This window comes from Rhodococcus sp. KB6 (assembly GCF_001445685.1).
Classification (GTDB): domain Bacteria; phylum Actinomycetota; class Actinomycetes; order Mycobacteriales; family Mycobacteriaceae; genus Rhodococcus_F; species Rhodococcus_F qingshengii.
Map to the genome: position 1 here is coordinate 56729 of NZ_LNAK01000043.1, position 229033 is coordinate 285761.

The window sequence follows — 229033 nt, forward strand, 5'->3', positions numbered from 1 at the left end:
GCGGACGAGCATTCAGTGCCGGGAAGGACCCGATGATGCCAGAGGTGCACTGCGCGATGACGAGGTCAGGAGTCGAGATGATGAACATCGGTGAAGCGAGAACCGGGACACGCAGTTGCGACGTCAGGTCTGCGAAGGTCGTCACCTGGAACCGCCTTTCTGATCGACGGATTCGAGAAGTCTCGAGCGGAGGTCGGTCTTGAGGACCTTACCGGCAGCCGATGTCGGAAGGAGTTCTACCTCGACGACTTCGCGAATCTTCTTGTACGGCAGCACCTGCTCGGCGACGAACGCCTTGATCTGCTCGGCGTCGAACTCGGCACCCGGAATCATCACCACGAAGGCTACGGGCTCCTGGCCGTTGCTCCCCACTTCGCGGCCGACAACCGCGGCAGTCGAGATCGCCGGGTGCGAAACCAGAATCTCTTCGAGTTCCCGCGGATAGACGTTGTACCCCTTGTAGATGAGCATGTCCTTGGCCCGGTCACAGATGAAGAGGTATCCGTCCGAGTCCAGGTACGCGATGTCTCCCGTGTCCAACCAGCCGTCGACGAACTGTTCTGCGGTGGTTTCCGGGTGTCCGAGATAGCCGTCGGTGACCTGAGGCCCACGCACCCACAGTTCGCCGCGTTCGTTCTCGCCCAGAACGGTCTTCCGGTCGAGCTGATCGCGAATCTGGATTTCGGTGTCGAAGATCGGGAGGCCGACGCTGCTCTGCCGATATTCCGAGCCGTTGATCAGCGGAGCGGCCGTGACCACACAGGTGGCCTCGGTCAGCCCGTACCCTTCGACGACGAGCGCTTTGGGAAATGCCCGGCGGAGTGCGGCGAGCGTGACACTGTCGATCGGGGCGGCACCCGAAGACACGACGCACACGCTGTCGGTGTTGCGCACCGTAGCGTCGGGATGAACCGACAGTGCGTGCCACATGGCGGGAGACCCGGTGAGATAGGTGGCCTCGTGCTTTTCGATCAGCTCGAGCATCCGGCCGGGTTCGAACCGACCGGCGAACACCTGGGTGAGACCGGAAATCAACAGGAACGACGTGTTGAGCAACGAATGTGCGTGGAAGAGAGGGGAGACCACGATGGTCGCCCCGGTCCCGGGCGTCGGACCGAGCACGTCGAGGCCGTCGATGCGTCGAGGCGTGACGAGACCGTCAGGACCTGCTTCCAACTCGTGACCGGTTCTCCACCCACACATCTGCGTGATGTTGCCGACGACGTTGCGGTGAAGAACACGAACACCTTTGGAGACTCCGGTGGTTCCGCCGGTGAACGCGATGTGTGCGATGTCGTCGCTACGAACCGAGGCAGGGGTGAATTCGGTGGGTAGATCGGCGATGAAGGAGTCGAATGCGACGACCGACTCCGGTGTGTCGAGCGCGCCCTCGGTGTCCTGGACCATCACGATCGTACGCACGGAGGTTCCTGAAGCGGCCGCGAGCAGTACGTGCAGCTGCGAACTCTGAGTCACTGCAGCAACGGCGGACGTCTCTTCGATCTGCTTGCGCAGGCCGAGCTCTGGCTGCAGTGGGTTGACCAATGTGACTGTCGCCCCGGCCTGTAGGCATCCGTAGTAAGCCTGGAGGAACTCGACGCAGTTCCCGAGGTGCATCAACACCACGTCGCCGACGCCCACCCCGGCTTGCCGCAGTGCGCCGGCGAATTGCGCACTGCGCTGACCGAGTTCGCGGAAGGTGCACGTACGCTCGCCGTCCACGACGGCGAGGCGGTCACCGTAGAGCGCCGCCATGCTGGGCGCCCAGTACGCCATGGTGGTATCCGGGTAGTGCATGTTGTGCCGCAGTTGTGGATTGGCGATCACGCTGGTGCCCGTCACCGGGGAGCCATTCGGATAGCGCCGTCGAGTCTGATGGTCTCGCCGTTGAGGTAGCCGTTCTCGAGCATCGAGACGGCGAGCTGGCCGAACTCGTCCGGACGACCCAGTCGTGAGGGATTGGGAACAGAGGCTTCGAGGGCCGTGCGCACGTCTTCGCGTAGGCGCGCCAGCAGGGGAGTGTCCATGATGCCGGGAGCAATGGTGTTTACGCGGATTCCGCGGCTGGCGAGATCGCGGGCAGCGGTGACCGTCATACCGACGATGCCGGCTTTGGACGCTGTGTAGTTGATCTGACCGATCTGACCTTCGAATGCTGCGACCGACGCCGTCATGATGATGGCACCTCGCTCACCGTCCACTGCGTCGAGTTCCGCCATCCGCTCGGCGCCGAGACGGAGTGCGTTGAACGAACCGACAAGATTCAGCTTGACGACGAACTCGAAATCTTCGACCGATCCGGCTTTTCCGTCCTTGTCGAGAATGCGCATACGACGCCCGGCGCCCGCGCAGTGGACGACGCCGCGGAGGCCGCCGCGCTCGTGCGCCGCGTCGAGTGCTTCGGCGAATTGTTCGCTGTCGGTGACGTCGGCCGGGGCGAATTGTGCGGCAGCACCGAGATCGGCCGCCACCTGCTTACCGTCGGACGAAGGCAGATCGATCAACGTGACCTGCGCTCCGGCGTCGAGCAACCGTCGAGCGGTTGCCAGGCCGAGGCCTGAAGCGCCGCCGGTGATCGCGGTGGAAAGTCCCTCGAGTTTCATGAATCAATTCTTCTTTCCTGCTGGATGACGTGTCGGCCCGAAAGCGTTGTCGGGTCAGATCAATTCGAGAATGGTCGCATTGGCCATGCCGCCGGCCTCGCACATCGACTGGAGACCGTATCGAATTCCGTTGTCGCGCATGTGATGTGCCAGGCGAGTCATCAAGATCGCACCTGATCCGCCGAGTGGGTGGCCGACCGCGATAGCGCCGCCGAGCGGATTCACACGATCGATGGCTGCGCCGGTTTCAGCCTGCCAGGCAAGCGGGACGGGGGCGAATGCCTCGTTGATCTCGAAGGCGCCGATGTCGTCGATGGACAATCCGGAGCGGTCCAATGCCTTTGCGGTGGCGGCAATCGGACCGGTGAGCATGATGACCGGGTCGTCGGCTGCGACCACTGCGGTGTGAATACGAACGAGCGGCTTCCACCCGCGTGCCCGGGCGTACTCGCTGGTCGTGACGAGTGTGGCGCCCGCCCCGTCGGAGATCTGAGAAGAGTTGCCGGCGTGGATGGCACCGTCGGTGTCGAAGGCCGGGGGCAACTTCGCGAGCGACTCCACACTTCCGCCTCGCCGAATGCCTTCGTCCTGGGACAAGCCCGCGATCGGAGTGATCTGCCCGGTGAATGCCCCTTCATCGGTGGCACGGGCCGCGAGTTCGTGTGAGCGGAGGGAGTATTCGTCCAGAGCTGTTCGTGTGAGTGCCCATTTGCGGGCCATCATCTCGGCGCCGGTCCCCTGGCTGAAACCGTCCACCCCGTAGCGTTCGAGTACCGAAGCCGGAAAATGCTCACCGTTCTTGCTGGCGGTACCCATCGGTACTCGTGACATCGATTCGACGCCTCCGGCTACGACCACGTCGTTCTGACCGGAGATGACGGTGGCCGCAGCAAAGGAAACTGCCTGCTGGCTCGATCCGCAGGCCCGGGTCAGCGTGACGCCGGGAACGCTGTCGGGCCAGCCGGCAGCGAGTGCCGCTGTGCGGGCGATGCTTCCGGCCTGCTCGCCGACCTGACTGACGCAACCCCAGATCACGTCGTCGACCGTCGCCGCGTCGAGTCCGGTCCGTTCAGCGAGCGCACGCAGTACATGGGCGGACAACTCGGCCGGATGGATCTCCGAGAGGGCGCGGCCGCGACGGCCGATCGGTGTACGTACTGCGTCGACGATGACGGCATCTCGCATGTATCTCTCCTGCTGTTCGTGCCCGGTTCTGCGACTGTGCGGTCGGGGCGTGTCTCGAGTCGATCACGAGCGGGTCGACCCGGCAATGTCTTTCGGTGAATGGCTTTGTTAGCGAATGGCTATACGTGGAGTACTCAGCCTCGGATGAGCTTGCGATCGCGCTCGGGATTGGCGAAGACGAGGACCAGAACCGCGGCGATCACTCCGATGACGCCGATTGCCTGGAAGGACTGGGCGTAACCGTCGGCCGGGGTTGCAGCGTTGTCCACGATGACTCCCGTTGCGTAAGGAGCAATCAGGCCACCGATCGACATGATGGCGAGGAAGAATCCCATCGTTCCGGCAGTCTGCTGCGGCGGGCACAGCTCCGAGATCGCAGCGTTGATGAGCGGGAAGGTGATTGCCGAGAACCCGTAGCCGATCGAGACCATGGCGACAGCGACGATGGGAGTGGAGATCTGTGGCAGGAACAGGAGAATCGATCCGCAGATCAGAACGCCGACACAGGGAACGATGACGCGAACCGTACGAGAGGTGAAGCCGCGGCCGATCAACTTGTCCGTGACGGAACCGGAGGTGATCATGAGGACGAGACCGACGATCGAGGGCAGCGCGAACATCGAACCGGCCTGCATAGCACTGTATCCGAGGCCGACCTCGAAGTACGACGGCAACCAGGTGAGAACGACGGTGGTCAGCGCGTAGATGGTCGCGATGAGGAAGCAGCAGCTGACGAAGGTGCGGGAGAGCAGGATCTTGCGCCACGGAACGTTGGGCTCGGTGACCGCCTTCGTGGCTGTCCCGGCTGCCTCGGGTGCTTCTGTATCTGCAGTCTTGGTCGCCTTGACGGCCTTGCTCGTGTACGGGCCCTCGGACCAACCGGCCAGCCAGCAACCCATCCACACGAGACCGAGAACGGAGAGCGAGAGAACCGCTGCGCGCCAGCCGTAATGAACGGCGATGAAGGTCAGTACCGGCGCGAGGGCGATCTTTGCGACAGAGGCGGATCCGGCGAGCATTGCGCCGGGAAGGCCGCGCTTGGCCGGCGGGTGCCACGAGTACGCCGCGGTGTGCATCAGCGCCGAACTGGGGCCTTCGGCAAATCCGAGGAGCATGCGCGAGACGATCAACATCGCGAGGCTGGCGCCGAGAACGAGGGGGAGCATGACCACGGACCAGATTGCGGCCAGGATCAACAGCGCCCAACGCAGGGTCAGGTACTTGTTGAGCGGTCCGGCGAGGAATCCACCGATGCAGAACATCAGGAAGAAGAGCGAGCCGACCATGCCGATTTGCGAAGACTTCAGTCCGAGCTCACGAGCGAGGGGCTGAGCGATGATTCCGAGGACTGCCTTGTCCGCGTAGTTGACGATGTAGAGGAAAACGACGAGCCCGGTCATCGTCCACGCACGCTTGCGGGTACCGAAGACGGGAACTGCTGACGAATCTGGCGTTGCTGTTGCTTCGGGCTGGACGTCGTTACGCTGTGGCGCGATGGGGGTCACGTGGCGTCCCTTCGAGACTGGTGGGCGGATGCGATCGTGCTCGAAGCGCGGCCTCGAAGCGATCGATGGTGGTGTGTTTGCCGGCTGACTCATTCAACGTGTTCTGGATCACTTTGAGCAATGTCGCGTCGATGATCGGAACGATAGCGGTTGCCTATGTATCGCAGGTCAGGCCATATTGGTACGCCCTATCGGACGCATAGCCGATGAGTGTTGGATCGAATGCGGAACATTGAGGCAAGGTGAGATCAGGATCACCCTGTCCCCTTGACCGACTGGAGTTCATACATGCAGCGCACCGTGTTCAACGAGGATCACGAGGCATTCCGGGCAACCGTTCGCGATTTCATCGCGAAGGAAGTAACCCCGGTCCACGAGAAGTGGGAAGAGGACGGTCACCCGCCCCGTGACTTCTACCGACGACTCGGAGAGCTGGGCGTACTCGGAATTCAGGTGCCGGAGGAATACGGCGGAGGCGGCGAGAAGTCGCTCAAGTTCAACGTCGTCGTCGCCGAGGAAGTTGCTGCCGCCGGGGCGTCGTTCGGCTCGCAGTCGGTGCATACGAACCTGATCCTGCCCTACCTGCTCGAGTACGCGAACGAAGAACAGAAGAGCCGCTGGTTGCCGGGCTTCGCTTCCGGAGATCTGATGTTCGCGATTGCGATGACCGAACCGGGAACAGGATCGGATCTGGCGAACATCGCGACCACGGCCAAGCTGTCGGAGGACGGTACGCACTACGTGGTCAATGGTTCCAAGACGTTCATCACCGGTGGAGTACTTGCCGACCGCGTCCTGGTGGTGTGCCGTACCGCGCCCAGCACAGCGGAGAACCGGCGCACGGGGTTGTCGATTCTGGTGATCGATACGTCGTCGCCCGGATACTCGGTGGGGCGCAAGATCAACAAGATCGGGCTCAAGACCTCCGACACTGCGGAGCTTTCGTTTGTCGACGTCAAGGTGCCCGTCGAGGACCGACTCGGAGAAGAGGGCGACGGCTTCAGCTATCTGACCCACAACCTGGCTCAGGAGCGGTTGACCATCGCGTTCGGAGCGGCCGCCACTGCCAGTGCAGCGCTTCGCTTTGCCACCGACTACGTCAAGGACCGCAAGGTGTTCGGCAAGCCGGTCGCGGCCTTCCAGAACACCAAATTCGTTCTGGCCGAATGCGCTACCGAGGTTGATGCCATCCAGCTGGTGTCCGACAACGCACTCGAATGTCATGACCGCGGCACTCTGACGATTCCCGACGCAGCGAAGGCGAAACTGTTCTGCACCGAGGCGGCAGGTCGAGTGATCGACAAGTGCCTCCAATTGCACGGCGGGTACGGCTACATCACCGAGTATCCCATCGCGCGTCTTTACGCAGACACGCGTGTCACACGAATCTACGGTGGCACAAGTGAAGTCATGAAGACCATCATCGCGAAGGATCTTGGTCTCTGACGCACTCTCGACATGTTCTCGGCCTCGGAACAAATGTTCCGAGGCCGAAAACATCTTCCGGGTAGGTCAGTTCGCCGGAACCCCGACGACGCCGTCCGCGATCAGCGTCGAGGCGTGATCGGCGTTGGTTCCGAGGATGTCGGCGAGCACCGCGATCGAATCGCCGCCGACCTCGGAGGCGGGTCCGGTACCCAGGTGTGCGCCGTCGAACGAGGCAGGATTGGCGGCAGCCAGGTAGCTTCCGATTCGAGGTTGATCGAGTGCGGAGAACATCGGGTTGTTCTCCAGTTCGCCAGATTTCACCACTTCCTCGAAACTGCGGTACCTCTCGAACAGAACCGACGATGTGTCCAGCGCTGCAGCGATCTCGGCGCCGCTGTGTTCCCGGAACCAATGTGAGAACAGAGCAGTGAGTACCTCTCGATGACGGTAGCGATCCGCTTCGGTGGAGAAGTCGGCTCCGAGTGCAGCTTCGACAGCGTCGACAGCCGCCGTGGTGCCGGTGACCGACGCAAGGTCGCGGAAATGGCGGGTAGTGAGTGCAACGATCATGAACCGGTCGTTGTCGCTGGAGACGAAATCGATTCCGTACGTGCCGTAGACGGCGTTTCCGCCGGACTCGCGACTGCGACCGTTCACTTGTACTTCGGTGAGGTAACCGAGGGTTCCCGCGGTGGCCAATGCGACGTCTTCGAGTGGGAGCGTGATCCGAGATCCATGTCCGGTCGAGTCACGTTGGCGCACTGCGGCAGTGATCGACAGGGCGGCGTAGAGCCCGCATGCGACGTCCCAGGCGGGCAGTGCGTGGTTGACAACTCCGGCGTAGTCGGCGGGGCCGGTGATCTGTGGAAATCCCAAGGCGGCGTTGACCGTGTAGTCGACTCCGGGGCTGCCGTCGCGGCGTCCGAGGATCTCGAGGGTGATGACGTCGCTACGCAACTGGGCCAGGGAGTCGTGGCTCATCCACTTACGGCCGCCGGCGTTGGTGACCAGGATTCCGCCGCCAGGTCCCGGCGCCGTGACCAGTTGGCGTATCAGTTCTTGGCCGCGTTCGGCGCGCATGTCCACTGACAGTGACCGTTTGCCTTTGTTGAGTCCGGTCCAGTAGATGCTCTCGCCCTTGTCTGTGACGGGCCAGCGGTTGTAATCGGAGGCACCTCCGATCGGGTCGATCCGGATCACCTCGGCGCCGAGTTGGGAGAGCGTCAGTCCGCACAGCGGCGCGGCGACAAAGCTCGAGACCTCGACGATGCGAAGCCCGGACAGCGGGCCTGGGCTCTGAGTCATGTGTGGTCCTCCGTGATAGAAGAGTGTGTGTTCATGCCATCAACACGGTGAAACGCCAGTCGAGAACCGGAGTTTGTGTTGCAGAAGCATTGTGGGAGAACACGAGCGAACGCAGTTGCACTGCGGTTCCGTGTTCGAGGGGCGACGAGTTTTCGACGTGCAGTTCGCTCGTGAGGGTATCGCCCTCGTGAACGGGTCCGGTGTGATCGCACGAGTGCCACCCGAGAACCGTCACCACGTTGGGCAGAGCGCGAGTCGCCTGGGCGAGTGCGATCCCGATGGTGTGGCCGCCGTAGACGAGGCGACCGTGGGCGCCGACGCGGTCGTCGTGGTGCGTCGCTGCGATGTTCAAGCTCAGCCGGGCAAGTTCGGGTGCGCTGGAGACGACGTCGCCGCTGCTGTGGAAGACGGAGCCCACCAAATCGGAATCGAAGTGCCTGCCGGGTACCCGCTCTCGATACGTGTCGAGGTCCCAACCGTCAGGTGATACGTACGGAGCCGGTTCGGACGGACCGATCGCCCCGAGGTCGTCGGCGTGGCGAGTTCTCGCCTCGATCGGGTCGGGGCTCAGGGGGAGCATGGCGCAGCGGTAGAAGTCGAGGACCGTGTTGCCGTTCTGATCAGCAGACGTCATCCGTAGCGCGGCAAGTCCGGTGGCGCCGCGTCCCGGCTTGGCCGAGTTCTCGCGTAGACCGACAACCTCGGTGCGCGTGTACAGGGTGTCGCCGAGTACCGGGAAACGGTGGAATCGCAGTCCACGGTAGAAGAGGTTCGCCTTGACGTGGTGTGTGACCACGGTTGACTGGCCGATGGCGATGTCGGTGACCAGTCCTGGATTTGCCACTGGTGCACCGGAACCCGTGACGCTCGACGACAAGTGTGCGTCGAGAGGCAAGCGCATGCGGTCACCGAGGATCGCCTGATGGGAGGCGGCGAGTCCACTGGTCAACGTCACCGCGGGGGCTTCGTCGAAGATCTGACCATGGGTGAGCTCGTCGAAGTACGGGCCTCCCACGTAGTGCTCGCTCATACGGTGACTCCTTCGGCTCGGGCAAGCGTACGACGCGCTGCCACGGCCACAGCTTCGTCGAGCATCTGGCCGTCGAGTTGGGCGGCACCCGAACCCAGGGTTTCGGCTTCTTCGAGTGCGGTCAGTACCCGTCGGGCGTCATTGACGGCGTCGTCCGAAGGAGTGAATGCGGTAGTGGCCGAGTCGATCTGCGCCGGGTGGATGACCCATTTGCCGTCGAACCCGAGAGCGCTGGTCCAGTGCGCGGCGCGGCGGAAAGCGTCGTCGTCGGTGATGCCGAGAAAGGGCCCGTCGATGGCTGCGACGCCGGCTGCGCGGCAGGCGATCAGGATTCTGTCCTGGACGGCAAGCCAGTGTTCAGGCAGTGCCGAGCGTGAACGGCCGAGCGCTGCACCGAGATCGGCGTATCCGATGATCGCGGCTTGGAGACGAGGAGTCGCGCGGGCGATGGAGTCGGCATTCTGGACGCCGAGCGGAGTTTCGATCAGGGCTTGCAGGGTGGTGTGGTGCCCACCGGCAGTGAAGAGGATGTGCTCGGCCTCGAGTAGTTCGTCGGCGGACTCGACCTTCGGGACGATCACGCTCGTCAGCGATTCTCCGAGGGCGCCGCAGGCGATCAGGTCGTCGCGGGCCCATGGTGTGGTCAGGCCGTTGATTCGGACCGAGATGGTGCGCGCCCTACCGAACTCGTGCACCAAGGTGCTCACGAGGGTTCGCGCCAGGTCCTTGTTCGCCGAAGTGACGGCATCTTCGAGGTCGAGAATCACCTCGTCTGCGTTCGAGAAGAGTGCTTTGCGTGCCTTGCGCTCGTCTGAACCCGGCGCGACCAGGGACGCGCGACGTCTGGTGGCGCGGTAGTGGTTCTCGTCCATAGTGTGTCGATTACCTCGATCTGGAAATCAAATGTACGGCCAGTTGTGAAGTGGATGAGCTGCCGTGAACGGCGTTGATGTGCACCGAACTGCCTCGATGCTGGCAGTTGCTGCGTATCGATGTCAAGGCGCGGTATTGACATTGCACGAACAATATCGAAATATGGCCGTACAAACTTATTTCAAGTCGAGGCGGATTCATGCTCAAGCTCAACGACGAAGAGACATTCCTGATCGAAACCGTGCGCCGGTTCGTCGACCGAGAGGTCAAGCCCACGGTCCAGGAGGTGGAGCACGCGAACGAGTATCCCGAGAAGTGGATCGATCAGATGAAGCAGATCGGGATCTACGGGCTCGCGATTCCCGAGGAGTACGGCGGATCGCCGGTGTCCATGCCCTGTTATGCGCAGGTGACGCAGGAACTGTCACGCGGATGGATGTCCCTGGCGGGGGCGATGGGCGGTCACACGGTGGTCGCGAAACTCATCTCGCTGTTCGGTACCGAAGAGCAGAAGGTGAAGTACCTGCCGCGAATGGCAACCGGCGAGATCCGGGCAACGATGGCCCTCACCGAGCCCGGCGGAGGTTCCGATCTGCAGGCCATGACAACCAACGCCAAGAGCGACGGCACAGATCTGGTCGTCAACGGCGCCAAGACATGGATCACCAATGCCCGCCGATCCGGCGTGATCGCCTTGCTGTGCAAGACCGATCCAAGCGCAAGCCCTCGTCATGCGGGCATCTCGATCGTTCTCGTCGAGCACGGCGAAGGGCTGACCGTCTCCCGCGACCTCCCGAAGCTCGGATACAAGGGCGTCGAGAGTTGTGAACTGTCCTTCGACAATTACCGCATCTCCGAGTCGGCCATTCTGGGCGGTACTCCCGGAAAGGGTTTCGGTCAGATGATGAAGGGGCTCGAGACCGGCCGTATCCAGGTGGCTTGCCGCGCACTGGGCGTCGCCACGGCCGCACTCGAGGATTCACTTGCCTACGCGCAGCAGCGCGAGAGCTTCGGCCAGCCGATCTGGAAGCACCAGTCGATCGGCAATTACCTCGCCGACATGGCAACGAAGCTGACGGCCGCACGGCAGCTGACGTGGCACGCGGCGCAGATGTACGACAGTGGGGAGCGGTGCGACATGGAGGCAGGCATGGCCAAGCTGTACGCCTCCGAGGTGGCGATGGAAATCGCTTTGTCCGCCGTCCGCATCCACGGCGGTTACGGCTATTCGACGGAGTACGACGTCGAGCGGTATTTCCGTGATGCACCACTGATGATCGTCGGGGAGGGAACCAACGAAATTCAGCGCAACGTGATCGTTTCGCAGCTGGTTGCCCGCGGCGGTCTGTGACGGACCGGTGAGCAAGTAGGATCATGTCGCTATGAGCGGTAAGGAAAGAGAGACGGAGCCGGCGTACCAACGCCTCTCTCGTGAGCTTCGTCAGCAGATCTCTGCCGGTACCTACCGCGACGGCATTCAACTGCCCACCGAATCCGAACTGGCGCAGCATCACGGCGTGAGTCGGCAGACGGTCCGCCGAGCCTTTCACGATCTGGTTGCCGAGGGCATCGTGTACCGAGTACCCGGGCGCGGAACGTTCGTGACCGAGAACAGCGGCCGCTATCTCCGTCATCTCGGATCCATCGAAGATCTCATGAACCTTTCGCGGGACACGACGATGGAAGTTGTGTCACCGCTGCAACGGCGCGTGGACATCGAGGCGGCCAGTCGGCTTCGGCTCGACACCGACGTCGTGTACACCGTGGTCTTCCGGCGGATACACGAGGGAGTTCCGTTCGTGCAGACGACGGCGCATCTGCCGGAGGCGATCGCGCGGCAGATCATCGACCTGCCCGCCATGGCGGCCGGTGCGGTGAGCGCCAATACGGTGATCGGCTTGCTGGAACCGCTGATCGACAGTCCGATTGTCGAAGCAGCACAATCGATCACGGTGTCCCCGGCCACGGCGGACGTTGCCAGGGACGTCGATTGCGAAATCGGCCACGCCATGTTGCGGGTGGACCGTTTGTACTCCAACGCGCAGGGCGTTGCCAACGAGTTGTCGGTGAGCTATTTCTTGCCGGAGCAGTACACGTATCGGGTCACGCTGCGCCGCGGCGCACATTGACGCTGCGCCGCGGCGCACATTAGCGCTGCACTTTTCTTTGCTGTTCAACACCTTTCAGGAGAGAACTATGCGAATTTTCAACGGAATCGACGAAGTAGAGACGGCTGTCGGTGAGCACTTGGGCTACAGCGCGTGGTTCCCGGTCACACAGGATCGGATCGACAAGTTCGCCGACGCCACCGAGGATCACCAGTGGATTCACGTGGATCCCGAGCGCGCAGCGCAGGGTCCGTACGGCGGCACCATCGCCCACGGCTATCTGACTCTCTCGTTGTTGCCGGTGCTCGGCGCTCAGGTGATGCGTGTCGACGGAATCTCCATGACCGTGAACTACGGAAGCAACAAGGTGCGATTCCCCGAACCGGTCAAGGTCGGTTCTTCGGTGCGGGCAGGTGCGGAGATTCTTTCCTTCGAGCGCACCGCGAAGGGCGCGACGATAGTCGTGCGGTACACGATCGAAATCGAAGGAGCGGGTAAACCTGCGCTGGTAGCGGATACCGTGCGCCTGTTGGTCTCCTGAATCCTTTTCCATTCTTCCAGAACGAGATTCGAGGTCAGTTGTGAAACGAGCAGCATTGGTCGCGCCGGTCAGAACCGCGGTGGGCCGTTTCGGAGGGGCACTTCGTGACGTGCCTGCGGAAAGTCTGGCTGCCACCGTCGTCAAGGAGACCGTGCGTCGTAGCGGAATCGATCCGTCCCGCATCGACGACGTCGCGATGGGGCAGTCGTATGCCAATTCGGAGGCACCGTGCATCGGAAGGTGGGCGGCGCTCGAGGCCGGGTTGCCGATTTCGGTAGCCGGCTTCCAGACGGATCGCCGATGTGGAACGGGTCTGCAGGCCATCGTTTCCGCGGCCATGATGGTCCAGACGGGTGCGGCCGACGTGGTTCTCGCGGGCGGCGTCGAATCGATGAGCGGGATCGAGCACTACACCACCGGAGCGCGGTGGGGCACCAGATCCGGTGGGCTGCAACTGTTCGACCGCCTCGATCGTGGCCGCGAGCGCTCGCAACCCGAGTGGCGATTCGGTCGGATCAGCGGAATGATCGAAACGGCCGAGAACGTCGCGACACGCTGCGGGATCACGCGGGAAGAGTCGGACACCTTCGCCGTCGACAGCCACCGAAAGGCAACACTGGCAAGAGAATCCGGCCGCTTCGATGCCGAAATCGTCGCCGTCGAACTGACGGATCGAAAAGGGAACGTCACACAGTTTCGTGCTGACGAGGGGATTCGTCCGGATACCTCACTCGAAACCTTGGCACGGCTGCGTGCGGTAACCGAGGGAGGCGTCGTGACCGCCGGTAACGCCAGCCAACAGAACGACGCTGCGGCAGCGATGTTGGTTGTCGCCGAGGATCGTCTGGACGAGCTGGGGCTGGAACCCATCGGGTTCCTCGACAGTTGGGCCGCGGCCGGTTGTGAACCGGCGCTGATGGGCCTCGGGCCGGTTGCCGCCGTCTCGAAACTGTTTGCTCGCACCGGGGCAGGCTTTGCCGATTTCGATCTGGTCGAGCTGAACGAGGCGTTTGCGTGCCAGGTTCTCGGCGTCGTGAAGGAATGGGGATTCGAGGACCTCGATCGCCTGAACGTCAACGGTTCCGGCATCTCGCTCGGGCACCCCGTGGGAGCGACGGGTGCGCGTATGGCAACAACCGCGCTTCACGAACTCGGCCGACGCGGCGGCGGAAAAGCGCTGTTGACCATGTGTATCGGCGGTGGCCAGGGTATGGCGGCCGTGGTGGAGTCTGCCTGACGAGGTTCGCTTCTGGGTACACTTGCGGCGGGGGATCGGAAGTTCTACGGAGGCAGTCGGTTGACGAATGCAGGCGCAGCAGACACCAGTGGCGCGCTGAGCGTCGAGGATGTTCGTCGCGCCAGGGCCGCACTCGAGGGTTTGGACGTCACCAGTTGGTCCGGTCGCTTCGAGCTTCTCTCCGACACCAACCGTCTGCGTCTGTTGCTCTGCCTTCATCACGCACCGGGTATCTGCGTCACGGATTTGTCCGTGGCGCTGGGGATGAGCGGCACAGCCGTCTCACATGCGCTGCGGCTACTGCGTAGCCAGGGGTGGGTGAGCGCGACCCGCGACGGCCGATCGATGCGATACCAACTGGCGGACGACACCGTTCACCAGCTGCTGCATTCGATCGGCGCCACACATTTTCACGACGAGACACCCACCCCCGGGCACACGCACAGCTGAGCGCTACTCAAGGAGTCGCGAAGAACTTCTCGACGGCCGGCGCAGCGTTCGGGTTTCCGTTGGTGATTCCTGCGCCGACTCCGGCAACCGTGCCGATGACTCCACCGACGATGCAGCCGGCGATGAAGTTCGGGAAGATCGACAGGCAGCCGATTCCGACGCCGAGGTTGGCTCCGATCAGGGTCGACTGCAGACCACCGTTGTTCCAGCCGATATTGACCTCGTTGGCCATCGTGTCGAACGCGGCCTGCTTCGGATCGTTACCGGGGAAGAGCATCAACGCCGCCTGGCTGTTCGACTCTGCGGTCGGTGTCAGTAGGGGTTGGGACGGATCGAAGCCCGCATTCGGGGGCGCTGCGACCGCGGTGCCGGCTCCGGCGCCGACTGCGGCGACGACGAGAACGGACATGGTGAGAGTTCGGGACAGTTTCATGGGGACGGCCAATCTGTCTGTGTGGAACCAGTCGTGAATGGTGGCGGTGCAGTTCGTTAACCAGAACTCCACCGTCTGGATCGATCGTGCGGACCTCCTCGGGCACAACGGGACCCGTCGTCTCCGCGCGACGGGCCGTGTTTGGTGGCTACCCGACTCCGAGTGCCCTGAAACCGCCTAGTCTCATTCGTTTTTCGACAACCGCGCACGCAATTCTTCGACCTCGGCAGTAAGCCGATCTACCTCGGCTTGCAGGGGTTGGCGTGCCAGAGCGAGGGATTCGTCCATGCGCTCCTTGTCGAAGCGTGGCGTGATGTTTCGACTGCAGTTCCAGTCGAACGCTTCGACGTCGATGACGATGGAACGCTGGGCTTTTGCCGTCATGGTGCCGCCGGGGACTTGCAAGAGCTGTTGCAGTAGTGCAGGGTCCTCGTCCGCTTCGATCACCTGCGCACGCCCGTAGATCTTCAATCTCGTTCGCGTCGGGTAATCGATGACGAACAGCGAGATGCGATTGTTCTCTTCCAGATTGCCGAGCGTCACGAATTGCTGATTGCCGGGGAGATCGGCGAATCCGATTCGATTCGGGCCCAACACATGCAGGAATCCGCGCGGGCCGCCGCGATGTTGGACGTACGGCCAACCGTCGGGCGTCACCGTGGACATGAAGAAGGAATCCACGGATTTCACGAATCCCTGCGCGCGGAAATCGAATTCCATCGGGCCTTCGTCGGGCTGATCGAGTTTCGAACCGTACACGGTGAAACTTCCGGTCGACCGCTGACGCTCCACCGCAGCGGGGGAGAAGGCGATGTGTGCGTATCGGGTCGACATTTTCCAACTCCTGATGCTCAGTGCCAACGGTGGTCGGCAACGGCAGTTCGCGGACCGAACTTGGGTTTGACGGCTTGCCCGCTGACCTGCAGGAGCCTCACGGCGCGGTATCGATGCGGTTGAAGGGGAGCGAGGTACTGCACCATCTCGGCGTCGTCGATCGGTTCACCCAGCAGTGACCACCCGACGACGGCAGCGAGGTGGTAGTCGCCGACCGAGAGTGCATCTGAATCGCCGAATGCACGCTGAGCCACTTCGGCGGCAGTCCAGATCCCGACGCCGGGTACCGCTCGCAACCGTTTGGTCGCCTCGGTTCTGGGGAACGTGGATGCCTGCTCGAGGCGGTCGGCGACGCGAGCGCACTGAACGATCGTCTTGGACCTCGCTGGATCGACGTTCGCGCGATGGAATTCCCATGACGGCATTCGACGCCATTGGTCCGCGGTGAGTGGAACTCGCATTCCGTCGGGCGCGGGGCCGGGTGGGCGCTCCCCGAATTTGGTCAGCAGGCGGCGCCACGCGGCAAATGCGTCGATGCCGTGGACTCGTTGCTCGAGGATCGCGGGAACGAGAGCTTCCATGACGCGGCCGGTGCGGCCGATGCGCAGATGAGGGAAGCGTCGATGAGCTTCGGCGAGCTTGGGATGTTCGGGGGCAAAATCTTCGGCTTCGTCGTCGAGACCGAGCAGCGCTTCGGCGCCGGTCAGGAATTCCGTGGCGCCGGGACCCCAGGCCTGTACCCGGACCGTATGGCGATCCGACTGGGTGATGCGGTAGGTCACAGGACCCGAAAGTTGGCGGGAAACTCGCCAGATCGCTCCGTCGGCTGACCGTCGATGTGTGGGGTCGCCGGGTCCGCGCTGATGCGGGCTGAGCGTCAGCGCGGCATCGAGCGGTCGCTGAGAAGTCACCGTGACTTCGTCGACCGGAGATAGCGGCGTCATCGAGGTCAGCGTATCGCCACCGTCCATCCTCCGTTAAGGCGTGTGTCGGTGGCGCAACGTATTGTCCGAGCCATGATCATCGTGAGCACCGACGGATCCTGTCTGCGAAACCCCGGTGGGGCTATCGGCTGGGCGTGGGTCAATCACGAGGGTCCGAGCATGTCCGGCGGAGAAGCGTCCGGTACCAATCAGATTGCCGAGTTGCGTGCTCTGTTCGAGGCCGTCGTCGCCCATCCCGGTGCTGATCCTCTGCTCATCGAATCCGACTCGCAGTACGCCATCAAGTGCGCTTCCGAATGGTTGCCCAGTTGGAAGCGCAAGGGCTGGAAGACCGCGAGCGGCGGGGCGGTCAAGAACCTCGAACTGGTGCAGAGTATCGATCGAGCCATCACCGATCGAGTCGGTCCGGTGCGCTTTCGCTGGGTGCGCGGGCACGTCGGCAACCACTACAACGAAATGGCAGACAAGCTGGCCGGCGAAGCCGCACGCGCCATCGTCTCGGGGGACATCGCATCGGTGCCGCTTGCTGCCCCGGTGAAGAAGGAACCGACCGCCGTGAACTCCCCCTACAAGGAGAAGTCCACGACGGCCGAAGAACCGGCAGATTTGTTCACACTTTTCTGAGCGGTTCAGAACCCGTCGGCAACCTGAACCAGCGCCCGGCCGGTGTACTTGCCTTCGCGGACCTGATCGATCACCGAGACGACGTCGCGGACGGCAACGAGGTTCGTGATCTCCTTCAGATGGCGTGGCGCCAAGTCTGAGCCCAGCCGGGTCCACAGCGCGCGACGGGGCTCGATCGGCATCAATACCGAGTCCATGCCCAGCAGTGAGACTCCGCGGAGAATGAACGGCAGCACGGTCGTAGGCAGCGCGGCGCCACCGGTCAATCCGCTGGCGGCCACAACACCGCCGTAGTTGATCGTGCTCAGAACGTGAGCGAGGGTCTTTCCACCGACGCAGTCGACGGCCGCCGCCCACTGAGATTTTCCGAGCGGGCGAGGCTTGGCGTCGGGATCCTCGGGAAGCCGGCCGATCACCGAAGACGCACCGAGTGACGTCAGAAGGTCTGCCGCGCCGGGCTTGCCGCTGGAGGCGATCACGTCGAAGCCCGCGCTTGCCAGAAGGTCGACGCTGACGGTGCCGACTCCGCCGCTCGCGCCCGTCACCAGGACGGGACCGTCGGCGGGCTTCACTCCGCTGGCCAGAATGGCTTGGACGCTCATGGCTGCGGTGAATCCTGCCGTGCCGATCGCGGCAGCGTCGGCGGTGGAAATGCCGTCGAGCTTCACGACCCACTCGGCAGGCAAACGGGCGATCTCGGCGTAGCCGCCGTTGCGGGCGGTCCCGATCTCGTAGCCATGTGCGACGACCTTGTCTCCCGGGGCGAATGCGTCGGACTCGGAGGCAATGACCTCGCCGGCGACGTCGATGCCGGGGACGATCGGGTACTCGCGAACTACCCCGCCTTTCGGCGTGACCGCGAGCGCGTCCTTGTAGTTGACGCTCGAATACTCGACGCGAATGGTGACCTCACCTGCCGGGAGGAAGGATTCGTCGACGGTTTCGGGGGCGAAGTCGATGGTGCCGTCGCTGTCGCGGGCGACCCAGGCGTTGAAAGTAGTCATGGGTCGAACATAAAGGCCTTCGGCCCTGTGCGCCTTTTTGGTAGTGCGAACTACCGGAAAGGCGCACAGGGGCGGAGCCCCTAGATCAAGCTGCCCTCATGCACCGCTCGATCGAACGCCGGTAGCGGGCCACCGGCGCGCAGGGTAGTTGCCAATGCAGGATCGGCGAGATGGAGACGGCCGATCGCGATCAGATCGAACTCTCCGCTGCCGATGCGCTCCTCGAGCTGTGGGATGTTGTCGACTACAGGTGCGACGCCTTCGATGCGGCTGTCCCGCAGCGACTTTCCGATACCGACGCTGCCGACGGCCATCGTGACGGCGCCGGTCAGCTTCTTCGCCCAACCCGCCAACGAGAGATCGCTGCCTTCGAAGGCCGGCACGTCGAAACGCCTGATGCTGGCGTCGAGAACGTCGACTCCGGCGTCGACCAGCGCGCTCAGGATGACGCCCAACTCTTCGGGGGTTTCCGCGATCTTCGCGGTGAAATCCTGCTGCTTGTGCTGTGAGAAACGGTAGATGATCGGCAGATCCGGTCCGATGGCTGCGCGGATCGCGGCGACGACGGCGGCCGGGAACCTGGTACGACGCTCCAGGTCGCCTCCCCACGCGTCGTCGCGCTGGTTGGTGCCCTCCCAGAAGAAGGAATCGAGGAGGTAGCCGTGACCGCCGTGGATCGCGATGCCGTCGAAGCCGAGTTCGACGGCGTGCTTCGCGCTGCGGACGTACGCGTCGATGACGTCCTGGATGTCCTGCTCGGTCATCGCTTCGGTGCTCGCCTGTGCGCGTTCGACGTAGGCAGCGGAGTACGAGGTGACGCCGAGCGGGCCCCATTCGCCTGAGGGGCGCATCGGCTTGAGTGAGGGGTCCATCTGCGTCATCGCGCCCCACAGAGGTCCGACGTGCCAGAGTTGAGGCACGATCTTGCCGCCCGCAGCGTGCACGTCGTCGACTACCTTCCGCCATCCGGCCTGAGCAGCGGGAGTGTGGAGGTTGGGGACGTTGGCGTGGTCGACAGCAGTCTCGTGATCGATCGCGACGCCTTCGGTGACGATCAGTCCAGTGCCGCCCTCAGCTCGTCGGCGGTAGTAGTCGGCAACGTCGCGGCCGGGCACACCTTCGATGGAGTACGTGCGCGTCATCGGCGACATGACTATGCGGTTGGACAGTTCGAGCGAACGGATGCGGAGCGGTTGGAACAGCGGGTTGGTCACTTCGTCACAGCGCTTTCATGAATCGGAAGAATCCGGGGTCCTGGTCGACACGGAGCCGGGTGAGGGTTCGGTAGCTGATCAGCCACTTGCCGTCTTCTTTGCGGTATTTCTCGTGGTAGTGGCCGTAGCCGTGTAGGTGCAGTTCTTTCTCGCCGTCGTTCCACCACAGCATGTCCTCCATCGCCCAGATGCCGGTTGCGGTGGTGGGCGAGGTCAGCACGATTTCGGGAGTGTGTGCGTGGTGCGCCGTGGTGAGGGGGATGTCGCCGTCGAGCATGTTCCGAATTGCCGCGGTGAGTTTGTCGATGCCCACTACCTGGTTCGAGGTGTCGCCGGTCTTGGGTTGCTTGTCTGTCGGGAGTCCGCCCCACGTCTCGCTGACGACGTCTGCGGTGTGCAGGGTTGGGTAGACGTGCCACTGCTTGGTGTCCATGCAGCGTAGGCGCGCGGCGAACACACGCTTGATTTCCTCGATTGCGAGCAGTTCCTCGACGGCACTGATCGACCCCACTTCGGACTCGGCCTGAGACATTCAACCTCCAACGGTGATCGGCAAGATGGGTTCACATTCGGGTGCTCCGGGCGGGCCGTCAACGACCTGTCCCGGTGAGCGCGACGGCACTCGGTATGGTCGAGCGAACGAAAGGGGTGTCAGACGTGTGTACCGAAGAGGTCCCATCGACCGGACCGGAGGAGATCGCCGAGGTTCGGGCTTTTTGGCGCGAGTTGGGTGTTCCTGGCGTGATCGACGTCCACACCCATTTCATGCCGAAGAGCGTCATGGACAAGGTGTGGGGCTACTTCGATTCGGCGGGACCGATGATCGGTCGTCCTTGGCCCATCGCCTACCGACTTGCCGAGGAGGAGCGGGTACACCGTCTCCGCGAGTTCGGTGTCCGGGCTTTCACGTCGATGATCTACCCGCACAAGCACGCGATGGCCGAGTGGCTCAATCAGTGGGCCGTCGAATTTGCCGCGCAAACGCCCGATTGCCTGCACACGGCCACGTTCTATCCCGAGGAGTCGGCGGCGTCGTACGTCGGAAAGGCCCTGGATTCGGGCGCGCGAATCTTCAAGTCCCACATCCAGGTCGGAAACTACGACCCGAACGACCCTCTGCTCGACAAGGTCTGGGGTCAGCTCGAGGACTCCGAGACGCCCATCGTGATCCATTGTGGATCGGGACCGGCGCCGGGGGAGTACACGGGACCCGATCGCATTGCTTCGCTGCTCGCACGGTACCCGCGCCTGTCGTTGATCGTCGCCCACATGGGGATGCCCGAGTACAGCGAATTCCTCGATCTGGCAGAGGCTTACGGTAATGTCCGCCTGGATACGACCATGGCGTTCACCGACTTCACGGAAGAGCAGTGTGCCTTCCCGAAGGCGGACGTATCACGGCTCGTCGACATGCAGGACCGGATTCTGTTCGGTAGCGACTTCCCGAACATTCCGTACCCGTATCTCACAGCCTTGCAAGCGGTTACGCGCTTCGATCTCGGAGACGAATGGCTGCGAGCCGTCGTGCACGACAACGCTGCGAAACTCTTCTCGGTGAGCTGAGCCCACCGAGAAGTATTTCGCTCATCGCAATTTGATGCTGCCGCCGTCGGCCATCAACGTCTGTCCGGTCATGTACTTGGAATCGTCGCTCGCCAGGAACACCACGACGGGAGCGATGTCGGTTTCGGGATCACCGATGCGTCCGAGAGGCACCTTGGCAACCGATGCGGCTGCGCGCTCAGGGAAGGCTTCCTGCCACTTGACGACGCCTTCGGTGGCGGCGAACGGGCAGACCACGTTGACCCGAATGCCTTCCGGCGCCCACTCGTTGGCGACGACGCGCGTCAGGCCTCGCACAGCTTCCTTGGCCGCAGCGTAGGACGTCTGGGTCGGCATTCCGTCCAAACCTGAACCCGACGCGAAGTTGACGACCGAACCCTTGGTCTTCGCGAGTTCGTCGTGGCACGCCTGCATGAGGTGGACAACGGGGTAGAAACCGGTGTTGAAGGACAGGTCGAACATGTCCTGCGTGGTTTCGAGCAACGGAGCCTGACGGGACGCGTGAGCGTTGTTCACCAGGATGTCGAGCTTGCCGAAAGCCTCGAGCGCGGCGTCACGGATCTGCTCGGCCGAACCGGCGGCAGCAAGGTCGACGTTCAGGAACTTGCCGGAGCCGGCCAGTTCTTGTTCGAGGGCCTGGCCCTGCTCGTCGTTGATGTCGACGAACAGGACCTTCGCGCCTTCACGGGCGAAGACTCGGGTGACAGCGCGACCGATTCCACCGGCGCCGCCGGTGACGATCGCTACCTTGCCGTTCAACCTCATGAAACGCTCCTCTTTGTAAGTGCTGCTCAAACTGTTGCGGTCTCGTCGACTGCAAGTGCAATCTTTTCGAGGCCGGCGATGCTGTAGGCGGCGTAGGTCTCGTACGGCCCACGGCCGGAGAAGTAAGACGAGAGCTGGCCACCGAGTTCTTCGACGGTGAACGCGGATCCGGCTGCGTCGAAACGGTTCTCGACCTTGGGTGCTTCCATCAACGCCACCATCTTGCCGTAGACGACGAAGACCTGTCCGTTGATCTCGTCGGAATCGGGGGATGCGAGGTAGCTGACCAGGGTCGCGACGCGCTCGGGTGCAAGCGGATCGAGGCCGACGACGCCGGTGTTGTTCTCGCCGAAGGCTTCTGCCGTCATGGCGGTGCGGGCACGGGGGCAGATCGCGTTGGTGCGGACGCCGTAGCGGGAGAGACCTGCTGCGCTCGAGAGCGTCAGAGCGGTGATGCCGGCCTTGGCTGCCGAGTAGTTGGGCTGTCCGGCGCTGCCGAAGAGGAAGGCCTCGGAAGAGGTGTTGATGATGCGGCCGTAGACCGGTGCGTCGGCTGCCTTGCTGGCTGCGCGCCAGTGGACTGCGGCTGCGTGCGAGGTGGCGGCGTGGCCCTTGAGGTGCACGCGGATGACGTCGTCCCAATCGGATTCGGTCAGGTTGAAGATCATCTTGTCGCGCAGGATGCCTGCATTGTTGACGAGGATGTCGAAGGATCCGAAGTTCTTGACAGCCTCTTCGATGATGCGCCCGCCGAGCGACCAGTCGGAGACGTCGCCGGTGATGGCGAGTGCCTGTCCACCTGCGGCCTTGATCTCGTCGACCACGTCGTTGGCCGCTGCACCCATGTCGTTGACGATGACGGCTGCACCGGCAGCCGCGAGTCCGAGTGCTTCGGCGCGACCCAGGCCGGCGCCGGCGCCGGTGACGGCGGCAACTTTGCCTTCCAAGCTCAGTGATTGCGTCATGTCGTGCTCCTTCGATCCGGGCGGTCGGGTACGTCTTGCAAAATTAGTATTCATTCTAATTTGAAGTCGAGAGTTCGGTAGTCGTTCCGAAAAAATCATTCGAGCGAAATCAGAATTAGTTCTAGTTTTGAACAGAAGATTGGCCGACTGAGGAGGAGTCTCACTCAGCGGGAGCGGTGATCTGGGTCACGAGCGCTGCATGCCACCTTGGGGCGACGCGGCGATCCCACCGCGTACGCGTTTGCGTCACCACCGATCCGCTCAGTTCTCGGCCGCATTCGTCGGCTCCAGGGTCGGATAGTTCCCACCGAAAACGCAGTACGGTCGGCCCCGAATTCACCGGGCCGGACATCAAGGAAGGCACCAGCAGTGTCACTGAATTTGGCAGATCTGTACGAGGGCATCTCGGATCTGATTCCGGACCGCACGGCGCTCGTGTGCGATGGTCGTCGTCGCACCTACGTCGAGCTGGACGAGGGCTCGAATCGCATCGCCCGCCACCTGGCGAGCGTCGGTGTCGGGCCCGGCGATCACGTTGCTCTGCACATGCGCAACAGCATCGAGTTCGTCGAGAGTTTGCTCGGCTGCCTCAAGATTCGTGCGGTCCCGATCAACGTCAACTATCGCTACGTCGACGCCGAACTGACCTATCTGTACAACGATTCGCAGTCGGTGGCACTGATCGTGGACGAGGAGTTCGTTTCCGTCGTGGAGACGGTTCTCCCGGCCGCGCCCGGCATCAAACACGTCGTTGTCGTCGGCAAGTCCGTGGTCCGCGATATCGAAGGTGTCGACGTCGTTGGATACGCCGACGCTGCCGCGGAGCAGCCCGCTACTCGTGACTTCGCGCCCCGCAGCAACGACGACCTCTTCGTCATCTACACCGGCGGCACGACGGGGATGCCCAAGGGTGTCATGTGGCGTCATGAAGACTTCTACTTCGCGGCGCTCACCGGCGGAAATCCGTTCGGTCCGCCGCACACGACCGCTGAGGCTCTGTTCGCCGCGGTGCCGAACGTCCCCGCGATGAACATGCTCAGTACCGCACCCCTGATGCACGGTGCGGCGTCGTACTCGCTGTTCACCGGATTCTTCATGGGCGCCAACGCAATTCTCATGGCGCGGTTCGACGCGAAGACGACGCTGCAGCTCGCCGGAAGTGAGAAGGCAATCTCCATCACCGTCGTCGGAGACGCGATGGCACGTCCGCTCGCAGACGAATTGGCAGCAAACGCAGCAGATTACGACCTCAGCACGGTCGGAATGGTCTCGTCGGGTGGAGCCTTGTTCTCGCTCTCACTGCGGGAGCAGCTCAAGTCGATGCTTCCGAACCTGGTGATCCGCGACGGATTCGGCTCCTCGGAGTCGGGCGTCGACGGCAATCTGGAGATCGGCGAAGACGGCCTGATGCGCATCGCCGCTCGCGACGAGACCCGCGTCGTGGACGAAAGGATGCGGCCGCTGGAGCCGGGATCGCCCGAGACCGGCTACATCGCTCGCAGCGGTCACGTGCCGGTCGGCTACTTCAATGATCCGGTCAAGACCGCGGCTACGTTCCCGGTGATCGACGGGGTGCGGATGTCGGTGCTCGGCGACGTCGGGCGCGTGGAAGCCGACGGCTCGATCGTCCTGCTGGGGCGTGGTTCTCAGTGCATCAACACCGGCGGGGAGAAGGTGTATCCGGAAGAGGTCGAGCAGGCGCTCAAGAGTCACCCGGCGGTGCTCGACGCTTTGGTCGCGGGAATTCCGGATGCGAAGTTCGGTGAGCGCGTCGCTGCGGTCATCACGACCCGCGAAGGCTTCGACGTCCCGGACGCTGCCGAGATCGGTGAGCATTGCGCGTCGCAGGTCGCTCGGTACAAAGTGCCGCGCACCGTCATGAACGTTCCGTCGATCAGGCGTTCTCCCAGCGGAAAGGCCGACTATCGCTGGGCCAAGGCCACTCTCGCCGAGCAAGTCTCCTAGTCCGGCCGGAGCCGTCCAGCGCGTTTGTGAGGGACGCGTTGGGTGGCTCCGGTGCTCTAGCCTGTCACCGTCAGAACCAGCAGAGCGACGTTGAGTGCAACGATCAAGCCCGCCGCAATCCACGCCGCGACGGTCGTGAGCGGGGCATTGCGAGCGTCGCCCATGAGTTCGGGGTCCGAGGTCATTCGCACCAGTGGGATGATCGCGAAGGGGATGCACAGGCTCAAGACCACTTGGCTGAGTACGAGCGCCAGCGTCGGGTCGACGCCGAGTCCGAGCACGATCAGCGCCGGGACGAGCGTGACGATCCGGCGTGTGATCACCGGAATCCGAATGGCCAGAAGACCATGCATGATCTCGGCGCCGGCCGCGCATCCCACGGAGGTCGACGCGAGTCCGGAGGCGAGGAGGCCGATCGCGAACACCACGGCTACGCCCGGGCCGAGCGAATTCTCGATCGCGGCATGCGCACCGTCGATGGTGTCGGTGCCGGGTACTCCGCGCAGCGCCGAAGCGGCCAGCAGCAGCATGCCGATGTTCACGCCACCGGCGATGATCAACGCGACGACGACATCCCAACGGGTGACTTTGAGTAGTCGCTGCAACCGTGGGCCGGGTTTGATGTGGCCGTGGCGATCACGTGCCAATGCGGAGTGAAGGTAGATCGCGTGCGGCATGACCGTTGCTCCGAGCATGCTGGCGGCGAGCAGTACGGTCTCGGTTCCTTCGAAGCGGGGGACCAGTCCGGCGACGGCCTCGCTGCCGGAGACGTCGGTGAAGGCGAGCCCGGTCAGGAAGCCGATGGTGATGATGGCCAGCAATCCCATGACCACGAACTCGAAAGTGCGCTGTCCGCGCCGACTTTGGATCGTCAGGATCACCATCGACACGCATCCGGTGATCAGTCCGCCGAGGAAGAGCGGGATGTTGAAGAGCAGGTTGAGTGCGATGGCGCCGCCGATGACTTCGGCGACGTCGGTCGCGATCGCCATCATCTCGGCCTGGAGCCAGAAGGCGCGGCGGTTGTTCTTACGCAGGCGCTGACCCAGCATTTCGGGCAGGGATCTGCCGGAGACGAGACCGAGTTTCGCGGACAGATACTGCACGAGGACGGCCATCGCGTTGGCGAGTACGAGTACCCAGATGAGGAGGTAGCCGTACTTGGCGCCGGCGGTGAGGTTGGCGGCGACGTTGCCCGGATCGACGTACGCGATTGCCGCGACGAACGCCGGACCGAGCAGGGCGATGGATCTCCCCGTGGGTCGTCGGCGCGGAGTCGTCGGCTCTTGCGTACTGGTGCTCATCGGTCTCCTGGTCACACGTACTCGGACCTGTTGGTTCGAATAAGTGAACTATAGAGTTCGGGGAGCCGAACTTTCAACAGCTGTGCGCGGTTAGCGACCGCAGAGGGTCCCTAACCGCGCACAGGCCGGTTAGGCCGTCACGCCGGCAGCCAGGAGAGCGCGAGCCTCGGGTCGGCCGTCGAGGAGGGCGTTGGTACGCAGTTCGACCTTCCACTCGCCGTCCGTCTTGATCAGTTCCCAGCGGTTCGCGGTGATGCGGAGGACCTTGAATCCCGTCGGGTTCTCGGGGTCTTTGATGACCAACTGCGAATGGCAGGTCGCGACGGCCTTGTTGCCGTCGATGCGGATGTGGGCGGGTGTCATCATGTGAGCCGCGCCGTTCATGATCCAGTTCTGGTGTGAGGCGCTGTGAACCATCGCGCGCAGTTCGCCGCGGCCGTGCATCGCACCGGTATCGACGTCGTAGACGCCGTCCTCGAGCCACAGGTTCGCGACCTCGTCGGCTGATCCGCTGTCGACGGCAGGGCTGTATGTGGTCAGCAGTTCGGTGATCGCGAGCTTGTCCTCGAGCAATTCCACTCGGGCGAGCAGGGATTCGATCAGGGCGGTCGAGTCGGTCATCGGTACGTCCTTTGCATTGGATTGTCGGGGAATCAGGAAGTGGTGAAAGCGAAGCCCTCGGTGAGGGCGATTCGGTGAAGTTCTTCGAGTTGTTCGCAGTAGTGCTCGACGCTTCGAGCGCCGACCGAGCAACTGGCGATGGTCGCCCCGGCGTCACGGACGCGAGTCAAGGCGCGAAGGGTGGATTCGCGATTGCCGAGGGGATCGAGCGGCGCACCGGCGGGAAGCACCACGTCGAATCCGTCGGGGAGCGTCGTGGCGTCGAGCATTTCCTTCAGTTCGGAGAATCGCAGCCCGAACGGCACCCACCCGTCGCCGTGTGTGGTGGCCCGGCGCAGCGATCTCTTGGTCCGGCCGCCGATCCACAGCGGCACCCGTTTCTGGACGGCGTGGGGTTCGACGACAAATCCGGAGTAGTCGTAGAACTCGCCGTGATACTCCGGAGTCGGCGTCGACAGTGATGCCCGAAGTGCGGCCAAGGCATCGTCAGCGCGCGCTCCTCGGTCGGCAAATGGACCATTTATGAGATCGAATTCTTGTTTCAGAGTCCCCACCCCGAGGCCGAGTATCAGGCGTCCATTGCTGACGCGATCAAGCGTTCCGTAACGCTTGGCGATCTCGAGGGGGTGGTGGTAGCCCAACACCAGCACCTGGGTCGCCAGCAGGATTCTTGATGTACGCGCGGCGAGAAAACCAAGGGTGGCGAGCGGATCCCAGTAGGTTCCGCCGCGCTCGGCGGCAATCTCCTCGGGGACCGCCACGTGTTCACTGCAGGTCAGATGATGGAAACCGAGTCGATCCGCCGTGGCGGCCACTGTGGCGATCTCGCCGATGTCAGCACTTGCCTCCCACTCCGAGCGCGTGCTCGGGTGCTGAATCAGGACCGGTGTGACGATTCCCAGGTGCATCGGGCGTTTATAGCGTCCCCACTCGCCCGGTGGCAGGTGAATTACCGCTGATCGGGATCGAAAAGATCGATTCACTTTCCAGAAACTGTGACCTGGGTTATAGTCGGTAGAATCAATTCCAGTTTTCGGGAGGCGTCCATGACCATTGTTGACATGAACGACACACTGTCCACCGTCCAGACTGCCGGTGGGCAACCCAAGAAGGATCTGCCGCCGTCGATGGTCGAGCGGATGACACTGATTCTCGACGCCTTCGACGGCCGCGCCGCGCGGCTGACGCTGGAAGAGGTCGCGTGCCGTACTCAGTTGCCGCGCTCCACGGTCCACCGCATTCTCGATCAGCTGGTCAAGCTGGACTGGGTCGATCACGCATCGTTCGGCTACTGCCTCGGGCGTCGCGCGCTCGGCCTCGGTGGTGGCGACGGCGGCCACAGCCAGATCCGCGAAGCCGCTGCACCGCTTCTGCACGAACTGCACCTGCAGACCGGCATGGTCGTTCACCTGTCGGTGCTCGACGGACGCGAGAGCGTCTATCTCGACAAGGTCGGCGGACGATTCGCCGCGGCGCTCCCGTCCCGCGTCGGCGGCAGAGTGCTCGCTCATTCGACGGCTGGTGGCAAGGCGATGCTGGCGTGGATCGACCCTGAGCGCGTCGACGCTCTGTTCGGGTCTTCTCTTCCCCGCTGTACCGAGAACACGATCACCGACGTCGCTGTGCTCCACCAGGAACTGAACCGCATCCGTCAGCGTCGGGGACTGGCCTTCGAACGCGGGGAGTCGGCGCGTGGAGTCGCTTGTGTGGCTTCGGCAATTCGCGGACACGAGGGTCCCGTCGGCAGCATCGCGTTGTGTGGTGACATGCGGACCGCTCAGCTCGAGCGAGTTGCTCCGCTGGTCGTCGACGCGGCTCGCGAGGTCTCACGGACGCTGTACCCCGAACTGGGTGCTCCTCGCCGCGGCCGCAAAACGCCTCCCGTTCCGACCAATACGTTCTCGGCGGAGACGATGGATCGCCTGCTGGCAGCGTCGTCCGACCACTGGATCTGACGTATTTTGATCGACTTGTCTCGCTGATCGGGACGAGTCATAGCAGCTCAGCGGTACTGATGGCACCGTTCGGACCATGACGACTGAACTGAGCTACGAGGGAACTCTGAAGGAACTGCAGACCGATCTCGGTGTGCTCCGGTACCACGAAGCCGGCGACGGCCCGCCGCTCCTGCTGCTGCACGGATCGGGCCCCGGCGTCACCGGTTGGCGTAACTACCGCGGCGTTCTCGCGGACTTCGCGGAGCACTTCCACTGCTACGTTCTCGAGTTTCCCGGATTCGGCGTCAGCGATCCCGGCCCCGACCATCCGATGATGATGGCGCAGGCGTCGGTCGGGATGTTCCTCGACGGCCTCGGCCTCGGCCCGGTCCACATGATCGGTAACTCCATGGGCGGCATCGTCGCCACCAAGGTCGCGATCGACGAGCCGCACCGGGTGAGCAAGCTCGTCACCATCGGCGGCATGGGAAAGAACACCTTCTCGCCGGGCCCCGGTGAAGGCATCAAACTCCTCATGGAGTTCACCGACAACCCCACCCGCGAAGCTCTGGTCCGCTGGTTGCATTCGATGGTCTTCGACCGCGCCGTCGTCACCGAGCAGCTCATCGAAGAGCGTTGGGCCCTGGCCACCGAGCCGACGACGCTCGAGATCGCCCGTCGTATGTACAGCAGCAAGGCCATGGCCGCCATGGGCGCGGCTGCCGCTGCGTCGACCGCCGTGCCGTACTGGGCGCAGCTGAACAAGATCAAGGCGCCGACGCTGTTGACCTGGGGACGCGATGACCGCGTCAGCCCCGTGGACATGGCGATTCTGCCGATGCGCGACATCCCCAACGGCGAAGTTCACATCTTCCCCAACTGCGGACACTGGACGATGATCGAAGCTCGCGACGCCTGGGTCGCGTCCGTGCTGGCATTTCTGACGCGTCCAGAAGGCAAGTAAGGACGGTGCGCCTTTTTGGTAGCCCCCACTACCAAAAAGGCGCACAGGGGTGCTCCCACTCACCGGGAAGCGTTTCTGCACTTCGGTGGGCTACCTGCCACCGTTTCACCAACAGATTTTCATTCTGCCCAGGCACTCGCCGGGTAGCGAAACCAGAAAGCCGGAAAAATCATGGGTCAGGTTCTGGACAACATCTCACAGTTCGCCGACGAGATCCGCGCCGACGGGGTCGAGGGCGACAAGCTGATGCGCTTGACGGACGGCAGCGCGAAGCGTTTGCGCGACTCCGGCGTCATCCGGATGTTCCAGCCGAAGGAGTTCGGAGGCCTCGAGGCGCATCCGCGTGAATTCGCCGAGACGGCAATGGCTATCGGCGCGATGGATGGTGCCACGGGCTGGGTCAGCGGCATCGTCGGTGTTCATCCGTGGGAGCTTGCGTTCTTCGACCGCAAGGCTCAGGAAGAGGTGTGGGGAACCGATCCTGATACGTGGATGGCGTCGCCGTATGCGCCGATGGGCGTGGCGAGGCCGGTCGAGGGTGGGTACATCCTCAACGGTCGTTGGTCGTTCTCCTCCGGTACCGATCATTGTGACTGGATCATGATCGGCGCGATGGTCGGTGACGAGTCCGGTAAGCCGTTGATGCCGCCGAAGCACCTGCACGTACTGCTGCCGCGCTCCGATTACGACATCGACCAGGACAGCTGGAATGTCGTGGGCCTGCGCGGAACCGGGTCGAAGGATCTGATCGTCAAGGACGCATTCCTGCCGACGTACCGCACGATCGACGCCGGAAAGGTGTACGACGGGACGGCGTGGAAGGAAGCGGGTCGTACGGAGACGTTGTACAAGTTCCCGTTCTCGTGCATTTTCCCGTTGGGGATCACTTCGTCGTTGATCGGTATCGCCGAAGGTGCGTTGGCGTGCAACATGGCGGCGCAGCGTGAGCGGGTGACGGTCAGTGGTGTTCCGATCAAGGAAGATCCGTACGTGCTGTTCGCGATCGGTGAGGCGGCGGCCGAGATCGCTGCTTCTCGGGCTGCGATCTTGGAGACGGTGGATCGTTTTTGGGACATGACCGAGAAGGGGCAGGAAGTTTCGTTCGAGCTTCGTGCGATCGGTCGGCGTACGCAGACTGCTGCGGCGTGGCGGGCGGTGCGGGCGGTGGACGAGATCTTTGCTCGTTCCGGTGGTGGGGCTTTGCAGTTGAACACGCCGATGCAGCGGTTCTGGCGTGATGCTCATGCCGGTCTCGCGCACGCGATCCATGTACCCGGTTCCATTTTCCATGCGTCGACGCTCTCGCAGCTCGGCGGCGAACCGCAGGGTATCCACCGCTCGATGATCTAGTCCCACAAATACTTTCGAAGCAAGGACGGTTAGGCATGACTGAAATTCGGGGCCTGGGGTATCTCAGGATCCAAACGCAGGACGTGGCTCGCTGGCGCGAGCTCGTGGTCGACGGACTCGGCCTCGCGGTCGGTAGTGGCCCGGAAGCCGACGGCCTCTACTTGCGCCTGGACGAGCGTCGTGCGCGACTGATCGTCCTGCCCGGTGAGACGGACAAGGCTCTCGCAGTGGGCTGGGAAGTGCGAGATCAGTTCGCGCTCCAGCGTGTTCGTGAAGCAGTGGAGAAGGCCGGAGTCGAGGTCGAGGTTCTTTCCGAGGTCGACGCCAGCTACCGCGATGCCGAGCAGGTCATCGCATTCGACGATCCCAACGGCAACCGAGTCGAGGTCTTCTTCGGACCGGTACTCGACCACAGCCCGTTGGTCACCCCGCACGGCGGCCGTTTCGTCACCGGCGATCAGGGCCTCGGCCATGTGGTGCTTCCGGTTACGCGTTTCGACGAGGCATACACCTTCTACACCGAGGTGCTCGGATTCCTCCCGCGCGGTTCCATCCGTCTCGGCGGTATCGATGCGCCGCCGCCGGCTCGCCGCGTTCGCTTCATGGGTGTCAACCAGCGCCACCACAGCCTGGCGTTGTGCCCGGCGCCGCCGGTTGACGAGCCCGGTCTCGTGCACCTGATGATGGAAGCCGAGACTCTCGACGCCGTCGGTCAGGCTCTCGATCGTGTTGCCAAGCTCGGCTTCTCGATCTCCTCGACGTTGGGTCGCCACACGAACGACAAGATGGTGTCGTTCTACGTGCGCGCACCGGGTGGATGGGATCTGGAGTTCGGTTGCGAAGGCATGCTTGTTGACGAAGCCTTCTACACCGCTGAGGAAATCACGGCCGACAGCTACTGGGGCCATGACTGGTCCGAGAGTGAACCGCTGGCCGCGTTCACTCCCAAGAGCTAGCTCTTACGCAACGAAAAAGCTCGGTCCCAATGCATATCGGGGCCGAGCTTTTTCGTGCGATAGATCAGGAAGCTGCTGCGGCCAAACCGGTTTCGAGGTCGGCGAGAATGTCGTCGATCCCTTCGATGCCGACCGCGAGGCGGACGAGCCCCGGCGTGACGCCCGAAGCGAGCTGCTCCTCGGGGGTGAGCTGCGAGTGCGTCGTCGACGCGGGGTGGATGACGAGTGAGCGAACGTCACCGATGTTGGCGACGTGGCTGTGCAGCGTCAGGGCGTTGACGAACTTCTTGCCTGCGTCGACTCCACCGGCGAGCTCGAACGCGACGATGGCGCCGGTTCCCTTGGGAGCCAGCTGCTTTCCGCGCTCGTGCCAGGGCGAGGATTCCAGTCCGGCGTACGCGACCGACGTGACCTCGGCGCGGCCCTCGAGGAATTCCGCGACCTTCTGGGCGTTGGACACGTGGCGCTCGATGCGCAGGCTCAGTGTCTCGATACCCTGCGAGATGAGGAAGGCGTTGAACGGTGCGATGGCCGAGCCGAGGTCGCGCAGAAGCTGAACGCGTGCCTTGAGGGCGTAGGCGGGTGCACCGAGATCGGCAAAGGTGACGCCGTGGTAGCTGGGGTCGGGGGTCGTGAAGTTGGTGTGGCGTCCCTGGGTCCAGTCGAAGGTGCCACCGTCGACGATGACGCCGGCGATCGCGGTGCCGTGTCCGCCAAGGTATTTGGTGGCGGAGTGGACGACGATGTCGGCGCCGTGCTTCAGCGGCTGAATGAGATACGGAGTTGCGACCGTGTTGTCCACGATCAGTGGGATGCCGTGCTCATGGGCGACTGCGCTGATGCCGGGGATGTCGAACACGTCGTTCTTGGGGTTGGAGATGGTTTCGCCGTAGAACGCCTTGGTGTTCGGACGGATTGCCTCACGCCAGTGATCGAGGTTGTCCGGGTCCTCGACGAAGTCGACGGTGATACCGAGCTTGGGCAGCGTGTAGTGGAAGAGGTTGTACGTGCCGCCGTACAGGCGAGGGCTTGAGACGATGTGGTCCCCGGCCTCGGCGAGGTTGAGGATCGCGAAGGATTCGGCGGCCTGACCGGACGCAACCAGCAGAGCCGCGACTCCGCCTTCGAGGGCGGCGATGCGCTGCTCGACGGCGTCCTGCGTCGGGTTCATGATGCGGGTGTAGATGTTGCCCGGCTCGGCGAGGCCGAAGAGCGCCGCCGCATGGTCGGTGTTGTCGAAGACGTAGCTGGTGGTCTGGTAGATCGGAAGCGCCCGAGCGTTGGTGGCGCTGTCCGGGCCCTGTCCGGCGTGGACCTGCTTGGTTTCGAACGACCAATCGGCGGTCGGATCGGTATCGACGGGGGTGTTCTCGCTCATGAATTCATACTCCGTGGTGAAGGTGGGTTGGTGCGGGTCAGGCGGTTTCGACGACTGTATGCACTGGGACGGGATTGCGGGTGAGATCGAGTACGGGGCAGTGTGCGTCGACCGTTTCCTGCAGTTCCAGGTAGCGCTCGCGGGTTTCGGGGCCGGTCAGGGTGACGACCACGCGGACCTCGGAGAATCCCGGACGGACGGCGTCGTCGAAGCCGAAGAATCCACGAACGTCGAGGTCACCTTCGGCTCTGGCCGAGATGTCGTCGAGAGCGATACCGAGTTTGTCCGCCCAGACGCGGTAGGTGACCACCTGGCAGGAGAGCAGGGAAGCAAGGTAGTACTCGACAGGATTGGCTGCGGTGTTCTCGCCGCCGAGGGCCGCCGGCTCGTCGACCTCGACGCTGTACTTACCGAGAGAAATGGTGCTGGCAACGGCGTCGTGCGCCTGGGCGGAAGCCTTGAATACGACGTGCGCTTTGCTGGCGTCTTTGTCGATGGCGTCGGCGTTGGCTGCTACGACCGAACTCAGGTGTGAGATGGAGGCGGTGGTCATGACAGAAATGTCCCCTGATCTGGGTGTACATACGAGTATCGACGTGAGCGGCGCTCACGTCGTAGGTCCGATCAGTAGATCGGACACCCGGATGTACAGACATGCGCAAAGTCGACATGGCGCCGCCGCGTCAGCAGCGTGCCCGTCTCGTATGCGCCGATTCCCGTCACAGGAGAGACTGTAACCGGTTCATACCCTTTCCGACCAGACGTATAGGAAATCTGTCTCGGATTGTGGTCTGTCATGCGGGCGGCAGTCCGCTCCACCGGGGTGTCCGACGAGTGGCGAAAGCGTCGAGTCCTTCGGCGATGTCCGGAGAGCGCAACACTGCGTCCTTGGCGTCGTCGGTGACCTTCCATCCGTCGGCGTCGGCGTCGGCGTAGAGAGCCTCGATGGCCTTCAGACTCAGACTCACGGAGGTGGGGGAGGACTCGCAGATCTCCGCTGCCATCACCAGTGCCTCGTCGAGTGCCTTACCAGGGGCAGTGACTGCATTGACGACACCGAGGTCCTTTGCCCGTTCGGGATCGAGTGTGCGGCCGGTGATCAAGAGTTCACGGGCGACGTTGATCGGAAGCGCGCGAGGAGCCCGAAAGAGTGCGCCGGACGTCGCAACCAGACCGCGTTTGGTTTCGGGAAGGCCGAATTGCGCTGTGGCAGAGGCGACGATCAGATCGCAGGCCAGTGCGATTTCGAAACCGCCACCAAGCGCGTAGCCCTCGACTGCAGCGATCAGGGGCTTGTTCCGCCGGCGCCGAATGACGCCGTACTCACCGCCGCGAGGCATGCGAAGGTCGGCCCGCTCTCGGATATCGGTTCCGGCGCAAAAGATGTTGGGGGTTCCGGTGATGATGCCGACCCACAGATCAGGGTCGTCGTCGAGAAGATTCAGCGCGGCTTCGATTCCCTCGGCAGTCTCACGGTTGATCGCGTTACGGCGTTCTTCGCGTTCGATCCTGACGATGAGAACGCGGTCATGGCGTTCGGTGGAAACAGTCGACATAATTGGACTGTAGTCCACCTATCGGAGGCGGAGGTGCGTCACCTGACGGGACGGACATTGGACACATTCCGGACTGTGGCGAAGACTGTGTTCTGAGGCGGAGAAGGGCAGGTCGACGTGATTTCCAAACGAGAACAGAACAAGCGCGATACCAACGACAGGTTGCTCTCGGCTGCTCGAATTCTGTTCTCGGCGCAGGGTTTCGCCAGCACGACCGTCGACGACATCGCCGAGCGAGCCGAGGTGTCGCGAGCCACCTTCTTCAATTACTTCCAGGGCAAGGACTCGGTTCTCGAGGCGCTGCACAGTGATCATCTCGATCAGCTTGCGGCACTGGTGGATCAGCTCATGGAATCGCCGATGCCGACTTCTGATCGGATCTCCCGGATTTTTCAGGACTTTGCGCAGCAAGCGATCATGCATCCGCGCTATCTGCGCATGGTGACTGCAGAACTCGAGCGCGACTTCGCCTCCTCCGGAGCGGGGGCGGCCCACGATCATCGGTTCCACGTGGAACTTCTCCGGATCGTCACTGCCGGTATCGAAGCCGGCGAAGTGAGATCGGACTACCCGCCGCTCTTTCTCGCACAGATGATCGGTGGTACGTACGGAGCGTTGGTCCGCTTCTGGCGGCAAGACGCCGATTACGACGTGGTCGGAGAATTCGATCGCGGAGCCAGGTACGTCGCGGAAGGCATCGCTGCTCGCTGATCAGGAAGTGGGCACTACCAGAGGCAGCATCTGCTGGACGCTCACCGAAAGATAGTTTGCGGCAGTCTGATCGCCGGACAGATGGCGCAGCAGGCTCTGCTGGAACAGGCCGTCGAAGATTGCGTACATCGCCGCCGAGGTGACCGATGCCTCTACGTCGAGAAGCTCGGCGTAGCGAGAAACAATGCGCCAGATCATGTTTTCGAGACTCTCGTCGATCGCGGCGACGTCGGCTCGGAACGACTCCTCGAACATCGACTGCGCGCGCAGGTCGTACCAGAGGCGGTGCATCGTGGGTTCTTCGATCATGGTCTCGGCGAGCAGTGCGCCGAAACCGGTTTTCAGTTCCTCCGGTGTCTTCGCGGTGGCGACGATGCCGTCGTAGCGGGTGACGCAGCGTGCCTTGTAGTGGCGCACGCAGTGGGTGATGAGATCGACCTTGTCGCTGAAGTAGTAGTGCAGGACGCCGTGGGAGAACTCCGAATTCTGGGCGATTTCGCGCAGGCTCGTGCGTGCGTAGCCCAATTCGGCCAGGGTTTGCAGTGCGGCCTCGGCGAGTTGATCACGTCGCTCGGAGAATTTGTCGACCTGGCGACGCGACACCTTGTCTGCGTTGGACCGCTTGGCGGAGTCGGACCGCTTGGCAGAGTCGGACTGCTGGTCCGGGGAGCTAGGTGCAGCCTTTTTCCCTGCCTCACTAGGCTTCTCGACTGTCGTGGTCACGATGGCACGTCCTGTTCCCTGCGGTTTCCACAGCGGCACGATCACCGCGTCCGAATCAGTGTAACCCCTGGTCTTTGACGAACGTGTAACAAAATCTTGACAGTCGTCAAGATTTCTCTTGACACTCGTCCAAAGTTGAATACTCTGTGACTCACACCACTTGGCAGCGTCGCTGTGAACGGTGGCATCGCGAGAGTCGTTTCAGTCATGGAGGCAGTCGAAAATGAGCGTGTTTGATCTCGAGGGACGAAAAGCACTGGTCACAGGTGGTGCCAAGGGGCTCGGAGCCGGAATGGCTGAGGCGTTGGCTAAGGCGGGGGCGTCAGTGATGATCGGCGACGTTCTCGAAGACGAGGGTCGTGCCACCGCAGAGGCTGTTGGTTCGGGCGGAGTCAAAACCGGCTTCGTAAAGCTGGACGTCACCGACGACGCCAACTGGGAAGAGGCAGTCGCCGCCACCGCGGAGACTCTCGGCGGCTTCGACATCCTCGTCAACAACGCAGGCATCGAGATTTCCTCGCTGGTGGTCGACCTCGATCCGAACGACATCCGCCGTATGTGTGAGGTCAACATCCTCGGAACAGCGCTCGGAACCAAACACGGACTGCGCAGCATGCGTCCGGGTGGCGTAGCCGGAACCGGCGGTTCCGTCATCAACATCTCTTCAGTGGCCGCAACCATTCCGTTTCCCGGGATCAGTGGATACTCCGCGACCAAGTCCGCGGTCGATCGCTTCACCAGAGTTGCCGCCGCCGAGTCGGGCAAGCTCGGCTACGGAGTCCGCGTCAACTGCATCTACCCGGGTCTTGTCGCCACGGAGATGGGTCTCGGACTCGCGGCGGACATGGAGAAGCTCGGTCTCTGGCCCAGCGCCGAAGCAGCAGTCGGAGACGTCATCGGCCTCACCCCGCTCGGCCGCCTCGGTGAAGTGAACGACATGGCTGACGCCGTTGTGTTCTTGTCCTCCGACGCCGCGCGATTCATCACCGGAATCGGCCTACCGGTCGACGGTGGCATGGGCATGTAACTCGCCCTTCATTCGTACGTACACCCTTCTCACGTCTTCGAAAGGTTCCACGAACATGTCCGAAAAGAAGCCCGTCATCGTTTACGGCGTCTCCGGGTACACCGGCCGTCTGGTGTGTGAATACCTGCGCGAGTTCAACATCCCGTTCATCGCAGCCGGCCGCGACGCCGCTCGCATCCAAGAGGTCCTCGACAAGATCCCCGGATTAGACACCGTCGATCACGAGGTCGTCGAGGTCGAGCACACCGTCGAGGCGCTCACCGAACTGTTCACCGGTGCACAGGTTGTCAGCAACATGGTCGGGCCGTTCATCAAGCTCGGCGGCACCGTCGTCGAGGCCGCGTTGAATGCCGGTTGCCACTACATGGACACAACCGGTGAGCAGGACTGGGTACTCGACGTCCAGGAGAAGTTCAGCGACAAGTACCAGGAGAAGGGCCTGCTCCTCTCGCCCGGTATCGCGCAGATGTACACCACCGGTGAGATCGCGGCCAATATCGCACTGGAAACGCCGGGCCTCGATACGCTCGACATCCTCGTGCTGTGGAAGGGATTTCCCACCTACGCGTCCACTCAGACGATCTTCACCATCCTCAAGGCAAACTGGTACTACCTCGAGCAGAACAAGTACGTGCAGTGGGCGCCCGGCCAGACTTTCGACGTCGTCGTTCCGGGCCAGCACGAAACTGCGCTTGCATTGCCGTGGGGCGGAACATGCCACCCGGTGTGGTTCAAGAACGATCCGCGAGTTTCCAACGTCAAGGCTGCGGGCGGAGTGTTCGACCGCACCGTGATGGAAGGCGTTGTCGCGACGCAGAAGATCGTGGAGGAGCAGATCAAGACCCTGCCCGCCGACGAGCAGGAAGCCGCCTTGGCCGAGATCGCCGGATCGGTTCAGGCCGGTATGCCCCCTCGTGAAAATCCGCGCATCAACACCTCACTCGACTCCGTCTACGCGTCGGGCCCGCTGGGTCGCTCGCACGTCGTGATCCACGGAAACTGTAACTACAAGCAGACGGGCCTCCTACACGCCTATGCAGCGCATTCTCTGCTCCAGCAGGCGCCGAAGCGGACCGGGCTTGCCTCGGCTTGCCAGGCGTTCGGCCATCGCGAACTGCTCGGCGCGCTACGTAGTTTCGGGCTGGCTCTGGAGCCGGAAGTAACCATCAACGCCTAACTCGTCGCCCTCGTCATCATGTTCACGGCTCCCGGCGTGTAGCGCGCCGGGAGCCCCGCCCTGGAGGCTCCCCATGCGTTTGACCGACTATCTCGACAAGGGAGCCTCTCTTGGTTCCACCGCACCGTGTTTGACGATGGGGGAGCGCACTCTCTCCTACGGCGAGGTGCAACAGTTCAGCCGACGCTTCGCAGCTTCGCTCGCGGCTTCGGGCATCGCGCCGGGCGAAAAGGTCGCGATTCTGTCCGGCAACGACCCGATCTCGTTCTCCTGCGTATTCGGTATCAGTAGGGCTGGTGCAGTCTGGTGCCCGATCAACCCTCGCAACGAAGCTGCGGAAAACCGAGACCTGTTGGATTTGTTCGATTGTCGCGCTCTGTTCTTCCAGAAGTCCTATGCGCCGCTAGTCGACCAGATCAAGGATGCGCTTCCCCAGTTGGTGACGCTCGTCTGCATCGACGGCGAATGGGACTCGGCACAGTCCCTCGAAAGCTGGCTCGGGGAAGAAGAACTCGACGCCGCGGCGCCCGACGACGTCACCATGCTGGTCGGCACCGGTGGTACAACTGGACGGCCAAAGGGAGTGATGTTGACCGGGCACAACATCGAGACGATGACCGCAATCACTTTGATGAGTTATCCGTTCGAGGGGCGCCCGGTGTATCTGGCGCTGGCACCGTTGACTCACGCCGCCGGTGTTCTGTGCTTCCCGATCATGGCCCTCGGCGGCGAAGTGGTGATCATGCCGAAGCCCGATCTCGGGTACTTCCTCGCGAACGTTCAGAAGCACAAGGTGACTCACACCTTCCTGCCGCCGACGCTCATCTACATGCTGCTCGAGCACGAGGCCCTGTCGGCCACGGATCTCAGCTCGCTGCAATGCTTCTGGTACGGAGCGGCGCCGATCTCCCCGACCAGACTCGCGGAGGCGATCGACAAGATCGGCCCGGTCATGGCTCAGCTGTTCGGGCAGAGTGAAGCCCCCATGATGATCTCGACGATGTCACCGAAGGAGCACTTCGGCTCGGACGGCACTGTCGCAACGTCACGACTTTCGTCGGCGGGTCGACCGTCGCCGCTGGTGACCGTCGGGATCATGGATGACAAAGGCGCGCTGCTCGGACGTGGCGAGCGTGGTGAGGTGGTGATTCGCAGTTCGTTGGTGATGGCGGGTTATTACAAGAACCCCGACGCAACCGCGGAAGCGTCAGCCCACGGCTGGCATCACACCGGCGATATCGGGTACCTGGACGACGACAATTTCCTGTTCATCGTCGACCGTGCGAAGGACATGATCATCACCGGCGGTTTCAACGTCTATTCGGTCGAGGTGGAGCAGGCACTCATGGCGTATCCGGGGATTCAGGACTGCGGAGTGATCGGGTTGCCGGACGACAAGTGGGGCGAACGCGTTGTGGCAGTGGTGCAACCGCACCTCGGCGCCGACATCGACGGCGCCGAGGTGATGGCTTTCGTGAAGGCTCGCATCGGAAGTGTGAAGACTCCGAAGCAAGTCATCGTCTGGGACGATCTACCTCGCTCCAAGGTCGGCAAAGTTCTCAAGAACGAGATCAAGAGCGAGCTGACTGGCTGAATACCCTCGGGACGCCTATTTTTCACCGCACGGAGTGCCTGTCGAAACCGACAGGCACTCCGCTTTCTTGTCACCCCGGCTGGTCGATTGCTCACGAATCGAGTACCGATCATCGGGAATCGTGTCTGTGAAGTTCGAATCGCGACCCGCATCGTCTCTGTGTCAGCCATCACAATGATGTGTTCGAATGAGTACGAGGTGAATCATGCGTCACGAAAGAACAGTCACCGAGCAACTTCCCCTTCCGGCCAGGACCGTCCGGAAGGTCATGCTCCGCTTCATGCCGGTCATCGGATTGGCATACATCGTCCTGTATCTCGACCGATTGAACATCGGCGTTGCAGCATTGACGATGAACAAAGAACTCGGAATATCGGCCTCGATGTTCGGGTTTGCGGCCGGAATCTATTTCTGGAGTTACACGATCTGCGAACCCCCGAGCAACTACATCCTCACAAAGGTCGGTGCGCGGCGCTGGATCACACGAATCATGATCACGTGGGGCGTGGTCACCATCGGAACCGCGTTCGTTCAGGGTGCCAGCGGATTGGTGGCAGCACGATTCCTGTTGGGTATTGCCGAAGCCGGCTTTTCGCCCGGCATGCTGTTCTTCGTCTCGAAGTGGTTCCCGAATCGGGATCGAGGCAAAGCAATGGCGTGGATCGTGACCTTCATCTGTATCTCCGGCCTGGGTACTCCGATCACCACACACCTGATGGCTATCGACGGCTTTCTCGGGCTTTCCGGATGGCGATGGGTTTTCATTCTCACCGGCGTCCCCGCTGTGGTCATGGCGTTTGTGATCTACAAGGTTCTGCGGGACAAGCCTTCGGAGGCGGAGTTCCTCTCCGAGGAAGAACGCGGTTGGCTCACCGATACGCTCGAGTCCGAGGCGCAAGAGCGCGAAGCGGTCGTCGGTAAGCACAGCTTCCTCCAGGGACTCGTGCACCCACGAGTACTGGTGTTGATCTCCGTGTTCATTTGTTTCACCTTCAGCCTCAACGGTTTCCAGATTTGGATGCCGCAGATTTACGCGCAATTCGGGATGAGCACCAATCAGATCGGATGGGTTGCCGCACTACCTGCACTGATTGCGATCGGACCGATGATCTGGTGGACGCGCCATTCGGACCGCGCCGGAGAGCGCCCCGTGCACTTCGCCATCGCCGCATCGGTCGCAGCACTCGGATTTGCTATTGCTGCGCTGTTCTTCACCACACCGGTTGTCGCTATCTTCGGATTCTGCATCGCCGGGATCGGTCTCTACAGTTCGATGAGCATCTTCATCACCATGCCTTCGAGCTTCCTTACCGGCGCTGCCTTGGCGGCAGGTTTCGGTGTCATCAACGGAATGGGTAACCTCGGAGGCTATTTCGGTCCACAGGTCACCGGCTGGATCAAGGATGCGACCAACAGTTTCACACCGGCAATCGGGGTGTACTCCGCGGTGCTGGCGACGGCAGCATTGATCGTGCTGCTGCTCAAGGTGATTACCAGAAAGGCCGACAAGGCCAACGACCAACTGACACTGGATTACCGGGCGGAGCGCGACGCCGGAACCTTGGTTGCACCTGAACAGGCTTGAGCCGAGTCTCGGCCCCGGAAGATTCCCGATCAACGGGAATTCTTCATTCTTCAGGCGAGCATGCGCAGGACATCATCACGTATCAGGATCACAGTCGTCGACCGTGGTTTCGTCGGCAACGAACAAACGAGGACTTCGTGAGTAGATACTTCGGGCCTTTGCGCCAATTGGGTTTTGTGGTCAACGACATCGACAGCGCGCTGAAGCATTGGATCGACGTTGTCGGCGTTGGCCCCTTCTTCTTCGTGGAGGACCAACCGTTGAACGACTTCGTCTTCCGTGGCAAGTCGAGTGCGCCTCGATTCAGTGTGGCGCTCGCGCACAGCGGAAGCGCGCAGATCGAGCTGATTCAACAACACAACGATGAGCCGTCGGCATTTCGCGAGTTCGCCGATCGAGGGCTCGAAGGACTTCAACATGTTGCCTACTGGACAACGGATTTCGATCGATATGTGGAGGAATCCAAGAACCGAGGGCTCGTCGAATTGCAGAGTGGTAGATCCGGTAGTGGCGCACCGGACGAGCGATTCGTTTACTACGAGGACGGCCCGTATCCGGGAACAGTCATCGAAGTCTCGGAGGTCAGCGGAAGGAAGGGCGATCTGTTTCGCGCAGTCGAGGCTGCATCGAAGGAGTGGGACGGGTCGAATCCCATTCGCGACATGAGGAAGGTGCTGTAGTCGTGAGTAGGAAGGTAGCGATCGTCACTGGTGGCGCATCCGGGATCGGCCTGGCAACGTGCAAACGATTCGCCGACTTGGGTTGGCATGTCATCTCTGCCGACCTGTCGCATACATCCGGAGACACTGCGCCAGAACCAGATACACGGACGGTCGGCGTTCGAGTGGATGTCACCGATGAGGGAGACATCCGACGGCTTCGCGACGTCGCCGAAGAGCTGTTCGGTCGTGTCGACACGGTTGTGACCTCGGCGGGAACCGCGGACAACGCGCCGATCCGGCACACCACACCCGATCGATTCAGGCGAACCCTCGAGCTGAACCTCGTTTCCACGTTTGCGGTGGTCAGGGAGTTCGTGGATCTGCTCGCCGCAGATGGCGGCGGATCCGTGGTGACAATTGCCTCGGTTTCCGGCCTACGCGGCAGCGTAGACCGTGCTGCGTATTCCGCATCGAAAGGTGGCGTGGTCGCGTTGACCACACAACTCGCGATCGAGCTCGCCGGCGAGGGGATCCGAGTCAATTGTGTTGCACCGGGTTCGACGCGGACACCGCTTGCAAGTCGGGCCCAGAGCCCTGAAATGCAGAGCGCCATCTTGCAATCGATCCCGTTGAGCCGTTACGCGGAGCCGGCTGAGATTGCCGAAGTCGTGACCTTTGTCGCTGGTCCCGGCGCCGGTTTCGTGACGGTCAGACGTGGACAGTCGACGGAGGTCAGTCGATGACAGCCGGTTGGAATCTTCCGAAGGAGCGACATGACTCTTGAGGCAACGTCCAGTACAACGGAGAAACCGGTAATCATCGGAGTGCACGTCAACGAGAACACCATGCGCGCACCCAATCCCCACATTCCGTGGACGCCCAGCGAAATAGCCGACACTGCCCTCGCTTGTGAGGATGCGGGGGCGTCGTTGATGCATTTTCACGGTCGAGCCGTGGACGGCGGCGTGGATCACTCGGCGGCGACCTACGGAGAGATCGTCGAGCGGGTTCGGGCGGTATCGAATCTGCTGCTTGCGCCGTCGATGGCCAATGTTCCCGGCTACACGATAGACGAGCGGCTGTCGAATCTTGCCCCGAACCAAAGTGATCCGAAACGACGTTCGGACTTCTTGGTCGTCGACATGGGCTGTGCGGCGATGGACTTGATCGATGCGACGACAGGCTTGTTCGCAACCGATTCCAGGGTCTTCGTCAACGACACTCGAACACAGATCGAATTACTCTCGCGCGCTAGTGAATTGGGTCTGGTGCCGTATCAGACGTCATTCAACGTGAGTTGGACGCGCGCGATCTTCGCCCACGCAAGGGTGCGGAATCCGTCGTCACCATTGGTGATCGCTTTCATTCTCGGTGGTGACGAGTTTCCGGCTGCACATCCGGCGACAGCAGCAGGGCTACGTGCGCAACTGGACCTCCTGCCGGCTGATCTTCCAGTGGAGTGGATCGTCTCGGCCTACCGAGGCAATGTTCTTGCAGCAGCGGAGGAGTCGATCAAGCGCGGGGGCCATGTAGCAATCGGTGCCGGTGACTACCACTACGAAGAACTGGGATACCCCTCCACACCTGATCTGGTCGCCGAAGTTGTTTCGATCGCTCGGCGGTACGGGCGTGAACCCGCAACTCCTGATCAGGCACGTCGAATTCTAGGGGTGGATGTCCATGCGAGTAGTTGAAACCGAAGGTGCCGAACCTACTTTGGTTCATTCCTCTAACGGAACGAGAGTGTGGATCATGGATTCGATTGCGTTTGCTTCCTCGGCTCAGGCCGGTGATGTGATCGTGACCGGATCACACGGAGGGACGAGTGCTGGAGAGTACGCCGTCGGGTTCGGGGTTCGTGTTGTGGTGTGCAATGACGCCGGCATAGGGAAGAACAAGGCCGGAATCGCAGGTTTGGCTGCGATCGACGCCCAGAAGATCGTCGGCATTGCAGTCGGACACGAGAGTTCGCGTATTGGAGATGGCAACGACGTGTGGGAGTGCGGCATCGTGACGTATGCCAATCCGACTGCAGTCGCAGCGGGTGTGCGTGTGGGCAGCCGCGTTTCCGAAGAAGTGCTGGCACTGATAGAGAGGAGCGTCGACTGATGTTTCGGAACATTGTCGGTGTGGAGAACGGTAGACAGATTGTCGTCATGGACAGTATGTCGCAGATCGAACGGTCGGACCGCGACCGCATCGTCGTTGCGGCATCCAACGGCGGTCAAGAGTCAGGGCGGATGGCGATTGCGACGGGCTGTGCGTTGGCGGTGCTGAACGATGCCGGAATCGGCAAGGACAACGCGGGGATCATCGGAATCGTCCGCATGGGAGATTCGGGACTTGCCGGCGTAGCGGTCAGTCACGACTCTGCCGAGATCAGCAATGGAATGGATATGTGGCACAACGGAACTGTTTCGTATGTCAACGAGCCTGCAGCGGAGGCTGGGATACGGGTCGGTGACAACGTTCGCACGTGTGTGAGTGCGTTTGCGGTTCGCTTCCCTGTCGGCCCAATGTCGGCGTCCGAGAGTTCGTCATGATCGGCCATGTGGTCAACCGGCCCGAGGATGTAGTCCGCGAAGCGCTCGAAGGACTTCAGATCCTGCACCCGGAAATGCTCTCCTACCACCGAGATCCGTTGTTTGTGACTCGCGCGGGTGTCGCCCGAGACAAAGTTGTGTTGGTCTCAGGTGGCGGGGCCGGGCATGAGCCGTTACACGCGGAGTTCGTCGGATCCGGCATGTTGGACGCCGCAGTTCCTGGGTCGGTCTTCGCCAGTCCCACAGCCTTTCAGATCCGCGCTGCGGTCAATGCTGTCGAGACCGGACGGGGTGCACTTCTCATCGTGAAGAACTACACCGGAGACAAACTGAATTTCTCGATCGCGGCCGAGTTACTCGGAACTGAGCGGCAAGTGGAGATCGTGATGGTCGACGACGACCTCGCGACGACGACTGCAGACGAGGGTGGACCTGGACGTCGTGGTACCGCTGCGGTAATTGCCGTGGAGAAGATTTGTGGGGCGGCCGCGGAACGGCACTGGGCGCTTTCCGAGATCGCTGACCTGGGGCGCCGGGTGGTGGCGGCGTCGGCGACGTTGGGTGCAGCTTTCCGCTCGTGCACGGCTCCCGGACAGGATCGTCCGTCCTTCGAACTGGCGCCGGGGGAGATGGAGTTCGGCATCGGAATCCATGGCGAGCGTGGACGTGAGACGCGTCCGACGGTTCCTGCCGCCGAACTCGTGGCGCAGTTGTCGGAGCCGATCCTCGATGCTGTCGGGGTTGAGCGCGGGGACGGTGTGATAGCGATAGTGAATGGGCTAGGGGCAACCCATGGACTCGAATTATCCATTGCCACTGCAGAATTAAAGTCTTTCCTCGAGGATGCCGGTATCGGTTTGGATCGTGTGATTGCAGGTTCTTTCGTCACTGCATTGGATATGCACGGGCTCTCTATCACCCTTCTCCGTTCGACCGAGGAGTTTCTGGATCTCTGGGATGCAACGGTACGCACTCCCGCACTCGCTTGGTAACTCGAATATGCACTACTGAAAAGAGTTTCATGATGACAATGTTGAGCGTCGGGGACACTCGGGCGTGGATCGATCGATTTGCCGATGCCGCCGAAGATCAATTCGATTCCCTCACAGATTTGGACCGGCTTGTCGGAGACGGCGATTTCGGAATGAATCTGCGGACGGGCCTGCGAAGTGCGGTGCAACGACTTCGTTCCGACCCGCCGACCAGTCCTGGTGAAGTGTTCGCCCGTACGTCGGATGCGTTTCTCGACATCGGTGGGACAAGCGGACCACTTCTCGGTCTATGGTTCGGCCGGATCGGAGCAGTCTCTGGAGTTGAAGTGACCGCAACAGACTTGGCTTCTGCCTTGGGTACGGCGACAGCTGCGGTGCAGCGTCTCGGCAATGCCCAGGTGGGTCACAAGACCATGGTCGACGCCATGGTCCCCGCAACCAGCGCATTGACCGAGGCGGCAGTCAGCGGGGCAACCTTGTCCGCTGCCTTGAACTCTGCGGCCACGGCTGCGAGGCTCGGCGCCGAATCGACTCGCGCGATGCTCGCCCGCCGCGGACGCGCGACCTACGTGGGAGAACACGCCAGGGGCGTCGAGGACCCGGGGGCATCGGCGATTGCCATGTTCTTCGCCGCATCCAGCTACAGGAGCGTTCCGGCATGAGCGATCTGCGAGACAAGGTCATCGTCACAGTTGCCCCGACGGGTGGCTTCCTCACTGTTGCCGACAATCCGTTCATTCCGACTCAGCCTGAGCAGATTGCGGCGGATGTGGCACGCTGCCACAGTGCTGGAGCCAGCGTGGCAGCACTTCATGCTCGACGACCGGACGATCAAGCGACCTGTGATGCCGCAATCTATCGGCAGATGAATACGCTTGTCCGCCAAAGCTGCGACATCGTGATCAACAACTCGACCGGCGGCGGAGTCAACGGTGACATGGTGAGTGTTCGCAGTGACGGTGCGCGCATCGTGGACTGGGACGCGAGGCTCCAGGGCCTGCATGGCGGCGCAGACACATGCACGCTCGATGCCATCACGGCCTATGTGACCTCACCGGTCGGTGAGGTACTGATGGACACGCCGCCCAGTCGTGCCGCCGAACTGGCAGCGTCAATGCGCAAACTAGGAATCAAACCTGAGTGGGAGGCCTTCAGCCCGTCACATCTGCTCCAGGAGATACGTACGTTGACCGAAGGGCAGCCTGGCCCGCACCTCGTCAATCTTGTACTGGGACTTGATCGAACTTTTCAGAATGCGATGCCGTACTCCCCGCAGATCTTGCAGCAGATGGTGGAACACCTACCGGAGAAATCGGTCTTCTCCGTGAGCATCAGCGGGCCAGATCAACTGCGTGGTCTGACTCATGCACTCCTGCTCGGAGGGCACGTGCGTGTGGGAATCGAAGACTATCCGTTTCTCGCGAATGGAGAGCCGGCCGAGAACGTTCGTTTGGTGGAGAACATCATCGACATCGTCCAGCGACTCGGAATGCAGCCTGCAACACCTGGGGAGGCAAGGGCAATCCTTGGTTTGGAGGGTTCGGATGAGTAAAACACCGACGAGTAGAACACTTCGCTCGCAGGATTGGTTCGGAGGCAATGATCTCAATGCATTCATCCACCGCTCGTGGATGAAGAACCAGGGTATCCCTGATCGGATGTTCGACGGCCGACCGGTTATCGGTATCTGTAACACGTATTCCGAGCTCGCGCCGTGCAACGCTCACTTCAGAGATCTGGCCGAGCAGGTGCGACTGGGAGTCATCGAAGCAGGCGGATTTCCAGTTGAGTTTCCGGTGATGTCATTGGGTGAGACGATCATCCGCCCCACCACGATGCTCTATCGGAACCTCGTCAGTATGGATGTGGAGGAGTCGATTCGAGCCAATCCGATCGACGGCGTCGTACTGCTCTGCGGCTGCGACAAAACCACCCCGGCGCTGGTGATGGGCGCAGCCAGTTGTGACCTTCCCACCATTGTCGTATCCGGTGGGCCCATGTTGAACGGCCGCCATCAAGGTAAGACTGTCGGATCTGGAACCTCGGTGTTCGAGATGAGTGAAGCAGTGCGAGCCGGATGCATGAGTGAATGTGAGTTCAGAGCAGCGGAATCGGCTATGTCTCGATCGCCCGGTCACTGCAACACTATGGGCACCGCGTCGACGATGGCGTCGCTTGTCGAGACTTTGGGCCTCACGCTCCCCGGTAACGCTGCGATCCCGGCAGTGGATTCACGGCGACGTGTACTTGCACGCGACAGCGGCGTGAGAATCGTGGAGATGGTGGCCGAGAACCTGACGATGTCTTCGGTCGTCGACCGAAATTCATTCGAGAATGCGATCAAGGTGAACACGGCTATCGGTGGGTCCACCAACGCTGTGGTGCACTTGCTTGCCATCGCCGGGAGGCTGGAAATTCCCCTCGAGCTCAGCGATTTCGGGGAGCAGAGTCGTGACGTTCCCCTGCTGGTCAACCTCATGCCTTCGGGTACCTATTTGATGGAGGATTTCTTCTACGCAGGCGGACTGCCTGCGGTGATCGCCGAGCTCGGAGACATCCTCCATCTGGATGCCGCCACGGTTACCGGAAAGACTCTCGGTGAGAACAACTCCGGCGAAACAATTTGGGACGACGACGTAATTCGTAGCACGGCGGCACCGTTGCTGGAGCAAGCCGGCATAGCGGTATTGACCGGCAATCTCGCGCCGAACGGTGCAGTGATCAAGCCATCTGCGGCGTCGCCGGAGTTGCTCAGCCACGTGGGCCGTGCGGTCGTGTTTCACGGAATGGACGACTTCACGGCGCGCGTCGACTCGCCGGATCTCGACATCGAGGCCGACGACGTCATCGTCCTCACCGGCGCTGGACCGAAGGGGTTTCCGGGTATGCCAGAAGTAGGTAATCTGCCACTCCCTCGAAGGCTGCTCGAGCGGGGTGTACGAGACATGGTCAGGATCTCTGATGCGCGAATGAGCGGAACAGCCTTCGGCACAGTCGTTTTGCACGTTGCGCCCGAAGCGGATGCCGGTGGGCCTCTCGGCGCGGTCAGGGATGGTGATTTGATCGAGTTGGATGTTGCTCGTGGGGTCTTGCGTGTACTCGTCGACGACGACGAGCTGGCCAGGCGTCTCGAGGCGTTGCCGCCACGCGTACAAAAGAGTACGAGTGGGTATCAACGACTGTTCGTGGATCATGTGATGCAGGCCGACCGCGGAGTCGATTTCGATTTCCTGGTGGGCAGGCGTGGAACGGAGGTACACGGTGACAATCACTGAGCGTGTCGGCCGAGTCGTGGTCGTGACCGGTGCAGGGTCGGGACTCGGCCGCGCAATGGCCAGAGGTCTACTCGATGCAGGACACCACGTTGTATTGGCTGGTCGAAACAGCGTGAGCTTGGAAGCGACAGGTGGGGGTCACGAGCGCGCAGTGGTAATTCCCGCTGATGTGTCCTCGCCCGAATCGGTTCACCGGTTGTTCACATCCGTGACTGAGCGTTTCGGCAGACTCGATGTGCTTGTCAACAACGCAGGGACATTCGGGCCGTCGGGGAGTGTGGACGAGATCGATCCTGAAGCGTGGAACGCGACAGTCGCAGCCAATCTCACCGGCGTATTCCTTTGTGCGCGTGAAGCGATTCGTATCATGAAAACACAGGATCCGAGAGGAGGCCGGATCATCAACAACGGGTCGCTCTCCGCTCACACGCCCCGGCCCGACAGTGCCGCCTACACGGCGACCAAACACGGTGTGTCAGGTTTGACGAAGTCGATCTCTCTCGACGGCCGAGAGTTCGACATCTGTTGCAGTCAAATCGACATCGGCAATGCGGCAACTGACATGACGGCCGGAATCGGCCACTCGGCAAGACAAGCTGACGGCACCACCAGGCCCGAGCCGACATTCGATCCTCGTCATGTCGCGAACACCGTTGTGCAACTGATAGATCTACCACTCGACGTGAATGTCCCGACTCTGACGATCATGGCAAACCGGATGCCGTACGTCGGGCGCGGTTGACGGCATCAGCGTCGTTGTAGGACAGGGCGGACGACGGACTGGGCACTCGAGAGATCACGTGAGATGGCGATTGCCGTCGTCCGCACCGCCGCGTCGATACGGGTCAGATTTATTCGGCCTGCCATACCGGAAATGGAGATTGCGCCGAGGACGCCTTCGTCCGGGCCGAATATTGGTGCTGCGGCGCCGACGATCCGGGGAAATGCTTCCTGGCGGTCGAAGGCGACACCACGCTTGCGAACACGATCCAGTTCTCGGTGGAAGAGTTCGGGATCGGTGATGGTGTTCTCGGTGTGTGCTTCGAGGACAGTGGGCATCGTGAAATCCCCAGAGTTGGTGAACGCCAATACTGCTTTGCCGGAACAACTTGCGTGTGCAGGCCACCGACCACCAATTTGCTGCGGAAGGCGTGGTCCGTCGTCGCCACGGAAGACATCAAGGTAAACCACGTCGAAACCGTCCAATACAGCGAGTCCCACGTTGTGTCCCGTTGCTTCACGCAAGGCCGAAAGGTGGCGCCGCGCTGCTTCGCGGAGGTTTCGCTGCCGTGGAACAGATTCGCCGATCTCGAACAGGAGGAGACCCAAGCGGTAATTGGTTCCTTGCCGTTCGAGCAACCCGACTCGGACGAGATCGTCGACCATTCGATACACCGTTGTTTTGGCCATGCCTGTCCGTCGAACAAGCGCTGCTGCGCTGAGAACGCCTGAGCTGTCACGAAAAGTCTTCAGTATCTCGGTGGAACGACCAATTGCGGAAACCTCGCCATCGGCCCGATGAATGGGACTCACCGAACTATTCTGTCTGCCTGATGCGAGATTGTCGAGGGGCAATCGCGCATCAGATCACGCAGGTCTTCCGGTGATGGGATCGCCGGAAATCGTCACGACTCGCACACCACGTCTTCGGCCGGCAGTGAGCCGTCGAGCAGGTACGAGTTGACGGCGGCGTTCGCGCAAGTATTCGCGTAGCCCGGGAACACCGCATGAGTGCGGCCTGGAACTGTCACGAGCCGTGAGCCTTTCATCGCTTCATGCATGCCGAGGCCTTCGTCGTACGTCGTGCGGGTGCCACCGGTTGCCTGGATCTGCAATGCCGGAACGTTGTTGTCGATGTCGATCCGCGTAGTGGCCTCACTGCGCCAGAACGCGCACGGCATGATCGTGTTGTGTGTGCCGGCAAAGATCGGCTGATCATCACGGTGCTCCTCCAACTTGTTGCGGTACCACTCGGGATCGCTCGGCATCGATACGTCTCCGCAGACGATGGCGATTGTCCCGGCATAGTCAGGACCGGTTCCCAGTTCGGTCTGGAACCATGCCTGCATCAATCCCGTCAGCTGGGGATGGATGTTCTCGACGGTCTTGCCTGCGGCGAGATCGCGCAACTGAACCAATACCTGTGCGAATGCCTCGCTTTCCTTTTCGGTGTCGCCGGTTCCGTTGACGTACATCAGGAATGGAAGGACGTGATCGTCGACGGCATGATCACCGATCTGTATCGGAGTGGTGGCCGCGTCCGAGATCAGCTTCTCGATGAGGGCGCGAACTTCGGCGGGCGTCGATCCGAGTGCATAGGTGGAGTTGTGTTCTGCTGCCCACTGCGAGAATCCGTCGATCGCTTTCTCGTTGGCCGGGCCCATGTCCTGGAACATCTCGTATCCGTATTTCTTCGGATCCGGTGCACTGTCGAGAACCACACGGTCGATCCTGTCCGGGAACATTTGAGCATAGGTTGCACCGAGGTATGTGCCGTACGACCACCCGAAGTACGACGCCTTCTCCTGGTCGAGGGCGCCACGAATCACGTCGAGGTCGCGGGCGATGTTTTGAGTATTGATGTGCGGCAGATAGTCCGGGTACTTGTCCCAGCATGTGTCAGCGGCCTCGCGTGCGAGCGCAACACTCTCGTTCCATCCCTCGTCCGTGGTGCCCGGCGACCGCATCCATGTCATCTGTTCGACGCCGCAGTCGATCGGTGTGCTCTTGCCGAGTCCTCGGGTGTCCGTGCCGATGACGTCGTATGCCGCTGCGACTTCCGGTGTCATGCCCGCATTCAGAATCTCGGGCAATCCCAGTCCTCGGCCGCCCGGGCCGCCGGGGTTGGTGAGCAGGATCCCGCGTCGCTGTGCGGGGTCGGTGGATGCGACCCGCGAGATCGCCACTTCGATCGTCTTGCCGTCGGGGGCGGAATAGTCCAAAGGTACTGTGACCATGGCGCATTCACTTGCGGTCGACGTTCCGGTGTCTGTGGCGCATGGCCCCCACTCGAGATCCTGTTCGTAGAACGCGCTGAGATTCGATTGTGGATCTTCCTGCGGAGTAGCAGGATCCGAGCACGCCGCCAATGCAGGTACGGCGAGTGCGGCAGCGGCGATTGTGGTAGCCAGCCACCTTCGTGATCGAGGCATGCGTGATCTGGGCATGGTGAATCCAGTCATTGTCGTGTCCTTGCGTTGAGCCCATTTTCGGGCAGTGTTGGTCACCCCACTTCGAATGTGGGGGCTAATCAGGGTTTTTCAGAGGCGGGATTGACGGGCGGCGAACTCCGCGGCCACAGCCTTTGCGAATCTTTCCTGGGTGACGGTTCGTCGATCCGCTTGGTGTTCGCGCAGTACCGCTACCAGCCGGGTGGGGGAAGCGTCCTCCGGTGCAGCCTGTTCGGGTAGCACGCGCTCGGTGAAGTCGCAGAACTGAATGGCAAGGGCCGCAATCGTGTCCGCGTCAGCCGGTGCGTCGGCGAGGGCATACATGCGAGTTATCAATTCGATGGCCTGCTCGCGGTTCGGCTCGGCCAATACCCGGCGATGGGCGGACAGGAGTGAATCGCAGACCTCGGGATCGCCCCCGGAGACCGTGAGTGCGAGGATCAGAAGTTCACGCTCGTTGTCGATCCACGCTGTCGGCGCACCGGCAACGACGTACTGTGCGAGCACTTCCGAAAACGCGTCGGGTAGTTCAGGATCGGCATTGCGGCGTAGCGACTCGATGTGCGCACGCTGAACAGCGATCTGTTCGGCCTTCGTCGCCAATTCCTTGTCGAGGGCATCGAGTGCAGACCGAGTGTCGTGAGCGTCGCCGTCGAGTAGTTCGGCGATCTTGGCAACAGGAATCCCCAGATCGCGCAGGCGGCGGATGCGACTCAGTCGTGCCAGGTCCACCGCCCGGTACGTGCGGTAGCCGTTGGGTTGGCGTTGTGGTTCTTCGAGAAGGCCGTTCGAGTGGTAGTAGCGCACGGACCTGACGGTGGTGCCGGCCAATTTGGCCAGCTCGCCGATGGTCATCATCGCCCTGCCCTCCCGTGATCGAATCGGATTCCGTCTGTGAAAACCATTCTCCAACCTTGACGCGGCGTCAGGGTCAAGATTCGCGCCGGAGAACGTGACCGTTGACACTTTAAGGAGGCGGACTTAATCTGACTTTTGTCCTTTACGACATCGTCGATTTCGAGGAAGTGCCCTGATGGCTACCCTTTTTCCTGCGGCAACAATCTTTCCGATCCCCACCGACCCGCTTGCTGCGTACGGTCCACTCGTTGCTCGCCGGAATCCCGAGTCGGTAGTTCCGGCACCGTACGAACACTTTGCGGTCAAGGCGGTCGCGCCGACGATCGGAGCGGAAATCTCCGGTATTCGACTCGGCGGGGGCCTGTCTGATGCCGTGATTGCGGAACTCCGCCGAGCTCTCCTCGAATGGAAAGTCCTCTTCTTCCGCGATCAGGACCTCGACCGAGCGGAACATCGAGCTTTTGCCGAGCGTTGGGGCGATCTCGAACAGCATCCGTTCTTCAAGTACACGCAGCCCGGGCAGACGGACGTCGATGTCACGGCACTGGCGAAGGATGCGATGGTCGGCGGAGTCGAGAACAACTGGCACAACGACGTTACGTGGCACGAGTTTCCTTCGTTCGCAGCAGTTCTTCGTGCGGTCGAGGTGCCGGAGGTGGGTGGTGACACTTTGTGGGCCGATACTGCAGCTGCCTACGATCTGCTTCCTGAAGACATCAAGAAGCGTATCGACCCGCTTGTTGCAGAACACGATTGGATCAACTCGTTCGGCAGGTCGATGCCGGTGGATGCGGTCGAGATGTTGCGTCCGAAGTTCCCCGCTGTGCAGCATCCGGTGGTTCGGATCATTCCGGAAAGTGGCAGGCGGGTGTTGTTCGTCAACATGACCTTCACGCAACGGATCTTGGGTGTGTCAGAAGAAGAATCGAACGAACTTCTCACGATGCTGTATCGCCACGTCAATCGTCCGGAATTTCAGGTCCGTTTGAAGTGGGAGCCGAATACTGTTGCCTTCTGGGACAATCGGACCTGCCAGCACTACGCGGCCAGTGACTACTTCCCGGCTCGTCGTGTGATGGATCGAATCTCGATTGTCGGGGATCGACCGGTGGGCGTCGGGGGCTGATACGACGCTCAGCGCCTCGAGTGTCTACTACGGGAAGTAGTAACGCACCTCACATAGTTTTTCGACGCCTTGTCGATATGATTTCGACAAGGCGTCGATAAAAGTCGGCGTGACTCGTATCGACGACTTTGGAGCTTCCCGAATGTTCCTCGCCCTGCGTGAACTGTGGTTTGCGCGAAATCGATTCCTCTTGATGGGTGCCGTGGTTGCCCTCATCTCGATCCTGATGGTGATTCTGTCCGGCCTCTCGTCCGGACTGGTAAATGACGGTGTCTCCGCTTTGCAGCGGACGCCGATTCAGGCGTTTGCCTTCGCACCGGACACCAAAGCCGACTCAGCGTTTTCGCGCTCGGTCGTCACCGAGGAGCAGGCGCAGGCATGGCGTATGCAACCCGATGTCCAAGACGCCGAGCTCTTCGGCAACATGATCGTCAATGCAAAAACTCGCAGTGGCACGCCTGTCGATCTCACGCTCTTCGGCATCGAACCTGGCTCCTTCCTCGAGCCCGTCTCCGCCGACGGGAGGGGGCTGCATGCCGACACGGACATCATCGTCAGCTCTACCTTCCGTGACGACGGTGTTGCGATCGGTGACACCGTGATACTCGATCGACTCGGTACGGAGCTGACAGTTGTCGGATTCACCGAAGACAAGCGCACTTTCGGTCACGTCGACGTCGCCTACCTGCCTCTGCGTACTTGGCAGGAGGTTCACGCCGGTGCCAAGATCGGCGAAACCGCCAATGCCAGTGCCTATTCCGAAGCAAGTGTTGTTGCGATTCGGGGCATTGGTGGCGCGTTACCGGATCTCGTGTCGGGCGATGCGGCGGCGGGAACGTCCGCAAAGACGCTCGAGGAATCTTTCGACTCCTCACCAGGGTTCTCCGCGGAAATGATGACTATGTCGATGATCAAGGCGTTTCTGTACGCGATTTCGGCCCTGGTGGTCGGTGCATTCTTCAGTATCTGGACGGTTCAGCGCGGTCGTGAACTCGCAGTGTTGCGCGCGATGGGAGCCTCTACCGGCTTCCTGCTTCGTGACGGCATGGCGCAGGCACTGGTAGTGCTGCTTGGTTCCATCGGCCTCGGTGTGTTGCTGGGCTTGGGGCTCGGTTCGGGGCTCGAAGGCGGGGGGATGCCGTTCGCCCTCGAGTCCGGCCCAGTCGTCAACGGCGCAGTGCTCTTGGCGGTACTCGGGCTGGTCGGCGCAGCCGTTGCCATCGTCCGTGTTACCCGTGTCAACCCGCTCACCGCATTGGGAGAAAACCGATGACCACAGTCGAAAAGACCACAACCGGATTGGTATTGACCGCTGTCAGTCTTCGATTCGGTGACGGTGACTCCACCGTGCTCGCCCTCGACAACGTGAACCTGGAGGTCTCGTGCGGCGAACTTGTCGCGATCGTCGGACCGTCAGGCGCTGGAAAGTCGAGCTTGCTCGCTGTGGCCGGCGGACTCGGTCGGCCGTCGAGTGGAACGATTGTCATCGACGGCGTGGACGTGTCGGCGATGCCGGCCCGTGCTCTCGCCAAACTTCGACGAGACAAGGTCGGCTTCGTCTTTCAGTCCGGCAACCTGATTCCAGCGCTGACGGCGCGCGATCAGCTTCGGCTGATTCCCAAGCTCACGGGGCGGCCGGGTCGCGATCCCGAGGAGTTGCTCGACTCGGTCGGTATGAGTCACCGTGCAGATCGTCGACCCGGTCAACTCTCCGGCGGTGAACGCCAGCGCGTCGGTATCGCTCGGGCATTGATGAGCAATCCCTCACTACTGCTCGTCGACGAGCCGACGGCTGCTCTCGACCGCAAACGCAGCCATGAGGTGGTCGAACTGCTCTCGCGCGAAACTCACGAGGCAGGCGTCGCTACGATCATGGTGACCCACGATCACGACGTGCTCGGGCACTGCGACCGCATCCTCGAAATGGTTGACGGTCGGTTGCGTCAGAGCGAGTAAGCCCGCGAGGGGACTGGAGGAGATTCGGTGCCGAGGATCGATGCGCCCACTGTGGTCGAGCATCGTGCTGCTCAGCGCCGTGCCCTCCTCGACGCTGCACACGCTCTTCTGTCCGAGGCCCCGGACCGGCCGCCGGGGCTCGGTGAGGTGGCAGCGAAGGCAGGGCTCGCCAGGTCGAGTGCCTACCACTACTTCCGGTCCCGGGAAGATCTCCTCAGTGCCGTCGTCGAAGACATGTTCCCGCGCTGGAACGACAAGATCGTCGAGGCGATGGCAGGCGCAGACGATTCGGTATGGGCGTACGTCGAGGCAAACCTCCAACTGGTTGCCGACGGGGAGCATGCGATAGTCGGAGCGCTGGCGACGCTGACCCCGCAAACATTTCGAGATTCGCGGATCATGGAAATGCACGACAGTCTTGTGCTTCCGCTGGTCGAGGCCCTCCGCCTCCGTGGCGTGTCGGACCCGAAGCTCACCGCCAAGTTGATCAACTCGCTGGTGCATACGGGTACCGAACTGATCGAATCCGGTTGCAGCATGGAGGAAGTCAGGTCCGCCGTGCGTGAGGTCCTCGCGTGACGGGCACCCTCAGGCCGTAATCAGATCCATCCGAAGGTACTCGGTGATGCGGAGCAGCCTCGGGGGTTGGGACACGTCTGAGGAAAGTGCTTGAAATGCTTCGTCTTTCGCGACGAGGCGTGGGGTGCCGAGGCTCACCTCCGTCTCGTCGACCGACAGTCGAGCGCTTCCCGCTCTCAAGACGTTCTGCACCCAGTCCGAGCCTGATCCGTACACCAGAATGAAGACGTAGCCACCCTCGACCGGATAGGCGTCGAGGGGCGTCCGGTAGGTCGTGCCGGATGTGCGTCCGACGTGAGTCAGTACCGGCCATTTACCGCTCGAAATTGCACGCGGGTTGAACACTCGTTTGTTGACATGTCCCCACCATCTAGGCATCGGCATTGTGATCTCCTCTCTCGATCGCCTTACGAGCGTAAGGCGGGCTTACACCTGTAAGGGTGACTTACGTATGTAAGGTTGTCAACGTATTCGTTCCGCCGAGGGGAGTCTGTGTGTCACGGCAACCGCGACAGTCGCTGAACAGGACTCGCGTAATCGAGGGTGCGATCCGCGTTGCCGACGCGGGTGGTGTCGAAGCCGTCACGATGCGACGGGTGGCCCAGGAGCTGGGCATCGAGGCGATGTCGCTCTACCACCACGTGCCCAACAAAGATGCGATTCTCGACGGCCTCGTCGATGCGGTCTTCGAGGCGATCGACCTGCCCGACAGTGAGTGTGCGGATTGGCGAGATGCAATCCGTGGACGCGCCTTTTCCGCTCGCACAGTCCTGTCGCAGCACCGTTGGGCTCTCGGTCTGCTGGATTCGCGACGCAGCCCTGGCTCGGCGACCCTGCGTCATCTCGACGCTGTGCTCGGAGTGCTCCGGAAGGCCGGGTTCACACTCCCGATGGCCGCCCACGGAGCCTCGCTGATCGACAGCTACATCGGCGGATATGTTCTCCAGGAGGCGAATCTGCCGATCAGCGGGCCCGTCGACGTCGAAGAAGTTGCGAGTGACATCCTCGAGCGCCTTCCGGCTGAAGAGTTGCCCTTCCTTCACGAGATGATCGTCGATCACGGTCTGAGTCCGGCTTACGACCACACGAGTGAGTTCGCCTACGGTCTCGATCTCATCCTCGATGCGCTCGAGGCGCGTCGCGCATCGGCGGCACCGGTCCTCGAATAGCGACGATTCGTGTCCAGTTGCCCACCCTTACTGAGGTGACGCAAGGTTGTGTGCACGCGGGTGAGCTGCAGTGTCCCTATTGACAGGTGGCTGTATATACAGGACTATACATTCATCAAAAGTGACCCAAGGCACATTGCGTAGATGATGTGATGCACGCCCGCGGTGGCCGAGTCCTTCGATCGATGGAGTTCTGATGACTGAACGTCTTCCTGGAGAAGACCGGACGGAAGACGACAATGTCCTGCTCGACGGGAAAGGGTTGTCGGTTCACCGGGTGAACGAAATCGCGCGAGAGCCGGCCGTGATTCGACCTGCCGACGCGGCTCTCGAGCTCACACGGCGGTCATGGGAGACCGCGGTTAGGGTTTCCTCCCGTCAAGCGGTGTACGGGCGCACTACCGGGGTAGGCGGGAATCGCGAAACATCCGTCTCCGACGGTGTGCAGCAGGATCTGAGGCTTCTGAGAAGTCACGCAACGGGATCGGGCCCCAGGCTCCCTGACCGGTTGGTGCGCGCCGCGATCGTCATCCGCACCAACCAGATCCTCAACGGCGGCTCAGGTATGCATCCCGACATCATCGACGGTCTGGTTGCTGCTGTTGCTTCACAGAACCTGCCGACAGTGCACGCACGCGGTGCGATCGGAACGGGCGACCTGAGTGCGTTCTCCGAAATCGCCATGGGGCTGATCGGCGAGAGCCCGCTTCGCGACGGACGCACCGGAATCGGTTGGACTCCGCACCACGGTGATGCACTTCCGTTCATTTCCACCAATGCGATGACGGTGGCGATCGCCGGCGACACCAGTATCGAAGTCGCGGGGTGGCTTCAGCACTGCTTGGTTGTCAGTGTTCTTTCCGTGCTTGCGTCGCGTAGTTCTGTCGAACCATTTGCTGCACAAGTACAGTCGGCAAGAATGCACTTCGGTCAAGCGGAAGTCGCAGAGCGGGTTCGCGATCTGCTGGCACCACACGACATCACACCCGTGAGAGTTCAGGACTCGTTCGGGTTTCGCGCCCTACCGCAAATCTTGGGTGCCACCTGGCAAGCGGTGCATCGACTGCAGAACACGCTGAGTATCGAGATGAATTCGTCTTCGGAGAATCCGCTGGTGTCGGTCGAAGACGACATGGTGTTCCACAACGGAAATTTCCACGCAATGCCAATAGCCCTTGCAGTCGACGAGGCGAAGTTGGCGGTCGCCAGTGCTGCCCTGCTCTCGCAATGTCGGCTCGCCAACCTCTCCGACCCCGCAGTCACCGGCCTTCGTGCGTTCCTTGCAGACGGTCCCGACGGCAGCAGCGGAACCATGCTTCTCGAATACACGACTTCTGCTGCCATTGCCGAGATCCGCTCGTCGGCGGCACCGGGGTCGTTGGGCCACACGGTAATTTCGCGCGGCACCGAGGATCACGCAAGTTTCGCATCCCAAGCTGCAACTCAATTGGCGGACATTCTTGCCCAATCTCGATTGGTGCTGGCGTGTGAACTGATCTCGGCAGTTCGCGCACTCTCGCAACAACAGCGTGAGCTGGATCCGGCGACCGAGCTCGGCGCGTACCTCGCGCGTGCGCGTTTGGTGCTGGACACGAGGACCGAAGACCGGCCACTCAGTGCAGATCTGAGTGCCGCCGTGAACTTTCTTTCTCAACCGCTCGACCAGTAAGCAGGTGGACCGAATCACAAGTAGGTGTGTGCTCGAACGGAACTCGACCATTTCTCCTGGGTGCGTCCGGACTCAGGTCGACACGAAAGTAGTTCGTAGATGATCAAATTCGACAAGGTCACCAAGGCGTATCCAGACGGAACCATTGCCGTCGATGCTCTCGATCTGGAGTGCCCGACGGGAAAGATCACCGCGTTGGTGGGTCCTTCCGGCTGCGGCAAGACGACCTCACTCCGCATGATCAACAGGCTGATCGAACCGACGTCAGGCACGATTTCGCTCGACGGCGAGTCCACGGCGGGAATGGATCCGGCCCTTCTGCGTCGACGCATCGGGTACGTGATCCAGCACGCGGGTCTCTTTCCCCATCGCACCATCGTCGACAACATAGCGACCATGCCTCGATTGCTCGGTGCGAGTAAAAAGGAATCTCGCACTCGCGCTATGGAATTGCTCGAAACGGTTGGTCTGACGACCAACTTCGCCGACCGCTATCCGTGGCAGCTCTCCGGAGGGCAGCAGCAACGAGTCGGTGTTGCGCGAGCATTGGCTGCGGATCCGTCATTCATGCTGATGGACGAACCGTTCAGCGCCGTTGATCCGGTTGTTCGCGGCCAGCTGCAAGACGAGTTTCTCCGTCTGCAGAAGGAAATCGGAAAAACGATCATCATCGTCACCCACGACATCGACGAAGCGCTGAAACTCGGGGATCAAGTGGTGGTTCTGCGTACCGGCGGCATTCTTGCGCAGGCGGCGACGCCCCTCGAATTGCTGACTCAACCTGCCGACGAATTTGTTGCCGACTTCGTCGGACGTGACCGTGGGTACCGATCGTTGGGGTTCACGACATTGGACGGCGACCTACCGACGGTGTCAGAACCCGTTGCGCATCTGGGCGATTCCGCTGCGGCGGCCCGCGCACTCACCGGCGATACGTGGCTGTTGGTAGTGGATCCCGCGAACAAGCCGCTCGGATGGGTGAGGCCGGACGCGCTCACGGATTGTATCCGCCCGGATGACTTGAATCTCAGTGGAACACTTGCTGATTCCACCGGGACGATGCGCGCTCTGCTGGATGCGGCGCTGTCAGCGCCGAGCAAGCGGGGCGTTGTCGTGGACGACGCCGGACGCCTGGTGGGAACCGTCACTGCGCATGCTGCAGTGGAAGCCATCGAGGCTGCCGATCTGGCTGACGCGGGGAGGGTGCTTCGATGAACTTCGAATGGCTCGGACGTCAGTCCGACCGGATCATGGACTTGGTGGGATGGCATGTTCTGCTGTCGTTGATTCCCTTGGTGATCGGCTTGGTGGTCGCGTTGCCGATCGGCTGGGTCGCCTATCGCAGTCGTCGGTTGCATCCCTACGTGGTGGGGACGGCCGGATTGCTCTACACGATCCCTTCGCTCGCGCTCTTCGTGCTCCTGCCTCCAATTCTGGGTACCAAGATTCTGGATCCGATAAACATCATCGTGGCGCTCACCGTGTACACCGTTGCTCTGCTCGTGCGGGTAGTGGCCGACGCGCTCGATTCGGTTCCGCCGGAGACGGTTCTGGCAGCGACGGCGATGGGTTACCGGCCGTATCAGACGCTGTTGAAAGTACAGTTGCCAGTAGGAGTTCCGGTGATCTGTGCAGGTTTGCGCGTCGCAGTCGTCTCGAACGTCAGTCTTGTCTCACTCGGCGCACTCCTGGGTATTCCGCAGATAGGTTCCTTGTTCACCCAGGGATTTCAGTTGCGTTTCTACACGCCGATCATCGCGGGTATCGCTCTGTGTCTGGTGCTGGCGTTGATCCTTGATCTCCTCATCATGTTGGCGAATCGGCTGTTGACGCCGTGGACCCCGAAAGTGACTACATCATGATCAGCTTCCTTCTCGACGGATCCCACTGGACCGGGCCGGACGGCATCCCCACCCTTCTCGTTCAGCATTTGATGTACACATTCGCCGCGCTGGCGGTGGCTGCGGTTATCGCGATCCCGCTCGGTCTCTACATCGGACATACGGGCCGTGGCTCCGTTATTGTTGCTGGACTGGCCAACTCGCTACGAGCGCTGCCGACCATCGGTCTGCTGATCCTACTGGTTCTCATCATCGCGCCGTCATTCCCGAACAAACTCGCGTATCTGATCCCCAGCCTCATCGTCCTGGTGCTTCTCGCGATCCCTCCCATTCTCACCAACACGTACGCCGGAGTTCGAGCGGTCGATCAGGCTGCAGTCGACGCCGCGCGGGGGATGGGATTTCGGTCGATGCGGATCTTGACCGAGGTCGAGATTCCATGTGCCCTACCACTCATGTTGTCCGGCATCAGAAGTGCCGTGCTTCAGATCGTCTCCACTGCGACTGTCGCCGCTTACATTTCTTTGGGCGGACTCGGCCGGTTGTTGATCGACGGAAAAGCTCAGAGCGATTACGGCCAGATGGCGGCCGGAGCCGTACTGGTATCGCTGATTGCCCTGGTTTTCGATCTCGGAATCGGAGCACTGACTGCGCGGGTCGTTTCGCCTGGCCTGACCAGGCGCGATCGGAAGAAGAAGACCGAGAAGACCGCCGCCCCCTCACAGCGCACCGCTGTGCCTGAGCCCGCACCGATCTGAGGACGTTCGACATGAACAAGGTATTGATCGCCGCGTTGGTCGGCGTGACAGCGGTTGCGTTGTCCAGCTGCGGAATCGGCAAGGACCCCTTGGCTACGGACGGCGGCGGTAGTGCTGAGGGCGCCATCGTGATCGGTTCCGCCGATTTTCCCGAGAGCCAACTGATTGCGACCATTTACGCCGAAGCGCTTCGTGCCAACGGTATCGACGTTACCGAGAAGTTGAACATCGGTAGCCGAGAACTCTATGTACCGGCACTGCGCGACGGTTCCATCGATCTGATCCCCGAGTATTCCGGCGCCTTGTTGCAATATCTGGACAGCAAGACAACGGCGACGGCTTCAGATGAAGTATCCGCTGAAATCGATGCGAAATTGCCCAAGGGTCTGGTGGCTCTCGAGCCCTCGCCCGCAGAGGACAAGGATGTACTTGCCGTCAAACAGGAGACGGCGGAAAAGTATTCGCTGGAGACCGTCGAGGATCTGGTGCAGCATGCCGACGAGTTGACTCTCGGCGGACCGCCGGAATGGAAGACGCGCGAAAACGGCGTCGCCGGCTTGAAGACCAAATACGGCCTGACATTCCGGGAGTTCCTGGCACTCGATGCAGGTGGACCCCTCACGCTCAATGCGCTTCTGAGCGGGCAGATACAGGTTGCCGATGTCTTCAGTACCGATCCTGCGATGCGCTCGGAGAACTTGGTTGCACTCGAGGATACGAAGCACCTCTTCCTCGCGGAGAACATCACACCGATCATCAACGAGTTGAAGGCTCGCGATGACGTCCGATCCGTGCTCGCGGGGGTTTCGGCGGCGCTGACCACCGAAGATCTCATCGAGATGAACCAGCGCGTTGCCGATCTCGACGACATGAGTGACATCGCTCAGGACTGGTTGCAGGAGAACTCCCTGGTGCCATGATCGAAGGCCGGGGTGGCGTCCTTGTCGTCGGCCGAACAGACGATATCGATTCGACCCCGCTCGGGGTAGCGTCGCGAAGTCAGGCATGCCTCGACCTCGCGGCGAGCCGTTCCGACCAAGGATGCCGACATGCCGAGAAGCCGACCGCGCACACCCATTGGACGAGTTCGGAACGGCGCAGCCACTACAACCACGGTTGTAGTGGCCGGCGTGTGTCTGGCATCAGGCTGGAACGCCCATGCAGTTTCCGAGTTGCGCTGTAGTTCCGTTCACGACGCCTGGTGGCACCGGACGGGCAATTCTCACCAGCGAGGGCGTCACCGTCATCGAATCACCGCCGGGAACGCTGACTGACCGCGGCGTCGGTGACGGCTCACCGTGGCTCAAATCGAATCGGCCTACGGCAACGATCATTCGACACGGACGATTCAGACTGAGTCAGGCCAATCGATCTTCGTCACCACCGGTGATCCGGGGCAAGTCGGTAATGGCGACCCCGGAGGGTTGATCGGCTTTTCGATTCACGACGGTACGGTCGGGCCTCCTGTGATCGGTGGTGTCCCCGGCTTCGAGTACTGCTCGGGCAATTCGTCGACTTCGACTTCACGATTCCCGACGGCATCCACATCCGAGGGGTGCGGAACGATCACGTACCCCGAGACAGGCGTTGTCGCCGCCATCGGCAATCTGCAAGGCGGCATCACTTGTGAGGTGGCAAAGGACATAGTTTGGAGTGCTCGAACAGAACTCGTGGAATCAGTTTTCAGGCAGTCCCGTAGATCTGCTGGAGGCGCGCCGAGGCTAGCGCTGAACCGGCACGTGCTTCGTGACTATCCGGTGGATCAGACGAGCAGCCGTTCGGGCAGTGCGATTGTCGACGTCGAGGCTCGGGTTCAGTTCGGCGACATCGAGAACCGCGAGCTTTCCGCTGGACGTGACTCGATCACATACGTATTGGATGGTTTCCAGGCTGACACCGTAGGCCGCAGGTGCGCTGACGCCCGGCGCCACAGCTGCAGGCAGGACATCGAGGTCGATGGTCAGGTAGACCAGATCGACGTCGTCGAGGAAGTCTGCGAGGAACTGATCCACGACGCCTCGGCCGATCGCTCCGCATTCTTCGTCGAGCAGATAGCGAACACCGAGGCGGTGAGCCGTGTCGAACAGTGCCGTGGTGTTGCTCGGTTGGCTGATTCCGATCACGCTGTACTGATGCGACGTGCCTGCCGCGGCTTCGTCCTCGGCGATCTGACGAAAGGGTGTGCCGGAGCTGGGTATCGGATCGCCCCGCAGGTCGAAGTGCGCATCCAAGTTGAGGATTCCGAGTTTGGCTCCAGCGGTTCGCAACTCGGAGCCCGCGACGCCGAGATACGTGCCGTAGGCGATTTCGTGTCCTCCCCCGAGAACCACGGGGAAGTGTCCCGAATCAAGCGCAGCGCTGACGGCGTTCCCGAGTGCGGCTTGACCGGCCTCGAGTTCTTCACCCGACACGGCAACGGTTCCGGCGTCCTGAATCTGCAGTGGTTCGGCCAGCGCCATGGAAGCCAACCCGGCTCGCAACGCGTCCGGGCCATCCGCGGCGCCGCGGCGGCCCTTGTTGCGGCGGACTCCTTCGTCGCTGGAGAATCCGATCAGAACACAGTCGCCGGGAGCTGTTTCGGCTGAATACGGTTGCACGGCATGATGCCACCGCAGATGCTCGGCAGTGGTGCCGTCGGAGCGCCCGGTCCACGGCTTGGGTTCGATGTCGACTGCGATCTGATGAGCCACGACGGCCTCCCGGTGAGTGTATTTCAGTAGCTTGTGGCGAGTGCGCCGTTTTTCCAGACCTCGCGCACCAGAGGGACGCCCGGGCGGTAGGCGAGGTGGAGGTACGACGGTGCATCGAGCGCGATGGCGTCGGCACGTGTTCCGAGAGAAAGGGTTCCGACGTCGGTGCGCTGCAGCGCCCGGGCGCCTCCTGCAGTGGCTGCCCAGACTGCCTCGGCGGGTGTCATGTGCATGTCTCGCACCGCAATTGCTATGCAGAACGGGAGGCTGGTGGTGTAGCAGGTGCCGGGATTGCAGTCGGCGCCGAGAGCTACTGTGACGCCGGCGTCCAGCAGTGCGCGGGCGTCGGGGTACTTGTTGCGGGTGGAGAAGTCGGCACCTGGCAACAGTGTTGCGACGGTGGAACTCTGAGCCAGGGCGTCGATGTCCTCGGCGGTGACGTAGGTGACGTGATCGACGGACGCGGCTCCCATCTCGACGGCGAGCTGAACTCCTGGCCCTTCGCCGAGTTGATTGCCGTGGACGCGGGGGATCAGTCCGGCGGCGACGCCTGCGCTCAGGACTGCATGTGCCTGTTCGCGGTTGAACGCCCCTCGTTCGCAGAAGACGTCGATCCACTTCGCGTGTGGCGCACAGGCAGGGATCATCTCGTCGCACGCCATGGCGACGTAGTCATCGGCGCGGCCGGCATATTCGGGTGGTGGAACGTGGGCGGCCAGCAGTGTGACCTCGTCGGTGAACTGTCCGGCGATCAGTGCGCTGCGTAGTTCGCTCTCGGTGTTCTGCCCGTATCCGGTCTTGCATTCGACGGTTGTGCTGCCGGAGCGCAGGGATTCGTCGAGTAGGCGTCGAACATTGGCCTGCAATTGTTCGTCGGTGGCCGAGCGCGTCGCTTCGATGGTGTTGCGAATGCCGCCGGCGGCGTACTTCTCGCCCGCCATGCGAGCTGCGAATTCCTCGGCCCGCTCGCCACCGAACACCAGGTGCGAGTGACTCTCCACGAAACCGGGGAGCAGGGCCCGACCGCCGATATCCTGACCGATATCGGCAGCCGGGGCGTCGGCGGAATCACCGACCCAAGCAACAACGCCGTCGTCGAAAACGATTGCCGCGTCGTGTCGTACGCCGAGCTTGCCCTCACCCAGAGTCGGGTCATTGGTGACGAGGGTTCCGATGTTGGTCAGAACGGTGGTTCGAGAACCATTCGTGGTCAATGTAATTCCTAACTCAGGGTGAGGTGGTGGAGCTGTTTCAGTTCTCGGTCATCGGGATGCGGACGCCGCGGGTGGCTGCCGTGTCGATGGCGTGGTCGTATCCTGCATCCGCATGCCGGATGACGCCCATCCCGGGATCGTTGGTGAGAACTGCTTCGAGCTTCTTGGCTGCGAGTTCGGTGCCGTCGGCGATGCACACCTGTCCCGCGTGGATGGAGCGCCCCATCCCGACGCCGCCGCCTTGGTGGAGTGAAACCCACGAAGCGCCGGACGCGGTGTTGACCAGGGCGTTGAGCAGCGGCCAGTCGGCGATCGCGTCGGACCCGTCGATCATCGATTCGGTTTCGCGGTACGGCGAGGCGACCGATCCGGAGTCGAGGTGATCGCGGCCGATGGCGATCGGTGCGGAGAGCTCGCCCGAGGCCACCATCTCGTTGAACTTGAGGCCGGCGAGGTGGCGCTCACCGTATCCGAGCCAGCAGATGCGAGCCGGAAGGCCTTCGAAGGCAACCTTTTCGCCGGCCATGGTGATCCAGCGGCGCAGGTGCTCGTTCTCGGGGAAGAGTTCGAGGATGGCCTTGTCGGTGGCCTCGATGTCCTTGGGATCACCCGAGAGCGCCGCCCAGCGGAAGGGGCCGAGGCCTTCTTCGAAGAGCGGACGGATGTAGGCGGGAACGAATCCGGGGAAGTCGAATGCACGGTCGTAGCCGGCCTTGCGGGCCTCGTCGCGGATGGAGTTGCCGTAGTCGAATACCTCGGCGCCGGCGTCCATGAATCCGACCATGGCCTTGACGTGTGCGGCCATCGCGTTGCGGGAATCTTCGGTGAACTTCTGCGGATCCTTCTCCGACATGGTCTTCATGTCGCCGAAGTCGATGCCGATCGGCAGGTAGGCGAGGGGATCGTGCGCCGAGGTCTGGTCGGTCACGATGTCGATGGGGGCCTTCATCTCCAGCAGCGCCGGGAAGATCTCTGCCGCATTGCCTTCGAGGCCGATGGAGAGCGGCTTCTTGGCATCGCGTGCCGCGGTCGCCAGTTCGAGCGCGTGCTCGATGCTGTCTGCCTTGGTGTCGAGGTACTTGTGGGCGATACGACGGTCGATGCGGGTGATGTCGCAGTCGACGCAGATCGCGACGCCGTCGTTCATAGTGACGGCGAGAGGCTGAGCGCCGCCCATGCCGCCGAGACCCGCAGTGAGGGTGATCGTTCCGGCGAGTGAGCCGTTGTAGCGCTTCTTCGCGATGGCGCCGAAGGTCTCGTACGTACCCTGCAGGATTCCCTGGGTGCCGATGTAAATCCAGGAGCCTGCGGTCATCTGGCCGTACATGGTCAGGCCGAGGTCTTCGAGACGGCGGAACTCTTCCCAGTTCGCCCAGTCACCGACCAGGTTGGAGTTGGCGATCAGCACTCGCGGTGCCCACTCGTTGGTGCGGAAGACACCGACCGGCTTGCCGGACTGCACCAGCATGGTCTCGTCGTTCTTCAGCGTCTTCAGCGTGGCGACCATGGCGTCGAAGGCAGCCCAACTACGCGCTGCGCGACCGGTTCCGCCGTAGACGACGAGGCTGTCCGGGTGCTCGGCAACATCGGGGTCGAGGTTGTTCATGAGCATGCGCAGGGCACCCTCCTGCTGCCAACCGAGCGTCGTGAGCTCGGGGCCGCGGGGAGCACGGACGGGGCGCGGCTCGTGGCCGGGGGTGCTGATTTCCATTGTGTTCTCCTAGCTTGCTGAAGTTCGAAAGACGTTGGGGGATCAGACGCGAGAGTCGGTCATCGCGGTGTGATCGGGGTAGATCATCGACGAAGGGGGATTGCTCGTGCGCTTGGCGAGTGGGTAATAGATCAGCCCGGTGAACACGATGCCGACCAGCCACGAGATGTCGGCGCCGCCGAGCATGTCCGTGACGGGGCCGGTGTACATCTTCTGGGCGAGGAACGGGATCTGGGCGAGAACGCCGGCGGCGTAGCAAGCCAATGCGGTGAAGTTCCATGCTCCGTATCGACCGTTGACGTCGTACAGCGCCGGAATGTCGATGCGTTCCTTGGAGATCAGGTAGTAGTCGATCAGATTGATCGCACTCCACGGCGTGAACACCATCAGCAACACCAGGACGAAGTTCTTGAAGTTGTCCAGGAAGTCGGCGCTGGCGGCGATGGCGATCAAGACCGAGACCGCAGTGAAACCGAGGATGTAGAGGGTGCGCGCGGTGCTCGAGATTCGCGACTGTCCGTTGAAGGCGGTGACGGTGGTCAGGATCGACATGAATCCGCCGTAGGCGTTGAGCACGTTCACCGTCAGCTTGCCGACCAGGATGACGAAGTAGATCAGGAAGGCGATGGCAGCGGGTCCGGCCAGATCTCCCATGAAGCCGACCTGGTTACCCAGGAACGCGTCGCCGGCGCAGGCCGCGACGAGAGCGCCGAAGGTCATGGACCACTGCGATCCGATGACACTACCGAGGAACGTCGACCAGAACGTGGTGCTCTCGGAAGTGCTGCGCGGCAGGTAACGCGAGTAGTCGGCGACGTACGGGCCGAAGGTGAGCTGCCAACCGGCACCCAGCGAGATCGCGAGCAGGAAGGTGACTATGTCGAAGCCCTTGATGCCGACGTACGAGGCGACGTCGTACTCGAGGAACAGTCGAACGGCCAGGTAGGAGAATCCGACGATGCCCACGACGGTGGCGATCCTGCCGACGATGTGGATCAGCTTGTAGCCGGTGACCGCGACGAATGCGGTGAGGAGACCGAAGACGACGATGCCGACGGTGGGGCTGTCGATGTGCAGGATCTTGTTGACGGCCTGTCCGGCCAACACGGTGCCGGTGGCAGCGAAGCCGAGGTACATCAGGATGACGAGAACAAGCGGTACGACTGCTCCCTTGACGCCGAACTGGGCGCGACTCGAGATCATCTGGGGGAGACCCATACGCGGGCCCTGTGCGGAGTGAAGCGCCATGACAGCGCCACCGAAGATGTTGCCGATCAGAAGTCCGACGATCGCCCAGATGGCGTCCGCGCCGAATACGACGGCGAGAGCGCCGTCGACGATTGCAGTGATCTGCATGTTGGCGCCGAACCAGAGAGTGAACTGGCTGCGCGGGGTGCCGTGTCGTTCTGCATCCGGGACGACGTCGATAGTGCGTCGTTCCGGAGTGAGGATGACCTCGGCCGGTCCATCGTGAGTCATAGGCCTGTCTTTCTGCTGCGAGCCCGTCGAGCGACGGAATCGACGTCGGGGTATTGCCCACCTTCTTCGTGCTTGGTGCTTTGCGCCTTGTGCTTTGTGCGCTGGGTCACTGTCACTGCGGATAAATGTATATGCCTGTATATACAGGCGTCAATACCCGGGACCCGTTTTCGCGTAAATGCTGTGTAACACCACGCGAGAAATCAGAAACCCTTACCCGGGTTGAGGATTCCGAGCGGGTCGAAGGCAGCCTTGATCGATCGGTGCAGTTGCATGCTGTCCTCGCCGAGCTCGAGAGAGAGCCAGCGACGCTTCAGAACGCCGACGCCGTGCTCTCCGGTCAGAGTTCCTCCGAGTTCGAGAGCACGCCGGAAGACCTCGTCCGCGGCGGTCCACACGGCTTCGGGGACCGAGCCGTCGGCAGTGCGGTCGAAGACGAAGGTCGGATGGACGTTGCCGTCACCAGCATGCGCGACGGTCATGATCTTGACCATGTGCTCGGCGGCGGCTCGGTCGATACTCTCGAGCATGTCGGGCAGTTTCGACCGCGGGACCCCGACGTCTTCCACGAGACATTGCCCGAGTCGTTCGGAAGCCGGATAGGCGAGTCGGCGAATCTCGAGTAGCTGTGCGGCTTCTGCCGCGTCCTGCGAGACGGCGACAAAATCTGCGCCCGCCCTCTCGAAGTGTTTCTGCATCGCCGCGGCTGCTGCGTCGGCATCGACCCCGTCGGCCTGTGCGATCAGCATCGCGGCGGTGTTGTCTTCCAACCCGATTCGTTTCCAGTCGTCGACTGCGCGCAGCGTTGCTCGATCGATCAGCTCCAGCAGGCTCGGTCCGATCCCGTCGCGAACGACCGCGGCAACTGCGTCCGCTGCGGAGCGGAGAGAATCGAAACTGCCGACGACGGTGACCGGTGCTCTCTTGGGCTTGGGCTGCAACTTCAGCGTGGCACTCGTGACGACTCCGAGTGTTCCCTCCGAACCGACAAGAAGACTGGTCAAGTCGTATCCCGCAACACCTTTGACGGTCCTTCGGCCTGTCCGCACGATCCGACCGTCGGCGAGCACAACCTCGAGACCCAGGACTGAATCGCGGGTGACGCCGTACTTCACGCAACGCAGTCCACCGGCGTTGGTGGCGATGTTTCCGCCGATCGTGGAGATCTCGAAACTGCTCGGATCAGGGGCGTACATCAGCCCGTACTCGTCTGCTGCTCGGCTGATGTCAGCGTTGATCACCCCGGCTTCCACGACAGCGAGCTGATCGTCCGGATTGACCTCGAGAATCGAGCGCATGCGAGTGGTCGAGATGACCAGGCAGCCCTCGACGGCTACCCCGCCGCCCGCCAAACCGGTTCCCGCACCGCGGGTTACCACCGGGACACGGTGAGCAGTAGCCCATTTCAGAGCCTCGGAAATGTCGGCGGCAGTTTCGGCGAGCATGACGGCTACCGGATGGCCGGGTTCGGCGAGATGGGCCTCGTCACGGCGGTACGAGTCCATTACCGCAGGGTCGGTGATCAGGCGACTCGAACCGATCGACCGAGCAAGTTCGTGGACGGACATTCTTTTCTCCAGTCGGTCAAAGGTTGTGTGCGAGTGCATCCACAGCGGCGATCACGGCGTCTTCTGCTGCCCGCTCACCTACGGTCACCCGCACTCCCTCGCCGGGGAACATCCGGACCGAGACACCCTGCGCGACGCAGGCCGCTTCGAGTGCAGAAGCTCTCTTGCCGAGAGGGATCCACACGAAGTTGGCACCGCTCGGGACCGTCTCGACGCCGCGCAGAGCCAATTGCTCACGTAGGTGAGAACGACCCGCGGTCACCGTTTCGACTATCGAATCGGTGTGTGCCGGATCGGTCAGGGCCGCGCAGGCCGCGGCCTCGGCAACGGCGCTGAGCCCGAAGGGCGGTGCAGCGCTGCGAAGATCCGCTGCGATCGCCGAGTTGGTGACGGCATAGCCGGCACGAAGTCCGGCCAATCCGTAAGCCTTGGAGAAGGTTCGGAAGACGACGATGTTGGGAAAGGCTCGAAGCAGGTCGACGCCGTCGACATCGCTGGTCGCGAACTCCCGGTAAGCCTCGTCCAGAAGGATGAGGACGTCACCCGGGATCGAGCGGGCGAACGAGACGAACTCCGCGGTCGAGAACTCGCTTCCGGTCGGATTGTTGGGGTTGCAGACGAGTACTGCGCGGGTCTGCGGCGTCACGGCTGCCGCCATTGCACTCAGATCGTGCCGATGTTCGGAATCGAGTGCGACGGGGACACCGCTCGCCCCGGCGATTCCGATCAGTATCGGGTACGCCTCGTAGCTGCGCCACGGGTAGACGACTTCGGTGCCAGGGCCCGTGTATGCGGTCAATACCTGCTGGAGCAGTGCCAACGACCCGGCGCCGACCAGTACCTGGTCGTCGCCCACGCCCAGACGGTCGCTCAACCGGGCTATCAGTGTGTCGCCGAACAGCGACGGATACAAGTGCGAGTGTGAGGCCGCGAGATTGACGGCCTCGAGAATGGCCGCCGAGGGTGCAACCGTCGACTCGTTGCTCGACGCCCGCCACCGAACCTGCTCGAGGCCGGCGGCTTTGGAGTATCGAGGAAGCGCTTCGATTTCGGGTCGGGGGCGAGGCCTCAGCGCACCGGGCGCGCTCATGCCAGGGCGCCGATCGCGTTCTCCGCAGCCGCAACAAGTGCACCCGATGCCGCCAAGTCCACCGCGGCCTCGATCTCGGGGGACAGGAAGCGATCGGTACCCGGCCCCTGCACCTTCTCGCGCAGGGTCCGAAGGACGGCTCCGGTGGCGGGGGAGGGCTCGAGTGGGGAGCGCAAATCGATTCCTCTTGCTGCAGTCAGTATCTCGATCGCGAGAACTCGGGTGAGACCGTCGATGGACCGGCGGAGCTTGCGTGCACCCGACCATCCCATGGAGACGTGATCTTCCTGCATGGCCGAGGAGGGAATCGAATCGACACTGGCCGGGCTCGCGAGTCGCTTGAGTTCGGACACGATGGCAGCTTGTGTGTACTGCGCGATCATCAGTCCGCTGTCGACACCGGGGTCGTCGGCGAGGAAGGGGGTCAGACCGTGATTGCGTGCTACGTCGAGGAAGCGGTCGGTTCGGCGTTCGCTGATACCCGCGACATCCGCGGTCACGATGGCGAGGAAGTCCAAGACGTAGGCCACGGGAGCTCCGTGGAAGTTACCGTTGGATCGAACCCGTCCGTCGAGGGTGACAACGGGATTGTCGACAGCACTGGCCAATTCGCGCCCGGCGACGAGGCGGGCGTGATCGACGGTGTCGCGTGCGCCGCCGGCGACCTGCGGTGCGCACCGCAGTGAGTACGCGTCTTGAACCCTGGTGCAGTCAGGGCCCGCATGGCTGGCGACGATCGGGGAATCGGCAAGCAGACGCACCATGTTCGATGCGGCCGCGCCCTGGCCGGGGTGGGGGCGAAGCGCTTGGAGGTCCGCGGCGAACACCTGATCGGTGCCGAGCAAGCCCTCGACGCTCATGGCGGCAGCGATGTCGGCCAACTTGAGCAGATGATCGAGATCGGTGATCGCAAGGGCCAGTTGGCCGAGCATCCCGTCGGTACCGTTGATCAGTGCGAGGCCTTCCTTCTCGGCCAGAACCACCGGTTCGAGACCATGGGCAGCCAATGCCGTTGCCGCATCGGTGAGTTCACCGTCGGCGGTGCGGACGGAACCTTCACCGATGATTGCCATCGCCACATGCGCCAGTGGTGCCAGATCTCCCGAGCATCCGAGGCTGCCGTATTCGTGCACCACCGGGGTGATGCCTGCGGTGAGTAGGTCGGCGTACGCCTGTGCGACTACAGGGCGCACTCCGGTTCGCCCGGTGGCGAGCGTCGAAAGACGCAGAAGCATCAAGGCCCGGATCACTTCGCGTTCGACTTCCGGTCCCGAACCTGCCGCATGTGAGCGGATCAGGCTGCGCTGCAACTGTGTCCGCAGATGCGCCGGAATGTGCCGGGTGGCAAGTGCGCCGAATCCGGTGGAAACTCCGTAGACCGGTGTGGGGTCTGCGGCCAGCGCTTCGATGCGTGCACGACTTTCGGCGATCGCGGCCAGTGATTCCGCGGTCAATGCAACGCCGTATCCGTTGCGCGCGACGTCGACGACGTCGGCGATGGTGACAGCGCCGATTCCGACCTCGATGGTTCGGGTGGCTGTCTGGGTGGCAGGGGTGGCGTTCATGGGACTCCAATGATGATGCGTGGCTATCTAACAAAGTCTTGTATACGAGACTCTAGTCTTGAATATGAGACGAAAACAAGGCCCGCAAAGTACGGAACGGAGAAATTGGCTACATGTCTGCGGTCGGGGTCTCCACCATTCGATCTCCGAGATCGGCGGAGAACTCGGCGCTGACGGCGCGCACTCGGTCGGCGATCAGGGCACTCTCCTCGGCCGATTTGGAGCCGGAGAGGAAGGTGACGCCGAGAGCTGCGACCGGACGACCGTCCCGTGTGATCACGGGGCTGGCGATGCAGTTGATCCCGGATGTCGTCGCATTCTCTTCGACCGCATATCCGCTCTCACGTGCTGCGGCGAGCAGTTCTCGCAGTTCGGCGAGCGTCGACGGTCCCGTTCCGGTCCGCGTCGGCCAGGTGTACCCCTCGTAGAGCGCGCTGATCTGTTCCACGTCCAGACGGCTCAGAATTGCCCGCCCGACTGCGGTGAGATGCGCCGGAAGGCGGGTCCCGATCTCGGTCACCAACCGAACGCCGGGCTTCAGAGGTTCACGTTTGTCGAGGTAGATGACGTCAGAACCCTGAAGTACCGCCAGATGGGAGGTCTCGTCGGTCGACTGAGTGAGTGCCAGCATGAATCGTTGGCCCTCACGGTGAAGTGGGCCGGACCGCATGTACGACGCACCGACTTCGAACGCCGAGACACCCAGGGTCCAGGCGCGTTGATCAGCCCAGTACGAGACGAACCGTCGATCCCGCATGACATTGAGGAGGTGATGCGTCGTACTCTTCGGCAGCTCGAGGGCGCTGGAGATTTCTGCCGTCGCCAGCGGCACACCCCGGCGGGCCAGGAGATCGAGCACGTCGAGCACGCGCTCAGCAGATTTCACGCGGCTCGTCGTCATATGGGGTGTGTCCTTACGGGTAGGGCTGAGGTGGGAGCGGGGAACCACATTGTCTCGGATACGAGACTGAATCGCCAAGTGCTCGGATACGAGACTGAATCGCCAAGTGCTCGGGGTGGTCAGGGTGTCTGGCTGCCGAGTTCCGCGGACAACCGGGCGCAGTGCTCCACCAAGACGCGGCCGTGGCTGGCGCAGACCTCGTCCGTCAGACGGAATGTCGGGCCCACGACGCTGAGCGCTCCGGCTATCTGACCGACCGCGTTGTAGATCGGCGCGGCAACTCCGGTCGAGTGATCCTCGATGGTGTCGTGCGCAATGGCGTACCCGCTCTCGCCTACCTTGCCGCTCAACGCTGCGCCGACGGCGGTGCCGTCCAGGGGAACGCTCTGGCCCACCCACCCCATGTGGCGGATCGCGTGCGTGCCCTCGATCTGATCGAGATACAGCGCAGTGTCTTTCGGTCCCTTCGTCGACAGGTAGGTCGACTCTCTCGTGGTTTCGGCGATGGCCTTCATCGCGGGCCGCGCTCTCGGCAACAGTTGATTGTCACCGAGTGCGCGAGCCCCGATCTGTAGTAGCCGCGGGCCGACGCGATAGACGTTGTCCTCGCCGCGGACGACGAACTCGGTTTGTTCGAGGCTTCTGATCAGGCGAAGCGCGGTACTGGTTGCCAGATCGGTTGCCTTGGCGGCGTCGCCGAGCGTCAACCCGCCGTGCTCGACGATCGCACCGAGAAGTTCGAACGTGCGATTCGCGCTGCGGGTCACGTCGCCGGGGGCCATGTCCTACTCCAAGTGCCGAGGGATGTCTGCGCTGAATCTATCGCGAGCCCGGCAGTACCTCACCGTGGTGCTCGTCCAGCAGGGGACTGCGGCGGACATCGGGGCGTCGGCTATCACCGAACACGACGGGTTGTCGTACGTAGGAGATTTTTCCTGCTACCGGGTGCTCGAACGATTCGACGACTCCGCGATACTCGGCCTGCGCGGAGGTGAGTGCCTGCTGGACGTCCCAGATTTCCGAGCCGGCGAGGCCCGCGTCGCCGAGAATACCGACCACGTCGGCGACGGTCTTTCCGGCAGCCCAGTTTTCGATCTCCTTGCGCAGTGCCGGTTCGTTCTCGGTCCGGGCGGTGTCGTCGGCAAATCGGGGATCTGCGATCAGGTCGACGCGATTCATCGTCTGCGCCAGCTTCTCGAAACCCGACTGGCTCGCAACTGCGAGGACGAAGAGTCCGTCGTCGGCCTTGTAGGTGTCGAACGGTGTTGACACCGGATGACGGTTGCCGACGCGTGGGGGAGTGAGCCCGGTGGATTGCAGTTGGCTGTGTGCTGTCGGCAGCATGGCGAGCATGCTGTCGAACATCGCGACGTCAAGGTGCTGCCCGAGTCCGCTCGCCCGTGCACTCAGCAGGGCGGTACTGATTCCCCAGGCGGCGAACAGCCCGGCGACCAGGTCTCCGAACGACTCACCCAACCGTGTCGGCCCGGATTCCTCCGAACCGGTGATGCTCATGATTCCCGAAAGAGCCTGGACTACAAGGTCGTAGGCGGCGGCTCCGGACATGGGCCCGTCCTGTCCGAAACCGGAGATGGACGCGTACACGATGCGCGGATTGCGAGCCCGCGCAGCCTCGTAGTCGATTCCCAGGCGCTTGGTGACGCCGGGGCGAAAGTTTTCGACGACGACGTCGGCGGTCTCGATGAGCGTCAGCAGCGCCTCACGGTCCTCGTCGTTCTTGAGGTTGAGTGCCACCGAACGCTTGCCACGATTGAGCACGTTGAAGTAGATGCTCTCGCCGTCGCGGAACGGGCCGAGGTGCCGAGAGTCTTCACCGTGTTCGGATTCGATCTTGACGACGTCCGCACCGGCGTCGGAAAGCAGTGCGGTGCAGTAGGGTCCGGCAAGGACGCGCGAGAGGTCGATGACCCGGATGCCGTCGAGTGGGGGAAGTGCAGTCATGTCCGCGCCTTTCAGAACTCGGTGGAACGCGGCGACGGAGCATTGCCGGCAATGGTGAGCAACTGGATCTGCGAGGTGCCCTCGAAGATGCGGAGAATGCGGCAATCGCGGTACAGGCGTTCGATTTCCGATTCGCGCATGAAACCTGCGCCACCGTGGATCTGTACGGTTTGATCGACGATCGAGAAGCAGGCTTCGGTGGCGACGTACTTCGAAATCGATGCGGCGCGGCGGATGTCCTGACCGGCGTCCTTGACGTCGGCGGCCCAGTCTGCGGTGACGCGTGATGCGACAAGTTGCGCGTCGCAGCCACCGAGGAGTAGCTGGATTGCCTGGAAGTCGAAGATCGGCGTGCCGAACTGCTTTCGCTCCGTTGCGTACTCGCGTCCCAGTTCCCAAGCGCGCAGAGCGATGCCGTTTGCCATTGCCGCTACGTCGATGCGTGCTCGGTTCAGGGCGGTCAAGGCAACGTTGCCGCCGCGACCTTCGGTGCCGATCACGGAGTCGAGCGGCAGAACGACGTCGTCGAGGTAGACGGTGTACGTCGGGGCCGAACGAATTCCCATCTTGTCCTGCGGCTCCGAGTAGCTGATTCCCGGAGTTCCCTTGGGGACGACGAAGGCGGTGATGCCTCGGAATCCTGCGCTCGGGTCCGTCTTGGCGAAGAGCACGACCAGGTCGGCTTCCTTGGCGTTGGAGATGTACGTCTTCGATCCGGAGAGATGCCAGCCGTCGTCCTCGCGTCGGGCGACGGTACGCATCGAGGCGATGTCGGAGCCGGCATCGGGTTCTGTGAGTGCAAAGCCGGCCAGTAGTTCGCCCGACGCGAGCTGGGGCAACCAGCGATGCTTCTGCTCTTCGGAGCCGCCGACGAGAATCGGCTCGAGGCCCAGGTAGTGGGCGGTGTAGATCGATGCCAGCGCGGCGTCGGTGCGTGCAACTTCTTCGATGGCGACCAGTTGGGTTCGTGTCGACAGACCCAGCCCGCCGAATTCCTCGGGCACGGAAATGCCCATGAGGTCCTGCTGCCCGAGGCGCTTGACCAGCTGCGCCGGGAACTCCTTGGACTCGTCGCGTGCGGCTGCTCCTGGGTGGATCTCGGCGTTGGCGAAGGCTCGGACAGTGCTGCGGAACTCTGCGAGATCGACGCTGTCGGTGTCGGGCGCGGTCTGGGTAGTCACGGGGGCTCCTTCGAGGCGGAATAGTTACGAATTTCATCTAATGAAATCTAATTGCCACTAGTTGGCATGGACTGACTATGGCCGAGGGTGGCGAATTTGTCCAGAGGTGAAGTTGTTGTGTCGCGGCTCACGTTCTGCCATGATCAACTTGTCTAAGCCTGTATAGACAAGTTGATTGCGGATCGAACCCACTACAAGTCGGAAGCAGCGTGGCTTTCGACGGAAGGTGCTGACATGAGCCTCGTTTCAGTCGACACGACACCGGACTCCGAGAATGTGAGGAGGGTGTCCAGTACGTATTTCGAGGGCTTGTCGGCGGATCGATACGCTGCGCTCGCCGAAGACCGCAAGCTGGCGATTGTCGCCGCGCACATGGACCTTTCGCGTCGACGAGGACACAACTCGTCGATCTCGCGACTCGCGCCGGCCGGGGAGTTAGGGGATGGCCCCGCGATTCAATACGTCGGCGACGACATGCCGCAGCTCGTCGAAGCGGTCTTGGCGACACTTGCCCGTGCCCGCGTGGAACCTGAATTCGTGGTGCACCCCGTGCTTCGCACAGCCGTACAACCGGCGCACAGCACCGAAGACGCCCGGGCCGGGGAGCGCACCGAATCATGGATCCACATAGGACTACCCGCACACTGTTCGGACGCGCAGGCGCAGGTGATCGCGGACGACGTCGCCGGAATCCTCGACCGTATCGCGCGTGCCTTCCGCGATTCCGTGCCCCTGCGGGACCTCGTCGACGAGGCGCGCGAGCAACTGGACTCGAACGGCTACGCCGAAGAAGCTGACTTTCTCCGGTGGTGCAGCGCCGGAAACTTCAGTGTCATCGGTGGTGCGCGAACTGTCGACAGTGACGAGCCGTACGCCATCGGCGTGCTCCCCGATCCAACCGGCTCTTCGGATTCGAAAGCGGCGCCCCTCGCGATTGCAGTGGTGTACCTCCGGCAAGGGTTCGGTGGATCCGAATACGCCACCGAGATCGACGTGTCCGTCGGCGACCGTGCGTACCGATTCGTCGGGTTCTTCACCGCGACCGGTATCGTCGCCGACGTCAGGCGAACCCCGCTCGTGCGAGGACGCGTCGCAGACATCTTCGAGGCCTCAGGATCCACCGTCGATTCGTTTGTCGGACAATCGATGCTGGCAGTGATTCAGTCGATTCCGGTCACAGTGCTCCTGGCGGCCGAGCCGGCCCGAATCGCGGACGCGCTGGACGAACTCACTTCCGTGGACGGCCGCACATCGATCCATCTGTTCTTGCAACCGGTGGGAAGTTCCCCGGTCACAGGGCGAGATCAAGAGTTGTCGGCTTTGCTCTTCGTTCCGCGCGAGAAATTCAGTACGACGATCAGAACAACGGCCGAGTCGGTACTCGCCGACGCACTCGGTGCCCACAATATCGAGTTCTCCAGTCGAGTCTCGGAATCCCCCTTGGCCGTCGTACATTTCACGGCCACAGTCGGCGGCGGCGCGAACTTCGCGTCGGCGCGACAAGCACGGGAGATTCGGGACCTCGTCGTCGACGCGTGCCTGACGTGGGACGAACGATTCGTTCTGGATGCTTCGCACTACGACGAGCGGCGCAGGCGTGCTCGGTTCGCCGAGCGCGTTCCGGTGGCATACAAGCAGGATTTCGACGCTGTCCGAGCCGCCGAGGACATGGCGGTGTTCGAGGGCCTCGCGCCCGGAGAAGTAAGTCCACGGTTGGCCCGTTCTGTCGACGGACCGGGTACTCACCGTCTCGGGCTGTACGTCTCGGGTGATCCGCTCTCGCTGGGCGAGGTGCTGCCCGTATTGCAGAGCCTGGGCGTCGAAGTGGTCGACGAGCGTCCGTACGAGATCGCACCGGCGGGAACCGAACAGTCCAGGATCTACGAGTTCACGCTCGACTATCCGAGTGCTCCGGTCGAAGGCTTCGACAACTTTGCCGCGCGATTCGCGGCGACGTTTGCCGCGGTTCGAAACGGTGACGCCGAGCCGGACTCGTTCAACGAATTGGTCGCGATCGCGGGACTCGGCTGGAAACAGGTAGTGGTGCTGCGGGCATACGCGGAGTTCTTGCAGCAAGCGGGATTTCCTTACAGCACCGGTCGCGTCGCCGAGGTACTTGCCGATCATCCCGAGATCGCCGGCAGATTGTGCGAATTGTTCGAGAGCCGTTTCGATCCTGACGTCGTCGACGGAGATCGAGGTGCACGTGCAGCAGCGGACGTGGAAACGGCCGTGGCGCAGGTGCAAGGACTCGACGCCGATCGGATCCTGCGCGCGTTGTCCGAACTGGTCCGTAACACGTTGCGTACCAACTATTTCGTGTATCCCACTCAATCGCTCGGCGCGCTCTCGTTGAAGTTCGATTCGGAGAAGCTGTCCGTATTGCCTTTCCCTCGACCGAAGTTCGAGATATTCGTGTACTCACCCGATGTAGCAGGTGTGCACCTTCGTTTCGGTACGGTGGCTCGCGGCGGCTTGCGCTGGTCGGATCGGAAAGAGGACTTTCGCACCGAGGTACTGGGATTGGTGAAGGCGCAGGCAGTCAAGAACGCGGTCATCGTGCCTGTCGGAGCGAAGGGCGGATTTGTCGTCAAACGCCCACCGGTTCCAGGGCTGGGCGCAGACGCAGACCGAGAAGCTGCGTTGGCGGCCGGGATCGATTGCTACCGATCCTTCATTCGCGGACTACTCGATCTGACCGACAACGTCGACAAGCAGAGCGGGGCTGTTGTCGCGGCGCGGCGGGTCGTTCGCCACGACGGGGACGACACGTATCTTGTTGTCGCCGCGGACAAGGGAACTGCGAAGTTCTCCGACATCGCGAACGAGGTTGCCGCGGAGTACGGATTCTGGCTCGGCGACGCCTTCGCGTCCGGCGGGTCGGTCGGCTACGACCACAAAGCCATGGGTATCACGGCGAAGGGCGCCTGGGAGAGTGTCAAGCGGCACTTCCGTGAGCTCGGCGTCGATACCCAGCACGATGACTTCACCGCGGTGGGGATCGGAGACATGAGTGGCGACGTCTTCGGCAACGGTATGTTGTGCAGCAAGCACATTCGCCTGATCGCGGCGTTCGATCATCGGCACGTGTTCGTCGATCCGAACCCGTCGCCTGAGCGCTCGTACGTCGAGCGATCACGTCTCTTTGCGCTCCCCCGATCCTCGTGGGCCGACTACGACCCGACCTTGATCAGTGCCGGCGGCGGAGTGTGGGAACGCTCGGCGAAGCGCGTTCCGATCAGTGACGAGATGCGAGAAACCCTGGGCCTCGAGGGCGACGTCACCGAACTGACTCCACCGCAACTGGTTCGGGCGATTCTGCGGTCCCCGGCAGATCTGTTGTGGAACGGCGGCATCGGAACGTACGTCAAGGCCTCCGGTGAGTCCGACCTCGAAGTCGGCGACAAGAGCAACGACGCCGTTCGGGTGAACGGCAACGAAGTGCGTGCCCGAGTGATCGGTGAAGGAGGCAATCTCGGCCTCACCCAGGCCGGACGGATCGAATACGCACGCCGCGGTGGACGGATCAACACAGACGCCCTCGACAATTCGGCCGGAGTCGATTGTTCCGACCACGAGGTGAACATCAAAATCCTTCTCGACTCCCTGATCAGCTCAGGCGTCGTCACGGACTCACGTCGTGACGCACTACTCGAATCGCTGACCGACCAGGTCGCAGAACTCGTTCTCGCAGACAACCGTTCGCAGAACGAACTGATGGGTACCACGCGGGCGGATGCGGGGGCGATGATCGGTGTGCACGGCAGAGTGATTTCCAACCTCGAATCGCGCGGGATCGTCGACCGTGTCATCGAAGGGTTTCCGACCAAGAAGCAGTTCGCCGCGGCCGAGAAGTCGGGAACGGGGCTGACGTCGCCGGAACTCGCCACACTGATGGCCCACGTCAAGCTCGATCTGAAATCCACGCTGTTGGAAGGAAGCTCGATCGACAACCAGATCTACCGCCAGGTGCTGGCGAACTATTTTCCGGAGGGCGTTCGAGTTGCAGGGGGTGACGCCCTCGACCGGCACCCACTTCGTCGCGAGATCGTCGCGACAGTGCTGACGAACAACGTCATCGATCGAGGCGGCATCACCTATGCGTATCGGCTCGGTGAAGAAGTCGGCGCTGATCCGGAAGACGCAGTACGTGCCTTCACTGTGGTCTCCGAGGTGTTCGGACTGTGGAAGTTGTGGCACGACATCAGCGAAGCCTCGATCTCGACCGCAGTGTCCGACGAGTTGATCCTGCTCACCAGGCGACTGCTCGACCGGGCGTCACGGTGGATGCTGACACGTCGTCCGCAACCGCTGGCCGTCGGGGCCGAGATCAGCAGATTCGGTGATCGCATCGCGGAGGCGTCGGCAGAGCTCGATGGCTGGCTGGTAGGCGCAGATCAGCGGAACCTGGCTGCGCGAACGGTCCTCATCACGGACAAAGGCGCGCCGGAGAACCTGGTCAGGCGAGTGGAGATATTGCTCGATCAGTTCGGACTGCTCGACGTGGTGGAGATCGCGGACCTCGCCGATCGGACGATCTCGGAGACCGGCGAACTCTATTTCCGGCTCGGTGAGCATGTTGGGCTCGTCCCGATGCTCAATCGAGTGTCGGCATTGAGCAAGGACGGAAAATGGAACGCGTTGGCGAGGTTGTCGTTGCGGGACGAGTTGTACTCGACGGTGCGGGCCCTGACCCTCGACGTCTTGGCCGACGCGGAAGCGGGTGACACGACAGCGGAAAAACTCTCGAGGTGGGAAGAAAGGAATGCGTCGAGAATCGAGAGGTCCACTCTCGCGCTCGCAGAGATCGAGGCGTCCGGGCAACACGATCTTGCTGCGCTTTCGGTTGCGACGAGCCAATTGCGGCGCATGGTGGGTTAGGTCCGGCGCGGACGCTCGCGGATGGATCGGAAAGGTGCACGAGGCGGATAGACTTCGGAGGCCGAACGGGAGAACCGACTCGGTGGTTTTCGACGAACGGGTGGTGGCGATGGCGATTGCCGAAGTGGACGCAGAACTCGCCGTGCTGTTCAACGAGGCAGGCGGCGAGTCCGCCCCTGCCTACGAACGGGTCAAGAACCTCGTGGTCTCGCAGATCAACTCGGGTCGGTGGACCGAAGGCGATCAGCTGCCTTCGGAGAATCAACTGGTCAGTGCGCTGGGGTTGTCACGAATGACGATCAATCGAGCGCTTCGCGAACTCACCAGCGACGGTCTGATCGTGCGGATGATGGGGGTCGGTACTTTTGTCGCCGCCACGAAGACCGCGTCCCCGCTGTTCGAAGTCAAGAACATCGCCGACGAGATTCAGCGCCGCGGCCACCGTCATCGAACCGAGGTCGTCTTCGTTCGTGAGGAAGAAACCGACCACGGGCAGACGTTCCTTCGTGAATCGGTGGGCAAACGGGTGTTCCATTCGCTGATGGTGCACTTCGAGGACGAAACTCCGATTCAGGTGGAAGACCGATTCGTGAATCCGAACGAGGCGCCAGACTATCTGCGCCAGGACTTCACCGCGATCACCCCCAACAACTACTTGAGTGACGTTGCGCCTCTGGTTCGCGGCGAGCATGTCGTGGAAGCGGTGTTGGGTAGCCCGGACGAATGCGAGCTGTTACGCATCGATCGCGGGGAACCGTGCCTGCTGATTCGCCGCCGCACCTGGTCGGCTAACGGATTGGTCAGCGCGGCGCGCTTGATCCATCCGGGTTCACGCAATCGCTTGGAAGGAACCTTCGAGCGCTGATCGTTTCGAATGGCGAATCCTGAACACACGCTCGTCCGATTGCACCATTTTCGGGGTCGACTTCGGTGCAATCGACCAGGACGTGACTGCGAGCACACTGAGATCATGGGTGGACGGTTATTGCTTCCGCAACCTCACTTCCCGACGAGTGAGACCTGAGCGGATCCCAGCAACGCCGTCTACGCCGCTCGCTTCCATGATCGAAGGAGTTCGACCTGTGACCGACTTGCCCAAGGACCTACTTGTCGCCCCGAAGTGGCAGGAACGCCTCGACGAACTGGCAGCCAAGCATTCGGTACCGGGCGCGCAGGTCGGTGTGATCGCGCTGGGCGAAGACGGCGCAGCGGACATCCGTGTCATCACCACCGGAGTGACGAGCCTGAACACGCGCGTCGACGTCGACGCAGACACCCTGTTCCAGTACGGATCCGCGAGCAAGATCTGGACGACGACGCTGATCATGCAGCTCGTCGACGAGGGCAAGCTGACGCTGGACACCCTGGTGGTGGAGGTGCTTCCGGAGTTCACGATCGCGGATCCTTCCAACACGAAGGAAATCACGATCCGCCAGTTGCTCACGCACACAAGCGGTATCGACGGAGACCTGTTCAACGACACCGGTGACGGTGACGACTGCGTCGAGAAGTACGTCGACGAACTCGCGACCGCGATCAGCGTCACCGAGCCCGGCGGGCATCTGAGTTACAGCAACGCGGGTTTTGCCGTTGCCGGCCGCATCGTCGAGGTCCTTCGTGAGATGACGTGGGACGAGGCGTTGGTCGAATATCTCTGGAAGCCACTCGGATTGACGCACATCATCACCAAGGCCAAGGACGCGCCGCTGTTCCGCACGGCCGTCGGCCACGTGGCCAACCCGGATCGGACGTCGCCGGACAAGGTGATTCCGACCAAGCAGTGGCTGCTTCCGCGCGGTATCGGTCCGGCCGGGATCATCACCGGATCGGTCAGCTCGCTCCTGACCTTCGGTGCTGCACACATGCGTGACGGACTCGCATTGACGGGTGAACGCATTCTGTCCGAAGAATCCGCGCGCCTGATGCGCACTCCGCAATTCGACCTGACCGCGGTCTCGAGCGTCGATCAGGCCTGGGGCCTCGGCTGGATCCTGTCCGACTGGGGCGGCGTGACGTCCGCGCAGCACGGTGGTGCGACGATCGGCCAGATCACTCGTTTTCACACCTTCCCCGAGCTCGGTCTCGCCATGGCCGTGGTGACCAACTCGCGTGGCGGCGGCGCCCTGGCCCACGACATCGAGAAGGAGATCGCCCAGGAGCTCGATCTCGTTCTGCCGGAACCGAAGTCCGAGCCGAATGCGGAAGACATCGACCTGTCGCACATTCTCGGAACCTATGAATCGACAACCGTGCGAATCGAACTCACGCGCGGCGAGGACGGCGGATTCCAGGTGCAGAACTTCGCCAAGGTCGAGATCGACGGCGAGCCGCCGGCTCCGCCCACCAAGGTCGTACCTCTGTCCGCCTCCAGGTTCTTGATCAGTAACGAGAGCGCTTCGGGTGAGATGGCTCATCTCACGATCGATGGCGAGCAATATCTCTACATGACAAGGCTTTTCAAGAAGATTTCCGACTAGTCGCGGCGAGATGATTCTCTCCGCTGAATGAAATCTCGGGCAGGTCGAAGGCGATGAGGGCCCTCGACCTGCCCGCACTACTTTTCGAGGAAAACTCATGATGAAACCTCTCGCTCCTTTTCCGGACGTGAATCACCCCGCGGCACTGGATGCTTACGGCCTTGCGCCGGTCATCGACGGTCACAACGATCTGGCCTGGACGGCTCGCGAAACTGCCGCATACTCGGTGGAGAATCTCGAGAAGGATTCCATCTTCCAAACCGACATCGACAAACTCGGTCGCGGCGGCGTCGGTGCGCAGTTCTGGTCGGTTTACACCCCGTGTGACAGGACGGAGCCAGAGGCGGTTCAGTACACACTCGAACAGATCGACTACGTGTACCGGATGATCGAGCGATATCCGGATACTTTCGAATTCGCGCGTACAGGTGACGACGTGCGTCGCATCTGGAGCGAGGGCAAGGTCGCGTCCTTGTTGGGCGCGGAGGGCGGTCACAGCATCGGCAGCTCGCTCGGTGTCCTGAGAATGATGGCGCGCCTTGGTCTTCGGTACATGACGCTGACGCACAACGACAACACCGGGTGGGCGGACTCCGCGACGGACACTCGAGTACACGGCGGGCTGACCGACTTCGGTCGCGAGATCGTGCGCGAAATGAATCGGCTCGGCGTACTCGTCGACCTGTCGCACGTCTCGGTGGAAACGATGAGAGATGCCATCGAGACGTCGTCGGCGCCGGTGATTTTCAGCCATTCGTCGTGCTCTCAGCTATGCGGTCACCCCCGTAATGTTCCCGACGACGTCATGCGACTGCTCGCGGACAACGGCGGGGTCATCATGATCGCCTTTGTACCCATGTTCCTTTCTGCCGAGTACAACGAGTGGTTCAAAGGCGGGCGAGTCGGCCCACGACCGGCGATGACAGTGGACCATCTCGCCGACCACGTCGAGCATGCCCGAGACGTCGCGGGCATCGACCACATCGGTTTGGGCAGTGACTACGATGGGTTCGACGACTTTCCGGACGGTATGCAGGACGTATCCGGTTTCGCGGTGTTGATAGACCGTCTGGCGGAACGCGGTTGGTCCGCGGAGGACTTGGCAAAGCTGATGGGCAACAACGTGTTGCGTGTGCTCGACGAGACCAGTGCGGCCTCGATGTCGAGCCTTTCCTAGCCGTATCGACGCCCGAGAAGATGAGGATGAGAATGAAGAAGATTCGTACCGTTGCACTGAAGCTGGTTGCTTCGGTGTCCGTAGTTCTGGTTGTGCTGGTATCGATAGCGCTCGTATTCAATGTCGGCTCCAGCAAAGCGAGCGTTCCGGCCGGGGAGACGGGCAACCAGTTCGTGTCCGTCGACGGAAAGAACATGAGCTACTCGATCCGCGGCAACGGCGATCAGACCATAGTGCTGTTACCCGGGTTCGGAACGTCCGCACCGATTCTCGACTTCACACCGCTTGTCAACGAGCTCGCACCCGACTACCGCGTCGTCACGATCGAGCCCTTCGGTTACGGCTACAGTGACGGAACGGACAAGGACCGCACGACTGCGAACATCGTCGAAGAGATTCATACGGCAGTACAGTCGCTGGGAATTGACGAATACATCCTCATGGGGCACTCGATCACTGGTCTCTATGCGCTGGACTACACCGCGAAGTACCGTGACGAGGTCACCGCATTCGTGGGTATCGACAGCAGTGTTCCAGGGCAGCCGAACATGGATACCAAATTCCCGATCGACGCACTCCGAGTTGGAAGGCAATTGGGCTTGGCGGAATTGCTGTCCAAGGTCGTCGGTGGTGAAGCCTCGGACGAGTACCTCGATCCCGCCGCAAAGGACGAGATGCGACAGTTGACTGCGAAGAACAACTTCAGCGATACCTATCTCAACGAGATGGATCATCTTTCCAGTAACTTCGCTGAAGCAATCGGCAAGACGTTCCCAGCCGATCTTCCGATTCTGTTGTTCGCCGTGAACAATTCAGAAGTTCAGGGCTGGACAGAGCTGCACGAGGGGCAGGCAGCCTCCGTCGATCACGGAGAGGTGATCTTGCTGGACGGAGACCACTACCTGCACCACACCAGGTCGAAGGAAATCGCCGAGAACCTCGGAAGGTTCTTGGGTGAGCTGAACTGAATCCGGGAGGACGTTAAAGTTGGAGGCGGGGCCATCGAGTCGAGATGGTCCCGCTTCTTTCTTCTCCACTGATCGTTCGGAGGCATTGTGGCGCAGACCTGGTCACGCGAAGAACTGGTGAGCGAGCTGGACTCGGCGTATTCGAAACTCGAAGCGTTACTCGACGGCGTCGCCGAGGCCGATGCGTTCGACGCCGTTGCCGTCGACGCGTGGACGGTGCACGACGTACTCGCTGTGCGTGTCTGGTGGGCAGAGGCCGTCGCAGAGTGGATAGGTGCCGGGCTGCGAGACGAGGCTCCGCAGACGCCGGCGGCGGGTTACAAGTGGACGCAAACACCCGCACTGAACCAGTCGGTTGTCGACGCGAGCATCGACATTCCGGCTCAGGAGCTTCGTGACCGCTTGGTAGCTGCTGTTGCGATATTGCGCAACTACATCGAGGCCCTTGACGATGATCAACTGCTGTCGGTCGGGGTTTTCTCGTGGACCCGGACGTGGCCGGTCTCGAGGTGGATCGCCGTCAACACGATCACCCAATACGCGTCGTTGTCGAAAATGATTCGGCGAGTGCTGAAGTCGAACAATCAGCCCTGAAGTCGATGCATCCGCCATACGTCCGGTCCGTCGGGGAGCGAGGTCTGGCCGACGATCGTGAAACCGAACCGTTGGTACAGCGGTAGATTTCGTTCGGTCGACGTATCGAGCCAGCAATTCTGTTCGGTTCGATCCAGTTCCGCCAAAGCATGTTTCAGTAGCGCAGAACCCAATCCGGTTCCGCGTGAGCGCGGCGTCGTACCGATCGTTGCCAACGACCACGCGTTGTCGGGGACGGGAAGCGCAGACAGTTGTTCGTCAGCCTGAAGAACGCGCTCGAACCGATCTCCGTGCAGTTCGACGATCTTCTCGACGGTCGCTTCATCAGGCTCTGGAGTGTCCGGCGGCAGGACTGCGATGACGCCGTTGCCGGAATCGTCTATGTAGGAACGCCCGAACGGTAGTGCCAGGTGTTCGAGGTAGATCCGTTGCAGAGTCGCGACGCGTTCCACGTGGGAGTCTTCGGCGACGCACCAGTTCGTCCAGGGGTAGTCGGCAAACGCCTCGCCGAGAACCTCGGCGGCACGGTCGAGGTCGTCGATGGACAGCGGTCGAACAGAATTCTGCATAGTGCCACTTCAGCACAGTGAGGTCTTCCGTCGCCACTCGATTTCGGCGGTGTAGCAGGTGCGCGGGCCGTGGTCACGTACTTGTGAGTTCATTCAAGAAAGTTGGACGAGGCTGTCGATCCTGCGTTGACTGGTAGTGATCGGGCAATCGCCGAGCTGTCAACTCCGGGCACGTGAGATCCGGGTACGGCGATTCTCCGCGAAAGGAACAGATATGAACAGGCTCGAAGGCAAGAATGTAGTGATTACAGGCGCCGCAAGTGGAATCGGGCGTGCAGCAGCACAACTCATGGCGGCAGAGGGCGCCAAGGTGCTGGTCGCCGACCTCGATCCTGCGCGTGCAGAGGAAGCGGCGGTGGCGATTCGCGAGACGGGTGGCAATGCAGTGGGTTTCGGCGTCGATGTCATGAACGAGGACTCTCTGGCAGCGATGATCGAAAAGGCGGTCACCGAATTCGGCGGCATCAACGTCCTGTGTAATCACGTGGGCGGTAGTAACCCGCGCAAGGATCTCGACCTGCTCCGGATGGACTTGGACGAGTGGGATCGCGTGATGTCGCTCAACGTCCGCAGCACTGTCGTCGCTTCACGACTTGCCATTCCGCACATGAACAGTGCCGGTGGAGGATCGATCGTCAACACGGCCTCGGTAGGTGGATTGATCGGGGATTCCCTGCAGTCTGCCTACGGATCCGCCAAAGCGGCAGTCATTCGTCTGACGCAGTACATCGCAGTCCAGTACGGAGCAAACGGTGTTCGGTGCAATGCCGTAGCGCCGGGCGCGATCCTGACACCCGCTCTCGTGGACAACATCCCCGCTGATGTCATCGACGGCATGAAGCAGGCAAACGCCCTGCCTTACCTCGGCGAACCCGAAGACATCGCGCATGCCATGGTCTACCTGGCTTCGGACGAATCTCGCTACATGACGGGGCAGACCCTGGTGGTCGACGGCGGACTCACCAGCAAGAGTCCGCTCGCGACCGGCCGTTCGTCGATGTTGAGCTGAATCAGCTCCGCCAACCGCTGGGGCCGGCGCCCAGAACCTCGATGGATCCCTGACTGGCGTGTGAATGCTTGGTGCGGTGCGTCATTCGCCACTTTCCGTCGATCCGCGCCCATGAGTCGTGGTAGTCGCCGAGGGTGAAGAAGTTCAGGTGAGCCTTGCTCCCGGTGCCCACATGCATGTCGCTGACATAGGAGCGGCTGGTGGCGAGATCGCCGACCACCTCGACCAGCACGTTACCGATCAGATGTTGGGTGGGACCGCACTCGTCGAGGAACGAGCGGATGGACGCCACTACCTCGGCGGGTCCGCGCAGAGTTCCGGTGCCCAATTCTGCCGTAGCGTCCGGCGTCATGATCCGGTGGAGTTCATCCCACGCTCGCGCATCCATGGCTCGGGCGAACTCGAAGATGGAGCGGGTGATCTCGCGTTCGTCGAGAAGAGTGGTGATGTCGATGCTCATGCTGTGCGCCTTTCTTAACGTCGGGGGGTTAATAAAGGCGCACAGCAGATGTCAGCGGTTGAGCAGCTTGCGCATCGCTTCGGCAGCACCCTTGACCATCTTGTCTCGGGGGAAGCCACTGCGCTTCTTGGCGCCTTCGTAGTTTCCTGCAGCCACCCAGATCGGGCCGTCGGCAAGGTGTTCGAGACCTTCACGTGCAACATCTTCGGGCTCTGCGACGTTCATGCCCGGGATGTCGAAGTTCAGTCCCGCGCGAATCATAGCGGGTGTGCGAGTGACACCGAGAATGAACTCGACGACGTGAACGCCGTACGGCTGGAGTTCGAGCCACAGGCTTTCGGCGAAGATGCGCCCGAATGCCTTGGACGCCGCGTAGATGCTCTGGTGCTCGGAGCCCATGAATCCGGCCAGCGAACCGAGCAGCATGATGCCGCCGCGTCCGCGATCCTTCATCAATCCGCCGAAGTGGTGCGAGAGTTCGAGCTGCTTGTTGATGTTCAGCTCGATGACTCCGGCAAATCCCGTCAGATCTCCGGTGACGAACTCGTGGCCGTAGCTGTTGGCGCCGGCGTTGAAAATGAGGAGACCAACCTCGACGTTGTCGGTGACAGCCTTGATCTGATCGAGCGCGTCCGGAACGAGCAGATCCAATGCGAGAGTGCGTACTTCGACGCCGTTGGCGCGTGCCTTGGCCGCGGTCTCCTCGAGCGGGCCCGGCTTGCGGGCGATGAGAACGAGGTTGATGCCGATCTTGCTGAGCTCGTCGGCGAACCCTGCGCCGACACCTTCTGAACCGCCGGCGATGACTGCCCACGGGCCGTAGTACTGAGGATCGATCATTACTACCTTCTTCGAAAGATGTTGGCTTGACTAGTGAAACGGAGTCGGTACGGGTTCGCTGTCGTCGACGATCGGCTGAGGCACCGGCTCGTCGTTGAGGATCTCGAGTTCGCCCGCTGTTGCAGCGTTCACGATGGACGCGATCAAGGCGCCGCACTGCTTGCGAGGGGCACCGGGTCGTCCCTCTCGCTGCCCGAATTCACGGTCGTCGGCGATTTCGAGGCACTGGGCGCGGGCCTGGTCACTCCACTGAACGGTGGTGTGTTCCCAACTGTTCTTCTGGACCAGGACCTGAGCCTTGCACTCAGCGCACTGAAGAGGCTGCATCTTCGTCTGCCCTCTTTGCAGCGAGGTTGTCTTCGACTTCCTTCTGCCAGGCTGCGACGGGTCGCGCGGTGTCGAGTTCAAATTCGAAGCGCTCGGTCATCTCGGGAGCGATGTCCGCGACATCGACGTAGAACTGTTCGTACCAGCGACGGAGCTGGTAGACCGGGCCGTCTTCTTCGCACAGGAGCGGGTTCTCGATGCGAGTCTTGTTCTTCCAGATCTCGACGTCCTGCTCGAAGCCCTTGGCGATGAACGTGCCGAAGTTCGCGGCCATCGCGTCGGCGGCTTCACCCTGGAAGCGATCCGACTTCTTGACGATGATGCCGTACTGGAGCACGAACTTGTCCGCACTGACCGGGTAGTGGCAGTTGATGAGCACAGAGTCGACGTTGTAGTCCTCGTACTCGTAGGTCAGGTCGTCGACCATGAAGGAGGGGCCGAAGTACGTCGCAACCGAGTTGCTGCCGACCATCTTCGGGGTGCCTGCTGCGTGGGGACGCATGTCCGAGCGAGCGACGCCGCGCATGTACTGCGTTGCGGCGTGGCCTTCGAAGACGTTCTTGAAGTACGTCGGGAAGGAGTAGTGCACGTAGAAGAAGTGCGCCATGTCGACGATGTTGTCGACGATTTCGCGGCAGTTGGTGTCGACGGTCGTGGTGTACCAGACCCAGTCGCTCCACTCGTCGCTGAGCGCGCCTTCGATGCGGGGGATAGCCACGTCGTCGGTCGGCGGGTTGCCCTCGGGGTCATGCCAGACGAAGAGCATGCCGTCCTGGTCGAGGGTCTGCCAGGCGCGCGTCTTGGCCAGCGGGGGGACGCGGCGTGCGTACGGAATCTTCTGGCACTTGCCGTTGCCGCCCCAGCGCCAATCGTGGAACGGACAGGCAATGGCGTCGCCCTTGATGGTGCCCTGGCTCAAGTCGCCACCCATGTGACGGCAGTACGCGTCGAGGATCTTGACGTTGCCTTCACTGTCGGCGAAGACGACCAGTTTGGTGCCGAACGCCTCGATGGAGTGCGGCTGGCCGTCCTTGAAGGACTCCGTGAGTCCAATGCAGTGCCATCCACGCGCAAAGCGTGTAGGCGCGGTTCCAGCTTGGATCTCGCGAACCTCGTCGTTGTCGGACTGAGTGATCGTCACGATGAGTCCCGTCCTTTCCAGGGGCAGTGTCGACGCCCGACGCTAGGGGAGCGTGAATTGCCTCTGGGGTCTCGTCTCACTGGCCGGGACCAGCGGCGAGCGCGAGGATCCGGCGGCTGATCCCGGCCTCCGGGACTTCCGATCACCGGAACGCGTGACCGACATATCGTGACGGGGCAGCCGTTATGTCTATCTGCCGATCCGCTCCCTCACGGTTCGGTGCGAGGAGTGTCTCCCATGGTCAACAAGGTTCTGAGTTCAGTCCGTGATCTGCTTCCGAAGATCGCGGCCCGCGCTCAGAAGGTCGACGATTCGCGCAAGATCTCCGAACGGACCATCCGGGAGCTGTCCGAAGCCGGCGTCTTCTCCATGCTGGCGCCGAAAAGATACGGAGGTGCCGAGAGCGACCCGGTTCAGTTCTACGAAGTGGTCAGGGCCATCTCGGCTGCCTGCGGCTCGACCGGTTGGGTCGCGTCGGTGGTGGGGGTGCACCCGTGGCATCTTGCACTTTTCGACGACCGAGCGCAGGCCGACGTGTGGGGAGAGGATCAGACGACGCTCATTTCGTCCGCCTATGCGCCGGTCGGTCGACTGACGGCGGTGGACGGAGGCTACGAGCTATCGGGCCAGTGGGGTTTCTCCTCCGGTTGCGACCACGCGAGTTGGGCGTTGCTGGGAGCGATGGTGGTCGGCATGGATGGTCGTCCCGTCGATTTCATGACGGTGTTGGTGCCGCGCACCGATTACGAAATCCGTGACGTGTGGGATGTCGTGGGTATGCGGGGCACCGCGAGCAACGAGATCGTGGTCGACAAGGCCTTCGTTCCCGAGCACCGATTGAAGCGCAACTACGAGACCGCACAACTGCGTGGTCCTGGCCAAGCGGTCAATCCTGGCCCGCTGTACAAACTTCCGTTCGGGAGCATCTTCACCTCGACGGTTGCCGCTCCGTGTGTGGGCATCGTCGCCGGTTGTTACGAGGGGTACCTGGACGTGATGCGTGAGCGCGTCCGTCTGAGTTTGGGTGGTGGACGGTTCAGTGAGGATCAGTTCGCTCAGGTCGCCGTCGCACGTGCGTCGTCGGAGATCGATGCTGCGATTCTGCAGATGGATCGCAATATCCGGGAGATGTACGAACTTGCTGTGGCCGGTCAGGAGCTCCCACTCTCGATGAGGCTGCGTGCGCGTCGTGATCAGGTTCGTGCGACGGAACGCTCGGTGGAAGCGATCGACATGCTTTTCAAGACGGCAGGCGGGAACTCCCTCTCTCGCGGAAACCCGATCGAGCGTGCGTGGCGTGACGTTCATGCGGGCAGCGTTCACGTTGCCAACGAACCCGAGCGCGCGTTGGCGCTCTACGGCCGGGCGGCGTTCGGACTGCCGGTGGAGGACAACCTGATCTGACGGGTTGGCGCGTCACCGGGTGGGGTATTTGCCTTTGGATGAGGGAAGTACCGGCTCTGACCATCGGCTCGATCGTCGACATGGCGGGTGTCGCGCGCGCGAAGGTGATGCCGGCCGGCCGAACCGGTGTCTTCGAGAAAGCCGGTGCGGGAGTCTCACCGAGCTGGAACGTCTTCTGTAGCGACGATCGGATTGCCTTCACCGATTCCTTTTCCGTCGTGGGTGATCTCCGGTTGCGTATCGACCGCTCCGACCTCCGTGATCTCGGCGGGGGCGTGTCGTGGGCGCCGGCGACGTTGCACGAGCAAGACGGTGCGACGGCTGCCGTGTGTACTCGGTCCGCACTCACTGCCGTCGTGGCGCGGCTTGCCGCCGACGGACTGGAAGCTCGGGTGGGTCACGAGATCGAGTTCACTCTTTTCGGTGATGCGTGCAACGGAGCGTGGTCGGCGTACGGGTTAGGTGCAGTCCTGCGCCGCGAGGACTTCCTCAAGGACCTTCTGCGCAATGCCGAACGCGCACAACTTCATATCGAGCAAGTGCATGCAGAGTACGGACCGGATCAATTCGAGATCTCCATCGCTCCGGCAACTCCTGTTCAGGCTGCCGACCTGGTGATACTGGCCCGGATCTTGATCAGCCGCACTGCCAGAGCCCACGGATTGGCGGCCTCGTTTTCACCGATACCTACGGTCGGAGGTGCAGGGAACGGTGCACACCAGCACTTTTCGTTGAACTCAGGTGGGCGGCCCGTCTTCTCCGGTGGCGGGCAGGAGTACGGGATGACCGACAAAGGATCGTCAGCTTTGGGTGGAATCCTCTCTCACCTCGCGGAATTCACGGCCGTCTTTGCGTCCTCACCGCTCTCCGGGGTCAGGCTGCGACCGGACAATTGGTCGGGGGCCTACGTCTGTTGGGGGCTCGAGAACCGGGAAGCGGCACTGAGGTTCTGCGCCGAGTCACCGTCGAATCCACACGGCGCCAACGCCGAAGTGAAAATCGTCGATCCATCGGCCAACCCGTATCTGGCGACCGCCGCGATACTTGGCCTTTCGCATATCGGTATCGGCAATGCCTCGCCATTGCCGCCGGAAATTGTGGTGAACCCGTCGACTCTCACGGAGGCGGAACGTGATGAGCGCGGGGTGACCCGAGTCCCCACCGATCTGCGCGAGATAGTGCAGAAGTTCAACTCCTCCTCGGTGGCGAAGGAAATCTTCGGGGAGTCGATCATCGAAGCGATGGTGTCAGTGAAGGGAGTTGAGCGCGAGACTTTCTCCCAGATGGACGAGGCGACAACCGTCGAGCGGCTTCGATATACCTGGAGCTGAAAGGGTTGACGCGCAAGATGTCGAGTCCTATGTTTAAGCTATTCCTTAATTAAGGAGTTGCTTACATGGACGAGCGAAGCGGCCGACTCGATGCAGTGTTCAGCGCATTGGCCGACCCGACGAGGCGTGAAATGCTCTCTCGCCTCACTGATGGTTCGATGACCGTCGGTGAGTTGGCCGAGCCGTTCGACATGAGTCGGCCCGCCATCTCTCAGCATCTGAAGGTGCTCGAGCGAGCCGGTCTCATCGAACGAACCGCCACCGCGCAATGGCGCACGTGCACCCTTCGCGCAGAGGGTCTCGACGACGCCAGCGCCTGGGTCGACGAACACCGGCGAGGCTGGAACGAACGCTTCGACCTCCTCGACGAGCGTCTACGTGAGCTGAAGCAACGTCGACCGAAGAAGGAGAAGGACAATGAGTGACCGGAATGCCGATGCCACTGCAGAATTCACCATCACCCGGATCTTCGACGCGCCGCGCGACCTTGTCTGGCAAGCATGGACCGACCCCGACGAGGCGGCGCGCTGGTGGCATCCGAAGGGCGTCAGCAGTCCCCGTGAGCATGTCACGATCGATCCCAGAGTTGGCGGAACGTACCGCTACCTGATGATCAACGACGAAAACGGAGCCGAGTACCCCACCGGCGGAACCTATCTCGAGGTCGACGAGCCGAAGAGGCTGGTCTTCACCTGGGGAAATCCGAGTGATCCGGTGGATGCCGCACCTCGGATAACGGTCACGCTCGCAGAACGGGGTGACAAAACCGAGATGACCTTCCACCTGGTAGGAATTCCGGGATTCAAGGGTGACGGGAATGTGTACGACGGATGGGAATCCGCTTTCGACGTGTTGGACGAAGTTCGCGCCGGCGACTAGTCGGGAATCGGACACCGCGACAGCGGTGCCGGTGATTGAATGAGACTGATACTTCATTCATCACCGACTCAGGAGAGCCCGATGGCACCAGAAGTTGCGGTAGTTCTCGAGGGATACACCTACTTCGAATGCCCGCGCTGGCACGAGAACCGGATCTGGGTATCCGACTTCTACACCTACCAGGTGATTTCGGCCCGCGAGGACGGGACCGACATACGCGTCGAGGCGGAGGTTCCAGGGCAGCCGTCCGGGCTGGGGTGGCTTCCGGACGGCAGATTACTGGTCGTCTCCATGCGGGACCAGAAGATTCTGCGGCGAGAATCCGATGGCGAGTTGGTGGTGCACGCAGACTTGTCCGGGTACGTCAGTGCCAACGTCAACGACATGCTGGTCGACGCACAGGGACGAGCGTACGTGGGCAACTTCGGGTTCGATCTGATGAACCTGGCCCCCGTCGAGACGGCAGATCTCCTCCGCGTCGACCCCGACGGATCGGTGCACGTCGTCGCGCGAGATCTCCACTTCCCCAACGGAATGGCTCTGACGTCGACCGGAGATCTGCTCGTGGACGAAACGCTGGGAAATCGAATCAGTGCGTTTGCCGTCCAGGCCGACGGCTCTCTGGGTGAACGCCGCGACTGGGCGTCGTTCGGGCCGGTGCCTGGTGGACCCGAGATGGAGACCACCCTCGCTCAGATCGTCGTTGCGGCGGACGGGTGTTGTATCGACGGAGACGATTCGATGTGGGTGGCCGATGCCCTCGGAAGCCGTGTTCTTCATGTGGGCGCCAGCGGGGAGATAGTCGACGAAATTGCCTTCGACAGCGGTGTCTTCGCTTGCGGACTCGGCGGTTCCGACGGTCGTACCCTGTTCGTTTGTGCCGCCCCGGATTTCAATGAACACGCTCGCAAGGTGGCTACCGAAGGAAAGCTGCTGTCGATTCGCCTGGAGCCTTTGAGCTGATATGGAATTGGTGACCTCGCTACCTGCCGACACTCCGCTGCGGCAGGTAGCTGAGCACGTCCGACGCATCGAGAACCTTGGTTTCGACACGGTGCACATCTCCGAAACCATTCGTGATCCGTTTGCGGTGGCGGCCTTGGCCGTCGAGCACAGCAGTACTCTCACTGTCCGGACGTCGATGGTTGTCGCGTTTGCGCGCAGTCCCATGGTGACGGCTTTGGCTGCCTGGGATCTTGCGGGTTTCTCGGGTGGGCGATTTCAACTGGGGCTTGCGACGCAGGTGCGTGGGAACATCGTCGGGCGGTACTCGATGCCGTGGACGGATCCTGTTGCGCAACTGCGTGATTACGTCAGCGCTGTACGCGAGATCTTCCGAGTTTTTCAGGAGGGCGGTGAACTCGACCATGCCGGAACGCACTACACCTTCGACCGGCTGCAGCCCTACTTCAATCCGGGGCCGCTCGATGTTCCGGCTCCGGAGATCTGGACCGGGGGAGTGAACTTGCGCATGTGCTCACTGGCGGGAGCCGTCGCCGACGGTTTTGTTTCTCACCCCACCAGCTCCCATCCGAAGGTGCTCGCGGAGAGGATCATTCCATCGTTGACGGCAGGAGGAAGGAAGCCGCGACTGATTGCCGTTCCGAAGATGATCACCGGCAAAGATCCTGCCGCGATACTTGCTCAACGAGAAGCGGTGCGCAGTGAACTTGCCTTTCTCTACTCCACTCCGGCGTACCGAGTCGCGCTGGAGGTCCTCGGATTATCCGAGGTCGGGGAAGAACTGACAGTGATGGCGCGGGCAGGTGATTGGGCTCGACTACCTGCCGTCCTCACCGACGATGTTCTCGACAGGCTGGTCACGCAATGCACCTACGCCGAACTCCCCGAGGTGCTGAGTTCGAAATACGCGAGTCTCTGCGACGGCATTGCACTGGCGGTGCCGGCGAATCCCGCCGACGACCGCGTCTTCGCAGCGATGTGTGAGGAGATTCGAGCCGCCGCAGCGTCTGCCCCGTGACGTCCAGTCGGCGCGAACTACACTCTCGACATGGGGCGCGTCTACGAAGGCATCGATGAAAAGCTCACCACGTGGTTGCAGGCTCAACCGCTGTTCGTCGTTGCCACCGCACCGTTGTCTGCTGACGGGTTGGTCAATTGCTCACCCAAAGGGGGAGTCGGATCGTTTGTGGTGCTGACATCCAACCGGGTGGCGTACCTCGACCTCACCGGCAGCGGTGTGGAAACCATCGCGCACGTGCGCGAGAACTCCCGAATAACACTGATGTTCATGGCGTTTGACGGACCACCGAAGATCGTACGACTGCACGGTCACGGACACGTTCTGCTTGCAGGGTCGGAACCGTTCAACGAGCTTGTCGGTAGGTTCCCTGAGCACCCGGGGCTGCGGTCGATCGTCGTGGTCGATCTGACGCGCATTTCGGATTCGTGCGGATACGCAGTACCGCTGATGGACTACCAATCCGATCGTGACGTGCTCGACCGCGTAGCGGAGAAGAGGGGGCCGGAGCGGCTCATCGCCTATCGCGCCGAGAAGAACGCGAAGAGTGTGGACGGGTTGCCCGGTATCGACCTGGAGTGATACAAAATCGCGTCGCCGTGCGAAAGAGTGTGGGGCAGGTGATTCTGACATTGCCTGCCCCACGTCCTCGTTGTGCTGGTTACTTCGCCATGTCCTGGGCTGCTCGGTACGAGAAGACCATGGCCGTGCCGAGCGGAACGCCAGGACCGGGGTAGAAGCGGCCGCTCAGTGACGCGCTCGTATTGCCGGCGGCGTACAGGCCGTCGATGGCGCTGCCGTCGGCACGCAGGACTCGACCGTTGACGTCGGTGACCAATCCGCCCTTGGTGCCGAGGTCACTGAGGACGATGCGGGCCGCGTAGAACGGACCGTTCTCGATCGCCGTCAGTGCCGCATTCGCGCCGCCGTTGGGTGGGCAGAAGAATGCGTCGTACGGGTCTTCGCCGCGATGGAACTCTTCGTCGACTCCCAGCTTTGCGGCATCGTTGAACTTTTCGACAGTGCTGCGCAATGCGTCGGCCGGCAGTCCGGTCTTGGCGGCGAGTTCTTCGAGAGTGTCGGCGGCGACCCAGGTTCCGGCCTCGAGGTGCTTGGCGGGCGCCGTGTTCGGGATGCAGATGGCAGGCAGTCCGCCACCCTCGCGCGAGTCGAAGATCATGAACGACGGCACTGCAGAACCGTTGTCGTCGTGCGCATCCATGGCCCGGCCGAACTGGTCGTACGGGAGAGACTCGTTGAGGTAACGCTCGCCCGCGTTGTCGACGACGAGTCCGCCGCGAACGCCGACCATGAATGCGGCGCTGCCGTCCGGCTGCTCGACGCCGGGGCAGAACCACGCCTGATCGAGCAAAGCGGTTGCGCCACCGACAGCAATTCCGGCGGAGATCGCGTCACCGGTGTTGGCGCCGAAGGGACCCATACTCCAGATCGCTTTGCCGGGGGTGCCGGCCTGCTCACGCATCTCGGCGTTGCCTTCGATGCCGCCCGCTGCCATCAGCACACCGCGGTTCGCCTTGATTCGCTGGGTTTCGCCGCCGGATTCGACCTCGGCGCCGACAACCCGACCGTCTTCCACGATCAGGGAGGTGAGGATGGATTCGGTACGAAGTTCTGCGTTACCGGTGCTCTGGACTGCGGCCAGCAGTCGGCCGATCAGTGCGCGCCCACCGATCATCGGGCCGGGAGCATGATCCTGACCGGTGCGGTCTTGGTCGAGTTCCGGACGCACCTTGCCGGCGAGGTCACCGATGTCGGCGGGATCGAGATCGAGAGGGTTGATGGAGCGTCCCGTGTCCATCCGGCCTTCGGCCTTGTAGTAGTCGGGGAACGTACGGAACTCGAATTCGATGTGCGGGTTCTGCTCGAGTAGTGCGACGACATCGGGAGCGGTCTCGACATAGGCATCCTGGCGCTCGGACTCGGCGTCGCCGAGCAATGCGTGCAGATAGGTGCGTGCGTTCTCCGTCGAGTCGGGGAGTCCCGCACGTTCCTGTACTTGGGTTCCCGGCAGCCAGATGGATGCGCCCGAGTACGCGGAAGTTCCGCCGAAGCGATCGGTTTTCTCGAGGACGATCGTCGTCAATCCTCGAGCTGCCGCGGTGTATGCGCCGGTCAGCGCGCCGCCGCCGGAGCCGACTACCAACACGTCGCACTCGGTGGTCCAGTCCTGCATCATTGCGTCCTTACTCCAAGAGGGTGGGGTGTCCACGGAATACCGCACGGGGAGAGAAGGCCATGCCAGGTCCCACTGAGCGGGCAATATGCCGAGATGGGTGGTCGAGATGAGAGAATTGGCGAGGTCGTTCGCGACCGGGACACAGAATCGATGATGGGGGCGACGTTGCCGAGAATTGCCGAGGTCAGGGACGCTGCAGAGCCCAGTTCGGACGAGCAGCGGGCGCGCCATGTGCGGATGCTGGAAGCGGCAGCCGAATTGGGGACCGAGAAGGAACTCTCACGGGTACAGATGCACGAGGTCGCCAAGCTGGCGGGCGTGGCCATCGGCACTCTTTATCGCTATTTCCCCTCGAAGACGCACCTCTTCGTCGCTGTGATGGTCGAGCAGATCGACCAGATCGGTGCCAGCTTTGTCAGGCATCAGGTTCAGTCGGACAATCCGCAGGATGCGGTGTACGAGGTATTGGTTCGCGCGACTCGCGGGTTACTGCGTCGGCCGGCTCTCTCGACTGCGATGCTGCAGTCCTCCAGTACCGCCAACGTCGCGACGGTGCCGGACGTGGGAAAGATCGATCGAGGCTTCCGGCAGATCATCCTCGACGCGGCCGGGATCGAGAACCCCACCGAGGAAGACAACACCGGGTTGCGTCTGCTGATGCAGCTGTGGTTCGGGGTCATCCAATCGTGCCTCAACGGTCGAATCTCCATCCCCGATGCGGAGTACGACATCCGCAAGGGATGCGACCTGCTTCTGGTGAATCTCTCACGGCACTGACGTGACTTCGCCCCTCTCTGGGGAGGGTTCGTCATGTTCGCAAAATTGAAATCAATTCTATTTTTGGATCCGCATCAGTTGAGAGTTGATGTCAATCCGGACATTGCCCTGACATCATTAATAGAATAAATTACAGAAAAATAGACGGTGAGCCAGCTCACCGACCGAAAACTCCACGAAGGAGCGAACATCATGGGTCATGCAGTCATCGTCGAGGCCGCTCGGACACCTATCGGCCGTCGTCGCGGCGCCCTGGCGGGACTGCACCCCGCCGAGATTCTGGGAGCAGCGCAGCTCGGCGTTCTCGAACGGGCAGGCGTCGCACCGGAAGACATCGGACAGATCATCGGCGGCTGTGTCACCCAGGCAGGTGAGCAGTCCAACAACGTCACGCGGCAGGCGTGGCTGCACGCCGGATTGCCGTACAGCACCGCGGCAACCACTATCGACTGCGCCTGTGGATCCGCCCAGCAGGCAGTGCATTTGATTTCAGGCCTGATTTCGTCTGGTCAGATCTCGGCCGGTATCGGCTGCGGCGTCGAGGCTATGAGCCGTGTGTTCCTGGGTCAGGCAAACGCACCCGGAACGGGAAACCCGTACCCGGACGACTGGACCATCGACATGGGTGACCAGTTCACCTCCGCGCAGCGAATTGCCGAGAAGCGTGGGATCACGCGCGCCGACGTCGACGCGTTCGGTCTGGAATCGCAGCGCCGCGCAGCTCAGGCTTGGGCAGAAGGACGCTTCGACCGCGAGATCGTGCCCGTCAAGGCTCCCGTGGTGGACAAGGAAGGCGTGCCTACCGGTGAGATCGCCACTGTCACTCGCGACGGGGGACTGCGTGAGACGACGGCAGAAGCGCTGGCTGGGCTCAAGCCGGTCATCGAAGGCCATATCCACACCGCCGGCAACTCGTCGCAGATCAGTGATGGCGCGGCTGCGGTACTGCTGATGAGCGAAGAGCGCGCACAGGAACTGGGATTGAAGCCCCGCGCGCGGATCGTCGCGTCCGGCATGGTCGGATCCGATCCCTTCTATCACCTGGACGGGCCGATCGAGTCCACCCAGATGGTGCTCGACAAGGCCAAAATGACCTTGGAAGACATCGATCTCGTCGAAATCAACGAAGCCTTTGCCTCGGTCGTGCTCTCCTGGGCGCAGGTTCACGGCGCAGACCTGTCCAAGGTCAACGTCAACGGTGGTGCGATCGCGCTCGGACATCCCGTCGGTTCCACGGGCGCTCGTCTGATCACCACTGCGCTGCACGAACTCGAGCGCTCGAACAAGTCGACGGCTCTGGTCACGATGTGCGCCGGTGGCGCTCTCTCGACCGCCACCATTATCGAACGCATCTGACCCGTACTGACACTGTCGAATTGACGAGGTAGACATGACTATTGGATTGAGTGAAGAAGATCGTGACCTCCGCGACTCCGTACGGGGCTGGGCGGCGCGTCACGCAACACCCACCGTCGTCCGTGAAGCCGTCGAGGCGAAGGTCGAAACTCGCCCCCAACTCTGGAACGGGCTTGCCGAGCAGGGGCTTCTCGGACTACACGTAGCCGAGGAATTCGGCGGCGCAGGATACGGATTGGTCGAACTCGCCATCGTCGTCGAGGAACTTGGACGCTCGATGGTTCCCGGACCATTCCTGCCGACGGTAGTGGTCAGCGCTGTTCTCAGCGATGCCGGAGAAACGGACAGAATGCCGACGCTCGTGGATGGCAGCACGCTCGGAGCTGTTGCACTACAGCCGGGTTCGCTGAAGATCACCCGCGACGGCGACAACACCACCCTCAGCGGAACGTCCAGCCTTATTCTCGGCGGCCATGTCGCTGACCTGTTCCTCCTCGCGACGGACAGCGGATTCGTTCTGCTCGGACGTGACCGCCTCGAGGTCACGGACTTGGCCAGCTACGACGTCGTGCGTCGTAACTCCGAGGTCACCGTCGACGGTTTGGTGCTCACCGATTCCGAGATCCTCACCATCGATACCCAGCGTGTACTCGACATTGCCGCAACACTGTTCGCGGCCGAGGCATCAGGCTTGGCCGACTGGGCAGTCACGACGTCGGCCGACTACGCGAAGGTGCGTCAGCAGTTCGGTCGCCCGATCGGCCAGTTCCAGGGTGTCAAGCACAAGGCTGCACGTATGCTCGCGCTTGCCGAACAGGCACGCGTCTGCGCTTGGGACGCTGCGCGTGCGCTGACTCCCGCCAACGGCGTCGGTGCCGAAGAGGCTTCTCTCGCAGCAGCCGTCGCCGGAGCCACGGCCCTCGAGGCTGGCTTCTCCGTCACGCGTGACTGCATCCAGGTGCTCGGCGGAATCGGCTACACGTGGGAGCACGACGCGCACCTGTACCTGCGCCGCGCGCAGTCCCTGCGAATTCTGCTGGGTTCCACGGCATCCTGGCGTCGTCGCGTTGCCGAGCTGACCATTGCCGGAACCCGTCGCGTGCTCAGCGTCGAGCTGCCGCCCGAGGCCGAGGCGATCCGAGCCGACGTCGGAGCCGAGCTCGCTCCTGCACTCGAACTAGAAGGCGCCGCCCAGAAAACGTATCTCGCGGAAAAGGGCTACACCGCACCGCACTTCACGGCTCCGTGGGGCAAATCCGCCGATGCCGTCAGCCAGCTGGTCATCGCCGAAGAACTGCGCGCTGCGAAGATCAAGCCGCACGACATGATCATCGGCAACTGGGTCATCCCGACGCTCATCGCGCACGGCAACGAAGAGCAGCTCGCCAAGTTCGTCCCGCCGTCACTGCGCGGCGACATCGTCTGGTGTCAGCTCTTCTCCGAGCCCGGCGCAGGTTCCGACCTCGCCGCGCTGAGTACAAAGGCCACCAAGGTCGACGGTGGCTGGAAGTTGCAGGGCCAGAAGGTGTGGACGTCGATGGCACGCGACGCGCACTGGGGAATCTGCCTCGCGCGCACCGACGCCGACGCCCCCAAGCACAAGGGTCTGTCCTACTTCCTGATCGACATCAAGAACAGCGGCCTCGACATTCGCCCGCTTCGCGAGATCACCGGTGAAGCACTGTTCAACGAAGTCTTCTTCGACGACGTCTTCGTTCCCGACGAGTGCCTGGTCGGCGAGCCAGGCGACGGCTGGAAGCTCGCTCGCACCACGCTGGCCAACGAGCGTGTCTCGCTGTCCAACGACTCGTCGCTCGGATCGGGTGGCGAGGCTCTTCTGAGCCTGGTCGACGGACTGCCCGGTGGCATCGACGACGAGCAGCTGACCGTGCTCGGAAAGGTGCTGTGCGACGCGCAATCCGGTGGTCTGCTCGGTCTGCGCACCACGCTGCGCTCGCTCACCGGCGCGCAGCCGGGTGCCGAATCCTCGGTGGCGAAGCTGATCGGTGTCGAGCACATCCAGCAGGTCTGGGACGTGGCAATGGAGTGGGCCGGACCGAGTTCACTTCTGGGCGAACAGCATCGGATGTCTGCAACCCAGATGTTCTTGAACTCGCAGTGCATGTCCATCGCGGGTGGTACAACCAATGTTCAGCTCAACATCATCGGTGAGCGAATCCTGGGTCTGCCTCGCGACCCTGAACCGGGAAAGTGACCTGCACATGAGCAATCGCACCTTCGTCATCGGCGTCGGCATGACCAAGTTCGAGAAGATCGAGACCCGCGACTGGGAATACCCGGACATGGTGACCGAAGCCGTCTCGAATGCCCTGACCGATGCCGGGATCGGCTACGGCCAGATTCAGCGTGCTGCGGTCGGTTACGTGTTCAACGCGTCGACAGCAGGACAGCGAGCTCTCTACGAGACCGGTCTGACCGGCATTCCGATCTTCAACGTCAACAACAACTGCGCGACCGGCTCGACGGCGCTGATGATGGCGCGCGAGTGGGTCCAGGCCGGACAAGCCGAGTGCGCCTTGGCCGTCGGCTTCGAGAAGATGACCAAAACGGCGTTGACCGGTAACGGTGAGATGCCCAAGGTCACGACCTTGGACTCTCAGCTGAAGATCATGGTCGAGGATTACGGGTTCGCCCGATCGCCGATGACAGCTCAGCTGTTCGGTAACGCTGCCGTCGAGCACATGAAGAAGTACGGCACCACGGTCGAGCAGATCGCAGCGGTGGCGGTCAAGAATCACAAGCATTCGGTGAACAATCCGTACGCACAGTTCCGTGACGAGTACACCCTCGAACAGGTACTCGGCGACAAGATGATTCACGAGCCGCTGACACGTTCGCAGTGCTCGCCGACCTCGGACGGCGCCGGAGCCGCGATCGTCGTGAGCGAGAAGTTCGTGCGTGAGCACGGCCTCGAAGACCGGGCGATCGAAATCGTCGCACAGGCGTTGACCACTGACACCGAGGCAGCGTTCGCCGAGAAGTCGATGATCGACGTGGTCGGCGCGCCGATGACGGCAGCTGCGGCAGAGCAGGTCTTCGCGCAGGCCGGGATCACCATCGATGACGTCGACGTCATCGAACTGCACGACTGCTTCGCGATCAACGAGATCATCACCTACGAGGGCCTGGGGATGTGCGCGGTCGGAGAAGGCGGAAAGCTCGTCGAATCCGGCGCGACCACGTACGGCGGCCAGTGGGTCGTCAACCCGTCGGGTGGTTTGATCTCGAAGGGACACCCGCTGGGCGCGACGGGCTTGGCGCAGTGCGCCGAACTCACGTGGCAGCTCCGCGGGACCGCGGATGCGCGGCAGGTCGAAGGCGCTCGTATTGGCTTGCAACACAACCTCGGACTGGGCGGCGCGTGCGTCGTGACGGTCTACCGAGCCGGAACTTTGGAGAACTGATGGCTATCGATCTCGAGGTGGCGTTGGCCGCCGAACCGACTGTGCGCGAGGCGTCGTGGACCGATCGCGACGTCATGCTCTACCAATTGGGACTCGGGGCAGGGGTGAATGCTCTCGATCCCGCCGAACTGACCTGGGTGTACGAAAAGGGGCTGAAGGTACTCCCGACGTTTGCAATGGTTGCAGGCCAGGGAGTTTCGGCGGGTGTACTGCCCGCACCGTCGATGAGTATGCCGGGAATCGACATCGATCTGCGAAAGATCCTGCACGGTGGGCAGTCGCTGGCACTTCACGCGCCCATCCCGTCGACGGGTGCTGCCCGTATTTCCTCTCGGGTCGCCGATGTCTGGGACAAGGGAAAGGCAGCTGTGATCGTTCTCGAGACGGCGGCCGAGGACCTGGACGGGAATCCGTTATGGACCACCGGAATGCAGATCTGGGCGCGCGGCGAAGGTGGATTCGGCGGCAACGCCGGGCCCGAAGTTGTTGCCGGGGTGCCTGATCGAGCGCCCGACAAGGTACTGACGTCGAGCACGAGTCCCTCACAGGCGCTGGTGTACCGACTCAGTGGAGACATGAACCCGCTGCACGCTGATCCCTCCTTCGCGAAGATGGCGGGCTTCGATGCACCGATTCTGCACGGCCTCGCGTCGTACGGCATCGTCTGCAAGGCCGTGGTAGACGGGATTCTCGACGGAGATCCGACGCGGGTGAAGAACTACTCGGTGCGGTTTGCCGGTTCGCTCTTCCCCGGCGAATCCATCACCACCTCGGTATGGCAGGACGGCAACACACTGACGTTGGCGGCGACGTGCCCCGAACGCGAGAACTCCCCGGTTCTCACGCACGCAACAATGGAGATCAACTGATGGACCTCGGTTCGCACCCCACAGCAGCGACACATCCGGGCGGCACGATTCTGACGTCGCCGCCGCAGGACGCCCCGGTCGACCGGGCCACGGCAGCAGCGCGTCGCGTTGTCGACGCGATGCTGCGCACCGACCGCGGAAACGCCAATTTGGACCGGGTTGCGGAGGAGCTCAACAGCATTGCCGAGCATCTCGAACAGCACTCACCCGAGGTGGCCGAGCGGTTGATCGACATGTGGAACGGTGAGGGCGTGACTCGTCACGACCCCGTGACCGGCCCCGAGAACGCCATCGCGCCGCCGCTCGTACTGGAAGGGCTCGCTGACGGGTCGGTGCAGGGAGTGGTCACGTTGACGCTGCCGTACCAGGGCCCTCCCGGCCACGTGCACGGCGGTGTTTCGGCGCTGCTGCTCGATCACGTTCTCGGCGTCGCGAACGCCTGGGGTGGAACTTCCGGCATGACAGCACAATTGAGCACTCGGTACCATCGCCCGACTCCGCTGTTCGAGCCACTCACGATCAGCGGCAAATTCCTGTCCAAGGACGGCCGCAAGATTCACACCGTCGGTGAGATCAAAACTGCGGACGGCGAATTGTGTGTGTCGGTAGAGGGACTGTTCATCGACAAGACCGTGCCGCGCCCCAGGTAGGGGCTTCGCCCCCGTGCGCCTTTTTGGTAGTGGGAACTACCAAAAAGGCGCACAGGGGTTCTGACGAAGGAGGGCCCAGTGGGCAAGCTCGACGGACGTGTAGCAGTGGTCACCGGTGCCGGTATGGGCATCGGGCGTGGAGTGGCGGGCGCGTTCGCGCGTGAAGGCGCGTCGGTGTTGGTTGCCGAGATCGACGAGGCAGCGGGCCTCGAAACCACCCAGTGGTTGCGGGACGAATGGGGCGCGGAGGCGGAATTCGTCCGGACCGACGTCACTGACAAAGCTCAGGTTGTTGCCATGGTCGACAAGTCCGTCGAGCGGTTCGGACGCCTCGACATCCTGGTCAACAATGCTTGGCGGACTTTCGGTTTCGCTCGGCTCGAGAAGATGACCGACGAGCAGTTGCGCGGCGGTTTCGACATGGCAGTGATGGCGGCATTCTGGGCGATGCAGGCTGCCCTGCCGGAACTGGAGCGTCACGGCACGGGCCGCGTGATCAACATGTGCAGCCTCAACGGCGTGAATGCTCACATGTACTCGGTGCAGTACAACGCGGCGAAGGAAGCATTGCGAACCCTGACTCGCACTGCTGCCCGCGAGTGGGCTCCCAAGCAGGTGAACTGCAACGTCATCTGTCCCGGTGCGCAGAGTGCGGCGTACAAGCGTGTCGCCGAAGCCAATCCGGAGAACGTGGCAGTGATGGCCGCACAGAACCCGATGGGGCGGATCGGCGATCCCCTCGACGACATCGGCCCCGTTGCGGCCTTCCTGGCAAGTGACGACAGCCGTTACGTCACCGGCAACACCCTCTTCGTCGACGGTGGTGGGCACATCAACGGCGTGCAGTGGGCGCCGACCGTCGACTGATCGACGGCGACTCGGCCGGTGTATCCGGCATCTATTTGGCCGTGAACCCGGCGTCGACCGGCAACGCGATACCTGTGACGTATCGAGCCTGATCCGAAACCAGCCAGGCTATCGCGTTGCTGACGTCGGCAGCTTCGATCAATTCGACGTTCAAGAGGTTGCCCACGTCGGCTCCGCTCGATGTCGGGGAGTCCGCAAACAGCTTCGCGACCGCATCGTTGACGACCATCGGTGTATTCGCACCAGTCGGGTGCACGGAGTTGACACGAATATTGTGGGGAGCAAGCCAGTGCGACCACGTGCGCCCGAGCCCCACGATGGCGTGTTTACTCGCGCAGTAGCCGGCGGATCCGCCGGTGCCGTCACCTCCACGACCGACAAGTCCCAGAGTTGATCCGGTCAGGACTATTGCGCCACCTGTACCTTGTTCGATCATCGCGGGCGCTGCTGCCTGGACGGTATTCCAGACGCCGAATAGGTTGACCTCCATCTGGTCGCGGAAGGCGCGAGCATCGTCGATATCCGGGGACATCATGCCGATACCGGCGTTGGCCAGGACGATGTCGACGCTGCCCAGCTCCGCAATTCCTTCGGATACCGCAGTTCGCAGTGCGGACAGATCGCGAACATCCACTTCTCGCGCGACGATACTTCGTCCCAGGTTCTCGACCGCTGCTGTTGTCTGCCGCAAATCGTCGGCGGTTCCCATCGGGTAGGCCACCGATTCGATCTGACGGCAGATGTCGAGCGCAATGATGTTCGCGCCCTCCTGCGCCAATCGCACGGCGTGGCTCCTGCCCTGACCTCGGGCGGCCCCGGTGATCAGTGCGGTTTTGCCTTCCAACTGTCCGGGCATGCGTGCTCCGTCCGTCGTGAATCATGATTACTCGGTCATGAGTACTGACCCGAGGGGACGGCGAAATTCGTCGCCGGCGACGTAGTCTGAGTTCAGTTACAGCGGGAACTCGCTTCGGAAGAGAAGAGGCTCGGGATGTCCGATTGGGTGAAGAAGGTCGAAGCTGAAGCCAAAGGGCTCCTCGCCGAGGCGGAAGAAGAGCTGACCGTCCTCGAAGGTGTCGACACCATAGATCCGCTTGCCGACGACGATCCGGCACCAGAAGACGGCACCAAGCCGACGTCAGACTGACCCTGCGACCCGTCGGCGCGCCTCGACACCGCTCGGTATCTCAGAACGGTGGCGGGTCGTCCCCGTAGTCGATGGGTTCTCGGCGGGCTCGCGGTGATTTCCGCCGCTTGTATTGAACGTGCTCCTCTGCTCGTTTCTGTATCCGTCGGCGCTGGCGATTGCGTTCACTCTGGATACGGGCAGCTTTGTTCTCCGCCTGGGTCCGCCGATTTCGACCGCCCTGGGGCGGTGTCGGTTCGTGCGATCCAGCCATCAATCCTGCGGGTCGCGTTCGGTAACAATGCCCGGTCGGCGACGTCAGCGACATGGTCCGATCCTCGTTCGACGTGAACCGCCACCGGTCGGAATGCTTGAGGCGATGATGGTTGCGGCAGAACGCACTCATATTCGACGCGACCGTTTTACCGCCGCATTCGGGGTCGCCGTGATGGAACGGTTCATTGTGGTCCAGATCGGAATTCCAGGCCGGGACATCACAATGCAGCCATTGGCAGCTGCCCGCGATGATCCGTAACCAGGTATCGAGAACGGCGCCCGGTCGGTAGACGCGCGCCGAAGCAGGCACCGGCTCTGCGACGTCATCAGCAGGTGCTCGGACGTTTCGAATTACGGCGTCATGGGCGATATCGCGAGCATGCTCAGCGCTGATCACCCCGTACCCGTCGAGGTGGGCGGGCTCGCCGCCACCGTGCAGAGTGGAATCAGTCATCACGACGTGAACCACGGGCCGACGAACGACAACACCACCGCTACGATCCTGCGGGCAATCAGCTCGGCCACAGTTGCACGGCAAGAATTGTGATCCGTTGGTCAACTCGAAGAGCGCGTCGGCTCGTCGCTGCTCGTACGTTCGTGAGTCGTTTCGGCATACCGACACTGCCAACTCGCGTAGTCGGCCGTCGAATGCCCTAGCCTGCTCTGCCGGAACGCTTCCCAAGATCTTTGCCATCCCGTCCTCGGCAGCGCTGACCCCGACGAAGCGATCGGTGAGAGCACGGCGTCGGCGTTCTCGCATACCTTCCGGGTCCACCATCGCCACGATCCGATCGATCGCCGCTGTCAGTCGTCTTCCCGTCAAGCCCGTTCCGCCTGCTACTGGTGGGGCGAGAACCTGCTCGAGCAGTAGTCGTTCCACCTCGTCGATCAATTCGTCTTTCACGTTCGCGGTCGCGGAATCGATCAAACCAACTCGGTACAGATCCAACTCGCCACGCGCCATCGCCGCTCGAGTGCGATGCAGACGAGTCTTTAACGAGAACCCCAACCCGATCAGCTTGCCGGCAGCCGCGCGACCCATCGTCAGTGACGCACCGACTTCCGATTCAGCCAACTCGTGTGCGGTCGACGACCACGCACCACTGGCGACATGCTCCGAGCTTCGCCGCGAAAAGAACTCGGCAATCACAGCGAGCTTGCGTTCGACCAGCATCGCCTCGCATGCATGCAGATCGGTCATGAGATCAACCAGCGCACAATCAGTTTCGGTACCGGTCAGCTGTGCTGAGATACCGAAGAGCTCTGTTGTCGGGTTGAACATGCATCCATTCTATTCGAATGTGTGTTCGATGCGAACTGAATTCTCAAATCAGTCGGAATAGTCCGAATCGGCCGAAATGCTTATTGTGCTTGTGTTTTGGATCCTGTTCATTCGAAACTCGAACGTGATTGTCGTGCCACTGTGTAAGTATCGGCTTGTGGCAGACAACGCGGTGAAACTCAGTGAACAGTCGCTTGTGCTCTTCATGGACTATGGACAGATTTACATATACGGCGACGATGACGGTTTCGGGAGGGAAACGGACCTGCTCGAACTCGCGATGGCTTCGCGCCCTGCGTACAGTGAGGGCACAGTTGTGATTGTCCTGAGCCCGCACCAGAACAACTTCAACATGCATACAACGGTCGAAGTCTGGTCCTCCCGACCCACATCCGATCGCGAGAAATGGCAGCAGGTCAGTGAGTCGTTTCTGACGGTTGGTCCGCAGGGGTCAATCAGCTTTGATTCACCTCCGGGTGGGGAGTTCATTGTCTGTGATGTACCCGAGGGGTCATATCTGGTCGAGATTGCCGGCCGCGGTTTTGTAAACTACGGCTGGCCCGGATCGACGGAACCCGGAGATGTTTGGCGGGTGCATATGTGGCCTGCAGGTGGTGACGAGGTGCGGCCATCGCTGCAGTGGGACATGCCGGGATATGGCGTTCCTGTGGACGAACCGATACCTGAACCGATTCCTCGTCCACAACGGGACATCGAGTCGAAATGGATAACGATTTACGGCGAGAACGGCGAGCCGTCCAGGGTTGTGCAAATCAGTGACCTCCGCGCCGAAGCTGCTGAACGAGAGCGGCAGGAGTGGGGAGGAGATCCGATGCCTGAACTCGAACGATTCCAGTCCGGCAAAGAACTAGCTCGTATGGACCGACCACTTGTCGAAGCGGTCGTCCGCATGAACGTCGCGACTCTTCGTCGACTCGCGTTTTGGGCCGCTGTGCAGGCGTATGAGCATGCGGGATTAGCCGACAGGGATTGGGTTCGTCCGGCCCTCAACGCTATGCATGTGGGACAACAACTTCCGGAACCCTTCGGAAATCGCACAGCGGCATTCGAGCACCTATACGAGGAGGAATTCGGTGCGGGGACCGACAATGTGGAGTTGGAAGTCAAGATCGATAGTGGACCATTCGCCGCAACCGGAGTCCAATCCGTTCGATCACGGGAATATTCATGTCCCGTCCTACGCTCTCAATGCGATTTTCGACGCGATCGAATCGGACCCGTTGACCGCAGCGGTCAATGCATTGGGAACGGCAGCAGTCACGTTCGGGAAGGATATCCGCATGTTGTTCGCGAGAGCGCGAGTTGAATTCGACCTCGAAGACTGAACCCCAAGTTATTCAAGGGACCTTCGTAGTGCGGTGAGCGGATCCGAGGCATCTCGACGCCCACGCGGACCAGGCCCTTCGGGGTTGACGAAGCGGCCCTCGTCCGAGCGAGTCCACTCGCGTACGGCCCATCTCTCCTTGATCGCCCAACGGCCGTCGCGTCGCTCCATGTGGTCGATGAACCGCGCACCACTGGTGAAGTTGATCATTCCGATGTCTTCGGGCCCGCCCCAGTGTGTGGACATCGAATATGCCTCGCTGATCGCGTGGTCGCCGTGCAGTTCGACCAGGTGGTTGCCGATGTGGTGCATCGTGCCGCCGATCGCGGAGAGTTTTGTTGTGGCCCAGGCGATGTACTCGTCGATGGTGCCGTCGAATCCGGTGTGATGGTCGATCGCGTCCGGGTGGTAGGCGCTGCGGACGAGATCGAAGTCGAGGCGATCGATGCCGCGGCAGTACGTCAGAACCACCTCACGAATTGCCTGCTTGTCGATGAGATCCTGCAGTGCCTGGTCCATGTCACGCCTCCTTGATGCTGGTCATCCAGTCGAGTAATTCCGGTAGTTCTTCGGCAGCGCAATCGAATACGGCAGGCCGAAGCACCACGGCAGACGCGCCGCGGTCGGACCAGTCCAGGACCTTGTCAGCGGTTGCCGAGAGGTCGACGGACCGATTGTCGCGCCGAACCGGCGCCGCAGACACTTGCACACGTGCGGTATCCGGCTCGCGGTCGTGGGCTTCGAACGTGTTGCGCAGCAATGTGACACTGTCGGTGAACGTTCCCAGGTCGGTCGGGTTCACGGTCCAACCGTCGGCGACGCGTGCGATGCGGTCGAAGTTCCGCCGGCTTGGTCCGAAACCGAAGAGCACCGGTATTCGGGGTTGGATCGGCAGCGGGAGGCTGTGGTGGTTCTCGAAGGCGAAGTCGCGTCCCTTGAAGGTGGCCGGAGCATTGGTCCACAGTTCGCGACACGCTGCGACAGCCTCCTCCATGCGCCCGAATCGCGCGTCGAAAGGCATGTTGGTAGCGGTGTATTCGGCTTCTTGCCAACCGACGCCGAAACCCATGACGGCTCGACCTTCGGACAATGAGTCGAGAGTTGCAACCTGTTTGGCAAGCACGGCGGCTGGGCGAACAGTGGCGATCAGAACCGATACTCCGAGGCGAGCGCGTTCGGTCACCGCGGCGATGGAGGAAAGAAGTGAAATCGGTTCGTACCAAGGGTGATCCAACGGGAACAGGAAGTTGTGTTCGGCTACCCGCTGAGCGTGTGCTTCGGCATTGAACCCGAGATGATCGCCGGTGCAGATCAGATCGATCCCGGCACGGTCAGCACGCGCGGCGAAGTCCAGAACCGGGCGAATCTTGCCGTCGAACAGGGCCTCGAGGCCCAAGATGTTGACGCCGATTTCCACAGTCGTCGTTCCTCTACAGTGCCCGCTTGGCATGCGCGGACATCTCGCCCATGTTGTCCAGACAGAAGAGTCTCGAGCTGAACTGCCACGACCCGTCGACGCAGGTGAAGCGATCGAAGTAGCGCCCCGCCAGAATGGGTTGCAGGGCAAGATCTTCGGTACCTTGGATGACCGTGACGTACGAGAGTGCCGTCGCTGATTCACCGTCGACTGCGATTCGCGTGTTGGTCAGCAGATGTTTGGTTCGTGGAACCGGCGGATCACCGTACATTCGAATGAAGCCGCTGCAGGCTGCGAACACTGCGTCGGCGTCGGACGAAATGAGCGTGATGGCAACCCCGTCCGGCCCGCACTGCCCGTAGTCGGACGAGGCGAACAATGCAGCGACTTCACGCAATCGGCCCTGATCGATCAGATGCGTGTACTCGCAGAGCAGGTCACGGATCGCCGACTCGGCGACGATCCGTGACAGCTCCGTGGTCATACGGTGATCTCGCGCCGAACCATCTTGCCGGTTGCATTGCGAGGCAACAGATCGCTGGTGATGCGCCACTTCGACGGCACCTTGAAGTAGGACAGTCGCTCGGCGGCGTAATCACGCAGCTCCGCCTCCGTTGTGGCGGCTCCGGGACGCAGGACGACCACGGCGGACACTTCCTGGCCGAGGTCGGGGTGCGGCATGCCGATGACAGCGCACTCGATCACGTCGGGGTGTTCGTCGAGCGTCTGCTCGATCTCGGTGGGGTAGACGTTCTCGCCGCCGCGCAGGATCAGGTCGGAACGGCGACCGGTGAGACGGAGACGCCCGTTCTCGATGACGCCGAAATCGCCGGTGCGGAGCCAGCGTCCGGGGGCAATTGCCGACTCGGTCGCCTCGTCGTTCTCCCAGTATCCGAGCATGACGAAGGGGCTGCGTACGCACACTTCACCTTCGATGCCGTCCGGCAGCCATTCGCCGAAGGGATCGCGAATCTCCATCGAGACGGTGATGATCGGACGCCCGAGAGTGCCTGGGAACTCTTCGAGTTCGGCGCCGACGGCGACCGCAATGGCGGTGCTGCATTCGGTGAGGCCGTAGCTGTCGACCAGAGCATTGCGTGCGAACGGCACCTGCTCCTTGAGGCGTTCTTTGAACGCGGGCGACGACGGCGCGGATGCCAGCGAGAATGCAGTCAGCGAAGAGACGTCGTACTTGGCGATGTTGCCGTGCTCGAGTAGCCGCGATGCCATCGTGGGGACAGCACCCCAGTTGGTGACACGCTCGCGTTCGACCAACCCGAGCACCTTGTCGACGTCGAATCCGCCCTCGGTCAGGATGACGGCACTGCCCGTCGCGAGACGGGGAACCACCAGATTGTGAAGGCTGGCGATGTGGAAGAGCGGGGAGGTGAGTAGATAACGCAGTGGGCTCGGCTTGGAAGCGTCGTACTCACGGCCGGTGAATGCGGCGCCGATCGCGTCGCTGTACTTGTGGTAGTCGACGACGGCCATCACGTTGCGGTGCGAATGGAGTGCGCCCTTGGGGCGGCCGCTGGTACCACTGGTGAACAGGATGACGGCGGGGTCGTCCTCGTCGATGTCGGTGCTCGGCACGTCGGAGCCTGCATACTCCGCGATGAGCGCGGGCAGATCCTCTTCCATGGTGAGGACCGTGATGTCTGCCGGCAGTTCGGGGAGGGCGGCGCCGCGCTTGGCGTCCACGACCAGAACCTTCGGACGTGAGAGCTCGATCCCGTGGGTGACCTCGCGCGGAACCCACCAACCGTTGAGACCGACAGCGATCGCGCCGAGCGCCTGCGTCGCGAAGAACGTCATGACCCATTCGGGAGTGTTGGCAGCGAGGATGCCCACACGGTCGCCCTTGCGGACTCCGTACTTGTCCCGCAGAGCAGTTGCCAGCGCGGCAACGGAATCGGCATGCTCGGTGAACGAGATTCGACGATCGCTGGTGACGAGATAGTCGCCGTCGCCCCAGGCGCGAGATGCCGAGATGAGTTCACCGATGGCGTGACCGCGGTTCTTCATCACAGGCATGACGGTGCCGAGAACCTCTTCTTCGACGATCTCGAATGGCCCACCTGGACCGGTGAGGCGTGAGACCGCCTGGTCCAGAAGCAACTGCGGATCTGCGGGGGCAGTCATGGAATGGCCTTTCGTATTGTGGCGCTTTTCACGTCACAAAATCTCACGAGAAAATCATATCTGTGGCGGCGGTTACCACTGAGCGAGACTGGGACGGTTCCGGCTCTGAGGCGTCGATACGTTCGAGTCGTATCGCAGTTGGAGTAATCGACATTCCGATATCGACTAGGACACAGGACACGATGACGAACACCGCCACCGAAGCATCTTCGAATGCAGCTCTTGCAGCTCCTCAGCGCGAGGACGTCGCGCAGATGTTGATCGACCGTCTCGGTGATCAGCACCTGGGTCTGCGGACGCGGACGCAGGACTGGAGCTGGGACGAGGTGGTGCGCGAGAGCGCAGCGCGCGGCTCGCTGGCGAAGTCGCTTCGCGCGCCCGGACCGTTTCACATCGGCGTACTTCTCGAGAACGATCCGGAGTTCCTGTTCTGGCTCGGCGGCGCGGCCCTGACCGGGGCCACGATCGTCGGCATCAATCCGACCAGGCGTGGAGCTGAACTCGAGGCTGAGGTCCGGTACGTCGACTGCCAGCTGATCGTCACCGACAAAGCAGGCTACGAGAAGCTTGCCGGCCTGGACCTCGGGCTGACCGAAGATCGTTTCGTCCTCGTCGACGACGCGTCGTACCCGGACAGGATTGCAGCACATCACGTCGAGTCGCCTCAGATCGACCTCGGTGTCGACGCGTCGACGCTGTTCTTGCTTCTCTTCACCTCGGGCACCACCGGAATGTCCAAGGCAGTGCGGTGCAGCCAGGGGCGTCTGACGCGGTTGGCCTACGCGAACTGCGCCAAGTACGACATCGACCGCGACGACGTCTGCTACTGCTGCATGCCGCTCTTCCACGGCAACGCGTTGATGGCTCTGTGGGCGCCGGCCCTTTCGCAGGGAGCTACGGTCTGCCTCGTTCGTAAGTTCACGGCCTCGGGATTCATGCCGGACGTTCGGTTCTACGGCGCAACATATTTCACCTACGTCGGTAAGGCCTTGGGGTATCTCATGGCGACGCCGGAACTGCCCGACGACATCGAGAACACCCTCACCCACGGCTTCGGGACCGAGGCGTCGCCGGGGGACAAGGCAGAGTTCATCCGTCGTTTCGGTGCACAACTTTTCGAGGGATACGGTTCGAGTGAAGGTGCCGGTTCAGTAGTGCTCGATCCGAACCAACCTGCCGGAGCGCTGGGCCGTCCCGCGAGCGAGAACATCGTCATCGTCGATCCCGATACGCGCGAAGAGCGACCCCGCGCAATTCTCGACGAGCACGGTCACGTGCTGAACCCCGACGAATCCATCGGCGAGATGGTCGACAAGGCCGGATCGAAGAAGTTCGAGGGGTACTACAAGAACGAAGACGCGATCGCCGAGAAGATTCGCCACGGTTGGTACTGGACAGGCGATCTCGGCTACGTCGACGAGGCCGGCTTCATCTATTTCGCGGGACGCAAGGGCGACTGGATCCGCGTCGACGGTGAGAACACCTCGGCTTTGATGATCGAGCACATCCTGCGTCGGCACCCCAAAGTGATTGCCACGGGTGTCTTCGCGGTACCGGATCCGCGTTCGGGTGATCAGGTCATGGCTGCGATCGAGGTCGCCGATCTCGCCGATTTCGATCCGGTCGAGTTCGCCGACTACCTTGCCGCGCAGGCGGATCTGGGTACCAAGGCAGCGCCACGATTTGTTCGCGTTTCGACCGACCTGCCCGTCACGGGCTCCAACAAGGTACTCAAACGTGAACTTCAAGCCGATCGCTGGCGGACCGACGAACCAGTGTTCCACTGGGTGGGCCGAGGCACTCCCGAATACACGTTGATGACCGAAGCTGACGTGGTGAACCTGGAGAAGGAGTTCGAGACGCACGGCCGCACGCGGTTCCTGTGAGTGAAGTTGCGCTGGTGACCGGCGCTTCCCGGGGGATCGGCCGAGAGTGCGCGCTGGCATTCGCGCGCGCCGGATTCGACGTTGCAATCACTGCTCGCACCGTTCGTGAAGGAGAGGGGCGGGCAGCCCCGCGAACGAGGCAAGGCGAGCAAGTGATTCCGGTGCCCGGCAGCCTGGAGACGACGGTTGCCGAGATCGAGTCCTTCGGTGTGCGCGCATTGGCCGTTCCGATGAACCTGCTCGATCTGGCATCCGTCCGCGGCGCCGGTGAACGGGTGCTGGCCGAGTGGGGACGTGTCGACGTGCTGGTGAACAACGCCTATGCGCAGACTGTCGGAAACATGGACCGGGTGCTCGACATCGAGATCGACGACGCTCAGGCGATGGCGATCGGGAATTATCTGCACCAACTCGCTCTGGTCCAGGTGATACTCCCGTCGATGATCAAGAGCGGCAACGGCGTAGTGGTCAATCTGGCATCGGGCTCGGCGACCATGGATCCGCCTGCGCCTCCCGGCGAGGGTGGTTGGGGTCTGTCGTACGCCGCGTCGAAGGCGTCGTTCGGACGTATTGCCGGAGCGATCAACTCCGAGTACCGAGACGCCGGAATCAAAGCGTTCAACCTGAGTCCGGGATTTGTCATCACGGAATCAGGGAAAGCCCGTGGTGGCGCGGACGCAATCGTGGACGCCGGATTTGCGGCCACACCGGCATCCGTACCCGCTGCAGCGGCGGTGTGGCTTGCAACAGATCCCGATGCGGACCGGTACCTCGGTCGCGTCGTGGATGGTCCGAAATTGATGGCGACACTGGAGGAAACGGTATGAAGCTCGGCGTGGTCGTTCCGGTCGAACTGGGTCGAAGCGGAGACCCTGATTGGATTCTGCAATTCGCCCGTGCGGCCGAGTCGCTGGGTTTCGACGAGATCTCGGCAGTGGAGCACTCGGTGGTCATCGCCGACACCGAGAGCGAGTACCCCTATTCTCCGACCGGAAAATCGCATCTTCCCGATGACTGCGACATCCCGGATCCGCTCGAACTGCTTTCGTTCGTGGCGGGTGCCACAACCACTTTGGGCTTGTCCACTGGAGTTCTGGTGCTGCCCAATCACAATCCGGTAGTGCTCGCCAAACGATTGGCGACGCTCGATCGCCTTTCCGGTGGGCGATTGCGCATCTGCCTCGGCCTGGGATGGATGAAGGAAGAGATCGAGGCGTGCGGCGGTGACTTCGAGCGCCGCGGCAAGGTAGCCGATGAGGCCATCGCGGTGATGCGTTCACTCTGGGCGGGCAAGGAAGCGGTCGATTTCGACGGCGATTACTTCTCGTTCAAGGGTGCGTACAGCTGGCCGAAGCCGCACCGCGAATCCGGAGTTCCGCTCTACATCGGTGGACACAGTCTCGCTGCTGCTCGGCGAGCAGGCCGGTTGGGTGACGGTTTCCAGCCGCTGGGACTGGCCGGTGAAGATCTCGACAAGGCTGTAGCGGCGATGAAAGCGGCTGCGGTGAAGGCAGATCGAGATCCTGCCGACGTATCGCTGGTACTCGGTGCGACACTGCCCAGGCTCGACGAAGCGAAACTCGACTGGGCACGCGGGTTGGGAGCCGATCGAATCGTGTTGTCCGCGAGTCGTCGTGGCACGTCGCTGGAACTGATCATCGACGAAATGGCCGAATGCTCGAAGCGGCTGGGGCTGAGTAACTAGGAGTGCGGGCGTGACCGGCAGCCATCGGAGCGGCTGCCGGTCATTGCTGTCGGAACGTCGATCAGTTATTGCTTGGTCAGCAATTTGCTCCGGAGCTTTGCGATCGTGTCGGCGTCAAGTTTCAGCACGTCCTGCGAAAACTTCTCCCACCCACCGAACTGGTCGCGAATCTTGTCGAGTACTGGCTGAATCTGGCTGGGACGCTGCTCCATCAACGGTTTCAACAGATCGACATCGATTCCTTTCGAAGACAGAAACGTGTAGGTCTGTTCGTTCTTGGCTTTGTTGTAGGTGTTCGACAGGACGAAGTCGTCGACGATGGTCTTGTCAGGAACACCCAGAATGCCGAGAAGTAGAGCTGTCATCAGTCCAGTGCGGTCTTTGCCTGCCGTGCAGTGGTAAGCGACTGCGGACTCGGAATCGGCGATGGTCCGTAGGGCTTGGGAATACCCGGCCATTCCGTCAGGCTTGGACAGTTGGTCGACGGCGCCGGTGTCGCTGATCCGGACGGCTTCACCGCCCCCGAGCACCTGCTCCACGATTGCAGGGTCACCAGATTTCAGGGCACTCGTAATCGCTGTGGCAAGAGCCTGAGTGCCGGCATCCAGGACTGCCGTGTTGACCACTTTCACGTTCGCGGGAACCTTGTCTGCTCCGTCCTTTGCGATCTCGCTGTCACCTCGGAAATCGACAACGGTCCGGATGCCTGCGTTCTCGATCGTTTGTTGATCGTCAGCAGTCAGATCGCTCAAGCGGTCGCCACGAAAAACCAGGCCCCACTTGACTGATCGGCCGTCGGCTGTCTCGTATCCGCCGACATCACGCACGTTGGCTGCGCCCTGCAGCGTCACGTGGCGGGTTGACGCGATGGTGGAAGTGCCGTCCTCGTCTATGACCTCGAAGTACCAGCGTGACAGTGGGTCGAGGCCGTCGACCTCAGTGGAGAAGCCGTCGACCGTGCCAATTTCCTTTCCTTCTGCGGCTGGGTTTTTCGGGTCGGTGGCGGCGAATACACGCACCTTTTCCGAGCCGCCGTGTTCCCAGACCAGTGAGTAGTGTCCGGCGGACGCTGATGTCACGTCGAGGTCGGTCGGCGTTTTCGCCGACTCGGCCTTGCTGCATGCGCCGAGTACGAGCATGAGTCCTGCCGCCGACAGCGCAAGAACTCGAGTTTTGCAAGTAGCCATGGGTCCTCCGAATCCAATTGGAAATCGGAGGCTACGCACCAGTGATCACTGTGTCGTGACCGTGTTGTGCAGAGCGGGAAAACTGCAGGCTGGAGTGCTTGTCGCCGATGATGATCAGGGATGGGCCAGCCCGTTCAGGAGCATCGCGCCGACAAAGATGGCACTGCTTGCGCGGGCGCTGCAGGACGGGTTGATCGCAATCGACGAACTCTGATCGAAGCGCGAGCGATCGGGTGCGTCGATCCGGGAGTCAGTCGAGGGCGGTGGCGTCGGTTGTCGGCGTCTTGGTGCCGGGAGTCGCTTCGATGTCGAGAACGACCTGGCTGTCGGTGGCTTCTTCGGGGAAGACGTACCGACGCATGGCCCACCAGCGGAAGGCCGTCGCCAGCAGGGTCCCGATGATCGATCCGCTGATGAAGTCCGCGAAGTTTTCCATCAACACCGACACCTCGGGTTGACGCAGATGGAACACGTACCGGGAGGTCCAGAGTGGTACCTGGTTGATGGCCAAACCGATACCCGCGACGATGAAGAACAGAGCGGCCTCGTGATGGCGCTGTCGACCACCGCGCTGCGCAAACGACCATTCGCGGTTGAGGACGTAGGACAGAACCGTCGCGATCAGGACCGCAAGGATGTTGGCCGTCACCGGGTGCTGAGGCAGAACCGTCCACTTGATGCCGAAGAACAGCACCGTGGTGACGATGAAGGCGATGCCGCCGACCACCAGGAACTTGAGCATTTCTGCGTGCGGCAGGACGCGCACGAGAACCCGCTCAGGAAGCCTATTGACCATCTTTTCGACAAACGCCATTGTTCGAGGCTAACCCTGAATACGACCGAGGGCACAAATCGTCGATGCCCGTGTCGGCAAGATCATCAGAATCCGTACCCGAGAATTGCGGGCTTCTGCGCGTTGAAAGCGAAGTCGAAATTCACGATCTCCTGCGGATCGGACGCGTGGAGTCGGTGCGCCGCCGCGAAGGTCTTGGCCTGGTGCTCGCCCAGGTACAAGCTGCTCAGGACATCAGAGGGCATCGTGATCGCAGGCACCGCGTCAGTGGCCGTACAGGTGGCCTTGCCGCCCTTGACCTGAAGTGCAAAAGTTCCGCCGGCCTTCAGGAACGGATCTTCGACCTTGATGACTGTGTCCAGGTCAGCAGCATATTCACGAGCCGCGAGAGCCGCGGGAACGTCCATGATGCGCAGCCACAGTCGATCGGAGCGCGTCGTCGTCCGGGCAAGGCGGTAGTCCGTGAGCATCAGCCGGAGTGGATCGGCAGGATGCTGGCGTGTCTCGATCCGGGTGACGAGGTCGAGGCCGCAGATCGTGCGCCACAGCGCCGCGTGCGCATCTTCGGTGATCGTCACGAACTCGTCGATCCGGGCGATGCTGTCGCGGCCCTCGCTCGTGTGCCGGTAAGCGATGTATCCGTCCGCGTGTGTCAGAAAGAACAGTCCGGAGGCGCCGTCACGATCCTCGGACGGGTCGGCGAACATGTGGTCCCAGAGTGGTTGCGGACGGACCTGCGCGCCGGGAGTCTGCAGTCGCCAGCGGTCGTAGATCTCGGGAAGAAGCGTCGAGGCAGCTTTGATGTCGACGATGGACACGCCACCATTGTCGGGCACCTCGGGGCGGAATCGTGCGAAGCGGCGATCGAGGGTGATGCCTTCGCTGAAGGTGGCCGGGCCGTATCCGAAGCGGTTGTAGATGCCGGCCTCGCTGGCCGTCAGGGCGGCAAGCGGTGCTCCGGTCGACTCGATGTGGGCATGAAGCGCAGTGAACATCGAGCGTAGGACGCCACGACGACGGTGAGTCGGGGCGACGGATACCCAGGTGATTCCGCGCGTGGGGAGTTGGCGTCCGCCGGGCACGGTGAATTCCATGTCGATTTCGATGGCCACGCCGACGGGTAGGTCACCGTCGACGGCGAGGATGATGTCCTCGGGCTTGTAGAGCGCCTTCGTCAGTTCGCTGACCGCGGGAGACGGGTGAAAACCGAACCCCACCGAGTCGAGTAGTTGGAGAGCCGGCCAGTCACTCTCGGTAGCGGTGCGGATGGTGATCTTGTTTTCGGGGCTCACGTGTATCGACTCTGGCATAGATTGCACGAAGACGCACATGAATATCGGGGCTGACGTTTCCGCACCGGCTCCCAGGGGTACCGCCCGACGGACCAGTCCTGCGGCACGGAGAAAACCGATACGGAGAAACACTGTGGCGATCACCGACATCAAGGAATATGCCCATCTCACCGAGGAAGACGTCGAGGCACTCGGGCGCGAGCTGGATGCCATTCGGCTCGACATCGAAGAGAAGCGCGGCGCGCACGATGCTCGATACATCCAGCGGACGATCGCGTTTCAGCGCTCTCTGATGGTGGCCGGCCGCATCGTCTTGTTCGCCAGCAAGAAGAAGCCTGCCTGGATTCTGGGGACTGCGCTCCTGGGGGTCGGCAAGATCATCGAGAACATGGAACTCGGTCACAACATCATCCACGGCCAGTGGGACTGGATGAACGATCCCGAGATTCACTCGAGCAACTGGGAGTGGGACAACACCTGCCCGTCCTCGGGATGGAAGCACTCGCACAACTTCACCCATCACAAGTTCACCAACATCGTCGGACTGGACAACGACGTGGGCTACGGAATCATGCGCGTCACGCGCGATCAAAAGTGGCACGCCGACTACCTCTTTCAACCGATCACGAATTTTGTGCTCGCGACCCTCTTCGAGTGGGGAGTGGCACTGCATCACCTCGAAACGGACAAACTCCGCAAGGGTGAGGTGAAGTGGTCCGAGAAATCGGAGATGGCCAAGGACGTCGGTAAGAAGATCGCGCGTCAGGTGGCGAAGGATTACATCCTGTTCCCCGCCCTGACCGGCCCCGCGTGGAAGACCACGTTGACGGCGAACGTCGTTGCGAACCTCATCCGAAACTACTGGAGTTACGCCGTCATCTTCTGCGGGCACTTTCCCGACGGTGCCGAGAAGTTCACGCTCGAGGAATTCGAGAACGAATCGCGCGCTCAGTGGTACCTACGACAGATGCTGGGCTCTGCCAACTTTCATGCCGGTCCCGTCATGGCCTTCATGAGCGGCAACCTCTGCTACCAGATCGAGCATCACTGCTTCCCGGATCTGCCGAGCAATCGGTACTCGGAAATCGCGGTGCCGTTGCGCGACCTGTGTGACAAGTACGACCTCCCGTACACGACCGGGCCGCTGTGGAAGCAGTACGGATTGACTCTGCGCACCATCTGGAAGTTGTCGCTGCCCAACAGGTTTCTCTCGGCTTCCCAGGACGACGCTCCGGAGACGCACTCGGAGTTGAAGTTCCGCATCCGAGGCGGAATCAAGGAAGTGTTCGGCGTCGATCCGCAGACGGGTAAGCGGCGCGGACTGCGAACAGCGATCGCGATGGTCTCGAGCTGATCAGTTACCGCTTGTGCGCCATTGAACGAACCACGAGATCGCCGGTCGACTGGATTGCCTGCACCAGCACGATCAAGATCACGACTGCGACGAACAGCACCGGTGTGTTGAATCGTTGGTAGCCGTACTTGATTGCGAAGTCGCCGAGTCCACCGGCGCCGATGGCACCTGCCATGGCCGAGAAGCCGATCAGCATCACCGCCGTCAGGGTTGCTCCTGCTACCAATCCCGGAACGGATTCGGGCAGTAGCACCTTGGTGATGATGTCTTTGTCGGTGGCGCCCATGGACCGCGCTGCCTCGACGCGTCCGGAATCGACTTCACGCAAGGCGTTCTCGACGACGCGCGCAAAGAAGGGCACCGAACCGATGGTCAGCGGGACGATCGCTGCCGTGGCGCCGAGCGCTGTTCCGACGATCGCCCTCGTTGCCGGGATGAGGAGCACCAACAAGATGACGAACGGCAGCGAACGGCCGATGTTCACCACGGTGCCCAGAACCGAATTGAGGACGCGGTTGGGACGGATTCCGTCGGGCGCGCTCGCGTGCAACAGAACACCGAGAGCGATACCGATGATCACGGTGAGCACGAACGAGACACCGACCATGTAGAGCGTGTCGAGTAGGGCTTCCCATGCTTCGCCCAGGGAATCCTGCCAGGACGTCTTGTTCATGAGAACGTCACCTTCACTCCGCGCTGCGAAAGATGTTCTTCGACAGACTTTCTTGTCTCTTCGTTGCTGACGAGTCCCGTGTGCGAGGCGAACTCCACGCGAAGGCGACCGACCTGATGGGATCCGATGTCCTCGATACCGCCGGAGATCACGGTGACGTCGACGTCGAGATCTCGTGAGAGTTGGGAAATCACGGGTGAGGTGGACAGTGAATCGACAAAGGTGAGGAGCGCCGGAATTCCGGTCTTGGACGTTCGTACCGTTCCGGTCGGCAGTAGCGCCTCTCCGAGGGGTGAGTCCGGGTCTGCGACCAGTTCGGTGAGCGTTCCCTCGTCGACGATGCGGCCCTGATCGATCAGCGCAGCGCGATGGCAGATCCGTCGAACCACGTTGAGCTCGTGGGTGATCAGAACAATGGTCACACCGAGTCGTCGATTGAGATCGGCGAGCAGGTCGAGGATCGAATCGGTTGTGTCCGAGTCGAGGGCGCTGGTGGCCTCGTCGCACAGGAGGACGTCGGGTGAAGCCGCCAAGGCTCTCGCGATGCCGACGCGTTGTTTCTGGCCGCCGGACAGTTGCGAGGGGAAGGCGTCACGTCGGTCTTCCAAGCCCACCAACTCGATCAGCTCGTCGACGCGGGCACGTCGATCTGCCCGAGAGTATCCCGCCACTTCGAGAGGGAAGGCGATGTTGGCGGCGACCGAACGGGAATGCAGCAGGTTGAAATGCTGGAACACGACCCCGATCCGCTTGCGTGTGTCGCGCAGTTGCGCTGGACTCAGCGCGGTCAGATCGGTGTCGCCCAACAGAATTCGGCCACTGGTCGGGCGTTCGAGCAGGTTGAGGCAGCGCAGCAAAGTCGACTTGCCGGCGCCGCTCTTGCCGATGATGCCGAAGATTTCGCCGTCTTCGATTTTCAGGGATACGGAATCGAGTGCATGCAGAACTTTTGTGCCGCTGCGGTATTCCTTGGAGACCGATTCGATCGAGAAGACCATGACGGGTCTCGATCAGGTAGCGCTGGCCGGAATGACCGAGCCCTGATAGGTCTGCTCGATGAACGTCGCGACGTCGGCGGACGTCAATGCCTCGGCCAACTTCTGTACTCGCGCATCGTTTTCGAGCGAGGTGCGTACGGTCAGGACATTGGCGTACGGGTTGCCCTCGGCCTTCTCGAGCACCAGGGCGTCCTTGGCCGGGTTGAGGCCACCTTCGATTGCGTAGTTGCCGTTGATGATTGCGAGATCGACATTTCCGTCGTCGAGCGTGCGCGGCAGCTGCGGGGGATCGACCTGGGTAAACGTGAGTCCCTTGGGGTTGTCGATGATGTTCTTCTCGCTGATCTGCGTGATGTCGGTGCCGGGGGCGCCCAACTGCTGATCGAGCTTGATCAAACCGGCCTGCTGCAGCAGGTACAGCCCACGGGCGAAGTTCGTCACGTTGTTGGACAAAGCGACCGTTGCGCCCTGGCGCAGGTCGGCCACGTTGGTGACCTTCTTGGAATATGCACCGAGGGGCTCGACGTGGACCTTCGCCACGGCGACCAGGTCGTCGACACCCTTTTCCTTCGACCACGATTCCTGGTACGGCACGTGCTGGAAGAAGTTGGCGTCGGTGTCTCCGGCTTCGAGCACCTCGTTGGCGTCGAGATCGCCGGTGATCTCGCTGACCTCGATCTTGGTGTCACCGAGCAGGCCCTTTTCTTCGACGAACTTCAGGATCTCGGCGTGCGGAACCGAAGAAGCGACGATGCGAAGAGGTGCGTTCTCGTCGGAGGAGTTGTCGCTCGAGCACGCGGCTACGGTTCCGACTGCGACGGCGGCCACTGCGAAGGCAGCGAGGAATCTTCTGGTGCGCGAGCGTGACATGTGAATCTCCAAGACATAGCCGAACGCACGCCGAGATGGCGTGACAGTTGCTGAACGCTAGCCCGGTAAACCTCCCGTGAGGAGATACAGAATCACCGCGATTTTTTCATGTACCTATTGTCCGAGCAGGATGACCGGAACGTCCTCGGCAAAATCGACTACCAGTTCGCGACGCGAGAACAGCCAGGTGCCGTCGATCTTTTCGAAGCTGTCCTGGTAACGAATCTCGATCCGGTTGTCCCGGTGGCCCTCGCCCCGCGGATAGATGTGGTGAGCGGAGCAGTAAGCCTCACCGTGTGCGGTGGTGGGGCCGTCGAGGTCGAGGATCTGCTGCTCGACGATGTGCCGGGTCGAGTGCAGATGTGAGACGGCATCGACCACCGAACTGCTGACGACGGAGTTCCCACGTATCTCCGTCGGCGCACCCGTTCCGTTCAGTGCCGGCGGCAAGACGAATGCCACGTCGTCAGTGAAGAGAGCCGCAAGTGCAGTGGTGTTTCGGCGGTCGACGGCCTGTGCGTACCTGGCGGCCAAGTCGGTGAGAGCGACGCGATCCGAGGAGTCCATGCGCATATCTCACCCTATGTGACGCCGCTCATGTTTCGGCTTCCCGCTCATCGAGACACTCACAGCGCCCACCTGGGCATCTGGTTAGCGTCCAGGCCAAGAGTTGCCAGCCATGAATGCCATAGGAGAAACAGCGATGGATCTGAGGGAATCGCCCGAGCAGCAGGAGCTCCGCAAGGAGTTGCGCGCGTACTTCGCGGCGCTGCTGCCGGAAGAGAAGCGTCGCGCGGCCGGCGAGCAAGGTGTGGGTGGCGAGTACTTCCGCGAGATCGTGAAGTTGCTGGGCAAGGACGGTTGGCTCGGTATCGGCTGGCCCAAGGAATTCGGTGGACAGGGACGCTCCATCGAAGAGCAGTTCGTGTTCTTCGACGAGGTTCAGCGCGCAGGTCTGCCGTTTCCCTTCGTGACGGTCAATACCGTCGGACCGACGTTGATGAAGTACGGCACCGAAGAACAGAAGGAACGTTTCCTGCCCGGCATCCTGGCCGGCGACATCGTCTTCGCAATCGGCTACACCGAGCCCGAGGCCGGCACCGACCTCGCATCACTCAAGACTCGTGCGGTTCTCGACGGTGACGAGTGGATCGTCGACGGCAACAAGATCTTCACCAGTGGCGCCAACACTGCCGACTACGTGTGGCTGGCCTGCCGCACCGACGCGGATGCCCCCAAGCACAAGGGAATCTCGATCCTGATCGTCCCCACCGAGGATGCAGGCTTCGAGTGGTCACCGATCAACACCGTCGGCGGTTTGATGGTGACGTCCACGTACTACTCCGGCATTCGAGTTCCGTCGAAGGACGTTGTGGGCGAGGTCAACGGCGGCTGGCAGCTCATCACGGCTCAGCTCAACCACGAGCGAATCGGCCTGGCGGCCATCGGTGGTCGCACGTACGGTCTGTGGAACCTGGTCCTGGACTGGGCCAAGGAAAACGGCGCCATCGACATCCCGTGGGTGCAACAGGACTTCGCTCGCACACACGCCAAGCTCGAGGCCATGCGACTGCTGAATTGGAAGATGACGGCAGCCGTCGCACAGGACACGCTCTCCGGAGCCGACGCCGGTGCCACCAAGACGTACGGGACCGAGACTCACGTCGACGTCTACCGCACCCTGCTCGGAATTCTCGGCTCCGCCGGTCGCATCCGCCCCGAGTCTCCGGGCGCTCTGCTTGCCGGTCAGATCGAGCAGATCTCGCGTCAGGGTGTCGTGAACACCTTCGGCGGCGGCGTCAACGAAGTTCTGCGGGACATGGTCGGCACCATCGGCTTGGGACTCGTTCGCGAAAAGAGGGTCAAGTGAGCGACATTTCGGCGCAACTCGACGCTTTTGTAGGCCAGACGCTTGTTCCCACCACCTGGGGGCCAGACGAGGTCAACATCCCCATGATCCGGCATTGGGCCGAGACCATGGGCGATACCAACCCCGTCTACCTCGACGACGACGCTGCCCGCGCCACCGGTCGTGACGGCGTCGTCGCTCCCGCTCAGATGCTTCAGGTCTGGATCATGCGGACCTTTACCGACAAGATGGCGGGCAACGACCCCTCACAGGTGTGGACCGATCTGATCGCCACCCTCGACGCAGCCGGCTACAGCTCTGTCGTGGCCACCGATTCCGATCAGGAGTTCTTCGCCGAACTTCGCCCAGGCGATCGCGTTAACTACACCGAGGTCATCGAGTCGATTTCGCCGGAGAAGAAGACCGGCCTCGGTGTCGGACACTTCGTCACGACGCTCAAGACCTACCGCAACGGTGACGATCAGGTTGTCGGCACCCAGCGGTGGCGGACGCTGCGCTTCAAACCTCAGGAATCTGCTGCGCCCGAAGCTCCTCGTGCACTGCGTCCGCGTCCGGCTCTCAACGCGGACAACGCTTTCTGGTTCGAAGCAGCCAAGGAGCGCCGTCTGGTGATCCAGCGCTGCACGTCCTGCAAGACGCTGCGTCATCCCACCGGCCCGATGTGCGGGGAGTGCCGGTCACTCGAGTGGGACACGATCGACGCGTCGGGTCATGGCACGGTGTACAGCTTCGTGGTCAATCACCACCCCAAGATCGACGCGTTCGACTACCCGCTCGTCGTTGCGGTAATCGAACTCGAAGAGGGAACCCGATTGATCGCCAACATGGTGGGTATCGCGCCCGAAGATGTCGTGGTCGACATGCCCGTGGAACTTGACTGGATCGACGCCGACCCGGATCTGACGCTTCCCGCGTTCCGGCCGGCCGTACGCGAGGAGCACTGATGGACTTCAATTTCAGCGAAGAGCAGGAAGCAATTCGCGCACTGGCCGACGAGGTCTTCACCAGCAAGGCAACGATCGAGCGCACCAAGGAGATCGAACTCTCCGCCGAGCGCGTCGACCGTGAACTGTGGCGTGAGCTCGCGAGCACCGGGTTGCTCGGTATCGCCCTGCCGGAGGAGTTCGGCGGCGGTGGCCTCGGCTTGTCCGAGCTGTACGCACTGCTCGAACAGCAGGGACGTCACGTTGCGGCCGTGCCGATCTGGGAAACGACCCTTGCAGCATTGGCTGTCAACGAATTCGGCTCTGATTCCCTTCGCGCCGAACTCCTTCCGGGAGTTGCCGACGGCAGTCGATTCCTGACCGTCGGTCTCGAAGAGTTCGGTCCGTACACTGGCGGCGACCCACTGACCACGGCTGAGCAGGACGCCGACGGCAACTGGACTCTGACGGGTGAGAAGGCAGTAGTGCCGATGACTCACGTCGCGAACCTTGCTCTCGTTTCGGCAACCGCTTCCACTGGTACGGCACTGCTGCTGGTCGACCTGAGTGCCGAGGGAGTGACGCTCGAACAGACGCAGTCCACCAGTTGGGAGATCTGTGCCAACGTCACCTTTGCCGGTGCCCCCGCGCAGCTGATCGGTGCGGCTGACGGCACCACGGTTCCGTGGCTGATCGACCGCGTTCAGCTGGCATTGGCCGCAATCCAATGGGGCGTCGGGTCGGGTGCAGTCGCGCAGGCCGTCACGTACCTGAACGGCCGCAAGCAGTTCGGCCGTCCGCTGGCGACCTTCCAGGCCGTCAATCATCAACTCGCTGACTGCTACATCGATCTCGAAGCGATGCGCGTGACACTGTGGCAGGCCGCCTGGCGCATCTCCGAGGGACTGGATCTCGGCACCTCGGTACTGGTCGCCAAGTGGTGGGCTACCGACGGCGGACAGCGCGTCGTGCATCGCACCACGCATGTTCACGGCGGCATGGGCGTCGACACCGACTACCCGGTTCACCGTCACCTGTTGTGGGGCAAGCAGATTGCTGCCACCCTCGGTGGTTCCAGCTCCGATCTGGCGCGTCTGGGTGCGCAGCTCGCATCCGGTGTGGAGGTGCTCGCATGACCGTACTTGCCGGTCGCAGTTACGCAGACGTCGTTGTCGGAGAGGCATTGCCCGAGTTGGCGATCCCGCTGACCCGCACGTTGATCGTCGCCACGGCAATCGCCACTCGCGATTTTCAGGACGTGCACCACGATCCGAGCCTGGCCCAGGGGCGTGGCTCGAAGGATGTCTTCATGAACATCCTCACGAGCAACGGTCTTGTCGGTCGATACGTCACGGACTGGGCCGGATCTGCATCGACCCTGCGCCGCATCGCCATTCGTCTCGGGGCGCCCAACTACCCGGGTGACACCATGACGATGACCGGTGAGGTCGTGTCCAAGGAAGACGGAGTGGTCGTGGTCAAGGTGCAGGGTGCAAACAGCCTCGGCAACCATGCATCCGGCACCGTCGCAGTCGCTTTCAAGGAAGAGGAGAGGCCCTGATGGCGATCAGCCCACTCTCGGGAGCCGCCGCCATCGTCGGCATCGGATCCACCGAGTTCTCCAAGAACTCCGGCCGCACCGAACTGCAGTTGGCGTGTGAGGCCATCGTCGCGGCACTCGCTGACGCCGGTATCGATCCGTCCGAGGTCGACGGTCTGTCCACCTATACGTCGGAGACGAACGGCGAAGCGATCGTGGCTCGCAACTGCGGCCTCGGCGAGCTGAAGTTCTTCTCGCGCATTCACTACGGTGGCGGCGCCGCGTGTGCCACCGTGCAGCAGGCAGCCATGGCAGTTGCGACGGGTGTTGCCGACGTCGTGGTCTGCTACCGCGCCTTCAACGAGCGCTCCGGTGTGCGCTACGGCCTGGGCCAACACGATCGACCGATGGACAGCACCGCGGACCGCGCCGCGTATGCGTGGATGACTCCTCAGGGATTGTCGACTCCCGCTCAGTGGGTCGCCATGTTCGCCCGCCGCTACATGCACCAGTACGGTGCGACGAGTGAGGACTTCGGACGAGTTGCAGTGGTGGCGCGCAAGCATGCCGCCAACAACCCGGCTGCTTGGTTCTACGAGCGTCCGATCACGCTCGAGGACCATCAGAACTCGCGCTGGATCGCCGAGCCGCTGCACCTGCTCGACTGCTGCCAGGAAACCGACGGCGGCCAGGCATTGGTCATCGTCTCTGCCGAGCGCGCAAAGGATCTGGCCAACAAGCCCGTCGTCATCAAGGGCGCCGCTCAGGGCAGTAGCAAGGATCAGCACATGATGACCAGCTACTACCGGCCCGACATCTCCGGTATCCCGGAGATGGGCCTGGTTGCTCGTCAGCTGTACGGCCAGAGCGGCCTGACACCGGACGACATCAACGCCGCGATCCTGTACGACCACTTCACTCCGTTGGTGCTTCCCCAGCTCGAAGAACTGGGCTTCTGCAAGCCAGGCGAAGCAAAGGACTTCATCCGCGAAGGCAACCTCGAGATCGGTGGACGCCTGCCGTCCAACACTCACGGTGGTCAGGTCGGCGAGGCGTACCTGCACGGTGTCAACGGAATTGCCGAAGGTGTGCGACTGGTGCGAGGCACGTCGACCAACCAGCCCGAGGGCGTCGAAAACGTATTGGTCACAGCCGGAACAGCAGTACCCACCAGCGGTCTCGTTCTCGGCGCTGTTTGAGAGAGGAAAAGACAGTGACAACTTCGGAAGCTGCGAAGACCGCCGGCGATTGGCGTGGAGCCGATCTCGGGACCCGCACCGTGTCGTACACCGAGCGCGACGCGATCCTGTACGCACTTGCCGTGGGCGCCAAGGCGACCGAGCTGGACCTCGTCTTCGAGGATCAGCTTCGGGTACTGCCGACCTTTGCTCTGACGCTGGCGCAGTGGGCTCCCGACGCTCTGGGTTCGGCGGGCGCCTTCGACACCTCGACGGCACTGCACGGCTCGCAAGAGCTGAAAGTGCTTGCTCCGCTTCCGCGTAGCGGTGACGTGACCTTGAAGGCTTCGGTCGGCGAGGTGTGGGACAAGGGCGCAGCGGCCGTGTTCGAAGTGAAGGTGGAGTGCGAATACTTCGTCGCGACCTGGTCACTTTTTGCCCCCGGTGCCGGTGGATTCGGCGGAGAACGTGGACCCTCACGTCCGGCGGAGCCGACCGGCGAGCCTTCGTTGACCGGTGTGCTGACCACAGCGGAGAACCAGACGGCGATGTACCGGCTCCTGGGCGACAAGCACCACATCCACATCGATCCCCAGGCTGCGGCGCGGATCAACCAGCCGCGTCCGATCATGCACGGCCTGTGCACGTTGGCCGCCAGCACACTCGAGCTTGCTCGGGTCGCCGGAGTGCATCCGGCTGATCTTGTCAGTCTCGAAGGTCGATTCGCTGCGGCGATCCATCCGGGTGAGGCGCCGTCCATCGTTGCGTGGGGAACTCCCGACGACCTGGCCTTCCAGGTCACCAAGGGTGATCAGGTAGCGATTTCCGGTGCACGAGTGAGCTTCTCCGCTCGCTAGTCCCTCCAGACTCAACTGCGGGGTGCTTGACCCCTCGTCGCGCCCCGCAGTTGTTCACACGAAGAAGCAGCCCCCGAGCGAATCCGCTCAGGGGCTGCTTCGTATTTGTTTCAATCCTGGTGGGTCGCCATGTAGCGAGCCGGGTACTCACCGCCGCCGTGAACGGCGATGTCGGCGCCGTTCACGTACGAGGAGAGCGGGCTCGCCAGGAACAGGCAGGAGTTGGCGATATCGGCCGGCACGGCCATGCGCTCCATCGGAATGGTCCTGGTGACCGCAGCGCCGCCGTCGGCGCCGTAGACCTCGGCGGCAGCCTCGGTACGGATCAGGCCGGTGGTGATGTGGTTGATCCGGACCTTCGGCGCCCATTCGAGGGCCAATGCCTTGGTCAGAACGAGGAGGCCTGCCTTGGCTGCGCTGTACGCCGCGGTTCCGGGCTGCGGGTCGATCGCCGAGACACTGCCGATGTTGATGATGGCACCGCTGTCGTCCTGAGTCTGCATCACTGCATTTGCGGCCTGGGCAACGTTGAAGGGTGCCAACAGGTTCAGGGCCACGATCTTCTCGACGAAGCGGGGTGACACCGTCGCAGCGTCGGCGTCGGGGGAGCCGCCGGCGTTGTTGACCAGGACGTCCAGACGGCCGAAGCGCTCGACGGCATCCTGGACGAGGGCTGCGGCGTCGGCGGGATCGCGGACGTCCGTGGCGCGAAAGGCTGCGCTACGACCGTCGGCGGTGGGTAGGTTTTCGGGCTCGTTACGGCCACAGACCAGCACGTTCGCACCCGCGGCGAGGAAGGTTTCGGCGATGACGTAGCCGATGCCTTTGGTGCCGCCGGTGACGATCACCGAGCGTCCGCTGAAATCGACGGGGTTGGGCAGTGTCACGGTGGAGCCTTCCTGGTGCGGTGCCGAGCTGAATTGCCGCCCAATGTGATTGACGCGACGTGGTCGCACACCTTAGGGTCAAGCAAGTGCTTGGTTGTTTTGTAGGTCGAGTGTAGACGACAAACAGCGGCAGTCACCAGAATCGACCGGTCCCTCCCGCAAAAGGGACCTCTGCGTCGACGGACATTGGAGTAGTCACATGGGCAAGCTCGAAGGCAAAGTCGCACTCATCACCGGTGCGGGTCAGGGAATCGGGCAGGGGATTGCCCTGGCCTTGGCCAAAGAGGGCGCCGTGATCGCCGTTGCCGGCCGCACCGAATCCAAGTTGCACACCACGTGCGGACTACTGGCTGACATCGGTGCGCGCGGTGAGGCGGTGGTCTGCGACGTCAGCAAGAAGGACGACATCACAGACGCCGTGGACCGTACCGTCGAACTGTTCGGCGGAATCGACATCCTGGTCAACAACGCCAACGACTGCAAGCCCGGCCCACTCTTGAGCGTGCTCGACGAAGACTTCGAGCGTTCCTTCGCGACGGGGCCGCTCGCCACCCTGCGCATGATGCAGGCGTCGTACCCCCACATGAACAGTCGTGGCGGTGGCGTCATCATCAACATGGTCACCTCGGCGGCGGTGCGCTGGGATGCCAGTAACTACGGCGCTTACGGTTCCATCAAAGAAGGCATGCGCTCGTTGACCCGCGCTGCCGCCTGCGAATGGGGCAAGGACAACATTCGCGTTCTCAATGTTGCCCCGCACGCCAAGACTCCCGCGTTGCAGTGGTGGATGGACAAGAATCCCGAAGAGGCAGCGGCATTTGTCGCAGGTATTCCGCTGGGACGCGTCGGAGACCCCGAGGCCGACATCGGTCGTGCCGTCGTCTTCCTCGTCAGCGAAGACGCCGGGTACCTCACGGGTGCCACGATCCCGCTCGACGGCGGCCAGTCGCGCTGGGGCTGACCGCCATCGACCCGATCAGGTCATCACGGCGCCGCCGTCGACGGCAATCGTCTGGCCGGTGACGTTGCGAGCCTTGTCACTGAGCAAGAAGGCGACCATCTCGGCGATGTCTCCGGGCGTCTGAGCTCGACCCATCGGAACCATCTGTGCGACAAAAGAATCGAAGACGTCAGCATCGGAAACATCTGTGAGCGAGGGATCGCGTCGACGCAGTTCCTTGATGGTTCGAAGCCACATGTCGGTGAGGATCAGGCCGGGCATGACCGTATTCGAACGGAGTCCTCGAGTCGCACCGATCCGGGCGACGCTGTGACTCATCTCGATCACGGCGGCCTTCGACGGTCCGTAGTGCGCGAGCATGTCACCGCCCAAGCGGGCACCGATCGACGCGATGTTGACGATCGCTGCCGGACCCTCGGTTCTGCTCACGAATTCGCGGCACATCAGGAAGCTGCCCTTGGTGTTCACCGCAAAGGTGTTGTCCCACTGGTCTTCGGTGATCTCGAGGAACGGAGTGAAGACGCCGATTCCGGCGCCGTTGACGAGTGCAGTCGGGCTTCCGGCCGATGCAGCCACGTCGAAGGCGTTCTTGACGTCACCTTCACGTCGAACATCGCATCGTGCCGTGTGGACTGCTACGCCAAGGCTTTCCAGGCGTGCTGCGGTGTCGGCGAGTGCAGCCTCTTCGATGTCGAGGAGAAGCAGGGTGCCGAAGTCCTCCGCAAGGCGCTCGGCAATAGCGGCGCCCAACCCGGCAGCTGCGCCGGTGACAATGGCTACGGGCGCGCTCACGGCAGGTGCGTTTCGAGCAGTGGGGCAAGCAGTTCGGCTGCGCGCGCCGCCGTGATGACCTCGCTCGGGTCCACCTTGGTCACGACTTTCGAAGCAGAATCTTCGTAGACATGCTCACCGATGAGTCGCCCCTGCTCGTCGTACGGCCAGACAAATGCCAAGGTCCGACGCACGAGATACCAACCGTCGGGGTCGATGTCCGACGACTGTTCGGGGGCTGCGGGGGTGGATCCACCCGATTCGTGCACCGCGCCGAACACCCCGTCTCCCAGAATCGATCCTGGGACGAATTGACTGAAGAGAGTCTCACCCGAGAATCCGCTGTCGGAGACCGCGAAGTCGGACTGTCCGGTCCACATGACAAGGGTGTCCGTCTCGGCGAGTGACTGGTAGAAGTTGGTGACGGCGTCCATGCCGTCCAGAACAATCGACTGCCCGTCTTCGAACAACCGGTAGACGGGTTCTTCGACGGTCATGTCGGGCGAGAGGATTTCCTTGTAACGACCGGAGACCTCGAGCAATGCGTGGCGCCGGTAGTTTCGGAGGATCTTCTGGTGCCGCGGATTGTCGATGGTTTCCAATTGCTTTTCGACGCCATCCATCATGTGGACGAATTCGTGCTCGTACTTGCTCATCACATCTCCTGGTTTCGCGGATTCGGCGGGCTGTCCGGATCTGCGACAACTGTGACCTGACGTGGCATTCGCTGTACATGTAGAACTTCGTTCGACAATTGCCGGTTTGCTTAACTCCGCTGTTCAGATACCGTGATGGTCATCACTTTGCTGGCGAACAGCGGCCTGAGACAACCGAATGGACGGTAATGAAAAAGGCGAGAAGAGGTGAAGATCTGAATCTGCGGTTGGTGTCCTCGTTGCTCGTCGTCGTGGCGGAAGGGCACTTCGGCCGAGCGGCAGACCGGTTGTTCGTCACGGCGCCTGCTCTCAGTCAGCAGATTCGTCGACTCGAGGAGCAGGTGGGAGTCGAGTTGATCGATCGCAGTTCGCACCCGGTGGTGCTCACCGCCGCGGGTGAGGTGTTCGTCGCGGATGCACGGCCCGCTCTCGAGTTCGCCGTCCGCGCGATGAACGGGCTCGACGCACTCGAGCGTCGGCGGGCCAGGCGGTTGCGGATCGGATTCATCAACGGGGCGGCCGGAAGTTTGGGACGTGCGGTGATCGATTCGTTGCATGCGGAGGTGGAGCTGGTCCAATTGGACTGGTCCCAACAGGTTTCCGCGGTGGCGAGCGCGACCGTCGACGCGGCCTTCGTGCGACCGCCACTGCCGGTGCTCGACGGTGTGGTGCTCGAACGGATAGGCGTCGAACCGCGGGTGGTGGCTCTGCCTCGAGGGCACCGACTGGCGGGTCGCGCGAGCATCGAGATTTCTGAAATAGATGGGACTGTGCAGGTTTCGAGTGACGGCGCACCACCCGAATGGGTGAAATGGTGGTCGGTGGACCCGCGCCCGAGTGGTGTACCCGTCCGGTACGGTCCCTCTGTCCGCACGATGGACGAAGCGCTCGAGGTTGTCGCCAACGGTCGGGCGGTGGTGATAACGGCAGCAACCATTGCCGAGTACTACACCCGCTCGGATATCAGTTTCGTGCGCATTTCCGACATCGAGCAGTGTTCGATCGATCTGTGTACCCGCGAGGGCGACAGCAGTCCGGCAGTGATCGAGCTACGCAAAGCTGTTTCAGCCCTCGGTACCGCCAGGTGATTGCCGTGTCCTGATGTGATGCGCATGTACTCGGATGAAATACGCATTCTTGCCGTCTTCGTTTTAGTCAGCTAGACTAAAACCATGAAAACGATCAGCACGGCACTTGAAATCGTCGAGGCAGCACGAGTTTCGGCCGATGTGTTCGGGGGAGACTCCAGCGATCTCGACACCCGTCGCGCTGCGAAGCGTCGTTTTCATCGGCTCGCCTCCGCCATTCATCCGGACCGGGCGAAGCCCGAAGATCGGGTGCGATACTCGGCCGCAACATCTCGGTTGAACGAGCTATACCGCTGTTGGACAGCGGAGTTCGAGCCGGCAGATTCTCGGCCCGTTTATGTCGGCGAGCGGGGCGAGTACACGTTGGGTGGACTGGTAGCGCGCGGCTCGGTCGCTAACCTGTACCGGTCCGATGCCGGTGTCGTACTGAAGATTCCGCGAGACCCTCGGGCGAACTCGATGATCGAGGCCGAACGGAATGTGTTGACGGACATCGAGAATTCGTGCGAAGCCGGTTGGGCAGTCTCGTACTTCCCGCGATTGATCGATCAAATCACCCATGTGGGCAGCGGCACGAGACGTCAGATCGATGTGTTGGACGATCTGACCGAAGGTTTTGTGAGTCTCGCCGACGTCCGTGAGGCGTATCCAGGTGGCCTCGATCCACGGGACTGGGCGTGGATGCACCGACGGCTACTTCGGGCTCTGGCAGCAGCGCATGCGACTGGTTGGGTGCACACCGCGATTACCGCGGAGAACGTGCTGATCGAGCCTGATCGGCACGGGGTGGTGCTGGTCGGCTGGTCCTTTGCCACCCGTACGGGCAGCCGCCCGGTGGCGACGATCGGTTCCGATCGTGATTCGTACCCACCGGAACTCGGCGAAGGAGCGTCTCCGGCCTGGGACGTCTACATGGCTCATCATTTGATGCTCCGAATGCTGGGCGAGCAGACCCACGAACGGATGAAGGCGTTTGCCGACGGCTGCATGCAGGACAACCCGAGATTGCGTCCCGACGCGGTCGACCTACTGGGTGAGTTCGACGAACTCCTCGATCTTCTCTATGGCCAGCGGACATTTCGTCCGTTCGCCGTTCCATCCACGAAAGGACAGTGATTGTCATGGGCTACGGATACTGGGACGACAACACCTATTTGGCGGGCAAGACTTTTCGTGCCGCACGCGGTGTCGACGATTTCGGTTACACCGATTCGCTTCGGTCGCGTCCGCGAAGCAGTTGGAAAGCGGACCCGACCCTCGACCCCTTCGGCGTCGACAAGCGTGAATGCCGAGACTCGGCCGGGCACCCCGATTCTCTCCCGATAGCAGTGCTTTTCGATGTCACCGGCTCGATGGGCGCTGTTCCGCGAATCATGCAGGACAAGCTCGGAAAGCTGCACGGGCTGCTGCAACGCAAGGGATACGCGGATGATCCGCAGATTCTGTTCGGTGGTATCGGCGACGCCGATTCCGATCAGGTGCCACTACAAGTCGGTCAGTTCGAGTCGGGTAACGCGATGGACGAGCAGCTTCGGACGATCTTCCTCGAGGGCAACGGTGGCGGACAGAAGTCGGAAAGCTATGAATTGGCAGCATATTTCATGGCGCGCCACACCAGTACGGATGCCTGGGAGAAGCGCGGAAGGAAAGGCTACCTCTTCATCATCGGCGACGAGCTGAACAAGCCGCGGCTCTCGGCTCGTCACATCCGTTCGGTGATCGGGGACAAGGTACGTCAGGACGTATCGGTCTCGTCGATCTACCGTGAACTCGAAGAAAGATGGAATGTCTACTTCGTTCTGCCAGATCAGTCGTCGTACTTCAACGATCCGGAAATCGCGGATCACTGGAAGAAGTTGCTCGGTGAACGCTTCGTCAAACTCGACGACCCCGCTGCGGTGTGCGAACTGATCGCGCTGACGGTCGGAATCGGCGAGGACCGCATCGACCTGCGTGACGGACTGGCGGATCTCCGCGACATCGGTTCAAGAGCTGAAGCCGAGACCGTCGGCAAGGCTCTCGCTCTAATTCCAGGGCGCAGCACCGCGACGGTGGCCGGGTTGCCCCACGATCTCGGAACCGATACGGACGATGTCGATTTCGCATAGAAGGAGAGCATGATGGAGCCGTTCGAAGACCGCGATATCGTCGTCGTAGACCTCGGGTTCGGAGATGCGGGGAAGGGAGCAACCGTCGATTGGCTTTGCTCCGACCAAGCCGATTTGGGTGTGGCCGCAGTGGTCCGCTTCAACGGTGGGGCACAGGCAGCGCACAACGTGACGGTCGGCGAGCGCCACCACACGTTTTCGCAGTTCGGTTCGGGAACGCTGTCCGGCGTCCCGACGTTTCTCTCGAGATTCGTGTTGGTCGAGCCCATCGCGCTCGCCCGGGAGGCGCGTGCTCTGGAAGCGCTCGGAGTTCGAAATCCGTTCGATTTGATACGGATCGACGCGCGCGCATTGTTGACGACGCCGATTCACGTGGCCGCCAACAGGGCCCGTGAGGATGCTCGCGGCGGTAACCGACACGGCTCGTGTGGCAAGGGGATCGGTGAGACCGCGGCGTACGCGCTCGAAGTTGCGAATGCGCCTACGGTGGGAGACTGCCGGCGACCTGACTCCTTGCGTCGTAAGTTGTCGGCGTTGGTCACATTCTACGGACCGTTGATCGCGGAGAGTCGCCACGGTTTTCCGCCGATCGACGACATGGTCGACATGTACGCGGAATTCGGTGCCGTCGTGGACATCGCCGACCCGGATGCGCTGGGCGCGTTGGGTGCCGGTGGTCGTCTGGTATTCGAGGGGGCACAAGGTGTCCTTCTCGACGAGTGGCGGGGGTTTCACCCACACACCACGTGGTCGACGGTCGAGCCGTCCAACGCGCGAGCAATGATCGACGAGTTGGGCCGGGACAGTTACGTACTCGGCGTCACCCGCACCTACATGACACGACACGGAGCTGGGCCCTTCCCGACGGAGGATCCGGAGTTGGCGAAGGTGTTGCCCGAGCTGCACAACGGGACGGGTGAGTATCAAGGCGGATTCCGGACGGGCCACTTCGACGAGTTGTTGTTGCACTACGCAATCGAGGTGAGCGGTGGCGTCGACGGTTTGGCGCTTACTCATCTCGATGCGATGGATCGCGCGCGGGCTGCAGGCATCCCGATCCACGGGGTGCACGCGTACGAAGGATTGCCGTTCGTTCCCGTCGGAGAGTGGAAGGATCTCGATCACCAGCAGGCGCTGACAGATTCCCTGAAAGCCGTAGGGGTCGTGCCGAAGGAACTTCCGGCCGACCCGGAGGATTTCGCCCGGTATCTGAGCGAGGAAATGGGTGCGCCGGTAGTGCTGACCGCGAACGGTGCCGACCGGGTCGATCGTCAGGTGCGCTGCCCAGTGCCTGCATGATGGACGGTGTGGACCAGTCACTTGTCTCGATCGATGTCATCGCGCTCCGGTTCGGCAATCCGGAACCCGGGATGTTGCGATTTGCCGTCACTCCGCGGCAAGCGGAGCCGTACACCGGGCAGTTGGCGCTGCCCGGTGTACTGCTGGGCGCCGGTGAGCGGTTGCAGGACGCCGCCAGGCGAGCCGTGACCACCAAGCTCGGAATTCCCGACGAGAAGATCCTCGTCAGCGGTCAATTGACCGTGTTCGACGAACCCAATCGAGACCCCCGCGGTCCGACGCTCTCGGTGACCATGTGGGCAGTGATCTCGTCGGACGAGGTGCCGGGTTCGGCCGAATGGGTGAGCTGGGACAACCCGGGGGACCTTGCGTTCGACCACAATCGGATAGTCGCCGATACCCGCCCGATCCTTGCTGACACCCTGTTGTGGCGAGATCAGGCATTCACGCGGGCACTACTGGGTCCGTCGTTTCCGGCGTCGTACGCGCTGGCCGTGGCGGAGGAGCTTTCCGGTGTGCGTCCGGACCCGGGCAATTTGAACCGGACGCTCAAAGCGTTGCCAGGGCTGGAACGTACGGACGAACGAGTCCGGGTCAGTGCCACCGGGCGACCCGCGGTGGTCTGGGCGTGGACCGAAAACAGCTGACCTACCTCAGAAGTTGCCCCGCGCGGCCTGCTCACGCTCGATCGCTTCGAACAGGGCTTTGAAGTTTCCCAGTCCGAATCCCAGTGAGCCGTGGCGTTCGATGATCTCGAAGAACACGGTGGGACGATCTCCGATCGGCTTGGTGAAGATCTGAAGAAGATAGCCGTCCTCGTCGCGGTCGACGAGGATGCCTCGCTTCTGCAATTCCTCGATCGGAACTCGAACCTCTCCGATACGCGCGCGCAATTCGGGATCCTCGTAATACGAAGCCGGAGTAGAGAGAAACTCGATTCCTTCGTCGACCAGAGCATCGACTGCTCCGAGGATGTCGTTGGTCGCAAGCGCGAGATGCTGAGCGCCGGGACCTTGATAGAACTCGAGGTACTCGTCGATCTGTGACCGCTTCTTCGCGATGGCAGGTTCGTTGAGTGGGAACTTGACTCGGTGATTGCCGCTCGAGACGACCTTGCTCATCAGCGCGGAGTAGTCGGTGGCTATGTCGCCGCCCACGAACTCGGCCATGTTGGTGAATCCCATGACCCGGTTGTAGAAGTCGACCCACTGGTCCATCTTGCCGAGTTCGACGTTGCCGACGACGTGGTCGAGGGCCTGGAAGATGCGCTCGGGCGCGCCGTCACGCTTGCGGTACGACGACGTCCGTTCGACGTATCCGGGAAGGTAAGGGCCGGTGTAGCGGGAACGGTCGACGAGGGTGTGCCGAGTCTCGCCGTACGTCGCGATGCTGGCCAGGCGAACGGTGCCGTGCTCGTCGGTGACGTCGTGCGGTTCGCTCAACACCGTCGCACCTTGGGTGATGGCGTGCGCGATGCACTTGTCCACGTCAGGGACGCTGAGCGCGATGTCGCGGATGCCGTCGCCATGACGGCTGTGATGCGCGATCAACTCGCTTGTCGGATCCACAGCACCTTTGACGACAAAGCGCACGGCACCGCTCTTGAGTACAAACGCGTGGTGGTCGCGGTTTCCCGTCGACGGGCCTGAATAGGCCACCAATTCCATGCCGAATGCGGACTGGAAGAAATGTGAAGTCTGCGTGGCGTTTCCGACGATCCATTCGAGGCCGTCCCAACCACTCACCGGGAAGGGATCGTGATCGCTGTCGTACTCGACCAGTCCGACCAGCTGGCGTAATTGCTCCAGATCCAGGCCGGCCAACTGTTCGTCGTCGGTGAGAGTCTGTTCGACGGTCATGGTGAGTCCCCTCTGAGTGCGATGTACACAGCGCGGTGCTCGAGTTATGTTCGGCACTGCCAGTACAAACAGATAAGTCCTTCAGAGGTTGGGTAGTCAACGGAGGTAGTTGAAAGTAGACACAGCGCCGGAATGCGAAGATGGTGGCACTGTTTTGTAGGCAATTTGCATAGTTGAACGACGAGTGGAGCAGACGTGAATCTCGACGCAGTGGATCTGGCTCTGTTGGACGCGATGAACAAGCACCCGAGAGCCGGTGCGTTGGAGCTTTCGCGTCAGGTCAAGGTTGCGCGGGCGACAGTGCAGGCGAGATTGAAAAGGATGGAAGATGCAGGAGTCATCGCCGGGTATGCTCCGCACATCAATTTGGCTGCAGCGGGTTTCGGAGTACAGGCATTCGTGACTTTGCAGATCGCTCAGGGGGCGCTCGACACCGTCACAGCGGAACTCGAGGCGATCCCCGGTGTGCTCGAAGCCTTTGCCACCACCGGCTCCGGCGACGTGCTGTGCCGGATTGCCGCTGCGTCGCACGAGGATTTGCAAGCGACGCTGCTCGAACTGAATCGGTCGGGGATAGCCACCCGGTCGACCAGCGTCATGGTTCTCTCGGTTGTGGTGCCGCTCCGGTCGATGCCCCTCCTGCAGACTCTGCAGTCGGAGCAGACAACCAAGGCCCCGGCGTACCGACGAGGCGGTCAGTCTCGCTGACGACCCGGAGCCCAGAATCCCAGAACGATCGCGGATACCCACATGATCGCAGCGAGCGTGAGTGCTCCTTGATCCATGCCTTTGATGAAGGCTTCACGGGCGAATTCGGCCAACTGGGCACCCTGCGGCCCGGCTGCTTCGGCGACGTGGAGAGCGGCGGCCAGAGAACCGGATACCGGCTCCTTGGCCGGTTCGGGTAGCAAGTCGACCGCGGGCTGGACGTGATTTCCGTAGCCGGCGGCGAGGATACTTCCCGCCAGTGCAACGCCGATGGCGGAGCCGATCTCACGGGTTGCGTCGTTGACTGCTGATGCAACACCCTGTTTGGAGTCCGGTGCGTTGGAGACGATGGCAGCAGTGGCGGGGGTTGTCGACAAACCCAATCCAATAGCGGCCACTACCAAGGGAACACAGACTTCGGCATAGGTCGAACTGGCGTCCAAGCGCGTCAAGAGCGCAATTCCGGTTCCGAGGAAGGCAACCCCGGTGGCGGTGAGGGCGCGAAGGCCGATACGCGGAATCAGCAGGGGAGCAACCACGGACAGCGCCATCACCGGCACGGCGATCGGCATGAGGGCGAGCGCCGATTGCAGGGGGGAGTAGTCGAGCACCAGTTGGAGATACTGCACGATCAGGAAGAACAAGCCGAAAGTCGCCAGGAATTGCAGGGTCAGTGACGCTGCGCCGCTGCCGAATGCACGATTGGCAAACAGTCTGACGTCCAGAAGTGGGTGGCGAGTGCGTAATTCGACCCAGCTGAAGATTGCTGTCATGGCAATTCCGCCGACCAGCAACGCGAGAACTACCGGATCGAGCCAACCACGGGCCGGCGCCTCGATCATCCCCAGGACGAACAGTCCGATCGAGCCGGCGATCAGCGCTGTACCAGGTAGATCGAGTGGAGTTGCCTCCGTGTCCTTCGACGTCACGATCGTGAACGACACCACGAGGATGAGGACCGAGACGACGGCCAGGCTGACGAAAATCGAATGCCAGGACCATTTTTCGAGGAGTAGCCCGGAGACGACGAGTCCGGCGATTGCACCGGACCCTGCGACGCCGGACCAGACTCCGACGGCGCGGGCACGCTGCGCCGGCGGGAAACCTGCAGTGAGTAGAGACAGCGTCGCCGGCATGACAAATGCGGCGCCGACGCCGGATATCACGCGGGAGACGATGACCCACGACGGTTCGTCCGCGAAGACCGGAATCGACGAGCCGGCAGCAAAAACGAGTAGTCCGAACATGAGCAGTTCTCGTCGACCGTATCGATCGCCGAGTGCGCCCGCCGGCAACAAGAGACAAGCCAGCGTGAGCGTGTACCCGTCCACGATCCACGTGAGCTGGCTCTGTGTTGCACCGGTATCGCGGGCCAAGTCGGGAAGGGCCGTGTTGAGAGCGGCCATCGCTGCGACGACCAGCGCGACGGCGCAGCACGCGACCGTCAGCATCCAGATCTGTCGGATGGTCCACGTGGACTGTTCGAGCGTCGTATCGCTACTCACGAAACCTCCCGATAGAAACAAGACCATCAGTATCGTTACAAGAACAGCAGTTCCACAACCCCCAAGTGGGTATAACTGAAGTTGTGACGGTGGGAATCGACAAGCAGGGAATCGAACAGCAGGGAAACGACGAGGACCCGCGCAAACAGCGTTCCAGGTCCAGGTTGCTCGACGCAGCGACCACGCTGCTGGCAGAAGGCGGCGTCGACGCCGTGACGATCGATGCCGTCACCAAGTTGGCCAACGTCGCGCGTGCGACGCTGTACCGCCATTTCGACAGCGGCACGGAGTTACTCGCCGCGGCATTTGCACGTCTACTGCCGCCGGTGCCGGAGATGTCCGGTGAAGGCGATCTCCGCGCGCAGTTGCTCGAGTTGTTGACCAGTCAGGCCAAGGCCATCGAAAGCGCACCGATCCAGGTGACGGCGATGTGCTGGCTCGGCTTGGGGCCGGAACTGAAGGGTTATTCGAGCGTCGATGCCCTGTCCACGGACAAGCCCGAATTGCGATCGCTGCGCCAGACGGTTTTCGAGCAGTACCGACACGCGTTCGATCGGATCCTGCGCTCGCCGGACGCGATCGACGCGTTGGGGGAGTACGACTACGACGTCGCACTTGCTCAGTTGGTCGGACCGTTGGTGCTCACCAAGCTGGCCACGCTGACGCCTCTCGGGGAGGCTGCGTGTGAGCAGATCGTGGACGACTTTCTGGCTGCACGCGGAGTGTCGAGCTGAGAGCTCACGGCTCCAGATTGCGGCGTAGCACGTACTGCTCGAGCCTGTCGATGCCGCGCACTCGTCGCGGACGAAGGTGTCGCAGTTTGAAATTGGCGTCCGAGCCGAGCTGGGTGGCCAGCTCGGAGTCGATCAGCACAGTGCCGGGACGAGCAGAGCTGGTGAGACGCGCGGCCTTGTTGACCACCGAACCGTAGAGATCTCCGAAGCGAACCAACGTCGGCCCCATGGCCAGACCCACCCGAAGCTGCGGATCGTCGTGATCGGCGAGGACCGCCTGCTGGATCTGCAAAGCGATCTCGGCGGCGTGGTGGGGACTTTCAGCGGCAAACATGACCTCGTCACCGACGGTCTTGACCACCCAGCCGTAGTTGCGACCGATGATTTCGGTGGACGCGGACTCGAACCGCTCGAGCAGATCGTTGAGTTCGGCGGAGTCGAGGCCGCGGGTCAGCGAGGTGTACCCGACGATGTCGGCGAAACCCACGACCAGAACACGACTCGCTACTTCTTCGCCCGGGTTTCCGACGTTGCGGCCCGTCGACGACGCGACGTGGCGCTTCCACACGTACGTCTGCAGAGATTCGACAGCGGGAATGATCTCGGCGCCGAGGCGCAGAACGATCTTCCGGATCGCTTCGGGCTCGTGATCTGCCGAGTCGGCGAGCTGGTCGATGATGTGTGTGCTGATCAGCGAGACCTGCCACTCAGCCAACCTCGACATCGACTGCCCCAGTGAACGGGCGGCAGCCACCTCACTGCTCTGCGAGATGACTCCTCGATTGACCATGTCGATGATCGTCTTGAGGGCGTTGGCGTCTTGCTGGGTGAACATGACGGCGTCGGGATCCTCGTCGACGGCAAAGCCCATCGCGACCCACAAACGATCGGCACGCTCGCGTGTCACACCGGCGAATTCCGCGATCTGCGATTGCGTGAAGCAGCGCGGTCCGCCGAGGAGGGACTCCTCGATGTCGGCTTGAATCCGGCTGAGCAGATGAGCATCGACGTCGACCGGATCAGCGGTGTGAGGTTCGGCAACGTGAGATTCAGCAGGGGCGGGTTCGGTGACCTCGTCGATCCACTCTGACTCCGAACTGCTCACCGTGCTCCTTATTGCCGCAACGAATTTCTGTCCACCATCTTCCACGCGGTGCCCCGAGAACAGTACTGAATTGGCCGAACCGTCTACGGATCCTCGGGCTCAGGCGGGCGGTGAGAGTCAACACGTCGGTGGCTTGTGCAAGAGTTGCCCCGAGAAAAGCACTGTCGATACCGAAATGCACGAGATACTTCTGAAAGGACCTGCGCATGCCACCCCGTAGACGTTCCGGCGCTGCCGCATCAACGCCGGATCACCTCACTGCGGACAATCTGGCAGCGCTCGCCACGGCTGTCGCCGAAGGCAAGCGCGCCACCGTCTATCTGCGCGAGGCGACTCCCAGCCTGGGGATCGAAGCCGGTACCTCGGCGAAAGTCGTGTCGGTGGACGGCAACACCGTGATGATCCGCCCCAAAGGCGTCAACGACGAATTGCCTTTCGAGGCAGAGGAATTGCGCATCAACCGCGTCTCCGCGGCACCGGCTAAACCGGCGCCACGGCCCAAACCAGTTGTGGAGTCCGAGCCACTGATGGAGCCACTCGTAGAGCCTGTTCGACCGAAGCCGCGTGCGCAGCCTGCACCCGCTCCGGTACCGATTACCACTGCTGCCCCTGCCGCGACACCTCGTCCGGCCGTCAAGCGTGCGAAGAAACTGCCGGCCGGCATCAGCGTCACGATCCATGCGGGCGCGGACAACGACTGGAGCGTGACGGTCACACAGGGCGCGAAGCGTCCGGGCAAAGCAGTTCCGGTCGCACCCGATGCGGTCGAGCGAGCTGTCCGCGAGTTGGGTGAGCCCACCGCAATCGAGGCTGTCGAGTCCATCATCGTCGCTGCACGGGACATGGCTGCAGCGCGAGTCGACGAGTTGAGTCGTCAGCTCGAGGAGGCACGCAAGATGCTCGAAGCGCTCGGAGCTACCGACTAGAAACGCTGCGTAGGTCCGCACTTTCCGGGGTATGCGTTTTTTGCAGCGGGGAGATTACCGGCGGAGAGATTGTGATGTTGCAGCGAATTGTTTCGGCTCTGGCAGCGTTGGTCTTGGCACTCGGACTCGGGTTCATCGTCAGCAGCAACGCCGTTGCTGCACCCACGCCCATGGGTGGTGGTTCGGGCATCATCATCGACAATCAGCTGGTCTGTACGTTGACCACTATCGGTCACGACAACGGCGGCAGACTCGTAGGTATCACCGCAGGTCACTGCGGTGGTCCTGGATCGTTCTTGATCCCGGAAAGCAACGAGGACGCAGGCGTGGTCGGCACGTTCGTCGAGTCGAACCCGGACCTGGACTACGGGGTCATCCAGTTCGATCCGGGCAAGGTCACACCAGTTCGAACGGTGGGCGCGGCAACCATCACCTCGATCGGCGCTCCAGCCAGCTTCCCGGCCACAGCCTGCAAGGAAGGCCGTACGACGGGCACGACCTGCGGCGTCGTCTGGGGAGACCTGAGCGCCGACGCATCCACCTGGACTCAGATCTGCGTCGACCACGGTGATTCGGGAGCCCCGGTCACGGTCGGGACGACGCTGGTCGCGATGGTCAACGCCTACCTCTGGGTGCCGTGCCTGGGGCCGGAACTCGGCACCAACATGACCTCCATCGTGGACACGATCAATGCCCACGGAGGTGTCGGCGCCGGGTACCGGCCGATCTAGCGGCGGGCTGGGATCAGCCGCACACTGCTCCACCCGAGGCTGATCCCACGAGCTTGGAGTACTTGGCCAATACACCACGTGTGTAGCGAGGCGGCAACGGCTCCCAGCCCTTCTTGCGGGCTTCCAATTCGGAGTCGTCGACCAACAATTCGAGTTGTCCGGTACCCACGTCGAGCCGGATCTGATCGCCGTCGCGAACGAACGCGATGGGACCGCCGTCGACGGCCTCGGGCGCAACGTGTCCGACACACAGGCCGGTTGTGCCGCCCGAGAATCGTCCGTCCGTCAGCAGCAGGACGTCCTTGCCGAGACCCGCGCCCTTGATCGCGCCCGTGATGGCCAGCATCTCGCGCATGCCGGGACCACCCTTCGGGCCTTCGTAGCGGATGACGACAACGTCACCGCCGGTGATGGTGCCGTCCTCGAGAGCATCCATCGCGGCGCGCTCGCGTTCGAAAACCCGTGCAGTGCCGACGAATACATCAGACTCGAATCCTGCCGACTTGACCACCGCGCCGCCGGGCGCGAGTGACCCCTTCAAGATCGTGATGCCTCCGGTCGGGTGAATGGGCTTGTTCATCGCCCGCAGGACCTTGCCGTCCGGATCGGGCGGGGTGATGTGCGCGAGATTCTCCGCCACGGTCTTACCGGTGACGGTCAGGCAATCTCCGTGCATGAGTCCCGCGTCGAGTAATGCCTTCATGATCACGGGGACGCCGCCGATACGGTCGACGTCCGTCATGACGTGCTTTCCGAAAGGCTTGACGTCGGCGAGGTGCGGGACCTTCGCGCCGACGCGAGCGAAGTCGTCGAGCGTCAGCGGGACGTACGCTTCGTGCGCGATCGCGAGGAGATGGAGCACCGCATTGGTGGATCCGCCGAATGCCATGACTACTGCAATGGCGTTCTCGAACGCTTCCTTGGTGAGGATGTCCCTCGCAGTGATACCTCGACGCAGGAGTTCGACAACGGCTTTGCCGCTCTCGCGGGCGAAGCCGTCGCGGCGACGATCCGGTGCGGGCGGTGAAGCGCTGCCGGGCAGCGACATTCCCATGGCCTCGGCGGCGCTGGCCATCGTGTTTGCCGTGTACATGCCGCCGCACGCGCCTTCGCCCGGGCAGATCGCCCGTTCGATGGTGTCGACGTCGGCGCGGCTCATCAGCCCACGCGAGCAGGCGCCAACCGCCTCGAACGCGTCGATGACGGTGACTTCCCGCTCACTGCCGTCGGAAAGTTTGGCGACGCCGGGGAGGGTGGAGCCGGCGTAGAGGAACACGCTGGCGAGGTCGAGGCGGGCCGCCGCCATCATCATGCCGGGCAACGACTTGTCGCAGCCGGCGAGAAGGACCGATCCGTCGAGACGCTCGGCCTGCATGACGGTCTCGACGCTGTCCGCGATCACTTCACGGGAGACGAGGGAGAAGTGCATGCCCTCGTGCCCCATCGAAATGCCGTCGGAGACGGAGATAGTGCCGAATTCGAGAGGGAACCCGCCGGCTTCCCGTACGCCCTCCTTGACGGCCTTGGCCAGGCGATCGAGGGACAGGTTGCATGGCGTGATTTCGTTCCAGGACGAGGCGACGCCGATCTGCGACTTGACCCAGTCGTCGTCGCCCATTCCTACTGCACGCAACATGCCGCGCGCTGCGGTCTTTTCGAGTCCGTCGGTGACGTCACGACTTCTGGGCTTGATGTCGGGTTCGGTCATTTTCCAAGCATAGGCGTCAGCGGGGTGTGTTTCCGGCAGACGAGCGACTCGACTTGCCGACAAACGCCGTCCGTCGTGAATAGACTCGTCGCATCGGGTGTGGGTGACTTTTTTTGCCGCTCTGCTGATACTGCCCATCCTGTTCGGCGCGTTGATCGCAGGCTATTCCGCGTTCTCCGAGGTCGACGGGTCCGAGGCTCTGCTTCCGCCGGCGTTCTGGATCCTGATCGCGGCCGGGGGTGCACTCGGCGGTTACATCGGAGTCAAGGTCGGTGTGGTTCGAGGCTCGGCCCTCGATTACCGGTTGTAATCGGGATCGACTCGATCAAACTTCCAGAGAAGCGCAGGCGAAGCCTGGGTGAACATCCCGAAGCTCTCTTGAACGCCCGTTCAGGTGCGGGTTCACTCCTAGCGTGCACACGAATGCCTTCGATCGAATATCCAGACGTGGCCTGCTGCAGGGATCGGCGGCCCTCGCCGGCGCAGTAGGTCTCGGTGTCGCTTCGGCGAGTCACGCCGGTGCCGAGGTTCCGGGTGGCAGCCCGGGCTTCGCGCACGGCGTGGCATCCGGTGACCCGTTGCCGGATGCGGTGATCATCTGGACCCGCATCACCCCGACGGCAGACGCGACGCCCGGTTCCGGCGTCGGGCCGGCGGTGACTCTCAACTGGCAGGTCGCGACCGATGAGGGGTTCGCGAGCGTCGTTGCGTCCGGAAGTGTTGCTGCTTCGGCGGATTCCGATCACACCGCGAAGGTCGACGTCACCGGACTCGATTCGTCGACGACGTACTGGTACCGATTCACTGCGGGTTCGGCTGTTTCTCCGGTGGGCCGCACCCGCACGGCTCCGTCGAACTCGGCAGATCTCGATCGTCTCCGCTTCGGCGTGGTGTCCTGCTCCAACTGGGAGGCGGGGTATTTCGGTGCCTATCGTCACCTCGCATTCCGCGAAGACCTCGACGCGATCATCCACCTCGGTGACTACATCTACGAGTACGGGCAGGGGGAGTACGGCGCGAGAAACGGATCCGTTCGCCTTCACGAGCCGGCCCACGAGATCATTTCGCTGGCCGACTACCGAATTCGGCACGCGCAGTACAAGACAGACCCGGATCTGGCAGCTCTGCACCTGAAGCTCCCGTTCATCACCACGTGGGACGATCACGAATCGGCCGACAACGCGTACCGGGACGGCGCCGAAAACCACACTCCCGGTGTCGAAGGTGACTGGGCAGATCGAAAGGCCAACTCGGCCAAGGCATATTTCGAGTGGATGCCCGTCCGCCCGTCGGGTAATGGTTCGAGCGTTCAGCTGTATCGTCGGTTCCGCTTCGGGAATCTGGCCGAGATCTCGATGCTCGATCTGCGTACCTACCGCGACGAGCAACCGACCATGAAGCAGGTCGACGATCCGTCGCGCACCATTACCGGACGCGCACAGATGGATTGGTTGACCAACGGAATCGTCACCTCCCCGACGCAGTGGAAGGTCGTCGGCAATCCGGTCATGATCACGCCCTGCGTGTTCCCGCCGCTGGAACCGGCGACCACCGCGGCGTTGACCGAACTGGTGGGTGTGCCGCAGGCCGGTGTCCCGTACAACACGGATCAGTGGGACGGGTACACCGCCGACCGCACCAGGCTTTTCGACGCGATCACCTCGAACGGTGTGGACAACACCGTCTTCATCACCGGTGACATCCACACGTCATGGGCCTGCGACCTACCGACCAACGCCGCCAACTATCCGGGTGGGTCGACCGTCGGCGCCGAGTTCGTCGTCCCGTCGGTGACGTCGCCCAATATCGACGACATGCTGAAAGTGCCACCGCGCACGGTAACCGTTGCGGCAGAAGAAGCATTCAAGGCCGTGAACCGACACGTGCGGTACGTCGAACTGGATTCGCACGGCTACGGCGTATTCGAAATCGCCCGCGAAGGTACTCAGATGGACTGGTACTACGTCGACGATCTCACCAATCCGCAGAGCAATGCGCACTACGCCGTGAGCTACCGTCTTCCGGCAGGCGCGGGCAGTAGAGTCTCACCCACCTCGGCCGCCCTCGATCAGGCCTCGTACCGACCAGGAGTCGACCAGTGAGTATCGAAGTTTCGCGTCGTAGCGTTCTGATCGGCGGAAGTGTTGTCGCCGGAACGGCATTGCTCGGAACGCCCGCTCGCGCGAGTGTTCCCACCAGCGCCGGAATCCCAGACCTGGACGTGCATGTCATAGTCGTAGACGGCATGCGGCCGGACGAGCTGCGATCGGAGCTCACCCCGACGCTGACCGGGCTTGCGGCCGGCGGTATCCACTACCCGGACGCCAGCGCCATCACGATCGCAGAGACGCTGCCGAACCACACGGCGATGATGACGGGAGTGCTGCCGGCGCGTTCGGGTGTACCCGCCAACTCCGTCTACGATCCGGCCATCGACAAGAAGCGTGACCTCGATCGGCCTTCCGACCTGCAGGCATCGACGGTTCTGGATCGGGTACGCACCGAACTCGGATTGACCACTGCGAGTGTGCTGTCGAAGCGCTACCTGCACGGGTTGTTCGGTGACCGCGCCTCATTGGTGTGGGATCCTCAGCCGCTCGTTCCCGGTACCGAGCATGCGCCGGACAACTTCACGATCGACGCCTTGATCCGTATCGTCGGCGGGAACTCGCCGCGGCTCTCGTTCACCAACCTCGGTGACGTCGATCGGGTCGGGCACCTGGATCTGTCCGGTCCGTCCATCCGTATCGCCCGCACGGCTGCACTTCAGAACACCGACAACCAGGTTCGCCGTTTCGTCGACTTCCTTCATGACACGGGTCGCTGGAATCGGAGCATTCTGATCGTGTTGGCCGACCACTCCATGGACTGGTCGGAGCCCGCGCGGCTCATCGGCTTGGATCGACCGCTGAACGCGGACCCGTTGCTGGCAGGCAAGATTCGAATCGCCCAGAACGGTGGCGCAGACCTGATCTACTTCGTCGGACCCGATGGCGAACGGGCGGAAGCCGTCAGCCGGATTCAGCAGATCGTGGATGGTGTGGACGGCGTCGAATCCAGCCACCTCCCCGCCGAATTCGATCTCGGCACCAATGCCGGTGACGTCGTTGCGTTTTGCGCTCAGGGCTGGCGGTTCAGTGATCCGACTCCACTGTCCAACCCGATTCCCGGCAACCACGGTCATTTCGTGACACTGCCCATCCCGTTCTTCCTCAGCGGCGGGCATCCCGCTCTCGACGGTGGACGGAAGATCGACACGCAGGCTCGCACGATCGACGTCGCACCGACGGTTGCGGCTCTGCTCGGCCTCGGTGCACCTGCCGGCGGCTGGGACGGCGTCGCTCGCACGACGGGTGTGTCGCTGAACGTCTAACGAGGATCGCGACCGGTCAGGGCAATCAGCTTGTCCTGCAACGACGCATCGTCAGGAAGATCGACGGGAGCGGAAAACAGACCGCTCTCGGCGAGCATGTCGCGCTGCCCGTCGAGGTCGGACCAGACGGCCTCGACGAGGTCTGGATCGAGTCGCTCGTCTGCTCCGACCGCTCGCGCAAGGTCCCAGGTGTGGATGGTGACGTCCGAGGTCTGCTGGCGCAGATAGGGTTCCACCTTCACCGTGCCGTACGAGAGGTGAACGTGGGCACTGAGGTCCGTCGATTTCCACGCCTTGATGGCGGCATCGGAGTACTTCTGCCATTCGGTCCACAGGTCGTCCCCGACGGGAACGATGTCCGGTGTCGCCTCGCCGACCGTCAGTCCGGCCAGGAGCGGCGGTACCCACTGCTGCTCCTCGATGACGTGGCGGACGAGGTGTTCGACGTGCCAGTCGGAGTCGGGCGTGGGTGCGTTCCAGTCCTCGACCGCAGCGAGTCGTGAACCGAATTCGCGGTGGGCGGTGAGTACGAGTTCGAGCCAATCGAATGCCATCACTCGAGGGTAACCCGATCAGCGTGACGTTAATCGGTGCGTGAGGCTTCGATTCGGTGAAGACTGTCGGGGTTGTCGCTCAGTCGAATCGAGGAGTTTTCATGACCGTCCCCACCGTCACTCTGGCCGAAGGTCTCACTGTCAGCGCCCAGGGATACGGCGCCATGTCCGTCGCCCCGGTCTACGGCCCGGTGGATCCGGCCGAGGCGCTCGCCACGCTGCACCATGCGGTGGACATCGGGATCACGTTCATCGACACCGCCAACGTGTACGGCGAGGGCTCGAGCGAGCGTGCGGTGGGAGAGCTTCTCAAAGACCGCCGGGACGAAGTGCAGTTGGCGACCAAGTTCGGTCTGGTCGGCAACATCGCCAACGGTCAGCGCGGGATCAACGGAGACCCGGCTTACGTGCCGCGGGCACTCGACGAGTCTCTGGGACGACTCGGCGTCGATCATGTCGACCTCTACTACTTGCACCGGGTCGACCCGAACGTGCCGATCGAAGACACCGTCGGCGCGATCGCGGAGCAGGTGAAGGCGGGCAAGGTCCGCAACATCGGCCTGTCCGAGGCGACCGGCGATGAACTGCGTCGTGCGTACGGGGTGCATCCGATCGCGGCGATCCAGTCGGAATGGAGCATCTGGAGTCGGGACGTCGAGAACAAGGTAGTACCCACCGCCGCGGAACTCGGAGTCGGATTCGTGCCCTTCTCACCTGTGGGCCGAGGCTTCCTGGCGGGATCGTTCGATGCGGAGACGCTCGGTGACAACGACCTGCGCCGACGCTTCCCACGCTTCTCGGACTCCGCGCTCCCTGCTAATCAGAAGGTTCTCGACGTGGTCCGCGCCGTCGGTGAGGAGCTCGGCGCGACGCCTGCACAGGTTTCCCTGGCATGGCTCGATGCCAAGGGCCGTCAGCACGGGTTGCCTTCCGTTTCGATTCCCGGCACGCGGTTCGCTGCACGAGTCACGGAAAACGCCGGAGCGTTGGACATCGTTCTGAGCGAAGACCAGATCGCTCGCCTCGACTCCCTCGCCGCGATTACCGAAGGCTTCCGTTCGGCTGATTTGAATTGGGTCTCTCAGGGCCGCGAATAATCATGTCCTGAGCCTTGCGAAAGACAGGAGTAACATACAGACCCGATGAAAAAAGTGTGGTTGGTCTGGGGTGTCGGTGTTTTTGCCTACGTGATCGCCGTGCTTCACCGCACTTCGTTCGGTGTCTCGGGTCTGTCTGCTGCTGATCGGTTCTCGATCTCGCCCAGCGTTCTGTCGAGCTTCGTCGTGCTGCAGATCGTTGTGTACGCCGGCATGCAGATTCCGGCGGGAGTCCTCCTCGACCGCTACGGTTCGCGGATCATGATCGCAGTCGGTGCGTTCATCATGATGTCCGCGCAGTTGGCTCTCGCCTTCACCGAATCGCTGCCCGTCGCGATCGATGCACGTATTGCCGTCGGTGCCGGGGATGCACTCACCTTCATCTCGGTGTTGCGGTTGGTACCGCAGTGGTTCCCGCCCCGGCAGGTGCCGTTGGTCTCGCAGTTCACGGGCATCCTCGGTCAGCTGGGCCAGGTGATGTCTGCGCTTCCGTTCATGTTGCTGTTGTCCGGACCGGGCTGGACTTTTGCCTACGGCAGCGCTGCCGCTGTCGGACTGTTGGCGTTTGCACTGGCGTTGAGTGTCATCCGCGACGCGCCTCCCGGTGCCGACGTGGTGGCCGTGCCGGCCGGCGCCAAGGAGATCGGGCGACAGATCAAGACGGTGTGGATGAGACCCGGCACCCGCCTCGGGTTCTTCAGCCACATGGGGACGCAGTTCTCGATAACGACGTTCGCGCTGCTGTGGGGTGTGCCGTATCTGAAATCGGCTCAAGGCCTCGACTCCGCCACCGTCGGCTCGCTGCTGACGCTGTCGGTCATCTCGGCAATCGTGGCCGGTCCGATACTCGGCATCCTCACCGGCCGCTATCCCATGCGTCGATCGTGGTTGGTTCTCACCATCATGGTCGCCAGCGCGCTCATGTGGACGATCGTGCTTTCACGAAGCGAACCGTCTCCGCTCTGGCTGTTGACGATCCTGGTGGTCGTCATCTCGGTGGGTGGGCCGGGTTCGGTGATCGGCTTCGACTACGCGCGTACGTCGAATCCGAGTTCGGCGATGGGCACCGCGCAAGGCATGGTCAACATCGGGGGATTCCTCGCTTCCCTCATCGTGATTCAAGTGATGGGCGTCATCCTCGGACACATGGGCGGGTACACGTTCGACGGATTCCGTGTCGCCTGGATGGTGCAATATCCGGTTTGGATTCTCGGTATCGTCGGTGTGCTCGTCACCCGAGGCAAAGCCCGGCGAGCCCTCGCAGCAGAAGGCGTACACGTACGGCCGATTCGCGAAGTCATTCGCCGCAACAAATAACTCGATCGCATCGGGTAATTCATCCCCTGCGGGTGAGGTTCCCAAGCGTCCGAGCCACCAGGCTTGATGGATGAACGACGCAATGAACATCGGACCGGTCGAGCTCGTGGTGCTGGCATTCCCAGGTTCAACTGTGGATCCTGAAGCTGTCGCCGCGCTGCAGAACGTGGTGGAACGAGGTTTTGTCACTCTGCTCGACCTCGTGTACATCGCCAAGGACGCGGACGGACAGGTGTCGCAGATCGATGTCGACGAAGATCTCACCGACATCGGACTGGCGATTCTGTCCATCGAAGCCAAGGCATTGATCAGTGACGAGGACCTGGACGTGGTCCGTGAGTCACTCGAACCAGGAACGTCCGCCGCAGTCATCGTCTACGAGCAGACGTGGGCGCGTGAGCTCGCGTCGACGGTTCGCGGTGGCGGCGGCGACGTAGTCCTTCACGTTCAGATACCGCGCGAGGTAGTCGTCGCAGCGGTCGAAGCAGCATTTCAGTAGCGACAATTACCCAAGGAGTTCGGCATGGTTTTTCGAGGTGGACGCAGAGGGCGGCCGGGGTTGCTCGGCACGGTGGCGCGCACGGCGGTAGTGGCTGGAACCGCAAAGGCGACGTCCAACGCCATGGATCGACGGAGTCAACGAAAGGCCAGCGAGCAGCAGCAGGAGTACCAGCAGCAACAGCCGCCGCCGCAGCAGCAGGTCGCCCCCGTGCAGTCCGTTCCCCCTTCAGGCGCGGACGATCTGGTCTCCAAGCTGCAGGAGTTGGGACAGCTTCATCAGTCCGGCGTGTTGACCGATGCCGAGTTCGCGGCGGCAAAGGCGCAGTTGCTGAGCTAGCCCTGCTGTTCTCTTCAATTGCGGCAATGCGCATTGCCGCAATTCGGCGTGAAAGGCTGACTTATGATCGACCCACGTGCGGCATCGGCCGCAATCGAAGCCGCGAACGCCCGAGTCGCCGAGACTCTACCGTTCTCCGACGACGCCGACTTCACCGAGGCGAAGCGGGGTTTCGTCGCCGCGCTCGATCCGGGGCTGGTTGCCGATTCGGACGGGAAAGTCCTGTGGAACAACGATTCCTACGCCTTCCTTGACGAGGACTGCCCGCCAACGGTCAATCCGAGCTTGTGGCGTCAGTCGAAGTTGGTCGCCAAGCAGGGACTCTTTGCGGTGACGGATTCGATCTATCAGATTCGCGGACTTGATCTGTCGAACATGACGTTGATCGAGGGAGATACCGGAATCATCGTCATCGATCCACTGATCTCCCGGGAAACCGCTGCTGCCGGGCTCGCGTTGTACCGGGAACACCGTGGTGATCGACCAGTAGTCGCGGTGATCTACACGCATTCGCACATCGACCACTTCGGCGGGGTCAAAGGTGTGACCACCGACGACGACGTCGCCGCCGGGCGATGCGTGATCGTCGCACCCACCGGGCTCGTGGAGCACGCGGTCGAGGAAAACGTCTATGCGGGAACGGCAATGGCTCGACGCGCGGCCTACATGTACGGGGCGGCCTTACCCCGAGGTCCCCGAGGTAGCGTCGGAGCCGGGTTGGGGCAGACCACCTCAACCGGCACACCGACGCTCATTTCGCCGACGGTGTCGATCTCGAAGACAGGTCACACGGAGACGATCGACGGCGTTCGGATCGAATTCCAGATGACGCCCGGAACCGAGGCCCCATCCGAGATGAACTTCTACTTCCCGGATTTGCGCGCACTGTGTATGGCGGAGAACGCAACTCATACTCTCCACAACCTGCTCACGCTTCGCGGTGCCCTGGTACGAGATCCTCATGTCTGGTCTGCGTACCTGACGGAATCGATCAATCGTTACGCCTCACGATCCGACGTTCTGTTTGCGTCCCACCACTGGCCGACGTGGGGGACCGAACGGCTCACCGAGTTCCTGTCATTGCAGCGCGACCTCTACGGGTACCTTCACGATCAGACACTTCGTCGAATCAATCAGGGGTGGACCGGTCTCGAGATCGCCGAATCGATCGAGCTGCCACCTGCATTGGCGCAAGCGTGGCACACGCACGGGTACTACGGTTCCGTCAGTCACAACGTCAAAGCCATCTACCAGCGATACATGGGTTGGTTCGACGGTAACCCTGCGCATCTGTGGGAGCATCCACCCGTCGAATCGGCCAAGCGTCACGTGGAGTTCATGGGCGGATCAGCAGAAGTGTTACGGAAAGCTCGGGAATCGTACGAGCGCGGCGACTTTCGCTGGGTTGCGCAGGTGGTGAACTACGTGGTCTTCGCTGAACCGGACAACGTCGAGGCCAAGAATCTGCAGGCCGATACCTTCGAGCAACTCGGGTACGGCGCCGAGAACGGCACCTGGCGGAACTTCTACCTCACCGGTGCATACGAACTGCGCAACGGCTCAGTGGGGACGCCCACGGTTGCCGCGGCGCCCGACATCACCGCAGCGCTGTCGGTAAGTCAAGTCTTCGATGCAGTATCGCTGCGCGTGGATGGAGTGCGCGCAGCGGGCTCGCACATCGTCGTCGATTGGAACATCACTGACGAAAACATCGTTCACCGAACGGAACTCAGCAACGGAGTTCTGATCCATTTCGACGTGGAAGGTGAGTCTGCAGATGCTGGGTCTGTGGATGCGATGTTCAGTTTGAGTCGGCGCGACTTACTCGGTGTGCTGCTCGGTGGTGTGGACTTGGGTGCCGAGATTGCGAATGGAACCATCTCGGTTTCCGGCGACCCGGCGAAGCTCGCAGAACTTGCCGGATACCTCGACGAGCCGGATCCGAACTTTGCGATAGTCACTCCGACCTAGCGCTGTATCAGTCGTGAACGAGCCTGTACTTCAACAGGTCTCGAGTCGCGCACCTGTTTGAAGTTGTCCGTTTTGTCTCTGGTTCTCGAAAGTATGTTCGATTAAACTTTCGGCATGGATAGTCGGGGAGCGTGGCAGCTGGATGATGAGGACCTCAAGAGTGAGGTTCTGGATCTGGTGCGTGTCCGGCACGAGTTGCAGTCGCGGTTGGTGTTGTTGATCGTGGAGATGTTTTCCCGTGAGGTTCTCGGTGGGAAGGGTTTTCGGGCGATCGCGCTGTGGTTGCATGGTTCGACGAATTTGGAGATCGGTGAGTGCAGTCTGCTGGTCGGGTTGGCGCGGTTGTTGATGCTCGAACCTGTTGTCGCGGATGCGTTTCATCGCGGCGATGTGGATGCGTTGAAGGCGCGGCAGGTGGCGTCGTTTTGTCAGCATCCGCCGAAGAACATGACCCTGGCGGATGTGGACAAGGCTCGCGGGATTTTGTTGTCGTTGGCGTCGAAGAACATTGCGGATTGCGATGCGGTGCGGGCGGCGATTCGGCGGATCGAGAAGCAGTACGGCAAGCGCGAGGACGGCGTCCCGGTCGGCGAGGATTCCGAACGTAACGAGTTCTACGCCTCGAAAGGCTTGTACGGGCGGGTCACTGTGAAGGGTGATCTGGATGCGGTGAACGGGGCCCGGTTGATCACGTTGTTGTCGAGTCTGTCGGCTCCAACGCCGGAGAAGGACGGCGTGAAGGACACGCGTACGCCGGCGCTGCGACGGGCGGATGGGTTCTGCGAATTGTTGCGCCGGTACGAGTGGGCGGGGTTGGGTCCGGTCGAGGGCGGGTGAAACCGCACATCACGGTCACCGCCAGCGCGAAAGACCTGACGGATATGCAGGCGCTCAAGGATTTGTTGCCGTCTACCGAAGAACTGGGTTTCGCGTGGACGGATTGGGTGGGCCCGATCAGCATCGACACCGCCCGGATGTTGGCCTGCGACTGCACAGTCACCCGGATCTTGTTGGACGAGAATGGTGTTCCGCTCGACTGCGGTAAGGAAGCGCGAACAGCAACGGTGCCGCAGAGGCGGGCGTTGGCGGTCCGCGATGGCGGTTGCGCGTTTCCGGGATGCGGGACACCGCCGGGGTGGTGCGATGCCCACCATATCGTTCACTGGAACGATGGCGGCCCAACAGATCTCGATAATCTGATCTTGTTGTGCTGTCATCACCACCGGACGATGCACCACACCGAATGGCGGGTCGAGATCGGACCGGATCGGAAATCGGTGTTCTATCCACCGATGTCGGTTGATCCGTATCAGCATCCGATCGGCGGGAACAGTCCGCCCACCGCGGCGTGAATCGCGACAACTGAAGACGTGAGCACCGGGGCACAACCATGCCCTGGTGCTTGCTCAATCCAGTATTTACTCAAGACAACGTGATGTCGGCAATCAGGCCGTGGTGATCGGATCCCTCGATCTCGATCCGTTCCAAGGATGTCGCCACGGCGCCTTTCGTGATGATGTGGTCGATACCGACCACCGCCGGATACCGCTTGTCGGTCGGATAGGTCGGGATCAGGCCGGAACCCAATTGGTCGGCGGCGCTGGTGTATCCGTTCGTGAGAAGATTCCGGAACTGTTTGTTCGAGTACGACGCGTTGAAGTCGCCGCTCACTATCACGTTGTCCCGTCCGGCGACTTTGTCCATGTAAGACCCAAGCCTTCGCTGCTCGTCCGCCCACACCGAAGGCGGTGAGATGTACGCCGGTGCCGGATGCACGGCGAACAATGTGACTGGCTGCGCCAAGCCGACATTCAGTTCTGCGGACAGCGTTTCGGGTGAGAATCCGTCGAGGCTACGCGGATTGGAGAGTGGAAAGCGACTGTAGATTCCTGCCCCGCCACCACCGTCGGTGTACGGGACGAGGAATTGGTGGCTCAGAACCTCGTCAAGCCCGGCGGCTTTGAGCGCGTCGGCTTCCTGGTACGTCAACTCCTGGACCGTCACCACGTCGACCTCGCGTTCGCGGACCATCGCCACAAGCGACTCCGGATCCGCTGCACCGACCATCAAGTTGGCCTGCATGATTCGAATCGATGGACCGTTCGCAGACGTCGACTCCCCAGTTCCGCCGATGTACAGCGGGCTCACAGACCATCCGAACAACCCAAGGACGAGGATCGAGGCGGCGCACACGATCCACTGACGCCCGATACCCGAGACGACGGCACCGATCAGCGGAGCAATCATCAACAAGGGCGCCACTGACGCCAGAACGATCACGATGTTGTGATCGACGTCCAACTGAGTTGCGATCAAGGCAACCAAACCAGTCACGATGCCGGCCACACCGGCCACGGCCGAAAGGCGGCGAAGAACCAGTCGACGAGGGGGCACGGCATCGGGTTGCATGACGTCCATGGAAGCAGAAGAGCGTCGTAGCTCCGGGAAACTGCAGGTGGAGTCGGTGCGCCCTATTGTTTGCGCCCTATTGTTGCGGATACGGAAGGTGGCTGCTGCTGTTCTCACTGACGGAGATCGAGCGGCCGAGTTGGGGGAAGGCGCGTTGAGAGCACGCTGGCCTGTCACAGACTTTGCACCCCGCGCCGATCGGCACGATGGTCACGGGGTCGTCCGTCTGAATTCCGTGTGAGTAGACCATGCGATCGGCGTAGCCGATGTCGCAACCGAGTCCGACGGCGAAGTTGCGCTCGGGTGCGAGGTACCCGAGTCCGCCGCTGTGGGTAGTGCGCGCCACCCAGAGGTATGTCCGGCCGTCGGGCATCTTCGCGACCTGAGTGAGGATGCGACCTGGGCTCGCGAATGCCTCGTGGATGACCCACAGCGGGCAGCTGCCTCCGACTCTGGAGAAGTGAAAAGCGGTAGCAGACTGACGCTTCGAGATGTTTCCGGCGCGATCGGTTCGGACGAAGAAGAAAGGGATGCCGCGTTGGCCGTGTCGTTGGAGAGTGGACAACCGGTGGCAGACTGTCTCGAAGCCGACCTCGAACTTGAGGCTGAGCAGGTCGATGTCGTACCGCAAGGCCTCAGCGGATTGCAGGAATTGGGTGTACGGGAGTAGCAGTGCGCCGGCAAAGTAGTGTGCGAGTCCGACGCGGGCCAGCGCTGCGGACTCGGCGCTCAATGATTCATCCTCGGCGACAAGGGAATCGATCACGTCGGCCTGCGTGAAGAAGGCCAACTGCATTGCGATCTGGAACGCGCGTTGTCCTGCCGACAGACGACGGGCGAGTGTGAGGACCGACTTGTTCGGATCGTAGTAACGCTTGGGGCCGAGCTTGTCGGGTTCGTCGGTACGGATCGTCACGGTGACGCCGTGCTGATCGCGAAGTAGTCGTGCCAGTTGCAAATCCACTGCGCCCACGGACAATCCGTTGTCCAGGAACATCTGCTCGGCAGCGTCGTCCAGAACGGCGATGTGATTCTTTCGGTCGTAGAAGAAGTCCCGAACTTCCTCGTAGGGCATCGGTACGAGTGACACATCGGACGCTGGTTCGCCGGACAACTGCGTCGAGAACTGGTCCAACTGCTCTGTCGCGGCGTGAAGGCGGCGGTGCAACATCACGAGGGTGCGTCCGACCGCCGGCATGCGGGCCACCAATTCGTCCACCTCGGCCAGAGATACGTCTCCAGATTCCGAAGTTTCGGCCAAGGCGTGATGAACGTCCGCAACCAGGCGTGCGTCGGAATCGGAGGCGAAGAATTGCACGTCGAGATCGAACTCGGCGTTGAGCTTGAGAAGGACGGGCACCGTCAGCGGTCGTTGATCGTTCTCCAGTTGATTGACATAGCTGGGGGAGAGTTCGAGTGCCTTCGCCAGTGCGGACTGTGACAGGTTTCGTTCCTCCCGCAGCCGTCGCAGCCGCGCTCCCGCGTACATCTTCTTCATCGAATCTCCTCGGTGCCGATCGCGTTCACCCTACCGAGAAGCTATTCGCAACATTCGCAACATTGCAGCATCGTCATTGCATAAATAGGCAATTGCGAGGGCCTATCCCGAGGTGAATGAGCTGCGTAGCGTGCAAATAGATACCGAAGAACGTGAGAAGAGGATCGATGAAGACGCATCTCGTATGCACCCACCGCTCTGCCGAAGAGTTCCCCAAGGAAGACCACCTCGCGTGGAAGATCGCGGAAGTTGCGACGGATCCCGTCGAGGTCACCGACGCCACGTCCGACATGATCGTCAACCGGATCATCGACAACGCGGCAGTTGCCGCAGCTTCCCTGGTGCGCCGTCCCGTGGTGAATGCGCGGGCGCAAGCACAGTCGCATCCGTATACGCCGGGCTCCACCGTGTTCGGTATCCCCGGTACGTTCTCTCCTGAATGGGCCGCCTGGGCCAACGGTGTCGCGGTTCGTGAACTCGATTTCCACGACACGTTCCTCGCCGCCGAGTACTCGCACCCCGGAGACAACATCCCGCCGATCCTCGCCGTCGCTCAGCACACCGGCCGTGACGGTCGAGACCTGATTCGTGGTCTGGCGACCGGCTACGAGATCCAGATCGACCTGGTTCGGGCTATCTGCCTGCACGAGCACAAGATCGACCACGTCGCACACCTCGGCCCCTCGGCTGCGGCAGGTATCGGAACTTTGCTGGGCCTGGGCACCGAGACGGTCTACCAGGCAATCGGCCAGGCACTGCACCTCACGACAGCGACACGTCAGTCCCGCAAGGGCGAGATCTCCAGTTGGAAGGCGTACGCGCCTGCGCTGGCAGGCAAGGTTGCCGTAGAGGCGGTCGACCGTGCGATGCGCGGTGAGGGCGCACCGTCACCGATCTGGGAAGGCGAAGACGGCGTCATCGCCTGGCTACTCGGTGGCCCGGACAAGGAGTACCACGTTCCGCTGCCCGGTTCGGGTGAGGCGAAGCGCGCCATCCTCGACTCGTACACCAAAGAACACTCCGCGGAGTACCAGAGCCAGGCGCCGATCGACCTCGCTCGCCGAATGCGTTCTCGTGTCGGTGATCTCGATCAGATCGCCTCGATCGTCCTGCATACCAGCCACCACACCCACGTCGTCATCGGCACCGGTTCCGGCGATCCGCAGAAGTTCGACCCGACCGCCTCGCGTGAAACCCTCGACCACTCGGTGATGTATATCTTTGCCGTTGCGCTACAGGACGGTACGTGGCACCACGAACGTTCCTACGCGTCCGAGCGTGCACAGCGCGCGGACACGATCGAGCTGTGGAACAAGATCTCCACGCGCGAAGATCCCGAATGGACACGCCGTTACCACTCGACGGATCCGGACGAGAAGGCTTTCGGTGCTCGCGCCGAGATCACCTTGAAGAGCGGCGAAGTCATCGTCGACGAGCTTGCGGTGGCCGATGCGCACCCGCTCGGCGCACGTCCGTTCGCTCGCGATCAGTACGTCGCGAAATTCCGCACCCTCGCCGAGGGCGTCATCGAGCCGAGCGAACAGGACCGCTTCCTCGACGCGGCTCAGCGCACCGCCGAATTGAAGGCAGGCGAACTCGATCAGCTGACCTTCACCGTTTCCGAAGACGTTCTCGCTCGGGCTCCCAAGGTCGCCAAGGGACTTTTCTGATGTCGGGCCTCATCGCAGCAGCGACGTCTGCAGCCGACAAGCGGATTGCCTTCCGGGCGGGGCTGACGTCCGGAAAGATTCAGCGCTTGCCAGGTGCCATCAATCCGCTGACAGCCAAGCTCATTGAGGAAATCGGATTCGAAGGTGTCTACGTTTCAGGTGGTGCGTACTCCGCCGGATTGGCGCTTCCCGACATCGGACTGACCACCTTGACCGAGGTCGTCGGCCACAGCAAGCAGATCGCGCGCGTCACGGACCTCCCGACGCTCGTCGACGCCGACACCGGATTCGGTGAACCCATGAGCGCGGCCCGCACGGTCACGATCTTCGAGGACGACGGCATAGCCGGTCTGCATCTCGAGGACCAGATCAACCCGAAGCGCTGCGGGCACCTCGACGGCAAAGCGATTGTGCCCACCGAAGACATGGTTCGCCGTGTTCGTGCTGCAGTGTCGGCGCGCCGTGATCCGAACTTCGTCATCTGCGCGCGCACCGATGCTGCCGGAATCGACGGTATCGACGCGGCGATCGAGCGAGCAAAGGCCTACGCGGATGCCGGTGCTGATTTGATCTTCACCGAAGCTCTTGCCACCGAAGCAGACTTCGAGAAGTTCCGCGCAGCAGTCGACACTCCGCTCCTCGCCAACATGACCGAGTTCGGGAAGTCGAACCTCATTTCGGCGAAGACATTGGAAGAGATCGGTTTCAACGCCGTCATCTACCCCGTGACCACCCTTCGGCTGGCGATGTTCGCTATCGAAAAGGGTCTGCGCGAGATTTTCGCGGAGGGCACGCAAGAAGGACTGCTCGGCGAAATGCAGCATCGCAGCAGGTTGTACGAGATTCTCGAGTACGAGCGCTACAACGAATTCGACAGTGGCATTTTCAATTTCAGCTTGGAGGGGAGTAGGACATGACCGAACAGATTCCGACGATCTACAAGGGCTTGGCCGGAGTTGTCGTCGATACGACGGCTATCTCCAAGGTAGTGCCCGAGACGAATTCGTTGACGTATCGCGGTTACGCAGTGCAGGACCTTGCCGCGAACTGCAGCTTCGAAGAAGTTGCGCACCTGCTCTGGTACGGCGAACTGCCGACTCCCGAGCAGCTCGAATTACTCTGCCTGCGTGAGCGTGCGGCCCGTCGTGCCGACCGCTCACTGCTCTCACTCCTGACCAAGATGCCGGACAACTGCCACCCCATGGATGTTGTCCGCACGGCGATCAGCTACCTCGGCGCCGAGGATCCGGCGGAGGACGACAACTCGGAGAAGGCCAATCTGGCCAAGGCGCTGCGGATGACGGCTGTGCTGCCGACCATCGTCGCAGCCGATTTCCGCCGCCGGCGCGGTCAGGATCCCATCGCGCCGCAGTCGGACCTGGGTTTCGCCGAAAACTTCTTGAACATGTGCTTCGGTGCTGTTCCGGAGTCGGCGATCGTGAAGGCCTTCGAGGTCTCGCTGATCCTGTACGCGGAGCACTCCTTCAACGCCTCGACGTTCGCCGCTCGTGTTGTGACGTCCACACTTTCGGACATCTACAGCGCAGTGACCGCTGCTATCGGCACGCTCAAGGGCCCGTTGCACGGCGGTGCAAACGAAGCTGTCATGCACGACATGCTCGAGATCGACGACCCCGACCGCGCCGAAGCCTGGATGTCGGAGAAGTTGGCTGCCAAGGAGAAGGTCATGGGCTTCGGGCACCGCGTCTACAAGAACGGTGATTCGCGTGTTCCGACCATGAAGCAGGCCCTCCTCGACGTCGCGGCAGCGACCGACGGCGAGAAGTGGGTGCAGATGTACGAGATCCTCGAGAAGACCATGGTCAGTGCCACCGGAATCAAGCCGAATCTCGATTTCCCCACGGGCCCTGCATATTTTCTCATGGGCTTCGACGTCGAGATGTTCACGCCGATCTTCGTGATGAGCCGCATCACCGGATGGACGGCGCACATCATCGAGCAGGGGCAGTCGAATGCACTGATCAGGCCGCTGAGCCAGTATTCGGGCGTGCCACAGCGCACAGTCGTGGCATGACACCCCTTTGATGCTGCGTCGGCGAGGTTCGGTTCTGGCATCACCGTCTCCTGGCCTCGTCGACGCTTCTCCGTTCGCACTATCTGCAACTTTGCATCGAGAATTCGCAAAGATATTCAAGTGCAATGTGTTTCGACTTTTCTCTACCGGAAATAACGTCAGTGTCATGACTGAAACGCACGAAGAAATCTTGATCATCCGTCGTGGCGAGACCCTCGACGTCGTGTTCAACCGGCCGGAAAAGCGCAACGCATTGACCCCGCAGATGTACGACGCCATTGCCGGAGCCTGCCGGCGCGCCGACTCCGACCGCGAGATTCGGTTAGTCACTCTCCGAGGTGCTGGGGGAGAGGCGTTCTCGGCGGGCTCCGACATTGGCCACTTTCAAACCTTCTCGAGCTTTCACGACGGGCTCGACTACGAAAGCCGGTTCGTCGGCGTACTGACCGAACTCGAGAAAGTGAGGGTTCCCACCCTCGCGGTCATCGACGGTGTGTGCGCGGGAGCAGGGCTGTTGCTGTCGGCAGCGTGCGATGTGCGGATCGCGACGCAGGGGTCACGCTTCTGCCTACCGATCGCGCGCACACTCGGAAACTCGTTGTCGATCCATTCCGTGGCTTTGCTGGCGGACAGGATCGGCAGTTCGCGTCTGATGTCGTTGATCGCTCGGGCCGGGGTGATGTCGAGTGACGAGGCTCTGCGGAGCGGCTTCCTCAGCGACTGTGCAACAGAGTCCGAGTTCGCGACCCTGACTGCCCAGGTATCTCGCGATCTACTTGCCGCCGCCCCGATGACCGTCTGGACTATTCGGGAGTCCCTGCGACGCATCAGAACCCGAGTGATTGCCGACAACGATGATCTGATGAGCATGATCTACAGCAGTGACGACTTCAAAGCCGGCGTCGACGGTTTCCTTCGCGGGGAACGACCGGTGTGGGCCGGCGTGTAGTTCGGCGGTAGAACCACAGGCTTGCGTTGGAGCGCGCTCTAACCCCTAGCGTTGCCGACCATGACAACAAAGACCTGGATCATCACTGGAGTTTCTCAGGGTTTCGGCCGTGAACTCGCACTGTCTGCACTTCGATCGGGGGACGCGGTAGTCGCTGCAGTTCGTCGTCCCGAGTCCGTTGCAGATATCGCGTCGGAGCATCCGGACCGGTTCTCGGCGGTGACGTTCGACGTCCGCGACACCGCGGCGGCACCCAGCGTCGTCGAATATGCGCTCGAGCGATTCGGTCGCATCGACGTGCTGGTCAACAATGCCGGTCGTGGGATGGTCGGCGCGGCGGAGATGGTGGACGATTCGACCTTGCGGGATCTCATGGAACTGCACCTGATCGGACCCGCCGCGTTGGTGCGCGCCGTCCTCCCGTCGATGCGAGTGCAGGGCAGCGGGACGATCGTGCAGATGAGCAGTCAAGGCGGCCGTATGTCGTTTCCCGGTGTCGGGGCGTACTCGGCGTCGAAGTTCGCTCTCGAGGGTTGGTCGGAGGCTCTCGCCGGTGAGGTCGCGCAGTTCGGCGTTCGGGTGATGATCGTCGAGCCCAGCCGATTCCGTACAGCATTCAACACGCCTGGCGTTCTGAGCTTCGCCGAATCATCATCGGAATACCGTGATTTGCTGGATCCCGTTCTGCGGGACATGGCGGCCGCAGACGGTGTTCAGGAGGGTGATCCGGAGAAAGCAGCAGAGATCATCACCTCGCTTGTGCACAGCGAGAATGTGCCACTTCGTCTGCCACTCGGAAAGGAAGCCGTGGAGCGTGTCTCCGCGTCGTATCGGAAGAATCTCGCCGAGGTATGCGTCTGGGCCGACCTGGCTCGCAGTGCAGACTTCGCGGATGCTGCCGGCCCTGTCCGCCCGTTCTAGGCTGAGAGTCATGGCTACGGAAGACTTGATGCGTAAGGCACTCGAGGCACTTGGGGAAGTGAACGGGCCCATGTCGATCGAGGTGATTCACCGACTCGTCGATGCAGGAGACGTTCAGGAGCCGATGTCGATCGCTGAAGTCGCGGACCTGCTGGATGCCTCGGCACATACGCTGCGCTACTACGAGAAGATCGGTCTGGTCGAGGTCGATCGTGACTCGAGCGGACATCGTGTGTACGGTCCGGAATCTGTTCGCAGGCTGGTGTTTCTGACCCGCATGCGCATCTCGGGTATGGCGATTCGCGACCTGCAGCACTACGTCGAACTGGTCGACGCCGGTGAAGGGACAATTCCGGAGAGGCTCGACATGCTGCTCGAGCACCGAGACACCGTTCGTCGGCAGATCAAGGAGCTCACGTTGTCTTTGGCTGCGACGGAGTACAAGATTGCGACGTACGGCGGGCGGACCGGAGAGCAGGAGTAACCCCGATTACTTGCCCGGCATTCGATTCAGCCCACTTTCCATGGATACTGCCAGTCGCTCGAGTGCGGCAAGGACCTTCCCCCGGTCCCGGCCGAGTTGGGTGAACAATTCACCGTGAGCGGCGAGTTCGCGAGGAAAGACGTCGTCGACGACAGCGTTTCCCTGGACCGTCATCGTGATCAGTGCAGATCGCCTGTCTTCGGGATTGCTTGTGCGGGAGACGAATCCTCGCTTCTCGAGTCGCGCGAGTGCCTTGCTGACCCCGGCCCGAGACATACCGAGGCGTTCGGCGAGACGAATCGCGGTGACCGGTTCCTCGGCGTATCGAAGTGGCACAAGCAGTTCCACTTCCGACACGGTGAGATCCGCGGTTTGGTATACCGGTTCGACTGCTAGTTCGAGAAGCGCCGTAATCCGTTTGAGTTGCGCGACTACTTCCATGGGCGAGGTGTCGAGGTCGGGATTGTTTTCGGCCCAGAGGTTGCAGGTACGGGAGCGGAGTGTTGGTTCGTTCACGATTCCTCAACTTTGTTAACCGGTAAACAAATTTGCTAGATTGCCAGAATAGCCCACCGTCTCGGGTGGGACGATCTGCGGACTGGGGGAGCACATGAGGTTCGACGTGGTGATTGTCGGTGGCGGTGCGGCGGGGTTGAGTGCCGCGCTTGTTCTGGCTCGTGCTCGGCGGCGAGTGATGATCGTCGATGCAGGTAACCCGCGCAATGGTGTCTCCGAGCACCTGCACGGGTACCTGACGCGGGATGGTGAGAGTCCTACGCAATTACTTGCGGCCGGCCGCAAGGAGGTTCTCGAGTACGGCAGCGAAATGACGACTGGCACCGCAATCCGAATCGAGCGCACGGACGACGGTGGGTTTCTTGTGCAAACCGACGCGACTGCGTCGCTGGAGGCACGGACTGTTCTGGTTGCTACTGGGTTACGTGACGAGCTGCCGAACATCGCTGGGCTGCAAGATCGCTGGGGCGTCGACGTTCTGCATTGTCCCTACTGTCACGGGTACGAGGTTCGAGATTCCCCGATCGGTGTGCTCGGTGGTGGCAATAGGCCGTTCACCATTCATCAGGCGTCGTTGGTGCGTCAATGGTCGGAGGATGTCGTCTTCTTTCCCAACCGTATCGAGCTGACGGGAGCCGAACGGGAGCGGCTGATTGCCAGGGGGATTCGCATTGTCGAAGGCGATGTGGCTGGCGTGTCGGTTGGCGATGGTAGATTGGACGGCGTCGAACTGGCCTCCGGTCAGGTAATTCCGCGAAGCGTAGTGTTTGTCGGCCCACGGTTTGTTCCGCGAGGCGATCTGTTGACTGACCTGGGGTGTGAAGCCGACGAAAATGGTTGGGTGGTAACTGATCCTGCAGGCAGCACAAGTGTGCCTGGAGCCTGGGCCGCGGGGAATGTGTCGGATTCTCCGGCGCAGTTGATCACCGCCGCCGCTGCCGGATCAAAGGCTGCGATTGCACTGAATCACTATCTGCTCGAGCAGGATATCGTGCGAGCGGTTGCGATCGCAGCCGAACTTCAGCCGAGTGAAACCGGAAGCAACCCTCGCGGGGTCTCTTGAGCGATCTGGTTCAGCGCAGACTCCAACGTCGGAAATTGATACTGGAAGCCGCTGTCCGCGAGCACCCCTGGTGAAACCCAGCGACTCTTCGTTACCAGTTCAGCCTCGGTGCGGATGATTCGTGCGCCGAACTCGAGCATCCAGCCCGGCGTCGGAAACCCATATTGTCGGCCAAGTTTCGCTCGTACCATCCGCATCATGTCGGTGTTGGTTACCGGATACGGGGATGCGATATTGACCGGGCCTGAGATCTCCGGATTCTCGTAGACGTGGATGATCGCGCGAATGACGTCGGCGATGTAAATCCAGCTGAACATCTGTCGGCCGTCGCCCATTCGTCCGCCGAAGCCCATTCGGGCGAGGTTGACGAACGGATTGATCGCCCCACCGCCGGCTCCGAGGACGATCGACATCCGAAGTGCCACTTTGCGAACAGGCGTTGGGGCTGAGAACAATTCGTGTTCCCACGCTCGCGCGACCGCTACGGAGAATCCCTTTCCCAGCTCTCCGTTCTTCTCGTCCATCGGTCGATCTCGTGCGTCTCGGTAGATCGTGCCGGTACTGGCATTCGCCCAGAGTGAGGGTGGCTGCGGCGTGCGGGTCAGCGCACGACCCAACAGTGCAGTCGTTTCCACTCGGGAGGAGAAGATGTCGTCGGCATTGCGCTTGTTGTAGCGGCAGCTCACGGAGCGGCCGGCGAGGTTGACGAGCAGATCCGTGCCGCTGAGTACATCGGCGACGCCGTGCTCGTCGGACCACGTGGCATCGCTCGTTCCTCCCCGGCCGATCGTCCGAACGTCGACCCCGTTGGATTCGAGCGTTCGAAGAAGGTGTTGGCCTACGTAACCCGACGCACCACAGACAACAACGGTCTTCATGGTTTTGTGTTCCCCTCTGCAGAAACGACTTTTGTCATCAGGGCGGCGACATCGCCGACCAGACCTCGTGCCACTGGCAGCCGGGCGAGGGTGAGCGCTTTCGCGATGATCGGTACCAGGCCGTCGACGAGGGATCGGGTACGAGTTTGCCCCGGAGACGCGTCGGTGACCCAGTGTAGCGTCACGCCCAGATAGCTGAGCCACAAGAGCGTGGGGAGCTGGGTCTCCAATGACGCCGGCGTCTTCTGCTTCGACGCCGCCAGTGCTTCACGCATCAGATCGACGGCCATCGATCTCGCATCGGTCGACTCGGCCGAGAACGGGCTGGACTGTGATGTGGTGGGCAGGGCAACGTGCAGAAACGTGCTGCCGAAGCCGTGATAGGGCCCCATGACATCGAGTCCGGTGTGCAGAACAATCCTGAGATTTTCTGTCAGTGACCCACCTTCGCGAAGGAGTGGAAGCGCCCGCGCGCGGTGATCGCGTTGGATGACGAGATACAGCTCGTGAACCAGTTCGTCTTTACTGGCGAAGTAGTAGTAGGCGTTCCCGAGCGAGACCTCTGCCTCATTTGCGATCTTGCGCATGGTCGTCGCTGCGAAGCCTTCGTCGCGGAAGAGCCGCAATGCTGTTTCCACCAGCTTTTCCCTGGTCTCGATCCCGCGAGTACTCATCGACACTCCTTCTTTGAACATGTTCAAGTGCAGCGTACGCCCTGGAGTTGAACACGTTCAAGAGTGGATCTGTTGCGTGAAATATAATAAGCGCGCATACTAAATGTATGAATGAATGTGCTTTCGGTTCGCCAGGTGGTCGGCGATGAACGCATGGTTGGGAGTTGTGTCCGCCGAACATGTGCGTCGCGCAGTGGATCTCGGTATCGCACAGATCGGGCACGGAAAGAGAGCCGGATTGGCACGGATGAAAGCAGGTGACGTGCTGGTCTACTATTCGCCGGTCGAGTCCATTGGTGATCGAGATCCGTTGCGCGAGTTCACAGCTCTCGGTGTGATCGAAGAGGGTGAGATCTGGCAGGCGGACGAGGGGTGCTTCAAGCCGTTTCGGCGTCGAGTGCGATACGAGCAGTTCACACCCGTTCCACTCGGCGATGTGCGGAGTCGATTGGCGCTGACCTCGGCACCGAATTGGGGGTATCAACTCCGGCGTGGCTTGATTCCGTTGGATGACAACGACGTCGAGGTTCTGCGTTCGACGACGAGCTGACACACTGGCGCTGTGGCGAAGAAACTGGAAACCGACTTCGAGGACGCGGACGAGAGTCCCGGTCTGATGTTGTGGCGTGTCACCAATGCTTGGCAAGCCTCGATTCGCGCGGCGCTGCGACCTTTCGACCTGACCCACGTGCAGTTCGTTCTGCTCGCAGCACTGACCTGGCTGGATGCAGAGACGCCGATAACTCAACGCGGTCTTGCCGAGTACGCGCGCACCGACGCGATGATGACGTCACAGGTGATTCGGACCCTCGAATCCAAGGGGTTTGTCGAACGACGTCCACATCCGACCGATGCTCGTGCTCGCTCGCTTGCCGTCACGCCGGTGGGTGCGGCCTTGGCCGGCAGGGCGAACCGCGCGGTGGAATCTTCGGACCGGGAATTCTTCGCCGCTCTGGGGGATCGTCAGGCGGCCTTCGTCGCGATGCTCGGCGCGCTTGATCGACGGTAACAACCCTCAGTTTCGAGGAGGTTGCTCTGTAGTTCTCTGCAGCAGTGCGTATTTGGCTTCCAGTCCGTCCAGTAGGGATTCCAGCGCGAGTTCGAAACTGGCACCGTCGATTTCCGCAGCACGCTCACGCAACAGATGTGCTCGCGTGAGGTGCGGGTAACGCTCGGCGTAGATCGCAGGATCGTCCACGAATCCGCCGGAGAACGTCGCCGTCGCAGCACCCATGACCACGTACTTGACGGAAGCGCCGATCAGTGTTGCCGTGCGCTGTGGCCATCCGGCGCGCACCAGTCCGCCATGGATGGCGTTCGCGCGATCGAGGGCGATGGGCCTGACGCTCGGACCGTAGGCCAAGTAGGGAACGATATTGGGATGCTTGCCCAGGGCGGCGTGGTAGGACCGCGCCCACGTGCGTAGCGCGCCGCGCCAATCGTCGGAGTCGAAGCCGCTCACGTCGACGGACTCCATGATGACGTTCGCGACGTCGTCGAGTAACTCGTCCTTGTTGGCGTAATGGCTGTACAGCGACGGTGCCTGTACGCCGAGAACAGTGGCGAGTTTGCGCATCGAGAAGTCGGTCAAACCGTGCTCGTCCACCAGTTTCAGGGCGGTGTCCCTGATGATCGGCTTACTCAGTAGTGGAACCCGCGGTCGCGCCATCGCCCAGAACCCTTTCGTCTGAAAGTACTGGACAACCTTACACTGTGAGTTTATTATCCAATTAACCTAACAGTGTTCGGGAACGTGGAGGATCAGATGACACGGGTGTTCGAGAACAAGTCCGATCTCCTGGGGGCGGTCGGTGAAACGCTGGGCTCGAGCGAGTGGGTCGAGGTCACCCGCGAGATGGTCCATCAATTTGCCGACGCGACCGGTGACCATCAGTGGATTCACGTCGACGACGAAAGGGCAAAGCGTGAATCACCTTTCGGTGGTCCGATTGCCCACGGGTATCTGACTCTCTCGCTCCTGCCGCTTCTGTCGAAGTCCGTGTATCGCATCGACGGCGCGAAAATGGTCGTCAACTACGGGTCCGACAAGGTTCGATTCCCGAGTCCGGTGCCAGTCGGGGCCAAGGTTCGAAATACCGCAGTGCTCTCCGCAATCGAAGAATTGCCGAACGGTTCACTACAGAGTCAGATCACCAACACCGTCGAGATCGAAGGCGTGGACAAGCCCGCCGTTGTTGCGCAGACCGTCGCACGAATCTTGTTCTGAAACCCTGCCAGAAGAAAGCAGACTCCATATGAATCTCGAATTGACCGGTGAGGAAGTTGCGTTCCGCGAGGAGATGCGAAAGTTCTTCACCACCGAATTCTCGCCCGAACTTCGAGCACGTGCAGCCGGATTCGGAAAGCTGACTCGTGAGGACATCGTTGCGGGTCAACAGATTCTGAACGCACACGGGTTGGCGGTTCCACACTGGCCGGTCGAATGGGGTGGCAAGGACTGGACTCCGGTTCAGCGCCACATCTATTCCGAGGAAATGCAGTTGGCGTCGGTACCCAACCCGTTGCCGTTCAACGTGAGCATGGTTGGGCCCGTTATCGCTGCCTTCGGTTCGCAGGAGCAGAAGGAGAAATTTCTCCCCGCTACGGCCAACGCCGATATCTGGTGGTGCCAGGGTTTTTCGGAACCAGAAGCCGGTTCGGATCTCGCTTCACTCAAGACGGCCGCTGTCCGTGACGGCGCGGATTACATCGTCAACGGTCAGAAGACGTGGACTACTCTCGCTCAGCACGCCGAGTGGATCTTCTGTCTGGTTCGCACAGATGCCAGTGCCCAGAAGCGGCAGGCCGGAATTTCGTTCTTGCTCATCGATCTGGCAACTCCCGGCATCACGGTTCGCCCCATCAAACTGATCGACGGCAGCGTCGAGGTCAACGAGGTGTTCTTCGACAACGTCCGCGTACCTGCGGAGAATCTTGTCGGCGAGGAGAACAAGGGCTGGGACTACGCCAAGTTCCTGCTCGGCAACGAACGCACGGGGGTCACACGGGTTGGGTTCTCCAAAACCCTTGTCGCCACGGCAAAAGAGAAGGCGCGGGAGGTCCACGTCGGAAAAGGCACACTCCTCGAGGATCCGTTGTTCGCGGCTCGGTTGGCTGAGTTGGAAAACGAACTGCTTGCACTGGATCTGACTCAACTGCGAGTTGTGGCGAGTTCGGCAGACGGAAAGCCGAATCCGGCATCGTCGCTGCTCAAGCTCCGTGGCTCCGAATTGCAGCAGGCGGCAACGGAATTGCTGATGGATGTTGCGGGTCCGGACTCGTTGCCGGTGAACACGGCCGAGATCGACTCGCCGGAGTGGGCGCAGCAGGCGGCGCCGCGCTACCTGAACTACCGGAAGGTTTCCATCTACAGCGGATCAAGTGAGGTGCAGCGCTCCATCATTGCCTCCTCGATCCTCGGATTGTGAGCATCTGACATGAATTTCGAACTCGACGACGAGCAGACGATGCTTCGCGACACGACGCGTGAATTGCTCAACCGCAGCTACGACGCGGAGAAGCGCAACGCCACCTCGGCTACTGACGAGGGATGGAATGCCGCGGTGTGGAAGCAGTTCGCGGAGCTCGGGCTGCTCGGCCTGCCGTTCGCGGAGGCTGACGGCGGAATGGGCGCTGGACCGGTCGAGACCATGGTCGTGATGACCGAACTGGGCCGTGCGCTTGCACCCGAGCCGTACTTGGGTGGTGTTCTGATCCCCGGCGGTTTGATCGCGGCTGTCGGTTCGGCAGATCAGCGGGCGCGGCTCCTGCCGGCGCTCAGCGACGGGACCACTCTGTCGGCCTTCGCGCATACGGAACCCGGCACGCGCTGGCCGGTCGCCACCGTCACGACCACGGCGTCGCAGTCGGGATCGGGGTGGACTATCACCGGCGTCAAGAACCCGGTCCTGCAGGGCGACAGCGCGCACGTCGTGATCGTCAGCGCCGCACTTCCAGACGGGGGCACCGGGCTCTTTCTGGTAGATGCGGAAAGCGCGGGTGTCTCATGGAGCAAATACGCAACTCACGACGGCCGTCGCGGTGCGCAGTTCACGTTCACCGATGCCGCGGCCGAACAACTTGGTGAGGGCGGCGATGTCACGGAGGCGATCGTCGAAGCAGAGGTTCGGGCGCAGGCAGCTCTGTGCGCCGAGGCGATCGGAATCATGACCGAGGCTCTGCGACTGACGACGGAATACCTGAAGCAGCGCAAGCAGTTCGGTGTTCCACTCGCGAAGTTCCAGACGCTGACTCATCGTGCGGCCGACATGTACGTGGCGCTCGAACTGGCGAGCAGCATGAGTCTGTACGCCACCATGGCCATCGCCGACGGAGTGATCGATCCGACCATCGCGTCGCGAGCGAAGCTGTCTGTCGGTCGCGCCGCGCATCAGATCGGTCAGGAAGCAATTCAGATGCACGGTGGTATCGGTATGACAGCCGAGTATCCGGTCGGGCACTACGTCTCACGGCTGGTGGCCATCGAACACACTTTGGGCGCATCGGACGATCACCTCAGGGTGCTGGCCGCCGGCGTCTCGAACTATTCGATGGTGAACGTCACCGAGTAGATCGGTGGTGACGATAACGGGAGGTCACGCGCAGGTCGCGTGGCCTCCCTTGTCTGTGCGGGGGCCGACCCGCGGTATTCGCGGTCAAGTAAAATTCCTGTGATCAGTCCGAGAAGAGAAAGGGATCGAAGTGACCGCGCATACCGAGCAGCTCGAGTTCCAAGCAGAAACACGTCAGCTGCTGGATCTGATGGTTCATTCAATCTATACGAACAAGGACAGCTTCCTTCGTGAGTTGATCTCCAACGCTTCGGACGCGCTGGACAAGCTCCGCCTCGAGTCGTACCAGGACAAAGACCTCAACGTCGACGTCTCCGATCTGCACATCGAGATCGACATCGACAAAGCGGCGCGCACCCTCACGATCCGCGACAACGGCATCGGCATGTCGCGTGACGAGGTCGTCGACCTGATCGGCACGCTCGCCAAGTCCGGCACCGCCGAGGTACGTCGTAAGCTCAAGGAAGCCAAGGATGCAGCGGCATCGGAAGAACTGATCGGTCAGTTCGGCATCGGTTTCTACTCCACGTTCATGGTCGCGGACAAGGTCACGCTGCTGACCCGCCGTGCCGGTGAAGATCACGCGACGCGCTGGGAGTCGACCGGCGAAGGCACGTACACGCTCGAGCATGTGAACGAGGCGCCGCAGGGTAGCTCCGTGACCTTGCACCTGATGCCCGAGGATTCCGAGAACGGCCTGCACGACTACACGTCGGAATGGAAGATCAAGGAACTGGTCAAGAAGTACTCCGACTTCATCGCGTGGCCCATCCGCATGGATGTCGCTCGTACGTCGACGCCGGCCGAGGGCGAGGAGCCCGAGGTCACCATCGAGACCGAGACGATCAACTCGATGAAGGCGCTGTGGACTCGCTCCAAGGACGAGGTGTCCGAGGACGAGTACAAGGAGTTCTACAAGCACGTCAGCCACGCCTGGGACGAGCCTCTCGAGGTCATCCCGATGAAGGCCGAAGGTACTTTCGAATACCAAGCGCTGCTGTTCATTCCGTCGACGGCGCCGTTCGATCTGTTCATGCGTGAGCGCAAGGCCGGCATCCACCTCTACGTCAAGCGCGTCTTCATCATGGACGACTGCGAAGAGTTGGTGCCCGATTACCTGCGCTTCGTCAAGGGCGTGGTCGACGCACAAGACCTCTCGCTCAACGTCTCTCGTGAAATTCTGCAGCAGGACCGGCAGATCGCTGCCATCCGTCGTCGTCTGACCAAGAAGGTCCTCTCGACCATCAAGGACATGAAGGCGAACGAGCCGGAGAAGTACTCGACTTTCTGGACCGAGTTCGGACGCGCGCTCAAGGAAGGCCTGATGGCCGATGCCGACAACCGCAAGACGCTGCTCGACATCTCGTCCTTCGCCTCGACCAACAGTGAAGAGGGCGTGACCACTCTCGCCGAGTACGTGGAGCGCATGAAGGACGGTCAGGAACAGATCTACTTCATGACCGGCGAATCTCGTCACCTCATCGAAAGCTCGCCGCACATGGAGGCTTTCAAGGCCAAGGGCCTCGAGGTTCTGGTACTTACCGATCCCGTGGACGAGATGTGGGTCGACGCAGTCTCGGACTTCGACGGCAAGACCTTCCAGTCGATCGCCAAGGGCGAGGTCGACCTCGACACCGAGGACGAGAAGAAGGCGGCCGAGGCCGAGCGCGAAGAGAAGGAAAAGGAATTCGGCGCGCTGCTGACGTGGCTGACCGAAACCCTGTCCGACGACATCAAGGAAACGCGTCTCTCGACGCGCCTGACCACGTCGGCTGCCTGCATCGTCGGCGACGCGTTCAGCATGTCTCCGACGCTCGAGAAGATGTACAAGGCTTCGGGTCAGCCTGTTCCACACAGCAAGCGCATTCTCGAGCTCAACCCGGAGCATCCGCTTGTCTCGGGTCTGCGGGAGGCGCAGGCCGCCAATGACAATGCAGAGAACCTGACGGAGACGGCTCAGTTGCTCTACGGCATGGCGTTGCTTGCCGAGGGCGGTGAACTGAGCGATCCGGCGCACTTCACGCGCCTGCTGGCCGATCGTTTGGCTCGCACAGTCTGATCTCGTCTAGCTCGCTCGAACTCCCGGCACTCACCTTCATCGGTGGGTGCCGGGAGTTTTTTCTTGATCGTTTTCTAATGAGGACCGTTTCTGTCCGCAATAACTTCTAACGTAGTTCTCACAGGGCACGAACCCACGAGCGAAGGAAAACATCATGAACGCACCGATCACCACCGTCACCGGCGAGCGCGCGGATCTCCTCCAGAGCCTGCGTCGGCATCGTGAATTCCTTCTCTTCACCGTCAAGGACCTCACCGACGAGCAGGCCGCTTCGAGGCCGACCGTGAGTGAACTGTGCCTCGGCGGATTGATCAAGCATGTGGGTCAGGCGGAAAAGGGATGGGTCGACTTCATTCTGGAAGGGCCGGCCGGACTTGGTGGGGACTTCGACCCGACCCAGTGGTCGGAAGAGATGCAACAGGAACGGGCGAACGAATTCGCCATGGTCGAGGGTGAAACCTTGGCAGGCATCGTTTCCGAGTACGAGGGGATCGCGGCCAGGACCGACGAGTTGGTGGCCTCGCTGGACAGCCTCGACATCTCGCATCCACTGCCGTCGGCGCCGTGGTTCGAAGCGGGAGCTCGCTGGTCAGCGCGGCGCGCATTGCTGCACATCATCGCCGAGACGGCCCAGCATGCGGGCCACGCGGACATGCTTCGCGAAGCCATCGACGGTTCCAAGACGATGGGTTGATGGATGGATTGATCCACCGGGATGTTTACACATCACACAAATATGTAACACTAGTGTCTATGAGCACCGAAAAGTCTGCCTTGCAACCGCCGATGCAGTGGGACGCCTGGGGCGATCCGGCCAAGAAGCGTGAACTGTCGGACGCAGTCACATCATTGTTGACCGGATTTCTCGGTGTCTCCGCACCGACTCGATCGCGTCTCGCCATCGAAGACGTCCAGGTGGCTCCGTCCGCTATGGCCCAGTCGCATGTCGAAGCGTTGGCTGGGCTGGTCGGGGCCGAGTACGTCAGTACCAAGGATTCGGATCGAATCCTTCGGGCCGGTGGCAAGAGCACCCCGGATCTGCTGCGCCGTCGTAGCGTCGAGCCGCAGGACGCACCGGACGCAGTCGTCACTCCAGGGACAGACGCAGAGGTCGAGCAGGTTCTCCGATACTGCTCTGCCAACCGGATCGCAGTGGTCCCGTTCGGTGGTGGCACCAGCGTCGTCGGCGGGCTCGATCCCATTCGTGACGGGTTCGACGCAGTTCTTTCTCTCGATCTGCGCAGGTTCGATCAGCTTGTCGGGTTGGACGAGGAATCGGGCATTGCGACGTTCGGCGGCGGAACTACCGGCCCACGGGCCGAGGAGCTTCTGCGTGAGCACGGTTTCTCGGTCGGGCACTTCCCGCAGAGCTTCCTGTTCGCCACTCTGGGCGGGTTTGCCGCCACCCGGTCTTCGGGGCAGGCGTCGGCTGGATACGGGCGCTTCGAGGACATGGTTCAGGGCCTCACCGTTGTCACCCCGAGTGGAGTGATCGAGACCGGGCGTGCGCCGGCATCCGCTGCAGGCCCCGATCTGGGTGAGCTCTTTGTCGGCTCCGAGGGCACCTTCGGCGTCATCACGCACGTGCGTGTGCGGGTTCACCGTCTGCCCGAGACCACCGTGCGCGAAGGGTGGAGCTTCCCCGACTTCGCCACCGGCGCAGCTGCATTGCGTGAGCTTGTCCAGGAAGGATCGGCTCCGACCGTGCTGCGGTTGTCCGACGAGGCCGAGAGTGGCGTGAATCTGGCGACCACCGACAAGATCGGCGAGAACGCCTTCACCGGTGGTTGCCTCGGCATCACCACCTACGAGGGCACCGCTTCGCACACCGCTGAACGGATGGCGGAGGCCCGCGCAATTCTCACCGCTCACGGCGGCACGTCGCTCGGTGAGGAGCCCGGAAACAGCTGGGAACACGGGCGATTCGATGCGCCGTATCTGCGTGACGCTCTGCTCGACGTCGGCGCACTGTGCGAAACCCTCGAGACGGCAACCACCTGGGGTAACCTCGCGAACCTGCGCTCCTCGGTCACCGAGGCGCTGACCAAGGCTCTCATCGAGCAGGGGACTCAGCCGCTCGTGATGTGCCACATTTCGCACACCTACAAGACCGGTGCTTCGCTGTACTTCACCGTCGTCAGCGCGCAGACCGAGGATCCGATCGCTCAGTGGCACAAGGCGAAAACTGCCGCTGGCGATGCGATCATCGCCGCCGGTGGCACGATCACCCATCACCACGCTGTCGGCGCCGATCACCGCCCATGGATGAAGGACGAGATCGGTGAATTGGGCGCGAACATCCTTCGCGCAGTGAAGAATGCAGTGGACCCTGCCGGCATCCTCAATCCTGGAAAGCTGATTCCGTGACCGAAACCCGCAGTCAGATCGAGAAGGTTACCGTCCTGATCAATCCGATGGCGGGACATGGTCACGCGCCTGCGGCAGGACGCAAAGGTGTTGCGCGACTGCGCGCTCGGGGAGTTGCCGTCACCGAGATCATCGGAACCGACGCCGACGACGCCAAGAAATTGGCCCGTCGTGCGATCGAGGAGGGTACCGACGCGCTGGTGGTGGTCGGCGGTGACGGTGCCATCAGCATCGGATTGCAGGCTGCCGCGTTGACCGATACTCCTATCGGGCTCATCCCGGCGGGCACCGGTAACGATCACGCCCGTGAGTTCGGCATTCCCACAGGCGATCCCGAGGCAGCCGCCGATGTGATCGCCGACGGCGTCGTGCAGCAGTCCGACCTGGCGAAGATCACGCTGGCCGACGGTTCCGTCGTCTGGTCGGGAACGATCATCGCGAGCGGATTCGATTCGCTGGTCAGTGAACGGGCCAATCGGATGTCGTGGCCCAAGGGGCCGATGCGCTACAACCTGGCGATGCTCGCCGAGTTGGCGAAGATGAAGCCGTTGCCGTACCGGATCGAACTCGACGACGAGGTCATCACGGTGGACGCGACGCTGGTCGCTGTTGGCAACGGGCGCTCGTACGGTGGCGGCATGCTCATCACGCCAGGAGCGTCGAAGTCGGACGGGTTGCTGGATCTGACCGTCGTCGGGCACGGTTCGAGGTTGCGTCTGGTGCGCCTGTTTCCGCGGGTGTACAAGGGAACTCACGTCTCGCTCGACGCGGTGCAGACGTACCGATCCAAGAAGGTCCGGTTGGTCTCCGAGGGCATCATCGCTTACGCGGACGGTGATCGGGTGGGACCGTTGCCCATCACGATCGAGGCAGTTCCCACGGCGCTCAACATCTTGACGCACACTCGGATCTGAGTCGGTTCTGCCGGGCACTAGGTAGCGGTGGTGTCAGACTTCTCGGATGAACGAATCGACGAAGTCGGCGCACCGCCGCACTGCGTGGACGTCGGAGAAATGGCAGCTAGCCACCGACATCCCGTTGACCGCTGCGGCCTGCCTTTTCTTGGTGGCGTACGCGTACCAAGTGCTGGCGCAACCGACGGGCCTTCCACATCGTCTGACCGAATGGACGATGTGGGCTGCGTGGGTCGTTTTTGCCGTCGACTACGCAGTTCGCCTGTGGTTGGCACCTGCCCGCGGTCGCTGGTTCGTCAGGCATCTCTTGGACTTGGCGATGGTGGTGTTGCCCATGCTGCGTCCGCTGCGCCTACTTCGGTTGGTCACACTGCTTGCGATAGTTCACCGCTCGAGCGGGCAAAGCTTGCGTGGACGGGTGGTTATTTACGCCACTGGTGCCACGGCCTTGCTGATCGGTGTCGCGGCGCTGGCCATGCTCGATGCCGAGCGTCACGCGCAGGGCGCTGCCATCACGTCGTACGGAACGGCATTGTGGTGGGCGATGGAGACGGTCACGACCGTCGGTTACGGAGACATGGCGCCCGTTACCACGACCGGGCGCATGATCGCCGGAGCATTGATGATCGGCGGAATTGCGTTGCTGGGCATCGTGACTGCCACACTCGCTTCCTGGTTGGTCGAGCGCGTGGCGGAACAGGACGAGGCATCCCAGGCCGCGACGCGTAAGCAGGTGGCGGACCTGTCCGAGGAAGTCCGAGCCTTGGCCACCCGCACGCACCGAGTCGATCTCGCGTCCGTTGATACCGATTCGCTGCGTCGCGAACTGGCGTCGAGGGGAGTCGTGGCGCAGCATGCACCTTCGGACAATTGACCCGCAGTACAGCAAACAATAGAACGATGGTCTGATAATCTTGCGTGATGGTGGCGACCCATGGATTCCAGCGCGCGCGCAGGCCGGAGCAGATCGAAGCGCGTCGGTGCGCGATTCTCGATGCGGCCCGCGCGATGCTCGGGTCCAGGCCCGTCGCCGATATCAGCCTGCGTGAGCTCAGTGAGAGCGTCGGACTGGCGAAGTCGAACGTGCTTCGCTACTTCGACAGTCGCGAAGCCATCTTTCTCGAAGTGCTCGACGAGAACTGGGTTGCGTGGTTGGACGGGTTGTCCGAGTCGTTGACCCCGACCGGTGACGACTCGCCGTTCGCCACTGAAATCCATGTGGCATCGACGGTTGCGGAATCGCTTGTCGCACAGCGTTTACTGTGTGAGTTGATGAGCGTAATGGCAGGTGTCCTCGAAAGAAACATCTCCGTCGACTTCGCCCGTGACTTCAAGAAGCGGGCAACGGTCAACTCGGGAAGGTTTGCGTCGCTGATTCATTCGCAATTGCCTCACCTCTCGGAGGGCGACGCGGCTCAATTCGCCAAGGTAACCCTGGTGATTGTTGCAGGCTTGTGGCCGACTGCCGAGCCTGCCGAATCCATGGTCGTCGTACTGAACGAGATGCAGGCGCCCCCTGCTGCCGACATGTTCGCAACCGGCCTACGTGAAGGTCTGATCAATCAGCTCGTCGGGCTGTCGGCGCGAGCGGCAACCCGAACGAGCTGAGCCCGTTCAGGCGCTGTGCAGCGTCAGGACGGTGATCTCGCTCGGTGCGAACACGCGGAATGGTGGACCCCAGAACCCGGTTCCGCGGCTTGTGTACAACTGCGTGCGGTCGCCGTGACGGGTGAGCCCGTGCACCGAAGGTTGATCGAGTTTGACCAGAAAGTTGAAGGGCCAGATCTGTCCGCCGTGGGTATGACCGGCGAGCTGCAGATCCACTCCCGCGGAAGCGGACTGAGTTACCTGCTTCGGTTGATGGGCGAGCATCAGGATCGGCAAATCGGGGTCGGTGCCGGCAAGGGCCATATCGAAGTTCGCGCCGTGACCGTCGAGCTTCGATCCCAGAGCGGTGGCGTCGTCGACTCCGGCGATGACCAGGTTGTCGCCGCCCTTGGTGACGACGAGGTGCCGGTTGTGCAGGGCATCCCAGCCGATCGAGGTCATGTAGTCGAGCCACTCCTGAGCCTCGTGGAAGTACTCGTGATTCCCGGTGACGTAGACACGAGCGAGTCTGGCTTCCACCGACGCGAGTGGGGTGGCTTGGCCGAGGCGCTGCTCCACTGTTCCGTCGGCAATGTCACCGACGTGGGCCACGATGTCGGCGTCGAGTTCGTTGACTGCCGCGATCACGCGCTCGGACCACTTCTCGCGATTGATCGGCCCGAAGTGAGTGTCGGTGATCGCGACTACCCGAAGTTTGTCCATCCCCGCACCAAGGCGGGGGATGGTGACGTCGACCTGCTTGATCCGTGGCAGTCTCATGGCTTCCCGGTAGCCCCAGATCAGCAGAACGGCCGAGATGATCAGTGCGGCAACGGCGACAATTCTCGATCGAAGCGGGTCATCCACGCCGCCGACGAGCAGTCCGAGCCTCAGAACTTCGCCGAGCAGGGTCCACACGAACACGACCCAGATGATTCCGAGGAGGGCGTCGCCGATCAGGCGAACTGGATCGCGGTCGGTGTGTCCGTGGCTGAGCACCAAACTGGCAGGCAGGGCGATCAAGAGGGTGGCAAACAGAACGGTGCCGAAAACTGCCACCGCCGTCGGCCAGTCCGGCCGGATGAACAAGCTCCACCACGGGTACACGAACAACAGGGCCAAGATCGACGCGACAATCGCGGATATGGCAACGATCCGCAACGGTCTGCGGCGCGGAACTCGAGCGACGTCGGTCGCCTGGGGTGTAGTCACCCGGTCCAGAGTAAAGGTCCACTGGTCTATTAACAAGGGGACGGTGGTCCGCTATCGGAATGTCGGTGTTCTCGGATAGGTTTCCGAACGTTGAAACTCGGCCAGTGATCAGGTGGGTGGCGCATGGAGAAGTACGACGTCAAGAAGGCATACAAGGATCTCTATTCCCCCGGGCGCCGCGATTTTGCCCTCGTGACCGTCCCGCGCTTCGGCTACTTCGCCGTCGACGGTCACGGTGATCCCAACACTGCCACCGAGTACTCCGAGGCGCTCGAAGCGCTGTATTCGGTGTCCTACGCGACCAAATTCGCGAGCAAGAAGGAACTGGATCGCGACTTCGTCGTGGGCCCGCTGGAAGGGTTGTGGCGGGCAGATGACCCCGAGGTGTTCGTGACGCGGGACAAGTCGTCGTGGGATTGGACGATGATGATCTCGCAACCGGAGTGGATCACGGAGACCGAACTGTCTGCGTCGATTGACGCAGTCCGGGCCAAGGCAGTGCGGGCCAAGAAGGAGATTGCCGCTCTCGACAAGGTCAGGTTTCTCGAGTTGGAGGAAGGTCTGTCCGTCCAGATTCTTCACGTCGGCTCGTACGACGACGAAGCTCCTACCCTGGACCGGCTGCACAACACGTTCATCCCGTCGAACGGCCTGAGCTTCAACGGCGATCATCACGAGATCTATCTCAGCGACGCTCGCCGTACACCGCCCGAGAAACTGAAGACGGTTCTGCGTCAGCCTGTTTCGAGGTAGCAATCAGGGCTCGAGGCCGCGCAACTTCTCGAGGTCGCGTCGCTCGCGTTTGGTCGGTCTGCCGGCGCCACGATCACGTCGCGGAATGGACGCGATCAGTTCGGGCGGTGGTGGGGGCGGCGAATTGTCCTGCAGGCAATCGGCGGCCAGCACCGCGCTGACTCGTTTCGTGATCGGCTTGACCACGACGACAATGCGTTCGATGCCGGATACACGCACCCGCACCTCGTCGCCGGCTTTCACCTGCTGAGCCGCCTTTGCCGACGTTCCATTGACCCGAACGTGTCCCGATCGGCAGGCCGTCGCCGCCTGCGAGCGTGTCTTGAACAGCCGAACCGCCCACGTCCAGCTGTCCACGCGGACACTGATCGCGTCGGAGGGGAGTTGGGCTGGCACGCACTCCAGCCTACCGACGAGTGCTCACAGACCCTGCGCGCGGATGCCCGAGTAGGCGCGCGGCGCATACCGCAGTCGTAGCGGCAGCAGATGCCAGAACCGATCTGTCAATGTCAGGAAGCGGGCGAACCAGAAGTACATCCGTTCGTCGCGCGGCGTCCATTCCCATTCAAGGGTCTTGCGTGCCTTCTCCGGCATCAGTGCCTTGCCGATCCAGTTCGCCACGGCCATCGTGGGGCGAGAGCTAAGACGCCACAGCCACGTCGGAACCTTCGGAGCCGGTGCGATGTCGTGCTCGGCGATGCGCGTCGACCATTTTGTGGTGTGGGTGTTGATCAGGTGGTTGTCGAGCATGTCTTCCCAATACGTGCGGAAGCTGGCGTAGTCGTCGAAAGCCGGTCGATCGGTGAGTCCGTAACAGCGCCACCAAGTTACGGCCTCACGGACAAGTTGGTCCTTCTGCTCCGCCGTGAACTTCTTGTACGCGAATCGCTCGTTGAAATCGAGTATCACCTCGAAGAACGTGACGTGTGTCCACCAGAAAGTGTCAGGAGCGAGGGCGTGGTAGCGCCCGCCGGTTTCGTCGATTCCTTTGAGATCGGTGTGGAAGTTGCGAACGAGCGTGCCTGTGCCCTCTTCGGTCCGGTCGTACACGACGCCGTAGATGGGCGGCAGTGAGCGGAACAGGCGGTCGAGCGGGTTGTCGAAAAAATTCGAATGGTCCTGCAGCGCTCCACTTACCGCGGGATGCATGTTCTGCAGCGTGCCTGCGCGTCCGAGATACAGCAGACCGCGAACGTCGCCGAAGTGTGTCCACGTCAGGGAACCGGGGCCGATCGGATCTGCTCGCAGGGCCCGGGGCGCTGGCAGTTCCCGGGGCTTCGGCCGACGAGTACCTGTGTCCGCATCGCTGCTCATCTGGTTGACCCTCCGCCTGCGTTCATGTGACAACGGTTGTTGTCAAATGATGACTTTTGCTGCGCCGCGCGAATTTGTCAATGGATTCGGCTAGATCTGCCCGAAAACAACTCCGGCCCCTCACCTGCAACAGGTGAGGGGCCGGAAGAGTGAAGCGGTCGGACTCAGGCGTATTCGTAGAAGCCGCGACCGGTCTTCTTGCCGAGGCGACCGGCGTCGACCATGCGGCGAAGCAGCGCCGGCGGAGCGTAGTGCGGTTCTGCGAATTCCGCGTACAGCGACTCCGCTGCTGCGAGAGCGATGTCGAGACCGACGGTGTCGAGCAGCGTCAGCGGGCCCATCGGGTAGCCGCAGCCGCCCTTCATGGCCTCGTCGATGTCTTCTGCTGTGGCGTAGCCGGATTCGAGCATCCGGACAGCCTGGCACAGGTACGGGATGAGCAGAGCGTTGACGATGAAGCCCGAACGGTCGCCCGCGCGAACCGTCTTCTTGCGCAAGGTGTTCTTGGCGTAGTCGGTGACGGCGAGAACGGTCTCTTCGGACGTCGTCAGGCTGACCACGATCTCCACGAGCGGCATGACCGGCACGGGGTTGAAGAAGTGAACGCCGACAACCTGGCCGGGGCGCGAGGTGGCCTTGGCGATCTTGATGACGGGGATCGACGACGTGTTGGTCGCCAGAATGCCTGCAGGCTTGACGATCTTGTCGAGCTTGCCGAAGATCTCGTACTTGAGAGCTTCGATCTCGGGAGCAGCTTCGATCACCAGATCGCGATCGGCGAACTCTTCCATGTCCAAGGTGACGCGGACGCGTGCGATCGCGGCGTCGGCGTCTTCCTGGGTGATCTTGCCCTTGGCGACGCCGCGGTTGATCGACTTGGCGATCCGTTCGCGAGCAGCGGCGGCAAATTCTTCTTTGGTTTCGAGCACCAGTACCGAGCTACCGGCTTTTGCACAAACTTCGGCAATGCCGGCACCCATGGTGCCGCCGCCGATTACGCCTACGAGTTCCACGATTCTCCTCAAAAATTAGGGGCAAGCCCCTGTGCGCCGTTCCGGTAGTCAGAACTACCAGAAAGGCGCACAGGGGCGCGAAGTGCCTTACTTCAACAGCGCACGCGACATCACGACGCGCTGAATCTGGTTGGTGCCTTCGTAGATCTGCGTGATCTTGGCGTCGCGCATCATGCGCTCGACCGGGAAGTCGGTGGTGTAGCCGGCTCCACCGAACAGCTGTACGGCGTCAGTGGTGACCTCCATGGCAACGTCCGAAGCGAAGCACTTCGCCGCAGCGGAGATGAAGCCGAGGTTCTTCTCGCCGCGCTCGGCGCGTGCTGCGGAGGTGTAAACCATCAGACGTGCGGCTTCGACCTTCATCGCCATGTCCGCGAGCATGAACTGAACAGCCTGGAAGTCGCTGATGGACTTGCCGAACTGCTTGCGGTCCTTGGTGTACGCCAGCGCCGCGTCGAGTGCGCCCTGGGCCAGGCCGACGGCCTGTGCGCCGATGGTGGGACGCGTGTGGTCGAGCGTCTCGAGAGCCGTCTTGAAGCCGGTGCCCGGTTCGCCGATGATGCGGTCACCGGGGATGCGGCAGTTCTCGAAGTACAGCTCGGCGGTGGGGGAGCCCTTGATGCCGAGCTTCTTTTCCTTCGGTCCGACGACAAAGCCCTCGTCGTCCTTGTGGACCATGAAGGAGGAGATGCCGTTTGCGCCCTTGTCGGGATCGGTGACAGCCATGACGGTGTACCAGGTGGACTTGCCGCCGTTGGTGATCCAGCACTTGGAGCCGTTGAGGATCCAGTCGTCGCCGTCAGCCTTTGCGCGGGTACGCATCGAAGCGGCGTCGGATCCGGCTTCACGCTCGGACAGTGCGTACGACGCCATTCCGCCGTTGACGAGGTCCGGGAGCACCTTGGACTTGAGCTCTTCGGAACCCTTGAGGATCAGGCCCATGGTGCCGAGCTTGTTCACAGCGGGGATCAGCGAGGAGGATCCACAGACGCGGGCGACTTCCTCGATGACGATGCAGGTGGCGACGGAATCGGCGCCCTGGCCGTCGTAAGCCTCGGGAACGTGGATGGCGTTGAAGCCGGACGCGTTGAGAGCGGTGAGCGCTTCCTCGGGGAAACGTGCGTTCTCGTCGACGTCCTTGGCGTACGGCGCGATTTCCTTCTCGGAGAGTCCGCGGATAGCAGCCCGCAGTTCGTCGTGCTCTTCGTTCAGTGCGAAGAGATTGAAATCCGGGTTTCCTGCCATGGGAACGCTCCTTGGTGAAGGTGGCTTGAAGGCGGTCGGTGCGGCTCCGGCGTTACCAGCGAGATTCGCGGACAGACCGGTGCCCATGACCCCAGTCAAACACGGCACTGAGTGCCAGGTCAAGGGATGGGTGTGTGAAGTTTCGGTGCACGAGCAGTGTCAGCCGAGTTGTTCGTGGATTTTTCTGCTGATCTCATCAGCGGACGTGCCCGGGGGAAAGGCTACTACCAGCACGGACTTCGATTCTGGCGCGCTGGTCTTGGACCCGGGTGCCACGCCGTACGTCCGCCGAACGTCGAGCAATGCCTGACTTAGTGCGTCAGCTGTGGCGTCCTCGTCGCCTTTGATCATGCTTCGCAAGAGGTAGTTGTGGCACGCGGTGACAGCTGCGGCAAAACCGACAACCTCGAGGACAGGTTCGCGGGGCACAGCGCTGCGCAGGTAGTCGACGAAGAGGCGTTCGTAGCGGAATCCGGTGACGAGTTCGCGGTCGCGAAGAGCCGGAACATGCTGTACGACGCGGTATCGCCGCATCGACAGGTCTCGGTTCCTGCGGAAGAAATCGAAGACCAGTCCCGCGGCCTCGCACACGGACGCCCAGGGGTCGGCGGAATCGGACGCGAGGAAGTCTGCGACGTGTTCGAGGAGGGACTCGTGATCGGCGAAGATCACGTCTTCCTTGGAGCGGAACTGCCGGAAGAACGTCCGACGCGACACACCGGCGGCAGCGGCGATCTGCTCGACGGTGGTGGCTTCGTACCCGTTCTCCGAGAACAACCGGATCGCTTGAGACGCGACGTGTACCCGAAACTGTGCGGGGTCAGTTCCGGGTACATCGGAGCGCTCGGTCATGGACGCAAGTATCCAGGTTTCGTCGGCGTCAGTTGTCGGCGCGTAGCTGGAACTTGAGAACCTTGCCGGTGGGGGTGCGAGGAAGGTCGACCGGGAAGACGATGTCGCGGGGAACCTTGTACCCGGCCAGCAAAGTGCGGGTGTGCTCGACGATGTCTTCGGCGGATGCCTGTAATCCCTTGCCCAGCACCACGAATGCCTTCGGGCGCTCGCCCCACTTCTCGTCGGGAACGCCGACGACTGCCACGTCGATCACCGCGGGGTGACTCATGATCGCCTGCTCCACCTCGACGGTGGAGATGTTCTCGCCGCCTGAGATGATGATGTCCTTCGCGCGGTCCTTGAGCTGGATGTATCCGTCGGGATGCATGACGCCGAGGTCGCCGGAATGGAACCAACCACCGGCAAATGCTTCGGCTGTCGCGGCCTCGTCGCGGTAGTATCCGAGCATCACGTTGTTGCCGCGGAGCACGATCTCACCCATGGTCTGGCCGTCGGCGGGGACGTCGTTCATCTCGGCATCGACAACGCGAGCATTTTCGGCCTGCACCATGCCGACTCCCTGACGCGAGAGAAGTGCGGCGCGCTCGGACTGCGGCTTGTCGTCCCAGGCTTCCTGGTATTCGCAGATCGTGTAGGGGCCGTATACCTCGGTGAGGCCGTAGACGTGAACGACGGTGACACCGATGTCTTCGAGTTTTCCGATGATCGTCGGTGACGGGGGAGCGCCGGCGGTGGTGATGCGCAAGGCGTCGACCTTGTGGGCCTGGTCTGCGTCGGCGATGGTGGAGCAGACGGTAGGAGCGCCGCACAGATGTGTCACGCCCAGATTGTCGATGGCGTCCCAGATCGCATCGGCGCGGACCGCGCGCAGGCAGATGTGTGTGCCCGCGGCCTGAGTGACGGCCCACGGCGTGCACCACCCGTTGCAGTGGAACATCGGCAGTGTCCACAGATACTTCGTCGCTCCGTCGAAGCCGTTGTGGAATGTCTCGCCGAGCGAGTTCAGGTACGCCCCGCGGTGGGAGTACATGACGCCCTTGGGTTTTCCGGTGGTACCCGAGGTGTAGTTGATGGCGATACACTGCTGCTCGTCGTCGACGCCCCAGTGCAGTGGCTGATCGGAGAGAGCTTCGCCTTCGGCAATCAGATCGGCGTACTGCCCGGTGACGATTCCGGTGGGAACGTCCGGATAGGGGACGGTGGAGTCCGGGATCTCGACGATCTCACGCAGGCTCCCCACGTTTGCCTTGGACGAGGTGACCGAACCGACGAATTCGGAGTCCACGAACAGGATCGTGGTTCCCGAGTGATCGAGAATGTATTCGAGTTCGGGACCGGCGAGGCGTGAGTTCAGGGCGATCAGGACCCCGCCGGCGAGGGGAACGGCAAAATGCGCGAACAGCATCTCGGGTACGTTCGGCGCCAGGTATGCAACGCGGTCACCGGGCTGAATGCGTTCACGCAGGACGCGGGCCAGAGCCGCGACCTCGTCACCGAACTCTCGGTACGAGTAGGTCCGGTCGCCGTGAACGACGGCGGTGCGCTCGGGGAACACCGCGGCGCTGCGCTCGAGAAAACGCAGCGGACTGAGCGGGGTGTTGTTGGCTGCAACAGCTGTCGGGACAGACACGGTTCCTCCGAAGGCGACGTGGCACGGTTGGTGTCACGATAAGTGTGATCGGCACTACAAACGGCCTGGATGCACGCTATTGCCCAGCCAAAGGTGCCGCTACCCTCTGAATTGGGTACGTGGAGGTGAGAGTGAACAGGGTACTGAGACCGAGCGACGACGACGCGTTGCGCGCCGAACTGCGTCGGCTGCACCCCAAAACCGAGTTGCCGGTTCTGTTCGGCGGCTGCGTCAGCGACCGGTCGCTGACCATCACCGGTCACGTCGGCACGCGCAGCAACATCCTGCGAAACCTGCGGATCGACGCCGAATGCGGACTCGGCGGTCGGGCGATCGCAGAACAACGACCGGGCGCGGTCCAGGACTACGCGAACTCGTCGCACATCACTCACGACTACGACTACGAAGTGGGCACCGAAGCGATCGAATCCTTGATGGCAGTCCCCATCGTCGTACGCGGGGTTACTCGCGGAGCGATCTACGGAGGACTGCGTGCCAACCTGCCGATCGGCGACGTGATCGCAGAGACGATGATGCGATCGTCGTACGCGTTGGCCCGCGAATTCGAGATTCGCGACGAAGTGGATCGTCGGGTGGCGATGCTCGATACCGCTGCGGTGGAACATGGTTCGAACCGCGATGCCCAGATATCCGAAGGGTTGACCGAGAGCGTCCTGGCGCTCGGCGAGATCGCGGCGAACCTCGAGGACATGGCTCTCAGCGCGCAGGTCCTCGCGGTCGAGGCAAAGTTGCGGTCGTTGGCGTCGCCGAAACCTTCCGCGAACACGCCAGTCGCGAACACCGTTGTCCTGTCGCCACGCGAGCGGGAGGTGATGGGATACGTCGCTCTCGGACTGCGCAATGCCGAGATCGCCGAGAGGTTGTCCCTGAGCGTCGAAACGATCAAGACGTACATGAGGAATCTGATGGGAAAACTCGACGTCCGCAGTCGTCACGAAGCGGTCGTGGAAGCGCGGCGGCAGGGTTTGATTCTGTGAGGGCTTGATTCTCTGATCGGTCCCGCCAAGCGGAATTTCGGAACTGCGTCGCCACTCCGGTTGATATGACGGACCTCACTATCGGCAGAGTTCGACACGAGTGATGAGGGCATCGATGCAGGATTTGTTCGACAACAACGACATGACCGGCCTGGCCGAAGCGATCAAGAGCGGCGACGTCTCCGCCAAGGAAGTCCTCGAGTTCAGTCTGGACAGGCTCGACGAGCGCAACCCGGCAGTCAACGCGGTGATCAGTGAGCGCCGAGAGGAAGCGCGCAACGAGGTATCAGGCGGCCTGCCGGATGGTCCACTGCAGGGCGTCCCGTTCGTGATCAAAGACCTCGGCATGGACGTCGCAGGATTGCCGAGCACCAATGGATCTCGATTGTTCGCCGACGCTGTGGCAGAAAAAGATTCGACGCTCGTCGAGCGCTACCGCCAGGCTGGTCTGGTTGTCATCGGCAAGACGAACACCCCGGAGTTCGGCAAGAACGCGAGTACCGAACCTGCGCTGTTCGGACCCACCCGTAACCCTTACGCCCTTGATCGTTCGCCCGGCGGATCTTCGGGTGGCACGGCTGTAGCTGTTGCCGTCGGGATTGTGCCAGGCGGGCATGCCAGCGACGGTGGTGGATCGATCCGTATTCCCGCATCGGCCTGCGGCCTGGTAGGCCTCAAGCCGAGCCGAGGACGTACTCCGACGGCACCGGCGCGCACGCTCTTCTCGTCGCCGATGAGTGTTCATCACGCGCTCACCCGAAGTGTCCGCGACACTGCGTTGCTTCTCGATCTGTCCGCCGGGCCGACAGTGGGCGATCCTTACGTGATCCTGGCGCCGAAGCGGCCGTACATCGAGGAAGTGGGTGCCGATCCCGGACGGTTGCGGATCGGTTTGAGTAACGCTCTTCCTGACGGCACCCCGGTGGACCCGGAGTGCTCGGCCGTCGCGACCGGTGTTGGCGGCCTGCTCGAAGAACTCGGTCACGATGTCACCGAGGGTGCCCCGAACTTTCCGCTCGATGCGCTCACTGCCGGGCTTTCGGTGTTGATGGGCATTCCGATGACGATCGAGGTCGACGAACGACTCGCCGCCCTGAATCGCGCGATCCGCGACGACGACCTCGAGCCGATGGCGCGGATGATCTACGACCGCGCGAAGTCCGAAAGTGCGACGAACGTCGTCAAGGCATTGCAGGAACTCGAGCGGGCCGCCCAGGTGATCGGTGCGTTCTTTGTCGATCACGACCTGTTGCTGACTCCGACGATGGCTCGGCCGGCAGCTCCGCTCGGTCTGCTCGATACGGCGAATCCTATGTCGATCTGGGAGCATTCGGCCGGGTACAGCGGCTTGACCAGTCCGTTCAACAGTTCAGGTCAGCCGGCGATTTCCTTGCCGATGGGTCATGACTCGGCCGGCGTTCCGATAGGCGTGCAGTTGGTCGGCGCGTTCGGCCGTGAAGATCTGCTGATTCAGGTTGCGTCGCAGCTCGAAACAGCCCGTCCGTGGTCCATTGCGCCGGTGTGGCCGCCGGTCCCGGCGTAGCGCGCGGTCGTCCGAGCCGGGGAGGACGTCAGGCGATGATGCGAATCGGCCACTGGCCGTTCACATCTGCCACGTCCCTCCCTTGGCTGAGAAGGTACTCGGCGAAATCGCGTTGCCGCTCGGCGTGCCAATCGGCTTGATCGACCATGAGATCGAGCCCCAGGATGTCGGGGAACCGCACGGCCAACTCGCGGGCCAACGCTGCCGCAGCTTTGGCATCGGCCTCGGCTTCGTGCGCCGACTCCAATGAAATTCCGTAGTGCTCGCACACGGCCGCAAGCGTTCGCTTGCCCTTGCGGAACGTATCCATCGCCCGATCGATCACGTACGGATCGATCACCAACCCCGGAACGAATGCAGGCTTGCCGATGCGCAGACCCTCGGCATGCATGACCGTCAGATCATAGGAGGCATTGAACGCCACGACGGCGTGATCGCGCGCCCAGGAATTGTGCAGAGCCTCGCGAATCTCTTCGTAGCCCTCGGAATAATCCTGGCCGTGTTGCGCCGCGAACTCGGTGCTGATGCCGTGAACAGCCGAGGCGCCGGCGGGGATCTCGACGCCGGGATCGAGTAGCCACGTGCGTGTTTCGACACTCGAACCGTCGATCACCGCGACGCAGGCACTGACGATACGAGCGGTCGACGGATCCCGCCCCGTGGTCTCGAGGTCGAACGCGCAGATCGGGCGATCGGACCAGCTACTCATCGGGGGCCTTTCGGTGCAGAACGTCATGTCCGAATCACTATGCACCCCCCTACCGACACAAACGACGAACAGCCACCTCCGGGGTGAAGGTGGAGGTGGCTGCTGCGTGACTGTGTGACGGACCTACAGAATCTCGGTTCCGACCGTGAAGCGATCCATGACGTCTTCGCGCGGAGTCACACCGAAGCCCGGTCCCTGCGGCACGGCGATGTGGCCGTCCTCGATGACAAAAGGTTCGGTGATGTCTTCCTTGTAGAAGCGATCGGAAGCCGAGATGTCGCCGGGCAGCGTGAATCCGTCCAGCGCCGCGAGGGCTGCGTTGGCGGCGCGGCCGATTCCGGTCTCGAGCATTCCGCCGCACCACACCGCAATACCGTGTGCCGAGGCGAGATCGTGGATGCGCTTGGCTTCCAGATATCCACCGACACGGCTCGGCTTGATGTTGATGACCGAAGCGGCACCGAGCGTGATGGCATCCGCCGCATCCTTGGCCGACTCGACCGACTCGTCGAGGCAGATCGGAGTCGAAAGGGACTGGGCGAGCTTGGCGTGCTGCACCAAATCGTCCTCGGCCAGCGGCTGTTCGATGAGGAGCAGTGCGAATTCGTCCAGGCGACGGAGCAACTGCGCGTCGACGAGGGTGTACGCGGCATTCGCGTCGACCTGCAGAGGGACGTCGTAGCCGAACTCCTTGCGCACCGCAGCCACGGGAGCGATGTCCCAGCCCGGCTTGATCTTCAGCTTGATTCGCACGTAACCCTGCGACAGATAGTTGCCGACGGTCTCGAGCAGCTGAGGGATGCTGTCCTGGATGCCGATGGACACTCCCGAGGGAACTCGCGTGCGAGTGGCACCGAGGTACCGAGCGAAAGACTGTCCGCGAGCGCGCAATTCAGCATCGAGAATTGCCATTTCGATAGCTGACTTGGACATCTGGTGACCCACGATGTGGTGAAGTACGCTGCCGACCGTCTCGGCGGTGAGCGGTTGATCCGACTGCGACTTACGTAGCGTCGGAACAAGATACTCGCGAAGCATCGCCCGCGCACCAGCGGTGTATTCGGAGTTGTAGTACGGATCGCTGAGCGAGCCGCACTCGCCCCAGCCGACGGTCTCCACCGGACCGTTGGGGCCGTCGGTGGTGCCGCTCACTTTCAGGACGAGGGTGTTGCGCTCGAGCTGGGTGCTGAATGACGTGGTGAAGGGGGAGACGAGAGGGATGCGCAGTTCGCGCAATTCGACGGACTCAATGTGCATGGACTTGCTCTTCTCCGGTTGTCTCGCAGATTTTCGTGAACATGTAATAGCCGCTGGGGTCGAAGCCGGTCGATTGCCATTCCTTCGAGGCGATCAGTGGTTCGAGGTACTCGCGAAGCGCGTGTCGCCAGGCAAAGGCAGAGGCGCGGTCGACTGTTCTCAGATGCTCGATGTCTCTGGGTATTCCGACTGCGATATCGACGCAGTCGGGTGGGATCGGGAGCATTCGAGGCGTACCGTCTTCGGTGGGTTGAAGCACCTTGAATGTATCATTCACGGCCACAGTAGAACTCGGAGATCCATCGACGTCGAGGTCCCAACTGACGAGCATACGATCGCTGGCGTCGCCTGCGTTGATTCCGTCTGCCATCGACCCGTAGAAATCCGGGTTGTATTCGGCCGGTTCGGCTCCGAGACGTTGAATGTTGAAATAGGCATTTCGTGCGACCAGTGGATCGAAGGTCCACCGGATCGTCCTGACGCCGCGCTCGATGCACCAGTCTCGCTGATGATGCTTGAGGGCGCGGCCGATTCCCTTGCCTGCGTGTCCCGGTAGTACTCCGGCGATGTGTGAGTGCAGAACCTCGCCGAGAGGCTCGACGAAGAATCCGACGCAACCACCGATCATTTCGCCTTCGGAAAAGGCTCCCACCACGTAGTGACCACCGTGGTGAAGCGCAACCAACATCGCAGTGCCGAAATGAGCCGGTCCGGGACTGGTAGCCCAGATCTCGTCGAAAACGGCGGATAGATCGGCTATTTCGCGGGTATCGACCAGTTCTCGAAACTCAACCGCTTTGCTTTTCGACACGAGGGCCCCCTTCAGACGTGATCGAACGAATAAGGCCCGCAACCAACGCCGTCCTCGGAGCGATTGCGGACACGAGCGCATGCTCGGTCTCGGCGTGTGCACCGCCGCCGACGCCACCGAGGCCGTCGAGGGTGGGGATACCGATACCGGCAGTGAAGTTTCCGTCCGAGGCTCCGCCGACGGCGAGGCCGACGGGAGGAGTCAGATCATGCTCGAGCGCAACGCGTTCCGCCAACGCCAGCAACGGTGCGGACATCGTCGCTTCGAGAGGGGGACGGTTGACACCACCCGAGACCGTGACTACGGCTGCGGGGTGGATTGCCTGCAGGGCTCGGATATTCGCATCGACGCGCTCCTGCTCGGCGGCGCTGGTTGCGCGCACGTCCACGTCGACGAAGGCTTCTGCCGGAACGGTGTTGGTTGTGGTTCCGGCTGAAATGACAGTCGGGGTGACGGTGGTTGCCTGCGCCGGCGAGGACAAGTCGTTGATCGCGATCACGAGACGAGCCAGTTCTACTGCAGCGTTGATGCCTTTTTCCGGCTCCAGCCCGGCGTGGGCGGCGCGACCGGCAACATGGATCCGATACAGCGACACCCCCTTGCGGACAGTCTTCAGTTCGCCACCGTCACCGCCGGCCTCGAGAACCAGTACCGCGCCTGCCGCAAATTCCTCGATGAGGGACCGCGACGTGGGTGAACCGATTTCTTCGTCACCGGTCACGAGGAGTGTGATTCCGTCGAGTGCATCGTCGCCGTGCAGCTCCCGGACGATAGCGAGGGCGTGGATTGCCTGAACGACACCAAGTTTCATGTCGAGTCCGCCCGGACCTCGGAGCGCTCCGTCGGTGACGGCTGCGGGCAGGCGTGTCAGGGTGCCGATCGGCCACACGGTGTCATGATGACCGAGCAGCATCAGCCGCGTCGGTGAGCTGCCGAAACGGGTCACCAGATGGGTACGGCCTTCCGCCACTATCGACTCCGGTGTCACGCTGAGTCGTTCGTGGACAAGGTCTGACGTCCACTTCGCGCTGCGGGCAACAGCTTCGAGATCGTGTGACGGCGACTCGACTTCGATGAGCGCGATGGCGTCCTCGAGGATCTGAGGAAGTTGGCGCTCGGCCAGATCGCGGAGAATGGTCATCGGTTGTTCACTCGCGGATACGCGCGGCTTCCGACGTGTAGCAATTGTGTACTCCCGTTGTCGGAGAAAGTGATCCGGATCCAACCCGCTGATTGAGGTAGTTGGGTCGCGAATACTCCAGGGTGAACTTCGATCAGGCTGAGAGAGACGGACTCTGCGCTTTCGGCGGTGACCGAAGGGTCGATGTGATCGGTGCGGCGGGCGGTCAGGGAACCGCCGGTCCTTTCCAAGACGAAATCGGCTGCGGCATCGCGGTACAGGCCGCACAGCGCATCGAGTTCTTCAGGTGAGGACGTGACGCGGGTGTGGGGGTCACCAGGCGAGAATGCCGGTGTCACACTGACGCCGCCTATGGAACCGATTACTTCAGCCAGAAGATCGCCGGAGAGAGCGTCCATTGCTCCACCGTTGGCCATCAGGACCACGGCTAGACCGCACGACGGCACCACTCGCAAGAACGACTGCTGGCCGAGAGTTCCGCCATTGTGGCCATGAGCCAGTACCCCGCCCCAATTATGCAGCAGCCACGTGGTTCCCATGATGTCCGCTGACGACACGTCACCGATCTGGCGGCGCTCCTCGAGCATCGCCAGATGGGTGGACCGCTGAAGCAGAATCGGATCCTCGCGCATCGAATCCTGCGCGAACAGAAGAAGGTCCTCGGCGGTGCTGTTGATGAGACCGGCGGGGCCCATCGAGCGAGGGATGAGGAATTGTGGTGTCTGCTCGAGGTCGTCGGCAGCGCCGACGTGCCCGACTGCAGCGCGGTGCAGTGCCGTCTCCTCAGGCAGGGTCGTGGTTTTGGTCAGGCCGAGCGGTTCGATGATCCGCTCGCGCAGAACCGCGTCCCAACTCTTACCTCGGAGAACCTCGATGATTCGTCCGGCGATCACGAAGCCGGTGTTGCAGTACGACCAATCGGTGCCGGGGGCGAAGAGCTGCACCGTTGATTTCAGTGATGCGACGTATCGCTCGACGCAGTCGTCGCCGCGCCCGCCGTCGATGAAAACGTCACCGTCGATGCCACTGGTGTGAGTCAACAGGTGGCGAGTCGTGACCGTTTCGGTGGCTACCGCGTCGGCAACTGCGAAGTCCGGCAGGATGTTCCGTACAGGTGAGTCGAGATCCAGCAATCCTTCTTCGACGAGCTGCATGATCAGGGTGGCCGTCCAGACCTTGCTGATCGAACCCATCTGGAACAGCGTGTCGGGCGTAGCCGCGACGCCGGTGCGGGTACTGACGACACCGGACGTGACCACGGTGCGGGAGAATCCGCTGCGGGTTGTGGTCAGAATTCCCAGTGAGGCGCCGGGCACCCCGTACTTCGCACTCAGGGTGTCGAGTCGGTACTGCCAGTAGTCGGGATCGACCGTGGTCAGTGCGGGCTTGGGGGAGAGGTGCCGTTCGATCCAGTCGACGAGACGAGTGCTGTACTCCAGTCGGTGGGACGGCCGACCCGTCAACACGAAGGCATGTGACGCGTCCGGGAAAACCACCAACTCGGTCGGGGTGCCGGCCAAACGCAGTCCACCGAACCACTGTTCGGCCTGGTTGACCGGGCAACGGACGTCGCTGCCGCCGTGAAGGATCAGCGTCGGTGTCGTCACCTGGGAGACTCGCCCCAGCGGCGAAAGTTCCCGTACCCGAGATGACTGCGGGTCGAATTCGACCGTCTGCAGCAAGATGCCCTCGTCCGAGGGGCCGGCTGTGTTCGCGATGTCGCAAACGAGACCACCGGCGACTGCGACGGCAAACCGATCGGTGACGGACGTCAGGGCGCACGTCATGAATCCGCCGTAGCTGTAGCCCGTGAGTACCAGTTGCTTCGGATCGGCCATCCCCTCGGCGACAAGGGTTTCGACCGGTTCGAGCAGGTCGGCACGATCCGCCTCACCCCAGCCGTCCCGCACACCGTCGAAGAAGTCGTTTCCGTAGCCGTCACTTCCGCGCGGATTGATCATCAAGACCGTGAATCCCAGCGCGACCAGTTCCGCGTGGTATGCGTGCATCACGGTGGGCGTTCCGGTCCAGGCATTGTGTGGTCCGCCGTGGACGTCCAGAACCAGCGGACCGGCGCCCGTGACGTTCGGGTCGCGCAGGATCCAACCCTGAACACGGGTGCCGTCGCTGATGTCGAACCAACGCTCGGAGGCGACTGGAAACGCGACGGAAGTTGTCAGTTCCGTGTTCAATTCGGTGACCGTTTCGACTGCACGAGTCTCGAGGTCGATGACGGCGACCTCGCCGAAGGATGTCGCCGTTGCCAGCGCGACGACGGCTCGCCCGGACGTCAGGGCAAGGCCTGAGACCACTGTCTGCTCGCCGGTGAGAAGTGGTGAGACGGAGCCTGATCCGAAATCGACCTTGTGCAGTTCGGTGGAGCCGTGGTTGCGGATGCAGAAGACGATGTCGCCGTCGGCGGTGAAACTCGGTGCGCCACCGGGATAACCGGTCCCGCCCGGCATGACGTTTCGGTCGAGTCCGGACGTCAGGCTGCGGTCTTCCACTCGCTGGTCGCGGTGCAGGACAAGAAGTTCGTTGTTGTGAATGATCGGTGTGTGCCAACCGACGGCTACGACCGCGTCGCCGGCAGGTGTCCATGCAAGTGGTCCTGCGATGCCGCGTGCGTGCCCCAACATCCGCGGAGCGGAGGCGAGATCAGTCAGCGATACGGTCCAGGCGGAACTCGCCCGCGTCAGATCGGCGTCGCCGTCCATCGCCGCGGTGAAAGCAAGTTCGGTGCCGTCGGGACTGTACGCGGGATACGAAGCGTCCCAATCGCCGTCCGTCAGCTGCCGTAGCGAGCCGGCGACCAGATCGAACTCGAACAGGTGCGCCCGAACGCTGCCCCGGACACCGGATCCGTCGACCTTGTAGTTGAGGCGCTTCGCCACCAAGAGGCATGACGATCCGGCGGCAGTGCGGTCGACGGGGGCGCTGAAGGCGATCCGAGCGCCGTCGGGAGAGAACACCGGTGCCCCCGCGCCGAGCGGGAGCTGCGCCGTGGTGGTCAGCTGTGTTGCCGGGCCCCCGGTGGCGTCGACCTTCCACAGTTGTGGTGTGCCCGAGGAATCCGGCCGAACGAAGACCAACAGCGTCGAAACGGGATGCCAAGCCGGCGAGGTGTCGGCAGGTCCCGCGGTGAGCTGTAGTTGCGGGGAAGCCAACCAGATCGAGTGCTCGTTGGTATCCGCAGCCGGATTCGATTCGGTACGTACGTATGCAATGCGTCCCGACGCCGATACGGCGATGCTGGTCGGTGTAACCACGGACGCGTAATCCTGGATTCTCGCCGAACGACGTTCTTCGGCACGGGCTACGGCAGCGGGGGAGTCGAGAGTGGTCGGCGTTGTCATTGGAACATCGGCTCCCCGAATGTCGGGATCGCGGACAACAGCTTTGCCGTGTACGGCTCCTTTGGCGAATCGATCACGTCGAGAACCGGCCCGTGCTCGACGATCTCGCCGCCGAGCATGACTGCGACGTGGTCACAGACGTAGCGGATCACCGCCAGGTTGTGACTGACGAACAGAACCGTCAGACCAAGCTGCTTCTGCAGATCCACCAACAGATTCAGAACCGCGCCCTGCACGGACACGTCCAGAGCGGAGGTGATTTCGTCGGCAAGCAGAACTGCCGGTGCGGCTGCCAAAGCCCGCGCGAGGGCAACGCGTTGGCGCTGACCACCCGACAACGACGATGGGTATTCGTGCGCCTTCTCCACCGGCAGTTGGACGGTGGTGAGGAGTCGAGCGACCTCGGCGGCGCGGTCGCCGCGGCTGCGCCGAGCTTTGTCACGACGCTCGGTGGACCGCAGCGCCTCGGCGAGTGACTGGCCGATGGTCATTCGCGGGTCGAGGCACGAGTACGGATCTTGGAAGACCATCTGGATCCGGTGGCGCAGACGAGCCGTCGCGCCGCGGGCGTGAGCGACGTCCACACCGTCGAGAAGGATCTGGCCGGAACTGGGCTCGGCCAGGCCGACAGTTGCTCGCGCCAGTGTCGACTTTCCGGAACCCGATTCACCGACGAGACCGACCACCGATCCGGAGGGGATGTCGAGATTGATGTTCTTGACGGCGTGGAATTTTTTCGAACCGCTACCGAGGTGAACGTTGACGTCACGGAATTCGAGTCTGCTCATCGGATCTCCTCTGCAACAGCCAACAGTTCTTCCAACTCGATGTCGGCGGTGCTCTCCTCGGCGTCGAGGCTCTCCACCTGCCAGGCTTCGTCGACGGTGGCAAGCGGCTTGTCGCGATCGGTGCTCATGGTGGGGACCGCGGCGATCAGCGCGCGGGTGTACGGATGCTTTGCACGGCCGGCAATCAGATCGTCGACTGCGATGTCTTCGACGATTTCGCCGGCAAACATGACGAGGACACGGGTGCACATGCCGGTGATGACGGCCATGTCGTGCGAGATGAGAAGGATTGCGGCGCCGGTTTCTTCGCGAACCTCGTGGAGCAGCCCGAGGACCTCACGCTGAACGGTCACGTCGAGCGCAGTGGTGGGTTCGTCCGCGATGATCAGAGCGGGCTTACCCATCAGACCCATGGCGATCATCGCGCGCTGACGCATACCGCCGGAGAACTCGTGGGGGTACTGCTTCGCACGCCTGGGCGCGTCGGGGATCTTGACGGCGTTCAGTCGCTCGACTGCCGCCTTCTTCGCGTCGGCCTTGCTCATACCTTCGTGGAGCCAACCGATCTCGGCGACCTGGTATCCGACCTTGAGAGACGGATTCATGGACGACATCGGATCCTGGAACACCATCGCCATACGTGTGCCGAGTTGGCGGGCAACCTTGCGCGAAGCCGCGTCGTCCGGCCGCTTGCCGTCCTTCATCAGCACGGTGCCGTCGAACTCGATGAGCCCGGCGTCGACCACGGTGGGGTGGTCGGTCAGCTGCGCGATTGCCATGCAACTCAGTGACTTTCCGGACCCGGATTCACCGACGATGCCCACGGTTTCGCCGCGGTGAACTGTAAAACTGATGTTGTCGACGGGGCGACGCCAGTCGTCACCCGCGGGGACTGCGACGGACATGTTGCGGACGGTCAGTACCGCGTCTTCGTCGGTGGGCGCCGAATCGGCCTGGGCAGTTTTCCGGTTGATCGGCTTCCACTTCGGCAGGCGACTGCTGATCGGGCTGCGAACTCCCGCGCCGCGAGCAATGGCCTCGCCGAGCAGCGTGAAGGTCAAGCCGGCGAGCACGACGGCGATGCCGGGGGCGAGTGCGGTGGCCGGGTTGACGAAGATCTTCGACAGACCTTCGTTGAGCATCCGGCCCCAGTCGAATGCAGGCGGCTGAATGCCCAAGCCGAGGAACGAGAGTCCGGCGAAGACCACGAGGCCGCTGCCGACAGCGATGCTGGCATTGACGATGAGTGGTTCACGGATATTGGGGAGAATGTGGCGGAACAGCAGCCCCGGCTTGGTAACCCCGAGGATGCGCGCTGCGTCGATGAAGTCGCGTCCGTTGACCGACGAAGCCAGTGCGTACGTCAACCTCGCGAACGGCGAGGCCAGGGCGAGACCGATGGCGATCACCGCGCTGCCAGCACCCTGTCCGAGAACGACCAACAGGAAGATCGCGAGGAGCAGTCCGGGGAATGCGATGGCGAAGTTGAGGAATGCCACGACCATTCGTCCGACCCAGCGGGGAGCGAGCGTCGGGAGCGTACCGAGTATCAGGCCAATTGTGACACCGAGTGCGACGGCTCCGAGAGCCATGAGCACCGACAGTCTCGCGGCGGTCATCGTGCGGGCGAAGACGTCACGCCCGCCGGCGTCGGTGCCGAAGATGTGCTCGGAACTAGGTCCCTGAGAGAGTGCCTTCGGGTTGGCTGCGACAGCGGCGTCACCCCAGATCATCGGTCCGAAGATGACGAGGGCGATCAGAGCGGTCAGGAAGGTGAGGGCCAGGATTCCCAATGGGGTGCGGAACGTTCCGACGATCCAGTGTCGTCGCGGGGGCGTCTTGGGGGCCGCAGTGGGGGCCGTAGGTGAGGTGCTCAACTCAGTTCTCCCGAATTGTGGATCGTGGGTCGATGAGAGCGAGCACCACGTCGACGATGAAATTGATGAGAAGGACGATGGCGCCGTAGATCACGACCAGTGTCTGGGCGAGCGGGTAGTCCTTCTCGGTGATGGACTTGACCAGCGCCATGCCCATGCCGGGCCAGGCGAAGATGCTCTCGATGAGCACGGTGCCGGCAATCAGACCGCCCAGGAGGAGTCCGGCGAGCGTCAGCGTCGACGTCATGAGGTTGGGCATTGCATGACGGAAGTAGATTCGTGCCACGGGCATTCGCTTGGCGCGCGCCGTACGGATGTAGTCCATGTCCAACACGCCGAGTGCCTCTGCACGGACGATGCGCGACATCGAGGCGATGGCACCGATCGACATGGCCGCGACCGGGAGGATGTAGCTTTCCGGTCCACCTCGGCCGGCGACGGGCAGAACAGGGAACGTGACGGCAAAGAGGTAGACCAGCGCCGTACCGAACATGAACTCGGGGATCACGGCGATGGTGCCCGACGTTGCGGTGTAACCGATCTCGACTCCGCGTCGTCGACCGTTGCGGGTCAGTGCAGCGAAGATGAGGCCGATCGGAATGCCCACTAGCAGCACCGTGACGACTGTGAGTACAGCCAGTTCGAGTGTTGCCGGTAGGCGGGACGCGATCACCTCGAAGACCGGAGTCCTCAAGGTGATCGAGTCACCGGGATTCCCGCTCAGCAACCCGCCGACGAATCGGAAGTACTGCTGCCACAAGGGAAGGTCGTAACCGAGCTGAGACCTCGTTGTCTCGACCAGTTCGACCGGTGCGTTCATTCCCAGTGCCAACCGAACCGGGTCTCCCGGAATCAGTTGGAGCATCAGGAACGCCGCAGTCACCAGCGCCCAGAGTGAAATCACGAAGGTGCCGAAACGACGCAGAAGATATGCGGGCCAGCTGTCGGACTCGAGCCACTTTGCTCGAGCCTGAGGCGCCGCTTCTGGTTTCGCGGCTTCAATAGTTTGACTCATGGGCTGTCTTTCCGGAGGGCGGGATGCTGGGGCGGGAAGATATTTCAGAGTGGGCGGACGGCCTACTGGTAGAGACGCAGCGCAGAACCGTTGAGCGACTTGCCGAATGAGAGTCCGGCCTTGTTGAAGTACACGTTCATGACGGAGTCTGCGAAGGGCACGGCCGCGATCGTCTTGGTGAGCTCCGACTCGGCGTCGGCCCAGGCGTCACAAGCGTCGCTACCGGTCAGACCGGAAGCCTTGGTGGCTGCTGCTTCGTAGGCGGGGTTGCTGACCGATCCGAAGTTCTTGCCTGCTGCGGGAACCGGCCCGGCAAAGTACGCAGTGAAGGTGCTGGGCAGCGAGGAGTTGACCTGGACCCAGGCGATGTCCCAGGCAGAGTTGTCCTTACCGCTCAGAATGACGTCGATGATCTTGTTCGAGTCGCCCCCGGTCACCTCGACGTTTGCGCCGAGTTCGGACCACGCCGACTGAGCAAGTTCGGCCGCCGCGTTGCGCGGATCGTCGGTGCCGTCGTACACGAGGCGGAGATTGAGCGGCTTGCCGTCCTTGCTTCGCTTGCCGTCAGCGCCGGCGGTCCAACCAGCGCCGTCCAGTGTTGCCTTGGCGGCAGTGAGGTCGAAGTCCGGAATGTTGCCTGCGACAGAGTCGTAAACGCAGGCGCGCGGTTCGACCGCGACGAGGCTGGTTGCCCGGACCCCGTGTCCGGCGGTGATGACCTGAGTGAGGTCGTCGAGATCGACCGCTTGGATCAGGGCCTTGCGCACTGCGGGATCGCTGGTGGGATTACTCGCGATCTGGTTGAAGTACATCTGGCCTGCCGGCAGAGGCCGACCGACGGAGTCCAGATTGGCTGCCGCGACGCGGTCCTTGTCCGGACCGGCGATCGGAGCTGCGTTGAGTTCACCCGAGAGCAGCTGATTTGCGGCGGTGCTCACGTTCGGCGACATGGCGGCGACGACCGTCTTGGGGACGCCCGGGGTGTCGGAGGTCGTGCCGTCGGGGCCCCAGTTGTAGCCCTCGCGACGCTGGAACGTGTAGTGGTCGTTGGCGGCAACTTCGGTGACTTCGAACATGCCGGTGCCGAGCGACTTCTTGTTCGACGCTGTCGGATCTTTCAATCCGGCCTCGCACAGGATCGGCAGGCGACCGACGTTGAGAAGAAGGAACGGGCTCGGCGCCGGAGTGGTCACCGTGACACTGCGCGTTGCCGGATCGGCAGTCGCAGTGGCGCCGGTCGGTACGGAGGACCCGCGCAACTGAGAACCGTTGTCCGGGTTGGCCACGAAGTTGATGTTGTCCGCGACGGTCTGCGGTGTCAGCGTCGATCCGTCGGTACAGGTCACCCCGTCACGGATGGTGAAGGACGCCGAGGTCGGGGTCTCCTCCCACTTCTCCGCCAACCACGGTCCGACTTCACTGGTATCGGGATCCTGGTAGATCAGGTAGTCGTACGCCAAACGCGACAACTCGGCGGTCGCCGAGGCGGCCGACATGATCGGGTTGAGTGCACCCGGATCGGCCTGCAGGGCGAAACGGAAGGTCCCGTCGGTGGCCGGTTCACCGCCACTGGCGCCCGAGGACGTGCCTCCCGAGCCACAAGCAGACAACACAAGCGTGAGCCCTGCGGCTGCCGCAAGTGTTGGATAGAAGCGGTGTTTCATGGTGCCTCCGTGATGGAGCAGGGGCCCGAGCGAAAAACGTGAGGGCGCGGTTGAGTGTTGACTGCTAAATCTTGGCGCATGACGTGACGCGCATCTCTGTCGATCCTCACGAAAATCGGGTCGATTTTCGTCCGCTCCCACGAAAACCGTCAGGATCAGTGAATACCTGTCCGTATACCGACAGCGACCGGCGAAACACGACGATTTCCCCGGTCGCTACCGGCGGTCTACTGGTACAGGCGCAGGGCCGAACCGGTGAAATTACGGCCGAATGCGAGACCCGCATTGTTGAAGTAGAGAGTCGTGATCTTGTCGGCAAAAGGTACCGCGGAGTTTGCTTTGATGATCTCTGATTCGGCGTCTGCCCAAGCGGCACAAGCATCCTCGCCGGTCAGTCCCGAAGCCTTGGCGACGGCTGCGTCGTAGGCCGGGTTGGAGATCGACGAGAAATTGAGTCCCGCAGCTGGCACCGGACCGGAGAGGAAGGGTACGAGCATGCTGGGCAGCGCGACGTTGATCGGCTCCCACGCAACATCCCACGCGGTGTTGTCCTTGCCGCTGAGTGCTACATCGAGGATCTTGTTCGAGTCTCCGCTGGTGAGTTCGACAGTTGCGCCCAGATTGTTCCAAGCGTTGAGTGCGACGTCGGCGGCAGCATCGGTCGAGTCACCGAACGTTTCGTAGACCATCCGAAGTCGGAGCGGTGTGCCGTCCTTGCTGCGCTTACCGTCGGCACCGATTTTCCAGCCCGCTGATTCGAGAGTTTCTGCGGCTGCGCTGGGATCGAAGGCCGGCAGGTTTCCGGCGACAGAGTCGTAGATGCAGGCCCTCGGTTCGATGGACACCATCGTGGTAGACCGGGTTCCGCGGCCGGCGGTGAAGATCTCGGCGAGGTCGTCGAGATTGAGCGCCTGGACAAGGGCTTTGCGCACGGCCGGATCGCTGGTCGGATTACCCGGGCTGTGATTGAAGAACATCTCGCCTGCCGGAGCCGGCTGCTTGACCGTGTTCAGGTTCGCGGCATTCAATCGGTCCTGATCGGCGCCGGAGACGGCGGCGGCATTCAGATCACCGGACAACAGCTGATTCGCAGACGTACTCGTATTGGTCACGATGGACGCGACGACATTCTTGGGCACTCCGGCAGTGTCGGAGGTGGTGTCGTCAGGTCCCCAGTTGTATCCGTCGCGCCGAACGTAGGAGTAATGATCGTTGGCGACTGCCTCGGTCATCTGGAACATGCCCGATCCGAAGGTCGTCTTGTTTGCCGCCGTCGGATCCTTCAACCCTGCCTCGCACATGATCGGAATCCGCGCCAGATTGAGGAGCAGGAAGGGCGAGGGCTCCGGAGTCGTAACAGTCACTGTCCGTGTTGCCAGGTCGGCGTTGGCAGTTGCAGTTGCCGGTGCGTACACCCCGCGGAGAGCGGATTTGTTTGCGGCGTTCGTGATGAAGTTGACGGTGTCTGCGACAGTCTGAGCAGTCAGGGCGGATCCGTCGGTACAGGTGACGCCGTCGCGAATGGTGAACGACGCGGAAGTAGTTGTCTCTTCCCATTTTTCGGCGAGCCACGGCTTGGTGACGCCGGTATCGGGATCTGGGTTGAGCAGATAGTCGTAGCTCAGACGTGCCAGTGCGTGTGCCGGTGAAGCGGCAGTCATCAGCGGATTCAGAGCGCCGGGGTCGGCCACGAGTGCAAACTTGAAGGTGCCGTCGGTGAGCGGCTCACCCCCACCCGAACCTGATGATCCACCCGACGAGCATGCGGTCAGGGCAAGGACAGTGCCGGTTGCCGCGGCCAGTAGTGCGTAGGACCGTTGTTTCATGGTGCCTCCGGGAGATGAAGTCCCGACCCGAACGACGCGAGGTCTGTCGAGTGGGGAGCAAAAGACGATTGCATGAATCTTCACCCAACAAAAGAAGGAGAGCATCGTCCGAATTTACGAAGGTTCCGTGAGATTTGGTAGATCGCTACGACGTCGCCGGATAAAAGAGACGAATCTGGAGCATCAGACTGAATCGCGTCTCGGGGTCGTCGAGATCGATGCCGGCAATTCCGGCAAGCTTCTTGAGGCGGTACCGGAATGTGTTGACGTGGATGTGAACCAAGGACGCAGCCGCCGGAATGTCACCGAACATGTCGAGCCAGGCGCGGAGTGTGTCGACGAGGTTAATGTCGTGCGTGCGGTCGTATTCGCGTAGAACGGCGAGTGGACCCGACGCGGTCTCGTTCTCGTCAGCCAGGGCGTCGGAGAGGCGTAGAAGCAGGGAATTGATCTGCACGTCGTCGGCACGCGCGACGGTCCGGCCCGAGGAATTCCACGTCGACCTCAGAACGCGAAGCGCTCGGTCGGCTTCGTCGCGTGACTTCTCCAGCGTCATCACGTCGGTCACCGTTGCACCGATTCCGATGACCACCGACTTCTCCGAACGGGAACGGTCTGCGAACTCCGACGCGATCCGGCGCACGTAGTCGTCGTCGGTCTGATGCCGGGTGTGCGGGATGACGGCGTAGACGGTGCCGCCGATCGCTGCCGCCACCGACAGTGGAAATACCTGGTGGAGATAGGTATTGAGTGTCAGGGCCAGTTGATCGACGTCGGCTTCGGCCTCCAACGACGCGCCGGCGCCGCCACGGAAGCCGGCCGCAAGTACGTTTGCCTTCGAGCGGCCGTAGCCCAGTCGCTCGGCCGCTTCCTTGGCTGAAGTGCCGCCACTCAGTAACGTGATCACCTCGCCCAACCTCAGCCGTCGTGCGGAATCGGCTGCCAGCTTGGCGCGAAGCAAACTCATCGCGGCCACGCCCGCCGCCTCGACGAGCGTTTTGACCTGCAATTCGTTCGGCTCCTCGTCCAAGATCACCCAGATCGAACCGAGGATCTGCGATGCCGCATGTATTCGCATGCCGACGCGGGGCCTGATGCCCGGCCCGATACCCGGTAGAAATACCGGCAGGGTAGAGCCGTAGATCTTGTTGAAATACCCCATTGACCTGAGCCGATCGGAATAGTGCTGCGGCACTTGATGTCCGAGGACACTCTGCTTACGTGCCTCGTCGCCGAAGGCTTGATCCGCCGAGAACGCGAGGATCCGGCTCGACTGATTCTCGATGGTGACCGGGCCGTTCAATACCTGAGCGATCGAGTTGGCAAGATCGAACAGGTCGGCGTCGGCGGCCGACGTGCGGTCCCCGTTGTTGCCGGATTCGAGGATCTCGTTGATCAACGACGCGCTTTGCAGCCAGCTTGCATCCTTGACCATTCCGAGGAGTGCGACGTCGGTGTCGGCCACCGCTTTCTCGACGAGGCCGTCGAAGTCCAGGGGCTCTTTGACGATCAGCGCTACCGCACCTGCCGAGCCGTATTCTCTTACCGCCGTTGCGATATCGGCCGAACCTGCGAGACCTGCGCCGAGTACGACGGCGCCCGCACTGTCCTGGGTAGCTTCGGACCCTTCGTGCAGGGTCACGCGGCTGACAGTGCGGGCGCCGTCGACGGTGTCGCCACCGCTGAGGAACGTCATTCCCAGTCTGTCGACGATGTCGACGATCGATACTCCCGTAGGTGTGGTCACCACCACACCTTAGGGGGAGCGGGGTCGATCAGTTGTCTGGTTGCCCTGCTCAGTTGCTGGGCTGCTCCGCCACGGCCTTCTCGACGAACCGGCGGGTCTGATCGAACGCCGCGGGCACCTGGACGGAATCGGTCATGTCACTGATCTCGGACCACCGTTCGGCGACGACCTCGGGCGAGAGTGCGCCTTCGGGGATGTAGACGCCCTGCGACTCTTCCATGCGAGCGATCGCGAAGACGCCGGCGCCGGCGCTGAGGATGGTCTTCGTCGGTGCGTCATCGGAGACCATGAACAGTGCGCCGGGTGAAATCGATTCGGGTGCAAGCAGAGCGAGAGTCTTCTCGTCGAGGAGGTCTTCGGTCATGCGGGTCGCGGCGGTCGGGGCCAGCGAGTTGACGCGGATGCCCTTGCGTTCGCCCTCGATGGCGAGAACGTTCATCAGGCCGACGACGCCGGACTTCGCGGCGCCGTAGTTCGCCTGGCCGAAGTTGCCGTAAATTCCCGATGCTGACGTAGTCATGAGGATGCGTCCGTAGTTCTGTTCGACCATGTGCGGCCAGACTGCCTTGGAACAGATGACGGAACCCATCAGATGCACGTCGATGACTTTGCGGAAGTCGTCGAGCTCGGCCTTGATGAACGACTTGTCGCGCAGGATTCCGGCGTTGTTGATCAGGATGTCCACGCGGCCCCACTTGTCCACGGCCGTCGCGACCATGGCGGCAACGGCGTCGACGTCGGTGATGTCGCAGTGGTCCGCGATGGCCTCGCCGCCCAGCTCGACGATTTCCGCCACTACTTTGGCTGCTGCGGTATCAGCGCCGCCACTGCCGTTGACCGAGCCACCCATGTCGTTGACGACGACGCGTGCGCCGCGTGCGGCGAGGGCCAATGCGTGTGAACGGCCGAGTCCGCCGCCTGCGCCCGTGATGATCGCTACCTTGCCGGAAAAATCCAACGACATTGGAAAACCTCTCTGATCTGGGATACTACTCAGTATTACTATGCGATGGCGTGGAAACAGTCAAGGGCCGGCAGGCAGTGTGAATGGGAGTGGAAGTCGAATGAGTAGTGATCTTCCGGACGTGCGATCCGCGATCATCACCAGCGCCGCCGACGCCTTTGCCGAAGACGGTTACGCGGCCACGACTGTAGATTTACTGGCCGATCGAATCGGCGCCACCAAAGGTCTTGTCTACTACCACTTTCGTTCGAAGTTCGACATCTACCTGGCAATCTACGAGCGCGGGATGAGCCTGCTCCGCGCTGAGGTCGAGTCTCGGATGGGCGGGGCAGAAAGCGGCCTCGCGCGTCTCGAAGCGATGTCGCACGCCCACCTGGTCAATCTCATGACACATCTCGGGTACCACCACACGATCCACCAAGGCGTCCGGGGCCAGATGAACTCCGCGCTCAAACCGAGACAACAGCAAGTCCTCGTGGAACTGAATTCGCTGCGACTCGATTACGAGAATCTGTTCGTCGACGTGATGACCGAAGGTGTCGCGGATGGTTCCATTCGTGCGGGCTCACCTCGAATGGCGGCAAAAGTCCTCCTCAGCAGTCTCAACGGCATCGACCTCTGGTACCGAAGGCGTGAAGGGCAGACTTTGGCGGAGACGGAGTCGTTGGCGGACCAGATCGTCGAACTGTTGATCGGCGGATTGCGCGCTGCGAACTGACTGAAAGCTGCATTCGTCGAGCGGGTTTCCTCCGACCGGTTCGTGCTGTCCTGCGGCTTGTCGTTCGGTTTGTCCCGCTCTGACAGTCGGGGTAGCATGTTGGCGTCGTGCGCGGACTTGCGTAGGAATTCAGGGAAGAGGAGGTGTGGCTGTAATGCGTGGCCAACCTCCGAGTACCAACTGAAGCTGTAGCCGCCCGGGTTGATCCGGTATTTTGCTGCAGCTTCATCGTGTGTTCATCGGCTTCGGCTTTGCTGTGAAGCAAGCGTCGTCGTTCACTCTTCCCTCGAAAGCTGTTCAGCATGCGCGAATTTCGTCGTTCACGTTCGGTACTGCCGCGTCGTTCCGCGGGGCTCGGTGACTCACATCCCGGACACTCGCGTGCCGCACGCACCGTCGTCAAGGCTGCCCCGCCCGAGGCGGTGGCGCCCGTCGAATCGACCGTCGTCAACAGCGGCGTGTACCGCGACGGCGAGCGGATAGCGTCACCGTCCACGCTGGCGGAAGCACTGTCATGCCTTCCGGATTCGCAGTCGATGGCGTGGATCGGCATGTACCGGCCCGACGACGCCCAGTTGTATGCCGCTGCACAACATTTCGACCTCCACGAACTGGCGGTCGAGGATGCGATCGTCGCGCACCAGCGCCCCAAGCTCGAGCGCTACGGCAAGACACTGTTCGTGGTGCTGCGTGCTGCGCGGTACCGCGACGAGACCGAGCGGGTCGAATTCGGCGAGTTGCACATCTTCTGTGGTCCGAACTTCATTCTGACCGTCCGTCACAGTGAATCGCCGGATCTGTCGGCGGTGCGGACTCGCATGGAGAACGATCCTGACCTGTTGCGGTTGGGTACCGAGGCCGTTCTCTATGCCATTCTCGACGCAGTCGTCGACGGGTACGCCCCGGTGGTGGCCGGACTGCAGAACGACATCGACGAGATCGAAACCGAAGTATTCAGTGGCGATCCCGGAGTTTCGCGTCGCATCTACGAACTGACCCGTGAGGTGATCGAATTCCAGCGGGCGACGCGTCCGCTGCTGGGAATGCTGCGTGGGTTGTCGGCAGGGTTCGACAAGTACCACACGGACGAGGAACTCCAGCGATACCTGCGCGACGTCACCGACCATGCGACGACTGTGGTGGAGCGGGCCGACGGCTTTCGTCAGTTGCTCGGAAACATCCTCACGGTGAACGCAACTCTGGTGTCGCAGAACCAGAACGAGGAGATGCGCAATCTGACGCAGGCAAGCTACGCGCAGAACGAGGAGATCAAGAAGGTCTCGGCGTGGGCGGCAATTCTCTTCGCGCCGACGCTCATCGGAACCGTGTACGGGATGAACTTCGACGACATGCCGGAACTGCACTGGCACTTGGGCTATCCGTTTGCGCTCTCGATGATGTTCCTGACCTGTGGAAGTCTCTACACGATCTTCAAGCGTCGGGGCTGGCTGTAGAAAGCGCCGGCTGTAGAAAGCGCTGTGCGCCTTGCCAACCGAGATCGGTTGGCAAGGCGCACAGGTGTTTTTCGGGAGGGCGCTCGAATCAGAGCGTTGCGACGCAGACCGTGAACTTACGTTCCGGGTGCTCGAATCCCGAGTCTGCCCCCGAACCGCATTCGTCGATCGACGTGGAGTTCTGCAGGATTTCGACGACCTCGACGACGTTGGTGCCGCTGGTATCCGAGCATTCGATGCGGGCGGGCTCATCCATTCCGCTGCCGAGGTCCATGCATCCGCCGACTACCCAGTCGACGTCGAGACAGACAGCGCCCTGCTCGTCACCCGCGAGGGTCTCGTAGTAGTACGAGTCGACATCGGAGGCACACAGATCAGAGGTGGGAACCTTGGCGACCACCTTGTAGTTGGAATCCTTGCTACCGCAGTCCGCGTTGTCGATTTCTGCGGCCGTCGTGGTGCCTCCGAGCTTGACGCAATCACCGATCGACACGTCGATGTCGACGTCGCCGCCGTCGTCCGAGCCCTCCTGGCCGGTGATCTTCGAGGTGGTCGGGGCCGCGGAGGTAGTGGTCGAATCGGCAACCGAGGAAGATGATTCCGCAATGGCTTTCGGCTCGATGTCGGAACCGCAACCGACGGTGAAGGCGGCGATTGCAGAAGTTGCGATCACCGCAGTGCAAAGTCGCCGGACGATTCCGGACATAAGGACCCCTTTGTTGATTCTTGGATAATTCTGTTGGTTCGTGGATTGTTCGGGACCTATTCCAATACATCGGTAGTCGAATTGCCAACCGGACTGTCAGTATGGGTAGGTGGAGCTACCCCTGATGCCGCCGCTTGCCCCGATGCTCGCGAAGGCTGCGGCCACTGTGCCGCCTCAGCCCGAGTCCGGTGACCCGACGTGGTCGTACGAGCCGAAATGGGACGGATTTCGAGCAATCATCTTTCGTGACGGTGACGAAGTGGTGCTCGGGTCGCGAGGAGGAAAGGACCTGGCGCGGTACTTTCCCGAAGCGGTGGAAGCTGTCAAGTCTGAATTGCCCGAAAAATGTGTCGTGGACGGAGAACTGGTGGTTCCCCGTGAGATCGACGGTGTGACGCGTCTGAGTTGGGAAGCGCTCTCCGAGCGGATTCATCCCGCCGCGAGCCGCGTCGCATTGTTGTCGGAACAGACGCCCGCGCAATTTGTCGGGTTCGATTTACTGGCGCTCGGCGATCGCGACGTCTCGATCGAGGACTTCGGGGTCCGACGTGCGCTGCTCCTCGATTGCATCGGTGGCGGGCCGAGTTGCCACGTCACGGCAGCGACGGCCGACAGCGCCGAAGCAATGGCCTGGTTCGAAACCTTCGAAGGCGCGGGTCTCGACGGGGTTGTCGCCAAGAAGCTGGCGGGACCGTACCTGCCGAACAAGCGCGAGATGATCAAGGTGAAACACGCCAGGACCGCGGATGTCGTACTGCTGGGCTACCGTCCCCACAAGAGTCAGCCAGGTATCGGGTCGATGCTTCTTGGTCTGTACGACGGTTCCGAATTGAAGATGGTCGGTGGCGCTTCTGCTTTCACCGCGGCGCGGCGGATCGAGTTGTTGGCCGAACTCGAACCTTTGCGCCTCGGGGACGACGTTGTAGCCGAGGGAGAGGCCAGCCGGTGGAGATCGGCCGCAGACCGCTCCTGGATTCCGCTTCGTCCTGAGCGGGTGCTCGAAGTGGCGTACGACCAGATGGAAGGGGAACGCTTTCGGCACGCTGCACGATTCCTGCGCTGGCGTCCGGACAGGGTGCCCGACGAATGCACATTCGATCAGTTGGAGGTTCCGGTGCGATACGACTTCGCGGATGTTCTTGCAGGCGGTAAGTGATGGCGAGCCCGGCAGAGGAACTGGACGTCGACGGGATCGCGGTCCGATTGTCGAGCCCGGACAAGATCTACTATCCGCAGTTGGGTGAGGACGGCGGAACCAAACGGCATCTTGTCGAGTACTACCGAACGGTGGCGCTGCAGGGTGCAGCGTTGCGGGCGCTCCAAGATCGGCCCACGCATCTTCAGCGATTCCCCGACGGCATCGAGGGCGAAGAGGTTTACCAGAAGCGGCTGCCGGCAAAACGGCCCGAGCACGTCGAATCCTGCGAGGTCACGTTCCCGTCGGGTCGCAAGGCCGACGTCCTTCGAGTGCGAAGTGCTGCGAACATCGTGTGGGCCGCCAATCTCGGGACTGTCACGTTTCATCCCTGGGCCGTGCGGTGCCCGGACACCGACCACCCGGACGAACTGCGCATCGATCTCGATCCGCAACCGGGGACCGGGTTCGACGAGGCCGTTGCCATCGCGGACGAGGTCCTTCGCCCTCTGCTCGCTGAGTTGGGATTGGAAGGATTTCCCAAGACGTCCGGTGGCCGAGGCCTTCACGTCTACATCCCGCTCGAGGCGCGCTGGGATTTTGTCGAGGTCCGTCACGCGGGTATCGCCCTCGCCCGTGAAGTCGAGCGTCGTAGTGCCGATCGCGCCACAACTGCGTGGTGGAAGGAAGAGCGGGGTGAACGGATCTTCATCGACTTCAATCAGAATGCCCGTGACCGGACGATCGCGGCGGCGTATTCCGCTCGTAAGACGCCGATCGCAACTGTGTCGACGCCGGTGACCTGGGACGAACTGCGCGACGTGCATCCAGACGACTGCACCATCGCCACGGTTCCCGGCTTGCTCGCCGATCGTGGTGATCCGATGGAAGCCATGCACGACAAGGCCTTTGCCCTCGATGTTCTGTTGGAGATGTGGGAGAAGGATCTGGCGGCAGGACTGGGCGATCTGCCGTACCCGCCGAACTATCCCAAAATGCCCGGTGAACCCAAACGTGTTCAACCGAGCAAGGACCGCGATCGGAAGAACAAAGACGGGTAGCGTCAGAGGCGGACATATCGGGTAATTCGATCAGACGTCGAATGTACGGTCACGTCGAATGCACTGTGGGGGTTGGATATGGATCGCCGGAAAATGCGAGCAGCAAGCTTAGCGGCGGGCGGTGTGATTCTTGCCGCCTTCGGATTGTCACTCGGTAGCGGAACAGCGTCAGCCGCGACGTTGGATTGTTCGGCGCGCGGGCAAGATCAGACGATCGTCGACGGGTCATCCGCATGCCGAGCGGTGGCAGATCCCTCCAGTTACGCGATTTCACACGTCGAGGGCGACGGCGTCGGCGTCGCGGATTCTCGAGACGGCGGCAGGTCGGCAGGCCTCGGCCTCTTCGGCGGCGTTGCTGCGGCGGAGTCGCGCGGTGGGTTACTTGCCGCGGTCGCGTACGGCCCGGGTTCGCTCGCACTCGGTCGCACCGACTCCTCACCCTTTGCCGTGGTGCTCAGCGGACCTGGCGGCAGAGCGGCAGTGGGTGACGCGGACGTCGGGGCGATCTGCTCAGGTGGTCCCACCCTTGTTTTCAATATCGCCACAGGTCAGGGATGTTTCAGCGACGGCACTTCGACGTGGGTCACCCCGTGAGGGCACCCCGGCCCTGAGCCTCTTGCGTGACAGTGGTCACAATGGTGTCAAGCTCCTGCCACCGATCGGGTGACCGGGCAACTTGATCAGCGGGGATCGGAGGACGCGATGACTCCCAGTGCACGACGGGGTTCACTCGCCCGGGTGGAGGTGCCTTCGCGCACCGAGCTGTACGTGGACCGGCGATTCCTTCCCTTGGCCGACCGCTTCTTCGCGATGTATCGCCAACCGCAACAAGGCGGCGGCGCGCTGGTCGTGTACCTGGGCGGCGAGAAAGTGCTCGACATCTGGGCCGGCAATGCCGATCGTGATCGGCGCTGGGACCACGACACGGTGTCGCTGTCGTTCTCGACCGGCAAAGGCGTCGCCAGCACCGTCGTTCACCGACTCGCCGAACGTGGGTTGATCGACTACGACGCCCCGGTTGCTCGGTACTGGCCTGAATTCGCGGCGGCCGGCAAGGACAAGATCACCGTCCGCGAACTGATGTCACATCGCGCGGGCCTTCACCGAGTTCGCGGCTTGATGCCGCATCCTCTCGACCTGATGGACTACGACGCGGTCGTTGCCGCCCTGGCTGCCGAGAAACCGGATCCGCGTCGGCTTCGAGGCCCCGGCTATCACGCTGTGACCTACGGCTGGTTGGTAGCCGAACTTGTGGCCAGGGTGTCCGGTCAGCCGTTCATCGACGTCGTACAAGCGGAGATAGCGAAGCCCCTCGGAGTCGACGAATTCTGGTACCGCGTACCCGAAACCGAACGTCCACGGATCGCGAAGCTGTTCCCACATATCAACCCTGCCGGCTTGAACTGGGCCTTCGCGTCGACCGTGCTCTCACACGTCGGTCCGACTCGCGGACTCGCGGAGGCCGCGATGCCGGACGGTTTCGACGTCATGGTGCGCAACCCGGCTGTCCACGACGCCGTCATGCCGGGCTGGAACGGAGTGTTCAGCGCGCGTGCTCTCGCGAAGATGTACGGCGCCATCGCGAACGGCGGCGTGATCGACGGGAAGCGGTTCCTGAAGGAATCGACCATCGACCAGATGTCGACCATCCAGACTCGCGATCGGGATTACGTGCTGGCGGTGCGGCCCAACTGGACTCTCGGTTACCACCCGCCGATCATTGCCGCGCGGCGGCAGCCGCGGAATGCGATAGGCCACTACGGAGTCGGCGGTTCAGGCGCGTATGCGGACCTGTCCAGCGGACTCTCGCTCGGTTTCACCACCAACAGGTTGGGTAGTGCTGTGACAGCTCTCGGTGATCTTCGCCTTGCGAGGCTCGGCGCCGAGGCGCAGGAGTTGGTTCGTCGAATCTGACACGAAGGGAATGCCATGAGCAGCAACGTGTACCGGGTGACCGAGATCGTCGGCTCGTCCACCGAGAGCAGTGACGCGGCAATTCGCACCGCCATCGCCCGGGCGAACGAGACGGTGCGCAACCTCGAATGGTTCGAGGTGGTGGAAACTCGCGGTCACATCGAGAACGGCGCCGTGGCGCATTTCCAGGTCACGTTGAAGGTCGGCTTCCGGCTCGACGGCGACGAATCTTGAGTCGTCGTTCATGAGTGTTGATCTCAGGGCGGCCGTCGGGTTCATGGCGGGACATGCCAGAACTCTCGATCGGCATCGACTGAATTTGATTCTCGGACAGGGTGACCGGACCGCGGCATTGGCGGCTGTGGACAGTTATCGCAACCCGGACGGTGGGTACGGCTGGGGACTCGAACCGGATCTTCGCTCGGCATCGAGCCAACCTGGCGGCGCGCTGCACGCCTTCGAAGCCTTTGCCGACATCGGAACGCCGACGCCCAGAGCCATCGAGCTGTGCGACTGGTTGCAGACCAAGTCGCTGGCAGACGGCGGTTTGCCGTTCGCCTTCCCGATCGCCGACCCGGCCGGTTGTGCGCCCTTCTGGGTGGATGCGGATCCGTTGGCGCCGTCGTTGCAGATCACCAGCATCGTGTGTGCTGCAGCGGCTCGCGTTGCCGAATTCGACGAGGCCGTCGCCGAACATCCGTGGTTCGCCTCTGCCGTTCGATATTGCCTCGACGCGATCGACGGGGCGGATTCTCTGCATGCCCTCGAGCTGGCCTTTGCCTTGCAGTTTCTCGACGCGGTTCACCGGAACAGTCCCGAAGCGTCGTCGTTGGTGAGCACTCTTGGTTCGCGTATCCCGGCTGACGGCTTGGTTCACGTGGACGGGGGAGCCGAGGGCGAATTCATGCGGCCCCTCGATTTCTCACCGCTTCCCGGCGGCCCGACCCGCGCGTTGTTCGACGCATCAGTGATCGAGTCCGAACTGTCTGCGCTCGCTGCGCGACAACATGGCGACGGCGGTTGGGCGGTGGATTTCGACAGCTATTCACCCGCCGCGGCGTTGGAATGGCGAGGTCACGCCACCGTGCAGGCGGTGTGGCTGCTGAAGCGCAATGGGGTGATCTGAAAACGATTCTCGCGCCAAATTGGAACACGTTATAGTCTGGGAACCAGTTCGAGCTTCGTGTTTCAGGGATAGGGGAATGTCATGGCGTATGTGATCACGCAGCCGTGCTGCAACGACGCCTCGTGTGTTGACGTGTGTCCGGTCAATTGCATTCACCCGACACCGGACGAAGCTCCGTTCGCGACCACCGAAATGCTCTACATCGATCCCGACACCTGCATCGATTGTGGTGCGTGTGTGGACGAGTGCCCGGTCGAGGCGATCTTCCCGGACAACGAACTCGACGAGGACGACGCGCCGTACCTGCAGATGAACGCGTCGTACTTCGAGAAGCATCCGATGGGCCCGGATTGGCCCGAGCCGATCACGATGGCCAAGATCGATCCCGAACTGGGAACGCTGAAAGTGGCGATCGTCGGCTCCGGCCCCGCAGCCTGCTATGCGGCGATGGAACTGACCGGCAAGCCTCGCGTCGAGGTCGACATGTTCGATCGGCTTCCCACTCCCTACGGATTGGTGCGCGCCGGCGTGGCGCCGGATCATCCCGGAACCAAGGGGGTCACCGATCAGTTCCGCGCCGTCGTCGCGAAGAAGACTGTGCGCTGCCACTTCAACGTCGAGGTGGGCACCCACATCTCGCATTCGGAACTCTTGGACCATCACCACGCAGTGATCTACGCGGTGGGCGCTGCCGGGGATCGCAAGCTCGAGATCCCGGGCGAGGATCTGCCGGGAAGTCACGCCGCCACCGAGTTCGTCGCCTGGTACAACGGCCACCCGGGATATGCCGATCGGACTTTCGATCTGTCCGGCGAGCGAGCGGTGATCGTCGGAAACGGCAACGTCGCACTCGACGTCGCACGCATCCTGGTGACCGACCCTGACCAGCTTGCGAAGACGGACCTCGCCGAGCATGCATTGGAAGCACTGCGGAACAGCAAGATTCGTGAGGTGGTCATTCTCGGGCGTCGTGGGCCGGCGCAGGCCGCGTACACCAATCCCGAACTGTTGGCGCTCGGACAGATGGCGAACGTGGACGTAGTCGTCGACCCGATCGAAGCTGAACTCGACGAGGCCAGTCAGGCGTTCGTGGAAAGCGATGCCGCCGAGCCGTCCGTCCTGCTCAAGGTCAAGCAGGCGCAGGAATTTGCTTCGCGTACCGCAGATCCTTCTCGCAAGCGGATCGTTCTCCGGTTCCTCACCTCTCCCGTCGAGGTCCTCGGCGACGGTGCAGTCTCACAGGTGAGGATCGTGAAAAACCAATTGGTGGCAACGCCGACCGGTCAGCTCTCCGCCCGGCCTACCGAGACCGAGGAGACGATCGACACTTCACTGGTGCTTCGGTCGGTCGGATACCGCGGCACACCGATGGCCGACTTGCCCTTCGACGACGCTCGCGGCGTGATCCCCAACGAGAACGGCAGAGTAATCGACACCGAGACCGGCACGCCGATCCCGGGTGTCTACGTCGCGGGTTGGATCAAGCGCGGACCGACTGGCGTGATCGGCACCAACAAGTACTGCTCCGCCGAGACCGTGTCGATGATCTTCGACGACTTCGCTGGTGGGCGCCTCGCCACCCCGACCGAGGATGCCGACAAGTTGCAGGTTTTGTTGGCAGACCGGTCGCCGGATCAGGTGGACTATCAAGGTTGGCAGCGTATCGACAAGGCAGAACGCGCATCCGGTGCCGCAACCGGACGACCGCGAACCAAACTCATCTCCATCGAATCCATGTTGGCGGCTGCCCGCAGCGACGGATAGCAACGTTTGGGCGAACATCCGAATTGCTCGATTGCCGCTTTTGTGTGTTAATGACTATGGAAATGTGCGGTTTGCTCTCTTCGGCGTGCTCGGGTGTGTAGGTGTGCTCCGAGCGGGTGCGTCCGAATGGTGCATCGGCATCGGTACCAGGCGGGTATCGATGCCGGCCGCGCAAAATCCACGTGAGTACGTGGTCAGTCGAGCGAAGGTAGTGACATGGGCAGCAAAAAGGGTCGTCGGACGTCACGGGTTGCCGTGGCAATCGTCGGAGCGGTGGCTGCCGGCCTGGCTCTCGCCGGACCTTCCGCGGCCGTTCCTCTCTTCCCCGGTGGACCGGACATTCCGTTGCCCGTCATTCCCGGCGTTCCGTACCTCGACCCGGCAATTCCGGTTCCGGGCATCCCGGGTACGCCGATCCAGGCGCCCATCGGCGTCCCCAACTTCTCCGCTCCGTCGCTCAATCCGTCCGCGGGTGAGACAGTCGGCATCGCGCAACCGATCATCATTCGATTCAACGAGGCCGTCGGCGACCGTGCTACGGCCGAACGCGCGATTCGCGTGACCACCGATCCGCCGGTCGAGGGCAGCTTCTACTGGATCAACGACAGCCAGGTCCGTTGGAAGCCGACACAGTTCTGGCCGGCGAACATCTCCGTGACCGTCGACGCCGGTGATTCGCACTCCACGTTCAACATCGGTGACGCACTCGTCACCGTCGCGGACGACAACACCAAGCAGGTCACCGTCACCCGCAACGGTGAGGTCGTGCGCACCATGCCGACGTCGTTCGGCAAGCCGGGTCACGAAACACCGAACGGCACGTACATCGTCGGCGAGCAGTTGCGCGACATGTACATGGATTCGTCCACGTACGGCGTCCCGATCGATTCTCCCGAGGGTTACCGCACCTACGTCGAGTACGCGACACGAATTTCCTACAGTGGCATCTTCGTCCATGCCGCTCCGTGGTCGGTTGCGCAACAAGGTTTCACCAACGTCAGCCACGGCTGCCTCAATGTCAGCACCGAGGACGCCAAGTGGTTCTTCGAGAACGCAGGCAAGGGTGACCCGGTGATCGTGCAGAACACCGCAGGTGGAGTCCTCAGCGGCGCCGACGGATTGGGCGACTGGAACCGCTAGACATCGACGAGGAAGGCCCTGCGCGAGAAGTATTCGCGCAGGGCCTTTTTCGTGTCGCGTTCAGCTCGAGTGTCTTGTACGTTCACCATTCATTCGTTGCGGGCGGTCAGACTGCCTCAGTGAGATCGAGTCCGGAAAGAACGCTGCCCACATCAGGCAAGCCAGGTCTGTGGGGCAGACCATGGCGTGATTACGCGCTCTTCGCGCTCTTGGTCGGCCCCAATCTCGCGTTGCTGATCTTGTTCACCTATCGCCCGCTGGTGGACAACATCCGACTTTCGTTCTTCGACTGGAACATTGCGGACCCGAAGGCGACGTTCATCGGGCTGAGCAACTACCGCGAGTGGTTCGGACGAAGTGACACCTGGCAGATCGTCACCAACACAGTGATATTCACGTTGGTTACAGTGGTGGGTTCGATGGTCATCGGTTTGGCGTTGGCCATGCTGCTCGATCGCAAGCTCGTCGGGCGAAACCTGGTTCGGTCGGCCATCTTCGCGCCGTTCGTGATCTCCGGTGCAGCGATCGGTGTCGCGTTTCAGTTCGTCTTCGACCCCAACTTCGGCCTGATCCAGGATCTCCTGCACCGTGTCGGACTCCAATCGCCCGACTTCTATCAGGATCCCCACTGGGCGCTGTTCATGGTGACGGTGACATACATGTGGAAGAACCTCGGGTACACGTTTGTCATCTATCTCGCTGCACTGCAAGGAGTTCGGCAGGAGCTGAACGAAGCTGCCGAAATCGACGGCGCCAAGCCGTGGACCAAGTTCCGCCGGGTTCTCCTACCTCAGTTGCGCCCGACGACGTTCTTCCTCTCCATCACCGTCATGCTCAACTCGCTCCAGGTCTTCGACATCATCAACGTCATGACCCGTGGTGGCCCGCTGGGTACGGGGACGACAACGATGGTCTACCAGGTGTACAACGAGACGTTCCGAAACTTCCGGGCGGGCTACGGTGCGACGGTTGCCACCATCATGTTCCTGATCCTGCTGATCATCACCGTCTACCAGGTTCGTGCCATGGATCGGGGAGAAGAGAAATGACAGCGGTAGAGGAAAAGAAAAGCGCTGCTCCGACTTCCGTCGTTAGGCCGGGGCCGGACCGCAAGAACGTGGACCGGCGTGAGGTCGGTGTGAAGATCCTCGGCTATGCGGCAATGGTGATCGCGTTGGTCATCATCGTCCTGCCGCTCTACTGGATCGTGATGACCTCGTTCAAGGAGCGCCCGGAGATCTACACGCAGCCGGCAACGTGGTGGCCGTCGTCGCTGCATCCCGAAAACTATTCGGAAGCAACCACATCGGTCCCGTTCTGGATGTTCTTGCGGAACTCGATAGTGATCACGACGATTCTGTCGGCGGCGAAGTTCGTTCTGGGGACTCTCAGCGCCTATGGGCTTGTTTTCCTGCGCTTCCCGGGGAAGAACTTCGTCTTTCTCGGAATCATCGCCGCATTGATGGTTCCGAACCAGATCACCGTGATCTCGAATTACGCGCTCGTGGCAGAGTGGGGCTGGCGTAACACGTTCCAGGGCATCATAGTTCCGCTCGCGGGTGTAGCCTTCGGTACGTTCCTCATGCGCAACCACTTCCTCTCGATCCCTTCGGAGATCGTCGAGGCGGCGCGGATGGACGGAGCCGGCCACTGGCGGTTGCTCTGGCGCGTGGTGCTCCCCGTTTCCGGACCCACGATGGTGGCGTTCGGCATCATCACGGTGGTCAACGAATGGAACGAGTACCTGTGGCCGTTCCTCATGTCCGACGATTCCTCGGTAGCGCCGCTGCCGATCGGATTGACCCAACTGCAGAACAACGACGGACTTACCAACTGGGGTCCGGTCATGGCAGGAACGGTGCTGACGATGCTACCGATCCTGGTGATTTTCCTTCTGCTGCAACGACACATGATCAAGGGCCTCACCTCCGGTGCGGTCAAGGGCTGACAGCTTTCCCGTCACATTTCTTTCTCGAGGAGCAGTAATGGCAAACATGAACAGGCGCGGATTCTTGAGCCTCGGCGGTGCAATCGCCGCCGGAGCCGCACTGACCGCGTGCGCGGGATCCGGCGGGTCGAGCGCTGATGCTGCGGGAACATCCGGTGCGTCGGGTGATTCCAACACCATCACCTTCTGGTCGAACCACCCGGGTAAGTCCACCGACGTGGAGAAGGAACTGATCAACCGCTTCCAGACCAAGTACCCGGACCTGAAGGTCAACTTGGTGGACGGCGGCAAGAACTACGAAGAGGTGGCACAGAAGTTCAACGCTGCCCTCTCCGGTGGAGATGTGCCCGATGTGGTTGTGCTGTCCGATGTCTGGTGGTTCAACTATGCACTGGCCGGGGCAATCGAGCCGCTTGACGGACTCTTCTCCGAGGTGGGGGTCGACTCGGCCGACTACGTCGATTCACTGCTCGCCGACTACCTGTTCCAGGGCAAGCACTATGCGCTTCCCTACGCGCGGTCGACGCCGTTGTTCTACTACAACAAGGCGGTCTGGTCGCAGGCAGGTCTTCCCGACCGTGGGCCGGCGACATGGCAGGAGTTCGACGAGTGGGGACCCGAGCTGCAGAAGGTCGTGGGCAACGGCAAGTTGGCACACGGGTGGGGCAACGCGAAGGATTACCTCGGCTGGACCTACGAAGGCCCAATCTGGACGTTCGGCGGCTCGTACTCCGACCAGTGGAATCTGCAGCTCGACAACGAGAAGACCATTGCCGCAGGGCAGTTCCTCTCCAGCATGATTCACGACAAGAAGTACGCCGCGGTCTCCACTGACATCGCGAACGAATTCGGTACCGGCATTCTGGCGTCGACCATCGCGTCGACGGGCGATCTGTCCGGCATCAAGAAGACTGCCAACTTCGACTTCGGCACCGCTTTCCTCCCGGCAGTGGACGGAACTCCCGGTTGCCCCACCGGCGGTGCCGGGCTTGCCATCCCGTCCAAGATCTCCGATCAGCGTAAGAAGAACGCGCTCAAATTCATCGACTTCATCACCAATGGTGAGAACACGGCGTACTTCTCGCAGAACGTCGGCTACATGCCGGTCCGCAAGTCGGCAACCTCGGAGCCGAGCATGAAGGCGTTCCTCGACGCGAACCCCAACTCCCGTACCGCTGTGGATCAGCTCTCGCGTACGCGCTCGCAGGACTACGCACGCGTGTTCGTCCCGGGTGGGGATCAGATCATCGGCACCGGACTCGAGCAGATCGCTCTCCAGAAGGCCGACGTCGCATCGACATTCGCCGGCGTTGCCACGCAGTTGCAGCAGATCATCGACCGGCAGATCACCCCCAAGCTGCCGAAGTAGTAGGAGAGAACACTCATGGCCAACGTGCAATTCGCGGGAGTCACGCACCGCTACGAAGGAACCGATCGACCGGCAGTCGACCGTCTCGACCTCGACATCGCCGACGGTGAGTTCCTGGTACTCGTAGGACCTTCCGGTTGCGGTAAGTCCACCAGCCTGCGAATGCTCGCCGGTCTCGAGTCCGCGTCGGACGGTCGGATCGAGATCGGCGGCACGGACGTCACGCACCTCGCTCCGCGAGCACGTGACGTCGCCATGGTGTTTCAGAGTTACGCGCTGTACCCGAACATGACCGTCGAGCAGAACATGGGCTTCGCGCTCCAGAATGCCGGAGTGGGAAAGACGGAGCGCCGGGAGCGGGTACTCGAGGCCGCGCGGATGCTCGAACTCGAACCCTTGCTCGGACGGAAACCGGCAAAGCTGTCGGGCGGGCAACGTCAGCGAGTTGCCATGGGTAGAGCCATCGTTCGCCATCCCAAGGTGTTCTGCATGGACGAACCACTCAGTAATCTGGACGCCAAACTGCGCGTCAGCACACGGTCGCAGATCGCCGCCCTACAGCGTCGACTCGGCACCACGACGGTCTACGTCACCCACGATCAGGTCGAGGCGATGACGATGGGGGACCGAGTGGCGGTGATGCTGGACGGTCGCTTGCAGCAGGTGGCGAAGCCGCGCGAACTCTACGACAACCCCGTCAACACCTTTGTGGCCGCCTTCATCGGATCGCCCGGCATGAACCTGATCGAAGCGCCGGTCGAGGGTACCGTCGCAGTGCTCGGTGATCTGCGGATTCCGCTGCCCACCGGGGCGTCCGAGCGGGAGCGGGTCGTCGTGGGAGTGCGCCCGGAATCGTGGGATCTGGTGGGAGCGTGGCGAAAGGGCTCGCTGGCCGTGGATGCCGATCTGCTCGAAGAGTTGGGAGCCGAATCGTTCGTCTATGCAAAGGGTGCCCCGGATTCGCAGTGGCAGAGCCGATCCGGTCGAATCGTCATTCGCGTCGACCGGAAGATGTCGGTGGCACCGGGGGAGTCGCTTCATCTGCTGCCCAAGGCCGGCGAGGTGTACTTCTTTTCCGCGGAGACCGGAGTACGTCTGTAGCGATACTGTGTGCGGCATGACCGTCGCACGTTCGCTGTTGCTGTTCGTACTCGCCGCGCTGCTCGAAATCGGGGGCGCGTGGTTGGTGTGGCAGGGAATTCGCGAGCACAAGGGATGGATCTGGGTGGGGCTCGGCGTCATCTCGCTCGGCCTCTACGGTCTGGTCGCCACCATGCAACCCGATGCGAACTTCGGGCGCATCCTCGCCGCGTACGGCGGGATCTTCGTCGCAGGTTCACTGCTGTGGGCGGTGGTGATGGACGGATTCCGCCCGGATCGTTTCGACATCGCCGGTGCGCTGATCTGTCTGGTCGGCGTCGGGGTGATCATGTACGCCCGGTAGGCCTTCGGCCCCGTGCGCGCTCAGGGAGTCCAGGGGGTCCCTAAGCGCGCACAGGGGCTTGCCCCTGCTACCAGATCTTCACACGCTTCTCCGGCTCCAAATACAGTGCGTCACCGGGCTTGACGTCGAACTCCTCGTGGAACGTGTCGAGGTTGCGGACGACGCCGTTGCACCGGAACTCCGGCGGCGAGTGCGGGTCAACGGCCAGACGGCGAAGCGCTTCGGCCTCACGGGCCTTCGTGCGCCATACCTGCGCCCACCCGAAGAACACGCGCTGCAAGCCGGTGAGTCCGTCGATGACCGGAGGTTCGGTACCTTCGGTCGCGATCTTGTACGCCGCGATCGCGATCGACAGGCCGCCGAGGTCGCCGATGTTCTCGCCGATCGTGAACTCGCCGTTGACGTGGTGGCCCGGCAGTTCCTTGGGCTCGAACTCGTTGTACTGCTCGATGAGAGCCTTTGTGCGCTTGCCGAATTCGCTGCGGTCCTCGTCGGTCCACCAGTCGACCATGTTGCCGTCGCCGTCGTACTTGGCGCCCTGATCGTCGAACCCGTGGCCGATCTCGTGGCCGATGACGGCGCCGATGCCGCCGTAGTTGGCAGCGTCGTCGGCTGCCGCGTCGAAGAACGGCGGCTGGAGAATGGCTGCGGGGAAGACGATTTCGTTCATGCCCGGGTTGTAGTAGGCGTTGACGGTCTGCGGCGTCATGAACCACTCGTCACGGTCGACGGGGCCGCCCAGCTTGGCCAGGTCACGGTCGTACTCGGCGGCGTATCCGCGACGGTAGTTGCCCACCAGGTCGGTTGCCGAGATCTCGAGTCCGGCGTAGTCGCGCCACTTGTCGGGGTAACCGATCTTCGGGGTGAACTTCTCGAGCTTGGCCAATGCAGCCTCACGAGTCTGCGGGCTCATCCACTCGAGGTCGGAGATGTTGCGGCGGTACGCCTCCTGCAGGTTTGCGACCAGTTCCAGCATGCGGGTCTTCGCCTCTGCGGGGAAGTGTCGATCGACGTAGAGCTTGCCGACGGCCTCGCCGAGCAGATCCTGGACCAGGCTTACCCCGCGCTTCCAGCGCTCACGGTTCTCTTCGGTTCCCGAGAGCGTGGTGCCGTAGAAAGCGAAGGTCTCGTCGACCAGGGCCGAATGCAGGTAAGGGGAGCGGGCATGAAGCACCTTCCACGCCGCCCATGCCTTCCAATCGTCCAGTGACTCCGACGCCCAGAGTGCGGTGAAGGTGTGCAGGAAATCGGGCTGGCGGACCACGATCTCGGCGAACTTCTCCGAATCGGCGCCGAGACCGGACAGCCATGCCGCCCAGTCCAAACCGGGGTTCTGTTCGGTCAGTTCCTCGAAGCCCACCAGGTTGTAACTCAGATCTGCGTCACGACGCTTGACGACGTCCCAATGCCCGGCCGCGATCTTCTTCTCGAGCTCGAACACACGCTGGGCGTCGTAGCCGACGCCGGCGAGGGTGAACATCTTGTCGATGTGCGCGACGTACTTCTCGCGGATCTCCGCGTAGTTGTCCTCGCGGTAGTACGACTCGTCGGGGAGGCTGATTCCCGACTGGCTGAAGTGGATCAGGTACCGCTCAGAGTTCTTGGCATCGGTGTCGACGTAATGCGAGATGGCACCGCCGACGCCGACGCGCTGGTGGCGTCCGATCACGGTGGCCAGCGACGACCGGTCCGGCGCATCGGCGACGGCGTCGAGCTCGTCGTCGATGGGGCCGAGGCCTGCGGCCTCCACGGCGTCGGCGTCCATGAAGCTCGAGTACAGGTCGCCGATGCGCTGTGCATCGGTACCGGCGGCCGAGTTGGACTCCGCGGCTTCGGTGATGATGGTCTGCACGTCTTCTTCGGCCTTGTCGTAGAGCGTCCGGAAGGCCCCGTCGACTGCGCGGTCTGCCGGAATCTCGTATTCGGCGAGCCATTTTCCGTTGACGTGGACGAACAGATCGTCCTGCGCCCGTGTGTCGCCGTCGAGGTGGGTGAGGTCGATGCCTGAGCGATGAGCCGTGGTCATTTCTCCATCCTTACACGATCATGACGAACTGCTCGGTGTGTGCGCGATCGCTCCACGCCGAGTTCATCTCTTGTGCTGGGCAACGTCGGTATGGCATGGCACGATCGAATACGTGACCAGCAGACCTGCCGCAGATCCGCACCTGCAGGACCTCGCGCGACTGCGACGTGTGCGAGACCGTATCGACCGGGAGTACGCGCGGCCTCTGGACGTGGAGGCGCTCGCGCGGGGAGTGAACATGTCTGCGGGGCATCTCAGTCGCCAATTCCGTCAGGCATACGGAGAACCGCCGTACGCCTACCTGATGACCAGGCGAATCGAGCGAGCGATGGCGTTACTGCGGCGCGGAGACCTCAGTGTCACGGACGTCTGCTTCGAGGTCGGTTGCAGCTCTCTCGGCACTTTCAG

At 62.1% G+C, this 229033-nt stretch carries 220 protein-coding genes and 1 pseudogene (2 of these 221 cut by a window edge); 129 read left to right on the plus strand and 92 right to left on the minus strand.

Annotation, left to right across the window (positions count from 1 at the left end; all coding sequences use genetic code 11):
- The 5 genes from ASU23_RS07290 to ASU23_RS07310 all read right to left on the minus strand — a co-directional run.
- A protein-coding gene (locus ASU23_RS07290; protein ID WP_058037635.1) for a nitronate monooxygenase family protein crosses the window boundary here: on the minus strand, window positions 1–145 show its 5' end (the start). Its footprint begins 818 nt before the window's first position; only the first 145 of its 963 coding nucleotides appear in the window; it begins with the start codon at window positions 143–145; the stop codon falls past the left edge of the window.
- Window positions 142–1797: a class I adenylate-forming enzyme family protein gene (locus tag ASU23_RS07295; protein WP_172827034.1), complete on the minus strand. Its 1656-nt coding sequence runs from the start codon at window positions 1795–1797 to the stop codon at window positions 142–144. Before ASU23_RS07295 ends, ASU23_RS07290 begins: the two co-directional genes overlap by 4 nt.
- A 41-nt stretch (window positions 1798–1838) precedes the next feature.
- On the minus strand, window positions 1839–2603 hold the full coding sequence (locus ASU23_RS07300) for an SDR family NAD(P)-dependent oxidoreductase (RefSeq protein ID WP_007729494.1): 765 nt from the start codon (window positions 2601–2603) through the stop codon (window positions 1839–1841).
- A 54-nt stretch (window positions 2604–2657) separates the two neighbouring features.
- Window positions 2658–3788 carry a thiolase family protein gene (locus ASU23_RS07305; protein ID WP_030537190.1) on the minus strand — a complete coding sequence of 377 codons (1131 nt, stop codon included), beginning with the start codon at window positions 3786–3788 and terminating at the stop codon, window positions 2658–2660.
- A gap of 134 nt (window positions 3789–3922) precedes the next feature.
- Window positions 3923–5293: an MFS transporter gene (locus tag ASU23_RS07310; RefSeq protein ID WP_081305412.1), complete on the minus strand. Its 1371-nt coding sequence runs from the start codon at window positions 5291–5293 to the stop codon at window positions 3923–3925.
- A 288-nt stretch (window positions 5294–5581) separates the two neighbouring features.
- Between ASU23_RS07310 and ASU23_RS07315 the strand changes: the two genes are divergently transcribed.
- Window positions 5582–6739 carry an acyl-CoA dehydrogenase family protein gene (locus ASU23_RS07315; RefSeq protein ID WP_058037637.1) on the plus strand — a complete coding sequence of 386 codons (1158 nt, stop codon included), beginning with the start codon at window positions 5582–5584 and terminating at the stop codon, window positions 6737–6739.
- Window positions 6740–6805: 66 nt separating this feature from the next.
- Here ASU23_RS07315 and ASU23_RS07320 read toward each other — a convergent pair whose 3' ends face one another.
- The 3 genes from ASU23_RS07320 to ASU23_RS07330 are packed head-to-tail and all read right to left on the minus strand — an operon-like array spanning window position 6806 to window position 9928.
- Complete coding sequence (locus ASU23_RS07320) at window positions 6806–8026, minus strand: CoA transferase (protein WP_058037638.1); 1221 nt, start codon at window positions 8024–8026, stop codon at window positions 6806–6808.
- A gap of 31 nt (window positions 8027–8057) precedes the next feature.
- Complete coding sequence (locus ASU23_RS07325; RefSeq protein ID WP_030537188.1) at window positions 8058–9056, minus strand: MaoC family dehydratase; 999 nt, start codon at window positions 9054–9056, stop codon at window positions 8058–8060.
- Window positions 9053–9928 (minus strand): CoA ester lyase, encoded by an 876-nt coding sequence (locus ASU23_RS07330; RefSeq protein ID WP_030537187.1) that lies wholly within the window; start codon window positions 9926–9928, stop codon window positions 9053–9055. The genes ASU23_RS07325 and ASU23_RS07330 overlap by 4 nt, the downstream gene beginning before the upstream one ends.
- A 200-nt stretch (window positions 9929–10128) precedes the next feature.
- Between ASU23_RS07330 and ASU23_RS07335 the strand changes: the two genes are divergently transcribed.
- The 5 genes from ASU23_RS07335 (at window position 10129) to ASU23_RS07355 (ending at window position 14265) form a co-directional block, all read left to right on the plus strand.
- Window positions 10129–11280: an acyl-CoA dehydrogenase family protein gene (locus tag ASU23_RS07335; protein ID WP_003940468.1), complete on the plus strand. Its 1152-nt coding sequence runs from the start codon at window positions 10129–10131 to the stop codon at window positions 11278–11280.
- 31 nt (window positions 11281–11311) lie between these two features.
- A complete protein-coding gene (locus tag ASU23_RS07340; RefSeq protein WP_003940169.1) occupies window positions 11312–12058 on the plus strand; it encodes a GntR family transcriptional regulator in 747 nt (248 codons plus the stop codon).
- A gap of 67 nt (window positions 12059–12125) precedes the next feature.
- The gene (locus ASU23_RS07345) at window positions 12126–12578 is read left to right on the plus strand and encodes a MaoC family dehydratase (protein WP_003940415.1); all 453 of its coding nucleotides are present in this window, start codon (window positions 12126–12128) and stop codon (window positions 12576–12578) included.
- A 40-nt stretch (window positions 12579–12618) separates the two neighbouring features.
- Window positions 12619–13815, plus strand: coding sequence for an acetyl-CoA C-acetyltransferase (locus ASU23_RS07350; RefSeq protein ID WP_042923990.1), 1197 nt, complete (start codon window positions 12619–12621; stop codon window positions 13813–13815).
- Between the two features lie 60 nt (window positions 13816–13875).
- Window positions 13876–14265 (plus strand): metalloregulator ArsR/SmtB family transcription factor, encoded by a 390-nt coding sequence (locus ASU23_RS07355; protein WP_003940184.1) that lies wholly within the window; start codon window positions 13876–13878, stop codon window positions 14263–14265.
- Window positions 14266–14272: 7 nt separating this feature from the next.
- On the opposite strand, the gene ASU23_RS07360 is transcribed toward ASU23_RS07355, so the two are convergent.
- From ASU23_RS07360 to ASU23_RS07370, 3 genes are all read right to left on the minus strand, one after another.
- The gene (locus ASU23_RS07360; protein WP_003940625.1) at window positions 14273–14770 is read right to left on the minus strand and encodes a hypothetical protein; all 498 of its coding nucleotides are present in this window, start codon (window positions 14768–14770) and stop codon (window positions 14273–14275) included.
- Between the two features lie 111 nt (window positions 14771–14881).
- The gene (locus tag ASU23_RS07365) at window positions 14882–15532 is read right to left on the minus strand and encodes a pyridoxamine 5'-phosphate oxidase family protein (RefSeq protein WP_003940212.1); all 651 of its coding nucleotides are present in this window, start codon (window positions 15530–15532) and stop codon (window positions 14882–14884) included.
- Between the two features lie 17 nt (window positions 15533–15549).
- Window positions 15550–16503: a DNA-3-methyladenine glycosylase gene (locus ASU23_RS07370; RefSeq protein ID WP_054826840.1), complete on the minus strand. Its 954-nt coding sequence runs from the start codon at window positions 16501–16503 to the stop codon at window positions 15550–15552.
- Between the two features lie 45 nt (window positions 16504–16548).
- Here ASU23_RS07370 and ASU23_RS07375 point away from each other — a divergent pair, with 45 nt between their 5' ends.
- Window positions 16549–17100: a ribonuclease H gene (locus ASU23_RS07375; protein ID WP_007729467.1), complete on the plus strand. Its 552-nt coding sequence runs from the start codon at window positions 16549–16551 to the stop codon at window positions 17098–17100.
- Window positions 17101–17105: 5 nt separating this feature from the next.
- Here the strand turns inward: ASU23_RS07375 and ASU23_RS07380 are convergent, their stop codons facing one another.
- The 3 genes from ASU23_RS07380 to ASU23_RS07390 all read right to left on the minus strand — a co-directional run bounded on the left by ASU23_RS07380 (window position 17106) and on the right by ASU23_RS07390 (window position 19850).
- A complete protein-coding gene (locus tag ASU23_RS07380) occupies window positions 17106–18104 on the minus strand; it encodes an acryloyl-CoA reductase (protein ID WP_054826039.1) in 999 nt (332 codons plus the stop codon).
- Window positions 18105–18184: 80 nt separating this feature from the next.
- The gene (locus ASU23_RS07385; protein WP_058037639.1) at window positions 18185–19318 is read right to left on the minus strand and encodes a 12-oxophytodienoate reductase; all 1134 of its coding nucleotides are present in this window, start codon (window positions 19316–19318) and stop codon (window positions 18185–18187) included.
- 4 nt (window positions 19319–19322) lie between these two features.
- Window positions 19323–19850 carry a nuclear transport factor 2 family protein gene (locus ASU23_RS07390; protein WP_003939692.1) on the minus strand — a complete coding sequence of 176 codons (528 nt, stop codon included), beginning with the start codon at window positions 19848–19850 and terminating at the stop codon, window positions 19323–19325.
- 125 nt (window positions 19851–19975) lie between these two features.
- Here ASU23_RS07390 and ASU23_RS07395 point away from each other — a divergent pair, with 125 nt between their 5' ends.
- Window positions 19976–20881: an amidohydrolase family protein gene (locus ASU23_RS07395; RefSeq protein ID WP_172403435.1), complete on the plus strand. Its 906-nt coding sequence runs from the start codon at window positions 19976–19978 to the stop codon at window positions 20879–20881.
- Window positions 20882–20902: 21 nt separating this feature from the next.
- Here the strand turns inward: ASU23_RS07395 and ASU23_RS07400 are convergent, their stop codons facing one another.
- Window positions 20903–21646, minus strand: coding sequence for an SDR family NAD(P)-dependent oxidoreductase (locus ASU23_RS07400; protein WP_054831239.1), 744 nt, complete (start codon window positions 21644–21646; stop codon window positions 20903–20905).
- A gap of 26 nt (window positions 21647–21672) precedes the next feature.
- Window positions 21673–22611 (minus strand): 3-oxoacyl-ACP reductase, encoded by a 939-nt coding sequence (locus tag ASU23_RS07405; RefSeq protein ID WP_007729451.1) that lies wholly within the window; start codon window positions 22609–22611, stop codon window positions 21673–21675.
- 369 nt (window positions 22612–22980) lie between these two features.
- On the opposite strand from ASU23_RS07405, the gene ASU23_RS07410 reads away from it, so the two are divergent.
- Window positions 22981–24576 (plus strand): acyl-CoA synthetase, encoded by a 1596-nt coding sequence (locus ASU23_RS07410; RefSeq protein ID WP_058037640.1) that lies wholly within the window; start codon window positions 22981–22983, stop codon window positions 24574–24576.
- Between the two features lie 56 nt (window positions 24577–24632).
- Here ASU23_RS07410 and ASU23_RS07415 read toward each other — a convergent pair whose 3' ends face one another.
- The 3 genes from ASU23_RS07415 to ASU23_RS07425 all read right to left on the minus strand — a co-directional run bounded on the left by ASU23_RS07415 (window position 24633) and on the right by ASU23_RS07425 (window position 27409).
- Complete coding sequence (locus tag ASU23_RS07415; protein ID WP_007729446.1) at window positions 24633–25880, minus strand: Nramp family divalent metal transporter; 1248 nt, start codon at window positions 25878–25880, stop codon at window positions 24633–24635.
- 129 nt (window positions 25881–26009) lie between these two features.
- The gene (locus ASU23_RS07420; RefSeq protein WP_003939809.1) at window positions 26010–26501 is read right to left on the minus strand and encodes a nuclear transport factor 2 family protein; all 492 of its coding nucleotides are present in this window, start codon (window positions 26499–26501) and stop codon (window positions 26010–26012) included.
- A 32-nt stretch (window positions 26502–26533) separates the two neighbouring features.
- Window positions 26534–27409: a TIGR03619 family F420-dependent LLM class oxidoreductase gene (locus ASU23_RS07425; protein ID WP_058037641.1), complete on the minus strand. Its 876-nt coding sequence runs from the start codon at window positions 27407–27409 to the stop codon at window positions 26534–26536.
- Between the two features lie 138 nt (window positions 27410–27547).
- Here ASU23_RS07425 and ASU23_RS07430 point away from each other — a divergent pair, with 138 nt between their 5' ends.
- From ASU23_RS07430 to bphC, 4 genes are all read left to right on the plus strand, one after another.
- Window positions 27548–28456 (plus strand): IclR family transcriptional regulator, encoded by a 909-nt coding sequence (locus tag ASU23_RS07430; RefSeq protein WP_003940451.1) that lies wholly within the window; start codon window positions 27548–27550, stop codon window positions 28454–28456.
- 76 nt (window positions 28457–28532) lie between these two features.
- Window positions 28533–29402 carry an alpha/beta fold hydrolase gene (locus tag ASU23_RS07435; RefSeq protein ID WP_019745379.1) on the plus strand — a complete coding sequence of 290 codons (870 nt, stop codon included), beginning with the start codon at window positions 28533–28535 and terminating at the stop codon, window positions 29400–29402.
- 171 nt (window positions 29403–29573) lie between these two features.
- Window positions 29574–30752, plus strand: a complete 1179-nt coding sequence (locus ASU23_RS07440) for an acyl-CoA dehydrogenase family protein (protein WP_003940250.1) — start codon at window positions 29574–29576, stop codon at window positions 30750–30752.
- Between the two features lie 35 nt (window positions 30753–30787).
- Entirely contained in the window at window positions 30788–31708 is a 921-nt protein-coding gene (gene bphC / locus ASU23_RS07445; RefSeq protein ID WP_003940493.1) for a biphenyl-2,3-diol 1,2-dioxygenase, read from the plus strand.
- Between the two features lie 64 nt (window positions 31709–31772).
- Here the strand turns inward: bphC and ASU23_RS07450 are convergent, their stop codons facing one another.
- From ASU23_RS07450 to ASU23_RS07460, 3 genes are all read right to left on the minus strand, one after another.
- Window positions 31773–33086, minus strand: coding sequence for a bifunctional o-acetylhomoserine/o-acetylserine sulfhydrylase (locus ASU23_RS07450; RefSeq protein WP_003939848.1), 1314 nt, complete (start codon window positions 33084–33086; stop codon window positions 31773–31775).
- 37 nt (window positions 33087–33123) lie between these two features.
- The gene (locus ASU23_RS07455; RefSeq protein ID WP_058037642.1) at window positions 33124–33639 is read right to left on the minus strand and encodes an OsmC family protein; all 516 of its coding nucleotides are present in this window, start codon (window positions 33637–33639) and stop codon (window positions 33124–33126) included.
- Between the two features lie 241 nt (window positions 33640–33880).
- Entirely contained in the window at window positions 33881–34642 is a 762-nt protein-coding gene (locus tag ASU23_RS07460; RefSeq protein ID WP_003940058.1) for an enoyl-CoA hydratase-related protein, read from the minus strand.
- A 117-nt stretch (window positions 34643–34759) separates the two neighbouring features.
- Here ASU23_RS07460 and ASU23_RS07465 point away from each other — a divergent pair, with 117 nt between their 5' ends.
- Window positions 34760–35353, plus strand: coding sequence for a TetR/AcrR family transcriptional regulator (locus ASU23_RS07465; RefSeq protein WP_003940428.1), 594 nt, complete (start codon window positions 34760–34762; stop codon window positions 35351–35353).
- Here the strand turns inward: ASU23_RS07465 and ASU23_RS07470 are convergent, their stop codons facing one another.
- Window positions 35354–35956 (minus strand): TetR/AcrR family transcriptional regulator, encoded by a 603-nt coding sequence (locus ASU23_RS07470; protein ID WP_058037890.1) that lies wholly within the window; start codon window positions 35954–35956, stop codon window positions 35354–35356.
- 343 nt (window positions 35957–36299) lie between these two features.
- Here ASU23_RS07470 and ASU23_RS07475 point away from each other — a divergent pair, with 343 nt between their 5' ends.
- From ASU23_RS07475 to ASU23_RS07540, 14 genes are all read left to right on the plus strand, one after another.
- Window positions 36300–37103: an SDR family NAD(P)-dependent oxidoreductase gene (locus tag ASU23_RS07475; RefSeq protein ID WP_007732778.1), complete on the plus strand. Its 804-nt coding sequence runs from the start codon at window positions 36300–36302 to the stop codon at window positions 37101–37103.
- Between the two features lie 55 nt (window positions 37104–37158).
- Complete coding sequence (locus ASU23_RS07480; RefSeq protein WP_003940189.1) at window positions 37159–38280, plus strand: DUF5938 domain-containing protein; 1122 nt, start codon at window positions 37159–37161, stop codon at window positions 38278–38280.
- Between the two features lie 73 nt (window positions 38281–38353).
- Window positions 38354–39874: an AMP-binding protein gene (locus ASU23_RS07485; protein ID WP_058037643.1), complete on the plus strand. Its 1521-nt coding sequence runs from the start codon at window positions 38354–38356 to the stop codon at window positions 39872–39874.
- 205 nt (window positions 39875–40079) lie between these two features.
- Window positions 40080–41459: an MFS transporter gene (locus tag ASU23_RS07490; protein ID WP_007732774.1), complete on the plus strand. Its 1380-nt coding sequence runs from the start codon at window positions 40080–40082 to the stop codon at window positions 41457–41459.
- 137 nt (window positions 41460–41596) lie between these two features.
- Window positions 41597–42139 carry a VOC family protein gene (locus tag ASU23_RS07495; protein WP_042448493.1) on the plus strand — a complete coding sequence of 181 codons (543 nt, stop codon included), beginning with the start codon at window positions 41597–41599 and terminating at the stop codon, window positions 42137–42139.
- A 2-nt stretch (window positions 42140–42141) separates the two neighbouring features.
- Window positions 42142–42864: an SDR family NAD(P)-dependent oxidoreductase gene (locus ASU23_RS07500; protein ID WP_253741247.1), complete on the plus strand. Its 723-nt coding sequence runs from the start codon at window positions 42142–42144 to the stop codon at window positions 42862–42864.
- 30 nt (window positions 42865–42894) lie between these two features.
- Window positions 42895–43815 carry a 3-keto-5-aminohexanoate cleavage protein gene (locus ASU23_RS07505; RefSeq protein WP_054187476.1) on the plus strand — a complete coding sequence of 307 codons (921 nt, stop codon included), beginning with the start codon at window positions 42895–42897 and terminating at the stop codon, window positions 43813–43815.
- A gap of 58 nt (window positions 43816–43873) precedes the next feature.
- Window positions 43874–44230 carry a hypothetical protein gene (locus ASU23_RS07510; RefSeq protein ID WP_007732768.1) on the plus strand — a complete coding sequence of 119 codons (357 nt, stop codon included), beginning with the start codon at window positions 43874–43876 and terminating at the stop codon, window positions 44228–44230.
- A gap of 47 nt (window positions 44231–44277) precedes the next feature.
- Complete coding sequence (locus ASU23_RS07515) at window positions 44278–44664, plus strand: hypothetical protein (protein ID WP_197686824.1); 387 nt, start codon at window positions 44278–44280, stop codon at window positions 44662–44664.
- Entirely contained in the window at window positions 44661–45656 is a 996-nt protein-coding gene (locus ASU23_RS07520; protein WP_042448479.1) for a dihydroxyacetone kinase subunit DhaK, read from the plus strand. Before ASU23_RS07515 ends, ASU23_RS07520 begins: the two co-directional genes overlap by 4 nt.
- Before the next feature lie 32 nt (window positions 45657–45688).
- A complete protein-coding gene (dhaL, locus tag ASU23_RS07525) occupies window positions 45689–46318 on the plus strand; it encodes a dihydroxyacetone kinase subunit DhaL (protein ID WP_007732765.1) in 630 nt (209 codons plus the stop codon).
- Window positions 46315–47208: a 3-keto-5-aminohexanoate cleavage protein gene (locus ASU23_RS07530; RefSeq protein WP_007732764.1), complete on the plus strand. Its 894-nt coding sequence runs from the start codon at window positions 46315–46317 to the stop codon at window positions 47206–47208. Before dhaL ends, ASU23_RS07530 begins: the two co-directional genes overlap by 4 nt.
- Complete coding sequence (locus ASU23_RS07535) at window positions 47201–48931, plus strand: IlvD/Edd family dehydratase (protein ID WP_058037644.1); 1731 nt, start codon at window positions 47201–47203, stop codon at window positions 48929–48931. Before ASU23_RS07530 ends, ASU23_RS07535 begins: the two co-directional genes overlap by 8 nt.
- On the plus strand, window positions 48918–49673 hold the full coding sequence (locus ASU23_RS07540; RefSeq protein WP_007732761.1) for an SDR family oxidoreductase: 756 nt from the start codon (window positions 48918–48920) through the stop codon (window positions 49671–49673). The genes ASU23_RS07535 and ASU23_RS07540 overlap by 14 nt, the downstream gene beginning before the upstream one ends.
- A gap of 5 nt (window positions 49674–49678) precedes the next feature.
- Here ASU23_RS07540 and ASU23_RS07545 read toward each other — a convergent pair whose 3' ends face one another.
- From ASU23_RS07545 to ASU23_RS07555, 3 genes are all read right to left on the minus strand, one after another.
- Entirely contained in the window at window positions 49679–50464 is a 786-nt protein-coding gene (locus ASU23_RS07545) for an IclR family transcriptional regulator (protein ID WP_007732760.1), read from the minus strand.
- A gap of 92 nt (window positions 50465–50556) precedes the next feature.
- Window positions 50557–52113: an alpha/beta fold hydrolase gene (locus tag ASU23_RS07550; RefSeq protein WP_058037891.1), complete on the minus strand. Its 1557-nt coding sequence runs from the start codon at window positions 52111–52113 to the stop codon at window positions 50557–50559.
- Between the two features lie 78 nt (window positions 52114–52191).
- Complete coding sequence (locus ASU23_RS07555; RefSeq protein ID WP_058037645.1) at window positions 52192–52959, minus strand: MerR family transcriptional regulator; 768 nt, start codon at window positions 52957–52959, stop codon at window positions 52192–52194.
- Window positions 52960–53134: 175 nt separating this feature from the next.
- Between ASU23_RS07555 and ASU23_RS07560 the strand changes: the two genes are divergently transcribed.
- The 4 genes from ASU23_RS07560 to ASU23_RS07575 all read left to right on the plus strand — a co-directional run bounded on the left by ASU23_RS07560 (window position 53135) and on the right by ASU23_RS07575 (window position 56620).
- Window positions 53135–54085 carry a TauD/TfdA family dioxygenase gene (locus ASU23_RS07560; protein WP_058037646.1) on the plus strand — a complete coding sequence of 317 codons (951 nt, stop codon included), beginning with the start codon at window positions 53135–53137 and terminating at the stop codon, window positions 54083–54085.
- 142 nt (window positions 54086–54227) lie between these two features.
- Window positions 54228–55358, plus strand: coding sequence for an ABC transporter permease (locus ASU23_RS07565; RefSeq protein WP_050656859.1), 1131 nt, complete (start codon window positions 54228–54230; stop codon window positions 55356–55358).
- On the plus strand, window positions 55355–56041 hold the full coding sequence (locus tag ASU23_RS07570) for an ABC transporter ATP-binding protein (protein ID WP_003939803.1): 687 nt from the start codon (window positions 55355–55357) through the stop codon (window positions 56039–56041). The genes ASU23_RS07565 and ASU23_RS07570 overlap by 4 nt, the downstream gene beginning before the upstream one ends.
- Before the next feature lie 27 nt (window positions 56042–56068).
- Entirely contained in the window at window positions 56069–56620 is a 552-nt protein-coding gene (locus ASU23_RS07575) for a TetR/AcrR family transcriptional regulator (RefSeq protein WP_058037647.1), read from the plus strand.
- Between the two features lie 9 nt (window positions 56621–56629).
- On the opposite strand, the gene ASU23_RS07580 is transcribed toward ASU23_RS07575, so the two are convergent.
- Window positions 56630–57004, minus strand: coding sequence for a nitroreductase family deazaflavin-dependent oxidoreductase (locus tag ASU23_RS07580; RefSeq protein WP_058037648.1), 375 nt, complete (start codon window positions 57002–57004; stop codon window positions 56630–56632).
- 110 nt (window positions 57005–57114) lie between these two features.
- Here ASU23_RS07580 and ASU23_RS07585 point away from each other — a divergent pair, with 110 nt between their 5' ends.
- From ASU23_RS07585 to ASU23_RS07620, 7 genes are all read left to right on the plus strand, one after another.
- The gene (locus ASU23_RS07585; RefSeq protein ID WP_058037649.1) at window positions 57115–57789 is read left to right on the plus strand and encodes a TetR/AcrR family transcriptional regulator; all 675 of its coding nucleotides are present in this window, start codon (window positions 57115–57117) and stop codon (window positions 57787–57789) included.
- A 196-nt stretch (window positions 57790–57985) separates the two neighbouring features.
- The gene (locus ASU23_RS07590) at window positions 57986–59458 is read left to right on the plus strand and encodes an aromatic amino acid ammonia-lyase (protein WP_003940419.1); all 1473 of its coding nucleotides are present in this window, start codon (window positions 57986–57988) and stop codon (window positions 59456–59458) included.
- A 99-nt stretch (window positions 59459–59557) separates the two neighbouring features.
- On the plus strand, window positions 59558–60673 hold the full coding sequence (locus tag ASU23_RS07595; RefSeq protein WP_058037650.1) for an ABC transporter ATP-binding protein: 1116 nt from the start codon (window positions 59558–59560) through the stop codon (window positions 60671–60673).
- Window positions 60670–61320, plus strand: coding sequence for an ABC transporter permease (locus ASU23_RS07600; protein WP_058037651.1), 651 nt, complete (start codon window positions 60670–60672; stop codon window positions 61318–61320). Before ASU23_RS07595 ends, ASU23_RS07600 begins: the two co-directional genes overlap by 4 nt.
- A complete protein-coding gene (locus ASU23_RS07605; RefSeq protein ID WP_058037652.1) occupies window positions 61317–62057 on the plus strand; it encodes an ABC transporter permease in 741 nt (246 codons plus the stop codon). The genes ASU23_RS07600 and ASU23_RS07605 overlap by 4 nt, the downstream gene beginning before the upstream one ends.
- An 11-nt stretch (window positions 62058–62068) precedes the next feature.
- Window positions 62069–62977, plus strand: a complete 909-nt coding sequence (locus tag ASU23_RS07610) for an ABC transporter substrate-binding protein (RefSeq protein ID WP_058037653.1) — start codon at window positions 62069–62071, stop codon at window positions 62975–62977.
- Between the two features lie 238 nt (window positions 62978–63215).
- Window positions 63216–63485, plus strand: a complete 270-nt coding sequence (locus ASU23_RS07620) for a hypothetical protein (protein ID WP_030536965.1) — start codon at window positions 63216–63218, stop codon at window positions 63483–63485.
- A 293-nt stretch (window positions 63486–63778) separates the two neighbouring features.
- Here the strand turns inward: ASU23_RS07620 and hutG are convergent, their stop codons facing one another.
- The 11 genes from hutG to ASU23_RS07680 form a co-directional block, all read right to left on the minus strand.
- Window positions 63779–64747 carry a formimidoylglutamase gene (gene hutG, locus ASU23_RS07630; RefSeq protein WP_042926100.1) on the minus strand — a complete coding sequence of 323 codons (969 nt, stop codon included), beginning with the start codon at window positions 64745–64747 and terminating at the stop codon, window positions 63779–63781.
- Between the two features lie 23 nt (window positions 64748–64770).
- The gene (hutI, locus tag ASU23_RS07635) at window positions 64771–65961 is read right to left on the minus strand and encodes an imidazolonepropionase (protein WP_029256288.1); all 1191 of its coding nucleotides are present in this window, start codon (window positions 65959–65961) and stop codon (window positions 64771–64773) included.
- A 37-nt stretch (window positions 65962–65998) separates the two neighbouring features.
- On the minus strand, window positions 65999–67672 hold the full coding sequence (gene hutU, locus ASU23_RS07640) for a urocanate hydratase (RefSeq protein ID WP_007732742.1): 1674 nt from the start codon (window positions 67670–67672) through the stop codon (window positions 65999–66001).
- A gap of 42 nt (window positions 67673–67714) precedes the next feature.
- Window positions 67715–69151 carry a cytosine permease gene (locus tag ASU23_RS07645; RefSeq protein ID WP_003940251.1) on the minus strand — a complete coding sequence of 479 codons (1437 nt, stop codon included), beginning with the start codon at window positions 69149–69151 and terminating at the stop codon, window positions 67715–67717.
- A 203-nt stretch (window positions 69152–69354) separates the two neighbouring features.
- On the minus strand, window positions 69355–70719 hold the full coding sequence (locus tag ASU23_RS07650; RefSeq protein ID WP_058037655.1) for an FAD-binding oxidoreductase: 1365 nt from the start codon (window positions 70717–70719) through the stop codon (window positions 69355–69357).
- 16 nt (window positions 70720–70735) lie between these two features.
- A complete protein-coding gene (locus ASU23_RS07655; RefSeq protein WP_003940619.1) occupies window positions 70736–71809 on the minus strand; it encodes a histidinol-phosphate transaminase in 1074 nt (357 codons plus the stop codon).
- Window positions 71806–73374, minus strand: coding sequence for a histidine ammonia-lyase (gene hutH, locus ASU23_RS07660; protein ID WP_007732730.1), 1569 nt, complete (start codon window positions 73372–73374; stop codon window positions 71806–71808). Before hutH ends, ASU23_RS07655 begins: the two co-directional genes overlap by 4 nt.
- 109 nt (window positions 73375–73483) lie before the next feature.
- Window positions 73484–74275: an IclR family transcriptional regulator gene (locus ASU23_RS07665; RefSeq protein WP_029256284.1), complete on the minus strand. Its 792-nt coding sequence runs from the start codon at window positions 74273–74275 to the stop codon at window positions 73484–73486.
- A 119-nt stretch (window positions 74276–74394) separates the two neighbouring features.
- Window positions 74395–75057 (minus strand): IclR family transcriptional regulator, encoded by a 663-nt coding sequence (locus ASU23_RS07670; protein ID WP_003939923.1) that lies wholly within the window; start codon window positions 75055–75057, stop codon window positions 74395–74397.
- Window positions 75058–75094: 37 nt separating this feature from the next.
- Window positions 75095–76237 carry a CaiB/BaiF CoA-transferase family protein gene (locus ASU23_RS07675; RefSeq protein WP_003940060.1) on the minus strand — a complete coding sequence of 381 codons (1143 nt, stop codon included), beginning with the start codon at window positions 76235–76237 and terminating at the stop codon, window positions 75095–75097.
- Between the two features lie 11 nt (window positions 76238–76248).
- Window positions 76249–77418 (minus strand): acyl-CoA dehydrogenase family protein, encoded by a 1170-nt coding sequence (locus ASU23_RS07680; protein WP_058037656.1) that lies wholly within the window; start codon window positions 77416–77418, stop codon window positions 76249–76251.
- Between the two features lie 234 nt (window positions 77419–77652).
- Between ASU23_RS07680 and ASU23_RS07685 the strand changes: the two genes are divergently transcribed.
- The 6 genes from ASU23_RS07685 (at window position 77653) to ASU23_RS07710 (ending at window position 87515) form a co-directional block, all read left to right on the plus strand.
- Window positions 77653–82299 (plus strand): NAD-glutamate dehydrogenase domain-containing protein, encoded by a 4647-nt coding sequence (locus tag ASU23_RS07685; RefSeq protein ID WP_253741250.1) that lies wholly within the window; start codon window positions 77653–77655, stop codon window positions 82297–82299.
- 109 nt (window positions 82300–82408) lie between these two features.
- Window positions 82409–83164 (plus strand): histidine utilization repressor, encoded by a 756-nt coding sequence (gene hutC / locus ASU23_RS07690; protein ID WP_024487384.1) that lies wholly within the window; start codon window positions 82409–82411, stop codon window positions 83162–83164.
- Window positions 83165–83381: 217 nt separating this feature from the next.
- The gene (locus ASU23_RS07695) at window positions 83382–84776 is read left to right on the plus strand and encodes a serine hydrolase (protein ID WP_003940270.1); all 1395 of its coding nucleotides are present in this window, start codon (window positions 83382–83384) and stop codon (window positions 84774–84776) included.
- A gap of 97 nt (window positions 84777–84873) precedes the next feature.
- Entirely contained in the window at window positions 84874–85953 is a 1080-nt protein-coding gene (locus ASU23_RS07700; RefSeq protein WP_007732718.1) for a dipeptidase, read from the plus strand.
- Between the two features lie 32 nt (window positions 85954–85985).
- Entirely contained in the window at window positions 85986–86921 is a 936-nt protein-coding gene (locus ASU23_RS07705; RefSeq protein WP_007732711.1) for an alpha/beta fold hydrolase, read from the plus strand.
- Between the two features lie 87 nt (window positions 86922–87008).
- Window positions 87009–87515, plus strand: a complete 507-nt coding sequence (locus tag ASU23_RS07710) for a ClbS/DfsB family four-helix bundle protein (protein ID WP_058037658.1) — start codon at window positions 87009–87011, stop codon at window positions 87513–87515.
- Here ASU23_RS07710 and ASU23_RS07715 read toward each other — a convergent pair.
- Complete coding sequence (locus tag ASU23_RS07715) at window positions 87506–88084, minus strand: GNAT family N-acetyltransferase (protein ID WP_058037659.1); 579 nt, start codon at window positions 88082–88084, stop codon at window positions 87506–87508. The two genes, ASU23_RS07710 and ASU23_RS07715, sit on opposite strands and share 10 nt — an antisense overlap.
- 214 nt (window positions 88085–88298) lie before the next feature.
- Between ASU23_RS07715 and ASU23_RS07720 the strand changes: the two genes are divergently transcribed.
- Window positions 88299–89093, plus strand: a complete 795-nt coding sequence (locus tag ASU23_RS07720) for an SDR family NAD(P)-dependent oxidoreductase (RefSeq protein WP_058037660.1) — start codon at window positions 88299–88301, stop codon at window positions 89091–89093.
- A gap of 1 nt (window position 89094) precedes the next feature.
- On the opposite strand, the gene ASU23_RS07725 is transcribed toward ASU23_RS07720, so the two are convergent.
- Genes ASU23_RS07725 through ASU23_RS07740 form a run of 4 tightly spaced genes read right to left on the minus strand, consistent with a single transcriptional unit; the run spans window position 89095 to window position 91861 of the window.
- Entirely contained in the window at window positions 89095–89553 is a 459-nt protein-coding gene (locus ASU23_RS07725; RefSeq protein WP_054187461.1) for a nuclear transport factor 2 family protein, read from the minus strand.
- A 51-nt stretch (window positions 89554–89604) separates the two neighbouring features.
- Window positions 89605–90393 (minus strand): SDR family oxidoreductase, encoded by a 789-nt coding sequence (locus tag ASU23_RS07730; protein WP_047270702.1) that lies wholly within the window; start codon window positions 90391–90393, stop codon window positions 89605–89607.
- A gap of 30 nt (window positions 90394–90423) precedes the next feature.
- On the minus strand, window positions 90424–90720 hold the full coding sequence (locus ASU23_RS07735; protein WP_003940353.1) for a hypothetical protein: 297 nt from the start codon (window positions 90718–90720) through the stop codon (window positions 90424–90426).
- Window positions 90698–91861: a Rieske 2Fe-2S domain-containing protein gene (locus tag ASU23_RS07740; RefSeq protein ID WP_058037661.1), complete on the minus strand. Its 1164-nt coding sequence runs from the start codon at window positions 91859–91861 to the stop codon at window positions 90698–90700. The genes ASU23_RS07735 and ASU23_RS07740 overlap by 23 nt, the downstream gene beginning before the upstream one ends.
- Window positions 91862–92098: 237 nt before the next feature.
- Here ASU23_RS07740 and hsaA point away from each other — a divergent pair, with 237 nt between their 5' ends.
- The 7 genes from hsaA (at window position 92099) to ASU23_RS07775 (ending at window position 98038) form a co-directional block, all read left to right on the plus strand.
- A complete protein-coding gene (gene hsaA / locus ASU23_RS07745; protein WP_042448427.1) occupies window positions 92099–93265 on the plus strand; it encodes a 3-hydroxy-9,10-secoandrosta-1,3,5(10)-triene-9,17-dione monooxygenase oxygenase subunit in 1167 nt (388 codons plus the stop codon).
- Window positions 93266–93303: 38 nt separating this feature from the next.
- Window positions 93304–94596, plus strand: a complete 1293-nt coding sequence (locus tag ASU23_RS07750) for a glutamine synthetase family protein (protein ID WP_058037662.1) — start codon at window positions 93304–93306, stop codon at window positions 94594–94596.
- A 65-nt stretch (window positions 94597–94661) separates the two neighbouring features.
- On the plus strand, window positions 94662–95021 hold the full coding sequence (locus ASU23_RS07755; protein ID WP_058037663.1) for a helix-turn-helix transcriptional regulator: 360 nt from the start codon (window positions 94662–94664) through the stop codon (window positions 95019–95021).
- Complete coding sequence (locus tag ASU23_RS07760; protein WP_030536982.1) at window positions 95014–95475, plus strand: SRPBCC domain-containing protein; 462 nt, start codon at window positions 95014–95016, stop codon at window positions 95473–95475. Before ASU23_RS07755 ends, ASU23_RS07760 begins: the two co-directional genes overlap by 8 nt.
- Before the next feature lie 81 nt (window positions 95476–95556).
- On the plus strand, window positions 95557–96438 hold the full coding sequence (locus ASU23_RS07765; RefSeq protein WP_058037664.1) for an SMP-30/gluconolactonase/LRE family protein: 882 nt from the start codon (window positions 95557–95559) through the stop codon (window positions 96436–96438).
- Between the two features lies 1 nt (window position 96439).
- Window positions 96440–97456: a TIGR03617 family F420-dependent LLM class oxidoreductase gene (locus tag ASU23_RS07770; protein WP_058037665.1), complete on the plus strand. Its 1017-nt coding sequence runs from the start codon at window positions 96440–96442 to the stop codon at window positions 97454–97456.
- A gap of 30 nt (window positions 97457–97486) precedes the next feature.
- A complete protein-coding gene (locus ASU23_RS07775; protein ID WP_007732686.1) occupies window positions 97487–98038 on the plus strand; it encodes a pyridoxamine 5'-phosphate oxidase family protein in 552 nt (183 codons plus the stop codon).
- A 79-nt stretch (window positions 98039–98117) separates the two neighbouring features.
- On the opposite strand, the gene ASU23_RS07780 is transcribed toward ASU23_RS07775, so the two are convergent.
- Complete coding sequence (locus ASU23_RS07780; RefSeq protein ID WP_058037892.1) at window positions 98118–99650, minus strand: FAD-dependent oxidoreductase; 1533 nt, start codon at window positions 99648–99650, stop codon at window positions 98118–98120.
- Between the two features lie 153 nt (window positions 99651–99803).
- Between ASU23_RS07780 and ASU23_RS07785 the strand changes: the two genes are divergently transcribed.
- The 7 genes from ASU23_RS07785 (at window position 99804) to ASU23_RS07815 (ending at window position 107597) form a co-directional block, all read left to right on the plus strand.
- Window positions 99804–100430, plus strand: coding sequence for a TetR family transcriptional regulator (locus ASU23_RS07785; RefSeq protein ID WP_058037893.1), 627 nt, complete (start codon window positions 99804–99806; stop codon window positions 100428–100430).
- A gap of 192 nt (window positions 100431–100622) precedes the next feature.
- Entirely contained in the window at window positions 100623–101786 is a 1164-nt protein-coding gene (locus ASU23_RS07790) for a steroid 3-ketoacyl-CoA thiolase (RefSeq protein WP_030536988.1), read from the plus strand.
- Between the two features lie 34 nt (window positions 101787–101820).
- A complete protein-coding gene (locus ASU23_RS07795; protein WP_058037666.1) occupies window positions 101821–104001 on the plus strand; it encodes an acyl-CoA dehydrogenase in 2181 nt (726 codons plus the stop codon).
- Between the two features lie 7 nt (window positions 104002–104008).
- Complete coding sequence (locus ASU23_RS07800) at window positions 104009–105211, plus strand: lipid-transfer protein (RefSeq protein ID WP_003940027.1); 1203 nt, start codon at window positions 104009–104011, stop codon at window positions 105209–105211.
- A complete protein-coding gene (locus ASU23_RS07805) occupies window positions 105211–106080 on the plus strand; it encodes a MaoC/PaaZ C-terminal domain-containing protein (protein WP_042448411.1) in 870 nt (289 codons plus the stop codon). The genes ASU23_RS07800 and ASU23_RS07805 overlap by 1 nt, the downstream gene beginning before the upstream one ends.
- Window positions 106080–106730 carry a PaaI family thioesterase gene (locus tag ASU23_RS07810; RefSeq protein WP_003940283.1) on the plus strand — a complete coding sequence of 217 codons (651 nt, stop codon included), beginning with the start codon at window positions 106080–106082 and terminating at the stop codon, window positions 106728–106730. The genes ASU23_RS07805 and ASU23_RS07810 overlap by 1 nt, the downstream gene beginning before the upstream one ends.
- Window positions 106731–106808: 78 nt before the next feature.
- Window positions 106809–107597: an SDR family NAD(P)-dependent oxidoreductase gene (locus ASU23_RS07815; protein ID WP_007732675.1), complete on the plus strand. Its 789-nt coding sequence runs from the start codon at window positions 106809–106811 to the stop codon at window positions 107595–107597.
- A 31-nt stretch (window positions 107598–107628) separates the two neighbouring features.
- Here ASU23_RS07815 and ASU23_RS07820 read toward each other — a convergent pair whose 3' ends face one another.
- Window positions 107629–108453 carry a mycofactocin-coupled SDR family oxidoreductase gene (locus ASU23_RS07820; RefSeq protein ID WP_042448407.1) on the minus strand — a complete coding sequence of 275 codons (825 nt, stop codon included), beginning with the start codon at window positions 108451–108453 and terminating at the stop codon, window positions 107629–107631.
- 135 nt (window positions 108454–108588) lie between these two features.
- Here ASU23_RS07820 and ASU23_RS34215 point away from each other — a divergent pair, with 135 nt between their 5' ends.
- On the plus strand, window positions 108589–108744 hold the full coding sequence (locus ASU23_RS34215; protein WP_003940615.1) for a hypothetical protein: 156 nt from the start codon (window positions 108589–108591) through the stop codon (window positions 108742–108744).
- A 40-nt stretch (window positions 108745–108784) separates the two neighbouring features.
- Here ASU23_RS34215 and ASU23_RS07825 read toward each other — a convergent pair whose 3' ends face one another.
- Entirely contained in the window at window positions 108785–110281 is a 1497-nt protein-coding gene (locus tag ASU23_RS07825; RefSeq protein ID WP_058037667.1) for a DUF222 domain-containing protein, read from the minus strand.
- Between the two features lie 157 nt (window positions 110282–110438).
- Here ASU23_RS07825 and ASU23_RS07830 point away from each other — a divergent pair, with 157 nt between their 5' ends.
- Complete coding sequence (locus tag ASU23_RS07830; RefSeq protein ID WP_253741252.1) at window positions 110439–111608, plus strand: hypothetical protein; 1170 nt, start codon at window positions 110439–110441, stop codon at window positions 111606–111608.
- Between the two features lie 27 nt (window positions 111609–111635).
- Here the strand turns inward: ASU23_RS07830 and ASU23_RS07835 are convergent, their stop codons facing one another.
- Genes ASU23_RS07835 through ASU23_RS07850 form a run of 4 tightly spaced genes read right to left on the minus strand, consistent with a single transcriptional unit; the run spans window position 111636 to window position 115185 of the window.
- Entirely contained in the window at window positions 111636–112145 is a 510-nt protein-coding gene (locus ASU23_RS07835) for a nuclear transport factor 2 family protein (RefSeq protein WP_042924821.1), read from the minus strand.
- 1 nt (window position 112146) lies between these two features.
- Window positions 112147–113043 carry a TIGR03619 family F420-dependent LLM class oxidoreductase gene (locus ASU23_RS07840; RefSeq protein WP_058037668.1) on the minus strand — a complete coding sequence of 299 codons (897 nt, stop codon included), beginning with the start codon at window positions 113041–113043 and terminating at the stop codon, window positions 112147–112149.
- Between the two features lie 13 nt (window positions 113044–113056).
- Window positions 113057–113527, minus strand: coding sequence for a nuclear transport factor 2 family protein (locus ASU23_RS07845; RefSeq protein WP_054827056.1), 471 nt, complete (start codon window positions 113525–113527; stop codon window positions 113057–113059).
- A complete protein-coding gene (locus ASU23_RS07850) occupies window positions 113524–115185 on the minus strand; it encodes a class I adenylate-forming enzyme family protein (protein WP_007732670.1) in 1662 nt (553 codons plus the stop codon). The genes ASU23_RS07845 and ASU23_RS07850 overlap by 4 nt, the downstream gene beginning before the upstream one ends.
- Window positions 115186–115367: 182 nt before the next feature.
- Between ASU23_RS07850 and ASU23_RS07855 the strand changes: the two genes are divergently transcribed.
- From ASU23_RS07855 to ASU23_RS07865, 3 genes are read left to right on the plus strand one after another with little or no spacing between them, the layout of a single operon-like run.
- Window positions 115368–117071: an AMP-binding protein gene (locus ASU23_RS07855; protein WP_047270718.1), complete on the plus strand. Its 1704-nt coding sequence runs from the start codon at window positions 115368–115370 to the stop codon at window positions 117069–117071.
- The gene (locus tag ASU23_RS07860) at window positions 117068–117898 is read left to right on the plus strand and encodes an SDR family NAD(P)-dependent oxidoreductase (RefSeq protein ID WP_030536994.1); all 831 of its coding nucleotides are present in this window, start codon (window positions 117068–117070) and stop codon (window positions 117896–117898) included. Before ASU23_RS07855 ends, ASU23_RS07860 begins: the two co-directional genes overlap by 4 nt.
- Complete coding sequence (locus ASU23_RS07865) at window positions 117895–118776, plus strand: LLM class F420-dependent oxidoreductase (protein ID WP_058037669.1); 882 nt, start codon at window positions 117895–117897, stop codon at window positions 118774–118776. Before ASU23_RS07860 ends, ASU23_RS07865 begins: the two co-directional genes overlap by 4 nt.
- Before the next feature lie 65 nt (window positions 118777–118841).
- On the opposite strand, the gene ASU23_RS07870 is transcribed toward ASU23_RS07865, so the two are convergent.
- Window positions 118842–119963 (minus strand): tyrosine-protein phosphatase, encoded by a 1122-nt coding sequence (locus ASU23_RS07870; protein WP_082239179.1) that lies wholly within the window; start codon window positions 119961–119963, stop codon window positions 118842–118844.
- A gap of 55 nt (window positions 119964–120018) precedes the next feature.
- Between ASU23_RS07870 and ASU23_RS34765 the strand changes: the two genes are divergently transcribed.
- Window positions 120019–120177, plus strand: coding sequence for a hypothetical protein (locus ASU23_RS34765; protein ID WP_223304510.1), 159 nt, complete (start codon window positions 120019–120021; stop codon window positions 120175–120177).
- A 36-nt stretch (window positions 120178–120213) separates the two neighbouring features.
- On the opposite strand, the gene ASU23_RS07875 is transcribed toward ASU23_RS34765, so the two are convergent.
- Together ASU23_RS07875 and ASU23_RS07880 are read right to left on the minus strand one after the other, a co-directional pair.
- Entirely contained in the window at window positions 120214–120777 is a 564-nt protein-coding gene (locus ASU23_RS07875) for a GtrA family protein (RefSeq protein ID WP_003939753.1), read from the minus strand.
- A 65-nt stretch (window positions 120778–120842) separates the two neighbouring features.
- The gene (locus tag ASU23_RS07880) at window positions 120843–122198 is read right to left on the minus strand and encodes an enhanced intracellular survival protein Eis (protein WP_082661365.1); all 1356 of its coding nucleotides are present in this window, start codon (window positions 122196–122198) and stop codon (window positions 120843–120845) included.
- On the opposite strand from ASU23_RS07880, the gene ASU23_RS07885 reads away from it, so the two are divergent.
- On the plus strand, window positions 122182–123402 hold the full coding sequence (locus ASU23_RS07885) for a fatty acid desaturase (RefSeq protein WP_007732653.1): 1221 nt from the start codon (window positions 122182–122184) through the stop codon (window positions 123400–123402). The two genes, ASU23_RS07880 and ASU23_RS07885, sit on opposite strands and share 17 nt — an antisense overlap.
- A 4-nt stretch (window positions 123403–123406) precedes the next feature.
- On the opposite strand, the gene ASU23_RS07890 is transcribed toward ASU23_RS07885, so the two are convergent.
- The 4 genes from ASU23_RS07890 to ASU23_RS07905 form a co-directional block, all read right to left on the minus strand.
- Window positions 123407–124075, minus strand: a complete 669-nt coding sequence (locus ASU23_RS07890; protein WP_007732650.1) for a methionine ABC transporter permease — start codon at window positions 124073–124075, stop codon at window positions 123407–123409.
- Window positions 124072–125073 carry a methionine ABC transporter ATP-binding protein gene (locus tag ASU23_RS07895; protein WP_058037670.1) on the minus strand — a complete coding sequence of 334 codons (1002 nt, stop codon included), beginning with the start codon at window positions 125071–125073 and terminating at the stop codon, window positions 124072–124074. Before ASU23_RS07895 ends, ASU23_RS07890 begins: the two co-directional genes overlap by 4 nt.
- 12 nt (window positions 125074–125085) lie before the next feature.
- Complete coding sequence (locus ASU23_RS07900; RefSeq protein ID WP_003940478.1) at window positions 125086–125943, minus strand: MetQ/NlpA family ABC transporter substrate-binding protein; 858 nt, start codon at window positions 125941–125943, stop codon at window positions 125086–125088.
- A 114-nt stretch (window positions 125944–126057) separates the two neighbouring features.
- Complete coding sequence (locus tag ASU23_RS07905; protein WP_030537000.1) at window positions 126058–126516, minus strand: nuclear transport factor 2 family protein; 459 nt, start codon at window positions 126514–126516, stop codon at window positions 126058–126060.
- A gap of 130 nt (window positions 126517–126646) precedes the next feature.
- Between ASU23_RS07905 and ASU23_RS07910 the strand changes: the two genes are divergently transcribed.
- The 6 genes from ASU23_RS07910 to ASU23_RS07935 are packed head-to-tail and all read left to right on the plus strand — an operon-like array spanning window position 126647 to window position 132311.
- Complete coding sequence (locus tag ASU23_RS07910; RefSeq protein WP_003940442.1) at window positions 126647–127813, plus strand: acyl-CoA dehydrogenase family protein; 1167 nt, start codon at window positions 126647–126649, stop codon at window positions 127811–127813.
- The gene (locus ASU23_RS07915; RefSeq protein ID WP_058037671.1) at window positions 127810–128757 is read left to right on the plus strand and encodes a bifunctional MaoC family dehydratase N-terminal/OB-fold nucleic acid binding domain-containing protein; all 948 of its coding nucleotides are present in this window, start codon (window positions 127810–127812) and stop codon (window positions 128755–128757) included. The genes ASU23_RS07910 and ASU23_RS07915 overlap by 4 nt, the downstream gene beginning before the upstream one ends.
- On the plus strand, window positions 128757–129872 hold the full coding sequence (locus tag ASU23_RS07920) for an acyl-CoA dehydrogenase family protein (protein ID WP_030537002.1): 1116 nt from the start codon (window positions 128757–128759) through the stop codon (window positions 129870–129872). Before ASU23_RS07915 ends, ASU23_RS07920 begins: the two co-directional genes overlap by 1 nt.
- Window positions 129869–130297: a MaoC family dehydratase gene (locus ASU23_RS07925; RefSeq protein WP_054781185.1), complete on the plus strand. Its 429-nt coding sequence runs from the start codon at window positions 129869–129871 to the stop codon at window positions 130295–130297. Before ASU23_RS07920 ends, ASU23_RS07925 begins: the two co-directional genes overlap by 4 nt.
- A complete protein-coding gene (locus tag ASU23_RS07930; protein ID WP_003940050.1) occupies window positions 130297–131475 on the plus strand; it encodes a lipid-transfer protein in 1179 nt (392 codons plus the stop codon). Before ASU23_RS07925 ends, ASU23_RS07930 begins: the two co-directional genes overlap by 1 nt.
- Before the next feature lie 14 nt (window positions 131476–131489).
- The gene (locus ASU23_RS07935) at window positions 131490–132311 is read left to right on the plus strand and encodes a MaoC/PaaZ C-terminal domain-containing protein (RefSeq protein ID WP_007732645.1); all 822 of its coding nucleotides are present in this window, start codon (window positions 131490–131492) and stop codon (window positions 132309–132311) included.
- 110 nt (window positions 132312–132421) lie between these two features.
- Here the strand turns inward: ASU23_RS07935 and ASU23_RS07940 are convergent, their stop codons facing one another.
- Window positions 132422–133198: an SDR family oxidoreductase gene (locus ASU23_RS07940; protein WP_058037672.1), complete on the minus strand. Its 777-nt coding sequence runs from the start codon at window positions 133196–133198 to the stop codon at window positions 132422–132424.
- A gap of 199 nt (window positions 133199–133397) precedes the next feature.
- On the opposite strand from ASU23_RS07940, the gene ASU23_RS07945 reads away from it, so the two are divergent.
- Complete coding sequence (locus ASU23_RS07945) at window positions 133398–134159, plus strand: SDR family NAD(P)-dependent oxidoreductase (protein WP_058037673.1); 762 nt, start codon at window positions 133398–133400, stop codon at window positions 134157–134159.
- A gap of 15 nt (window positions 134160–134174) precedes the next feature.
- Here ASU23_RS07945 and ASU23_RS07950 read toward each other — a convergent pair whose 3' ends face one another.
- Together ASU23_RS07950 and ASU23_RS07955 are read right to left on the minus strand one after the other, a co-directional pair.
- Window positions 134175–134951 (minus strand): SDR family NAD(P)-dependent oxidoreductase, encoded by a 777-nt coding sequence (locus ASU23_RS07950; protein ID WP_007732641.1) that lies wholly within the window; start codon window positions 134949–134951, stop codon window positions 134175–134177.
- A complete protein-coding gene (locus ASU23_RS07955; protein ID WP_007732640.1) occupies window positions 134948–135586 on the minus strand; it encodes a hypothetical protein in 639 nt (212 codons plus the stop codon). Before ASU23_RS07955 ends, ASU23_RS07950 begins: the two co-directional genes overlap by 4 nt.
- Before the next feature lie 188 nt (window positions 135587–135774).
- Between ASU23_RS07955 and ASU23_RS07960 the strand changes: the two genes are divergently transcribed.
- From ASU23_RS07960 to ASU23_RS07980, 5 genes are all read left to right on the plus strand, one after another.
- Entirely contained in the window at window positions 135775–136674 is a 900-nt protein-coding gene (locus ASU23_RS07960) for a LysR family transcriptional regulator (protein WP_058037674.1), read from the plus strand.
- Window positions 136675–136758: 84 nt separating this feature from the next.
- Window positions 136759–137790 carry a hypothetical protein gene (locus tag ASU23_RS07965; RefSeq protein WP_058037675.1) on the plus strand — a complete coding sequence of 344 codons (1032 nt, stop codon included), beginning with the start codon at window positions 136759–136761 and terminating at the stop codon, window positions 137788–137790.
- A gap of 5 nt (window positions 137791–137795) precedes the next feature.
- Window positions 137796–138782, plus strand: a complete 987-nt coding sequence (locus ASU23_RS07970) for a hypothetical protein (protein ID WP_030537005.1) — start codon at window positions 137796–137798, stop codon at window positions 138780–138782.
- Window positions 138783–138794: 12 nt separating this feature from the next.
- Complete coding sequence (locus ASU23_RS07975) at window positions 138795–140081, plus strand: adenylosuccinate synthetase (RefSeq protein WP_081558867.1); 1287 nt, start codon at window positions 138795–138797, stop codon at window positions 140079–140081.
- A complete protein-coding gene (locus ASU23_RS07980) occupies window positions 140078–140728 on the plus strand; it encodes an NUDIX hydrolase (protein ID WP_020909123.1) in 651 nt (216 codons plus the stop codon). The genes ASU23_RS07975 and ASU23_RS07980 overlap by 4 nt, the downstream gene beginning before the upstream one ends.
- Before the next feature lie 6 nt (window positions 140729–140734).
- Here ASU23_RS07980 and hppD read toward each other — a convergent pair whose 3' ends face one another.
- Window positions 140735–141940 carry a 4-hydroxyphenylpyruvate dioxygenase gene (gene hppD / locus ASU23_RS07985; protein WP_058037677.1) on the minus strand — a complete coding sequence of 402 codons (1206 nt, stop codon included), beginning with the start codon at window positions 141938–141940 and terminating at the stop codon, window positions 140735–140737.
- A gap of 195 nt (window positions 141941–142135) precedes the next feature.
- On the opposite strand from hppD, the gene ASU23_RS07990 reads away from it, so the two are divergent.
- The gene (locus ASU23_RS07990) at window positions 142136–142648 is read left to right on the plus strand and encodes an Lrp/AsnC family transcriptional regulator (protein WP_003939810.1); all 513 of its coding nucleotides are present in this window, start codon (window positions 142136–142138) and stop codon (window positions 142646–142648) included.
- On the opposite strand, the gene ASU23_RS07995 is transcribed toward ASU23_RS07990, so the two are convergent.
- Complete coding sequence (locus ASU23_RS07995) at window positions 142636–144180, minus strand: MFS transporter (RefSeq protein WP_058037678.1); 1545 nt, start codon at window positions 144178–144180, stop codon at window positions 142636–142638. The genes ASU23_RS07990 and ASU23_RS07995 overlap by 13 nt on opposite strands.
- 56 nt (window positions 144181–144236) lie before the next feature.
- Here ASU23_RS07995 and ASU23_RS08000 point away from each other — a divergent pair, with 56 nt between their 5' ends.
- Window positions 144237–144887, plus strand: a complete 651-nt coding sequence (locus ASU23_RS08000) for a TetR/AcrR family transcriptional regulator (RefSeq protein WP_030537009.1) — start codon at window positions 144237–144239, stop codon at window positions 144885–144887.
- Window positions 144888–144891: 4 nt separating this feature from the next.
- Here ASU23_RS08000 and ASU23_RS08005 read toward each other — a convergent pair whose 3' ends face one another.
- Window positions 144892–145884: an adenylate/guanylate cyclase domain-containing protein gene (locus ASU23_RS08005; RefSeq protein ID WP_208690623.1), complete on the minus strand. Its 993-nt coding sequence runs from the start codon at window positions 145882–145884 to the stop codon at window positions 144892–144894.
- A 314-nt stretch (window positions 145885–146198) separates the two neighbouring features.
- Here ASU23_RS08005 and ASU23_RS08010 point away from each other — a divergent pair, with 314 nt between their 5' ends.
- Together ASU23_RS08010 and ASU23_RS08015 are read left to right on the plus strand one after the other, a co-directional pair.
- Window positions 146199–146918, plus strand: a complete 720-nt coding sequence (locus tag ASU23_RS08010) for a DUF6319 family protein (protein ID WP_058037679.1) — start codon at window positions 146199–146201, stop codon at window positions 146916–146918.
- A 74-nt stretch (window positions 146919–146992) separates the two neighbouring features.
- Window positions 146993–147649 carry a hypothetical protein gene (locus ASU23_RS08015; RefSeq protein ID WP_058037680.1) on the plus strand — a complete coding sequence of 219 codons (657 nt, stop codon included), beginning with the start codon at window positions 146993–146995 and terminating at the stop codon, window positions 147647–147649.
- A 13-nt stretch (window positions 147650–147662) separates the two neighbouring features.
- Here ASU23_RS08015 and ilvD read toward each other — a convergent pair whose 3' ends face one another.
- Window positions 147663–149357 carry a dihydroxy-acid dehydratase gene (gene ilvD / locus ASU23_RS08020; RefSeq protein WP_003940201.1) on the minus strand — a complete coding sequence of 565 codons (1695 nt, stop codon included), beginning with the start codon at window positions 149355–149357 and terminating at the stop codon, window positions 147663–147665.
- Window positions 149358–149460: 103 nt separating this feature from the next.
- Here ilvD and ASU23_RS08025 point away from each other — a divergent pair, with 103 nt between their 5' ends.
- The 3 genes from ASU23_RS08025 (at window position 149461) to ASU23_RS08035 (ending at window position 152730) form a co-directional block, all read left to right on the plus strand.
- Window positions 149461–149667, plus strand: a complete 207-nt coding sequence (locus ASU23_RS08025) for a hypothetical protein (RefSeq protein WP_223304509.1) — start codon at window positions 149461–149463, stop codon at window positions 149665–149667.
- A gap of 103 nt (window positions 149668–149770) precedes the next feature.
- Window positions 149771–151459, plus strand: a complete 1689-nt coding sequence (locus tag ASU23_RS08030) for an alkaline phosphatase (RefSeq protein WP_058037681.1) — start codon at window positions 149771–149773, stop codon at window positions 151457–151459.
- Window positions 151456–152730 carry an alkaline phosphatase family protein gene (locus ASU23_RS08035; RefSeq protein WP_058037682.1) on the plus strand — a complete coding sequence of 425 codons (1275 nt, stop codon included), beginning with the start codon at window positions 151456–151458 and terminating at the stop codon, window positions 152728–152730. The genes ASU23_RS08030 and ASU23_RS08035 overlap by 4 nt, the downstream gene beginning before the upstream one ends.
- Here the strand turns inward: ASU23_RS08035 and ASU23_RS08040 are convergent.
- The gene (locus ASU23_RS08040) at window positions 152727–153284 is read right to left on the minus strand and encodes a TIGR03086 family metal-binding protein (protein ID WP_020970773.1); all 558 of its coding nucleotides are present in this window, start codon (window positions 153282–153284) and stop codon (window positions 152727–152729) included. The two genes, ASU23_RS08035 and ASU23_RS08040, sit on opposite strands and share 4 nt — an antisense overlap.
- 101 nt (window positions 153285–153385) lie before the next feature.
- Between ASU23_RS08040 and ASU23_RS08045 the strand changes: the two genes are divergently transcribed.
- The 6 genes and pseudogenes from ASU23_RS08045 to ASU23_RS08070 all read left to right on the plus strand — a co-directional run bounded on the left by ASU23_RS08045 (window position 153386) and on the right by ASU23_RS08070 (window position 159859).
- Window positions 153386–154381 carry an aldo/keto reductase gene (locus tag ASU23_RS08045; protein ID WP_050656831.1) on the plus strand — a complete coding sequence of 332 codons (996 nt, stop codon included), beginning with the start codon at window positions 153386–153388 and terminating at the stop codon, window positions 154379–154381.
- Between the two features lie 45 nt (window positions 154382–154426).
- Entirely contained in the window at window positions 154427–155698 is a 1272-nt protein-coding gene (locus tag ASU23_RS08050; protein WP_058037683.1) for a nitrate/nitrite transporter, read from the plus strand.
- Window positions 155699–155768: 70 nt separating this feature from the next.
- On the plus strand, window positions 155769–156197 hold the full coding sequence (locus ASU23_RS08055) for a DUF6325 family protein (protein WP_007732604.1): 429 nt from the start codon (window positions 155769–155771) through the stop codon (window positions 156195–156197).
- A 24-nt stretch (window positions 156198–156221) separates the two neighbouring features.
- Window positions 156222–156536, plus strand: coding sequence for an SHOCT domain-containing protein (locus tag ASU23_RS08060; RefSeq protein WP_058037684.1), 315 nt, complete (start codon window positions 156222–156224; stop codon window positions 156534–156536).
- A 63-nt stretch (window positions 156537–156599) separates the two neighbouring features.
- Window positions 156600–158507, plus strand: a complete 1908-nt coding sequence (locus tag ASU23_RS08065) for an alkyl/aryl-sulfatase (RefSeq protein WP_058037685.1) — start codon at window positions 156600–156602, stop codon at window positions 158505–158507.
- A gap of 114 nt (window positions 158508–158621) precedes the next feature.
- Window positions 158622–159859, plus strand: a pseudogene (locus ASU23_RS08070) (DUF222 domain-containing protein).
- A gap of 70 nt (window positions 159860–159929) precedes the next feature.
- Here the strand turns inward: ASU23_RS08070 and ASU23_RS08075 are convergent.
- Window positions 159930–160925: an endonuclease/exonuclease/phosphatase family protein gene (locus ASU23_RS08075; protein WP_058037686.1), complete on the minus strand. Its 996-nt coding sequence runs from the start codon at window positions 160923–160925 to the stop codon at window positions 159930–159932.
- Window positions 160926–160992: 67 nt separating this feature from the next.
- Entirely contained in the window at window positions 160993–162414 is a 1422-nt protein-coding gene (locus ASU23_RS08080; protein WP_058037687.1) for a short-chain fatty acyl-CoA regulator family protein, read from the minus strand.
- 167 nt (window positions 162415–162581) lie between these two features.
- Here ASU23_RS08080 and prpD point away from each other — a divergent pair, with 167 nt between their 5' ends.
- The 6 genes from prpD (at window position 162582) to ASU23_RS08110 (ending at window position 168473) form a co-directional block, all read left to right on the plus strand.
- Window positions 162582–164084 carry a 2-methylcitrate dehydratase PrpD gene (gene prpD, locus ASU23_RS08085; protein ID WP_058037688.1) on the plus strand — a complete coding sequence of 501 codons (1503 nt, stop codon included), beginning with the start codon at window positions 162582–162584 and terminating at the stop codon, window positions 164082–164084.
- Complete coding sequence (gene prpB / locus ASU23_RS08090) at window positions 164084–165001, plus strand: methylisocitrate lyase (RefSeq protein WP_054825247.1); 918 nt, start codon at window positions 164084–164086, stop codon at window positions 164999–165001. Before prpD ends, prpB begins: the two co-directional genes overlap by 1 nt.
- Window positions 164998–166119: a bifunctional 2-methylcitrate synthase/citrate synthase gene (locus ASU23_RS08095; RefSeq protein ID WP_047269777.1), complete on the plus strand. Its 1122-nt coding sequence runs from the start codon at window positions 164998–165000 to the stop codon at window positions 166117–166119. The genes prpB and ASU23_RS08095 overlap by 4 nt, the downstream gene beginning before the upstream one ends.
- Window positions 166120–166285: 166 nt before the next feature.
- Complete coding sequence (locus ASU23_RS08100; RefSeq protein ID WP_054186493.1) at window positions 166286–167068, plus strand: enoyl-CoA hydratase; 783 nt, start codon at window positions 166286–166288, stop codon at window positions 167066–167068.
- Window positions 167069–167128: 60 nt separating this feature from the next.
- On the plus strand, window positions 167129–167989 hold the full coding sequence (locus ASU23_RS08105) for an SDR family NAD(P)-dependent oxidoreductase (RefSeq protein WP_058037689.1): 861 nt from the start codon (window positions 167129–167131) through the stop codon (window positions 167987–167989).
- A gap of 10 nt (window positions 167990–167999) precedes the next feature.
- A complete protein-coding gene (locus ASU23_RS08110) occupies window positions 168000–168473 on the plus strand; it encodes a MerR family transcriptional regulator (protein WP_058037690.1) in 474 nt (157 codons plus the stop codon).
- Between the two features lie 6 nt (window positions 168474–168479).
- Here ASU23_RS08110 and ASU23_RS08115 read toward each other — a convergent pair whose 3' ends face one another.
- Window positions 168480–168989 (minus strand): MarR family winged helix-turn-helix transcriptional regulator, encoded by a 510-nt coding sequence (locus tag ASU23_RS08115; protein ID WP_058037691.1) that lies wholly within the window; start codon window positions 168987–168989, stop codon window positions 168480–168482.
- A 94-nt stretch (window positions 168990–169083) separates the two neighbouring features.
- Between ASU23_RS08115 and ASU23_RS08120 the strand changes: the two genes are divergently transcribed.
- On the plus strand, window positions 169084–170052 hold the full coding sequence (locus tag ASU23_RS08120) for an NAD(P)/FAD-dependent oxidoreductase (RefSeq protein WP_037125744.1): 969 nt from the start codon (window positions 169084–169086) through the stop codon (window positions 170050–170052).
- On the opposite strand, the gene ASU23_RS08125 is transcribed toward ASU23_RS08120, so the two are convergent.
- Together ASU23_RS08125 and ASU23_RS08130 are read right to left on the minus strand one after the other, a co-directional pair.
- Entirely contained in the window at window positions 170010–170930 is a 921-nt protein-coding gene (locus ASU23_RS08125; RefSeq protein WP_058037692.1) for a TIGR01777 family oxidoreductase, read from the minus strand. The genes ASU23_RS08120 and ASU23_RS08125 overlap by 43 nt on opposite strands.
- Window positions 170927–171604 (minus strand): TetR/AcrR family transcriptional regulator, encoded by a 678-nt coding sequence (locus tag ASU23_RS08130; protein ID WP_042453557.1) that lies wholly within the window; start codon window positions 171602–171604, stop codon window positions 170927–170929. Before ASU23_RS08130 ends, ASU23_RS08125 begins: the two co-directional genes overlap by 4 nt.
- Before the next feature lie 145 nt (window positions 171605–171749).
- Here ASU23_RS08130 and ASU23_RS08135 point away from each other — a divergent pair, with 145 nt between their 5' ends.
- On the plus strand, window positions 171750–172154 hold the full coding sequence (locus ASU23_RS08135; protein ID WP_050656414.1) for an EVE domain-containing protein: 405 nt from the start codon (window positions 171750–171752) through the stop codon (window positions 172152–172154).
- A gap of 12 nt (window positions 172155–172166) precedes the next feature.
- Window positions 172167–172613, plus strand: coding sequence for a MarR family winged helix-turn-helix transcriptional regulator (locus ASU23_RS08140; RefSeq protein WP_003940281.1), 447 nt, complete (start codon window positions 172167–172169; stop codon window positions 172611–172613).
- Window positions 172614–172619: 6 nt separating this feature from the next.
- Here ASU23_RS08140 and ASU23_RS08145 read toward each other — a convergent pair whose 3' ends face one another.
- On the minus strand, window positions 172620–173273 hold the full coding sequence (locus ASU23_RS08145) for a TetR/AcrR family transcriptional regulator (RefSeq protein ID WP_007731342.1): 654 nt from the start codon (window positions 173271–173273) through the stop codon (window positions 172620–172622).
- A gap of 96 nt (window positions 173274–173369) precedes the next feature.
- Between ASU23_RS08145 and ASU23_RS08150 the strand changes: the two genes are divergently transcribed.
- The 9 genes from ASU23_RS08150 to ASU23_RS08190 all read left to right on the plus strand — a co-directional run bounded on the left by ASU23_RS08150 (window position 173370) and on the right by ASU23_RS08190 (window position 183123).
- Window positions 173370–173831, plus strand: a complete 462-nt coding sequence (locus ASU23_RS08150) for a MaoC family dehydratase (protein ID WP_003939959.1) — start codon at window positions 173370–173372, stop codon at window positions 173829–173831.
- Between the two features lie 28 nt (window positions 173832–173859).
- Complete coding sequence (locus tag ASU23_RS08155) at window positions 173860–175032, plus strand: acyl-CoA dehydrogenase family protein (RefSeq protein WP_058037693.1); 1173 nt, start codon at window positions 173860–173862, stop codon at window positions 175030–175032.
- Window positions 175033–175041: 9 nt separating this feature from the next.
- Window positions 175042–176175 carry an acyl-CoA dehydrogenase family protein gene (locus ASU23_RS08160; protein ID WP_058037694.1) on the plus strand — a complete coding sequence of 378 codons (1134 nt, stop codon included), beginning with the start codon at window positions 175042–175044 and terminating at the stop codon, window positions 176173–176175.
- A 130-nt stretch (window positions 176176–176305) separates the two neighbouring features.
- Window positions 176306–178234 (plus strand): molecular chaperone HtpG, encoded by a 1929-nt coding sequence (htpG, locus tag ASU23_RS08165; RefSeq protein ID WP_054781209.1) that lies wholly within the window; start codon window positions 176306–176308, stop codon window positions 178232–178234.
- A 154-nt stretch (window positions 178235–178388) separates the two neighbouring features.
- Window positions 178389–178928 (plus strand): DinB family protein, encoded by a 540-nt coding sequence (locus ASU23_RS08170; RefSeq protein WP_030535159.1) that lies wholly within the window; start codon window positions 178389–178391, stop codon window positions 178926–178928.
- A 92-nt stretch (window positions 178929–179020) separates the two neighbouring features.
- Entirely contained in the window at window positions 179021–180601 is a 1581-nt protein-coding gene (locus ASU23_RS08175) for an FAD-binding oxidoreductase (RefSeq protein ID WP_058037695.1), read from the plus strand.
- On the plus strand, window positions 180598–181515 hold the full coding sequence (locus ASU23_RS08180; protein WP_007731349.1) for a diacylglycerol kinase: 918 nt from the start codon (window positions 180598–180600) through the stop codon (window positions 181513–181515). Before ASU23_RS08175 ends, ASU23_RS08180 begins: the two co-directional genes overlap by 4 nt.
- A 46-nt stretch (window positions 181516–181561) precedes the next feature.
- Window positions 181562–182389, plus strand: coding sequence for a potassium channel family protein (locus ASU23_RS08185; RefSeq protein WP_007731350.1), 828 nt, complete (start codon window positions 181562–181564; stop codon window positions 182387–182389).
- A 47-nt stretch (window positions 182390–182436) separates the two neighbouring features.
- Window positions 182437–183123, plus strand: coding sequence for a TetR/AcrR family transcriptional regulator (locus tag ASU23_RS08190; protein WP_007731351.1), 687 nt, complete (start codon window positions 182437–182439; stop codon window positions 183121–183123).
- 6 nt (window positions 183124–183129) lie between these two features.
- Here the strand turns inward: ASU23_RS08190 and ASU23_RS08195 are convergent, their stop codons facing one another.
- Window positions 183130–184314, minus strand: a complete 1185-nt coding sequence (locus ASU23_RS08195) for a metallophosphoesterase (protein ID WP_007731352.1) — start codon at window positions 184312–184314, stop codon at window positions 183130–183132.
- Window positions 184315–184437: 123 nt separating this feature from the next.
- Between ASU23_RS08195 and ASU23_RS08200 the strand changes: the two genes are divergently transcribed.
- The gene (locus ASU23_RS08200) at window positions 184438–185067 is read left to right on the plus strand and encodes a GyrI-like domain-containing protein (RefSeq protein WP_007731353.1); all 630 of its coding nucleotides are present in this window, start codon (window positions 184438–184440) and stop codon (window positions 185065–185067) included.
- A 3-nt stretch (window positions 185068–185070) separates the two neighbouring features.
- Here ASU23_RS08200 and ASU23_RS08205 read toward each other — a convergent pair whose 3' ends face one another.
- From ASU23_RS08205 to ASU23_RS08230, 6 genes are all read right to left on the minus strand, one after another.
- On the minus strand, window positions 185071–185463 hold the full coding sequence (locus ASU23_RS08205; protein ID WP_029256216.1) for an RNA-binding S4 domain-containing protein: 393 nt from the start codon (window positions 185461–185463) through the stop codon (window positions 185071–185073).
- A gap of 24 nt (window positions 185464–185487) precedes the next feature.
- Complete coding sequence (locus ASU23_RS08210) at window positions 185488–186381, minus strand: oxygenase MpaB family protein (protein ID WP_058037696.1); 894 nt, start codon at window positions 186379–186381, stop codon at window positions 185488–185490.
- 164 nt (window positions 186382–186545) lie between these two features.
- Window positions 186546–187394 (minus strand): 3-hydroxybutyryl-CoA dehydrogenase, encoded by an 849-nt coding sequence (locus ASU23_RS08215; protein ID WP_020909078.1) that lies wholly within the window; start codon window positions 187392–187394, stop codon window positions 186546–186548.
- Between the two features lie 87 nt (window positions 187395–187481).
- Window positions 187482–188639, minus strand: coding sequence for an acyl-CoA dehydrogenase (locus tag ASU23_RS08220; protein ID WP_003939784.1), 1158 nt, complete (start codon window positions 188637–188639; stop codon window positions 187482–187484).
- 159 nt (window positions 188640–188798) lie between these two features.
- A complete protein-coding gene (locus tag ASU23_RS08225) occupies window positions 188799–189491 on the minus strand; it encodes a TetR family transcriptional regulator (protein ID WP_058037697.1) in 693 nt (230 codons plus the stop codon).
- Between the two features lie 28 nt (window positions 189492–189519).
- On the minus strand, window positions 189520–191124 hold the full coding sequence (locus ASU23_RS08230; RefSeq protein WP_058037698.1) for an acyl--CoA ligase family protein: 1605 nt from the start codon (window positions 191122–191124) through the stop codon (window positions 189520–189522).
- 131 nt (window positions 191125–191255) lie between these two features.
- Between ASU23_RS08230 and ASU23_RS08235 the strand changes: the two genes are divergently transcribed.
- Both ASU23_RS08235 and ASU23_RS08240 read left to right on the plus strand, forming a co-directional pair.
- Complete coding sequence (locus tag ASU23_RS08235) at window positions 191256–192122, plus strand: response regulator transcription factor (protein WP_058037699.1); 867 nt, start codon at window positions 191256–191258, stop codon at window positions 192120–192122.
- A gap of 115 nt (window positions 192123–192237) precedes the next feature.
- Window positions 192238–193665 carry an amidase gene (locus tag ASU23_RS08240; RefSeq protein WP_058037700.1) on the plus strand — a complete coding sequence of 476 codons (1428 nt, stop codon included), beginning with the start codon at window positions 192238–192240 and terminating at the stop codon, window positions 193663–193665.
- 28 nt (window positions 193666–193693) lie between these two features.
- Here ASU23_RS08240 and ASU23_RS08245 read toward each other — a convergent pair whose 3' ends face one another.
- The 12 genes from ASU23_RS08245 to ASU23_RS08300 form a co-directional block, all read right to left on the minus strand.
- Window positions 193694–194374 carry a 3'-5' exonuclease gene (locus tag ASU23_RS08245; RefSeq protein ID WP_047271154.1) on the minus strand — a complete coding sequence of 227 codons (681 nt, stop codon included), beginning with the start codon at window positions 194372–194374 and terminating at the stop codon, window positions 193694–193696.
- A gap of 123 nt (window positions 194375–194497) precedes the next feature.
- Entirely contained in the window at window positions 194498–195631 is a 1134-nt protein-coding gene (gene menC / locus ASU23_RS08250) for an o-succinylbenzoate synthase (RefSeq protein WP_007731359.1), read from the minus strand.
- Window positions 195621–196442 (minus strand): GNAT family N-acetyltransferase, encoded by an 822-nt coding sequence (locus tag ASU23_RS08255; RefSeq protein ID WP_007731362.1) that lies wholly within the window; start codon window positions 196440–196442, stop codon window positions 195621–195623. The genes menC and ASU23_RS08255 overlap by 11 nt, the downstream gene beginning before the upstream one ends.
- Window positions 196420–197583, minus strand: a complete 1164-nt coding sequence (locus ASU23_RS08260; protein ID WP_058037701.1) for a M20/M25/M40 family metallo-hydrolase — start codon at window positions 197581–197583, stop codon at window positions 196420–196422. Before ASU23_RS08260 ends, ASU23_RS08255 begins: the two co-directional genes overlap by 23 nt.
- The gene (locus tag ASU23_RS08265; RefSeq protein ID WP_058037702.1) at window positions 197580–200939 is read right to left on the minus strand and encodes a serine hydrolase; all 3360 of its coding nucleotides are present in this window, start codon (window positions 200937–200939) and stop codon (window positions 197580–197582) included. The genes ASU23_RS08260 and ASU23_RS08265 overlap by 4 nt, the downstream gene beginning before the upstream one ends.
- The gene (locus ASU23_RS08270) at window positions 200936–201727 is read right to left on the minus strand and encodes an ABC transporter ATP-binding protein (protein WP_003940215.1); all 792 of its coding nucleotides are present in this window, start codon (window positions 201725–201727) and stop codon (window positions 200936–200938) included. The genes ASU23_RS08265 and ASU23_RS08270 overlap by 4 nt, the downstream gene beginning before the upstream one ends.
- Entirely contained in the window at window positions 201724–203604 is a 1881-nt protein-coding gene (locus ASU23_RS08275; protein ID WP_225320135.1) for a dipeptide/oligopeptide/nickel ABC transporter permease/ATP-binding protein, read from the minus strand. Before ASU23_RS08275 ends, ASU23_RS08270 begins: the two co-directional genes overlap by 4 nt.
- 1 nt (window position 203605) lies before the next feature.
- Entirely contained in the window at window positions 203606–204619 is a 1014-nt protein-coding gene (locus ASU23_RS08280) for an ABC transporter permease (protein ID WP_003940249.1), read from the minus strand.
- A 62-nt stretch (window positions 204620–204681) separates the two neighbouring features.
- The gene (locus tag ASU23_RS08285) at window positions 204682–206283 is read right to left on the minus strand and encodes an ABC transporter substrate-binding protein (RefSeq protein WP_003940335.1); all 1602 of its coding nucleotides are present in this window, start codon (window positions 206281–206283) and stop codon (window positions 204682–204684) included.
- A gap of 227 nt (window positions 206284–206510) precedes the next feature.
- Window positions 206511–208109 carry an ABC transporter substrate-binding protein gene (locus ASU23_RS08290; RefSeq protein ID WP_003940579.1) on the minus strand — a complete coding sequence of 533 codons (1599 nt, stop codon included), beginning with the start codon at window positions 208107–208109 and terminating at the stop codon, window positions 206511–206513.
- 145 nt (window positions 208110–208254) lie between these two features.
- On the minus strand, window positions 208255–209856 hold the full coding sequence (locus ASU23_RS08295) for a CdaR family transcriptional regulator (protein ID WP_058037895.1): 1602 nt from the start codon (window positions 209854–209856) through the stop codon (window positions 208255–208257).
- A 49-nt stretch (window positions 209857–209905) separates the two neighbouring features.
- Window positions 209906–210820 (minus strand): SDR family NAD(P)-dependent oxidoreductase, encoded by a 915-nt coding sequence (locus ASU23_RS08300; protein ID WP_007731375.1) that lies wholly within the window; start codon window positions 210818–210820, stop codon window positions 209906–209908.
- A gap of 100 nt (window positions 210821–210920) precedes the next feature.
- On the opposite strand from ASU23_RS08300, the gene ASU23_RS08305 reads away from it, so the two are divergent.
- Together ASU23_RS08305 and ASU23_RS08310 are read left to right on the plus strand one after the other, a co-directional pair.
- Entirely contained in the window at window positions 210921–211538 is a 618-nt protein-coding gene (locus ASU23_RS08305; RefSeq protein WP_007731377.1) for a TetR/AcrR family transcriptional regulator, read from the plus strand.
- A 302-nt stretch (window positions 211539–211840) separates the two neighbouring features.
- Window positions 211841–212992: a magnesium and cobalt transport protein CorA gene (locus ASU23_RS08310; RefSeq protein ID WP_007731382.1), complete on the plus strand. Its 1152-nt coding sequence runs from the start codon at window positions 211841–211843 to the stop codon at window positions 212990–212992.
- A gap of 88 nt (window positions 212993–213080) precedes the next feature.
- Here ASU23_RS08310 and ASU23_RS08315 read toward each other — a convergent pair whose 3' ends face one another.
- Window positions 213081–213698 carry a hypothetical protein gene (locus tag ASU23_RS08315; protein ID WP_007731384.1) on the minus strand — a complete coding sequence of 206 codons (618 nt, stop codon included), beginning with the start codon at window positions 213696–213698 and terminating at the stop codon, window positions 213081–213083.
- Window positions 213699–213807: 109 nt separating this feature from the next.
- Between ASU23_RS08315 and ASU23_RS08320 the strand changes: the two genes are divergently transcribed.
- From ASU23_RS08320 to ASU23_RS08380, 13 genes are all read left to right on the plus strand, one after another.
- On the plus strand, window positions 213808–214854 hold the full coding sequence (locus ASU23_RS08320; protein WP_003940354.1) for an ATP-dependent DNA ligase: 1047 nt from the start codon (window positions 213808–213810) through the stop codon (window positions 214852–214854).
- Entirely contained in the window at window positions 214854–215894 is a 1041-nt protein-coding gene (gene ligD / locus ASU23_RS08325) for a non-homologous end-joining DNA ligase (RefSeq protein WP_003940248.1), read from the plus strand. Before ASU23_RS08320 ends, ligD begins: the two co-directional genes overlap by 1 nt.
- A 93-nt stretch (window positions 215895–215987) precedes the next feature.
- A complete protein-coding gene (locus tag ASU23_RS08330; RefSeq protein WP_007731389.1) occupies window positions 215988–216488 on the plus strand; it encodes a DUF6764 family protein in 501 nt (166 codons plus the stop codon).
- A gap of 108 nt (window positions 216489–216596) precedes the next feature.
- Window positions 216597–217808, plus strand: a complete 1212-nt coding sequence (locus tag ASU23_RS08335; protein ID WP_003940004.1) for a serine hydrolase domain-containing protein — start codon at window positions 216597–216599, stop codon at window positions 217806–217808.
- Window positions 217809–217823: 15 nt separating this feature from the next.
- Window positions 217824–218042, plus strand: a complete 219-nt coding sequence (locus tag ASU23_RS08340) for a dodecin (RefSeq protein ID WP_003939815.1) — start codon at window positions 217824–217826, stop codon at window positions 218040–218042.
- A gap of 10 nt (window positions 218043–218052) precedes the next feature.
- The gene (locus tag ASU23_RS08345) at window positions 218053–218934 is read left to right on the plus strand and encodes a hypothetical protein (protein ID WP_058037703.1); all 882 of its coding nucleotides are present in this window, start codon (window positions 218053–218055) and stop codon (window positions 218932–218934) included.
- Between the two features lie 81 nt (window positions 218935–219015).
- On the plus strand, window positions 219016–220698 hold the full coding sequence (locus tag ASU23_RS08350; protein ID WP_058037704.1) for an FAD-dependent oxidoreductase: 1683 nt from the start codon (window positions 219016–219018) through the stop codon (window positions 220696–220698).
- A 216-nt stretch (window positions 220699–220914) separates the two neighbouring features.
- Entirely contained in the window at window positions 220915–221838 is a 924-nt protein-coding gene (locus ASU23_RS08355) for an Ig-like domain-containing protein (protein WP_058037705.1), read from the plus strand.
- Window positions 221839–221912: 74 nt separating this feature from the next.
- On the plus strand, window positions 221913–222887 hold the full coding sequence (locus tag ASU23_RS08360; RefSeq protein ID WP_172827032.1) for a carbohydrate ABC transporter permease: 975 nt from the start codon (window positions 221913–221915) through the stop codon (window positions 222885–222887).
- A complete protein-coding gene (locus ASU23_RS08365) occupies window positions 222884–223786 on the plus strand; it encodes a carbohydrate ABC transporter permease (RefSeq protein ID WP_003939837.1) in 903 nt (300 codons plus the stop codon). Before ASU23_RS08360 ends, ASU23_RS08365 begins: the two co-directional genes overlap by 4 nt.
- A 37-nt stretch (window positions 223787–223823) precedes the next feature.
- Window positions 223824–225155, plus strand: a complete 1332-nt coding sequence (locus ASU23_RS08370; protein WP_003940485.1) for an ABC transporter substrate-binding protein — start codon at window positions 223824–223826, stop codon at window positions 225153–225155.
- A gap of 15 nt (window positions 225156–225170) precedes the next feature.
- Window positions 225171–226256, plus strand: coding sequence for an ABC transporter ATP-binding protein (locus tag ASU23_RS08375; protein WP_007731405.1), 1086 nt, complete (start codon window positions 225171–225173; stop codon window positions 226254–226256).
- A gap of 16 nt (window positions 226257–226272) precedes the next feature.
- Window positions 226273–226599: a YnfA family protein gene (locus ASU23_RS08380; protein WP_003940244.1), complete on the plus strand. Its 327-nt coding sequence runs from the start codon at window positions 226273–226275 to the stop codon at window positions 226597–226599.
- Window positions 226600–226666: 67 nt separating this feature from the next.
- Here ASU23_RS08380 and ASU23_RS08385 read toward each other — a convergent pair whose 3' ends face one another.
- Entirely contained in the window at window positions 226667–228625 is a 1959-nt protein-coding gene (locus ASU23_RS08385) for a M13 family metallopeptidase (protein WP_058037706.1), read from the minus strand.
- 112 nt (window positions 228626–228737) lie between these two features.
- Between ASU23_RS08385 and ASU23_RS08390 the strand changes: the two genes are divergently transcribed.
- A protein-coding gene (locus ASU23_RS08390) for a helix-turn-helix transcriptional regulator (protein WP_030535180.1) crosses the window boundary here: on the plus strand, window positions 228738–229033 show its 5' portion. It continues 154 nt past the right edge of the window; the window shows 296 of its 450 coding nt (coding positions 1–296); it begins with the start codon at window positions 228738–228740; the stop codon falls past the right edge of the window.

Coding starts and splice junctions, on each gene's coding strand:
- ASU23_RS07295 (WP_172827034.1), bottom strand. CDS start 1,797: ATGCACTACCCGGATACCACCATGGCGTACTGGGCGCCCAGCATGGCG.
- ASU23_RS07300 (WP_007729494.1), bottom strand. CDS start 2,603: ATGAAACTCGAGGGACTTTCCACCGCGATCACCGGCGGCGCTTCAGGC.
- ASU23_RS07305 (WP_030537190.1), bottom strand. CDS start 3,788: ATGCGAGATGCCGTCATCGTCGACGCAGTACGTACACCGATCGGCCGT.
- ASU23_RS07315 (WP_058037637.1), top strand. CDS start 5,582: ATGCAGCGCACCGTGTTCAACGAGGATCACGAGGCATTCCGGGCAACC.
- ASU23_RS07320 (WP_058037638.1), bottom strand. CDS start 8,026: ATGACTCAGAGCCCAGGCCCGCTGTCCGGGCTTCGCATCGTCGAGGTC.
- ASU23_RS07325 (WP_030537188.1), bottom strand. CDS start 9,056: ATGAGCGAGCACTACGTGGGAGGCCCGTACTTCGACGAGCTCACCCAT.
- ASU23_RS07330 (WP_030537187.1), bottom strand. CDS start 9,928: ATGGACGAGAACCACTACCGCGCCACCAGACGTCGCGCGTCCCTGGTC.
- ASU23_RS07335 (WP_003940468.1), top strand. CDS start 10,129: ATGCTCAAGCTCAACGACGAAGAGACATTCCTGATCGAAACCGTGCGC.
- ASU23_RS07340 (WP_003940169.1), top strand. CDS start 11,312: ATGAGCGGTAAGGAAAGAGAGACGGAGCCGGCGTACCAACGCCTCTCT.
- ASU23_RS07345 (WP_003940415.1), top strand. CDS start 12,126: ATGCGAATTTTCAACGGAATCGACGAAGTAGAGACGGCTGTCGGTGAG.
- ASU23_RS07365 (WP_003940212.1), bottom strand. CDS start 15,532: ATGTCGACCCGATACGCACACATCGCCTTCTCCCCCGCTGCGGTGGAG.
- ASU23_RS07370 (WP_054826840.1), bottom strand. CDS start 16,503: ATGGACGGTGGCGATACGCTGACCTCGATGACGCCGCTATCTCCGGTC.
- ASU23_RS07375 (WP_007729467.1), top strand. CDS start 16,549: ATGATCATCGTGAGCACCGACGGATCCTGTCTGCGAAACCCCGGTGGG.
- ASU23_RS07380 (WP_054826039.1), bottom strand. CDS start 18,104: ATGACTACTTTCAACGCCTGGGTCGCCCGCGACAGCGACGGCACCATC.
- ASU23_RS07390 (WP_003939692.1), bottom strand. CDS start 19,850: ATGTCTCAGGCCGAGTCCGAAGTGGGGTCGATCAGTGCCGTCGAGGAA.
- ASU23_RS07400 (WP_054831239.1), bottom strand. CDS start 21,646: ATGAGGTTGAACGGCAAGGTAGCGATCGTCACCGGCGGCGCCGGTGGA.
- ASU23_RS07405 (WP_007729451.1), bottom strand. CDS start 22,611: ATGACGCAATCACTGAGCTTGGAAGGCAAAGTTGCCGCCGTCACCGGC.
- ASU23_RS07415 (WP_007729446.1), bottom strand. CDS start 25,880: ATGAGCACCAGTACGCAAGAGCCGACGACTCCGCGCCGACGACCCACG.
- ASU23_RS07420 (WP_003939809.1), bottom strand. CDS start 26,501: ATGACCGACTCGACCGCCCTGATCGAATCCCTGCTCGCCCGAGTGGAA.
- ASU23_RS07425 (WP_058037641.1), bottom strand. CDS start 27,409: ATGCACCTGGGAATCGTCACACCGGTCCTGATTCAGCACCCGAGCACG.
- ASU23_RS07430 (WP_003940451.1), top strand. CDS start 27,548: ATGACCATTGTTGACATGAACGACACACTGTCCACCGTCCAGACTGCC.
- ASU23_RS07435 (WP_019745379.1), top strand. CDS start 28,533: ATGACGACTGAACTGAGCTACGAGGGAACTCTGAAGGAACTGCAGACC.
- ASU23_RS07440 (WP_003940250.1), top strand. CDS start 29,574: ATGGGTCAGGTTCTGGACAACATCTCACAGTTCGCCGACGAGATCCGC.
- bphC (WP_003940493.1), top strand. CDS start 30,788: ATGACTGAAATTCGGGGCCTGGGGTATCTCAGGATCCAAACGCAGGAC.
- ASU23_RS07450 (WP_003939848.1), bottom strand. CDS start 33,086: ATGAGCGAGAACACCCCCGTCGATACCGATCCGACCGCCGATTGGTCG.
- ASU23_RS07455 (WP_058037642.1), bottom strand. CDS start 33,639: ATGACCACCGCCTCCATCTCACACCTGAGTTCGGTCGTAGCAGCCAAC.
- ASU23_RS07460 (WP_003940058.1), bottom strand. CDS start 34,642: ATGTCGACTGTTTCCACCGAACGCCATGACCGCGTTCTCATCGTCAGG.
- ASU23_RS07475 (WP_007732778.1), top strand. CDS start 36,300: ATGAGCGTGTTTGATCTCGAGGGACGAAAAGCACTGGTCACAGGTGGT.
- ASU23_RS07480 (WP_003940189.1), top strand. CDS start 37,159: ATGTCCGAAAAGAAGCCCGTCATCGTTTACGGCGTCTCCGGGTACACC.
- ASU23_RS07485 (WP_058037643.1), top strand. CDS start 38,354: ATGCGTTTGACCGACTATCTCGACAAGGGAGCCTCTCTTGGTTCCACC.
- ASU23_RS07490 (WP_007732774.1), top strand. CDS start 40,080: ATGCGTCACGAAAGAACAGTCACCGAGCAACTTCCCCTTCCGGCCAGG.
- ASU23_RS07505 (WP_054187476.1), top strand. CDS start 42,895: ATGACTCTTGAGGCAACGTCCAGTACAACGGAGAAACCGGTAATCATC.
- ASU23_RS07510 (WP_007732768.1), top strand. CDS start 43,874: ATGGATTCGATTGCGTTTGCTTCCTCGGCTCAGGCCGGTGATGTGATC.
- ASU23_RS07515 (WP_197686824.1), top strand. CDS start 44,278: ATGGACAGTATGTCGCAGATCGAACGGTCGGACCGCGACCGCATCGTC.
- ASU23_RS07520 (WP_042448479.1), top strand. CDS start 44,661: ATGATCGGCCATGTGGTCAACCGGCCCGAGGATGTAGTCCGCGAAGCG.
- dhaL (WP_007732765.1), top strand. CDS start 45,689: ATGACAATGTTGAGCGTCGGGGACACTCGGGCGTGGATCGATCGATTT.
- ASU23_RS07530 (WP_007732764.1), top strand. CDS start 46,315: ATGAGCGATCTGCGAGACAAGGTCATCGTCACAGTTGCCCCGACGGGT.
- ASU23_RS07535 (WP_058037644.1), top strand. CDS start 47,201: ATGAGTAAAACACCGACGAGTAGAACACTTCGCTCGCAGGATTGGTTC.
- ASU23_RS07550 (WP_058037891.1), bottom strand. CDS start 52,113: ATGACTGGATTCACCATGCCCAGATCACGCATGCCTCGATCACGAAGG.
- ASU23_RS07555 (WP_058037645.1), bottom strand. CDS start 52,959: ATGATGACCATCGGCGAGCTGGCCAAATTGGCCGGCACCACCGTCAGG.
- ASU23_RS07560 (WP_058037646.1), top strand. CDS start 53,135: ATGGCTACCCTTTTTCCTGCGGCAACAATCTTTCCGATCCCCACCGAC.
- ASU23_RS07565 (WP_050656859.1), top strand. CDS start 54,228: ATGTTCCTCGCCCTGCGTGAACTGTGGTTTGCGCGAAATCGATTCCTC.
- ASU23_RS07570 (WP_003939803.1), top strand. CDS start 55,355: ATGACCACAGTCGAAAAGACCACAACCGGATTGGTATTGACCGCTGTC.
- ASU23_RS07580 (WP_058037648.1), bottom strand. CDS start 57,004: ATGCCGATGCCTAGATGGTGGGGACATGTCAACAAACGAGTGTTCAAC.
- ASU23_RS07590 (WP_003940419.1), top strand. CDS start 57,986: ATGACTGAACGTCTTCCTGGAGAAGACCGGACGGAAGACGACAATGTC.
- ASU23_RS07595 (WP_058037650.1), top strand. CDS start 59,558: ATGATCAAATTCGACAAGGTCACCAAGGCGTATCCAGACGGAACCATT.
- ASU23_RS07600 (WP_058037651.1), top strand. CDS start 60,670: ATGAACTTCGAATGGCTCGGACGTCAGTCCGACCGGATCATGGACTTG.
- ASU23_RS07605 (WP_058037652.1), top strand. CDS start 61,317: ATGATCAGCTTCCTTCTCGACGGATCCCACTGGACCGGGCCGGACGGC.
- ASU23_RS07610 (WP_058037653.1), top strand. CDS start 62,069: ATGAACAAGGTATTGATCGCCGCGTTGGTCGGCGTGACAGCGGTTGCG.
- ASU23_RS07620 (WP_030536965.1), top strand. CDS start 63,216: ATGCAGTTTCCGAGTTGCGCTGTAGTTCCGTTCACGACGCCTGGTGGC.
- hutU (WP_007732742.1), bottom strand. CDS start 67,672: ATGGAAATCAGCACCCCCGGCCACGAGCCGCGCCCCGTCCGTGCTCCC.
- ASU23_RS07645 (WP_003940251.1), bottom strand. CDS start 69,151: ATGACTCACGATGGACCGGCCGAGGTCATCCTCACTCCGGAACGACGC.
- ASU23_RS07650 (WP_058037655.1), bottom strand. CDS start 70,719: ATGTCCGTCCACGAACTTGCTCGGTCGATCGGTTCGAGTCGCCTGATC.
- ASU23_RS07655 (WP_003940619.1), bottom strand. CDS start 71,809: ATGAGCGCGCCCGGTGCGCTGAGGCCTCGCCCCCGACCCGAAATCGAA.
- hutH (WP_007732730.1), bottom strand. CDS start 73,374: ATGAACGCCACCCCTGCCACCCAGACAGCCACCCGAACCATCGAGGTC.
- ASU23_RS07665 (WP_029256284.1), bottom strand. CDS start 74,275: ATGACGACGAGCCGCGTGAAATCTGCTGAGCGCGTGCTCGACGTGCTC.
- ASU23_RS07670 (WP_003939923.1), bottom strand. CDS start 75,057: ATGGCCCCCGGCGACGTGACCCGCAGCGCGAATCGCACGTTCGAACTT.
- ASU23_RS07675 (WP_003940060.1), bottom strand. CDS start 76,237: ATGACTGCACTTCCCCCACTCGACGGCATCCGGGTCATCGACCTCTCG.
- ASU23_RS07685 (WP_253741250.1), top strand. CDS start 77,653: ATGAGCCTCGTTTCAGTCGACACGACACCGGACTCCGAGAATGTGAGG.
- hutC (WP_024487384.1), top strand. CDS start 82,409: ATGGCGATTGCCGAAGTGGACGCAGAACTCGCCGTGCTGTTCAACGAG.
- ASU23_RS07700 (WP_007732718.1), top strand. CDS start 84,874: ATGATGAAACCTCTCGCTCCTTTTCCGGACGTGAATCACCCCGCGGCA.
- ASU23_RS07705 (WP_007732711.1), top strand. CDS start 85,986: ATGAAGAAGATTCGTACCGTTGCACTGAAGCTGGTTGCTTCGGTGTCC.
- ASU23_RS07715 (WP_058037659.1), bottom strand. CDS start 88,084: ATGCAGAATTCTGTTCGACCGCTGTCCATCGACGACCTCGACCGTGCC.
- ASU23_RS07720 (WP_058037660.1), top strand. CDS start 88,299: ATGAACAGGCTCGAAGGCAAGAATGTAGTGATTACAGGCGCCGCAAGT.
- ASU23_RS07725 (WP_054187461.1), bottom strand. CDS start 89,553: ATGAGCATCGACATCACCACTCTTCTCGACGAACGCGAGATCACCCGC.
- ASU23_RS07730 (WP_047270702.1), bottom strand. CDS start 90,393: ATGATCGATCCTCAGTACTACGGCCCGTGGGCAGTCATCGCCGGCGGT.
- ASU23_RS07735 (WP_003940353.1), bottom strand. CDS start 90,720: ATGCAGCCTCTTCAGTGCGCTGAGTGCAAGGCTCAGGTCCTGGTCCAG.
- hsaA (WP_042448427.1), top strand. CDS start 92,099: ATGGTCAACAAGGTTCTGAGTTCAGTCCGTGATCTGCTTCCGAAGATC.
- ASU23_RS07750 (WP_058037662.1), top strand. CDS start 93,304: ATGAGGGAAGTACCGGCTCTGACCATCGGCTCGATCGTCGACATGGCG.
- ASU23_RS07755 (WP_058037663.1), top strand. CDS start 94,662: ATGGACGAGCGAAGCGGCCGACTCGATGCAGTGTTCAGCGCATTGGCC.
- ASU23_RS07760 (WP_030536982.1), top strand. CDS start 95,014: ATGAGTGACCGGAATGCCGATGCCACTGCAGAATTCACCATCACCCGG.
- ASU23_RS07765 (WP_058037664.1), top strand. CDS start 95,557: ATGGCACCAGAAGTTGCGGTAGTTCTCGAGGGATACACCTACTTCGAA.
- ASU23_RS07770 (WP_058037665.1), top strand. CDS start 96,440: ATGGAATTGGTGACCTCGCTACCTGCCGACACTCCGCTGCGGCAGGTA.
- ASU23_RS07775 (WP_007732686.1), top strand. CDS start 97,487: ATGGGGCGCGTCTACGAAGGCATCGATGAAAAGCTCACCACGTGGTTG.
- ASU23_RS07780 (WP_058037892.1), bottom strand. CDS start 99,650: ATGCAGGACTGGACCACCGAGTGCGACGTGTTGGTAGTCGGCTCCGGC.
- ASU23_RS07785 (WP_058037893.1), top strand. CDS start 99,804: ATGATGGGGGCGACGTTGCCGAGAATTGCCGAGGTCAGGGACGCTGCA.
- ASU23_RS07790 (WP_030536988.1), top strand. CDS start 100,623: ATGGGTCATGCAGTCATCGTCGAGGCCGCTCGGACACCTATCGGCCGT.
- ASU23_RS07795 (WP_058037666.1), top strand. CDS start 101,821: ATGACTATTGGATTGAGTGAAGAAGATCGTGACCTCCGCGACTCCGTA.
- ASU23_RS07800 (WP_003940027.1), top strand. CDS start 104,009: ATGAGCAATCGCACCTTCGTCATCGGCGTCGGCATGACCAAGTTCGAG.
- ASU23_RS07805 (WP_042448411.1), top strand. CDS start 105,211: ATGGCTATCGATCTCGAGGTGGCGTTGGCCGCCGAACCGACTGTGCGC.
- ASU23_RS07810 (WP_003940283.1), top strand. CDS start 106,080: ATGGACCTCGGTTCGCACCCCACAGCAGCGACACATCCGGGCGGCACG.
- ASU23_RS07820 (WP_042448407.1), bottom strand. CDS start 108,453: ATGCCCGGACAGTTGGAAGGCAAAACCGCACTGATCACCGGGGCCGCC.
- ASU23_RS34215 (WP_003940615.1), top strand. CDS start 108,589: ATGTCCGATTGGGTGAAGAAGGTCGAAGCTGAAGCCAAAGGGCTCCTC.
- ASU23_RS07825 (WP_058037667.1), bottom strand. CDS start 110,281: ATGTTCAACCCGACAACAGAGCTCTTCGGTATCTCAGCACAGCTGACC.
- ASU23_RS07835 (WP_042924821.1), bottom strand. CDS start 112,145: ATGGACCAGGCACTGCAGGATCTCATCGACAAGCAGGCAATTCGTGAG.
- ASU23_RS07845 (WP_054827056.1), bottom strand. CDS start 113,527: ATGACCACGGAGCTGTCACGGATCGTCGCCGAGTCGGCGATCCGTGAC.
- ASU23_RS07850 (WP_007732670.1), bottom strand. CDS start 115,185: ATGACTGCCCCCGCAGATCCGCAGTTGCTTCTGGACCAGGCGGTCTCA.
- ASU23_RS07855 (WP_047270718.1), top strand. CDS start 115,368: ATGACGAACACCGCCACCGAAGCATCTTCGAATGCAGCTCTTGCAGCT.
- ASU23_RS07865 (WP_058037669.1), top strand. CDS start 117,895: ATGAAGCTCGGCGTGGTCGTTCCGGTCGAACTGGGTCGAAGCGGAGAC.
- ASU23_RS07870 (WP_082239179.1), bottom strand. CDS start 119,963: ATGGCTACTTGCAAAACTCGAGTTCTTGCGCTGTCGGCGGCAGGACTC.
- ASU23_RS07875 (WP_003939753.1), bottom strand. CDS start 120,777: ATGGCGTTTGTCGAAAAGATGGTCAATAGGCTTCCTGAGCGGGTTCTC.
- ASU23_RS07880 (WP_082661365.1), bottom strand. CDS start 122,198: ATGTCGGTGATCGCCACAGTGTTTCTCCGTATCGGTTTTCTCCGTGCC.
- ASU23_RS07890 (WP_007732650.1), bottom strand. CDS start 124,075: ATGAACAAGACGTCCTGGCAGGATTCCCTGGGCGAAGCATGGGAAGCC.
- ASU23_RS07895 (WP_058037670.1), bottom strand. CDS start 125,073: ATGGTCTTCTCGATCGAATCGGTCTCCAAGGAATACCGCAGCGGCACA.
- ASU23_RS07900 (WP_003940478.1), bottom strand. CDS start 125,943: ATGTCACGCTCGCGCACCAGAAGATTCCTCGCTGCCTTCGCAGTGGCC.
- ASU23_RS07905 (WP_030537000.1), bottom strand. CDS start 126,516: ATGCGCATGGACTCCTCGGATCGCGTCGCTCTCACCGACTTGGCCGCC.
- ASU23_RS07910 (WP_003940442.1), top strand. CDS start 126,647: ATGGATCTGAGGGAATCGCCCGAGCAGCAGGAGCTCCGCAAGGAGTTG.
- ASU23_RS07920 (WP_030537002.1), top strand. CDS start 128,757: ATGGACTTCAATTTCAGCGAAGAGCAGGAAGCAATTCGCGCACTGGCC.
- ASU23_RS07925 (WP_054781185.1), top strand. CDS start 129,869: ATGACCGTACTTGCCGGTCGCAGTTACGCAGACGTCGTTGTCGGAGAG.
- ASU23_RS07930 (WP_003940050.1), top strand. CDS start 130,297: ATGGCGATCAGCCCACTCTCGGGAGCCGCCGCCATCGTCGGCATCGGA.
- ASU23_RS07945 (WP_058037673.1), top strand. CDS start 133,398: ATGGGCAAGCTCGAAGGCAAAGTCGCACTCATCACCGGTGCGGGTCAG.
- ASU23_RS07955 (WP_007732640.1), bottom strand. CDS start 135,586: ATGAGCAAGTACGAGCACGAATTCGTCCACATGATGGATGGCGTCGAA.
- ASU23_RS07960 (WP_058037674.1), top strand. CDS start 135,775: ATGAAAAAGGCGAGAAGAGGTGAAGATCTGAATCTGCGGTTGGTGTCC.
- ASU23_RS07965 (WP_058037675.1), top strand. CDS start 136,759: ATGAAAACGATCAGCACGGCACTTGAAATCGTCGAGGCAGCACGAGTT.
- ASU23_RS07970 (WP_030537005.1), top strand. CDS start 137,796: ATGGGCTACGGATACTGGGACGACAACACCTATTTGGCGGGCAAGACT.
- ASU23_RS07975 (WP_081558867.1), top strand. CDS start 138,795: ATGGAGCCGTTCGAAGACCGCGATATCGTCGTCGTAGACCTCGGGTTC.
- ASU23_RS07980 (WP_020909123.1), top strand. CDS start 140,078: ATGATGGACGGTGTGGACCAGTCACTTGTCTCGATCGATGTCATCGCG.
- hppD (WP_058037677.1), bottom strand. CDS start 141,940: ATGACCGTCGAACAGACTCTCACCGACGACGAACAGTTGGCCGGCCTG.
- ASU23_RS07995 (WP_058037678.1), bottom strand. CDS start 144,180: ATGGTCTTGTTTCTATCGGGAGGTTTCGTGAGTAGCGATACGACGCTC.
- ASU23_RS08010 (WP_058037679.1), top strand. CDS start 146,199: ATGCCACCCCGTAGACGTTCCGGCGCTGCCGCATCAACGCCGGATCAC.
- ASU23_RS08015 (WP_058037680.1), top strand. CDS start 146,993: ATGTTGCAGCGAATTGTTTCGGCTCTGGCAGCGTTGGTCTTGGCACTC.
- ilvD (WP_003940201.1), bottom strand. CDS start 149,357: ATGACCGAACCCGACATCAAGCCCAGAAGTCGTGACGTCACCGACGGA.
- ASU23_RS08040 (WP_020970773.1), bottom strand. CDS start 153,284: ATGGCATTCGATTGGCTCGAACTCGTACTCACCGCCCACCGCGAATTC.
- ASU23_RS08045 (WP_050656831.1), top strand. CDS start 153,386: ATGACCGTCCCCACCGTCACTCTGGCCGAAGGTCTCACTGTCAGCGCC.
- ASU23_RS08050 (WP_058037683.1), top strand. CDS start 154,427: ATGAAAAAAGTGTGGTTGGTCTGGGGTGTCGGTGTTTTTGCCTACGTG.
- ASU23_RS08055 (WP_007732604.1), top strand. CDS start 155,769: ATGAACGACGCAATGAACATCGGACCGGTCGAGCTCGTGGTGCTGGCA.
- ASU23_RS08060 (WP_058037684.1), top strand. CDS start 156,222: ATGGTTTTTCGAGGTGGACGCAGAGGGCGGCCGGGGTTGCTCGGCACG.
- ASU23_RS08065 (WP_058037685.1), top strand. CDS start 156,600: ATGATCGACCCACGTGCGGCATCGGCCGCAATCGAAGCCGCGAACGCC.
- ASU23_RS08075 (WP_058037686.1), bottom strand. CDS start 160,925: ATGGACGTCATGCAACCCGATGCCGTGCCCCCTCGTCGACTGGTTCTT.
- ASU23_RS08080 (WP_058037687.1), bottom strand. CDS start 162,414: ATGAAGAAGATGTACGCGGGAGCGCGGCTGCGACGGCTGCGGGAGGAA.
- prpD (WP_058037688.1), top strand. CDS start 162,582: ATGAAGACGCATCTCGTATGCACCCACCGCTCTGCCGAAGAGTTCCCC.
- prpB (WP_054825247.1), top strand. CDS start 164,084: ATGTCGGGCCTCATCGCAGCAGCGACGTCTGCAGCCGACAAGCGGATT.
- ASU23_RS08095 (WP_047269777.1), top strand. CDS start 164,998: ATGACCGAACAGATTCCGACGATCTACAAGGGCTTGGCCGGAGTTGTC.
- ASU23_RS08100 (WP_054186493.1), top strand. CDS start 166,286: ATGACTGAAACGCACGAAGAAATCTTGATCATCCGTCGTGGCGAGACC.
- ASU23_RS08105 (WP_058037689.1), top strand. CDS start 167,129: ATGACAACAAAGACCTGGATCATCACTGGAGTTTCTCAGGGTTTCGGC.
- ASU23_RS08110 (WP_058037690.1), top strand. CDS start 168,000: ATGGCTACGGAAGACTTGATGCGTAAGGCACTCGAGGCACTTGGGGAA.
- ASU23_RS08120 (WP_037125744.1), top strand. CDS start 169,084: ATGAGGTTCGACGTGGTGATTGTCGGTGGCGGTGCGGCGGGGTTGAGT.
- ASU23_RS08125 (WP_058037692.1), bottom strand. CDS start 170,930: ATGAAGACCGTTGTTGTCTGTGGTGCGTCGGGTTACGTAGGCCAACAC.
- ASU23_RS08130 (WP_042453557.1), bottom strand. CDS start 171,604: ATGAGTACTCGCGGGATCGAGACCAGGGAAAAGCTGGTGGAAACAGCA.
- ASU23_RS08135 (WP_050656414.1), top strand. CDS start 171,750: ATGAACGCATGGTTGGGAGTTGTGTCCGCCGAACATGTGCGTCGCGCA.
- ASU23_RS08145 (WP_007731342.1), bottom strand. CDS start 173,273: ATGGCGCGACCGCGGGTTCCACTACTGAGTAAGCCGATCATCAGGGAC.
- ASU23_RS08150 (WP_003939959.1), top strand. CDS start 173,370: ATGACACGGGTGTTCGAGAACAAGTCCGATCTCCTGGGGGCGGTCGGT.
- ASU23_RS08155 (WP_058037693.1), top strand. CDS start 173,860: ATGAATCTCGAATTGACCGGTGAGGAAGTTGCGTTCCGCGAGGAGATG.
- ASU23_RS08160 (WP_058037694.1), top strand. CDS start 175,042: ATGAATTTCGAACTCGACGACGAGCAGACGATGCTTCGCGACACGACG.
- ASU23_RS08170 (WP_030535159.1), top strand. CDS start 178,389: ATGAACGCACCGATCACCACCGTCACCGGCGAGCGCGCGGATCTCCTC.
- ASU23_RS08175 (WP_058037695.1), top strand. CDS start 179,021: ATGCAGTGGGACGCCTGGGGCGATCCGGCCAAGAAGCGTGAACTGTCG.
- ASU23_RS08185 (WP_007731350.1), top strand. CDS start 181,562: ATGAACGAATCGACGAAGTCGGCGCACCGCCGCACTGCGTGGACGTCG.
- ASU23_RS08190 (WP_007731351.1), top strand. CDS start 182,437: ATGGTGGCGACCCATGGATTCCAGCGCGCGCGCAGGCCGGAGCAGATC.
- ASU23_RS08200 (WP_007731353.1), top strand. CDS start 184,438: ATGGAGAAGTACGACGTCAAGAAGGCATACAAGGATCTCTATTCCCCC.
- ASU23_RS08210 (WP_058037696.1), bottom strand. CDS start 186,381: ATGAGCAGCGATGCGGACACAGGTACTCGTCGGCCGAAGCCCCGGGAA.
- ASU23_RS08220 (WP_003939784.1), bottom strand. CDS start 188,639: ATGGCAGGAAACCCGGATTTCAATCTCTTCGCACTGAACGAAGAGCAC.
- ASU23_RS08225 (WP_058037697.1), bottom strand. CDS start 189,491: ATGACCGAGCGCTCCGATGTACCCGGAACTGACCCCGCACAGTTTCGG.
- ASU23_RS08240 (WP_058037700.1), top strand. CDS start 192,238: ATGCAGGATTTGTTCGACAACAACGACATGACCGGCCTGGCCGAAGCG.
- ASU23_RS08245 (WP_047271154.1), bottom strand. CDS start 194,374: ATGAGTAGCTGGTCCGATCGCCCGATCTGCGCGTTCGACCTCGAGACC.
- menC (WP_007731359.1), bottom strand. CDS start 195,631: ATGCACATTGAGTCCGTCGAATTGCGCGAACTGCGCATCCCTCTCGTC.
- ASU23_RS08260 (WP_058037701.1), bottom strand. CDS start 197,583: ATGACCATTCTCCGCGATCTGGCCGAGCGCCAACTTCCTCAGATCCTC.
- ASU23_RS08265 (WP_058037702.1), bottom strand. CDS start 200,939: ATGACAACGCCGACCACTCTCGACTCCCCCGCTGCCGTAGCCCGTGCC.
- ASU23_RS08270 (WP_003940215.1), bottom strand. CDS start 201,727: ATGAGCAGACTCGAATTCCGTGACGTCAACGTTCACCTCGGTAGCGGT.
- ASU23_RS08280 (WP_003940249.1), bottom strand. CDS start 204,619: ATGAGTCAAACTATTGAAGCCGCGAAACCAGAAGCGGCGCCTCAGGCT.
- ASU23_RS08285 (WP_003940335.1), bottom strand. CDS start 206,283: ATGAAACACCGCTTCTATCCAACACTTGCGGCAGCCGCAGGGCTCACG.
- ASU23_RS08290 (WP_003940579.1), bottom strand. CDS start 208,109: ATGAAACAACGGTCCTACGCACTACTGGCCGCGGCAACCGGCACTGTC.
- ASU23_RS08300 (WP_007731375.1), bottom strand. CDS start 210,820: ATGTCGTTGGATTTTTCCGGCAAGGTAGCGATCATCACGGGCGCAGGC.
- ASU23_RS08305 (WP_007731377.1), top strand. CDS start 210,921: ATGAGTAGTGATCTTCCGGACGTGCGATCCGCGATCATCACCAGCGCC.
- ASU23_RS08310 (WP_007731382.1), top strand. CDS start 211,841: ATGCGCGAATTTCGTCGTTCACGTTCGGTACTGCCGCGTCGTTCCGCG.
- ASU23_RS08315 (WP_007731384.1), bottom strand. CDS start 213,698: ATGTCCGGAATCGTCCGGCGACTTTGCACTGCGGTGATCGCAACTTCT.
- ligD (WP_003940248.1), top strand. CDS start 214,854: ATGGCGAGCCCGGCAGAGGAACTGGACGTCGACGGGATCGCGGTCCGA.
- ASU23_RS08330 (WP_007731389.1), top strand. CDS start 215,988: ATGCGAGCAGCAAGCTTAGCGGCGGGCGGTGTGATTCTTGCCGCCTTC.
- ASU23_RS08335 (WP_003940004.1), top strand. CDS start 216,597: ATGACTCCCAGTGCACGACGGGGTTCACTCGCCCGGGTGGAGGTGCCT.
- ASU23_RS08340 (WP_003939815.1), top strand. CDS start 217,824: ATGAGCAGCAACGTGTACCGGGTGACCGAGATCGTCGGCTCGTCCACC.
- ASU23_RS08345 (WP_058037703.1), top strand. CDS start 218,053: ATGAGTGTTGATCTCAGGGCGGCCGTCGGGTTCATGGCGGGACATGCC.
- ASU23_RS08350 (WP_058037704.1), top strand. CDS start 219,016: ATGGCGTATGTGATCACGCAGCCGTGCTGCAACGACGCCTCGTGTGTT.
- ASU23_RS08355 (WP_058037705.1), top strand. CDS start 220,915: ATGGGCAGCAAAAAGGGTCGTCGGACGTCACGGGTTGCCGTGGCAATC.
- ASU23_RS08365 (WP_003939837.1), top strand. CDS start 222,884: ATGACAGCGGTAGAGGAAAAGAAAAGCGCTGCTCCGACTTCCGTCGTT.
- ASU23_RS08370 (WP_003940485.1), top strand. CDS start 223,824: ATGGCAAACATGAACAGGCGCGGATTCTTGAGCCTCGGCGGTGCAATC.
- ASU23_RS08375 (WP_007731405.1), top strand. CDS start 225,171: ATGGCCAACGTGCAATTCGCGGGAGTCACGCACCGCTACGAAGGAACC.
- ASU23_RS08380 (WP_003940244.1), top strand. CDS start 226,273: ATGACCGTCGCACGTTCGCTGTTGCTGTTCGTACTCGCCGCGCTGCTC.
- ASU23_RS08385 (WP_058037706.1), bottom strand. CDS start 228,625: ATGACCACGGCTCATCGCTCAGGCATCGACCTCACCCACCTCGACGGC.